Origin of the sequence: Suttonella sp. R2A3, assembly GCF_021513215.1 — a bacterium.
Taxonomy (GTDB): Bacteria; Pseudomonadota; Gammaproteobacteria; order Cardiobacteriales; family Cardiobacteriaceae; genus JAHUUI01.
This window is the reverse complement of sequence record NZ_CP090975.1, coordinates 806297-1036982: the sequence shown is the minus strand read 5'-3', so window position 1 is coordinate 1036982 and position 230686 is coordinate 806297. Positions and strand designations below refer to the sequence as shown.

The 230686-nt window shown below is 46.8% G+C and carries 186 protein-coding genes, 3 tRNA genes and 8 pseudogenes (2 of these 197 cut by a window edge); 115 read left to right on the top strand and 82 right to left on the bottom strand.

Going from position 1 to position 230686, the window contains the following annotated elements; translation table 11 throughout:
• The 5 genes from lnt to L0B52_RS04790 all read right to left on the bottom strand — a co-directional run.
• A protein-coding gene (lnt, locus tag L0B52_RS04810; protein ID WP_235063616.1) for an apolipoprotein N-acyltransferase crosses the window boundary here: on the bottom strand, positions 1-990 show its 5' portion. The gene continues 540 nt to the left of window position 1, outside the view; 990 of the gene's 1530 nt are visible here — the first part of the coding sequence; it begins with the start codon at positions 988-990; its stop codon lies beyond the left edge, outside the window.
• Between the two features lie 131 nt (positions 991-1121).
• Positions 1122-1571 carry a 50S ribosomal protein L9 gene (gene rplI / locus L0B52_RS04805; RefSeq protein WP_235063615.1) on the bottom strand — a complete coding sequence of 150 codons (450 nt, stop codon included), beginning with the start codon at positions 1569-1571 and terminating at the stop codon, positions 1122-1124.
• Between the two features lie 11 nt (positions 1572-1582).
• Positions 1583-1795, bottom strand: a complete 213-nt coding sequence (rpsR, locus tag L0B52_RS04800) for a 30S ribosomal protein S18 (protein ID WP_235063614.1) — start codon at positions 1793-1795, stop codon at positions 1583-1585.
• Positions 1796-1805: 10 nt separating this feature from the next.
• Positions 1806-2135, bottom strand: coding sequence for a 30S ribosomal protein S6 (rpsF, locus tag L0B52_RS04795; RefSeq protein ID WP_235063613.1), 330 nt, complete (start codon positions 2133-2135; stop codon positions 1806-1808).
• Between the two features lie 135 nt (positions 2136-2270).
• Entirely contained in the window at positions 2271-2693 is a 423-nt protein-coding gene (locus L0B52_RS04790) for an excinuclease ABC subunit A (RefSeq protein WP_235063612.1), read from the bottom strand.
• A 166-nt stretch (positions 2694-2859) separates the two neighbouring features.
• On the opposite strand from L0B52_RS04790, the gene L0B52_RS04785 reads away from it, so the two are divergent.
• Positions 2860-3336, top strand: a complete 477-nt coding sequence (locus tag L0B52_RS04785) for a 4'-phosphopantetheinyl transferase superfamily protein (protein ID WP_235063611.1) — start codon at positions 2860-2862, stop codon at positions 3334-3336.
• Here L0B52_RS04785 and L0B52_RS04780 read toward each other — a convergent pair.
• From L0B52_RS04780 to L0B52_RS04670, 22 genes and pseudogenes are all read right to left on the bottom strand, one after another.
• Positions 3323-4546 carry a beta-ketoacyl-ACP synthase gene (locus L0B52_RS04780; RefSeq protein WP_409202318.1) on the bottom strand — a complete coding sequence of 408 codons (1224 nt, stop codon included), beginning with the start codon at positions 4544-4546 and terminating at the stop codon, positions 3323-3325. The genes L0B52_RS04785 and L0B52_RS04780 overlap by 14 nt on opposite strands.
• Positions 4543-5271, bottom strand: coding sequence for a 3-oxoacyl-ACP reductase FabG (gene fabG / locus L0B52_RS04775; RefSeq protein WP_235063609.1), 729 nt, complete (start codon positions 5269-5271; stop codon positions 4543-4545). Before fabG ends, L0B52_RS04780 begins: the two co-directional genes overlap by 4 nt.
• Positions 5264-5716: a thioester dehydrase gene (locus L0B52_RS04770; protein WP_235063608.1), complete on the bottom strand. Its 453-nt coding sequence runs from the start codon at positions 5714-5716 to the stop codon at positions 5264-5266. Before L0B52_RS04770 ends, fabG begins: the two co-directional genes overlap by 8 nt.
• Entirely contained in the window at positions 5710-6903 is a 1194-nt protein-coding gene (locus L0B52_RS04765) for a beta-ketoacyl-ACP synthase (protein WP_235065441.1), read from the bottom strand. The genes L0B52_RS04770 and L0B52_RS04765 overlap by 7 nt, the downstream gene beginning before the upstream one ends.
• Complete coding sequence (locus L0B52_RS04760) at positions 6904-7086, bottom strand: hypothetical protein (protein WP_235063607.1); 183 nt, start codon at positions 7084-7086, stop codon at positions 6904-6906. It lies immediately after the preceding gene.
• A complete protein-coding gene (locus tag L0B52_RS04755; RefSeq protein ID WP_235063606.1) occupies positions 7086-7406 on the bottom strand; it encodes a hypothetical protein in 321 nt (106 codons plus the stop codon). The genes L0B52_RS04760 and L0B52_RS04755 overlap by 1 nt, the downstream gene beginning before the upstream one ends.
• A pseudogene (locus tag L0B52_RS04750) lies at positions 7388-8616 on the bottom strand (NAD(P)/FAD-dependent oxidoreductase). The gene L0B52_RS04755 and the pseudogene L0B52_RS04750 overlap by 19 nt, the downstream one beginning before the upstream one ends.
• On the bottom strand, positions 8606-10939 hold the full coding sequence (locus L0B52_RS04740; protein WP_235063603.1) for an MMPL family transporter: 2334 nt from the start codon (positions 10937-10939) through the stop codon (positions 8606-8608). The pseudogene L0B52_RS04750 and the gene L0B52_RS04740 overlap by 11 nt, the downstream one beginning before the upstream one ends.
• Positions 10926-11516, bottom strand: coding sequence for an outer membrane lipoprotein carrier protein LolA (locus L0B52_RS04735; protein ID WP_235063602.1), 591 nt, complete (start codon positions 11514-11516; stop codon positions 10926-10928). Before L0B52_RS04735 ends, L0B52_RS04740 begins: the two co-directional genes overlap by 14 nt.
• Complete coding sequence (locus L0B52_RS04730) at positions 11513-11947, bottom strand: thioesterase family protein (protein WP_235063601.1); 435 nt, start codon at positions 11945-11947, stop codon at positions 11513-11515. The genes L0B52_RS04735 and L0B52_RS04730 overlap by 4 nt, the downstream gene beginning before the upstream one ends.
• Positions 11940-12869 carry a glycosyl transferase family 2 gene (locus L0B52_RS04725; RefSeq protein ID WP_235063600.1) on the bottom strand — a complete coding sequence of 310 codons (930 nt, stop codon included), beginning with the start codon at positions 12867-12869 and terminating at the stop codon, positions 11940-11942. The genes L0B52_RS04730 and L0B52_RS04725 overlap by 8 nt, the downstream gene beginning before the upstream one ends.
• Positions 12860-13579 carry a glycosyltransferase family 2 protein gene (locus tag L0B52_RS04720; protein WP_235063599.1) on the bottom strand — a complete coding sequence of 240 codons (720 nt, stop codon included), beginning with the start codon at positions 13577-13579 and terminating at the stop codon, positions 12860-12862. Before L0B52_RS04720 ends, L0B52_RS04725 begins: the two co-directional genes overlap by 10 nt.
• Entirely contained in the window at positions 13576-15270 is a 1695-nt protein-coding gene (locus L0B52_RS04715) for an AMP-binding protein (protein WP_235063598.1), read from the bottom strand. The genes L0B52_RS04720 and L0B52_RS04715 overlap by 4 nt, the downstream gene beginning before the upstream one ends.
• Positions 15267-15851: a hypothetical protein gene (locus L0B52_RS04710; protein WP_235063597.1), complete on the bottom strand. Its 585-nt coding sequence runs from the start codon at positions 15849-15851 to the stop codon at positions 15267-15269. Before L0B52_RS04710 ends, L0B52_RS04715 begins: the two co-directional genes overlap by 4 nt.
• Positions 15844-16104: an acyl carrier protein gene (locus tag L0B52_RS04705; RefSeq protein WP_409202317.1), complete on the bottom strand. Its 261-nt coding sequence runs from the start codon at positions 16102-16104 to the stop codon at positions 15844-15846. Before L0B52_RS04705 ends, L0B52_RS04710 begins: the two co-directional genes overlap by 8 nt.
• Before the next feature lie 17 nt (positions 16105-16121).
• Positions 16122-16388, bottom strand: a complete 267-nt coding sequence (locus L0B52_RS04700) for a phosphopantetheine-binding protein (RefSeq protein ID WP_235063595.1) — start codon at positions 16386-16388, stop codon at positions 16122-16124.
• A complete protein-coding gene (locus L0B52_RS04695; protein WP_235063594.1) occupies positions 16382-17077 on the bottom strand; it encodes a lysophospholipid acyltransferase family protein in 696 nt (231 codons plus the stop codon). The genes L0B52_RS04700 and L0B52_RS04695 overlap by 7 nt, the downstream gene beginning before the upstream one ends.
• An 80-nt stretch (positions 17078-17157) precedes the next feature.
• The gene (locus L0B52_RS04690; RefSeq protein ID WP_235063593.1) at positions 17158-17883 is read right to left on the bottom strand and encodes a beta-ketoacyl synthase chain length factor; all 726 of its coding nucleotides are present in this window, start codon (positions 17881-17883) and stop codon (positions 17158-17160) included.
• A gap of 80 nt (positions 17884-17963) precedes the next feature.
• Positions 17964-19382: a threonine synthase gene (gene thrC, locus L0B52_RS04685; protein ID WP_235063592.1), complete on the bottom strand. Its 1419-nt coding sequence runs from the start codon at positions 19380-19382 to the stop codon at positions 17964-17966.
• Positions 19383-19444: 62 nt separating this feature from the next.
• Positions 19445-21370 (bottom strand): ATP-binding cassette domain-containing protein, encoded by a 1926-nt coding sequence (locus tag L0B52_RS04680; RefSeq protein ID WP_235063591.1) that lies wholly within the window; start codon positions 21368-21370, stop codon positions 19445-19447.
• The gene (locus tag L0B52_RS04675; protein WP_235063590.1) at positions 21367-22221 is read right to left on the bottom strand and encodes a methyltransferase regulatory domain-containing protein; all 855 of its coding nucleotides are present in this window, start codon (positions 22219-22221) and stop codon (positions 21367-21369) included. The genes L0B52_RS04680 and L0B52_RS04675 overlap by 4 nt, the downstream gene beginning before the upstream one ends.
• Positions 22194-22913 carry a class I SAM-dependent methyltransferase gene (locus L0B52_RS04670; RefSeq protein ID WP_235063589.1) on the bottom strand — a complete coding sequence of 240 codons (720 nt, stop codon included), beginning with the start codon at positions 22911-22913 and terminating at the stop codon, positions 22194-22196. Before L0B52_RS04670 ends, L0B52_RS04675 begins: the two co-directional genes overlap by 28 nt.
• 231 nt (positions 22914-23144) lie before the next feature.
• Here L0B52_RS04670 and L0B52_RS04665 point away from each other — a divergent pair, with 231 nt between their 5' ends.
• Positions 23145-23597 carry a bacteriohemerythrin gene (locus tag L0B52_RS04665; RefSeq protein ID WP_235063588.1) on the top strand — a complete coding sequence of 151 codons (453 nt, stop codon included), beginning with the start codon at positions 23145-23147 and terminating at the stop codon, positions 23595-23597.
• Between the two features lie 56 nt (positions 23598-23653).
• On the opposite strand, the gene L0B52_RS04660 is transcribed toward L0B52_RS04665, so the two are convergent.
• The 4 genes from L0B52_RS04660 to argS are packed head-to-tail and all read right to left on the bottom strand — an operon-like array spanning position 23654 to position 27550.
• The gene (locus L0B52_RS04660; protein ID WP_235063587.1) at positions 23654-24430 is read right to left on the bottom strand and encodes an L-threonylcarbamoyladenylate synthase; all 777 of its coding nucleotides are present in this window, start codon (positions 24428-24430) and stop codon (positions 23654-23656) included.
• A 23-nt stretch (positions 24431-24453) separates the two neighbouring features.
• Positions 24454-25209 carry a sulfite exporter TauE/SafE family protein gene (locus L0B52_RS04655; RefSeq protein WP_235063586.1) on the bottom strand — a complete coding sequence of 252 codons (756 nt, stop codon included), beginning with the start codon at positions 25207-25209 and terminating at the stop codon, positions 24454-24456.
• Positions 25210-25218: 9 nt separating this feature from the next.
• On the bottom strand, positions 25219-25815 hold the full coding sequence (locus L0B52_RS04650; protein WP_235063585.1) for an SPOR domain-containing protein: 597 nt from the start codon (positions 25813-25815) through the stop codon (positions 25219-25221).
• Complete coding sequence (gene argS / locus L0B52_RS04645) at positions 25772-27550, bottom strand: arginine--tRNA ligase (RefSeq protein WP_235063584.1); 1779 nt, start codon at positions 27548-27550, stop codon at positions 25772-25774. The genes L0B52_RS04650 and argS overlap by 44 nt, the downstream gene beginning before the upstream one ends.
• 311 nt (positions 27551-27861) lie before the next feature.
• On the opposite strand from argS, the gene L0B52_RS04640 reads away from it, so the two are divergent.
• A complete protein-coding gene (locus L0B52_RS04640) occupies positions 27862-28419 on the top strand; it encodes a cytochrome b (protein ID WP_235063583.1) in 558 nt (185 codons plus the stop codon).
• A gap of 3 nt (positions 28420-28422) precedes the next feature.
• Here the strand turns inward: L0B52_RS04640 and recJ are convergent, their stop codons facing one another.
• A complete protein-coding gene (gene recJ / locus L0B52_RS04635; RefSeq protein WP_235063582.1) occupies positions 28423-30096 on the bottom strand; it encodes a single-stranded-DNA-specific exonuclease RecJ in 1674 nt (557 codons plus the stop codon).
• Positions 30097-30105: 9 nt separating this feature from the next.
• Positions 30106-31417: pseudogene (locus L0B52_RS04630) on the bottom strand (homoserine dehydrogenase).
• 159 nt (positions 31418-31576) lie between these two features.
• On the opposite strand from L0B52_RS04630, the gene L0B52_RS04620 reads away from it, so the two are divergent.
• Positions 31577-32803, top strand: a complete 1227-nt coding sequence (locus L0B52_RS04620) for a uracil-xanthine permease family protein (RefSeq protein WP_235063580.1) — start codon at positions 31577-31579, stop codon at positions 32801-32803.
• Between the two features lie 61 nt (positions 32804-32864).
• Positions 32865-34505, top strand: coding sequence for a phospho-sugar mutase (locus L0B52_RS04615; RefSeq protein WP_235063579.1), 1641 nt, complete (start codon positions 32865-32867; stop codon positions 34503-34505).
• Between the two features lie 21 nt (positions 34506-34526).
• On the opposite strand, the gene L0B52_RS04610 is transcribed toward L0B52_RS04615, so the two are convergent.
• A complete protein-coding gene (locus tag L0B52_RS04610) occupies positions 34527-35123 on the bottom strand; it encodes a YhgN family NAAT transporter (protein ID WP_235063578.1) in 597 nt (198 codons plus the stop codon).
• Between the two features lie 104 nt (positions 35124-35227).
• Here L0B52_RS04610 and L0B52_RS04605 point away from each other — a divergent pair, with 104 nt between their 5' ends.
• On the top strand, positions 35228-36397 hold the full coding sequence (locus tag L0B52_RS04605) for an MFS transporter (protein WP_235063577.1): 1170 nt from the start codon (positions 35228-35230) through the stop codon (positions 36395-36397).
• 173 nt (positions 36398-36570) lie between these two features.
• On the opposite strand, the gene L0B52_RS04600 is transcribed toward L0B52_RS04605, so the two are convergent.
• Positions 36571-39318 (bottom strand): TonB-dependent receptor domain-containing protein, encoded by a 2748-nt coding sequence (locus tag L0B52_RS04600; protein ID WP_235063576.1) that lies wholly within the window; start codon positions 39316-39318, stop codon positions 36571-36573.
• 446 nt (positions 39319-39764) lie between these two features.
• Between L0B52_RS04600 and L0B52_RS04595 the strand changes: the two genes are divergently transcribed.
• Both L0B52_RS04595 and L0B52_RS04590 read left to right on the top strand, forming a co-directional pair.
• Positions 39765-39838, top strand: a tRNA-Gly gene (locus tag L0B52_RS04595).
• 254 nt (positions 39839-40092) lie between these two features.
• Positions 40093-40380 carry an RNA-binding protein gene (locus tag L0B52_RS04590; RefSeq protein ID WP_235063575.1) on the top strand — a complete coding sequence of 96 codons (288 nt, stop codon included), beginning with the start codon at positions 40093-40095 and terminating at the stop codon, positions 40378-40380.
• A gap of 51 nt (positions 40381-40431) precedes the next feature.
• On the opposite strand, the gene mvaD is transcribed toward L0B52_RS04590, so the two are convergent.
• The 11 genes from mvaD to L0B52_RS04535 all read right to left on the bottom strand — a co-directional run bounded on the left by mvaD (position 40432) and on the right by L0B52_RS04535 (position 50949).
• Positions 40432-41421, bottom strand: coding sequence for a diphosphomevalonate decarboxylase (gene mvaD / locus L0B52_RS04585; RefSeq protein ID WP_235063574.1), 990 nt, complete (start codon positions 41419-41421; stop codon positions 40432-40434).
• Complete coding sequence (locus L0B52_RS04580) at positions 41408-42319, bottom strand: mevalonate kinase (RefSeq protein ID WP_235063573.1); 912 nt, start codon at positions 42317-42319, stop codon at positions 41408-41410. The genes mvaD and L0B52_RS04580 overlap by 14 nt, the downstream gene beginning before the upstream one ends.
• The gene (locus L0B52_RS04575) at positions 42316-43149 is read right to left on the bottom strand and encodes a hypothetical protein (RefSeq protein WP_235065410.1); all 834 of its coding nucleotides are present in this window, start codon (positions 43147-43149) and stop codon (positions 42316-42318) included. The genes L0B52_RS04580 and L0B52_RS04575 overlap by 4 nt, the downstream gene beginning before the upstream one ends.
• The gene (locus L0B52_RS04570) at positions 43146-43955 is read right to left on the bottom strand and encodes a hypothetical protein (RefSeq protein WP_235065409.1); all 810 of its coding nucleotides are present in this window, start codon (positions 43953-43955) and stop codon (positions 43146-43148) included. Before L0B52_RS04570 ends, L0B52_RS04575 begins: the two co-directional genes overlap by 4 nt.
• Positions 43956-43982: 27 nt before the next feature.
• Positions 43983-44858, bottom strand: a complete 876-nt coding sequence (locus L0B52_RS04565) for a hypothetical protein (RefSeq protein WP_235065407.1) — start codon at positions 44856-44858, stop codon at positions 43983-43985.
• A gap of 27 nt (positions 44859-44885) precedes the next feature.
• Positions 44886-45707 carry a hypothetical protein gene (locus tag L0B52_RS04560; RefSeq protein WP_235065406.1) on the bottom strand — a complete coding sequence of 274 codons (822 nt, stop codon included), beginning with the start codon at positions 45705-45707 and terminating at the stop codon, positions 44886-44888.
• A gap of 67 nt (positions 45708-45774) precedes the next feature.
• Entirely contained in the window at positions 45775-46662 is an 888-nt protein-coding gene (locus L0B52_RS04555) for a hypothetical protein (RefSeq protein ID WP_235065404.1), read from the bottom strand.
• A 2-nt stretch (positions 46663-46664) separates the two neighbouring features.
• On the bottom strand, positions 46665-47723 hold the full coding sequence (locus tag L0B52_RS04550) for a mevalonate kinase (RefSeq protein ID WP_235065403.1): 1059 nt from the start codon (positions 47721-47723) through the stop codon (positions 46665-46667).
• 3 nt (positions 47724-47726) lie between these two features.
• A complete protein-coding gene (locus L0B52_RS04545) occupies positions 47727-48884 on the bottom strand; it encodes a hydroxymethylglutaryl-CoA synthase (RefSeq protein ID WP_235065402.1) in 1158 nt (385 codons plus the stop codon).
• Positions 48881-49912 (bottom strand): type 2 isopentenyl-diphosphate Delta-isomerase, encoded by a 1032-nt coding sequence (fni, locus tag L0B52_RS04540; RefSeq protein ID WP_235065401.1) that lies wholly within the window; start codon positions 49910-49912, stop codon positions 48881-48883. The genes L0B52_RS04545 and fni overlap by 4 nt, the downstream gene beginning before the upstream one ends.
• The gene (locus tag L0B52_RS04535; RefSeq protein ID WP_235065400.1) at positions 49909-50949 is read right to left on the bottom strand and encodes a hydroxymethylglutaryl-CoA reductase; all 1041 of its coding nucleotides are present in this window, start codon (positions 50947-50949) and stop codon (positions 49909-49911) included. The genes fni and L0B52_RS04535 overlap by 4 nt, the downstream gene beginning before the upstream one ends.
• A gap of 241 nt (positions 50950-51190) precedes the next feature.
• On the opposite strand from L0B52_RS04535, the gene recA reads away from it, so the two are divergent.
• The 6 genes from recA (at position 51191) to L0B52_RS04505 (ending at position 56982) form a co-directional block, all read left to right on the top strand.
• Positions 51191-52228, top strand: coding sequence for a recombinase RecA (gene recA / locus L0B52_RS04530; RefSeq protein ID WP_235065438.1), 1038 nt, complete (start codon positions 51191-51193; stop codon positions 52226-52228).
• Entirely contained in the window at positions 52221-52661 is a 441-nt protein-coding gene (locus L0B52_RS04525; RefSeq protein WP_235065399.1) for a regulatory protein RecX, read from the top strand. The genes recA and L0B52_RS04525 overlap by 8 nt, the downstream gene beginning before the upstream one ends.
• Positions 52651-55281 (top strand): alanine--tRNA ligase, encoded by a 2631-nt coding sequence (gene alaS / locus L0B52_RS04520; RefSeq protein WP_235065394.1) that lies wholly within the window; start codon positions 52651-52653, stop codon positions 55279-55281. Before L0B52_RS04525 ends, alaS begins: the two co-directional genes overlap by 11 nt.
• Positions 55282-55284: 3 nt before the next feature.
• Positions 55285-56526 carry an aspartate kinase gene (locus L0B52_RS04515; RefSeq protein WP_235065393.1) on the top strand — a complete coding sequence of 414 codons (1242 nt, stop codon included), beginning with the start codon at positions 55285-55287 and terminating at the stop codon, positions 56524-56526.
• 99 nt (positions 56527-56625) lie between these two features.
• Positions 56626-56802, top strand: a complete 177-nt coding sequence (csrA, locus tag L0B52_RS04510; protein ID WP_235065391.1) for a carbon storage regulator CsrA — start codon at positions 56626-56628, stop codon at positions 56800-56802.
• A gap of 87 nt (positions 56803-56889) precedes the next feature.
• A tRNA-Ser gene (locus L0B52_RS04505) sits at positions 56890-56982 on the top strand.
• A gap of 127 nt (positions 56983-57109) precedes the next feature.
• Here L0B52_RS04505 and L0B52_RS04500 read toward each other — a convergent pair.
• The gene (locus L0B52_RS04500; protein WP_235065390.1) at positions 57110-59077 is read right to left on the bottom strand and encodes a BCCT family transporter; all 1968 of its coding nucleotides are present in this window, start codon (positions 59075-59077) and stop codon (positions 57110-57112) included.
• Between the two features lie 175 nt (positions 59078-59252).
• A complete protein-coding gene (locus tag L0B52_RS04495) occupies positions 59253-59468 on the bottom strand; it encodes a bacterioferritin-associated ferredoxin (protein ID WP_235065389.1) in 216 nt (71 codons plus the stop codon).
• A gap of 185 nt (positions 59469-59653) precedes the next feature.
• Between L0B52_RS04495 and L0B52_RS04490 the strand changes: the two genes are divergently transcribed.
• Together L0B52_RS04490 and L0B52_RS04485 are read left to right on the top strand one after the other, a co-directional pair.
• The gene (locus L0B52_RS04490) at positions 59654-60226 is read left to right on the top strand and encodes an RNA pyrophosphohydrolase (protein ID WP_235065436.1); all 573 of its coding nucleotides are present in this window, start codon (positions 59654-59656) and stop codon (positions 60224-60226) included.
• Between the two features lie 217 nt (positions 60227-60443).
• Positions 60444-61370, top strand: a complete 927-nt coding sequence (locus tag L0B52_RS04485) for a TQO small subunit DoxD (RefSeq protein ID WP_235065388.1) — start codon at positions 60444-60446, stop codon at positions 61368-61370.
• A 107-nt stretch (positions 61371-61477) separates the two neighbouring features.
• Here L0B52_RS04485 and ppc read toward each other — a convergent pair whose 3' ends face one another.
• Positions 61478-64258, bottom strand: coding sequence for a phosphoenolpyruvate carboxylase (gene ppc / locus L0B52_RS04480; RefSeq protein WP_235065387.1), 2781 nt, complete (start codon positions 64256-64258; stop codon positions 61478-61480).
• Between the two features lie 138 nt (positions 64259-64396).
• Between ppc and L0B52_RS04475 the strand changes: the two genes are divergently transcribed.
• From L0B52_RS04475 to L0B52_RS04465, 3 genes are read left to right on the top strand one after another with little or no spacing between them, the layout of a single operon-like run.
• A complete protein-coding gene (locus L0B52_RS04475; protein WP_235065386.1) occupies positions 64397-66706 on the top strand; it encodes an NADP-dependent malic enzyme in 2310 nt (769 codons plus the stop codon).
• Positions 66706-69315: an aminopeptidase N gene (pepN, locus tag L0B52_RS04470; protein ID WP_235065385.1), complete on the top strand. Its 2610-nt coding sequence runs from the start codon at positions 66706-66708 to the stop codon at positions 69313-69315. Before L0B52_RS04475 ends, pepN begins: the two co-directional genes overlap by 1 nt.
• Positions 69316-71472, top strand: a complete 2157-nt coding sequence (locus L0B52_RS04465; RefSeq protein WP_235065384.1) for a bifunctional (p)ppGpp synthetase/guanosine-3',5'-bis(diphosphate) 3'-pyrophosphohydrolase — start codon at positions 69316-69318, stop codon at positions 71470-71472.
• Between the two features lie 9 nt (positions 71473-71481).
• Here the strand turns inward: L0B52_RS04465 and L0B52_RS04460 are convergent, their stop codons facing one another.
• From L0B52_RS04460 to L0B52_RS04445, 4 genes are all read right to left on the bottom strand, one after another.
• On the bottom strand, positions 71482-72159 hold the full coding sequence (locus L0B52_RS04460) for a DUF1294 domain-containing protein (RefSeq protein ID WP_235065383.1): 678 nt from the start codon (positions 72157-72159) through the stop codon (positions 71482-71484).
• Positions 72160-72330: 171 nt separating this feature from the next.
• Positions 72331-73227 (bottom strand): DNA polymerase III subunit delta, encoded by an 897-nt coding sequence (holA, locus tag L0B52_RS04455; protein WP_235065381.1) that lies wholly within the window; start codon positions 73225-73227, stop codon positions 72331-72333.
• Positions 73224-73718 carry an LPS assembly lipoprotein LptE gene (gene lptE / locus L0B52_RS04450; RefSeq protein WP_235065379.1) on the bottom strand — a complete coding sequence of 165 codons (495 nt, stop codon included), beginning with the start codon at positions 73716-73718 and terminating at the stop codon, positions 73224-73226. Before lptE ends, holA begins: the two co-directional genes overlap by 4 nt.
• A 106-nt stretch (positions 73719-73824) precedes the next feature.
• The gene (locus L0B52_RS04445) at positions 73825-75519 is read right to left on the bottom strand and encodes a chloride channel protein (protein ID WP_235065376.1); all 1695 of its coding nucleotides are present in this window, start codon (positions 75517-75519) and stop codon (positions 73825-73827) included.
• Between the two features lie 147 nt (positions 75520-75666).
• Between L0B52_RS04445 and L0B52_RS04440 the strand changes: the two genes are divergently transcribed.
• The 4 genes from L0B52_RS04440 (at position 75667) to L0B52_RS04425 (ending at position 79381) form a co-directional block, all read left to right on the top strand.
• The gene (locus tag L0B52_RS04440; protein ID WP_235065375.1) at positions 75667-76227 is read left to right on the top strand and encodes a copper chaperone PCu(A)C; all 561 of its coding nucleotides are present in this window, start codon (positions 75667-75669) and stop codon (positions 76225-76227) included.
• A 13-nt stretch (positions 76228-76240) separates the two neighbouring features.
• Positions 76241-77407: a YncE family protein gene (locus tag L0B52_RS04435; RefSeq protein ID WP_235065374.1), complete on the top strand. Its 1167-nt coding sequence runs from the start codon at positions 76241-76243 to the stop codon at positions 77405-77407.
• A 169-nt stretch (positions 77408-77576) separates the two neighbouring features.
• A complete protein-coding gene (locus L0B52_RS04430) occupies positions 77577-78380 on the top strand; it encodes a ferritin-like domain-containing protein (protein ID WP_235065373.1) in 804 nt (267 codons plus the stop codon).
• Positions 78381-78532: 152 nt separating this feature from the next.
• Positions 78533-79381, top strand: a complete 849-nt coding sequence (locus tag L0B52_RS04425; RefSeq protein ID WP_235065372.1) for a neutral zinc metallopeptidase — start codon at positions 78533-78535, stop codon at positions 79379-79381.
• Between the two features lie 79 nt (positions 79382-79460).
• On the opposite strand, the pseudogene ilvE reads toward L0B52_RS04425, so the two are convergent.
• From ilvE to orn, 3 genes and pseudogenes are all read right to left on the bottom strand, one after another.
• Positions 79461-80457: pseudogene (gene ilvE, locus L0B52_RS04420) on the bottom strand (branched-chain-amino-acid transaminase).
• 149 nt (positions 80458-80606) lie between these two features.
• On the bottom strand, positions 80607-81299 hold the full coding sequence (locus tag L0B52_RS04410) for a response regulator (RefSeq protein WP_235065368.1): 693 nt from the start codon (positions 81297-81299) through the stop codon (positions 80607-80609).
• The gene (gene orn, locus L0B52_RS04405; protein WP_235065366.1) at positions 81286-81840 is read right to left on the bottom strand and encodes an oligoribonuclease; all 555 of its coding nucleotides are present in this window, start codon (positions 81838-81840) and stop codon (positions 81286-81288) included. The genes L0B52_RS04410 and orn overlap by 14 nt, the downstream gene beginning before the upstream one ends.
• A gap of 271 nt (positions 81841-82111) precedes the next feature.
• Between orn and L0B52_RS04400 the strand changes: the two genes are divergently transcribed.
• The gene (locus tag L0B52_RS04400; RefSeq protein ID WP_235065365.1) at positions 82112-83437 is read left to right on the top strand and encodes an anaerobic C4-dicarboxylate transporter; all 1326 of its coding nucleotides are present in this window, start codon (positions 82112-82114) and stop codon (positions 83435-83437) included.
• A gap of 36 nt (positions 83438-83473) precedes the next feature.
• Positions 83474-84931: a DASS family sodium-coupled anion symporter gene (locus L0B52_RS04395; protein WP_235065364.1), complete on the top strand. Its 1458-nt coding sequence runs from the start codon at positions 83474-83476 to the stop codon at positions 84929-84931.
• Positions 84932-84988: 57 nt separating this feature from the next.
• Here the strand turns inward: L0B52_RS04395 and purH are convergent, their stop codons facing one another.
• The gene (gene purH / locus L0B52_RS04390; protein ID WP_260088713.1) at positions 84989-86563 is read right to left on the bottom strand and encodes a bifunctional phosphoribosylaminoimidazolecarboxamide formyltransferase/IMP cyclohydrolase; all 1575 of its coding nucleotides are present in this window, start codon (positions 86561-86563) and stop codon (positions 84989-84991) included.
• Between the two features lie 154 nt (positions 86564-86717).
• Here purH and L0B52_RS04385 point away from each other — a divergent pair, with 154 nt between their 5' ends.
• The 8 genes from L0B52_RS04385 (at position 86718) to L0B52_RS04350 (ending at position 95131) form a co-directional block, all read left to right on the top strand.
• Positions 86718-88913, top strand: a complete 2196-nt coding sequence (locus L0B52_RS04385; protein ID WP_235065362.1) for an LPS-assembly protein LptD — start codon at positions 86718-86720, stop codon at positions 88911-88913.
• Positions 88913-90199 carry a peptidylprolyl isomerase gene (locus tag L0B52_RS04380; protein ID WP_235065359.1) on the top strand — a complete coding sequence of 429 codons (1287 nt, stop codon included), beginning with the start codon at positions 88913-88915 and terminating at the stop codon, positions 90197-90199. Before L0B52_RS04385 ends, L0B52_RS04380 begins: the two co-directional genes overlap by 1 nt.
• A complete protein-coding gene (pdxA, locus tag L0B52_RS04375; RefSeq protein ID WP_235065357.1) occupies positions 90183-91166 on the top strand; it encodes a 4-hydroxythreonine-4-phosphate dehydrogenase PdxA in 984 nt (327 codons plus the stop codon). The genes L0B52_RS04380 and pdxA overlap by 17 nt, the downstream gene beginning before the upstream one ends.
• Positions 91150-91941 carry a 16S rRNA (adenine(1518)-N(6)/adenine(1519)-N(6))-dimethyltransferase RsmA gene (rsmA, locus tag L0B52_RS04370; RefSeq protein WP_409202316.1) on the top strand — a complete coding sequence of 264 codons (792 nt, stop codon included), beginning with the start codon at positions 91150-91152 and terminating at the stop codon, positions 91939-91941. The genes pdxA and rsmA overlap by 17 nt, the downstream gene beginning before the upstream one ends.
• Positions 91938-92669 (top strand): SDR family NAD(P)-dependent oxidoreductase, encoded by a 732-nt coding sequence (locus L0B52_RS04365; RefSeq protein WP_235065355.1) that lies wholly within the window; start codon positions 91938-91940, stop codon positions 92667-92669. Before rsmA ends, L0B52_RS04365 begins: the two co-directional genes overlap by 4 nt.
• Before the next feature lie 99 nt (positions 92670-92768).
• Positions 92769-93935, top strand: coding sequence for a DUF294 nucleotidyltransferase-like domain-containing protein (locus L0B52_RS04360; protein WP_235065353.1), 1167 nt, complete (start codon positions 92769-92771; stop codon positions 93933-93935).
• A gap of 66 nt (positions 93936-94001) precedes the next feature.
• Positions 94002-94544, top strand: a complete 543-nt coding sequence (locus L0B52_RS04355) for a putative nucleotidyltransferase substrate binding domain-containing protein (protein ID WP_235065352.1) — start codon at positions 94002-94004, stop codon at positions 94542-94544.
• Entirely contained in the window at positions 94544-95131 is a 588-nt protein-coding gene (locus L0B52_RS04350) for a 3'-5' exonuclease (RefSeq protein WP_235065350.1), read from the top strand. The genes L0B52_RS04355 and L0B52_RS04350 overlap by 1 nt, the downstream gene beginning before the upstream one ends.
• A gap of 4 nt (positions 95132-95135) precedes the next feature.
• On the opposite strand, the gene L0B52_RS04345 is transcribed toward L0B52_RS04350, so the two are convergent.
• The 11 genes from L0B52_RS04345 to L0B52_RS04295 all read right to left on the bottom strand — a co-directional run bounded on the left by L0B52_RS04345 (position 95136) and on the right by L0B52_RS04295 (position 106302).
• On the bottom strand, positions 95136-95375 hold the full coding sequence (locus L0B52_RS04345) for a helix-hairpin-helix domain-containing protein (RefSeq protein WP_235065349.1): 240 nt from the start codon (positions 95373-95375) through the stop codon (positions 95136-95138).
• A complete protein-coding gene (gene nusB / locus L0B52_RS04340; protein WP_235065348.1) occupies positions 95376-95810 on the bottom strand; it encodes a transcription antitermination factor NusB in 435 nt (144 codons plus the stop codon).
• Positions 95811-95817: 7 nt separating this feature from the next.
• Positions 95818-96294, bottom strand: a complete 477-nt coding sequence (ribE, locus tag L0B52_RS04335) for a 6,7-dimethyl-8-ribityllumazine synthase (RefSeq protein WP_235065346.1) — start codon at positions 96292-96294, stop codon at positions 95818-95820.
• Between the two features lie 15 nt (positions 96295-96309).
• Entirely contained in the window at positions 96310-97413 is a 1104-nt protein-coding gene (gene ribBA, locus L0B52_RS04330) for a bifunctional 3,4-dihydroxy-2-butanone-4-phosphate synthase/GTP cyclohydrolase II (RefSeq protein WP_235065345.1), read from the bottom strand.
• Positions 97414-97422: 9 nt separating this feature from the next.
• Positions 97423-98064, bottom strand: a complete 642-nt coding sequence (locus L0B52_RS04325; RefSeq protein ID WP_235065344.1) for a riboflavin synthase — start codon at positions 98062-98064, stop codon at positions 97423-97425.
• A gap of 11 nt (positions 98065-98075) precedes the next feature.
• Positions 98076-99161, bottom strand: coding sequence for a bifunctional diaminohydroxyphosphoribosylaminopyrimidine deaminase/5-amino-6-(5-phosphoribosylamino)uracil reductase RibD (ribD, locus tag L0B52_RS04320; RefSeq protein ID WP_235065342.1), 1086 nt, complete (start codon positions 99159-99161; stop codon positions 98076-98078).
• Complete coding sequence (gene nrdR / locus L0B52_RS04315) at positions 99161-99619, bottom strand: transcriptional regulator NrdR (protein ID WP_235065341.1); 459 nt, start codon at positions 99617-99619, stop codon at positions 99161-99163. Before nrdR ends, ribD begins: the two co-directional genes overlap by 1 nt.
• A 9-nt stretch (positions 99620-99628) precedes the next feature.
• A complete protein-coding gene (gene glyA, locus L0B52_RS04310; RefSeq protein WP_235065340.1) occupies positions 99629-100888 on the bottom strand; it encodes a serine hydroxymethyltransferase in 1260 nt (419 codons plus the stop codon).
• Positions 100889-101150: 262 nt separating this feature from the next.
• Positions 101151-102587, bottom strand: coding sequence for a porin family protein (locus L0B52_RS04305; RefSeq protein WP_235065338.1), 1437 nt, complete (start codon positions 102585-102587; stop codon positions 101151-101153).
• Between the two features lie 85 nt (positions 102588-102672).
• Positions 102673-103449: a Slam-dependent surface lipoprotein gene (locus tag L0B52_RS04300; RefSeq protein WP_235065337.1), complete on the bottom strand. Its 777-nt coding sequence runs from the start codon at positions 103447-103449 to the stop codon at positions 102673-102675.
• 87 nt (positions 103450-103536) lie between these two features.
• A complete protein-coding gene (locus tag L0B52_RS04295) occupies positions 103537-106302 on the bottom strand; it encodes a TonB-dependent receptor domain-containing protein (protein WP_235065336.1) in 2766 nt (921 codons plus the stop codon).
• A 236-nt stretch (positions 106303-106538) separates the two neighbouring features.
• Between L0B52_RS04295 and L0B52_RS04290 the strand changes: the two genes are divergently transcribed.
• Positions 106539-107258, top strand: coding sequence for an IS30 family transposase (locus tag L0B52_RS04290; protein WP_235065335.1), 720 nt, complete (start codon positions 106539-106541; stop codon positions 107256-107258).
• 17 nt (positions 107259-107275) lie between these two features.
• Here the strand turns inward: L0B52_RS04290 and L0B52_RS04285 are convergent, their stop codons facing one another.
• Positions 107276-107890 carry a DNA-3-methyladenine glycosylase gene (locus L0B52_RS04285; RefSeq protein ID WP_235065334.1) on the bottom strand — a complete coding sequence of 205 codons (615 nt, stop codon included), beginning with the start codon at positions 107888-107890 and terminating at the stop codon, positions 107276-107278.
• Positions 107891-108012: 122 nt separating this feature from the next.
• Here L0B52_RS04285 and glnE point away from each other — a divergent pair, with 122 nt between their 5' ends.
• The 8 genes from glnE (at position 108013) to L0B52_RS04245 (ending at position 121035) form a co-directional block, all read left to right on the top strand.
• Positions 108013-110814: a bifunctional [glutamate--ammonia ligase]-adenylyl-L-tyrosine phosphorylase/[glutamate--ammonia-ligase] adenylyltransferase gene (glnE, locus tag L0B52_RS04280; RefSeq protein ID WP_235065332.1), complete on the top strand. Its 2802-nt coding sequence runs from the start codon at positions 108013-108015 to the stop codon at positions 110812-110814.
• A gap of 63 nt (positions 110815-110877) precedes the next feature.
• Positions 110878-111396: an adenine phosphoribosyltransferase gene (locus L0B52_RS04275; RefSeq protein ID WP_235065331.1), complete on the top strand. Its 519-nt coding sequence runs from the start codon at positions 110878-110880 to the stop codon at positions 111394-111396.
• Between the two features lie 90 nt (positions 111397-111486).
• A complete protein-coding gene (locus L0B52_RS04270) occupies positions 111487-112158 on the top strand; it encodes a Bax inhibitor-1/YccA family protein (RefSeq protein WP_235065329.1) in 672 nt (223 codons plus the stop codon).
• Between the two features lie 51 nt (positions 112159-112209).
• Positions 112210-112821 carry a paraquat-inducible protein A gene (locus tag L0B52_RS04265; RefSeq protein WP_235065327.1) on the top strand — a complete coding sequence of 204 codons (612 nt, stop codon included), beginning with the start codon at positions 112210-112212 and terminating at the stop codon, positions 112819-112821.
• Positions 112805-113449 (top strand): paraquat-inducible protein A, encoded by a 645-nt coding sequence (locus L0B52_RS04260; RefSeq protein ID WP_235065326.1) that lies wholly within the window; start codon positions 112805-112807, stop codon positions 113447-113449. The genes L0B52_RS04265 and L0B52_RS04260 overlap by 17 nt, the downstream gene beginning before the upstream one ends.
• Positions 113431-115062 carry an intermembrane transport protein PqiB gene (locus L0B52_RS04255; protein ID WP_235065324.1) on the top strand — a complete coding sequence of 544 codons (1632 nt, stop codon included), beginning with the start codon at positions 113431-113433 and terminating at the stop codon, positions 115060-115062. The genes L0B52_RS04260 and L0B52_RS04255 overlap by 19 nt, the downstream gene beginning before the upstream one ends.
• Position 115063: 1 nt before the next feature.
• Positions 115064-115630, top strand: a complete 567-nt coding sequence (locus tag L0B52_RS04250) for a membrane integrity-associated transporter subunit PqiC (protein ID WP_235065319.1) — start codon at positions 115064-115066, stop codon at positions 115628-115630.
• A gap of 389 nt (positions 115631-116019) precedes the next feature.
• Complete coding sequence (locus L0B52_RS04245) at positions 116020-121035, top strand: Ig-like domain-containing protein (protein ID WP_235065318.1); 5016 nt, start codon at positions 116020-116022, stop codon at positions 121033-121035.
• Positions 121036-121096: 61 nt separating this feature from the next.
• On the opposite strand, the gene L0B52_RS04240 is transcribed toward L0B52_RS04245, so the two are convergent.
• Positions 121097-122380 (bottom strand): tetratricopeptide repeat protein, encoded by a 1284-nt coding sequence (locus tag L0B52_RS04240; RefSeq protein WP_235065315.1) that lies wholly within the window; start codon positions 122378-122380, stop codon positions 121097-121099.
• A gap of 332 nt (positions 122381-122712) precedes the next feature.
• Between L0B52_RS04240 and L0B52_RS04235 the strand changes: the two genes are divergently transcribed.
• Positions 122713-123789 carry a PTS transporter subunit IIC gene (locus L0B52_RS04235; protein WP_235065314.1) on the top strand — a complete coding sequence of 359 codons (1077 nt, stop codon included), beginning with the start codon at positions 122713-122715 and terminating at the stop codon, positions 123787-123789.
• 198 nt (positions 123790-123987) lie between these two features.
• On the top strand, positions 123988-129261 hold the full coding sequence (locus L0B52_RS04230; protein WP_235065317.1) for an Ig-like domain-containing protein: 5274 nt from the start codon (positions 123988-123990) through the stop codon (positions 129259-129261).
• 61 nt (positions 129262-129322) lie between these two features.
• Here L0B52_RS04230 and L0B52_RS04225 read toward each other — a convergent pair whose 3' ends face one another.
• Positions 129323-130606, bottom strand: coding sequence for a tetratricopeptide repeat protein (locus tag L0B52_RS04225; RefSeq protein WP_235065315.1), 1284 nt, complete (start codon positions 130604-130606; stop codon positions 129323-129325).
• 332 nt (positions 130607-130938) lie between these two features.
• On the opposite strand from L0B52_RS04225, the gene L0B52_RS04220 reads away from it, so the two are divergent.
• A complete protein-coding gene (locus tag L0B52_RS04220; protein ID WP_235065314.1) occupies positions 130939-132015 on the top strand; it encodes a PTS transporter subunit IIC in 1077 nt (358 codons plus the stop codon).
• Positions 132016-132213: 198 nt separating this feature from the next.
• Positions 132214-137487: an Ig-like domain-containing protein gene (locus tag L0B52_RS04215; protein WP_235065317.1), complete on the top strand. Its 5274-nt coding sequence runs from the start codon at positions 132214-132216 to the stop codon at positions 137485-137487.
• A gap of 61 nt (positions 137488-137548) precedes the next feature.
• On the opposite strand, the gene L0B52_RS04210 is transcribed toward L0B52_RS04215, so the two are convergent.
• Positions 137549-138832 (bottom strand): tetratricopeptide repeat protein, encoded by a 1284-nt coding sequence (locus L0B52_RS04210; RefSeq protein WP_235065315.1) that lies wholly within the window; start codon positions 138830-138832, stop codon positions 137549-137551.
• A gap of 332 nt (positions 138833-139164) precedes the next feature.
• Here L0B52_RS04210 and L0B52_RS04205 point away from each other — a divergent pair, with 332 nt between their 5' ends.
• The 8 genes from L0B52_RS04205 (at position 139165) to L0B52_RS04175 (ending at position 153306) form a co-directional block, all read left to right on the top strand.
• Entirely contained in the window at positions 139165-140241 is a 1077-nt protein-coding gene (locus tag L0B52_RS04205) for a PTS transporter subunit IIC (protein WP_235065314.1), read from the top strand.
• Positions 140242-140439: 198 nt separating this feature from the next.
• A complete protein-coding gene (locus tag L0B52_RS04200) occupies positions 140440-141204 on the top strand; it encodes a hypothetical protein (RefSeq protein ID WP_235065313.1) in 765 nt (254 codons plus the stop codon).
• 176 nt (positions 141205-141380) lie between these two features.
• On the top strand, positions 141381-141512 hold the full coding sequence (locus L0B52_RS09610; RefSeq protein ID WP_260088711.1) for a hypothetical protein: 132 nt from the start codon (positions 141381-141383) through the stop codon (positions 141510-141512).
• 532 nt (positions 141513-142044) lie between these two features.
• On the top strand, positions 142045-142947 hold the full coding sequence (locus tag L0B52_RS04195; protein ID WP_235065312.1) for an OmpA family protein: 903 nt from the start codon (positions 142045-142047) through the stop codon (positions 142945-142947).
• A 53-nt stretch (positions 142948-143000) separates the two neighbouring features.
• Positions 143001-144845, top strand: a complete 1845-nt coding sequence (locus L0B52_RS04190; RefSeq protein WP_235065311.1) for a hypothetical protein — start codon at positions 143001-143003, stop codon at positions 144843-144845.
• Positions 144846-144910: 65 nt separating this feature from the next.
• Positions 144911-150322: an Ig-like domain-containing protein gene (locus L0B52_RS04185; RefSeq protein ID WP_235065309.1), complete on the top strand. Its 5412-nt coding sequence runs from the start codon at positions 144911-144913 to the stop codon at positions 150320-150322.
• Between the two features lie 114 nt (positions 150323-150436).
• The gene (locus L0B52_RS04180) at positions 150437-152725 is read left to right on the top strand and encodes a Tex family protein (protein ID WP_235065308.1); all 2289 of its coding nucleotides are present in this window, start codon (positions 150437-150439) and stop codon (positions 152723-152725) included.
• Positions 152722-153306: a uracil-DNA glycosylase family protein gene (locus L0B52_RS04175; protein WP_235065307.1), complete on the top strand. Its 585-nt coding sequence runs from the start codon at positions 152722-152724 to the stop codon at positions 153304-153306. Before L0B52_RS04180 ends, L0B52_RS04175 begins: the two co-directional genes overlap by 4 nt.
• Positions 153307-153357: 51 nt before the next feature.
• Here the strand turns inward: L0B52_RS04175 and L0B52_RS04170 are convergent.
• Positions 153358-153434: transfer RNA gene (locus tag L0B52_RS04170), tRNA-Val, on the bottom strand.
• A 125-nt stretch (positions 153435-153559) separates the two neighbouring features.
• Here L0B52_RS04170 and L0B52_RS04165 point away from each other — a divergent pair.
• The 6 genes from L0B52_RS04165 to L0B52_RS04140 all read left to right on the top strand — a co-directional run bounded on the left by L0B52_RS04165 (position 153560) and on the right by L0B52_RS04140 (position 162399).
• Complete coding sequence (locus L0B52_RS04165) at positions 153560-154849, top strand: sodium:proton antiporter (protein ID WP_235065306.1); 1290 nt, start codon at positions 153560-153562, stop codon at positions 154847-154849.
• Complete coding sequence (locus L0B52_RS04160; protein ID WP_235065305.1) at positions 154846-156180, top strand: aminopeptidase P N-terminal domain-containing protein; 1335 nt, start codon at positions 154846-154848, stop codon at positions 156178-156180. Before L0B52_RS04165 ends, L0B52_RS04160 begins: the two co-directional genes overlap by 4 nt.
• Positions 156181-156205: 25 nt before the next feature.
• Positions 156206-156511, top strand: a complete 306-nt coding sequence (locus L0B52_RS04155; RefSeq protein WP_235065304.1) for a hypothetical protein — start codon at positions 156206-156208, stop codon at positions 156509-156511.
• 88 nt (positions 156512-156599) lie between these two features.
• Complete coding sequence (locus tag L0B52_RS04150) at positions 156600-158945, top strand: TolC family protein (protein ID WP_235065303.1); 2346 nt, start codon at positions 156600-156602, stop codon at positions 158943-158945.
• A 20-nt stretch (positions 158946-158965) separates the two neighbouring features.
• Positions 158966-161176: a type I secretion system permease/ATPase gene (locus L0B52_RS04145; protein ID WP_235065302.1), complete on the top strand. Its 2211-nt coding sequence runs from the start codon at positions 158966-158968 to the stop codon at positions 161174-161176.
• Positions 161176-162399 carry an HlyD family type I secretion periplasmic adaptor subunit gene (locus tag L0B52_RS04140; protein WP_235065301.1) on the top strand — a complete coding sequence of 408 codons (1224 nt, stop codon included), beginning with the start codon at positions 161176-161178 and terminating at the stop codon, positions 162397-162399. Before L0B52_RS04145 ends, L0B52_RS04140 begins: the two co-directional genes overlap by 1 nt.
• A gap of 70 nt (positions 162400-162469) precedes the next feature.
• Here L0B52_RS04140 and rdgB read toward each other — a convergent pair whose 3' ends face one another.
• Together rdgB and rph are read right to left on the bottom strand one after the other, a co-directional pair.
• Positions 162470-163063, bottom strand: a complete 594-nt coding sequence (rdgB, locus tag L0B52_RS04135) for an RdgB/HAM1 family non-canonical purine NTP pyrophosphatase (protein WP_235065299.1) — start codon at positions 163061-163063, stop codon at positions 162470-162472.
• Entirely contained in the window at positions 163063-163785 is a 723-nt protein-coding gene (gene rph / locus L0B52_RS04130) for a ribonuclease PH (RefSeq protein ID WP_235065296.1), read from the bottom strand. The genes rdgB and rph overlap by 1 nt, the downstream gene beginning before the upstream one ends.
• A 112-nt stretch (positions 163786-163897) precedes the next feature.
• On the opposite strand from rph, the gene L0B52_RS04125 reads away from it, so the two are divergent.
• A complete protein-coding gene (locus L0B52_RS04125; RefSeq protein WP_235065295.1) occupies positions 163898-164743 on the top strand; it encodes a YicC/YloC family endoribonuclease in 846 nt (281 codons plus the stop codon).
• A gap of 4 nt (positions 164744-164747) precedes the next feature.
• On the opposite strand, the gene hemW is transcribed toward L0B52_RS04125, so the two are convergent.
• Together hemW and yjgA are read right to left on the bottom strand one after the other, a co-directional pair.
• Complete coding sequence (gene hemW, locus L0B52_RS04120) at positions 164748-165884, bottom strand: radical SAM family heme chaperone HemW (protein ID WP_235065294.1); 1137 nt, start codon at positions 165882-165884, stop codon at positions 164748-164750.
• Positions 165881-166441, bottom strand: a complete 561-nt coding sequence (gene yjgA / locus L0B52_RS04115) for a ribosome biogenesis factor YjgA (protein ID WP_235065289.1) — start codon at positions 166439-166441, stop codon at positions 165881-165883. Before yjgA ends, hemW begins: the two co-directional genes overlap by 4 nt.
• Positions 166442-166517: 76 nt before the next feature.
• On the opposite strand from yjgA, the gene dacB reads away from it, so the two are divergent.
• From dacB to galE, 38 genes and pseudogenes are all read left to right on the top strand, one after another.
• Entirely contained in the window at positions 166518-167924 is a 1407-nt protein-coding gene (gene dacB, locus L0B52_RS04110) for a D-alanyl-D-alanine carboxypeptidase/D-alanyl-D-alanine-endopeptidase (protein WP_235065288.1), read from the top strand.
• Entirely contained in the window at positions 167921-168625 is a 705-nt protein-coding gene (locus tag L0B52_RS04105) for a murein L,D-transpeptidase family protein (protein WP_235065283.1), read from the top strand. Before dacB ends, L0B52_RS04105 begins: the two co-directional genes overlap by 4 nt.
• A 329-nt stretch (positions 168626-168954) precedes the next feature.
• Entirely contained in the window at positions 168955-170259 is a 1305-nt protein-coding gene (locus L0B52_RS04100; protein WP_235065282.1) for a nucleotide sugar dehydrogenase, read from the top strand.
• Positions 170260-170286: 27 nt separating this feature from the next.
• Positions 170287-171234 carry a Gfo/Idh/MocA family protein gene (locus L0B52_RS04095; RefSeq protein ID WP_235065281.1) on the top strand — a complete coding sequence of 316 codons (948 nt, stop codon included), beginning with the start codon at positions 170287-170289 and terminating at the stop codon, positions 171232-171234.
• On the top strand, positions 171231-171815 hold the full coding sequence (locus tag L0B52_RS04090) for an acyltransferase (protein WP_235065279.1): 585 nt from the start codon (positions 171231-171233) through the stop codon (positions 171813-171815). The genes L0B52_RS04095 and L0B52_RS04090 overlap by 4 nt, the downstream gene beginning before the upstream one ends.
• Before the next feature lie 2 nt (positions 171816-171817).
• Positions 171818-172924 carry a DegT/DnrJ/EryC1/StrS aminotransferase family protein gene (locus tag L0B52_RS04085; protein ID WP_235065277.1) on the top strand — a complete coding sequence of 369 codons (1107 nt, stop codon included), beginning with the start codon at positions 171818-171820 and terminating at the stop codon, positions 172922-172924.
• Complete coding sequence (locus tag L0B52_RS04080) at positions 172924-174201, top strand: lipopolysaccharide biosynthesis protein (protein WP_235065276.1); 1278 nt, start codon at positions 172924-172926, stop codon at positions 174199-174201. Before L0B52_RS04085 ends, L0B52_RS04080 begins: the two co-directional genes overlap by 1 nt.
• Positions 174194-175375 (top strand): UDP-N-acetylglucosamine 4,6-dehydratase, encoded by a 1182-nt coding sequence (locus tag L0B52_RS04075; protein WP_235065275.1) that lies wholly within the window; start codon positions 174194-174196, stop codon positions 175373-175375. Before L0B52_RS04080 ends, L0B52_RS04075 begins: the two co-directional genes overlap by 8 nt.
• Before the next feature lie 2 nt (positions 175376-175377).
• Positions 175378-176515, top strand: a pseudogene (locus tag L0B52_RS04070) (LegC family aminotransferase).
• Between the two features lie 18 nt (positions 176516-176533).
• Complete coding sequence (locus tag L0B52_RS04065) at positions 176534-176947, top strand: bifunctional 2-polyprenyl-6-hydroxyphenol methylase/3-demethylubiquinol 3-O-methyltransferase UbiG (protein WP_235065273.1); 414 nt, start codon at positions 176534-176536, stop codon at positions 176945-176947.
• 248 nt (positions 176948-177195) lie between these two features.
• Positions 177196-178188, top strand: coding sequence for a peptidoglycan bridge formation glycyltransferase FemA/FemB family protein (locus L0B52_RS04060; protein ID WP_235065272.1), 993 nt, complete (start codon positions 177196-177198; stop codon positions 178186-178188).
• Between the two features lie 9 nt (positions 178189-178197).
• Positions 178198-179199: an N-acetylneuraminate synthase gene (neuB, locus tag L0B52_RS04055; protein WP_235065270.1), complete on the top strand. Its 1002-nt coding sequence runs from the start codon at positions 178198-178200 to the stop codon at positions 179197-179199.
• Positions 179196-180353 carry a UDP-N-acetylglucosamine 2-epimerase gene (neuC, locus tag L0B52_RS04050; protein WP_235065269.1) on the top strand — a complete coding sequence of 386 codons (1158 nt, stop codon included), beginning with the start codon at positions 179196-179198 and terminating at the stop codon, positions 180351-180353. Before neuB ends, neuC begins: the two co-directional genes overlap by 4 nt.
• A gap of 1 nt (position 180354) precedes the next feature.
• Entirely contained in the window at positions 180355-181233 is an 879-nt protein-coding gene (locus tag L0B52_RS04045; RefSeq protein ID WP_235065268.1) for a formyltransferase family protein, read from the top strand.
• Positions 181230-181892: a PIG-L deacetylase family protein gene (locus L0B52_RS04040; RefSeq protein WP_235065267.1), complete on the top strand. Its 663-nt coding sequence runs from the start codon at positions 181230-181232 to the stop codon at positions 181890-181892. Before L0B52_RS04045 ends, L0B52_RS04040 begins: the two co-directional genes overlap by 4 nt.
• A complete protein-coding gene (locus L0B52_RS09685; RefSeq protein WP_409202299.1) occupies positions 181889-182047 on the top strand; it encodes a CBS domain-containing protein in 159 nt (52 codons plus the stop codon). Before L0B52_RS04040 ends, L0B52_RS09685 begins: the two co-directional genes overlap by 4 nt.
• Before the next feature lie 151 nt (positions 182048-182198).
• Positions 182199-182429: pseudogene (locus L0B52_RS04035) on the top strand (transposase); the annotation flags it as partial.
• 512 nt (positions 182430-182941) lie between these two features.
• Positions 182942-183292 carry a hypothetical protein gene (locus L0B52_RS04030; protein ID WP_235065266.1) on the top strand — a complete coding sequence of 117 codons (351 nt, stop codon included), beginning with the start codon at positions 182942-182944 and terminating at the stop codon, positions 183290-183292.
• A gap of 500 nt (positions 183293-183792) precedes the next feature.
• Entirely contained in the window at positions 183793-184809 is a 1017-nt protein-coding gene (locus tag L0B52_RS04025; RefSeq protein WP_235065262.1) for a Gfo/Idh/MocA family protein, read from the top strand.
• 11 nt (positions 184810-184820) lie between these two features.
• Entirely contained in the window at positions 184821-185807 is a 987-nt protein-coding gene (locus L0B52_RS04020; protein ID WP_235065261.1) for a Gfo/Idh/MocA family protein, read from the top strand.
• A gap of 366 nt (positions 185808-186173) precedes the next feature.
• Entirely contained in the window at positions 186174-187226 is a 1053-nt protein-coding gene (locus L0B52_RS04015; RefSeq protein WP_235065260.1) for a nucleotidyltransferase family protein, read from the top strand.
• Positions 187227-187286: 60 nt separating this feature from the next.
• A complete protein-coding gene (locus tag L0B52_RS04010; RefSeq protein ID WP_235065259.1) occupies positions 187287-187922 on the top strand; it encodes an acylneuraminate cytidylyltransferase family protein in 636 nt (211 codons plus the stop codon).
• A 549-nt stretch (positions 187923-188471) separates the two neighbouring features.
• The gene (locus L0B52_RS04005) at positions 188472-189626 is read left to right on the top strand and encodes a hypothetical protein (RefSeq protein ID WP_235065258.1); all 1155 of its coding nucleotides are present in this window, start codon (positions 188472-188474) and stop codon (positions 189624-189626) included.
• 165 nt (positions 189627-189791) lie between these two features.
• A pseudogene (locus tag L0B52_RS04000) lies at positions 189792-190071 on the top strand (IS3 family transposase); the annotation flags it as partial.
• A gap of 78 nt (positions 190072-190149) precedes the next feature.
• Positions 190150-191214 (top strand): annotated as a pseudogene (locus L0B52_RS03995) (IS3 family transposase).
• A 198-nt stretch (positions 191215-191412) separates the two neighbouring features.
• The gene (locus L0B52_RS03990) at positions 191413-192150 is read left to right on the top strand and encodes a class I SAM-dependent methyltransferase (RefSeq protein ID WP_235065257.1); all 738 of its coding nucleotides are present in this window, start codon (positions 191413-191415) and stop codon (positions 192148-192150) included.
• A gap of 12 nt (positions 192151-192162) precedes the next feature.
• Entirely contained in the window at positions 192163-193116 is a 954-nt protein-coding gene (locus L0B52_RS03985) for a GNAT family N-acetyltransferase (protein WP_235065433.1), read from the top strand.
• 134 nt (positions 193117-193250) lie between these two features.
• Positions 193251-194603, top strand: coding sequence for a polysaccharide deacetylase family protein (locus L0B52_RS03980; protein ID WP_235065256.1), 1353 nt, complete (start codon positions 193251-193253; stop codon positions 194601-194603).
• Position 194604: 1 nt separating this feature from the next.
• A pseudogene (locus tag L0B52_RS03975) lies at positions 194605-194730 on the top strand (UDP-N-acetylglucosamine 2-epimerase (non-hydrolyzing)); the annotation flags it as partial.
• A gap of 267 nt (positions 194731-194997) precedes the next feature.
• Complete coding sequence (locus tag L0B52_RS03970) at positions 194998-195375, top strand: hypothetical protein (protein ID WP_235065254.1); 378 nt, start codon at positions 194998-195000, stop codon at positions 195373-195375.
• A 121-nt stretch (positions 195376-195496) separates the two neighbouring features.
• Entirely contained in the window at positions 195497-196498 is a 1002-nt protein-coding gene (locus L0B52_RS03965) for a glycosyltransferase (RefSeq protein WP_235065253.1), read from the top strand.
• Between the two features lie 4 nt (positions 196499-196502).
• On the top strand, positions 196503-197018 hold the full coding sequence (locus L0B52_RS03960; protein WP_235065251.1) for a hypothetical protein: 516 nt from the start codon (positions 196503-196505) through the stop codon (positions 197016-197018).
• A 107-nt stretch (positions 197019-197125) separates the two neighbouring features.
• Positions 197126-197485, top strand: coding sequence for a hypothetical protein (locus L0B52_RS03955; RefSeq protein WP_235065250.1), 360 nt, complete (start codon positions 197126-197128; stop codon positions 197483-197485).
• 44 nt (positions 197486-197529) lie between these two features.
• Entirely contained in the window at positions 197530-198630 is a 1101-nt protein-coding gene (wecB, locus tag L0B52_RS03950) for a non-hydrolyzing UDP-N-acetylglucosamine 2-epimerase (RefSeq protein WP_409202315.1), read from the top strand.
• A gap of 82 nt (positions 198631-198712) precedes the next feature.
• A complete protein-coding gene (gene wecB / locus L0B52_RS03945) occupies positions 198713-199786 on the top strand; it encodes a non-hydrolyzing UDP-N-acetylglucosamine 2-epimerase (protein WP_235065248.1) in 1074 nt (357 codons plus the stop codon).
• Positions 199787-199794: 8 nt separating this feature from the next.
• Positions 199795-201033, top strand: a complete 1239-nt coding sequence (locus tag L0B52_RS03940; RefSeq protein WP_235065246.1) for a glycosyltransferase family 4 protein — start codon at positions 199795-199797, stop codon at positions 201031-201033.
• A gap of 559 nt (positions 201034-201592) precedes the next feature.
• Positions 201593-202807 carry a sugar transferase gene (locus tag L0B52_RS03935; protein ID WP_235065245.1) on the top strand — a complete coding sequence of 405 codons (1215 nt, stop codon included), beginning with the start codon at positions 201593-201595 and terminating at the stop codon, positions 202805-202807.
• A 14-nt stretch (positions 202808-202821) separates the two neighbouring features.
• Positions 202822-203838 (top strand): UDP-glucose 4-epimerase GalE, encoded by a 1017-nt coding sequence (gene galE, locus L0B52_RS03930; protein WP_235065243.1) that lies wholly within the window; start codon positions 202822-202824, stop codon positions 203836-203838.
• A gap of 35 nt (positions 203839-203873) precedes the next feature.
• Here galE and rapZ read toward each other — a convergent pair whose 3' ends face one another.
• Both rapZ and ettA read right to left on the bottom strand, forming a co-directional pair.
• Complete coding sequence (rapZ, locus tag L0B52_RS03925) at positions 203874-204725, bottom strand: RNase adapter RapZ (protein WP_235065242.1); 852 nt, start codon at positions 204723-204725, stop codon at positions 203874-203876.
• Positions 204726-204805: 80 nt separating this feature from the next.
• Entirely contained in the window at positions 204806-206470 is a 1665-nt protein-coding gene (gene ettA, locus L0B52_RS03920) for an energy-dependent translational throttle protein EttA (protein WP_235065241.1), read from the bottom strand.
• 71 nt (positions 206471-206541) lie between these two features.
• Between ettA and ubiA the strand changes: the two genes are divergently transcribed.
• Positions 206542-207408, top strand: a complete 867-nt coding sequence (gene ubiA, locus L0B52_RS03915) for a 4-hydroxybenzoate octaprenyltransferase (protein ID WP_235065240.1) — start codon at positions 206542-206544, stop codon at positions 207406-207408.
• A gap of 70 nt (positions 207409-207478) precedes the next feature.
• Positions 207479-208087: a hypothetical protein gene (locus L0B52_RS03910; protein ID WP_235065239.1), complete on the top strand. Its 609-nt coding sequence runs from the start codon at positions 207479-207481 to the stop codon at positions 208085-208087.
• A 97-nt stretch (positions 208088-208184) separates the two neighbouring features.
• Here L0B52_RS03910 and lpdA read toward each other — a convergent pair whose 3' ends face one another.
• Both lpdA and trxB read right to left on the bottom strand, forming a co-directional pair.
• Complete coding sequence (gene lpdA, locus L0B52_RS03905; RefSeq protein ID WP_235065238.1) at positions 208185-209942, bottom strand: dihydrolipoyl dehydrogenase; 1758 nt, start codon at positions 209940-209942, stop codon at positions 208185-208187.
• 61 nt (positions 209943-210003) lie between these two features.
• Positions 210004-210951: a thioredoxin-disulfide reductase gene (gene trxB, locus L0B52_RS03900; protein WP_235065237.1), complete on the bottom strand. Its 948-nt coding sequence runs from the start codon at positions 210949-210951 to the stop codon at positions 210004-210006.
• Positions 210952-211090: 139 nt separating this feature from the next.
• Here trxB and ruvX point away from each other — a divergent pair, with 139 nt between their 5' ends.
• The 9 genes from ruvX to L0B52_RS03855 all read left to right on the top strand — a co-directional run bounded on the left by ruvX (position 211091) and on the right by L0B52_RS03855 (position 223809).
• On the top strand, positions 211091-211489 hold the full coding sequence (ruvX, locus tag L0B52_RS03895; RefSeq protein ID WP_235065236.1) for a Holliday junction resolvase RuvX: 399 nt from the start codon (positions 211091-211093) through the stop codon (positions 211487-211489).
• Between the two features lie 79 nt (positions 211490-211568).
• On the top strand, positions 211569-211949 hold the full coding sequence (locus L0B52_RS03890) for a PleD family two-component system response regulator (RefSeq protein ID WP_235065235.1): 381 nt from the start codon (positions 211569-211571) through the stop codon (positions 211947-211949).
• Between the two features lie 15 nt (positions 211950-211964).
• A complete protein-coding gene (locus L0B52_RS03885; protein WP_235065234.1) occupies positions 211965-212330 on the top strand; it encodes a PleD family two-component system response regulator in 366 nt (121 codons plus the stop codon).
• On the top strand, positions 212327-212848 hold the full coding sequence (locus L0B52_RS03880) for a chemotaxis protein CheW (protein WP_235065232.1): 522 nt from the start codon (positions 212327-212329) through the stop codon (positions 212846-212848). The genes L0B52_RS03885 and L0B52_RS03880 overlap by 4 nt, the downstream gene beginning before the upstream one ends.
• Before the next feature lie 11 nt (positions 212849-212859).
• Positions 212860-214188 carry a methyl-accepting chemotaxis protein gene (locus tag L0B52_RS03875; RefSeq protein WP_235065229.1) on the top strand — a complete coding sequence of 443 codons (1329 nt, stop codon included), beginning with the start codon at positions 212860-212862 and terminating at the stop codon, positions 214186-214188.
• A gap of 39 nt (positions 214189-214227) precedes the next feature.
• Positions 214228-216126, top strand: coding sequence for an Hpt domain-containing protein (locus tag L0B52_RS03870; RefSeq protein WP_235065228.1), 1899 nt, complete (start codon positions 214228-214230; stop codon positions 216124-216126).
• On the top strand, positions 216051-222377 hold the full coding sequence (locus L0B52_RS03865; RefSeq protein ID WP_235065227.1) for a response regulator: 6327 nt from the start codon (positions 216051-216053) through the stop codon (positions 222375-222377). Before L0B52_RS03870 ends, L0B52_RS03865 begins: the two co-directional genes overlap by 76 nt.
• A 2-nt stretch (positions 222378-222379) precedes the next feature.
• Positions 222380-222853, top strand: a complete 474-nt coding sequence (locus tag L0B52_RS03860) for a hypothetical protein (RefSeq protein WP_235065226.1) — start codon at positions 222380-222382, stop codon at positions 222851-222853.
• A 2-nt stretch (positions 222854-222855) separates the two neighbouring features.
• On the top strand, positions 222856-223809 hold the full coding sequence (locus L0B52_RS03855; protein ID WP_235065225.1) for an acetyl-CoA carboxylase carboxyltransferase subunit alpha: 954 nt from the start codon (positions 222856-222858) through the stop codon (positions 223807-223809).
• Between the two features lie 16 nt (positions 223810-223825).
• On the opposite strand, the gene L0B52_RS09635 is transcribed toward L0B52_RS03855, so the two are convergent.
• Positions 223826-224476, bottom strand: coding sequence for a CatB-related O-acetyltransferase (locus L0B52_RS09635; RefSeq protein ID WP_409202314.1), 651 nt, complete (start codon positions 224474-224476; stop codon positions 223826-223828).
• A gap of 134 nt (positions 224477-224610) precedes the next feature.
• Here L0B52_RS09635 and tilS point away from each other — a divergent pair, with 134 nt between their 5' ends.
• The 5 genes in view from tilS to L0B52_RS03825 are tightly spaced (at most 40 nt apart) and all read left to right on the top strand, a layout consistent with a single transcriptional unit that may run on beyond the window.
• Positions 224611-225894 carry a tRNA lysidine(34) synthetase TilS gene (gene tilS / locus L0B52_RS03845; RefSeq protein ID WP_235065432.1) on the top strand — a complete coding sequence of 428 codons (1284 nt, stop codon included), beginning with the start codon at positions 224611-224613 and terminating at the stop codon, positions 225892-225894.
• Positions 225895-225912: 18 nt separating this feature from the next.
• The gene (locus L0B52_RS03840; protein ID WP_235065224.1) at positions 225913-227550 is read left to right on the top strand and encodes a CTP synthase; all 1638 of its coding nucleotides are present in this window, start codon (positions 225913-225915) and stop codon (positions 227548-227550) included.
• A 40-nt stretch (positions 227551-227590) separates the two neighbouring features.
• Complete coding sequence (gene eno / locus L0B52_RS03835; RefSeq protein WP_235065222.1) at positions 227591-228877, top strand: phosphopyruvate hydratase; 1287 nt, start codon at positions 227591-227593, stop codon at positions 228875-228877.
• The gene (locus L0B52_RS03830; RefSeq protein WP_235065221.1) at positions 228877-229347 is read left to right on the top strand and encodes a septum formation initiator family protein; all 471 of its coding nucleotides are present in this window, start codon (positions 228877-228879) and stop codon (positions 229345-229347) included. The genes eno and L0B52_RS03830 overlap by 1 nt, the downstream gene beginning before the upstream one ends.
• A 3-nt stretch (positions 229348-229350) precedes the next feature.
• On the top strand, positions 229351-230686 hold the 5' portion of the coding sequence (locus L0B52_RS03825; RefSeq protein ID WP_235065220.1) for an ABC transporter ATP-binding protein. The gene runs 521 nt beyond the window's last position; only the first 1336 of its 1857 coding nucleotides appear in the window; its start codon is at positions 229351-229353; its stop codon lies beyond the right edge, outside the window.

The following is a 230686-nucleotide window of genomic DNA, read 5'->3' as shown; positions in this document are numbered from 1 at the left end:
TAAGTATTCACCAAAAGGCAACAAGTGATGTTTGTAAAAGCGGCCTTCGCCACTGCCGAGGGTGATCACCGCATTATAATAGATGCGTTCGGCAAGGTCCCCAGAAGGGATGCCTGTGACTAAGGTTTGCCCTGTACGCATAAACTGCTCATCGAGTTGCGCGAGTGTGGTGTCTTGTAAATCACTTTCCATAAAAGCGATCGCGGTTTCTGGCCAGACGATCACTGCTTCATCGCGGGGTGCGCTCAGCTCGATATACTGTTCTAGGTTAGCCCATTGATGTTCAGGATCGAATTTCTGGCTTTGTGCCACATTGCCTTGCACTAGCGCTACTGACAATGGTGTACCTGTTGGGGTGGTAAACTCGAGTAGCCGGGTGGCCAGTGCAATCCCAATCAGTGCAAGCGCAAAAATAGCTGGGGCTAAACGGTGTTTAAACCAGGCATAGGCGATCAAACTCACGATCAAAACCAGTACAAAACCGATACTAAATACACCACCGAGCGGTGCCAGGCCGTTGAAGATTCCTTGTGTTTGCGTGTAGCCAATACTCAACCAGGGAAAACCGCTTAAAAAATATGCGCGTCCCAATTCACTTATGCTCCACAAAAGCGGTATTAATAGGGCGCGAAATGCGCTGGTTCGCGCGCTCAGCTTACCAAGCAGCCAACCGCAAAGCATCGGAAAACACGCCATGACGGTAACTAACAGGATATTAGCAGCGATCGCAAAATATAGCGGTGCATCGCCAAACGCATAGAGGCTGATATACACCCAATGTAGGCCAAAGCCAAAATAGCCCAGGCCAAAGACAAAACCAAGCCGCCCTGGATGATGGGTGTAAGGGCTTAACCAAAGCCAAGACAGGCCAAGCATAAGTGGTATCGCTAACCAACCGTAGGTAAAAGGTGCAAACGCCAATGGCAGTAGACTGCCTAAGATAACGGCGATCAAATAGAATAAAAAAGGTGTGCGGTTAGAACGGATCACAGCATTTATCAATACAAAGGGGTAAGCACATAATGTACCACAGTGCAACTTCCAGGGTATGATGAGAAAGGGATGTTTTAGGCATAAAAAAACCCGCCAAATGGCGGGTTTTGTGTTGGTTTAGCGACAGATTAGGCGCTTAATACCACACGTACGAGGACTTGCGCAGCAATATCACCATAAAGCTGTAAGTCGATTTCGTATTCGCCCAGCTCACGGATGGTGCCATTAGGCATCAAGATTTCTTGACGCTCAAGCTCTAGGCCTTGCTGTTCAGCAGCGTCAGCAATTTGCTGGGTGCCAACTGAACCAAACAATTTACCCTCATCACCAGCTTTTGAGAAGATGGTGAGGACTTTACCGTTTAACGATTCAGCACGGGTTTGTGAGGCAGCTAAACGCTCAGCTTGCTGGCGCTCAAGTTCCGCACGACGTGCTTCAAATTGTTCGATATTACTTTTGGTTGCTTCAGTAGCTTTCCCTTGAGGGATCAGGTAGTTACGCGCGTAGCCGGATTTAACCGACACTTTATCGCCCAACTCACCCAAGCCAACCACGCGATCGAGTAAGATAATATTCATGGTTTGCCTCCTTAATGTTGGTCAGAGTATGGCAGCAAAGCGAGGAAACGTGCGCGTTTAACCGCTGTTGCTAACTGACGCTGATAATAGGCGTTTGTGCCGGTGATGCGTGCAGGGACGATCTTGCCGACTTCAGTGGTGTATGATTTTAATGTATCGAGATCTTTGTAATCGATTTCTTTCACGCCTTCGGCTGTGAAACGACAGGTTCTACGACGGGCCATGATGAACTCCTTATTTCTTGTTGCTTTCTTGCATCATCGCAGAAGCATCAGTGATAGCTTCTTCACGACGGATGGTGAGGTGACGCAATACCGCGTCGTTGAAACGGAAGTTGCTTTCCAATTCAGCTAAGGTGTCGCCGTTACATTCGATGTTCATCAAAATGTAGTGTGCTTTAACCAGTTTTTGGATTGGGTAAGCCAACACACGGCGGCCCCAATCTTCAAAACGGTGGATTTGGCCATCATTGCCTTCGATCAGACTACGATAGCGCTCAACCATCGCATTGACCTGCTCGCTTTGGTCCGGATGAACCAAAAATACAATTTCATAATGTCGCATAATGTGCTCCTTATGGATGAAAAACAGCCATTACGCATTTTGGTAATGGCAAGGAGTTGCCGATATTCGGCAAGGCGGCGCATTCTAGCAATTTATTCCCATTGATTCAAGAGGGATATTTGCCGCTGACCACGTTTAACGAGCAATGTCACCTTTTAGCGCTACACCAGTAATAACTGTGCCTGCATGGCATTCAAAGTTTTCTTGGCTGCTATAAGGCTGCTTTTTATAGAAGCTAATCAGATTGGTTACTTTTGTACCACCCATATCATATGCGCGTTCTTGGAATTGTTTGACCGCAGAGAGGAACGCCCAAATACAGGCTTCACGGTCGGTTTTGTTAGCACTGTTGGTTTTTTTATTACTCACTAAGCCCGATTTAATGGCATTTCCAGCCCCGCGAGCGAAATATAGCTTAATATTTGGATCGAGGACTTCTTTGGCTTGTGGTGAATTGAGTGCTTCATCGATTGAGATATAATGCGTGGTGTTACGCGCGCAACCCGCACTCAACAACAATACCGCCAAAATGGCGACGATTTTACGGCTCTTATTCATGAAATGGCTCCTGATTAAACGATAAAACTAAATGAATTTTAATACGCCTGTGTTGACATCTCAAGCTTTATCCTCACTCACATTACATTTTGCAGGAAGTGGTTTACAACATGCTCCTCTGCTTGACCGGGGAAATAGGCGCTGCATTGAGCATGAGAGCAGTCTGTTGCTTAAACAGCGTTATCAGAATATGCCTTTTTCTTTGAGCCATAAACATGGTCTGTGTGTGTTGGCGAGTGCGACACCACACAAGCCCGGCGTGGACCTTGAATGGATTAAGGCGCGCGATGTTCGTGATCTTAGTGCTGTATTTGCAAGTGATGTGGAGCAACAATGGTTGGCGCAACAACAAGACGACTTACTGGCCTTTTATCGTCTGTGGACACTCAAAGAGGCGCTGATTAAGGCATTTGATTTGGATTTTCCCGGGGGATTAACACAGGTCGGTTTTGCAGATATTCAAGGACAGAGATTGTTGTCGCCAGTGTCTTGTGCTTATTTTAGCGCACAAATAAGCACGCATTTTATGGTGAGTATCGTACAGCCGCACGCCAGTGCTTTGTCCATTCGTGTGATCGGTACCACGCATCGCGATTGGCGGCATATGCTGAGTAATTGTCCTTATAATTTTATACACGCTTAAAAATCAATGAGGTGTTGATCCCACCAAAAGCAAAGTTATTATTCATCACGTATGTGGTGTCTAATGAACGTGCTTCGCCGATGATGTAATCAAGCGCACCGCAGCGTGGATCCACCTGGTTAAGGTTGAGGGTTGGCATAAAGGACTGATCGTGCATCATCGCAATCGCAAACCATGATTCCAAGGCTCCACAGGCACCTAAGGTGTGTCCTAAATAGCTTTTTTGTGAGCTGAATGTGACACGATCGCCAAATACCGCGTGAGTGGCTTGTGTTTCGGCAATATCGCCTTGTTCGGTGGCGGTACCATGACCATCAACATACCCAATTTCCTGTGGTGATAGGGCGGCGTCGTTTATGGCTATTTCCATACAGCGCTGCATAGTATCGCGCTCCGGGCGTGTTACATGTGTGCCATCGCCATTGGTAGCAAAGCCAACGATTTCAGCATAAATCCGTGCGCCACGTGCCAACGCATGATCGTAATTCTCCAGCACCATCATGCCCGCGCCTTCGCCGATCACCAGACCATCGCGCGCAGCGTCGTAAGGAGCTGGTGTGGTTTTTGGGGCGTCATTTTTAATGCTCGTGGCATAAAGAGAATCAAAAACATAGGCTTCAGAAGGGCATAGCTCTTCACCACCACCAGCAAGCATCATATCAATGGAGCCATGGCGGATTGCCTCGTAAGAGTAGCCAATCGCCTGAGAGCCGCTCGCACAAGCGCAGGAGGTGGGGATGACACGTCCTTTGAGGCCGAAAAAAATCGCTACATTGGCCGCGATGGTATGAGGCATCATCCGGATGTAGGTATTGGCATTAACACCTTCGGATTGCCCTTCCATAAGTAGTTTTGCCATTTGACAAATATCGTGTGTTGATCCGGTTGATGAACCGGCGGCAACCCCCATTTGACCCGTTGTAATACAGGGGTCATTAAGCAGTCCGGCATCTGCCAATGCGCGCTCTGCCGCATCAACGGAGAATTGCGAGACGCGCCCTAGGCTGCGTAATTGCTTGCGTTGCCAATGAGAAGGGACTTGGTAGTCGGTAATGGGCGCCGCTAAGCGTGTATTGAGCGCCTGGTATTGCGCCCAGCTATCCATATGTTGCACGGCATTTTCATAAGTCAGCATGCGTTGGCGAATGCTTGCCCAATCATGTCCAAAGGCGGTGACGCCACCGATACCGGTAATAACTACTCTGTTCAACATAATCCTCCATTGACTGCTAAGACTTGGCGCGTGATATATTGTGCCTGCTCGTCCATGAGAAAACGGACTGCATGGGCGACTTCTTCTGGGGTGCCCATTCGCTGCATAGGGATCATTGCCAGCATCTGCTCGAGCGGCAAATCTTCATGAGCCATATCTGTATCGATTAATCCCGGGGCCACACAATTTACGGTAATACGGCGTTTGGCTAATTCAATTGCCAAGGCCTTTGCCGCACCAATCAAACCGGCTTTAGAGGCGCTGTAATTGACTTGTCCACGGTTGCCGACCAACCCTGATACTGAGGCCATACACACAATACGCCCAGGCTGACGACGGCGAATCATCGGCATGATGATCGGATGTAACACATTGTAAAAGCCATCTAAGTTGGTATGGATAACTTCATCCCAGTCGTTATCGCTTAATGCGGGGAAGGCGTTGTCGTGTGTCACGCCTGCATTAAGTACCACGCCATAATAAGCCTCATGTGTGTCAATATCTGCCAATAAGACAGCTTTGCTCGTCTCTCGATCTGCCACATCAAACTGCAGTATTCGTGCTTGCACACCACAGGTTTTAATTTGTGAGAGCGTTTCTTCTGCGGCAGATATATTGTTACGACAGTGTAGGACAATGTCATAACCAGCTTGGGCAAGGTTGAGGGCAATGGCTCGACCAATACCGCGACTGGACCCTGTCACTAAGACTGTTTTATCCATGGTTGATTCCTTGCGGCGGACTAAATACATTCAATGCAGCTTCGGCCAATAACGCATTATCTGTGGTGTTAAGCAATCGACAATCATAGACACCAAAGCCGCGTTCGTCTTTAAGCGATTCTTGCACACTTACACGTAAGCAAGCTGGTGCAAATATTGCATCCACTGCCAATAACAGGCGTCGAGAACCCAACAAAAATCCCAGGCGAATGTCTTCTCCAGCCGCTTTGGCGTGACAGCCTGCTAACGCGGCGATTCCTTGTGCCATAATCTCAACAAATGCCCAGTTAGGCAGCATTCCATCGTGGACAAAAACATGTTCCGGGGTGATATGGGCAATGGCGTGTAAAGAGGTTTCATCAAATGTTTCAACATGGTCGATAAGTGCCATTTTTCCGCTATGCGGTAATAATTCATGTGCGGATTGAATGGGTCTGTTTAGCATACTTCCCCCAAAATTAACGCGGTATTATTGCCGCCAAAAGCAAATGAGGTGCTCATGCCTACACGTCTTCCCGATGGCCAATGGCTTTGTTCATCACTAAGGCGGATGGGTAAGTCAGATGGGGCATCTGCCGTAGTCATTCTTTGGCTGGGTAGGCGCCCTTGCGGATTAAGCTGTCGGTCAATCACCATCCATAAAATCGCCGCCTCAAGCGCACCTGCGGCACCTAATGTGTGTCCGGTAAGTGGTTTGGTCGAGGTCACCGGAATATCTTGGCCTAAGCAACGTTCAATGGCGGCGGCTTCCATGTCATCGTTCAGTCGCGTACCGGTGCCATGCGCGTTGAGCCAACCCACGGTGGATACGTCAATTTGTGCTTTTTCAAGCGCTTGGCGCATCGCCAGCTCGGCACCTTTTCCCTCAGGGTGTGGTGAAGACATATGCCATGCGTCACTACTGGCGCCGTAGCCACATAATGCCACTGCTGAGGGTTCACGACTCATCACAAAAACAGCCGCCGCTTCACCGATATTGATGCCGTCACGTGTTGACGCAAACGGGCGCGCGATTCCTTGAGAAAGGACTTCCAACGAAGCAAAGCCGTTAATGGTGAGCATGGATAGTGTATCTACGCCACCGCAGATAACCGCATCACACATATTGGCACGCAGCAATCGTGCGGCGCTTATCAGTGCTCTTGCACCAGAGGTACATGCGGTAGAAATACCGTAGCAGGCATTATTGTGTAAGCCATAGTGTTGCGCGATAAGATCTGCTGGTGCGCACAGCATTTGATGTGCTTGCGAAAATTGCACCTCAGACCAAGGTTCTCCTGCGAGATAGCGCCGATAAGCGGGAATGTTTTCATCGCTACCCGTGGTTGATGTGCCCATCACTACGGCAATACGATCAGCACCATAACGCGCTATAGCGTGCTGAATGTGTGAATCAATCTGCCATAGAGCTTGGCACAGTAATGCGTTGTTACGACTACGTAACTGCTCTGGTATGGTTTCCGGCCAAGGATGATATGATTCTTGATATTGTCCTACCCATAATGTGCGATCAGCCAGCCATTGATTGCTTTCGCACAAGGTATCGCTTGCTTGCGCGTTCATCAGTGCGTGAAGATGCGCGGCTAAGCCGTGACCTAATGCACTCGCAACCCCGGGGGGTGTAAGAAACAGTTATTCATCCGAGAGGCCTTTCAATACAAATGAACGCCCATCTGCCAATAATAGATATTGTGTGCCTGTTTCAGGATGGCGACGCACGCTAAACCAGCGTTTATTATCGAAATAATAGATACGTTCATGGCCTTGCTGTTCTTCACGCAAAGTGGAAAAAACCGTCTGTTTATTCAATGCCATCAATACACTAAACAGCTCTCTTGTCGCTCGATCAGGGGTAAAAAACCATCATTTTGCCAACGTCCGTTAAGATAAATTTGCCGTGTGCGTGGTGCGCCCAGTGCGTCTAATAATAACCAGCGCCATTGATTTTGCACGCCTCGTTCAGAAACCACAATAAATTGTGTAGGATTACTCGTCTCATCTAGTGCACGCAAATGATACTGGCGAACCTCACCAGGTGGCGGCAGTATCTCAGGCTGTGGCATTGATTGGCAGGCATAAAGTCCTCCTAATACCAGCCAATACCACCAACGCACGGTTATTCGATGTTGTTGCATAATTCTGCCAAAGCGTGCAAACGCCGTTCTGCTTTATCCACATAGGGATTGTTCTTATCCCAGGCATAACCGGCCAGGATAGAACAAATCATGGACCGTACTGTGGGATTGTCCGGATTGCTATAGATAACATCTTGAAAAGAACCATCGTACCAACCCATCACGTAAGTTTTAAACGTATCTATGCCAATCATTAATGGCTCGGCGAAATCGCGCTGCCAATCAACAGATTGTCCTTGTTGTTGGCGTAAAAACGTTTGTGCGGCTAATTGTGCGCCGACCATGGCAACCGTTAATCCAGAAGAAAAAACCGGATCAAGAAACGCCGAAGCATTGCCTAGCAGGGCGAAATGTTTGCCGTACATGGTGTTAACGTCTGCAGAATATTGACTCAAACGCTGTGTCTTCATGCCAATATCCCATTCGGCATCGGGTAATAATTGTGCCAAACGCGGCACTTCCAAGCAGCTTTCTCTCAGCCATGCGTGATCGTCTTTCGCGTGATAATCATCCAGTGGCGCGACCATGCCAATGGAGGACGTTCCATCGGCAAACGGAATGAGCCATGACCATCTATCGCGATGTTCGGGGTGTGTTGAGATGAGGATTTTTTCGCGGTCATAATCTGTGGCGTTGATGTGGTCGCGAATATGGGTGAAAATCGCAATGCGTGGACGCAGGGTCGAGGGTTTCTCCAAATCGAGTAATCGTGCTAAAACGCGGCCATAGCCGCTGGCATCAAACACAAAGCGTGCACGCACATGATAAGACGCACCATCAGGGTCATCAACGTGTAACCTCGCCATATCATCCTCTTCATGATAGGCGGTGACGCTATGACCAAAGCGTGCGGTAACCCCTTGTTTTATTGCCTCTTCAAGCAACGCCTGATCGAATATGGCGCGTTTGACTTGGAAGGTTTCGGCTGGACCTTCGCTGAATTTATCATGGAAATCAAACTCAGTATTATGCTCACGCCAAGTAAATGCCGCGCCAATTTTTTTTGAAATGGAGGGACATGATTAAATGCTGCTGAAAGTCCAGCGGACTCAATGATCGGCATACATGCAGGTAAAAGGCTCTCCCCAATCACAAAGCGAGGAAAATGCGTTTTTTCCAACAACAAAACCTTTTGCCCTGAACGCTGTAATAGTGCACTACATACTGCGCCAGAAGGACCACCGCCAATCACAATTGCATCATAATCCATGAGTATTCCTTTTATCGATAAGTATGGGGAGCCAACTGCTCAATAACACACTAAAGCCCACGCCGAGTGCCACAGTCAAACCAAATGTGGCTACTGCTGGCGTGGTGCTCAGTGACAATAGCCCGAATGTAAGTACGGTTGTTGCTGCCGCTATCAATACACCAGCTATTTTACCTAAAGTCCAAGTCTGTGCACATAATATAAATACGGCATAGTCTCCGCCTAGTGCTGCGACAATAAGCAAAGCGCACACGGCAAATACGCTCACCGGCAATCCAAGCCAGCCAAGGCTGGCTACTGTGCATAAGCTGGCTAATACTGGGATGGCAATAACCCATAACGCGCGGCGCCAATCCAACATCGCCATCAACATCAACCAGGCAGCCAGATAAGATGCCACTTTGAGCCATAGCGCACGATCACGCACCAAAGCAAATCCTTGGGATAATTCATGACGTGGATAAATCAGCGCTACGCCTTCTGGTAATGACTGATTCATTAATACGTTGATATCTGTCCCATCAAGTAAGCGGATAATCGCATAAACACCAGCTTCATTTTGTCCGTATAAATCGCGCCATGGATTGAGCAGCGGCGAAGCCAGATAGTCCTGGAGCGACCAAATCGGTTGCGTTGATAATTGTTGGGTATATTGTTGCAATGTTTCTGCTGCTACACCGATATTCAATAGTGGTTGCCAAAGTGGCTGTTCGTCTGCGAAACGCCGTAGTGTTGCTTTACGTTGGGCTTGAGCTGAGGTATTGAGTACGATATCGCCGAGCGCCCAATAGCGGGTTGGTACGCCAAGAGCTTGCTGCGCGTCAAGCCATTGGCGTGCTTGTTTCTCACGTATGAGTAACTGTTCGTCAGTGGCGGCTTGTACTAATAAAAAAGCGCCGGAATCCTGCCCACTGATTTGCTGCAAACGCTGCGCATCCGCGAGTGTTTCGGCACGAGGGCTAATCCAGTTACGAATATCTTCATGCCAGTTACCACGCATTAATCCGCTGATGATGAATGCTGTTAATACAATCATGATCAAAGGCTTAGGTAGAGCTAACGGCATGCGCAGTAGGTGTAAAGTCCGTTGAATTACGCGTTGTAATAATGGCGATGGCTGTAGCGATAGATTGTGCAATGCATTAGGGAGTATATGGCGGCTGATGACCCAGGCACATAGTAGTGCTGCCATCGAAAATACAGCCAGTTGACGCAATAAAGGCAGGCCACTGAATAACAAGGCAATATAACCCAATAACGTGACCGCTAAACTCAGCAAAAACGGCTGTTGCAGTATTTTGAGGGATCGATGGGGTGACCAGTCGGCGTCGCAACGTCCGGCAATCAACCAATGCAAAGGCAAATCAAGTACCAGGCCAATCAAACTCGTTCCTAACACCAGGGTGAGGACATGAATTTGCGAAAACACCAATAATACTGCTGCCACGCCGGATAGCAGCGACACAAACACCAATATGGTTAGCGATAGTACAGTGCGGCCACCGAGTAGTCCACCCAGCAAGACAATAATCAAACTGATGCTGGTCAGCGACATCCACATACTCTCAAATTGTGCGCTACGTTGTCCCTCAGCATTAAAAATAGCACGACCAACAAAAGCAACTGCCCCATCATTTTTGTTAGCATTCGCGCGAGTATCCGCCAGCAAGGTTAATAACCGTTGTGAGGTGTGTGAAAGCGATGCTGGATCAGCCAGGGTGGCGCGTACTAAAACCCCTGACGCACCGTCTGCGTCAAACCAGAGCATTTGATCATCGCTATGCCAGCTTAAGGCATCAGGCAAAGGGGGTTGTGGTGTATAGCGAGAGAAGCCCAGCCAATCTTGTTCCAGCGGGAGTAGTCCGGTGGGTGCGCTTGGGGTCAATAACTCACCCACGCGCTGTTCAATATATTGCCTTGGATGGGAGGTTAACATCTGCCATTGTTTCTGAGAAGGTAAGCGCCATTGCCATTTGAGCATTTCATCGCGCACCTGATCAAGGCGAATGTCTTGTTTTAGCAAGACATCACTAAACAGACCGCTATCGCGCCATTGTTGTGCTAAGGAAATGCTCATTTGGCGAGTGAATGCCTCCTCTGGTGAGGTGATGAACATGATGATTTGCTGGTCTTGGCGACGTTGTGTGGCATCAATGGCCTCGCTTTGTCCAGCAACGTGTGGACGCACTTTGGGCAGTAAAGTATCCATTTCCGTGGACAGTATGGCTTGTGGGCTGTGAGAAGTTCGCCAGATGACGCACAACAAGATGAAAACAGCGGCAATAACCCACCAATAAATGGTGTGCTTTTTACTCCAAGGCATCACTAATAAAACGTGCTTGTTCTGGTGGGAGAGGCTGTAGAGAGAATCGTATGGTATTCACATCGCCTTGTGTTTCTCTAAGGGTCACACTTGTCAGTATTTGCCCACCTTGTAGAACGATATCGGTAAAAATATTGCGCATTATCGCGCTGTTTGGCGTGAGCGTTAGTGTCCATGCTTGTTGATTTCCTGTGGCTTCAAGGTCAAACCATTGCGTTAATGCCGACCACTCTCCGCGCAATAAATGCATCATCAAGGCCGTTTGTTCTCGCCCCAATGCCTGTTGTGGTTGGATTAACCAGGATTGTGTATCGTTTTGCCATTGCCCCCATTGCTCATTATAAATACGTGTGCGCACATCAAAAGGTTTCTGTAACCACCACAGCAGCCCGTTTTTGTTAAGGGAAAATATCCCCTCGCTTTCAATGCTCAAGCCGCTCAAGTGTAACTGTCGGGTTTGCGTAAAATGACCGCTGATAGATGGCTGATGCAATTGCTGGGCGATATCTTCCGCGGTGATTGCTTGTGCAATAAGGCAGAAAAACCACAGTACAAACACACTCAAGCGTCTTTTCATGATTCTCTACCCATGCGTGCTCTGATTTTCTGTTGCCATGATGGCGGGGTTTGAAATTGCGTTTCTTGATCGGCAATACGTACCGCTATTTGCATGGTCATGCCTTTGGTTAACACCTCACCGCTGTCGCGATCGGTGATGCGATAATCCAATTTAAGGCAGCTTTCATATTCTCGTAGAGAGACCCAAACCCGTAAATGCTGTCCGAATGTGGCTGGTCGGATATATTTAATGTGTAATTGAGCAACCGGCCAAGCAAAGCCATCTGTGTGCATTTGCACATAATCGTAGTCAATCCATTCCAGCCACGCACACCGTGCTTGCTCGAAATACTTAACATAATGACCATGCCAAGCAATATTCATGCTGTCGACATCATAGAACGGTACGCGACAGTCGTAGGCAAATTCAATCAGCGATGGCTCAGACATTATCCCCCCAAAAGTCATAAAAATTAAACCATTGCAACGGCGTACGCGCACACGCTTGTGCCAACCGTTCACTGTAGCGCGCCACCCATGTTTTGATGACCTGCTCGCGTGTGCTGCGCGACCAGTGGATGCGTTCGGCAAATGCCTCTAATTGTAAATGATAACGCCCATGTTGGCGTGTACAGAACAATACATTTACGCGCACATCCAGCAATCCGGCCAATAACCAAGGGCCTTGAGCAAATAGTGACTCGTCGCCTAGAAATGGTACTGAAACCGTTTTGTCTCCTTTGACCGGAACACGATCTGCAGCAATTGCCAACCATTCGCCACGCGCTAACCGCGCCTGCAAATCAAACATCGTTGCCGCGTCGAGCGTGCTGATTTCAAACAGGCGTATTTTATCGGCACCAACACGATTTAATGCTTGATTAAACAGTACAGCATGGCGGTGATAGACTAAGACATTGAGCTTAAAATGACGATGATGACTGGCTAAAGCGCGGCACACATCATTATTACCCAAATGTGCGCAAATAAGTAATTCTCCACGCTGATGCGGGTTATTCATTCGCGCATACAGGTTGTCAGGGTCTTCAACCGATAAATCGGCGTAGACAATGCGTTGTTGCCATACCGCAAACTGATCACTGATGGCTTGTGCAAACGCGGCGAATTGTCGCCAAACCGAGCGGGGTGGTAAGTGAAGGTCGGGGAAGTGGTGCGATAAACGCCGTTGATAGGCGGTAATATGTCGTCGGGCCGAGGGTGCGCTTAGGTAATAATAAAATGCGATGAGATGAATAAAAGGTTTGAGTAACCACAACGGCAATGTACGCGCCATCCAGGCGCTAATTAAGAGTACAAAGCGATTGCCGCGTTCTTTTTGTGTCGCCCAATGCTGTTGATGCTTTAGCGCCATATGCGCCGCCATAATCCGATGAAAAATAAACGGGTATGCATCCAGCTGATTAACGCATTATCTCGCCAGAGTCGGAAATGTGATACCCCTTCAGGTTGATAAGATACACGACTATCTATCCACACCATTTCCACGCCTTGCCAATGTAAACGCACAAGGATTTCTGTATCGAAGTCCATACGTTTGCCTATATATTTATTCTGAATCAGCGCTATGGCTGATGCCAGCGGATACACACGAAAACCACACATGCCATCATAAATATGACGTGAACCGGTGTTCACCCAAATCCAGAAATTAGTGATTTTTCGTCCATAAAGACGAGATTTCGGCGCGTCTTCGTTGTAGATAGGGCGTGCGCAAATTAGTGCCTGTGGTGCTGTTTCTGCGGCTTTGATTAACCGCGGAACATCATCCAAATGATGTTGACCATCTGCATCAACTTGTAGCGCATGACTATAGCCTTGAGCGTTTGCCCAGATCAGTCCATCGCAAACAGCTGCGCCTTTGCCACCGTTTATTTCACGCCACAATACCGAAACCCCTTTTTGTGTGGCTAGATTGGTTAGCGTTTCTTGCGACACTGCTCCCGAACCATCATCGACAATCAAACAATGCAGCCCATAGTCACGCAGCTTCGCCACGACATCACTAATCGTACTGTGATGACGATAGTGCGGAATTAGGGCAACGGTTCTTGGCGTGCTCATGTTCGTATCCCAAAAACCAAACGTCCCGAGGCGTATTTTTGTTGCGATGTTCTATCATGATAGACAAACGAGACTTTATCACGAGCATGATCATGTGCGATGCTTAGACATATCTCAGCAGCAGGGCGCAGCATTTCTTGATATTTAAGGTTTTCTACGCTCAATAGCGATGATGGTAGTGTGAAATAGTGTTGCGCATGTTCCAGTGCCCAATGTAATTGTACGACCCCAGGTACAATCGGAAAACGATCAAAATGGCCATTAAAATAGAATAAATCCAGTGGTATGGTGGCGTGTAATGTGATTTCGTACGGCTGTTGCTGTTGTTGATGTTGATGCTCATACCATTCGGGTGCACGGATGGGTTGATTAAATCGATGTTCAACGATTTTTTGGCTTAGCTTTCCCTGAGCGTCGCGCGGCAAAGTCAGATCGAAGCGCCAATATCTTGGTATGACCACGCGGTCATGGGTCTGACTCACTCGTTGACGTAACTTGGTGATTAATGCGTTACGTCCATGCTCGCAGAGTGCTTGAACCCCGTCAGTATTCAGTGCCACCCATGCTGCGATATGTTGGTGGCCTTGGGGGACAAAGCAATGGACATCATCAACGAAAGAATCGGCTGATATGTCGTTATTCAGTGCGACGAGTGAAACCCGTTTATCCGCTAATTTAATCACGGCGTCGGCGCGTCCGTGCAAGTGCCAGCCATGAGCTGTTTCGTACGCGAGGTCAGCGGTTGTAAATGTTTCTGCGCACCACGGTGAACGCACCACCAGTCGCTGTTGTGGATTAAGGTGTATCTCCACTTTGGGAAAAGCCCGCCAATCTGTGTGTCGTCGCCAGGCAATTACCCCGGTTTCCGTAGAACCATAAACGTCAAGAATTGGCGAAGACAGCCGTGCATTAATCTTTTCGCGGACAGCATCAGACAACAATCCACCTGCCGAAGTAATGGTTTCGATGCGCTCATCAAGTGTATCGAGTACCTGGCTGCGACTGAGCGCACTCAGCATGGTTGGGCTGCTGATGCATTGTACGCGCTCATAGCGTGCTAAAGCCCTGATAACATCTTCTGGAAAACGGCATAATTGTTGGTCAATCGTCATGCCATGACGTAGTGGGTAACAGACCCTAAACGTTAAACCATATAGATGCCGCACAGAGACACTGCCAATTTGCACGGCAGTGGTCGGCGTTAGTTCGGTGCTGATAGCATCCACTTCAGCAAATATGCTGCTTAATTGCCGGGTGATTGCTTTAGGATGACCGCTTGATCCGGAGGTGTGTAGCGTTAATGTGATATCGTGACAATGTGTTGGCAAATCAACGTGTTTGCTTGCTGACCAGTCGGGAGAGAGCGTTGGCAGTGTGGTTTGATTATTTAGGGTTAAATCTGCCAAACGAATATCTGCACCACGACTTGCGTGTTGTGCGGCGTTATCGCTACCATTAGCTGCCCACACCATATTGATGCCAGAAAATGTGCATGCCAGCACAGCCCAGGCGGTAATAAGCGCATCATCGCTATCAATAAAAGCTAATGTGTGGCCTTGTAGCTGTGATGCACTTAATTGCGCCGTTGCTATCAATTGTGCATAGGTGTACGGGGCACAAAATAAACGACCTTCTAAATCCGGTACTTGAGGTAAAAAAATCATCAATTGATGGTTTGTTGAAGCACTCATTGTTCTTGCTTATGTTCTGACGATGTTGCTGTGTGTTGGTTGCAGTGCTGCTGCCAAAATGGTCGAAATAACCATTCTCCAATAAATAATATTCCCATGAGTATATAAGCAATGACGCCGGTGTAAAGTGTCCACCATGAGGGGCGATTAAGCCACATTAACACAATAATCATTAGTCCATTGCATACAAAAAATGCACACCACATTTGTGTGATGCGACGTGTATAGCGCACAGCAGCTGCTGGTAAATCTGCTTCTTTAATTCGTGCCAAACGCTCAATGACACTCGGTGGGTGGCATAATGAAGCGGCAAAAATGACCAACATTGCTGTGTTGACCAATAAAGGATAAGCCATCATCAGCAAGGGTGTATCTAGCGCAGCAATCAAAGCAAAAAATAACGCACCGGTCCAGGCAACAAGACGCCAGAACATTATTTGTGCAAACCATCCACGTGCGGCACACACCAGCAGCATCAGTATGGACAATAAGCGCAAATAGCCATGCTGTTGGCCAAAATACCATAAAAAAGGGTAGCTGAGTGTGAGTGCGGCAATTAATGCGCCCAGCAGTTTACGCATCCGTTTGCGTTTGTGCCTGCTTATTCATCACTGCATTGATTACATCGTCAATTGTTCGTACGCTACGGAAGTCATCAGCCACCAATTTATGACCGGTTTGTCGTTTAATATAATCAATCAAATCAATCGCATCGATGCTGTCGATTTCTAAATCATTGTAGAGATGGGCATCGCCGACAATGTGTTCAGGTTCGATTTCAAACAATGATTGCATTGCTTCACGCATCAGCGCCAGAATCTGTGCTCGGTCCAATGGTTGCTGCTTATCCATCATGCTGTTCCTTCTTGATGAATCCACTGAGCTAACGCATTTATGCTGTAAAAATGTGCGCGTAATTCCGTAGATTCGTTATCCATTTTGATGCCATAACGTTTTTGCACCGCGAGACCCAACTCAAGCGCATCCACTGAATCCAAACCTAAGCCGCTATCATCAAATAAAGCCGCATCGTTTTCGATATCTTCTTGATTAACATCCTCTAAGCCGAGTTTGTCAATAATCATTTCTTTTAATTCGTTTTTTAGTGCGTCTAACATTGGCTTTCTCTCTGGAAGTAGTCTATTAATTCACGGTTTAACAGGCGCGCGGCAATTGGTAATGGAGAGTTTTGCAGGTAAGTTTGTGGATCAATGTCCTCACCGACAATAATCTCGTATTCGTAGCGCGTTGGTGGAATATAATACCACGGTTGGTGCTTCATTAAACCTCTAGGGCGCATACGAATCACCACTGGGGTGATGACTTTGGCACCATGTAGCCCGATCGATACCGCACCGCGATTAAAATCAATCACTCCATCGGCACCGGTACGCGATCCTTCAGGGAAAATCATTAATGATTGTCCTGTGCGCAATACCTCGGTTGCTTGTTCAAAGGTCTCCATGCTTTCATCGTTGGGAATGAATCCACACAGCTCAATGGCTTTGTGTAAAACAGGGTTAGTCATTAATTTATGTTTGACGATACAATTACTGCTTGGCGACAGTGATAGTAGGAAAACGACATCAAGCAGTGAAGGATGATTGGCAAGAATGAGTTGCCCTTCTTTGCCGAGTCGTTCACCACCATGCACACGATAGTTGAGTACACCACCGAAGCGCATGATGTGTAAAAAACGTTTCCATACCCAGGCAACAATCGCTCTGGCGCGCATCGTCCGTGCTAGTCCCGGCGACTCATGACGCAAAATCCACGGTAAAAGCACACGCAGTACTAAACCAGCCAAACCAAAAAAGCCGTAACCAAATGCGGTATAAAAACTGCGCCATAAAAAAGGCCAGTCGACTGCCTATTCGAGCGACTAATTTACTCATGATGTTGCCAATGCCAAGTGTTGTACTGATAGTCGTGCTGCCAAGCGCGATTTTGGCGCAGCACATGTTTTATCCAATTCAGGCTTTGCCAGTATCGTGGTGGTGCGCCTGGATCTGCTGAAGCTACCTGGTGAATTTGCCACTGATGCCCGAGGCGTAGATGCATCGCCAGGGCAAAGGGAAATGGTGCACGTCGTGCATTGACATCGTATTCGGGTTTAAGCGGGTCCTCGCTGATAAGCAACAATACATCCTTTGCACCGTCAAGAAGCATGCTCATTGCCTCAATAATTCCGGTTTCTAAGCATTGTTCTGAAGCGCATAATGCGCTAATTTCCTGGTGATTGTGCTGTAGTATCGACCATTGACCGGGTAATGCGTTATGAACTGATAAACCAAAAGCCATCGGCGATACAGAGCTTTCACCCAATAGTTCTAACCACATGGCAAAACTACGGTTTACTTCACCATCATGTGATACATACACCAGCGGATAAGCGGCATGTGCGGAGGTTAGCGGCCATAAGGCGGCCAACATCATCCGAGCCTGTGCAGACAAACGCCGGCGTTTGTTTGGCGGGATAAAGCTTAAATCGGGTTTGCTTATCGGTAAGTCGGTGTGGTTTAGTTTGCCTTCGGCCCATAACTGCCACTGCGATTGTGTGAGCAATCTATCGCTTACTGCGCACCAATTAACGATATCAAAGTGTAGGTTCAAACAAACGTTCCATATTAAATAAAATTAATTCTATCGATTGCGACCATGACTTGCAAAGAAAACATTTAATGATCGTATCATCACACGCGTTGTTTGATATACGCTTTTAGGGCGTCGAGATCATTATCGAGCACATCGACATGGCGCGGCGCGTCTTCTATATTGGCAAACCGTGCTGGGCGAGGCGGCGCTTCACCGACTGCTTCGATAACCGTATCGGTGAATTTGACCGGCAGCGCGGTTTCTAAACAGATCATTGGATGGGTTGTTATTATATTCGCGCGGTGTTGTTGTGCCACAAACACACCATCAGCGGTATGTGGGTCGATCAGTCGATCGTAACGCGCATAAGTTTCACGGATGGTGGTCAAACGCTGTGCATGTGTGGAGCGACCAGAGGCGAAATCAGAAGTTTGTACTGCTTGCCAAAAGGGCGTTCCGCGCAAATCGATCTCGCCTTGACGCTCGAGCGCTTGCCACCACTGCGCCACTTGTGCGCCATTGTTGCCGCTAATAAGATACAAATAGCGCTCAAAGTTCGACGCTTTGCCGATATCCATTGATGGACTGGAGGTTTTCGCCACATCAGCGGATGGGCGAATGCGGTACACACCGTGGGTGAAAAATTCATGTAACACGTCGTTTTCGTTAGTCGCAACCAGTAGTTTGCCGAGCGGCAGCCCCATTTGTTTGGCGAGATAACCGGCAAAGATATTGCCAAAATTACCCGATGGGACGCAGACATCAACCGGCTCACCAATAGCGATATCTAGCGCCAAATACGCTTTGAAATAATACACTGCTTGTGCCAACACGCGCGCCCAGTTAATCGAGTTAACCGCACCGATATGGTGTTCACGCTTAAACGCGGCATCGGCGTTAACCGCTTTGACTAAGTCCTGGCAGTCGTCAAACACACCGCGCAGGGCGATGTTGTGAATATTGGCTTCATCAATGCTAAACATTTGCGCCTGTTGAAACGCACTCATGCGTCCATGAGGGGAAAGCATGAAGACACGTACATTATCTTTGCCAATCATCGCATATTCTGCCGCCGAACCGGTATCACCAGAAGTGGCGCCGAGAATATTAATCGTCTGTTTGCGTTGCTCGAGCACATATTCAAAGGCGTGACCCAAAAACTGCATCGCCATGTCTTTAAAGGCCAGTGACGGACCATTGGAAAGCTCAAGTAAATACAGTTCGTCTTCACCTAAGCGGGTGAGCGGGGCGATATCTGCGCTGTGAAAGACGTCTTCACGATAGGTTTTATGCACGATGGCGCGTAAATCCTCAGCTGGGATGTCGCTGATATAGGGCCGCATGACTTCATAGGCTAAATCCGCATACGATAGTGTGCGCCAATGTGCTAAATCCTCGTGGGAAATTTGAACAATGCGCTCTGGCATCGCCAAACCGCCATCCGGCGCTAAGCCAGATAATAAAACATCGCAAAACTGTCCCAGTGACGCGCCGCCGCGAGTCGAAACGTAATTCATGGTGTCATCCTTAAGCGTCATTGGTTATAAGGTGTTGATAGTGAGGGTAGAAGCGCTCTTGATTATTCATCAGGCACATCGCCTTCTTCGAGGAAAATCCAGCGTTGCACCAGCTCATCAAGGTCGTTTTGCGCAAATTGTAGCGTTTCATAAGTGCGCGATTGCGTCTCGTGATCTTGTTGATGAAAAGCGGGGTCGGCTATTTTTGTGTTTAATCGCTCCACTTCAGCTTCAGCTGCGCTAATAAGCTCAGGCAGTTGCTCAAGTTCGCGCTGGTATTTATAGCTGAGTTTTGGCGTTTTTTTCTTCATGGTGTTGTTTGCTGGCGCTGAGGTTTTTGCCGCTGTTTTCTTAAGAGTATTGTCTGCTGCTTCATTGATTGGTGCAAGTTGTTCGACGCGCCCACCTTGGCGTAACCAATCGTCAAAACCACCCGGCACATGCTCTATTATTCCCTTGGCTTGGTTAAATACCCAAGAACGCGTCACTACTTCATCGAGAAAATGGCGGTCGTGGCTCACCAAAAGCACAGTGCCTGTGTAGGTATCAAGTACCTCTTCAAGCAGCTCTAAGGTTTCGATATCCAAATCGTTGGTTGGTTCGTCGAGCACCAAAACATTGACTGGTTGTGCGAATAATTTAGCCAGCAACAGGCGAGCGCGTTCCCCGCCTGAAAGCGCGGAAACCGGCGTTTGCCAGCGCTGTGGAGAAAAAAGAAAATCTTGTAAATAGCTAGCAATGTGTTTACGTTGGCCGTTGATCTCGACGTAATCTTTACCTTGACCAAGGTTCTCGCGTAGGGTTTGTGTTTCATCCAGTGCGTCGCGTAATTGATCAAAATAGGCGACGCTGAGTTTTGTGCCATGGGTGACCGTGCCTTGTTGCGGGGTGAGTTTACCGAGTAACACATTAAGTAGGGTGGTTTTGCCGACACCATTGGCACCAATTACGCCAATTTTTTCACCACGCTCGATGATGTCGTTAAAATCATGAATGATATCTACGCCTTGTTCGTGGGTGAAATGAACGTCTTCGGCAACGATCACTTGTTTGCCCGAGCGTTCACCGCTGTCTAAGCGCAGTTTAGCCTGACCTTGCTGTTTGATGCGTGTGGCACGCTCTGCGCGCATCGCTTTCAGCGCGCGGACACGTCCTTCGTTGCGTGTGCGGCGGGCTTTAATGCCTTGACGAATCCAAACTTCTTCCTCGGCAAGTTTCTTATCAAATTTGGCGTTCGCTTCAGCTTCGGCGTGCAAGAGTTCTTCACGGGTGCGTAAGAAACGTTCGTAAGTTCCGACCACATCGGTTAAACGGCCGCGATCCAGATGCCAAATGCGTGTTGCAGTCTGGTGCATGAATGCTCGGTCGTGGGTGACAAAAATGACGGCACCAGTAAATTGCTTAATCGTTTGCTCGAGCCACGCAATCGCGGCCAGGTCGAGGTGGTTGGTGGGTTCGTCGAGGAGTAGAACATCCGGACGCGCGACCAGTACGCGTGCCAGCCAGGCGCGACGTCGCCAGCCACCGGATAAATCAGCCATTGCCGTTGTGCCGTCTAGCTCAAATTGGGTTAGGATGGCATCGATTCGACTGTCGATTTGCCAGCCATCAGCAGCGTTTATTTGCGCTTCCAGCTGCTCCATCTCCGCAGCATGCGCGACAGAAAAATCGTCTAATAACGCCTGATAAGCCAATAATTGTTCGTTAATATCCGCTAAACCACCAGCAACGACTTCGCGCACGGTGCTGTCATCCGCGTTAGGCGGGTCTTGCGGTAAATAGGCAATCCGCACGCCATCGCGGATGGTTAGTTGACCATCGTCAGGCGTCTGTTCACCGCGCAACACATTCAGCAAGGTCGATTTTCCTTCACCGTTACGGCCTAACAGCGCAATGCGTTCACCGGCTTTAACGCTAAACGATACGTGATCTAACAGCGGTTGTAGGCCAAAAGCGAGGGTTAGCTCCTGTGCGATGAGTAAGCTCATGCTGCCTCTTCCTCTAATAACCCCTGCGCGCTTAATAAAGAAAGGGTTTGTTTGACCACGAGCTCTGCGTGCTCACCAATCGTGGTGGTATTTTGCGGGTCGACTTCTTGAGGCGGGGTGACGTGACCATTTTGCCAAGCATTACTGAGCGCTTCAATTAAAGCGTTGCGGTCGTGTGTGCCATCAAGAAGTTGCATGACCGCTTCATGCGACGGACTAACGACCAATTCTTGATGCCAGCGGTTACTTAAACCAAAGCAACCTGGGTGTGCGGCACGTGCGGCAACCATTTCTGCCAAAATAGGATGCAGCTTCGGTTTATCGGTGAGTCGAATATTTTCGATATGCAGCGCTGAAGCACGAACCATCACCGTTTGATTGGCGACCAGCAGCAGAATCATTCTCATCGTATCCTGGCGTTGCTCTGAGGGCGCGCTTTCAACGATATCACCAGCCAGCACATTGGATAATCCCGCTTGGTTCAATTGCCCGCAGACCAAGCGGCTGATCGCATTGTCTTTAACCTGGACAGCTGGATTTTGTAACGATTGCCACACTGGGGCTTCTTCAGTTGGTGGGCGAAAGCCGCCTTGAAGATACATGCTGAGCAAAGCATCATTTTTAAGCCCTGAATTCACATCATGGAAGGGCGTATTGCTCTGATGCGTGAGTAGCGTTTGCCGGGTGTTTTGATAATTGAGAAAATCCTGATATTGCTGCTTGGCGAGCACATCACCAGCGCACTCTTGCTCAAGCATGGCAGCAAGGTCATCATCGGTGGCTGGTGCTAAAATCGATTCGTATTGTGCTTCACCAATAAACGCTAAGTCGGCTTCTTGGGCCTGGGCCATAAATTCATGGAAATACACGGGATGATTTTTTTCGCGATGAAATCGAGATGCGCTTTTTGCGGCTCTAAACTCAATATTTCCTGATTATAGAGGGCAAGAACCGGCTTTAACGGGTGGTTTTCTTGAATGTGTTGTTGTAAAAGCGCTAGGAAGTTGTGCGCCCGCGCTAAGTCGTCCTGGGCGTTGCCCTCAGCGGGTTGCTCTAAACGATACTCAATCATATCGGCATAGCCTTCTAATAACTTCCAGCCAGGGTAGGTGCTATAGGTGATATAGGCCACGCCACGCTCGCTTAACGCCGATTTAGTGAGCTTAAACAATGCGTGACGCTCATCCTCATCAAGGTAGCTGAACACATCGTGACAGATTAAGTAGTCGACGCTGGCTTGTTTGGGTGCGAGTTTAGCGATGTCTTGGCAGATAAAACGCACATTTTTAAGCGCCAATTTCTCAGCGACTTCTTTAGCCAGCGCTATCGCTTCTTCGTCACGGTCAATCGCGATAATACGCATATTGGGGTTGAAGGCAGCGAGCATCAGCGCATGCGTGCCATAACCGCAGCCGATATCCAACACATGAGCGTGTTCTGCTGGCGCTGCGTCGAGACCAAACCAGCGCGCAAGCGCACGCAAATAGTCGGGATGCGCGCGTGATAACGGCTTTGAACGGGTTAATAATTTGGTATCAGACATGCAATCACTCCAGCAAACTTTACCCACACAGTGTAGCGGATTTTAACGTGGTTTGTCGGTTTCTCAGCTAGAGGATTATGGCAATTGTGGTCGTAAAGATGAACGCGTTGAACAGTTGATTGAAATGGAGAAAATTATTGGTTAAAGGCATGCTTTTACTTTAACGCTTTGTTAAAATGTCGAGCCAATCACGATAATAATTTTTTAAAATTAAACTCAGGGTAGATATAAATGGCATTGCCAAGAACATTTATTGAATGGGATGATCGCTTCTCGATTAAGGTTGAAGATATTGATTACCAGCATCAAGAGCTGGTTAATATTATGAACCGCCTCTATCAGGCGATTGTTGATCGTACGGCACAATCAGAAGGGCCAAAAATTCTTGATGATCTAAAAATCTATACCATTGCGCATTTTAGTGTGGAAGAAAGCTTAATGCGTATTTTTGGGTATGAAGATTATGAAGTGCATAAGGAACAGCACAGACAGCTCGTCGAAGAATTACAAGAAGTGATGCTGCGTGTGGAAGCGGGTGAACACCACATTAACAGCGATTTGTTGATTTATTTGCGTAAATGGTTGGTTAACCACATCATGCATACTGATGTTAAGTTGGGTCGGTTTCTTATCGAGCAAGGGATTGGTAAAAACAAACCTTGGTACAAACGGATATTTTCTTAAATCCTGACGGTAAAAAGGCAACGCGGTCGCGTTACCTTTTTTATTTCAGGTTTTGCTTAATAGTATTCGCCGTGACGGTAGTCCCAGCTTGGGAAAATGTCTGATAAATGCATCATGATTTTATCGACATCCAACCCTTTGCGAATTAGCACTGGCGCTGGTGAGATCGAGCGCTCACCATGTTGTTCGGGGATTAATTTGCCGTTTTTATCAACCATGGAAACCATCACCCCTTGCTCATAACGGGTATCAATCGTTTTATCGGGCTGAATCGAGGCGACATAATCATCGGCTTCGATGATTAAATCAACGTGTGAGGCGATGCGCTCACCAATCCCTTCAACTAAGCCACGATTTCCTTTACCTGATGGGTTGGCAGAGCTGGCAAACACGCATTGTTTTTCTTGTTCCCAGCGGTGGGCGGCGATTTGCTCACCCGGTGTACCGAAGCGGATAACAAAACAGCTGGTGCCGCGTTTGTCCATCATCAACTCTTCACGGCCATCTTGAACCAGATTGGCTTTGGCATTTTCGCGCCACGGTAGGATACAGCCGAGTAAGATGTCCTCATCCCAATGACGTTGGTACAGCTCATCGATTTCCGGGGTCATTTGCGCGAGTTCACGCAGTTGTTCCATGCTGCCGCAAAGAACCACCCCTGGCTTGTTACGGTTACGCTCTTTAGCGTCGAATTTACGTTCTAGGCCTTTGCGGTCGGTGGTGATGATGATGTAACCAACTTTGGTTGGACAAACCAATAACCCACCTTCTTGTGAGAATACGTCAATCGCCTCTTGAGGAAGTTGTTTTTGCCAATGAATTTGTGGGGGCATAGGATCTCCTTGTAGTAAAACCGTTAATCAGAAAATAATGCAGCCACGACTGCCGCAAGCGTCATGGTAAATAATAGCCATTTTAGGGTGCGCGTGCTCACACTAATCGCGATTTTAACGCCAATGACCGCACCAAGCATATTACCTGCAGCAAGGATCAGTCCGGCTATCCACCAAACTTGACCTTGCCAAATAAAGATAATCAGCGCGACAAAGGTAAAAAATAGTGTGCACACCACTTTCAGTGCATTGGCGCTAACCAGATTGTAGCGTAGAGAGCCGGCAAGTGCAGTAATCAATACAAAACCAACGCCCGCTTGAACAAACCCACCATAAACGCCGGCTAAAAACAGCCAATACCAAGCACTTGGTGTGTCACGCATCGCGTTTGGTGGAGTGTCGGGGGAAGGCATGACAATGCTGGGTCTAAAGAGCATTAAAGCGGCCATCGCGAGCATAGTTAGCAGTAAGGTGGGTTTTAGAATGCTATTTGGTGCGAAGGCTGCAAGTAGTGCGCCGACTAACGATCCGATCAAAGTAGGTAGTAAAATCAGCGGTAAATCACCTAAGGGCATGCGTCCTGCGCGATGGAATTGACGAATGCCAACTACCGATTGCAAAAATACCCCTACGCGGTTTGTGCCATTAGCGACATCGGGTGGGACACCCATGATCATCAGCGCGGGTAAAATCAGATTCGACCCGCCACCGGCCATCATATTGATGATGCCTGCAGCAACCCCGAGGGTGGCCAGTAAGCTGTAGTCAAACCAATCCAATTTTCAACCTCACTGGCTTTTGACGTAGGCTTTTAGTAGTGTGTCGACGCCTTGACGCTGTAGGCGCTTTTGAATCGTTTGTGCGTAGGCTTTTTCCTGGTAAGGCCCAACCTGGACTAAATAGAATTGCCCACTTTGTACGATGGTTACCGGATAATCGCGCAAAATCATCCGCGCGCGCATGCGATCAGCCTGTTCTTTTTCACGAAAAGCACCAACCTGAACGCGAAAATAATTCCCTTCCATGTCGGTGATGACATTCGTTTCTTCGGTTTTGCGCTCAATTTCTGCATCGACTTCAGCGCGGCGGTGGGCGAGCTCCTGATAAAAATCATAACGGGCGTCGTTGTTTTGATCTGTGTTCTTAGGTTGTTCTGGTGGGGGTTGCTGCCGCGTGGTCGGTGGGGTGGCTGGTCTGTTCGGTTTGGGCTCACCATCCATCGCCTGTATAAAGCGATACACAATCAGCACTAAAACCACCACAATAAAGGCCATCAAGATCATACCAATGATGCGTGCGCCTAATTGGTTCATGCCACCGGTTTTTTTCTTTTTGCCCGACTCACATCCGCTCCAAGGCATCAACGCCAATAATTGCCAGACCATTACGTAACACCTGTTGTGTTGCCTGGGTGAGCAACAAACGAGCAGCACGTAATGCCTCATCATCGTGTAATACTTTATGACCAGCATCGTAAAACTGATGCCATGCGCTGGCAAGGTCTTTCAGATAATTCACCACACCGTGTGCGGTGTATTGAATACCAGCATGTGCAACCACCTCTGGAAAGCGCGCTAATTCACGGATGATTGCGCGTTCGGCTTCTGTGCTTAACAGTCGACGGTGGGGCAAAGCGGCTTCAGCTGAAAATTCGATGTGTTCTTCTTGAGCGCGAGCGAGCATACGACAAGTCCGCGCATGAGCGTATTGCACATAATAAAACGGGTTGTCTTTGCTATGTGACATCGCCAAATCTAAATCGAAATCCAGATGCTGTTCGGGTTTGCGCATCGCGTAGAAAAAGCGCGCAGCATCGTTACCGACGGTGTCGCGGAGCTCGCGCAGGGTGACAAATTGCCCTGAGCGTGTCGACATCTGCATTTTTTCGCCACCACGATAGAGCACAGCAAATTGCACCAAAGCAATCGTTAATTTACTGGGCTCAAGGCCAAGCGCAGCAAGAGAAGCTCGCACGCGCGCCATATACCCATGGTGGTCGGCGCCAAAGATATCGATCATCTGATCGTAGCCACGCTCATATTTATCAAGATGGTAGGCAATATCAGAGGCAAAATAGGTAGGTGCGCCATTATCGCGCTGTACCACGCGGTCTTTTTCATCGCCAAATTCGGTAGCGCAGAACCATGTGGCACCTTCATCTTCGTATAAAAAGCCTTCTTTATCTAAATACGTGAGCGTTTTTTTAACCAAATCGTGCTCAAACAGCGAACGCTCGCTATACCAGCGGTCAAAATGGACGCCAAACTCTGCCAGATCGTCGCGGATATCATCGAGTACGAGGTTGAGTGCAATATCAAACACTGCGCGGTATTGATCGGCGCCCAAAAGCGCTTTCATATCAGCAATCGCTTGGTCAATCCATTGATCACGCGTACCGTTATCGGCTTCTTCTTGGCTCCAGGCGCGTGGCGCTTCGCTGAGCCACTGATCAGTCGTGTGCACTAAAGATGTATTGAAGCGTTGCTGTACAGAAGCAGCTAAATCGCGCACATATTCACCTTGATAAAGCCCTGACGGCAGGGCTTCTGCCGCATCGTTGGCCTCAAGATAACGCCAATAGACGCTCAGTGCCAAAATATCCATTTGCCGGCCGGCGTCGTTCACATAGTATTCGCAGTCAACCTCATGGCCGTTAGCGCGCAACACATTAGCAAGCGTTGCCCCATAGGCTGCTCCTCGACCGTGCCCGACGTGTAGCGGCCCGGTTGGGTTGGCGGAAACAAACTCGATAAGCACCTTTTGCGGACTATCAGGCTGATGGTGTCCAAAGAGATCACCTTTATGGACAATCTCGCTCAAAACGGCTGTTTCGCTGTCGCGTGACAGGCGGATGTTGATGAATCCCGGTCCGGCCACTTCCATGCCGGCAACGCATTCCATCAGTGGCACCGTTACCACGATTAAGTCCGCTAATTCACGTGGTTTCATCGAAAAAGCTTTGGCGGATTTTAAAGCGATATTACTTTGGAAATCACCATGTTCGGGATTGTTTGTGCGGCTAACCTCTATCTCTTTGGGTAGCGCGGATTCATTGATTTCATGTAAGCCTGCGAGGCTTAATAGCGCCAATGACAAGCCTTGTTCAATCTCTTGTTTCAAAATACTGCTCTTAAGTTATTCGTGCAAAACGTATTATTTTATCGTGTTTTGCCTGATAAAACTATATATCAGTAGGCGATGCGTAGAAAAGATTTCCCTAAATTTATTCAGGTTTTGCTCTGTTGTTAGGATTTAACTAGAGACGGTGATCGATCGTGAGATCGATGAACAAAATGCGGCTGACTTTTTACGAATTAAGGGTGTTCTTCTACCGTTTCTGTGTATAATCAGATAACATTTTTATTATATGAAAATGTAGCAATTGCCCGTAAGTGGTGATGAGTCAATAAAAAATCAATCATGAGGTTGTTATGTCTGTAGATACGAGAGAAAAGCTGTCGCTGACGACGGTTGTCTTGCACTGGATTGTTGGGGTAGGCGTGATAGTGGCGATGATCGTAGGTTTTGTTATGGCTAAAAACGAGCTGTATGCGATTTATCCCATTCATAAATCGGTGGGCGCTTTATTGTTTATCTTCATTTTATGGCGCGTGGTTTGGCGGATTAAGCAAGGCCCGCTCACTCATGTTGGCCAATACAGCCAAATAGAGAACATCTTAGCGAAAATTGTCGTGCTCGTGATGTTGCTCGGCACCGTATTATTCCCCTTATCTGGGATGATCATGTCTTATTTTGGCGGTAGCGGGTTGAGCTTCTTTGGCTTAGAACTCGTCGCGGCTAATATCGGTGCCGATGGTAAACGTGAGGCGCTCAATGGTGGTATTGCGAGTTTCGCGCGCAGTGTGCACGGTTGGTTGCTACCAATTATGGCGATCGCAATCATCTTGCATATTATTGGTGCGTATAAACACCACTTTGTCGATAAAGACGGTACGATGAAGCGTATCCTGGGTAAACGCGTTGCCTAATAATTAGAGCGCTTGAATATGCTCAATGAGTAAATTCAGGCGCTCATCTCCGTAAAACCGGCTGACTTGTAGCGCGTAAATGACGCGCACCCGTGTGCCGTAAGCATAATCGGCTTGATTAAAAAACCAGACCGCTGTGAGGGTGCGTCCGCTTTGCGGCTCGCGCAAACTCAGACGTGAGTGGTTGCTGCCTAAAATGCGGCATTCCAGCACATCAAAAGTGTTACAAAAGGTCGGTTGTGGCAGCTCTGCCCCCCACGGTTCGAGCTGGTTGAGGTAATTTGCCCAATCTACCTGCATCAAAGACGGATCCAGCGCCCCGTCAATATAACAATAAGGCTGAGGGTGTTCGCCGATCGTTGATGCAAAAGCTTGATTGAGTGCGGTAGTCAACGCGCTGAATTGGCTGCGTTTTACTGAAAGTCCGGCAGCCATTGCGTGTCCGCCGTATTGCAACGCTTCTGCTGGGAGCTGTGCTGCCGCGATATCGAGGAGTGCCTTAATATCAACCCCTTCGACCGAACGCAAGGAAGCTTTCAGCCACTCAGGATCTTGTGCGTCGGTGGCAATGAGCGCGGGTTTGTTGAGGCGCGATTTAAGGCGTCCGGCAACAATACCGATTACGCCTTCATGCCAGTCTTGGTGATGAACGCACACCACCGCTTGCTGACGGTCGGCTAAATAAAGCGCTTGCTGGAGCATTTCGCTTTCAACCGCCTTGCGCTGACGGTTTGCTATGTCAAAGGCATTAGCGAATTCGTGTGCGGTCTGCCAGTCATCGCTAAGCAATAAGGCGACGCCATCACGCATATCCCCCATGCGTCCAGCAGCGTTTAGCCGTGGTGCGATGGCGAAGGCGATATCTTGTGCGCTGATGTGCGTGGTATCGATATTACCAATCGCGCATAGCGCTAAAATGCCGGCGTTACCTTGGCGGCTGCGGATGCGTTGTAAGCCAGCATGGACGAGAATACGGTTGGTCTGGGTCAGAGGAACGACATCGGCAATCGTGCCGAGCGCTACCAGATCAAGGTAATCGGTTAATACCACGCGTTTATCCCAGTCGCCACGGGTTAATAAAGCGCGACGCAATGCTAATAAAAGATAAAACGCCACGCCAACGCCGCACAGGTTGGGTGCGTTGAAGGTATTGTCAGTACGTTGTGGGTTAATTACCGCACACGCATTGGGCAGGGTCTCGCTCGGCAAATGATGGTCAGTAATTAACACATCAATATCTTTTTCGCGTGCGTAATCAACGGCTGCGTGACTTTGGATGCCATTATCCACGGTAATGATTAAATCAGGGCGTTTATTGAGTGCGTCGATGCCTGCAATGCTTAACCCATAGCCGTGGATGCGTCGATCGGGTAAAAACCAATCCACTTTAGCGTGTAAGCGACGTAATACGCGCACCATTAATGCAGTGGCTGTTGTGCCATCGACATCATAATCACCGTAGATCAGGATATTTTCTCGGTAGTCGAGCGCTTCGATGATGCGCGTCACACCCGCATCGATATCGCACAAGCCTTGAGGCGGGGCTAGGGCGGCCAGCGATTTATCGTAAGCCTCTGCATCATCTAGGCGGCTGGCATAAATTTGGCGCACCAACGGATGCCACGCCTGTGGCAACGCGTTGGGGTCAATGCGCTGAGGACGGTCTTTAAGCAGCATGCCTATCGCTTATTCAATATCTTCGACACGAATGCGCTTAATCGCGTGGCGTAAGCAATCGAGCTGGGCAATCGCTGCGATCGCGTGATCCATTTGCGCTTCCTCAACCGCTTCAGTTAAGAAAATCAGCGGTACAGTATCATCGTGCTTTAAGGCATTTTTTTGAATCATTGAGCGGATGGAAATATCGTGTTCGGCTAAAATGCGCGTCACATCCGCAAGTACACCGCTGCGGTCTTCGACATCAAGGTGTAAGTAATACGCGCTGAAAAATTGCGCCGGTGGGAGCACGGGCAGTTCTTCATCGCTGTAGAGCTGATGAAAGCCAAATTCTGCTAAGCGGTCTTCTTGAGCGAGGTTGAGCTCTCGAACCACGTCGATTAAATCGGCAATAACGGCAGAAGCGGTAGGGTGCTTACCCGCGCCTGGGCCATAATGCAGGCTGTTGCCGATCGCATTACCTTTAACCTGCACCGCGTTCATCACGCCATTAACGCTCGAGAGCAGGGCGTGTTTAGGAATGAGCGTTGGGTGCACGCGAATCTCCACCCCATCTTTGCGTCGTACAGCGAGGCCTAAATGCTTGATTGCATAGCCCAGCTCATCAGCAATTTCGATATCGAGCGGTGTGATATGTGAAATACCTTCGATATAGGTTTTATCAAATTGCAAGGGGATGCCAAACGCAATCGAGGCAAGAATAGTGATTTTGTGCGCCGCATCAATCCCTTCAACATCATAGGTTGGGTCGGCTTCAGCGTAACCTAGCGCTTGTGCTTCGGTAAGCACATCATAAAATTCACGGCCTTTTTCAGACATTTCGCTGAGAATGAAATTGCCGGTGCCGTTGATGATACCCGCGACTTCGCTGATCGCGTTGCCACTCATCCCTTCGCGGAGCACTTTGATAATCGGGATACCACCAGCAACAGCCGCTTCGTAGGCGAGCTCCAAGCCTTTTTTCGCGTGAACGGGCGAACAGCGCTTGGCCGTGTTTGGCAATCAACGCTTTATTTGCGGTGATCACGTGTTTACCATGATCAAGCGCGGCCTCGATGAATTCTTTGGCTGGATGTTCGCCACCAGCAAGTTCGATGAGTATGTCGATTTTCGGGTCGGTAGCGACAGCCATGCCGTCGGTGAGACAGGTGAATGGTAAATGTTCGGTATCGGTGCCTTGCCATGAGCGCTTGGCAACAGCTACAACGCTGAGGCGGTAACCACAGCGACGCTCAATTTCTGCCGCATTTTCTTCTAAGACCTCGACCACGCCTTGCCCGACGGTGCCATAACCAATCAACCCGATGGCAATATCCTTCACTGCCCAACCCCTTTTAAACTTAATTTCAATACAATAAACCAGTATATAGCGCTTATCGTGTGCACAGCAAATCCGCTGTCTGTCTCGTCTAAGGATAAACACATTCACAGTTCATTAACAATCGTTTATAATTTAGAAGATTTTATTTAGGAACCTGCCATGACCCGCGTATCTTTTAAAGAAATTCTCGTTGGCATACAAATGCTCTTTGTCGCTTTTGGTGCTTTGGTGCTTGTACCGCTGTTAACCGGTATCAGCCCATCAGTGGCGTTGCTTTCTGCCGGTATTGGCACGCTATTTTTTCAATGGTTTACCGGTTTTAGCGTGCCAATTTTTCTTGGCTCATCGTTTGCTTTTATCGCGCCATTAACCATTGCGATTGACCAATGGGGGCTCGCAGCGACTCAAGGCGGGATTCTAGCGGTCGCTGCCGTTTATTTGGTGCTCGCGCTGTTGATTCGGGTACTGGGTGTTGGCTTTATTCAGCGTGTATTCCCGCCGATTGTGGTCGCGCCAGTAATTATGGTGATTGGTTTGTCGTTGGCGCCGGTGGCGGCGAATATGGCGATGGGCTTGACTGGCGATGGCAGCGTTGAGCTGGTGAGTAAAGCGCCGGCGATGATTACCGCGTTTATCGCGTTGCTGGCGACGATTATTGTCGCACTTTATACCAAAGGCCTGACGCGTATGTTGGCCGTTTTTGCCGGGATTGTTGCTGGGTATGTTGCTGCTTTTGCCCTTGGAATTACCGATTTTAGCGCCGTGCAACAGGCGAAATGGTTTGCCGCACCGCCAGTGACGCTGCCAAGCTTTCACTTTGAGGCGATGCTATTTCTGATCCCGATTGCGATTGCGCCAGCGATTGAGCACATTGGTGATGTGGCGGTGATTAGTGAAGTTTGTGAGAAAGACTTTTTCAAAAAACCTGGCTTGCACCGCACGATGGCCGGTGATGGGGTGGCTATTGCGATTGCCAGTATGCTCGGTGGGCCGCCGGTCACTACCTATTCAGAAGTCACAGGTGCGGTGTCGATAACTGGTGCGAAACAGGCGCGGATTATGATTTATGCCGCATTTACCGCGATTATTCTTGCCTTCTCCGGTAAATTAGCCGCTTTTTTAAGCAATATGCCAACCCCAATCATGGGTGGGATTATGATGCTGTTATTCGGCACAATCGCCGCGATGGGCGCGCGTTCTTTGCTTGATTCGCGCACAGATTTGAGCAGCGAGCGCAGCGTCATCATTATTGCGGTAACTTTGGTTATCGGCCTTGGCAATGTTGTCATCCAGCTTGGTCCAATTAATTTACAAGGTATTGGTTTATCGGCGATTTGTGCGATCGTGCTTAATCTGATTTTACCGCATCGCCAAAAAAGCGCTTAAGCCTTCTCTAAGGGGTTTATGATAGAGTAGCGGTTTTATCATAAGCATCCTTGGAGCACGCATGAGCGTCGATATGTACACCCAAGCCGAAGCATGGCTTGCACAAGATCCTGATCCCGAAACACGCGCTGAACTTTCTGCGCTACTTGAAGCAGCGCGCTCTGGGGAGGTTAGCGCGCAGCGCGATCTTAAAGCACATTTTACAGGGCGTTTGGCGTTTGGTACTGCGGGTTTGCGTGGGCCAGTGCAAGCTGGTCCGCAAGGGATGAATCGGGTATTGGTTGCGCAAACCGCACGTGGTTTGGCTGATTATTTATTGGCCAATATGAGCCAGCCGAGTGTGGTGATTGGTTATGACGCACGCCATAAATCCGATGTATTCGCGCGTGATACCGCTGAAATCATGCAAGCTGCTGGGGTTAAAGCGATGCTCTTACCTGAACAAGGGCCAACACCGGTATTGGCATTTGCCGTTCGTCATCTTGATGCCAGTGCGGGTGTGATGGTGACCGCGAGTCACAACCCACCACAAGATAACGGCTATAAAGTCTATTTGGGTGGTGACGATGGTGGCGCGCAAATCGTGCCACCAGCTGATCAAGCGATTGCTGAGGCGATTGATGCGGTGGCGGCGTCGCAGTGCGTCAATACCCTACCGCGCAGTGACGATTATCAAAAACTCGATGATCAAGTCATCGAGGCCTATATTGCGCAAACCGCCGCACTACGCAGCGCACCGCTTGCCCCGATTAATTATGTCTACACTGCGATGCATGGCGTGGGTTGCGACACATTTTTACGAACCTTAGAGACAGCTGGCCTGGCGAAACCAACCTTGGTCAGCGAGCAGTGTCGCCCTGATGGTCGTTTTCCTACGGTAGAATTTCCTAATCCGGAAGAGCCGGGTGCGCTCGATTTGGCGATTGCGCAGGCGAAACAAGAGGGCGCTGAGTGCATCATTGCCCACGATCCTGATGCCGATCGTTTAGCAGTAGCTGTGGCTGATGAACACGGCGTGTGGGCAAGTTTGCACGGCAATGAAATCGGTCGATTGCTCGGGCTTGCGATTGCTCAACGCGCCCAGAAAACAGGGCAACACGGCGCATTGGCGTGTTCGCTGGTATCAAGCCCCGCGTTGGGCAAGATTGCCGCACACTATGGCCTGGATTTTCATGAAACACTGACCGGGTTTAAATGGATTGGGCGTATTACGCACTTGTTATTCGGCTACGAAGAAGCGCTCGGTTATCTGGTGGATCCGAAGAAAGTGCATGATAAAGACGGGATTTCTGCGGCGATCGTCTTTTTGGATCTGCTGCTGGAATTGAAAGCGCAAGGTAGAAGGCTTGCTGATTTTCGCCACGAATGTGACCAGCTTATTGGTGCGTACGCCAGCGGGCAAGTCTCTATTCGGGTTGATCAACTGACCAAGATTGGCGAACTGATGCGTGGTTTTCGCAGCGCTCCACCACAAAAAATTGCTGATTATGCGGTAGAAGAATTTATCGATCACCAGCAAACCGATCGTCGCAGTAATATTCTGGTTTTTCATTTGGATAACGGTGCACGCGTGATCATTCGCCCATCAGGTACAGAGCCGAAGGTCAAAATCTATTCAGATGCCAAAGGGGAGACACAGGCCGAGGCGAGAGCAGTTATTGAGCAGCTCAGCAAAGCGATGCAGTCTTTACTTGCCAATTAAAGCCGTTGAAACTACCTAGGCCTAGATTATTTGCTGCACATAGGTGCTGATTGCATTGAGCAGCAGTTGTACAGAAATACTGAGCAAAATCATCCCCATCAGGCGTTCGATTGCTTTTAAGCCGCGGTTGCCCAGAAAGCGATAAAAATACGAACCGCTGATGAGGATGACGCTCGCTGCTGCCCAGGCAGCTAACACAGCAATCAGCCAGCGCTGCATGTGTTGTGGGTCGCCTTCGACCAATAAAATCAGCATTGCGAGTAACGATGGGCCGGCAAAGAGCGGCATCGCAAGCGGCACGATGAGTGGTTCGCTATCATCGTCATCATCGCCCATAACCCCGCCACGCGAGGGGAAAATCATCCGCATCGCGATAATAAACAGTACCAGGCCACCAGCAATCGCCAGCGCTTCACGCGATAAATTGAGCACGCGTAAAATGCTCGGGCCGCTGTAGAGGAAAAAGAGCATGATGATGAGTGCAATCAGCGACTCGCGGGCAACAATGCGCTGGCGACGTTCACGCGGTACATGGCTGAGCACACTCATCCAAATTGGCAGGTTGCCAAAAGGGTCCATAATCAAAAATAGCGTGACTGCTGTCGCCCAAACTTCCATAGGTTTCCTTATGCTCTATCAATTCCCCAAAGGGGTGCGTATGATGGTCGGTTATCGTCGCGAATATATTCTCGCACAACCTTAACCTTGCGCAAGTTTTGTTTATGAACCACAAACCGGCATTATTTATTATCGGCATTATATTACTCGCGGCCAACCTGCGTGCGCCTATTGTTGCTTTTGGTCCATTGGTCGAAGAAATTATTCAAGCAACCGGCAGTAGCGCGACTGTTATGGGCGTGATTGGTACGCTGCCTGTACTGACGTTTGCGGCGTGTTCGTCTTTTGCTGCTAAACTGGCGCGCCGTTTTGGCTTAGAAAATGTCCTGCTTTTTGGACTGGTGTTGATTGGTGTGGGTGGTTTTGTGCGCTCGATGCGCGCCGATAGCCTGATGATTATGGTCGGCACAGTGATTCTGTGTGCAGGGATTGCAATGGGCAATGTGTTACTCGCTGCAGTGATTAAACGTGATCAGCCCAACCATATCGAGCGAATGACCGCGCTGCAAATGTTTTCCTTTAGTATTCTTTCAGCGATTGCTTCGGCGTTCGCGGTTCCATTGGCTAAAACGCTTGGCTGGCAGTTTGCTTTGGGTATTTGGAGTGTGTGTAGTATTCCAGCTTTTGTTGTTTGGTGGCGTATGCGGCGCAGACGTGGGCCACATACGGCGGCAGTGGTTAATCCAAGCGAGGCGACATTTAATATCTGGCGCAGTGTGCTTGCGTGGAAAATCAGTGCGTATACTGGGCTGCAGTCGATGCTGTTTTACTCGATGGTGACCTGGCTTGCGACGATCGTTGCAGCGCGTGGGTTTAGCGAAACCGAAGCCGGGTTGTATAACACCTTATTTCAGTTAATCGCGCTGCCGACGGTGGTATTTATTACCCCGCTTGCTGAGCGTTATCCGCATATGCACCATTTGCTGATTGCTGCCGGTAGCATGATGTTTATAGGGCTACTAGGCGTGTGGTATATGCCAGTTGAGTGGTTATGGCTGTGCGTGATCGTTTTAGGGATTGGCGCTTGTGCGAGCTTTACCTTTTGTTTGATGCTTTTTGCCCTGCGTGGGCAAAACGCCGTTCAATCAGCGGCACTTTCCGGGATGGGGCAAACCGTTGGTTATATGATCGCTGCATTTGGTCCATTTACCGTCGGTTGGCTGCTGGAAAGTAGCGGTGGCTGGACATTGCCTATTTACGGATTGTTGGCGGTGACGATCATTCTAATGAGTACCGGGTGGTTTGCTGGACAGAGGGGCAGGCTTAATCCTTAGTTTGCAAAAAATACGTAACGATTCGAGACGTATCGATAATCAGTATGCAGGTGGGTGGTGGTTTTGGGGTAAATATCTTGAGATTATCTGATTATCTAACAAGATAGCTATGAATGGCTATCGTGAAATAACTATTCATAGCTAAATATTAACCCCAGAAAAGGAAGTAATAATTAAAAAGTTTTATTAAAATTCAATTTAATCGTTCTTCCAGGCGCTGGCACCATGGTGCGGTTATATTGGTCGAGATAATATTCATCGGTCAGGTTGGTGGCGGTTAATTCCGTGCTCCAGTCCTTGCCTTTATATTGGATATAAGCATCGGTAATGGTGGCAGAGCTCCAGAATAGTGGACTGTTAAAGTTTGAGCGGAACTCGGTGTTATGACGAGGTTTGGAGTGATGATTGATACGTGCGCCAATGGTGAGTTTTTCATCAAATAACCGTGTACCCAGTCCTAATCCCCATGTGTATTTAGGTGGAACAGTATTTTGTAAATAACCATTAGGGAAGCCGCCATCAGCACAGTCACCATGTAAATCGGTTATCGCCCAATCGATACCGCGGTTCAATGCTGCAGATTTCGCATCACATACTTGGTTTTTAAGCGCATAAGAACCAGACAAATCAGCGAAAAACTTACCGCTATCGTAGCGAGCCTGTAGTTCGATGCCGCTGTTGATTTGTTTGTCCATATTGGTGAAATTAAAGCTTTCATCACGCTCAAATACATTTTTGATGGTGTTGTGGTACCAACTCAGTTTGACATCGGCGTAGCGTGCGTTAGGTAAGAAAGGGGTGATTTCTTGCACAATACCAATTTCGTAGTTGGTGCTGCGTTCGGATTTCAGCTGCTGGATATCATATTTGGTACTAGTGGTAAAACCACTAAACCCCCACGTGCTCTCGAATAAGCTTGGATGGCGTACAGCTTGAGCCATGCGTGCATAAACACGGGTGCTGTCGCTGAGCCATACGGCGCCGGATAACATAGGTGCCCAGCCGCTATTGTGCCATTTTTTAGGATCGTTGAACGAAGCAAACGTATCCACACCCTCTTTTTTCATTCTTGCTATATGATCATCGAAAGCGTTGTAATAATTAAAGCGTAAACCGGCGCTGAGTTCTGCCCAATTGGTCGGTCGCCAGTCAAATTTGGCGTTAGCTTCAACATAATGGCGTGTCCCTTCACGTGGGTGCGTGCGAACATAAGCATTCGTTATTCTGATATTCTGTCCGGAACCAGCCCCACCACCCATGGCTTTAGCGAATTCTTCAGCCGCTGTGTTATAACCATTGAGTCGCCCTCCGCTCCACCAGTTATCATCAGAACGTAAGCGTTCGTATTGGTAGCTGGCGCCAACGGTTAAATCGAGACGTTTATTTAACTGGAATTTATTACTCAGATTTAGCCCAAGGCGGGTTTCTTTTGAATTTGTGATGGAGGTTCCTGTTTGAGTTGTATTGATCAGTTTGATTTGGTCCTCGTAACTGAGGTATTTATCCAATGCGGCTTTTTGTTCCGCGGAAAGCATCCCAGCGCCATTTTTTTGTAGCCACTTAAAATATGCCCATTGCCCTTTACATCCTGCTATTAACTGCGGATTATTTTCTATCGTTGCAGGTGGGAAATTCTCACAAAAAGGATTGAGATATTTGCGTCGTGGCTCGTAAATGCCTGCGGGAATGGTATAAGCTGTGCGTGGTTCTGAACCCGATGTATTGGTATTTAGGTCGTTATAGGTTCCCCATAACTTAGCGTTGAGGTCGATGAGCGGGTTTTCTGGCTTCCAACGCCATTCCAATGTGCTGGCAGATGTTTTAGCATCACCTAAGGTCCATTGGGGTAGTTTTCCTTCATGGCGAAGATTGCTGCCTATATAATAATCTAAACGAGTAGGTAAAATATCGCCAAATTTAGAAGTGCTATGCCGTAGGCCTAATTGAAAAACATGATCATTATTAGGTCGCCATGTTGCTTTGCCTAAGTAGGAAGTAGTATCACTTGATGTGTTAAATATTTCAGCTTCAGGGCCGAATATATTGGCTAACTTAGAGGTTGTGTTATAAGCGCTAACATCTATAGCGTTAGGCTTATCAGAATAGTATGCTTGCCAACCATTTTTGCCAGCGAAATAGTTTCCTCGCTGGCGTTTGACAACAGCACCCATAAGATCAAAATTTTCCCAGCGTTTGGCTGCCGCAATACGGAAAGCATAATCGTCACCAAATTTATTTTTACCATTCGCATTAGGATACTTTAGTACTTCCGGGTCAATGTGGCCAAAAAATAAGCCATAGTTTACGGGTTTGTGGTTGGTTCCATTTGCTGCGTTATATTTACTCAGTTCCTCTTGGGTCATTTTAAATAGGTCATTACCCGGGATGTCATAAATATTTTGTCCGGCGACTAAATTGGGTAGGCGGGGCTTGACTGAATTATTGCTGCCTTCAACCATCACATTGACTGCAAAATCCTTCCCCTCGGGGATGATGTCGTCGGCATCAATCGTGTTAATGACCACAGCGCCGCCCACAGAACTATTAACGCCACGGGTAAGCGAAGGGCCTTTTTCAACTTGCAAACCGCCGATGAGCATGGGGTCAATGTAGTTACGGTTGTTGGCGCCGTTATAGCCGCGCCAAACAGTGACAGCCTGTTCCCCGCCATCGATAATAACAGGTACACGTCCCTCGCCTTGAACGCCACGAACATTAGGATCAATCGCACCACCATTACGTGCATCACCACTAGAAACGCCGACCATACCATTAAAGATATCTGCCGGGGTGGTGCCTTTAAAGCGCTGCACTTCTTCAAACCCGGCGTAGGTGGTGGAGATGTCCAAGGCATAGACATCGTTATAGCCTTTCGCATCCCTCACTGCGCCGCGGTTGTTGTCGCCAGCGCCTAAAACCATAATGTCATCTAAGTTAGATACTTTACGTGAAGGTTGATCCTGATCAGATGCGGTGATTTTTTTGGCGTATCATTGGTCTGTGCGAGAGCAGGTATAGACGACAGGGCGAGAGAAATGGCAAGAACAAGCATGGTCGGCTTATTCTTGCAGCAATCACAAGAAGACATAGCTATACTCCAAAGATAAACAAAAATTAAAGTTGGGCATCCTAACCTAATTTATTTTTAATAGGAATCATTATTATTATAGTTTATTGTTTTATAAATATTTCTTAGGTGTTTTCTGTAATGACAAAAATATATTGGGTTGTTCAATATTGATAATTCGTTAATTGTATCGGTTTGTTATCGGTGTCATTTGCACTAAGCATGAGTTAGTTATGCCATGAAAGATAATTTTAATAGGATAGGTTTTTAATGCAGATAACGGTATAATGCGCGGCACTAGCGGGCGTAGCTCAATGGTAGAGCAGAAGCTTCCCAAGCTTACGACGAGGGTTCGATTCCCTTCGCCCGCTCCAGTTTGCTTATTTCAATAGCCTGAATCAGCTAAAATACTGTGCTTTGTTTTTTTTGATAAAAAAGCACAAGAATTGCTGACAAAATTCAAATTTAGGCTATAATTATCCTAATGCGGTTTGGTGTTGTGAACGTTTAGCGTGTCTCGGCCTGTTTCCGCTAGACGTATTTGCCTACCAGCAAATCGCTGTCGTAATTCATTGCGTTGAGTTCCGAGAGTTGTAGTTTTTTCAACGCAAGAACCATAGGTATCGTTATGACCAATATTTATGTAGGGAACCTTTCCTACCAAACAGATGAAAATGAATTGCGCAATATCTTTTCCGCTCATGGTGAAGTAAGCAGTGCCAATATCATCACTGACCGCGATAGCGGGCGTTCTAAAGGCTTCGGCTTTGTTGAAATGCCTGATGCTGAAGCCGCTAAAAAAGCGATTGAAGCGGTTAATGGTGCAGAGCTTGGTGGACGCAATTTGCGCGTTAATGAAGCACGTCCTAAAGAAGACCGTCCACGTCGTAGCTTCAACCGCGATAAGCGCTGGTAAGCACTTTATCTGGATTCAAGCGGTAAATGGCCTCGGCTGTTTACCGCTTTTTTATTGGAATGGGTTAACGCACGCCACTCCAGCAAATGTGTGGCGGATGTCGGCTTCGTCCTTAGCAAGGTAAAGTAGCTTAACGTTTGGCCCAGCGTCGATGGTTAAATAAACCGGTAAACCATCTGCGCGCGCTTTTTGTACTGCGGCGATCGTTGCCAGCGTTTCAGGCAGGAAATAGGTCAGGCTCGGACGTGCCGCAAGCATCGTGGCGTGCATCGCTAATGCATTGGCTTCAGCCGTTGCACCTAGCTCATGAAAATCCTGATTAACAATCGCTTGATGGATTTGCGCCTTATCGCGTTCAGCTTGGGCTGGCCAGACGCTAAATAATGGACTGGTTTCGGCGGTATGGGTCATGCCATCACGTGAAGTGGTGTGTTTTTCTGCGTGGCTTAAGGCTAATAAGCCGACACGTAAATCACGCCAATTACTGGCAATCGGTTGCGCGATAGAATCGCTGCCGTCAGTTTGTTCGCCTTTATCCCACTGAACAAATCCATGCCAAAGCGAACGACTCGCGCTGCCACTACCAATTCGTGCCATCGCGGAGAGGGTGGTTTGTGCTAAATCAAGGTTAAATAGATCATTGATCGCTAAGGTGAGCGCGGCAAACCCGGAAGCGGAAGAGGCCAGGCCAGCAGCGGTTGGAATGGTGTTGTGGGTCTCGATGGTCAGCGGCAGCGGTTGGCTGCGGCGAAATAAATCGATAAAAGCAATGACTTTTTGCGCAAATGGTGTGTCTAGTGAGAGCGACTTGCCGTTAAGCGATACGCTGTCTTTATCAGCAGGTTTGAGGGTGGTGCGTGTGCCCAAGGTGCCTAAAGAAATCGACAAGCTACCGTTAGTCGGTAAATTCAGCTCATAATCGCGTTTACCCCAATATTTCGCCAATGCAATATTGCTCGGTGCAAAGGCTTCGCCGCATGAATTTGGCTGTAAGGTGTTAGGCAGGTGGGCATTAAAAAATTGCGCTTTACGCTCGTTCATTAATCATCAATCCTTGGTTAGCAATCGGTGTAGCAGTGAAGTGTGCTGGGGCGGTCTCGCTGAGAGCAACCACGCAGTCGCCGAGCCCACTACCGCTGATTTTAGCGACGTGGCAGTCGGGGTGCTGTCGTGCTTTATCAATGATGGTGCCTAGGGTCGAGTCGCTAACCCCTAGCTCGACCATCAAGCTTTGGTAGTGATTAAGCGCGGCGTAGTAGGCCGGCCAGTCTGCATCGTTTGCTGCTTTAATCGCTGTGTCGGTGCACTCACCCATCTGTTCGTATAGACTCTCGTATTTATCAGGATCGTCTGCCATACACGCAGCGATATGCGCAAGCACTTCGGCGGTGGGCGTTTTATAGCCTGCGTAGCGTAAAAATACGTCACACGGTGGTGTGGGTAAGGCGGTGATTTCGGTTTGGGGTAAATACCGATAGCTGATTAGGCCACCATACAAGCTGGCTGCACAATCAGCACCGCTACCGCGACCTTGCAAACTGCGAATGATGGTAAGGGCTTGTTCGTGTATTAGCAAGGGCGTTTCCGGGTTTGCGGTATGGCGTGCTAAGGCGCCGAGGGTGGCGATAGTCACCGCAGCCGAGCTACCCAAACCTAAGGTAGGGTCAATCTCGCTGTCAATCTGGATATTCACACCGCCGCTGTGTGGGTATCGCTCTATGCAGGCAAGCACAAAGCGTAGGCGCGGATCAGGTTTGAGGTGATCACAGGGCGCTTCGTATTGTCCTAATGCGCTGTCAATGCGCACGCAGTTATCTTCGTTGGCGCTAAGCGTTACATGAATGCGTTGCTCGATCGCGCAGACGATCGCTTGATGTCCATACACCACAGCGTGTTCGCCGCTGAGCATGATGGAGCCGGGAGCTGAGCTTTGAATCATAGAGGTTGTGCTAAATCTTTCTCGAGGAGGGCTTTGATTTCGCCAGATACTTTACCAGATTCAACAGCTTTAGCGAGGTTGTCGCGAAAGACTTGTTGGTAGCGATTGCTAGTGATAATCAACGAAAAAACCCACAACCGATCATCTTCAACCCAAGCCAAGTCGGTTGACGATGCTGGTAGCTCAGTGTAACCAATATCACCCATCTCTCGCAACATTAAGCCTTCTGGTAGTCGCGTCACTTCTCCGCCATAGCCGGTACCGAGTAAATAATTGGTCTGATTATGGCGGTAGATATCAAGCGATTTTGTGATTGATGCGTGTAAAAACGACCGATCTTGGAGGGCCATCACAACATCGTCATTATATTGTTGTTCAAATAAACGAAATTGATGGTCGCGCGTGGCGTGCTTGCGTAGATAACGACTGACAAGCATGAATAGATAATTGCTTCGATAAGCAGTTTCTTTGTCAGAGTAAAAAGCCTGAATTCTTTGAATGATGTCTTGTTCATCTATGGTGATATAAATTGAAAATTCATTCCAAAATGCGTTAGTTGTTGGTTTATCGGTGACGAGTTCAATCATTCGCCATCCAGGCATATCAAGGGCAATGCCGCGATATAATTGTCGCGCAGGATCTTCAAGGATGTGAATTTCTTCATCACTAAACTGCTGCTCAAGTTGCGCCAGGTTTGATTGCCCCACTTGCAAACCAAAGGGTTGTGTGAAGCTTGAGCCCAATGGGCTATTAGCCAACAAAACCAGTGGAAATAGCCAACCTAAAAGTATGGCTATGGCTTTATATATTATGCGGCTTTTCATGATCATCTTTGTAATGCCTCGTCTAACATAGCTTTTTCTGCATCAGTTAAATCACCCGAGGCGGCATATTTGGCAAGCAGGTCATCGAATAATTGTTGGTACGTGTCGCTGGAAATAACCAACATGACATACCGCGAAGGTTGATCATTTAACCAAGCAAGCTTCGGTCGTGTGGCGACCTCAGCGTAGTGTATATCACCATAATCTTTTAAGGTGATTTGCTGAGGGATCTCTGATAGTTCGCCCCCATAACCCTGATAAAGCAAGAAGTTTATGTGTTCATGGCGATAAACTGCAACTGATTGCGGGATTTCTGCGGACAGACTGCCGTAGTTTTTATTGTGAACGATAATATTATTATGATAGCTCTCTTCAGCTAGGCGGTATTGCTTGTCTGGTGTTCCCTTTTCTTGTAGCGCTTGATCTATTTTCTCATATAGCACTTTGGCTTCTTGGTTTGTTTCCAATCTAAAGCTGAGAGCAAGGCTTTGGATAATGCCTTGTTCATCCACCGACAGGTTAAGAAATACGTTGTCTGCGTTGATTTCGTTAGCGGTAAACTGACTAAGAAATTTCTGGTGTTGTTGCCAACCTGGGACATCTAAAGTGATTGCGCGATAATATATCTTCGCCGGATCCTTGACGAAATCAAAGCTACCGTGAGTGTCTTCAATGGTCTTTTTAGCTTCCTGTAGCGTGCTAAAACCAACCTCCAAGCCAAAAGGGTTCGTGATGGACCAATCGTTGTCGTGTTCGGCAAGTAGTGTGGCTGGCATCAATCCAAAGCATAATGCAACGATGAACTTGTGCATGTGGGCTCCTTTTCACTATGGGTGGTATTAATCATTAAGGTTTTGCAGTAATTTGTTGAATGTCACTTGTGCTATTTCGTTAAGTTTACCGGATGCGGCAACCCGCTGAACGTTATCGGCAAAGGGTTGTTGGAAAGCATCGCTGCTGATGACGAGTCCAATCATATACGCTGGGTCATCTTTGAAAGGTAAGGGCGCTGGTGCTGCAAATTCTGCGTAGTACAGCTCACCATAATCTTGTAAAGCAATGTGCTCTGGGAGCGCTTTTTCACTGTCTAAATAACCGTAATATTTTTTAACCAGCAATAAGCTCAAGTGATTCTGGTGATAAGCAGCGAGAGATTCTGTGATATAGGCTTCAGCCAGTGGCGGTGCTTCATCATAAGCAGTTGGGCTACGCACACCGTCCGGACTCGAATAATCGATCCTTGGCCATGGGTCATAGATAATATAATTGGTTAAATAGTATGCTTCATACAAGCTTTTTGGCTGGTCTAAGGTGGCTTGTTGCTTGAGTCGCTGATTGAGTTGTTGATAGAGTTCATTGGCTTGGCTGCTTGTTTCGCTATGAAAGGCCAAAGCTATCTGCCCGATGGCACCTTGATCATCGATCCAGAAGCTAATAGAGCCAGCTTTATTAAGTAAACTGTCTTCTGAGGGCGGGATCAAGTTACTATAGATATTCCACCCCGGCATAGCCACATAAACACCATGGAAAAAAGGTTGCGCCGGTTCTTCAGAGAACCAGATTTTCTGATAGTTAAAACGTTGTTGTACATCTTGGAGTGTACTGCTACCGATGCTGATACCAAAAGGCTCTGTTATCGACCATGACCCTTCATTCTCGGCAAGTAGCGCACTCGGTATTAACCAGCAAAAAAATAACGCAATCGTTCTCATCATAGTACTTTAAGGGTTTGTGTTCTAAGTTTATTTACCTAACGCCTCATCTAACATGACTTTTTCTGCATCGATTAAATCACCCGAGGTGGCATATTTGGCAAGCAGGTCATCGAATAATTGTTGGTACGTGTCGCTGGAAATGATCAACATGACATACCACGAAGGCTGATCACTTACCCAGGCAAGCTTTGGTCTTGTAGCGAACTCAGCGTAGCGTTGCATATCACCATAATCTTTTAAGGTGATTTGCTGAGGTATCTCGGATAAATCGTCTCCATAACCCTGATAAAGCAAGAAATTTGTGTGCTCATGGCGATAAACCACTACTGCTTGAGTGATTTCTGCGTATGACGGGTATAAAAAGTCGTCGCTTTGGTCGTCAATGATAAAATTATGTTGGTAATTCTCCTCAGCTAGGCGGAATTGCTTGTCTGGTGTTGCCTTTTGTTGTAGTGCTTGATCTATTTTCTCGTATAGCGCTCTGGCTTCTTGGTTTGTTTCCAATGTAAAGCTGATATTAAGGCTTTGGATAATGCCCTGTTCATCCACCAACAGATCAAGAAATACGGTATCTGAGTAGATTCCGTCATCGGCAAACCGACCAAGAGATCTTTGATGTTTTTGCCAACCTGGGATGTCTAAAGTGATTGCGCGATAGTATAGCTGCGCCGGATCCTCGATAACATCAAAGGTATCATGTCCGTCTTCAACGGTTTGTTCGGCCTGTTGTAGCGTGCTGTGGCCGACTTCCAGGCCATAAGGTCGTGTGATATCTCCGCTTGGTTTTTCTTGGGCCAATAATAGCCCTGAGACCAAAGCCGATAATGCGAGTGTGATAAACTTAGTCATTAGAGCTCCTGTGTCATTGCGCCTGTTAAATCGATCAACCCTCAATATCTTGCGGACTACAGACTAACTAAGGCTTACTGGTTGCGGCTCTTTGCAAATCCTCATCGAGCATGGCTTTAGCCTTTGGGGTTAGCGTATCTAATGTGCGCGCGCGCACGAGGTTGCCATAGAAATACTGTTGATACGCGTCGCTGGTTATGTCTAGCGAGACAGACCAAGATGGGTTGAAATCATCAATCCAAGTGAGCTCGGGAAGGGTGGTAAGTTCTGTATAAGGCAATTGATCATCGCCATATTCTTGAAGCGTTATGCCTTCTGGTAACGTTTCTATATCACCACCATAGCCTTTATAGAGCAAAAAGTTCGTGTGTTGATTGCTGCGATAAGTATCGATAGCTTGGGTGATCTCTGCATAATACGACTCGGTTGCCTGATCATAGATGATAAAGCTCGTGCCATATTCTGTGGCAAATAAGCTACCTTGAGAATCAAGCTCCGCCTGCTGTTTAATGGTGTGGCTCAATAACACATACATTCGGTTGGCCTGATGATCATCTATAGGATCAAAATAAAGCGCCATTCTTTGAATAATGCCCTGTTCGTCAACCCAGAGGCGGAGGGTTGAAGCCATGCTCAATAGGGCTTTTTTTCCTGATTGATCAAAGTCTATAGCATATCCAGCTTGAGCTAAGTTGATGCCATAACCTGATTGGTCAAGGCTAATATCATAGGTTGTCCATCCTGGCATTTCTATGCTGATGGCACGATAGAATTGCACAGAAGGGTCTTCGCCCAGCCAATATTCAAACTGACTAAATGCTTTTTCGGCTTCTTGCCAGGTCGTTTGCCCAACGGTTAAGCCAAAAGGTGCGCTGAGATCATCATTCGCTGGTTCAGCGGCAAAGAGTGACAATGCGTAGAGTCCGCATAGTAGACACAACATCCGTTTGATCATATTCATTCCTTGATCGAGCATAACGCAGCGCCTTGTGTGCTAACGTGTAGAGGTCCCCATTGATAAGGCAGGCCATTCAATAGCTTAGGGATGGCCTCGCTATCGTGGTGGTGTATCAAGATAATACCACCACTTTCGCCACGATGCGCGCCGGCGCCACTGATTTTTGCGCTGCCACCGTTTGCTTCAACCTGGGCGATCAATTGCTGAGCACGTTCAGGAACCACACCAATATGCGCCAGTAGCCGGGCATTTTCTTTTAATGCCTCATCAGGGTTTTTGTGGGTAAGCAGGGCCTCCCGTAGCGCTTCGCTACAGGTCGTAAAGGCCTGCCATAGCGCACTATCTTGCCCATGTTGCGCTCGCACATGCACTACACATTCACCAGTGCTGACTTCAGGGTAGCCCTGTAATAACCAATACCAATAGCCATTATCCTCAAGTGAGGTATCAAGTGGTTGCGCCTCACCTTCATTGAGTATTTGCACGCCGCCATAAGTCACTGCCGCTGCATCAATAGCGCTGCCTTTGCCATGTTGCAAGCGTTCGCAAAACCGCACGCGCTCGAAGCGCTCGTGCGCGCTCATTGGTCGCTCGAGTAAGTGTTCATAAAGCACTAACGTCGCGGCAATCGCTGCTGCAGAAGATCCCATACCAGCACCGAGTGGCAAATCGGATTCGCTGGAAAGTCGTCCAGGCATGGGTAAGTGATGAGTGCTGGTGCGTCCTGGGAGGGGAAGATGTTGAAACAGTGAGGCGAGCGTGTACATCACTAAATCATCAGGGCGATTGAGGATGTGTTGTACCGGACGCTCACCACGACTGAATTGCTCAAAGCGTTCATCAAGCTTGTTTTTAAAATGATGAAGCGCGTGTAGTGGATAGATTGGCCCACGTGGCAGCCCTTTAAACAGGGTACGAATGCCTTTTGTGCGATGAAGCGGGGTAAAGCGAACTGTGGTATAGCAGCTGAGCGCTGCGACTATTGCTGGCGCGCCGTACACCACACTATGCTCACCGCTGAGAATGATTTTTCCAGGTGCGCGGGCGCAGTAGTTCATCACTTAGCAGCGTGTGTAGCGGCGCTGATGCTGATCAATACCGCTCAGCCGGAATGTGCCGCGATTGTGCTCTGGCATGGCCACGCTGCTGCCATCGATCGGGTCAGGTTGGTGCCAATATTCACGATAGGTATCGTAATCCAGCGCGTCACGTTCACTGATTAAGCATTGGTGGCGCTCTTTAAAGCGTGTGGATTGATACTCAGGCGCCACCACACCACTAAAAAACTCAGCAACACAGCCAGAACCGTAGCTAAATAACGCAATGGCTTTGCCGGCGAGATCATCACGATTATCAAGCAACGAGATGAGGCTTAAATAGAGTGAGGCAGTGTAACTGTTGCCAATCACACGGTTATAGATCATCCCGCTATCGGTATCTTCGGCTTGCGCTTGATGATCGTTAAACTTCGCGAGGTGTTGGTGGGCCTTAATACCCATTTTCGAAAAGGGCAGGTGATAGCAGTAATGGACAAAATCGCTATATTCACGTCCACCGTGGCTTTGGTAATCGGTCCAAGCGTGTTCCAGTGCGCGTAAGTACATTTGCGTGGAAAACTTACCGTCCACCAGCGCGGTTTTGCGGTAATTGGGTCGCCAAAAATCCATCACATCTTCGCAATAGGTACCGCTGGCGGTATCTAAAATGAGCGTGCGCGGGTTCGCGCTGACCAACATCGCCACTGCACCGCTGCCTTGGGTAGCTTCGGCGGGTGAGTCGAGGTCGTAGCGCGAAATATCGCTGGCAATCACCAACACTTTACGGTCTGGGTGACGTGCAACATGCCCGCAGGCCATTTGTAAGGCGGCCGTGGCGCTGTAGCAGGCCTGTTTGAGTTCGACCGCACGGCAGTTTGCAGGCAGTCCTAACAACTGATGGACATACACCGCGGCGGCCTTAGACTGGTCGATACCGGTTTCTGTGGCGAGCATTACAGTGTCAATTTTGCTGGTATCGGTGTGCTCAAGCAAAGGCAGTGCCGCGTTTGCTGCCAAAGTCACAATATCCTCGTCGTGTGGTGGGATCGCCATCTGCTCTTGACCAATTCCACGATGAAACTTATTGACATCAATACCTTGTCGCTCAGCCAATGTGGCCAGGTCGAGATAATATTGGGGAATGTAAAAACTGAGTTGGTCAATGCCGATGGCTAAGGTCATGATGCGTCTCGTGAATGTAATAAATGGGTTTGATGGCGTAAGGCATCTGTGTGCGTACAGCCGAGTAAAAATAATGCGGTGCGGTATTCGCGTGCCAAGCGTTCGATGGCTTCAATCACCGCAGCGGTAGAATGAAGCGCTGGTTTGAGCAGTGGCGCGGCAATGCCGCAGACGTGTGCACCGAGCGCTACCGCTTTGGCGATGTCGATGCCGTTGCGGATGCCGCCGCTGGCAATCAAGGTAACATCAGGGTGTGCAGCGTGTGCTAAATTGAGCGCTTCAACGGTGGTGAGTCCCCAATCTTGGAAGACTAAACCGATATCATCGTGTGGGTCACTGCGACGGTGATGTTCAATGCGGCTCCATGAGGTGCCGCCACGACCTGCAACGTCAAAATAGCGCACACCGGCTTGCTTGCCTAGCGCAATATCGTCCGGTGAGAGGCCGCAACCGACTTCTTTCAGCAGTACCGGCACATCTAAAGCACCAGTGAGCGCGGCAATCTTGCGGTCTAAAGCGCGAAAATTGGTATCACCTTCTGGCTGTACCGCTTCTTGTAACGGGTTCAGGTGTAAATACAGGCCATCGGCTTTAAGGGCATCAACTGCTTGTTGGGCTTCATCAATACCAAAACCAGTGTTGAGTTGAACAGCGCCTAAATTGGCGAGCAACACGGTGTTGGGCGCGTAACGGCGTACATCAAAGCTTGTGGAGGTTTCAGGGTGGCTTAACATGATGCGTTGTGAGCCGACTGCCATCGCCACACCACACGCCTCTGCCGCTTCAGCAAGATGCTGATTGACCTTGCGAATGGTTTCCCCGTCGCCACCGGTCATCGAAGAAATCAGTAGTGGGAAGTGTAAAGTTTTGCCTAAAAAATCGACGCGCGTATCAACGTCATCGAGTGCACATTGTGGCAGCGCACGATGGGTGAATTGCAGACGATCAAAGCCGCTGGCGTGGCGTTCTATCTCTGCATCGCGAGCAAGCGCGGCGATGTGTTCACGTTTGCGCGCCGCAATACTCATCCGTGGCGCTCCATAGCGATGTGTGAACGCATCAGCTCCCCGGGATTAGTTTGTGCAGCGAGTAAAGATAATTCACCACAAAGGACAGTGGCGGCGCAAATGGCGGCTAAACGACGGGCATTCGCGCCGGGTTCGCGTGCTTCACGACAGCCAAGCTCAGTTAAGTGATCTTCAACGATTTCTAACCCCTGTCCTTTGCCATTACCGACTGTGCCAACAATCAGGTTGGGTAGGGTGCAGGAAAAATAGAGCGCGTCGTCGCGAATCTCAGTGTGCACAATTCCTTGTGAGCCTTCAATGATATTGGCGGCATCTTGTCCAGTGGCAAGATAAAACGCGAGCAACATATTGGCAAAATGGGCGTTCGCGCTGCGTAAACTGCCGGCGATATTGCTACCAATATGATTTTTGCGCGTGTTGAGTGTCAGCATCTTTTCAGGCGTGGTGCGTAAGCGTTTTTCGCATATCTCACGGGGAATCGTGATTTCAGCAACCACATTTTTACCACGACCCAAAATACCATTGACCGCACTGGCTTTTTTATCAATGCAGTAATTACCGGAAATCGAGCCGTAGCCTAGCTCAGGGTGGCGCTCAAGAATCAGCGCAATTAAGGCATCGGCAGCCTTGGTGACCATATTGTGTCCTGAGGCATCGCCGGTGGCGCACTCAAAGCGCAGGAATAATAGGTTGCCAACGATCTGGCTGTGCATATCGAGTAGACGCGCAAAACGGCTGGTTTCTGCAACCGCCTCAGTATATAAAGCCTGATTGCCTTGGATCGCTTGTAAAGCGTCGTAGGCTTCTTGTGCGTTAGCCGCTTCAAGGACAATCGAACGGGTCATACGTTCATCAACCACTGTGGCGCGAATGCCGCCACAAAGACGTGATATTTTTGCGCCACGACCAGTGGATGGCCAGAGTGGGGTTTCGTAAGTCGCAAGCGGTACGCGTACTTCGTCGTTAATCGCGTTACCAATTATATGAATAGGACCGACCCATTGAGTGGGAATAGGCGTTTGATGCGGTGTGGGCATGGGCGTGCGTGTTTACATTTAAAGGGTTAATTATAACATTGTTGACCATGGCGAGTAAGGGTGAGCTAAGTGGATCTTTATAGTGTTTTATGTCGTTTAAAAATGGGTTATTTTTTCGATTAAACAAACGATTGTTAAGTTTTTTTTGAATTAATATAGCTCAGCTTATTGTCTCGATTGAGAGTGTGTTATGATTATGAATTTGGCGTGTATGACGCCTGCAACCATCAGGATTGAAGCAATGAACGACGACCAGAAAAAAGCGCTTGATGCGGTGCTTAAGCAGCTTGATAAGCAATATGGCAAAGGCACGGTGATGCGTTTGGGTGACCAGCCGGCGCAAACCAATATTCCAGCAGTTTCGACTGGCTCGCTGGGTTTGGATATTGCTTTGGGGATTGGTGGGTTGCCGTTAGGGCGCATTGTCGAGATCTACGGCCCAGAATCTTCGGGTAAAACTACGCTTACCCTACAAGTGATCGCTGAAGCGCAAAAACAAGGCGGAACCGCAGCGTTTATTGACGCCGAGCACGCGCTTGATCCGATTTATGCGAAAAAGCTTGGCGTGGATACTGAAAACCTCTATATCACTCAGCCCGATACTGGTGAGCAAGCGTTGGAGATTACCGATGCTTTGGTGCGCTCTGGCGCGTTTTCTGTGATTGTCGTTGACTCGGTTGCCGCGCTGACCCCGAAAGCGGAAATTGAAGGGGAAATGGGTGATTCGCACATGGGCCTGCAAGCGCGCTTGATGAGCCAGGCGTTGCGTAAGTTGACCGCTAATATTAAACGCGCCAATACTTTGGTGATTTTCATTAACCAAATCCGGATGAAAATTGGCGTGATGTTTGGTTCACCTGAAACGACTACCGGTGGTAATGCCTTAAAATTCTATTCTTCAGTGCGTATGGATATTCGTCGCATTGGTGCGGTTAAAGATGGCGATGAGATATTAGGTAACCAGACGCGAGTTAAAGTGGTGAAAAATAAAGTGTCACCACCATTTAAACAGGCAGAATTTGAGATCCTCTATGGCGAAGGCATTTCGCGCAGTGGCGAGATTATTCAGCTTGGCGTCGATCATGGCTTGATTGATAAATCAGGCGCTTGGTATAGCTACCAAGGTGATAAAATTGGTCAAGGTAAAGAAAAGGTTCGCGCGTTTTTAAACGAACATCCTGATGTCGCCAATAATATCGAGGCGCAATTGCGCGAAAAACTGATTGGCTCAGATCAGGTGAGCGACCTACCGGAAACCACGCCACTTAGCGATGACTGACGATTCTCAGCAAGCGATTGAGCGAAAAATGCTCACCGCCCTCGCACGACGTGAGTATGGCTATCAAGAACTGCTCGATAAATTCAGCAGTCAATTTGAGCCGGATGAGGTGCGTGAGGTGCTCGATCGCCTAACCGAGGATAACTGGCAAAGCGATGAACGCTACGCTCAAAGCTATACCCGCAGTGCGGTAGCACGAGGCAAAGGGGCGCTGTTTATTCGCCAAAGTTTGCGCCAAAACGGGGTTGACGAGCAATGGATCAATGCCGCTTTAGATGAATACGATTTCTATGATTTAGCGCGACAGGCGTTCGCGAAAAAATACGCCAAACCGCCGCAGGAGGCAAAAGCGCTGGCAAAATGTCAGCGTTTTTTGGCCGGGCGCGGCTTTTCTTTCGACCAGATTAACCATGCCATTCACCATGACGACTAAACCGATAACCACCACAGCCGACATCCGTCGTACATTTATTGAATTTTTTGCTGACCGTGGCCATAAAGCGGTGCACTCTGCTTCGCTAGTGCCAGGCAATGATCCAACCTTGCTCTTTACCAACGCCGGGATGGTGCCCTTTAAAGATGTCTTTACTGGACTCGAGGTGCGAGATTACCAACGTGCGGTTTCTGCGCAGCGTTGCGTGCGTGCAGGCGGCAAACACAATGATTTAGAAAATGTTGGTTATACCGCGCGCCACCATACTTTTTTCGAGATGATGGGTAATTTCAGCTTTGGGGATTACTTCAAAGCTGAGGCAATTCGCTACGCTTGGGACTTGATTACTAAGGTCTATGGCCTGCCCGAGGAGAAACTTTGGGTGACGGTTTATGCTGATGACGATGAGGCATTTAACATTTGGCGTGACGATATTGGCGTGCCGGTCGAACGGATTGTGCGTATTGGCGATAAGTCAGGCAAGGCGCGCTATGAGTCGGATAATTTCTGGGCAATGGGTGATACTGGACCTTGCGGGCCGTGCTCGGAAATTTTCTACGATCATGGGCCGGACGTCTGGGGCGGGCCACCGGGCTCACCAGATGAAGACGGTGATCGCTATATTGAGATTTGGAATCTGGTCTTCATGCAATTTGAGCGCGACATTAGCGGGACAATGAAGCCGCTGCCTAAGCCTTCGATTGATACCGGCATGGGCTTAGAACGCATGGCAGCGGTGATGCAACACGTGCATTCGAACTATGAGATTGATATCTTTCAAGCGCTGATCTCAGCGGCAGCACAAGCCACTGGCTACGATGATAAAACGCATAACTCGCTGAAAGTGATCGCCGATCATATTCGCTCGACGGTATTTTTGATGGTTGATGGGGTTTTGCCAGGCAAAGAAGGGCGCGATTATGTGCTGCGCCGGATCATGCGCCGCGCAATTCGCCACGGACATAAACTCGGACAAAAGCAGCCATTTTTCCATCAGCTGGTGCGCACGGTTGTCTCAGAAATGGGCGAAGCGTATCCAGAAATCATCAAGGCAGAACAACGGATTACCCAGGCGGTGTTGCGCGAAGAAGAACGCTTTGCACGCACGCTTGATGATGGCATGGGTGTGTTGGAAAAAGCGCTTGAAGGGCTTTCTGGTGAAACGATTGATGGTGAGACCGTTTTTAAACTTTATGATACCTACGGTTTCCCGGTCGATCTAACCGCGGATATTGCGCGTGAACGTGGCCTGGCGCTCGATATGGCGGGTTATGAGCAGGCGATGCAAGTCCAACGAGAAACCGCGAAAGCGGCTGGTAAATTTAAAGCCGGCAAAGCACTTGCGACACACGGTAAAACCGCGTTTGCCGGTTATGATGAAACACATCTTGACGCACAGGTACAGCAAATTTTTGTTGATGACGAAGAGGCGCCAGCGCTTAATGAAGGCCAGCAAGGGGTTGTGGTACTTAATAGCACCCCATTTTATGGTGAGTCTGGTGGTCAGGTGGGCGATATCGGCGTATTACGCTGCGCCGAAGGTGATTTTTGTGTTGAAGATACACAAAAACAAGGCGATACCTATCTCCATTATGGCTATATGCAACAAGGCAGCTTGAGTTGTGGTGCGCAGGTGGGCGCTGAAATTGATGCCACGCGCCGCACAGCGATTAAACGCCACCATTCAGCCACCCACTTATTACACAAAGCACTGCGTGAGGTGCTGGGTGATCATGTGCAGCAAAAAGGGTCGTTGGTTAATGAGCGTGTGACGCGTTTTGATTTTGCCCACGATGGTATCGTTAGCGCGGAACAGTTACACGAGATTGAACAGCGGATCAATACGCAAGTTCTTTATGATGTGCCGGTGACGATCGAGGAACTCTCGATCGATGAGGCGAAAGCTAAAGGCGCGATGGCGCTGTTTGGTGAAAAATACGGCGATGTGGTGCGTGTGATCAGTATGGGCGAGGATAATTATTCGATCGAGCTGTGCGGTGGGACGCATGTCGCGCGCACCGGTGAAATCGGGATGGTTAAAATTATCAGTCAAAGTTCGGTGTCAGCGGGTGTGCGGCGTATTGAGGCGACTGCCGGCTTAGTGACACTCAAGCAAATGCAAGACGATGAAGCGTTGACGATGCAAGCATCAGCGGCGTTAAAAACCGATCCAGCACATTTACCGGAACGCATCGAACAACTTCAGCAACAGCTGAAAGTGCTAGAAAAAGAAACCCAGCAGCTCAAACGTCAACTGGCCTCAGGCGGCAGTAGCGCGGAAATTGACGTGCAAGAAGCCGCAGGTTGGCGCTATATTGCGCTACAGCGTGACGGGTTGGATAATGCAACGTTGCGTGATAGCGCAGATCAGCTGCGTGACAAGCATCAAGTAGATTTGGTGGTGCTTGGTAGCGCAGAAGAGGAAACCGCGCGTCTGGTGGCGAGTGTGGCAAAGAATGCTCAAGGCTTACACGCAGGGCAATTGATTAAAACACTGGCGACCTATATTGATGGCAAGGGCGGTGGACGTCCTGATTTTGCGCAGGCCGGTGGTAAAAATCCCGCAGCATTATCGGATGCCTTAGCAGCAGTTGCTGATGTGCTTAAGCAAGAAGGATAGACAATGGCGTTAATCGTACATAAATATGGCGGTACTTCGATGGGCTCGGTTGAGCGTATTGAAAACGTTGCTGAGCGTTTGGTGAAAGCACGCAAAGCAGGTAATGATATTGTGGTGGTGGTTTCAGCGATGAGTGGCGAAACCAACCGCTTACTGGGTCTCGCTAAAGATATTAGCGAACGCCCAACCCCGCGTGAACTTGATGTGTTGCTCTCCAGTGGGGAGCAAGCCTCCATGTCATTGCTGGCGATGGCGCTTAATAAACGTGGCTATCCGGCGGTGTCTTATACCGGGACGCAGGTGGCGATTCATACTGATCGTGCTTATACCAAAGCACGCATTACCCACATTGACCATGAAAAGATTCGTAATGATTTATCTTTAGGGCGTGTGGTGGTGGTTGCGGGCTTCCAAGGTGTTGATCCTGATGGTAATATTACTACCCTTGGTCGGGGTGGCTCGGATACCACAGCAGTCGCTTTAGCGGCAGCATTAAAAGCCGATGAATGTCAGATTTACACCGATGTGGATGGGGTGTATACCACCGATCCACGCGTCGAGCGTCGAGCACGCAAGCTGGATCGGATTACCTTTGAAGAAATGCTGGAAATGGCGAGTTTAGGCTCTAAAGTTTTGCAAATTCGTGCGGTAGAATTTGCCGGTAAATATCAAGTCCCCCTGAGGGTACTGTCTTCTTTTGAAGAAGGCGAGGGAACACTAATTAGTTTAGAAGAGGAGAATGCAGTGGAATCAGCGATTGTGCGTGGTATTGCTTTTAGCCGCGACGAGGCACAAATCAATGTGGTTGATGTGCCAGATGAGCCGGGCATTGCGTATAAAATTTTAGGGCCAGTTGGTGATGCAAATATTAACGTCGATATGATCATTCAAAATATCGGCGAGCGTGGTAAGACCGACTTTACCTTCACCGTCCCGCGTGCGGATTATGACGCCACGGTAGAGGTGCTCCAAGAACATCTTTCTGATGTCGAAGGGGTAAAGATCGAAGGATCGAATATTGCGAAAGTATCGGTGGTTGGCGTGGGTATGCGCTCACATACTGCTGTCGCGAGCACAATGTTCGCAGCGCTTGCTAAGGAAGGAGTCAATATTCGCATGATCAGTACCTCGGAGATTAAAATCTCTGTGGGGATTGATGGAAAATATTTAGAGCTTGCAGTTCGCGCGCTGCACAGCGCATTTAAACTGGATGAACCACCGGTTGAAGAAAGCAGTTTTGCATAACAAAGGATCGAATAATAAATTGAGTTTTATAACGCAAGGCGTATAATCGCACGCCTTTTCGAAAAATAATATTGCCAGAAGGTAGGAGAAATAGGGAACATGTTAATACTCACTCGACGTATTGGCGAATCAATCATCATCGAAGATGATATTAAGGTGACTGTTATAGCCGTTAAAGGGAATCAGATTCGCTTAGGCATTACAGCACCAGAAGAAGTTAGCGTTCACCGGGAAGAAGTATATAAACGCTTACAGGAAGAAGAGAAAAACAAATAATTGTCGTAAAGTAAGGGACTTATTTGTTTTTTTTATCCTGCTACTTTACCTTGAGCATTATCTTGCGTAATATACGCCCCTTCATACGGAGAGGTGGCCGAGTGGCTGAAGGCGCTCCCCTGCTAAGGGAGTATAGGGTTTATAGCCCTATCGAGGGTTCGAATCCCTCTCTCTCCGCCAGATTTAAAAACCACCGCAAGGTGGTTTTTTTTGGTTTATCACCTAAAAAGCCCATTTCTTAAGCTAAGTCTTTTTAACCCAATAATAAAAAAACCCGCCGAAGCGGGTTTTTTTAGGCTGCGTGGTTTTATACCAAACGATGCAGGAAGTACATATGTTTGTGGTATTGGTTCAAGACGTCGTTAATTATGCCGTCTTCGCTCCAACCCATAATGTCATAGTCTTGCCCACCTTCGTTGAGGTGTATCTCTGCCCGCGCGTAGTTATGACCAACAAGTTCGTCGTCTAAGCCAGGCGCGGTCAGCTCAGCAAGTTTAACCTCATAAACGAAGTCATGTGCTTCGCCATGAACGACATGCAGGCGAATATTATCGTTACTGAGCTCTTCGACATTGGCTTCAAGCTGTGTACTCTCGCGAATCTCATCACGTACAGAATGCAGTGCAGACAGGGCAGTGTCACCAATAAATTGAGCGACTTTTTCCTTACTTGGAAAGTCCATAATATTGTGTAAGCGATTTTGCCAACCTTTAGCCGAGCTCCCTTGCGGCATATGGTTATCAAAGCGCAGGGCGTCTTGCTTGTGTAAGTCCACTCTCAGAACCTTGATCAACCCATACATCGATAATAGTAAGATGATGGTGAACGGCAGGGCGCTGGCAATAGCCATCGTTTGTAAAGCACTAAGGCCTCCGGCAGTCTGTAGTAAGACAATCGCGACAACCCCTTCACTAAATGCCCAGAATATACGCATCCAGACCGGATTGTTGTCTGAGCCGTTACACGCCAGGATATCGATCACTAATGAACCAGAGTCTGATGAGGTGACAAAGAATACGACCACCATAATCATCGCTAGAATGGTTGTGACGCTGGATAATGGGAAAGACTCTAAGAACGAAAACAGCGCGATAGAAACATCGTTTGACACCATATCAGCAAGTGCCTGGTTGCCTTGTTCGGTGATCATTTCAATCGCAGAGTTGCCAAATACGGTCATCCAGACTAAGGTAAAGCCGGTTGGGATTAACAGGACACCAGTGATGAATTCACGAATGGTGCGTCCGCGCGATACGCGGGCGATAAACATCCCGACAAATGGTGACCACGCAATCCACCAACCCCAATAGAACAATGTCCAACCACCAATGCTCCAATCGGTTTTGTTATAGGCATAGAGGTTGAACGTTTTTTGCACAATACCCGACATATAATCACCAAGGTTCTGGGTCAGCGCTTGGAATAAATAAACCGTAGGGCCAGCAATCAAGACAAAGATCATCAAGAGTCCAGCCATACCCAGGTTAATTTCAGAAAGGATTTTGATCCCTTTATCCAAACCGCTTACTACTGAGATCGTGGCGAACAAGGTGATGGCAATAATTAAGATCGCCTGAGTATTTTCGTTAATCGGAATCGCCGGGAAAATGTGGTGTAGACCGGCATTCACCTGTGAAACGCCAAGACCTAGAGAAGTGGCTACCCCAAAAAGCGTACCGATAATCGCGAAGATATCAACGAAATCCCCAATACGGCCATAGATACGGTCGCCAATTAGTGGATAAAGCGCAGAACGCAAACTTAGCGGTAGCCCGTGACGATAAGAAAATACGGCTAAGATTAGAGCGACAATCGCATAAATAGACCATGCATGTAAGCCCCAGTGGAAAAAGGTGATGTTCATCGCTTCACGAGCAGCCGCTAGAGTACCTGGTTCGGCGGTTGGTGGGGTCAGCATGTGCATCACAGGCTCGGCAACACCATAAAACATCAGGCCAATCCCCATACCGGCTGAAAACAGCATCGCAAACCAGGTCATGCGGCTGTAATCCGGGGTGGCATGGTCCGGACCGAGTTTGATATCCCCAAAACGCGAAAAGCCTAAATAAACAATGGTGATCAGGATAATCGCGACGGATAAGATGTAAAACCACCCACCAAAATCAATAATATGGCTTTGAATGTTACCAAAAAGGGTGCCAGCAGCTTCAGGCTGGAAAAAGGCGTATAGGGTGATCCCAAGGATGATAAATGCAGAGCCAATAAATACAACCGGATTGAACCCCGGCTTATATTGGGCTTTAAGTTGATTCATAAATGAAGATTCCTATTTTTTAATAAATGGCGGGCAACCTTAACAAATATTCAATAATAGGTGCAAGCGATAGTCTCAAAAGAGACAGCCATTTTTTTACAAAAAATGCTTTATTATGAAAATACTATACATTCAAGTGCTGTTGCAGCACTGGTTGATAAGTGCGAATAAGCGGTTAAATAGAGCTGGGAATAAAAAGAATCGGCATATCTTCGCTGGTTATTGACGCGATAGTATGCGCATCAATCATCTCATCAAGTATGCTGACGCATTTGCCACAGGCGGTACCAGCGCCTAATTGATTCATTAATGCCACACGGTTATTCGCCCCATCAGCAATACTTTTGGTGATGGTTTTATCGTTGATTTTGTGGCAGATACAAATATACATGATGCCAAATAATAAGGATTTACATTTACGGTTTAATGTAGCGTAAATGTCTGCCGTTAGCAAGTCAGTTTGCAGGTGGTTGATAAGAAACTTAGTAAGGCGTGAATTAATTACGGTTGCGGATTGTGCTGGGTGGGTGCATGTGAAACAATACCGCTATGGATAATAATCAAGTAGAAGAAAATATTTTTGACGCTTTTGGCTACCGTTTTAACGTCGGTATTATCATTGTCAATGAGCACGGGCAAGCGCTTTGGGGCAAACGTCGTGGGCAAAATGCCTGGCAGTTCCCTCAAGGTGGGGTAAATGCTGGTGAGTCAAGTGAACAGGCAATGTTGCGTGAATTGTTTGAAGAAACCGGCTTGTCTGCCGAGCAAGTGACTCTGCTCGCGAGCACCAAAACTTGGTTGAAATACCGTTTGCCGTCGCGTTTTCGCCGCCGTCGTCGTCAGGGGATGGTGCAATGCATTGGGCAAAAACAAAAATGGTATTTGTTGCAGTTGGTCTGCGGTGAACACGACATCAATTTAAGCGCTTGTACGACCCCGGAGTTTGATGATTGGTGTTGGATTGATTACTGGAGCTCAGCCAGGCAAGTGGTGAACTTTAAACGTAAAGTTTATCAACAAGCCTTAGACGAGCTCGCTGAACATGTACCCAATCTCGCGCCACGACCCGCAGCAGAAAAATCGACGCATAAACGCCGTAAGAGCCATTACCTTCGTAAGGCATCGCACCGCAATAAGCACGACAACTAAGCCGATTTAGGCCATCAATCTGCGACACGCTTAAAGAAAAGAATAATAAATCAAACACAAGTCGTTTTTGTGTTAAAACGCACCCTCTGACACCTTGCAATCCTGCTATTAATAAAAGACAATATAAAAATTACATCTAAAAAGATATAGCTCTAAAGATGTAATATTTGGTTGCTTGGTGCAACAAAACTCAATGAATAATGAAATGGAGGGTCTGGTGTACAGAGATTCTATTAATTTTGCTAAGCGGGAGCTGGCGGTTAGGGCAATTTCCATCACCATGGGTTTTGTCTTTTTTATTGCGGGTTGGCGTCGTTTTTATAATATGCCGGCCAAACATGATATCGAGAGTGCCGCGCACTTAGCGAACAAATTGGTTGCAGCTGCACCAGGTTCACCCATTGAGGGGATTATCCACTGGATTATGTACCAACCCTCGCTACTGTCTTTATCAACTTATCTCTTTTCAACGGCTGAGCTTGTGGTGGGTTTATGCTTAATGATTGGTTTGTTTACTCGTTTAGCAGCAATCGGCTCGATGGGCTTACAAATCGTGCTGATGGTCATCTTTGGCTGGATGGGTTATGAGTGTTTGGATGAATGGACGATGGCAGCAACCGGTTTTGCCATTTCCGTAGCCATTTTCTTAATCGGCAGCGGCAGCTATTCACTCGATTCATTGATGGATAAAGACATCCTCGCACGTTGGGCAACGCCTAAAGTAAGCGGTGTTCTGGTTGTGTTAGCAACGGTGATTACGATTGGTTTTTACAGCTTCTATTTCGGGATTTTCCATTTCGAGAAAAGAACCAGTACCCACAACTACAGTATCGTTGCTGAGGTTGTCGAAGGGCAAAGCGATGTGCGCACGCTTTATGTCAAAGCTGGTGGTTCTTCTACCGCAAGCTACGTTAAAGGTATTACCTTTACGTTGCCTGATGGCAGCATTGTTGAGCAGTCACCAGAAGAGATTGAAGTGGTGAGACAGCATTTCCTGCCTTGGTCAAAATCTGGCAAAGTGGTTGATGGGGTGTTGAAGCTTCGTTTGGGTTCGAAAACCGATATTCGAATCCCAGCTGGGGCAACTTCTGCAGTGATTGATCTTATCGATAACAAAGACCAGGAATTAACGTTCACTGAATAAGCTGAGCATTATTAGCAAGCATAGATAAAGCGACGCTAAATAGACCGCCTCTTGTGAACTCAAGCAACAAGAGGCGTTTTTTTTGTGGCGATGTAATAGATGAGGGATTAGCCGGTGTTGCGCAGACCAGCAGCAAGTGCATTAATCGAGCGGATCAGCGGATCATTAATCGCGGCTTCTTCATCAGCTTGATTGTGCGCTTGCGCGTCGCGAGAGCGCCCGAGTAATTCAATTTGAATCAGGTTAATTGGATCAAGGTAGGCGTCTCGCCAATGTAGTGATTGGGCGAGTGCAGGCTGGTGCGAGAGCAGGCTGTCTTGCTCGAGCAAGGTGTTGAGTCCTAGCAGGGTACGCGCGTGTTCGGTTTCAATAGCCCCCATCACTTTTCCCCGCAGGTTCTCATCCTTACACAATTCGCTGTAATCACGCGCGGTGGCGAGCTGGGTTTTGGTAAACGCCATTTCGATATTGCTGATAAAAGCGGCAAAAAATGGCCATTGCTCGCGCATTTCAAACAGTAGCGCCTGATCTTCTTCTTTAACACTGGTCAGCGCGCTACCTACGCCATACCAAGCGGTCATCATAAAGCGCGCCAGCGACCAACCAAAGACCCAGGGAATCGCACGAATGGTTTGTTTGGTGGGGTTGCCTTTTTTACGGTGCGCTGGGCGTGAACCAATATTGAGCAAACTGATTTCTTTAACCGGCGTGGCTTGGGCAAAAAAGTCATAAAACCCTTCGCAGTGATCGGTGAGCTCGCGATAGCGTTGCTCCCCAGTCTCAGCAAGCTGGGCCATCATCGTTTCATAGGCGGCTAAATTTGGTGGGTTTTGCGTAAATTGGGTGGCGCTGGCCTTCAGGGCGCCAGTAATACCCATGGTTAGTTCAAATACAGCCGTATCTGAGTTGGCGTATTTAGCATAAAGCACCTCACCCTGCTCGGTAAATTTGATTTCGCCTTGCAGGGTGCCCGGAGGTTGTGCCGCGATTGCTTGGTGGGTTGAACCACCACCTCGGCTGACTGAGCCGCCACGACCGTGGAATAAGCGGGTGTGTAAGCCAAACTGCTTAGCAATCTGGGTGATGTTCTGTTGTGCACGGTAGAGCTGCCAGGTTGAGGTGAGGATGCCGCCATCTTTCGATGAATCTGAATAGCCGAGCATGATTTCTTGAATATTGGCGGCATTTTCTAGTAATGAACGATAATAGCTATGCTCAAATAAGCGAGGCAAAATATGGTCAATATTTTTTAAATCTTCAATGGTTTCAAATAATGGTGCGATCGGCAGTGCGGCAAAAGGGTTACCTTCAGCGTCGTTACCGGATAGTCCGGCAAAACGCATCAGAAAGAGCACTTCCAGAATATGGCTCGCGCGGTTGGTCATCGAAATGATGTAGCTGCCAAAGGTATCTTTACCCACCAATTGGCGTAAGTCGGCAATCGTACGCATAAGTTGCAACTGTTCTTGGGTGCTTTCAGAAAGTTCATTGCTGTAGATCAGCGGTGCACCCGATTGTTCGATCAGTTTACTAAGCTCGCGCATGCGCCCTTGTTCATCGAGTGCATCATAGTCCGGTAAATTTGGGCAATGGGCAAAGATATCGGCAATAACTGCGCTGTGGTGTGCGGATTCCTGGCGGATGTCTAACGCCGCGAGATGGAAACCACAGGTTTTAGCGAGTCGCAACAGGTCGAGGATATCGCCATCGGCTTGAGTGCTGTCGTGCTTGGCTAGGGCCTGACGGATGAGGCGTAGATCATTGAGAAAATGCTCAGGGTCGCGGTAAGCAAAACGCTCGGACTGACGGTTTGTACCGCCACTGAGAATAAAATGCAGGGTGTGATCGATTTTGCTGCGCATTAATTCGAGTAGACGTCGATACGGTTCGTTTTGATAATCATCCGGGTTATAGGTAAAAACCTCTGCATCTAGCTCGCGTTCTTGTTTAATGCGGGCGGTAATTGCTGGGTCTATGCAGACAATGGTGTCGCTATAGACTAGGCTCTGGCGTAATTTCTTCAGGCGTTTTTTATAATGAGTGAGAATCGTGCGTGCATGCATGTGCACGGCTTGTATGGTCGTTTCGTGGGTGACAAACGGATTGCCGTCACGGTCACCACCAATCCATGAACCAAAGCGTAAAAAAGCCGGAACGCCTTCACCGCTTAGCTCAGGGTAGGCCATGTCGCGAGCCCGTTGGAAATTGCGATAAATTTGCGGAATTGCGCGAAATAAACTCGATTTAAAATAATGCAGTCCGTTATTAATTTCATCGTAGACCAATGGTTTGCGCGTACGCACTTCATCCGATGACCACAGCATGTCGATAGCTGTGCTGATGTCTTCAAGGATCGCTTGGCGTGTCGGGCTGTCATTGGGATGACGATCGAGGCGCTCAAGCTGGCGATACACTTTTTGCAACAGGTTCATGGTGGTGCGTCGTCGCGCCTCAGTTGGGTGAGCGGTAAATACAGGGATAAAGCGTAATTGCTCAATCAAACTGCGTACTTGCTTGGCGCTGATATTGCTTTCTTTACATTGCAAAAAGGTTTTGCGGAACGACCCTTCCCAATAGGTGTCTTGTTGCTCGCGGTGTACCTCGCGCTCTTGACGTTGTCGGTCTTCATCAGCGAGGTTGGCGAGCGAAAAATACAGACTAAATCCGCGAATAATATCGCGTAGCATGCGGTTATCTAAACTGGCGATCAGCTCGATTAACTCTCGACGCTGGCTCTCATCAGGGTTGGTGCGCTCGACAATGAATCCTTTGCGTAAGGTTTCAATCGTCTCTAAGGTATGTTCTCCTTCCTGGCGACTGATGGCGTGGCCTAACATTGCGCCTAATAAGCGAATACGTTCGCGCAGGTCGTCATAGCTGGTGGTCATCGCGGCTCCCTATAGCAAAGTTTGCTAAATCATAGCACGTGTATGATTTTTGCTGCGCAAAATTGCCCGCTGCTAATGAGGGTAGGCGGTAATTCTGTTAAAATGACGCGGTTCTTAACCACCGTATTGGAAATTATAATGAGTAAATCATTCAAGGAAGAAGCGCTACGCTTTCACCGCTATCCCACCGCAGGTAAGATTTCAGTCGTACCTACTAAAACACTTGATAACCAACGGGATTTGTCGTTGGCCTACTCGCCTGGTGTGGCGTATGCCTGCGAGGCGATTGTTGATGACCCTCTGCAAGCGGATTATCTAACCTCTCGTGGTAACTTGGTCGCGGTGATCTCGAATGGTACTGCAGTGCTCGGTTTGGGTAATATCGGTGCCTTAGCCGGCAAACCGGTTATGGAAGGCAAGGGCGTGTTGTTCAAAAAATTTGCCGGGATTGATGTATTTGATATCGAGATTAACGAAACCGATGCGGATAAATTTATTGAAACCGTTGCCTCACTAGAGCCTACTTTTGGTGGGATTAACCTTGAGGATATTAAAGCACCAGAATGTTTTGAGATTGAACGCCGACTGCGCGAACGGATGAACATTCCGGTGTTTCATGATGACCAACACGGCACAGCGATTATTGCGGCCGCTGCGTTGATCAATGCCTTGCGTATCCAGAAGAAAAATATAGAGGAAGTGCGCGTGGTGGCTTCAGGTGCTGGTGCTGCCGGGATGGCCTGCTTGGATATGTTTATCGAGATGGGTGTTGCCCGTGAGCATATTATCGTTTGTGATTCAAAAGGCCCAATTTATGAAGGGCGCGAAGGTCGCTTGGATGGACGTAAAGCCGAGTTTGTTGCGCAAACCGATGCACGTTCGTTGGCTGATGCCATGGTGGGCGCGGATGTCTTTTTAGGGGTGTCACAAGCCGGCGTACTCAGTGGCGATATGGTGCGCTCAATGGCTGAGAAACCTTTGATTTTGGCGCTGGCTAACCCAAACCCGGAAATTATGCCGGATGAAGTGCATGCGGTGCGTGACGATGCGATTGTGGCAACCGGGCGTTCGGATTTTCCGAACCAGGTCAATAACGTGTTGTGTTTCCCATATCTATTCCGTGGTGCGCTGGATGTTGGAGCGAGTGAAATTAATGAAGCGATGAAAATCGCTGCGGTTTATGCCTTGGCGGACCTTGCGAAATCGCCGGCCGGTGAAGAAGTTATTGCTGCTTATGGTGGCCAGCGTTTGGTTTATGGCAAGGAATATGTCATTCCTAAACCATTTGATCCGCGTTTGATTGCGACCTTACCCGTTGCCGTTGCTAAAGCGGCGATGGAAAGCGGTGTGGCGAAGCGCCCAATCGAGGATTTATCGGCGTATGCTGATCGCTTGGCGGTATTGTTTAACCGTAGCGGGTTTGTCATGAAGCCGATCATCGATCAGGCGAAAGCCAATCCACTGAAAGTGGTATTTGCTGAAGGTGAGGAATTACGCGTGTTGCGCGCGGTCTTCGCCTGTGTGCAAGAAGGGATTTGTAAACCGATTGTGATTGGCCGCCGTGAGACGATCAAAAAGCGTTTGACAGAAAACAATATGATGCTTGATTTTGATAACGATATTGAGCTGATTGAGCCGATGAATAACCCGTATTACGAGGCGTGCTGGAAAGGCTATCACAAGCTGCGTGGTCGTGATGGGGTGAGCTCTTATGCCGCGCGGATTCATTTAAATACGCGCCCAACCGTGCTCGCCGCGATGCTGGTTAAGCTCGGTTATGCGGATACGATGATTTGTGGTTCAACTGGACGTTTTGATCGTCATTTGCGCCGCGTTAACGGCATTTTTGGTACCATTGAAGGTATGAACGAACCAGCAGCGATGGAGATGATGGTGACCAGTAAGGGAACGATCTTTATCACTGATACCCACGTACATAAGCAACCTAACGCCCAAGACATTAAAGAAATCACCTTGCAGGCCTCAGAAACCGTTGAACGCTTAGGGATTACCCCGCGTGTGGCGCTGGTTTCGCATTCTAATTTTGGTTCGAGTAACGATCCGAGCGCGCGTGTGATGCGTGATGCATTGCCACTCATTCGTGAAGCAGCGCCAGATTTAGAGGTGGAAGGCGAAATGCACGCCGATACCGCACTCGCTGAAGAAGTGCGTAATGTGTTGTTGCCACCAGATGGGGTGAAAGGAACAGCGAATGTATTGGTGATGCCAACCATCGAAGCAGCTAATATCAGTTACAACCTGATGAAAGTGGTTTCTGATGGGAGTGTGATTGGGCCGATTATGATGGGGCTACGTCGTCCGGTGGAAATTCTCACGATCAGTGCGACCACCCGACGCATCATCAACATGGCTGCGATCGCGGTGGTGGAAACCCAGCATTATTACGCGCGTGTCAAAGAACACATTCAAGAAGGTGACCTTGATTAATGAGTGAACTCGCATTAACCCGATTAGCGGACTACCAACCACCAGACTTTACCACTCTATCGCATGTCTTGCGGGTGGTACTTGATGATGGTGAAGCGGAAATCCATCACCAACAGCGCTTTGTCCGTCAAGGCGCTAGCAATGCTGCATTGGTACTCGATGGTGAAGCGCTCACGGTGCAATCTTTAGCGATCGATGGCGTGGCGCTGGAAAGTACTGCTTGGCAGTATGATGGTAAGCAACTCATCATTACCGATGTACCGGATGCATTTGCGCTCAAGAGCGTGGTGCACGTTGACGCCGATGGTAATAAAGAGCTCTCGGGTTTGTACCGTTCGAACGGGATTTATTGTACACAGTGCGAGGCACAAGGCTTTCGTCGTATTTCCTTCGCGCTTGATCGCCCGGATGTATTGGCAACCTATGACGTGCGCATTGAGGCTGATCAAGCACGTTGTCCGGTGCTGTTGTCAAATGGCGATCTCATTGACCAAGGGATGCTGGATAACGGCCGCCATTATGCGCACTGGCATGATCCACACCCAAAGCCGAGTTATTTATTCGCTGTGGTGGCTGGTGATTTGGCCGAAGCGCAGCGTAGTGTGACGACCCCTCACGGTAATGAATTGGATTTGTGCATCTATACCGAAGCGGCGTTTATTGAGCAAACCGACTTTGCGATGGATTCGCTGGTTCATGCGATTGAGTGGGATGAAACGCGCTTTGATCTTGATTATGATTTAACGCGCTTTAATATCGTCGCGATCAGCGATTTCAATATGGGGGCGATGGAAAACAAAAGCCTCAATGTGTTTAATACCCGTTTTGTACTTGGCGATACCGCAACGGCAACCGACCAGGATTTTCAGGGTATTGAATCGGTAATTGGCCATGAATATTTCCATAATTGGACGGGTAATCGTATTACCTGTCGTGATTGGTTTCAGTTAAGCCTGAAAGAAGGGTTAACGGTATTTCGTGATCAAGAATTCTCAGCCGATCGTGGTGAGGCTGCGTTAGAGCGTATTGCCAATGTTAATATGCTGCGTCGCGTGCAATTTGCTGAAGATGCTGGCCCGTTAGCGCATCCTGTTCAGCCGCAAGCCTACGCGGCGATCGATAATTTCTACACCGCAACCGTCTATGAAAAAGGTGCGGAAATTATTCGCATGTATCATACGATTATTGGTGAAGAGGCTTTCCAGGCCGGTATGCGCCTGTATGTGCAGCGTCATGATGGACAGGCTGTACGCATTGAAGACTTTGCGGCGTGTATGAGCGAGGCGTCAGGTTTTCCGTTTGATGGGGATTTTTTCCGTTGGTACACCCATCAAGGCACCCCGCGTGTTGTGTTTTCTAGCCATTATGATGAAGCCTCGCGGTGCCTAACTTTACGCGCTGAGCAGCAGACTGAGAAGGTTAAACCGCAGGCGGCATTGGTAATCCCTGTCGTGTTCTCCTTGCTTAATAAAGCCGGTGAGGTGTATCGGTTTAGTGATGAGGCGGCCAGTGATTTATGGGTTTTAGAAGAGGCCGTAGAAGAGCGGGTGATTCATGATATCGATGGTGAGTGGTTGCCGGTTTGGTTGCATGGCTTTAGTGCGCCTATCTATTACGACTATGGTTATCAGCACGCTGATCTAGCGCATATTGTTGCCCATGCGGACGATGGGTTTGCGCGAGTTGAAGCGATGCAGACACTCTATCGTCGCTTATTTAATGCCGCTTATCAGCAAGATGAGGCGACCTATCAAACCCTCATTAGCGCAACCAGCGCTGTAATGGGTAATGCGCTTGCAAGCGATGCGCGTAGCGCGGGTGAAAAAGCGCTGTTACTCAGCATTCCAGCGACTGCATCGCTCATCAATGCGTTAGCCACCCCATGGGATATGGATGCGGTGCTTGGTGCGGAAATACGCCTGCGTCACGATTTAAGCTCAATGCTAGCTGAACAAGCCGACGCATACTTACAACAAGACGATACATCGACTGATAGCGCCTATAGTGCGGCCGATGCGCAGATTCGTCAGTTGCGTGCGGTGTTATTGGCGCATTTGGCTGAAGCTGATAGCGGGCAGTGGCGCGCACGCTTTACTGGCGCTTATGAACAGGCGCGTAATATGAGTGAACGCATGGCCGCTTTGCATGCGCTTAATGTTCGTCATGATGCGGCACGCGAGGCGGCTTTAGCAGATTTTGCTGAGCGCTTTGCCGATTATCCGTTAGTGCTGGATAAATACTACGCGTTACAGGCATCCGCTAAAGATGAAGGCGCTTTAGCGAGAATTAATGCACTGAGTGAGCGTGAAGGTTTTGTTATCAGCAACCCGAATCGGTTCCGCGCGCTAGTTGGCGCATTTGCGCAGAATTTAACCTTGTTCCACGCGCCAGACGGCAGTGGTTATCGCTTTGTGATCGGGCAAATTCGTCGCATTGTCACCCTGAACCCACAGCTTGCCGCGCGTATGCTCAATACTTTTGCGGTGGCGGCGCAGCTTGACAGTTCACGACAAGGTTTAATGACGGGTGAGCTTAACAGCTTGCTTGAGGTTGACGGGATTAGCACCGATGTGCGAGAAGTGATTGAGCGGATTTTGGGTGGATTGTAGATGAGTACATTGCGGCCACATTGGTTGCCTGGGCAGGCGGAATATCCCGACAGTGCAGCACGCGAGCTTATTGAGCGCGCGTATGATGTGGCGGCAACGCTTAATGGCGCGCTTGATGAGCATACACAATGGCTCATTGGTTCGCTCTATGATTTACGCAGTGATGCGACGTTGATTGCCGCTGGGTTGCTGGTCAGGCCATGGCGGGGGAAATTAATCGATGGGCAGCGTATTGACGACGAAGTTGATCCCAATGTCACTGGCCTGTTACGCGCCCTTGATGATTTGGCGCTCATTGACGCCTTACATGAGCAGGAAAATAACGATTTAGAACAACTGCGTAAAATGCTGTTGGCGATGGCCAGCGATATGCGTGCTGTGGTGTTAAAACTTGCCTTGCAGACTGTGGCGATGCGCCGCGCGAATGAATATTTGCCACTAGAACAACAACGACTGGCGCTACAAACCCGCGACTTATTCGCCCCACTTGCCAACCGACTTGGTATCGCACAGCTCAAATGGGAATTAGAAGACCGCGCGCTGCGTATTCTAGAGCCTGATATTTATCAAGAATTGGCGCGCTCATTAGAAGAGCGGCGTGTGGATCGCGAACGCTATATTACCCGCATTATTGCCGTGCTTGAGCAAAACATGCAGGAAGCTGGCGTGACGGTCAATAAGATCTATGGCCGAGTGAAGCATATCAATAGTATTTATCTGAAAATGAAGCGCAAAAATTTGCGCTTTGAGCAGGTCAATGATGTGCGTGCGGTGCGTGTGGAAGTGGAAAGCGAAGAAGATTGTTATCAAGTATTGAGTATCGTCAACGACTTATGGCAACCGATTCCTGAAGAATTTGATGATTATATCGCCCATCCTAAAGCCAACGGTTATCAATCGTTACACTGCTCATTAGTCGGCCCAGAAGGTCGGGTACTTGAGGTGCAAATCCGTACCACCAAAATGCACGATCATGCCGAGCTTGGTGTGGCTGCGCACTGGATTTATAAGGAAAAAGGAGCGCGCCATTCGCGCCAGTTTGAACAACAGATTGAATGGCTGCGCCGTATGCTCGATGGTAGTGGCGACCGTGCGCGTGGTGATGTGGTCTTCGATCAGTTCAAAAATGAAGCTTTTCGCGATCGTGTGTATGCGCTATCGCCACAAGGCAAAGTGATTGATTTGCCCGAAGGGGCAACCCCGCTGGATTTTGCCTACCATATCCATACCAATCTCGGCCATCGTTGCCGAGGAGCAAAACTCAACGGACAGATTGTTCCGCTGACAACCGCGATTAAAAACGGTGATACAGTAGAAATTCTTACCCAAAAAGCGCTAAACCCGAGCCGTGATTGGCTTAATGATCATCTGGGTTATTTACAAAGTGGGCGCGCTAAGGCCAAAGTACGCAGCTATTTCAAAAAGTTGGAAAAAGAAAGCAGTGTGCTCGCTGGTCAAGAGATGTTTGATCGTGAATGTCGGCGTTTGAGCTTGACCGCGATGCCTGAGGATATACAGCAATTGGCGCGGCATTTTAATGTGCATAGCGTCCAAGATTTATTTGCGCGGATTGGTTTTGGCGAGGTGGGGGTGCTCACGGTCGTTCACGAGCTTGCTGAACGTTTAGCACTTAAACAGCAACCGGAAAAACCAAGTTTAGGAGAGCGTTTAGCGCGTATTCCGCTCAAGGCCTCACGCAAACAAAAAAGCAGCAGTATTGAAGTGAGTGGGGTTGACGATTTAATGGTCAACTTTGCCAGTTGCTGCCAGCCGTTACCTCCGGTTGAGATTACCGGGTTCATTACCCAAGGGCGCGGGATTAATATCCATCGTAGCAGCTGTCAGAACTTACAGCATCTGACCAATGCGCATCCTGAGCGGATTATTGATGTGCATTGGCAAGAAGATGCCGGTGGGGTGTATTCGCTCGATTTGGCGGTTGAGGCATTCGACCGGCCGCATTTGTTGCGTGATATCAGCCAGATTCTAGCTAATGAGAAAGTGACGATTATTGACGTAGAGATGGAAGAAGATGGTCGTCAGCGCTTGAAAGGCACATTTACCCTGGAAATTGCCGATATGCGACAGCTATCACGGGTGATTGACCGCATTGCGCAAGTCAAAAATGTGAATAGTGTTCACCGAGTGAAGCGATAACGAGGGTTATTAGCTGAAGAACTTAATCAATGGGTTATCAGGATTTAGCGCAATCGGTAAATAGACAATCAGTAGATAAAGGGCGAAAAAATTCACCACCACGCTCAGCCAAAAAAAGATGATGAAGCGTTTTTTCTTGGTTTTATGGTAAAGGAGTTGCCGGGCAATAAGTGCACCAGGCCAACCGCCCAATAATGCTGCTACGTGTAAGCTGGCCTCAGGAATACGTTGTGTTTGGGTAATCGCTGCTTTTTTGTCCAGTGCGTAAAGCATAAAAGTCAGCACACTGATTACCGCGGAAGTGAGCGCGAGTGTGGTTGATAACACAGCCAATACGCCGAGGAAGAATAAGGCGATGAACCCAAAAACCAGCAATTCGCCACAGCGTAAATGCGGACTGCGGTGGTGGTCGATAATGTAATGCGCATCCCAATCGAGTTTGTCCGCATCTTTAGCAAAGACCACACGTTTGGCACTGTAACGGCCATCGTTTTGTTGTGCGATAAAACACACCTGATCGCCTTTTTTGGGACGATGATGGTGGTATGGAAGATTAGAAATATGAAAAAAAATCCCTTTTTTGACGCCATCCTGGTGAATAAAACCATAGCCTTTAGCGTCATTCCAATGCTGGATATAGCCAGATAACGGGGTGTCGAGAGGGAGTTTTTGATTCGAGTTATGCATCGTTGTATTTATTGATCTTGGCATAAAACTATCATGGTGTTAACGCCTTGTGATGTCACGATTGCTGCTGCGCACGCAGCAGGAGATATTGGCGTAACGTCAGCCAAAAAGAGCCTGCCTCGGCGCCTTTATTGATTCGGTCAAGTTTGGCGCTTAAATGCAGCATATTCACTAAAAGCCCGCGGGAAAAATGCCTTGCGGCTTCGCGGTAATGCCCTTTTTTTGATAAAAAATGCGGTATTGTTTAAATATCGACTCATGGTCTTTGGGGATGGCGTTCTTGAGCTGCAGCATTACCGTACAGTCCCTGTGCAGGCTCCAGGTAATGAGTACCGCTTCGTTATTGCGCTCAGCTTCGAGTCGACAGGCGATATGATACGCTTCCAGCCAGTTCTGCATGATCAAAGCATCGCTGAGTGCAAACGCGCCAAATTGAGACATATCCGCGAGTAAGTCTACAAGCAGCTCTGCGCTGATGATGTCTTTGTGTTGCGGGTGGATGGCTAGACGATCGATGGCTTGCTGTCCGGCAAGCAGGTTGCCTTGGCTATAGTCCATTAAGCGGACATAGGCAGATTCTGTTAAGTGTAGCTTGGCATGATGTAGGCGTTGTTCGATTTGTTTGGCAAACGCTTTAGGGAAAAGGGTTTGTGATTGAATAACCAAGTTGTCTTTGGTAAATAGGTTTTTCACCCATGCCTTGCTTTCAGGTTTTTCAAGATCCGGTGCGTAAATGATTAGCCGGGTGTGCTTAAATTGATGTCCACTAAGCGCACTGAGGGCGTCGGCGGCTTTTTTATTCAGATTTTTGTCTTCAATAACTAATTCGATCAGCCGCTTCGGTGAAAACAATGAGGGCGTATCGATTTCATTGCCGAGTTGTTGCCAGTTAAAGCCGCTACCGCTATCAAGACGTTGGCGTTCGCTAAAACCATCATCCTTTGCGCGCTGTTTGGCTGCATGTAGGGCTTCTAAATTAAGCAGCGGTTCAGCGCCATAAATTAAGGTGATCGGCGGGCACTCGACGTTTTGAAAATACGCGGGCGCCTGCTCTGCTTTGATGTTCACGGTTTACCTACAGCGCTGATAAAGCGCAGTAATTTATCGGCGTTTTCGCGCATCAGGCGAATATGTGCCTCGCGCTCTTCTTCGCTGTTTCCTAAATAGGTGTTACTCGCGTACTCGATAGAAGTTTGTGAGCTGATACGACGGGTGCCAAGTACAACGCCATCGCGGCTGATCGTGGCAACAAAACCATCATTAAGCTCAATTTCTCGGGTGCGGTCGGTATTATTACCCATAGCCTTTTCAATGCGCCGGTTATCGATGTCGCTGATCACCACAGTAAGCGCATCGTTGCCTTGCTTAAGTAGCGTGATTTTCTGGGCATCAATATAATCGCGTAACACCAGCGCTAAATCGCCACGGTTATCAGGGGTTACCAGATAGAGTGTATCCGGGGTATAACTTAAGGCGCCTTGTGTCCCTTTGAGGTGGAAACCACAGGCAGACAGTAGCACAACAGCGCTCAACAAAAAGGCGGTACGTAATGAGGGCATGGTCCATCCGTTTGCGGGTTCAAGGATGCTCTATTGTAACGCAAAGCACTAATTTAATGCCACCAAAGGCATGGTGTAACCGACACCGTTCACTCATTTAAACGCGTTAACCGCGGCGCACATTTTGGTGTTCACGGCTCCGCAATTGCTGCATGTCGTTGAGATAAGTTTGAATCAGTTTCGATTCGTAGAGTGTACCAAGATAGATCGGGCGCTCAGGGCTTTCTAAGATCGGGATATGTGTGCCGTCAAACTGTCCCATAAGCTCCACAGCTTCCCATAATGAGCTGTGACGATATAGGTGTTGCCCATTGTCTTCAACAAATTCACGAATCGGCTGATCGCTATTATCGCTTTCGCGTAAGGCTGCGCGGATATTGAGCAAGGTGATGCGCCCTAGATAGATGCCCTCATCATCAATAACATAGGTGCTCACCAAGCGTTTTTCTAATACTAAAGTTTCAGCGTCTTTTAAGGACGTGTCGGCAGAGATGGTGATTTTACTTTGATCGACCAAGCCCATGATCTGCTGGCGTTTGAGGTAAATCATGTCGCGGCCGACTTCCATATTAATCCCACGTGCGCGCAACTGTGCGTCAAAGAATGAACTCACACCAAGCAAACGATAACCGATGATATTAGCAATCACTACTCCAAGCATGACGGCAGAGGTGACACTAAAATCACCAGTAAACTCTAAACAAATCAAAATCATTGAAATCGGTGCGCCAACAATCGCACTGGCCATCGTCGCCATGGTAGCAATCACAAGCATGCCGTTGTCTTGAAAAGCCACTGGGAAATAGAGCACGCTGATTTTTGAGATGATCGCGCCAAGGACAGCGCCAAAAAATAGTGCTGGACTGAATATCCCACCCGGTACGCCAAGGCCAAGCGTACAGGTCGTAATGAGTAATTTAACCACCAATACGGTGACTAAGAGCGACAGGGCAATATCGTGATAATTGGTGACGCTGTGGAGAAAATAGCTACTGATCCCCATCACTTCAGGGACAAAATACCCAGTGATCGCCATGAGGACGGCCGCGAGCATGATCCGTTTTCCGATACCAATTTTCCGGCGATTGATATAAAGCTGCATGCTGATCACGGCTTTAATAAACAGCGTGCCAATCAAACCGGCGATGATCGCGCTGAGAATGACGGACAAATGCACCAATGGATTCTCAATTGTAAAATCAGAGGTGCTTAAAAACGTGGGAATGTTAAACACTTCGGTGGCAAAAATATGGCTGATCACCGCGCTGATTGTCACAGGGGCGACCGCACGTACCGAGAAAAAACGAAATATCACTTCATGGGCAAAGACTACCGCTGCGATTGGCGTATGAAAAATAGCAGCAATCGCTGCAGCCACCCCGGCACCAATGCATACATGCATATAGTGGCGTTTGAAGAGTTTAAATGTATAAGAGAAATAGCCTAAGGCTGCGCCAAGCTGCACAATCGGTCCGTGTTGCCCCACGGAATAGCCGCTACCAAGCGCGAGCATTGACGCGCAAACTGAATAGAGCGATGCCGGTAAATTAAAATTGGTTTGGTCGATATGAATGCTTTCAATCACATCAGCCTGGCTGTGTTGACGGCGCTCAGGAATACGATAGAGCAAAAAAATCAGTATGGGCGCGCACAATAGTGGTGCTGCTGCGCGAATCCAGGCAACATTGATATCCAAGGCACTGGCCAGTAAATTGCTTTGCCAGCCTGAGCTCAGCAGATGGATAATCTTGTAAAAAATGCTGGTCAGCATGGCCACTAAGATGCCCACGACGATCGGCATAAAATAACTAAAAAAAATGCGTATCAAGCGATTCATATAGACTAATGATAGAATAAAAATGCTAGAATGTCGTTATCAATATGTTCAATGAACACAGGTGTCAGTGATGACATATTGGTTTTTTTATCTCTTAACTTCAAGGAGTTTATGATGCGTAAGTTAGCAGTAGCGATTTTATTGGCCAGTGGTTTAGCACAAGCGGCTGATGTGAGTGTGAGTGATTGTGTGATTCAAGAAGTATTGCCGACCAAAATGATGACCGGTGCGTTCGTCACATTTAATAACGAATCAGATAAAGATATCGCGCTGGTTAGCGCAGAAATTCCTTCTATCAGCGATAAAATTGAGCTCCATGAAATGGCCGTAGTAGACGGTGTGATGAAGATGCAAGAAATCAAACAATATGATCTGACTCCGGGTGAGCACCAATTTAAAAAGGGTGGTTATCATGTGATGATCATGGGCATTAAAGAAGCGCCAGAAGTGGGTAGCGAACATGAAATGACCTTCAATTTTGCTGATGGTGAGAGCGTCAGCTGCCAGGCACCGGTTTATAGCATCGATCAAGTGATGGAACATTTCGGTATGGACGGAAAAGAAGGCGGCATGAGCCATGATATGAAAGGCATGGACATGAAAGAAGGCGAGATGAGCCATGACATGAAGGATATGGAAAAAGCTGCTGAAAGCACTGAACATGCTCACTAATGCTTAACCTTGCATGAAGCATAAACAGAAAAAAACAACGCTGCTTATCGCAGCGTTGTTTGGTTTTATCGCGCTAGCCGCTGCGTGGTTTTTTTTGCGGGATGTCACTCCAGATCAAGTGATGAGCGAGTTATTTGATCTTAACGCCCCGACGCGGTTTGCTTTTGTGAGTGAAGCAGAGGAAAAAACGGTTACCGTGGTCGATGTGATTCAAGGCCAGAGTATCGGTCAGTTAGCGCTCGATGCGACGCCAGATTTTTGGGCGTTAAGTGCAGCTAGTGGACAATTAATCTATGCGCCTCAGGGGAGTAAGCAAGTCTATTTTTATGACACCACGACCCACGAATCGCAACAGCAAACGCTCGATATGGCCGTTGAACATTGGCAGTATCATGACGGTGACAGACGGCTTTTTTATGCCGATCAACAATCGGTTGCGGTGCTCGATATGGTCGATAAGCGCATAGAGCGCATCCCAGAGCCGCTAAATGATATTAAGACGATTTTTTATGACGGGTTTGCGCAGGTCTTATGGGTGCTGGATAAAGGTTCGCCATCGCTGGTTGCCTGGTCGATGGATGACAATCTACAAACAGCGTACCCACTGCCTGAAGATTGGCAGGATTTTTCGCCGTTAGCCATAACCCCGGATGGGCGTTATTTGATTTTCGCCGCAGCCAATCAACAGGGTATTTATCAAGCTGTGTTTTGGTCATTATCTGAGCGACAAGTAGCAGCGACTGTAGGTCAATGGACTTCGCCAATTCTGCAACCCTATGTTGATAGTAATGGGCGTTATGCCTGGCTATTTTCTGAAGAAGGCAAAGGGCTGCGTGTCGCTGTGGATGATTTGAGCGATGTGGTGGATGTGCCACAAACTGGGCAATCGTTATCGGTTGTGGCGAGCGGTTGGCTTGATCAACGGCTATTACTTGCCGGTAAAAGCTTAGATTTACAAAGCAGCAAAGATTTTCAGACCATCGATCAGCAAACATTACCTGGTACCGTACAAACGGTGTTTATTACTGCTGATAGCAAAACGGCGCTATTAACCGTACATGGTGAGGCGGCGTTATACGCCTATGGGTTGCGTGATGGGACGCTCAAGCGCTTGGAGCTGCCGTATATTGACGCTGCAGATAAGGTGATCATGGGGGCGAGTAATACCTTATGCCATTAGCGTCATGTTTTTCTGGTGAGTGAGGCACTGATAGCTGCTGGTAGAGCGCTTGATCTAACATCATACACATAAGCCATCGAAGTGCTCGATGGTTTTTTGATAGCTTAATGGCACGCGAAAATGGTTAAAATAGAGCGGTTTTACTAAGTTGGTTTGATTAGGTGGATTGATGCAAACATCTCTTTACGAGGCTATTTGGCGCACGCTGACCGATAATGAGGTTAATCGGAAGCTAAAAGATGCCTATAAATTACACTATGCGTATCGCGATGGTTTGTTGCACCGTGAGGCAACGGAAGTCCGATCTTTACCTGATGCAGGACGACCAGCGAAACCAGCGTTGGTGTTGCCAAGAGACGTTCCACGCCGGCGCTTAGATACCAATGAAGGGGTATGCGCGATGTTGCACGCGATTGCGCATATTGAGTTTAATGCGATTAACCTAGCGCTCGATGCCGCATATCGTTTTCAGAATATGCCGGATGCGTATTATCACGACTGGCTGTTGGTCGCCAAAGAAGAGGCGTATCATTTTAGTTTGATTGTGGAGCGATTAGAAGCGCTTGGTAGTTACTACGGGGCTTTTCCTGCCCATGATGGCTTGTGGCAGGCGTGTGTGGATACGGAATATGATGTGATGGTGCGCATGGCGCTGGTGCCACGGGTGATGGAAGCGCGCGGTTTGGATGTCACCCCGGGGATTCAACGCAAATTGCGCCAGCATGGTGAGACACGGAGCGCAGATTTACTGGATGTGATCTATCGTGATGAGCACGGACATGTTGCGATTGGCTCGAAATGGTTTAAATATTGTTGTGCCGAACGCGGTTTAGATTATCGCGAAACTTTTGCTGATTTATTAAGCAATTACCTTAAAACACGGATTCGAGGGCCGTTTAACCTCGAAGCACGCTTGCAGGCAGGGTTTGATGATTTAGAGATGGCGATGCTTGAGGAAATCAGCCAATCCTGACAGCGGGTTTAATCTACAGTATTATACATTGAGACAGAGGCTTGTGATGCGACTGTTGGGTTCTGTGGTTTTGAGCCAGGGCTGAAACAGAGGCAGGTTGTTACATTGAGCGAACGGATTTAGATAGTAAAGGATTGTTGGAGGAAGCGTTCATGCGTTGGAAACAGGGGAGAAGAAGCGGTCGGGTGAGTGATCGACGCGGCAAAGGTGCTGCGGTGGGCGGCATCGGGTTAACCGGGATTATTATTGTACTGGTTGGCTGGTTTATGGGCGTTGATCCGCGCATGATGCTTGGTCTGGTCGATGCAGGAAGTTCCATGCTCGGCGGCTCATCAAGCACAACCGACAAACCGCCGGCTGAAGACGATGAAATTGCGCAATTTATTTCGGTGGTCTTTGCGTCGAATCAAGATGTCTGGGATAAGCAATTGGCCCGCTATGGTGAGCGTTATCAGCAAGCATCAGCAGTGATTTTTGATGGGAATGTGCAAACAGCCTGTGGCATTAACAGTCAAGCGGTTGGGCCTTTTTATTGTCCTGGCGATAAAACCGTCTATTTGCCGCCAAGCTTTATTAACGATTTGCGACGCTTAGGTGGCGCAGGCGATTTCGCCTTTGCCTATGTGATCGCGCACGAAGTGGGGCATCATGTGCAGAATTTACTGCAAACCTTGCCACAAGCGCATCAAGCGATGCGTGGGCGGAGTAAAAGTGAGGCAAACGCCATTTCGGTTGCGCTCGAATTACAGGCCGATTGCTATGCCGGTATTTGGGCGAATCATGTTGAGCGTACCAGCGATATTCAGCTTGAAGCGGGCGATTTACAAGAAGGGTTGCGCGCCGCTGCTGCGGTTGGTGATGACAGCATCATGCAGGATGCCGGACGATCGGTTCATCCGGAATCATTCACCCACGGTAGTGCTGAACAGCGCCAATATTGGTTGAATCAAGGGATTCGTTATGGTTCGATTGAGCGCTGCGATACCTTTAGTCAGCTTTAATCGATCTCACTAAGTTTGATTGATGACAAGAAGGCACCATTGATGGTGCCTTTTTTATACGTATCTCAATAAGACCGAATTAATCGACGAAGGTTAGCCAGCCGTGTGGATCAGGCCGGAGGCCATACTGCACATCCATAATCGCGCGACGGAGCTTGAGTGCGTGTTCCTGGCTTTGAACCTCGATCGTTTCATCGCCGATGAGGAACGCAGTCACTGGGGCAATCACCGCTGCTGTCCCGGTGAGCGCAGCTTCAGCCCCGTTGTTAATCGCTTCGCGTAAATCATCGACGCTGAGTGAGGTTTCGTGCGCTTGATAACCCAAATCCTGGGCGATTTGCAAGGTAGTGCGGCGGGTAACCCCATGAAGGAATTCATCGCTGAGTGATTTCGTAATTAAGGTATTGTCTTGGATTAGGATAAAGTTTGACGCGCCGGTTTCTTGCACATCACCATTCGGGCAGAACAACACCTGTTGTACGTCTTTTTCTTTTTTAGCGATCATTTGCCAATAAAGGGCGGAGGCGTAGTTGCCACCGCTCTTCACACTACCCATATGTGGTGCGCAGCGCTGGTGTTCGGTTTCAACCAACAGTTTTAGTGGTGTGCCTGGAGTGAAATAATCACCAACCGGAGAAGCAAGTACGTAGAGCATTGCGGTGTCTGAAGCAACCGCGGCTTTACCGATGTTTGGATCAATCCCGATTAAGGTTGGGCGTAAATAGAGTGACCCTGGCGCGTCAGGAATCATATCCCTACAACGACGCACCAGATCAATAATCATCTCGCGCAGCAATGACGCATCAGGAGCGGGTAGATAGAGGCGTTCCGCACTTTTCTGTATGCGCTCAATGTGTGCATCGAGGCGAAAAAATCGCCATCCGTCCATCACCATGACGAAACGCTTTTAGCCCTTCAAAGCACGTGCTGCCGTAATGTAAAACGTGCGCTGCTGGATGTAAGTTTAATGAATCACTGCCTTGCCATGAGACCGCCTGCCAGCCTGATTGATACACAGAAACCGGCATCTGTTCATAAAAAACGCTGCCAAACACGGCGGGAATCGGACGTGGCATAATGAATTCCTTACATAAAGCTAAAGCGGAGATTATAGCGCGCAGGTTTTACCTTGCCTAGGCGTGTTTTTTGCGAATTAATCAGCTATTTCTGGTCTGATGCTCACATATTAGGCTGTAGTTAACTCATATTAAAGATAGAGAGCCATTTAGCTCTTATCCAAACGGTAGCCGATGCCGCGGATGGTGCTAATTGGCAGTTCGTAATCAATGCCCTCAAAGGCTTTACGTAAACGCCGGACCGCGACATCCACCACGCGATCACCAACTTCCGCAAAATCGCCCCAGACTTTGTGAATAAGCTGTTCACGTTCGTGTACTTTGCCCGGTTGACTGATAAACACTTTCAATAGCTGAAACTCGCGACGATGCAAGGTAACCGTTTGTCCTTGGCAAGTGACTTCGTGGGTTTCGCTATTAACCACAATCCCTTTCCATTCGATGACATCGCTGCTTTCGTCGCTGTTCGCACGACGCAGCAGAGCGTTAATTCGTGCGGTTAATTCAGCAATCGAAAACGGTTTGGTTAGATAATCATCAGCGCCGCTGTCGAGGCCTTTAATCACATCTTGTTCAGAGGAGCGTGCGGTGAGCATGATGATTGGGATATTCGCAGTTTCGCTACGCTTGCGGAGTTGCTGCAGCAAGCTGACGCCGTTGCCGTCAGGGAGCATCCAATCAAGAATAATTAAATCTGGAGTGTGTTCGGAGAGTTGGTGTTGTGCGGTTTGTAAGCTTTTGGCTTCACTGAAGCTAAAACCTTCGTGCTGCAGGGCAAAGGTGATCAATTGGCGAATGCCACTTTCGTCTTCGACGATCAAAATCTCTTTAGTCTGGCTCATGTTTTTTGATGAATAGCTGTTGGCGATAATGACGCAGCTCATCGATAGAATCTTTGATATCGGCGAGCGCTGTATGGGTACTTTGTTTTTGGTACATCGCATCCGGATACCAACGCTTGGCAAGCTCTTTAAGCGTGGATACATCAAGGTTGCGATAGTGGAAAAAAGCTTCTAAATCCGGCATGAGTCGCGCCATAAAACGGCGATCCTGGCAGATACTGTTGCCACACATCGGCGACTGTCGTTTGGGCACATATTGCCGGACAAACTCAAGCGTAGCCTGTTCGGCCTCAGCGTATGAAATAGCGCTGGCTTTTACCCGATCCACTAACCCCGATTTGCCATGATAATGGGTGTTCCATTCATCCAGGTTGTCGATAATCTGATCCGGTTGATGAATGGCGAGCACCGGGCCTTCAGCAAGTATATTGAGTTCCGCATCGGTGATGATGGTCGCGATTTCAATAATTTCGTGGGTTTGGCTATCCAAACCGGTCATTTCAAGATCAATCCAAATCAGGTTATTTTTATGAGCAAGCATGGGTACATTTTATTCAACATTGCCGCAATTCTAACAGAAACTTAGCCAAAAGCCCGATTTTTGCTAACAACAATACTTCACCACGTGGTAGTCCTTTAAAAGGAATGTTATTCAAATAAATCTGGCTAGATAGCAGCTTTATGAATTAGACCAAAAAAGCATGTAGCAAATTTCATCCCTAGAAAAATTGGTTTTTTCGAGAGTAGAAGCGTAAAATATCCATAAACTTTATATAGTAAAGTTGTTAATTTAACAAAGACAAGGTTGCACTATGTTATATCTGGAATTTTTGCTCTTACTGGTATTTTTATATATTGGTAGTCGTTATGGTGGTATCGGTTTAGGGGTTGTATCGGGAATTGGCTTACTGGTAGAAGTGCTAGTTTTACGGATGCCGCCAACCAGTCCTCCTGTTAACGTTATGTTGATTATCTTGGCAGTGGTAACTTGTGCGTCAATTCTAGAAGCAGCAGGTGGTTTAAAGTATATGTTACAAGTGGCGGAACGTATTCTAAGGCGTAGCCCAAAACGTGTGACATTATTAGGCCCTACTGTGACCTATATTATGACATTAATGCTTGGTACAGGTCATGCAGTATACTCAGTAATGCCAATTATTGGCGATGTGGCTTTAAAAAACGGTATCCGTCCAGAACGGCCAATGGCTGCTGCATCTGTTGCTTCACAATTGGCAATTACAGGCAGCCCTATTTCAGCGGCAGTAGTTTATTATCTGAGTCAGATTGTCCAACTTCCAGGACATGAGAATATTACATTACTTGGAATTATTTCTGTAACCATTCCAGCTACTTTTATCGGAACAATGGTGCTGTCGTTTTATAGTATGCGCCGTGGTAAGGAGCTGCAAGATGATCCTGAGTATCAACGTCGTATGAGTGATCCGGTGTGGCGTGAGCGCATCGAAAATACGACAAATACATCTTTAGATGAAACGTTACCATCCTCAGCACGTAATTCAGTGTTGTTATTCTTACTGGCATTAATTTGTATTGTGATTGTAGCGATGGTGCCTAGTATTCGCACTATCGGAGGAGAGAAGATATCTATGACGCCAATTATTCAAATGATGATGTTGGCGTTTGGTGGTATTATCCTGCTCGCTACGAAAACCGAAGTGCAAAAAGTTCCAACTGGTGTGGTTTTTAAATCAGGGATGGTTGCTGCTATTGCCATTTTTGGGATTGCATGGATGAGTGATACCTATTTTAAATATGCGTTGCCATCGTTTGAGCAAGGTATTACACAAATGGTGCAAAGCTATCCATGGACGTTTGCTTTGGCATTGTTCATAGTTTCTGTGGTGGTTAACTCACAGGCCGCAACCGCTCGAATGATGTTGCCGGTCGGGTTAGCGATGGGTTTACCAGTACCATTATTGATAGGGTTGATGCCTGCTACTTATGGCTATTTCTTTATTCCTAATTATCCTTCGGATATTGCGACAGTTAATTTTGATGTGACTGGAACAACAAAAATCGGCAAATATTATTTCAACCATAGTTTCATGGTTCCAGGGCTAATAGGTGTAGTTGTTGCATGTGTTGTTGGTGTGTTGCTGGCTACTTTTTTTATTTGATATACAAGATGTGGAGCATCTTATAAGGGGTTAAATATGGCGATTAAGCCACTTCCTTCGTTGATTGCGATAGGCATTGCCTTAGCGATCTGGTTTGTGATTCCTGTGCCCAATGGGGTTGATCCGAATGCCTGGCATTTGTTGGCGATTTTTATTGCCACGATCGCGGCGATTATTGGTAAAGCCTTACCGATCGGCGCACTGGCTATTTTGGCTATGGCTGTGGTGGCGATTACAGGGGTGACCAACGATAGCCCAAGTGGCGCAATTAAAGACGCACTGTCGAGTTTTTCCAGTCCGTTGATTTGGTTGATTGGCCTTTCGATCATGATTTCACGTGGCTTGATTAAAACAGGTCTAGGTGCACGGATTGCGTATTACTTTATTTCCTTATTTGGTAGGAAAACGTTAGGAATTGGTTATTCACTCGCCTTTTCTGAGCTGGTCATAGCGCCGATTACCCCCTCGAATACTGCGCGTGGTGGTGGGATTATTCATCCGATCATGCGCTCGATTGCGAGCAGTTTTCATTCAACGCCTGAAGAGGGAACGAGCGGCAAAATTGGTCGTTATCTAGCGCTGGTGAATTACAACACCAACCCGATTACCTCAGGGATGTTTATCACCGCCACTGCGCCGAATCCGTTGGTGGTGAAATTTGTTGCTGAGGCGACAGGTTCACAAATCGAGCTAACCTGGACCACTTGGGCATTGGCTATGTTGCTACCGGGTTTGGCGTGTTTGCTGGTCATGCCGTTAGTGATTTATTGGTTAAGTCCACCTGAGGTTAAATCCACCCCGGATGCGACCAAGTTTGCCCGTGAGCGCTTAAAAGAGCTTGGTGCGATTAAGCGTGATGAATGGATTATGCTCGGTGTGTTTGCCTTATTATTATTGTTTTGGGCAGATATTCCGGCGTTAGTGTTCGGTGAAGGGGCTAAGTTGCATTCAGCGACCACGGCGTTACTTGGTTTGTCATTGTTACTGATCACCGGTGTGCTGAGTTGGGATGATGTACTAAAAGAGCGCTCTGCCTGGGATACGATTGTCTGGTTTAGCGCATTGATTATGATGGCGAGCTTTCTCAATAAACTGGGCTTGATTGGCTGGTTTGCCGATAGTATTCAATCCGGGATTGCCACAATGGGCGTTAATTGGATCGTGGCAGCGGCTATTCTCACGTTAGTGTTTCTGTATTCGCATTACTTTTTTGCCAGTACTACCGCGCATATTACCGCGATGTTTGCGGCATTTTATGCGGCGGGGTTGAGTCTTGGTGCGCCGCCGATGCTGTTTGCGTTGATTATGGCCGCAGCGGGTAACTTGATGATGAGCTTGACCCACTACGCAACAGGTACTGCACCGGTTATTTTTAACTCTGGTTATGTGTCGCTTGGACGTTGGTGGAGCATTGGTTTTGTCATGAGTGTGATCAACCTGGCGTTGTGGATCGGGGTTGGTCTCTTATGGTGGAAATTATTAGGCTATTATTGATAGGTGATCAGATTAAAAAAAGCGCGGAATACCGCGCTTTTTTTAATCACCGAATGCTTAGTGTCGGAAATGCCTCATGCCGGTAAAGATCATCGCGATGCCGTGTTCGTTAGCCGCAGCAATCACTTCTTCATCACGCATTGAGCCACCAGGCTGGATGATCGCTTTTACGCCAGCCTCAGCAGCAGCATCAATCCCATCTCTGAACGGGAAAAAGGCGTCGCTTGCCAGTACGCTATCATGAGCATCTAACCCTTCATCGCGAGCCTTGCGTGCAGCAATGAGTGAAGAATAGACGCGGCTGGTTTGTCCGGCGCCAATGCCAATCGTTGCTCCGTCTTTAGCAAGCACAATAGCGTTTGATTTAACCGATTTAACAATCCGCCAGGCAAAGAGTAGATCGTTGAGTTCTTGATGACTGGGTTCGCGTTTACTGACAACTTTCAGGTCTTCCCGACACACATTACCGTTATCCCAGTCTTGCACTAAGATCCCACCGTGTACGCTGGTAATCTGCCATTCATCTTCTTCGTGACCACTACTGGAAATTTCTAAAACCCGGATGTTGGCTTTTTGTTCGAAGACTTCCAGCGCGTCTTTGCTGTAAGCTGGTGCCAAGATCACTTCCACAAACTGGCGGCTAAGAATTTCTTGTGCAGTCCGTTCATCGACCCCGCGGTTAAACGCGATGATGCCACCAAAGGCTGAGGTGGGATCGCAGCGGTGTGCCAGATCATAAGCTTCCATCACATTTTCACCCGTAGCTGCCCCACACGGATTAGCGTGCTTAACAATCACACAAGCGGCTTCTTCATCAAAGCGCAAAACGGCAGAAAGGGCTGCGTCTGCATCAGCAATATTATTGTAAGACAACGCCTTACCTTGATGCTGGACGGCGGTGGCAAGGCTGCTGCCGATTGGCGATAGTGATTTATAAAAGGCTGCATTTTGGTGCGGGTTTTCACCATAACGCAGCGTTTCAACCAGGGCATAGTTGCGTTGTAATTGCTTTGGAAAAGCTTGCTCTGTGGTTTGAATGCCAAAGGCTTGGTTAAGGTATTGTGCAATCGCCTGATCGTATCCGGCGGTATGCGCGAAGGCTTTGGCAGCGAGCTCTCGACGTAATTTGAGATTTAAGTGTCCATTTTCTACTGCGCTAATCACATTAGGATAATCGGTTGGGTCCACCACAATACCAACGTGTGCGTGATTTTTCGCTGCAGCGCGTACCATCGTTGGGCCACCGATATCAATTTGTTCAATCGCCTCTTCAAGGGTTACATCGGGTTTGGCAATCGTTTCTCGGAAGGGGTATAGGTTAACCACCACCAAATCAATCGCGCTGATGTCATGTTCTGCCATCACACTGTCATCCTCACCGCGTCGTGCGAGGATGCCGCCATGAATATTCGGATGTAGCGTTTTTACCCGTCCCCCCATAATTTCTGGAAAGCCGGTATGATCGCTGACGTCAGTGACAGCGATACCGGCGTCGCGTAACGCTTTTGCTGTGCCGCCGGTGGATAATAAGGTTACACCCGCTGCGCTTAAGCGTTTTGCGAAATCGATTAAGCCACTTTTATCAGCAACGCTGAGTAAGGCTGTTTTTGGGGTGATAGCGTGCGTATTCATTGAAACTCCAAGCAGTGCTTCTCATTTTTTAACGTAAACTGCGCATTATACGTAACTTACCCTCATTATTATATAATCGCGTGAAAAACGGCGACAGGGTGGAGTCGCTTTGTTAAAATAATCGATTATCTTGAGTGAGAGTTAGGACACCGGTATGCGCTGGATTGTAGCAGGAATATTGAGTTTGCCCACAGCGGCGCTGGCGTTGCAATGTGCGGTTGATCCTTTAGCGCAATATACCGAACTCGGTGGTGATCCAACCCAGCGAAAAGTCAATATAGAAGCTGATACTTCAAGTGGTAACTACGATCAGGTGCAATTTGCTGGTGATGTGGCATTAAGGCAGGGCGATAAGCATTTATTTGCACCAAAACTTGATTATGATGGTGCCACGTCAATGGTTTTTACCGAAGATAAAACGACTTTCGGTTCACCAGAAGCAGCGATGATTGGCACAAGCGCGCAGTATGATCTGACCAATGAAGTGATTACGGTGGACCAGGCGCAATATTATTTACGTGGCTCGGCGATAAACTCTTTGGGCGAGGCTAAAGAGGTGCGAATTAATCGTGCTACCAATATCAACGAATTTGACGAAGTGAGTTGGACGACTTGTGAACGCACTGATCCGATGTGGTCGCTTAAAGCCAATAGTTTGACCATCGATAAAAATATTAACCGCGCAACCGCTTGGCACTCAACGCTACAAATTAAAGGCACCCCTATTTTTTATTTGCCGTATTTCTCTTTTCCAACCGATGATCAGCGAGCTACGGGTTTGTTGGCACCATCGCTGAATACGTCTGAAGACCGTGGTATCGAATTACAAATTCCTTTTTATTGGAATATCGCTCCGAACCAAGATGCGACGTTTACTTTGCGTCCGATGACTAAACGTGGCGTGATGCTCGATGCCGAGTACCGTTTTTTAACTGAACGTCAGCAAGGTAAGCTTTATGGTAGCTATTTACCGAACGATCGGGATGCGGATGGAGAAAACCGCTGGGCAATAAAAGGCAATTATCAGTATCGGTTTAACCCAGATTGGGTATTAAACGCGCAATATCAAGACGTATCAGACTTGGAATATATCCATCATTTTGATAATGATTTATCGATCTATGATGATTGGTATCTTGAACGTTATGCACGGGTTGACGGTCGTACTGACTGGGGGCGCTGGATGTGGCGTTCACAGGATTATGAACGAGTCAGTAACCGCGTATCAGCAAGTAGTATACCCTATTCACGCCTACCACAAATAACCTATACCAACAGTTGGCGCGATGACAATTGGCGCTATACGCTGGATGCAGAATTGGTCCGGTTTTATAAGGATAAGCTTGGCGGTGCGTGGCGTGGGACGATCGATGGATCGGTGGCTTATCGTTGGGACGCGATCTATGGTTATTTAGAACCAAAGCTGAGCCTTAATGCACGGCACTATAATTTTAGTGGCCGCCACGACAGTTTGCACGATGAGAAAGCTACCTCGTTTGTTTTGCCGACGTTTAGTTTAGATGGCAAACTGATTTTTGAGCGTAATCTATCGCTTTTTGGTGAGGGCTGGGTACAAACCTTAGAGCCACGATTGTTCTATCTCTACACGCCGTATCAAGATCAATCTGAAGTCCCTAATTTTGACAGTGCTAACCGTTCGTTGAGCTGGGGATGGCTTTTTGCGCGTAATCGCTTTACCGGCGGGGATCGTATCGGCGATAACCACCAGCTCACTACCGCACTGACCACGCGCTTTTTAAGCGATGAAGACGGACAGGAAAAATTGCGGCTTTCGGTAGGGCAAGTGCAGTATTTTCGTGACCGCCGCGTGCCACTGACGGGCAATAATCTTGACGATCGAGGGCGTTCTGATTTGGTCAGTGAAGGGGTGTATCAAATAGACCGACATTGGCGCCTGCGTGGGCAATCGTTTTGGAATATCGATAAGCATAGCAATCAGCGTAGTGTTTTAGATTTAAGCTATAATCTCGATGCTGATCGCTTTTTCGGCTTAAGTCATCGCTACAAGCGTGATGATTATGATCAAATTTCGCTCTATGGTGTCTGGCGGTTTGATCCACAGTGGCGCGCATTTTTGCGTCAGGATTATTCATTGCGCCACGACCAATCGTTTAATACCTTATTGGGGATTGAATACAACGACTGCTGTTGGGCATGGCGTTTGCTTGGCCAACGTTATCGCGATGAACCAGATTCGAAAGAAGCGCGGAATGCGTTATACTTGGAATTTGTTTTGAAAGGGTTGGGTAATATGGGTAACCGTTCAGGAGCCCTATTGCGTGACGAAATCAATGGCTTCAGGCCATTAGCTGAGGAGAGATCATTCTAATGCGACATTTGCTTATTTCGCTGGTATGTGTGTTATCGGCAGCGACCGGTTGGGCGCTGGATTTTGGTCCGGCAGGTGAGACAAATCTCAAAGGATTAGATGAGATTGCTGTGGTCATCAACGAAGAAACCATAACCCGCCGCCAACTTGCAAAAGAACTCGCGGTTGAGCGCCGCATGCTGCCCAAAGGGATTAATTTACCGGAAGGTGAGATTAATGAACAACTCACCGAACGGGTGATTATGAATCATTTGCTCAAACAAATGGAGCAGCGTGGCGATTTTTCTGCGAGCACTGAAGAAATTGATCGAGCGGTCGCGATGGTTGCGCAACAAAATGGGCTTGATAAAGCGCAGCTATTACGGCGAGTACGACGCGATACTGGATTGGATGAAGCCGCTTTTCGCGCACAAATGGCTTCAAATATTGTGCAAGACAAACTCAAACAGGCGTTGATTGGCCGCAATATCAATATCTCTCCTGCAACCATTGAGACACAAATCGCCCAAATTACCCGTTTAAATGAAACCACTTTGTATTTACAAGATTTATTATTGCCGATTCCCGAAGGCAGTGCGGATGAACGCGGGCCGGCGGTTAAAGAAACCATACGTCAGGTCTCTGAAGCTTTGAATGAACACAATGATGATTTGGCGCAGGTGGCTCAGGTTGTTCCTAAAGCAAAGTTTGTTGATTTGGGTGCGGTCAATATAGCGCAAGTGCCACCACGCTTTGCTGAGGCGGTCAGTAGGTTATCGAGTGGTGAGGTACTCTCTACTCCGGTGGTTGACCAAGATGGCATGCACTTTTTGAAAGTGCGCGCTAAACAAAGTCAATCAGGTCAGGCGGTTGTAGATCAAGCTAATGTGGCGCATATTTTATTGCGTGCTCAGGGTAAAGAAGATTTTATCGCCCAACAGCGGATTGCTGAGCAATTGGTTAGCCAATTGCAGCAAGGTGCGGATTTTGCCGAAGTGGCGCGTCGCTATTCGCAAGATCCTACCTCAGCCGTACGTGGTGGTGAGTTAGGTTGGGTTGGTGCTGATGAGATGGTGCCGGAGTTTGCCCAGGCGATGCTTCAAGTACCATTAGGTGAGATCACGGCCCCTGTACAAACGCCTTATGGCTGGCATATTTTAAAAGTGAACGATCGCCGACAGGTCGATCGCAGCGATGATGTGTTGCGCGCGCGCATTCGCGAAAGTCTCTACAATAAATATTTAGAAGACGCTTGGCAGCAGCGCTTAATTCAGCTGCGTCAGCAAGCGTATGTCGAGATCCGTTAACAAGCAGATTTTAATTACCAGCGGTGAGCCGGCAGGTATTGGACCGGATTTGTGCCTGCTTGCCGCCGCGCAAAATGCGTTACAAGATGCGGTGGTGATTGGTTGCCCAATATTATTTGCTGAGCGCGCAGCCCAGTTGGGTATTGATGTGGCTCAAGCCATATACCCACAGCGCGCAGCCCTCACAATTCTACCGCTACCCACGCGAGCGTCTGTTACTGCTGGCGAGCTTAATCCTGCTAATGCGGCATACGTTCTTAATATGTTGCGTTCGGCAGCAACACGCGTCAGCGAAGGTGAGTTTGCGGCGTTAATGACCGCGCCAATCCATAAAGGGGTGATTAACGACAGCGGGGTAACCTTTAGCGGACATACCGAATTCTTTCAAGCACTCGCTGAGGTTGATAAAGTGGTGATGATGCTTGCCTGCGCGGATTTACGTGTAGCACTGGTGACCACCCATTTACCGCTTCGCGATGTCGTGGATGCGATTACTGCAGAAGCTATTCGTGACACAGTGCGAATTACTGAGCAGGCATTGCGCGATCACTTCGCGTTGCCTAAGCCGCGCATCGCGGTATGTGGGCTTAACCCTCATGCCGGAGAACAAGGTCATTTGGGCGACGAAGAACTGCGTGTGATTACGCCAACCCTTAATGCACTGCGCAAACAAGGCTTAGACATCACAGGTCCGCTACCGGCGGATACGCTCTTTGTCCCACGCTATAGCGACCAATACGATGCGATCATCGCGATGTATCATGATCAAGGATTGCCGGTGCTTAAAGCCCGTGGTTTTGGCCAGGCGGTGAATATCACGCTCGGCCTGCCTTATATCCGTACCTCGGTCGATCATGGTACTGCTTTGGATTTAGCTGGAAGTGGTCAGATTGATACTGGTAGCTTTCTTGCCGCCCTCGAATTAGCACAAACCCTAAACACAGATAAGGATAAATGTCATGGCTGAAGTGCGTGCCGCAAAACATCTGGGTCAGCATTTCTTAGTAGATGAGCGAGTGATCGATCAATTAGTTAGCGCGATTGATCCACGTGCCGGTGAATCACTCGTTGAAATTGGCCCAGGATTAGGCGCGCTGACGTTACCTTTGCTGCGCGAAAGTGGCGCAATGAGTGCGATTGAATTTGATCGAAGGGTACTTGAACCCTTACAAATTAAAGCAGATCGTATCGGTCAGCTGAACCTGATCAATGCAGATATTTTACAGGTAGATTTTACCTCTCTTGGTTTGGCTTCACCCCTAAAAGTGGTTGGTAATTTACCGTATAACTTATCTTCACCGATCATTTTTCACTGCCTTGCACAACGCAACTTGATTAGCGATATGGTCTTTATGTTGCAAAAAGAAGTGGTCGAGCGCGTGTGTGCCGAACCGGGTAGTAAAGCCTATGGGCGTTTGAGTATTATGGTGCAGCTGTATTGCGCGTGTGAGGCGCTGTTTGATATTGCCCCAGATGCGTTTGATCCGCCACCAAAAGTCGATTCTGCGGTTGTACGGCTAACCCCACTGGCCGAGCCAGCTTGGCATGTTGAGGATTTTGCACGATTTGACGAGCTGGTGCGTGCGGCGTTCACCCAGCGGCGTAAAATGGTACGTAAATCGTTGCAGCAATACTTTAGTGCAGAGGATTTCGCCGTGCTCGGTATTGATCCGACGGCGCGTCCGGAAACGTTATCCGGTGAGGCATTTGCGCGGTTGGCGGACTATCGGAGGACATCATGAAAGATACCTTGGTTATCATTACCGGTCACAGTCGAGGCTTAGGCGCGGCGTTAGCTCACACCTGGCTTGAACGTGGTGCTGCTGTGTGTGGGATTGCTCGTCATGGTAACCCTGAATTGCATGGAAAATATGGCGAAAAGTTACGCGAGGTCACCCTGAATCTGGCCGATGAACAAGCGCTGATTGCCTGGTTAGCGAGCGCCGAATGGGAAGAATTATGCGCCAGCTATCGCACGATTTGGTTGTTTAATAACGCAGGCACCGTGCAGCCTTCATGCATTCTTGGTGAGCAAGACACGCAGCAGATTGCTTTAGCGGTCGCGCTTAATGTCACAGCGCCTTTATTGCTCGCCAACGCAGTAGCCGCACGACAAGCTAAGGGCAATAGCACCCGCATCGTGCATATTTCCAGTGGTGCAGCCAATAAAGCCTATCCTGGCTGGTCGGTTTATGGCGCGAGTAAAGCAGCGCTCGATCAGCACGCACGTAACGCCTCGATAGAACGCAGTGGTGCTAAGGTCGTAAGTATTGCGCCAGGTGTTGTCGATACCGCGATGCAGGCAGAGCTGCGCGAAAGTGAGGATTTTCCGATACGTCACCGTTTTGTTGATCTCTATACTGATAAAGAATTGCAATCGGCTGATGAAACGGCACAACAAATCGTTGATTATGCGCTGAGTCATGCGTTTGCCAAACAAGCGGTGATTGATATTCGCGCGCTTAGTTAATCGTGATAATGCCCTTGGTTTGTGAAGGTCGATTAGAACAATAACAAACGATAATTTATGCTATGCTGGTCGGTGAACCCCTTCGTTGAGGATCGCTGAATGCACGCTCTATCGCTAACCCAGCCACCGTTTGATTTATTGAGCGCCTCACAACGTGAGCGATTGCAGCGCAGCGCAGAAGTGGTTTATCTCACTAAAGACGAAACGCTTGATGAAAGCTTGCGTGGCGATGTTTTTGTGGTGATCAAAGGCAGTATCGAGCAACGTCGTGGAGATGACTTTCATGCTCAAGCCTACCCAGATGACTGGTTTACCACCAGCAACGCGGATTTACGCATTCTAGCGAGCGAAAACAGCTTGCTTTATCGACTGGCACAAACGGCTATTCTTGACGTTTGTGCAGAGAATGATGGCTTTGCTGCGTTGTTTTCTGATCGCTTACAAGAGCGTCGGCTTGCCAGTCAGAAATCGCGCCAAGAAACGCAAACGCTGATGTTTAAAAAAGTGCGCGATTGCTATTTACGCGAACCACAGTTTATTCATGCTTCAGCAAGTATTTTAGAAGCCACACGTGCATTACGCGCGAACAGTAGTGGGCATATTTTGGTGCATCAGCACAAACGGGTGGGTATGTTTTCCAGTACGAATCTATGCGATGCAGTGATCGCTGGCGTGGATGTGCGGCAAACTGAAGTGGAACAATTCACCCACTTTAAGCTGGTAACGATTCATCAGGATAAAGAGCTTAGCGAAGCACTGCAGATGATGGTGTCAAACCGTATTCGTCGCCTGCCCGTGCTCGATGATGAGGGAAAGATTATTGGTGTGTTGGGGCAAATCGATCTATTGAGCTTCTTTACCAACCACTCGCATTTAATCGCGCTCGATATTGAGCAGGCCAAAGACCTTGACGCGCTCGATAAGGCCGCAGATAAAATTGGTGAATACATCCGCTCGCAATACGAGAATGGGGTGAAAACGAGCGTGATCAGCTCGATGGTGCAAACGCTTAACCTGCAAGTCTTTACCCGCCTGTGGCACTTGCTTGCGCCTAAAGAAATTATTGAAAATACCTGCCTGTTTGTGATGGGCTCAGAAGGGCGAGGCGAACAAATTTTACGCACCGACCAAGATAATGGATTGATTCTCGCTGACGGGTTTAGCGATCCACGTCTTGATGAGGTGGCAGAACAATTCAACGCAGCGTTAGCGAAGATGGGGTATCCGCTGTGTGATGGCCATATTATGCTCAATAACCCACTGTAGCGTCAGTCGCTGAGCGATTTTAAACGCACCGCCTCGCGCTGGTTGGATTTAGAGAATATGGAAGCGATGATGCATCTATCTACCTTTTTAGATGCGCGTGCGGTGTGTGGTAAAACCGAACTGTTAGATGAACTCAATGCACATGTGCACGCTGAGCGACAACATGCGCCAACCGGACTGATCAACCATTTCGCTAAAGCGGCGTTGCAATTTGGCGATAGCCAATCGTGGTGGCAAAAGTTTTTACCTGGTGGTGAAAGTAATACGCTCAATATGAAAAAAGCCGGTATTTTCCCGATCGTGCATGGGGTGCGTGCAATGGCGTTTGAATTAGGAGTGAGCGCCACGAGTACCAGAGAGCGCTTACACGCGTTAGTCCAAGCGAACGTGATGGACGCCTCACGCGCGCAAAATCTCACCGAAGCGTTAGATTTCTTTATGGCACAACGCTTAAAAACGGCGCTGGAAGCGAGCAGCAAAGGCGAGCGAAAGAGCGTCAATCCGATGACGATGAGTGCGCTCGAGCGAGATGTACTCAAAGAATGTTTAAATATCGTCAAAGAATTTAAAGCCTCGCTGAGTAATCGCTATCATCTGGGGATGTTTTGATGTTCGCTGCATGGGGGCGTCGCAAAAAGATCGAGCAAGCGGGTTTTCATCAATTACTTGGCAAGGCGAAAGATGATGAATTTGTCTGTATCGATTGCGAGATGACTGGCTTAGATAAACGACAAGACGCGCTGTTAAGCATTGCCGCGATTCATATCAACGGTAAGCGGATATTGAGTGGTAGCGCGCGACAGTGGGTCTGTAAACCACCAGCGATGCCGACGGCAGAAACTATCCGAATCCATGGTCTGCGCCCCGAAGATGTGGCTAACGGGATTAGCTACGCTGAGCTATTCGCTGAATTCTTGCCGTTTATTGGCGCGCGTACGATCGTTGGCTATCATATTGGCCTAGATAAAGGGTTTCTCGATCAGCAATGCCAGAAAACCTTAGGTTTTAGCTTGCCGAATCGCACCCTTGATATCGGCCATTTATTCGTCAAACGCCAGCAACGGCGCAGCGGCAATGAACACGTTGATAAACGCTTTGCCACCATCATGCACGAACTCGCCATTCCCACACTCAGCGCCCACGATGCCTATCACGATGCGCTAATGACCGCGATGGCATTTATGGTGTTGCGTTAGGTGTTTAGGTGTGCTGCTTAGCGTAAGCGAGTGCCGCATTGATGGCGGCTCGAGCTTGTGGACTGTTTTGCCAACATGAGCTTTGGGTGATGACGCTTCCTTGGTATAGGATGCTATCAACATCTGCCTGCGCTAATGACTCAAGGCTATCGAAGCCCATCATCTCCAGGCGTTTAACCACCGTTTCACCAATGCCTTTAATCCCAAGCAACTGTTTACGTTCTTGGGGATTAAATCGAGTCATTTATGCGAGTGATTTGCTGAGTTTATCGAGTGTGGCGTTGATAAACTTGTAGCTGTCTTCAGCGCCAAATTGCTTGGCAAGTTCGATCGCCTCATTAATACTCACACTCGAGTGAATATCCGGGCAGTGTTGTAGCTCATAGCCACCAATCCATAAAATGGCGCGCTCAGTCGGGTCAAGCATCTTGGGTTGACGACTCATAAAAGCTGCGTAGCTTTCTTCTAAGACTTCATATTGTGTGCTGATGTATTCGTAAGCGGCGTCAAAATAGAGTGCGTCAATATCGCCGTTTCGTGGGTCGATCAGACGGTTGTGGTAGGTTTCTTTCGCATCACCACCGCTGATCTGCCATTGATACAGGGTTTGTACCAATAGGCGGCGGGCGCGTGAGCGTTGTTCAATGGCTTGGCGTTTTAAATTTGGCGGATTACTCATGCTCTTCTCAATCAATTTGACGTAATAAACTGACCATCTCAATCGCAGCGAGTGCGGCGTCAGCGCCTTTATTACCGGCTTTTGTGCCAGCGCGCTCCAGCGCTTGTTCAATACTGTTGGTGGTTAGTACGCCGTTAATCACAGGGATGTCGTGCTTGAGCGCCACTTGGCTTAAGCCTTTAGACGACTCGTTAACCACGACCTCAAAATGCGCGGTTGCCCCACGGATCACTGCGCCTAGGGCAATGATCGCGTCATAACGCTTACTCGCAGCAAGGCGTTGCGCGGCAATCGGCAGTTCGTGCGCGCCTGGTACATAAATGATATCAATCTGTTCAGCGCTCACGCCATGACGAATAAGCGCATCAATCGCGCCGCCTTCGAGTTTGCTGACGATCAGCTCGTTAAAACGGGCACAGATAATGGCGTAGCGCGCATTAGCATCGCTAAATTGGCCTTCGATACGTTTGGGTTGTTGGCTCATGAATCGTTCCTAAAATCAGTGTGGGGTCAGGTATTCGCTAACTTCTAAATGATAGCCGGAAATACCGGTGAATTTATATGGTGTCGACAGCAGGCGCATTTTACCGACGCCTTGATCGGCCAGAATTTGTGCGCCGATCCCATAGGTTCGTAAATCTTGTTCGGCGGCGCGTTTGGGCGGTGCCTCATGGTGGGCAAAAGCATGCATTCTTTTTAAAATATCGTGTTTGCTTTGCCCCTCGTCAAGCACGACAATAATCCCGCTGTCTTCTTTGGCGAGATATTGTAGCGCATCATCGATCGAAAAGGTGCGTTCGCTGAGTTCCGCTTGGAATAAATCGCTAAACATATTTTGCACATGCACGCGCACAAACGTCGGAACTTCCGGGTTAATCGATCCTTTGATCAGAGCATAATGCAGGCTTTGATCAATTGTGCTTTGATAAGTTACCAGCGTAAATATGCCGTGCGCGGTGGGTAGCTCACATTGTCCAATCGCCGCGACTGTTTGCTCGCGCGCTAGTCGGTACTCGATTAAATCGGCAATCGTGCCGATTTTTAAGCCGTGTTCATTGGCAAACAGCTCTAAATCGCCACGTCGTGCCATCGTGCCATCGTCTTTTAAGATTTCGACAATGACTGCCGCGGGTTCACATTCGGCTAAACGCGCAAAGTCGCAACCGGCTTCGGTGTGTCCGGCGCGGGTGAGTACGCCGCCTTCGCGGGCCACGATGGGAAAGATATGTCCAGGTTGGACTAAATCATTGGGATGGGCGGTTGGGCTGACCGCTGCTTGGATGGTACGCGCGCGATCGTGTGCGGAAATGCCGGTAGTCACACCCTCAGCGGCTTCAATTGATACGGTAAAATTGGTCGTAAACGCTGAGGCGTTGTTGGTTGCCTGTGGCCAAAGCTTTAGTTGGTCGTTGCGCGCTTGGGTGATCGTTAAACACACCAAGCCACGGCCGTAACGCGCCATAAAGTTAATCGCCTCAGGCGTGATGTGTTCAGCAAGCATCATCAAATCGCCTTCGTTCTCGCGATCCTCATCGTCCATGATAATCACCATTTTGCCGGCTTTAAGGTCGGCGATGATCGCTTCTGTGGGATGAATTGCCATAGTGGTTCCTTAATAGCCTAAGGCGCGCAGGCGCTCAAGGCTTAATGTTGGTGTGGATTCTTTATCTTGTAATAACCGCTCAATATAGCGTGCGAGCAGATCAACTTCGAGATTAACCGCAGTGTTGATCTGGTAATCATCAATAATCGTGCGCGCCAAAGTGTGTGGGACAATATTGACGCTAAATGTATGTTCTGTGACATTGTTCACCGTCAGGCTGACCCCGTCGATAGTTATGGAGCCTTTAGCGGCGATGTAGCGACTGAGTGCGTCAGGCGCGCGGAAGGTTAAGCGTTCGCTGCGCGCATCTTGCTTGCGACTGAGTAGTTCGCCAACACCATCGACATGCCCGCTCACTAAATGTCCACCTAAGGGAGTGGACAGGGTGAGCGCGCTTTCGAGGTTCACACGATCGCCTAGAGCTAAAGCGCCGAGGGTGGTGTGGGTTAAGGTTTCCACCGAAACATCGGCACTAAATGTATGGGTATCTAACGCAACAGCAGTTAAACACACGCCGTTGACTGCGATGCTATCGCCTAAGTTGCAAGCGCTAAAATCAAAGTCAGGGGCGGTGATGGTCAGGGTTTGATCTTCGCCGTGTGGTTGGCGGTCGCTAAGCTGGCCGGTGCAAGCAATAATCCCGGTAAACATGGCTTAAAATCCTATGGTTTTGCGGTGAGGGTGAAACGCCAGTCCTCGCCAATGCGCACCCCTTCGCTGATTTGCAGCGCCATTTTAGCAGATAGCGATGTGGGTGGGGTAATCGGCATCATGCCACGAGAACCCTCACCAAGAAACGTTGGTGCGAAATACAGCACGATTTCTTGAAATAACCGCTGTTCGGTAAACGCTGCCGCCAGTCCCGCGCCTGCTTCCACCCAAACGCTATTGATCTGTCGCCTGCCGAGCTCATCAAGCAGCGCAGATAAATCAACTTTCCCTTGTGCGTTTGCTGGCAGGCGCAAGATTTCAGCATGTTCTGGATAAGATTTATGCGCAGCCTTGTCGGTGGTCGCCAAAATAACTGGCGTACCATCATCGAAAATCGCGGCATCAATCGGGGTGCGTAATTGGCTATCGATGACGATTTTTAACGGTTGATTACTGGCTAGTTCGGTCGGGTAGCGCGCGTTTAGGCGTGCGTTATCGTCGATCACACTGCCGCAACCGGCAATAATCGCATCGCTTCGTAAGCGCCAGTAATGCGAATCCAAAAGTGATTCAGCGCTGCTGATCCATTGACTTTCGCCTGAAGGAAGTGCTGTTTTGCCATCAAGAGAGGCGGCGATTTTTACGCGTACATAGGGGCGTTTTTCTTTGTAGCGATGAAAAAAACCTCGGTTGATGGCGAGTGCTTCATCAGCAAGTACACCCACTGTGACGGTAATCCCAGCATCTTCGAGTAGTGAGATGCCCTTGCCGTGCACTTGAGGGTTCGGATCGATACAGGCGATCACGACGCGCTTAACGCCTGAAGCAATCAGGGCGTCGGTACACGGTGGGGTGCGGCCATGATGCGCGCAAGGCTCTAGCGTGACGTATGCTGTTGCGTCTTTGGCGGCAACGCCCGCTTGTTTGAGCGCGTGGACTTCAGCGTGTGCCTCACCAGTGCGTTCATGAAAACCTTCACCGATGATTCGGTTATTTTTGACCAGCACACAGCCAACTGCCGGATTGGGTGCGGCAGAAAAAATGCCCCGTTTCGCCAGCGCAATGGCGCGGCGCATATAATCGACGTCGTTGTCCATTAGTCGTTGCTGAGTTCGTCGATGGTTTTTTGAAAGGCGGCGACATCAGCAAAGCTGAGATACACCGAGGCAAAACGAATGTAGGCAACATGGTCGATGGCTTTCAAACCATCCATCACCCATTGCCCGATGCGTTTGGACGGGATCTCACGCTCGCTATAGTGACGCATACGTTGCTCGATGGTATCAATGAGGTTATTGACCGTATCAATACTCACCGAGCGCTTTTCGACCGCACGTAACAAACCGCGCCGCAATTTTTCTGAATCGTATTGTTCGCGTGTACCGTCTTGTTTAACCACTAAAGGCAGGGAAACTTCGGCTTCTTCGTAGGTGGTAAAGCGTTCGCCACAATCAGGATTCAAACATTCACGACGGCGGCGCACACGTGCACCATCATGCACTAAACGGCTATCAATGACTTTGGTTTCGCTATAACCACAAACCGGACAATACACCGATCTACCTTAAGACTGTTGATAGACCGGGAACTTCGCGCACAATTTACTAACTTTCTCGCGCACGTTAAGGATCACTTCCTCGTTGTCAATGTCATCGAGAATATCGCACATCCAGGTGGCAACTTGTTTGGCTTCGCTTTGTTTGAAGCCACGCGTGGTGATCGCCGGGGTACCGATACGAATGCCGCTGGTGACAAATGGTGATTGCGGATCGTTAGGTACACTGTTTTTATTCACCGTAATGTGTGCGCGACCTAAAGCGGCATCAGCAGCTTTGCCGGTGAGTTCCTTTTTGATCAAGCTAATCAGTAACAGGTGGTTCTTTGTGCCGCCCGAAACGACATCATACCCACGGGCCATAAACACTTTAGCCATCGCTTTAGCGTTATCCAGCACTTGTTCTTGATATTGCTGGAAGCTAGGATCAAGCGCTTCTTGGAAGGCAACCGCTTTAGCTGCGATCACATGCATCAAAGGACCGCCTTGGATGCCAGGGAAGATCGCTGAATTGAGTTTTTTCTCAATATCCGGGTTGGCTTTAGCCAAAATAATCCCACCACGAGGGCCACGAAGGGTTTTGTGCGTGGTTGAGGTTACGACATCAGCGTGAGGAATAGGGTTAGGATAAACGCCTGCGGCTACGAGTCCGGCAAAATGCGCCATATCAACGAGTAAATACGCACCAACGCTGTCGGCGATCTCACGGAAACGCTCAAAATCGAGTAATTGTGAGTAGGCAGAATAGCCAGCGATAATCATTTTTGGCTGGTGTTTTTCAGCCATTTGCTGCACATGATCGTAATCAATCAAGCCTGTTTTGCCGTCGATGCCGTAGTGGACGGCGTTATACGTGCGGCCTGAAAAGTTTACCGGCGAGCCGTGGGTAAGGTGACCACCGTGCGCTAAATCCATACCCAGTACGGTATCACCCGCTTCGAGCAGCGCAAGGAATACCGCTGCATTGGCTTGTGAACCGGAGTGCGGCTGAACGTTGGCGTAATCGGCGCCAAATAAGGTTTTGACGCGTTCAATGGCGAGTTTCTCTACTTTATCGACGTGCTCACAGCCACCGTAATAACGTTTTTCTGGGTAGCCTTCAGCGTATTTATTGGTTAAATAGCTGCCTTGGGCTTGCATCACCCGAGGGCTTGTGTAGTTTTCAGAGGCAATCAGTTCAATATGGTTTTCTTGGCGCTTTTCTTCAGCAGCAATCGCCGCTGCTAATTCGTCATCAAAGCCAGCGATGGTCATATCAGTGGAAAACATAAAAAATCCGTGGACAGTTATAAAGTTAGGCGGCATATCTTACTGCGTTCCGCTGGGCAGAGCAATTGGATTGTAAGAAATTATTGATACGAGGTTCTGAATGGAACTATGGGTTATTCATTAAAGAATTGTTTTCACCCGTCCCTTAAACCTACAAACTATTTTTCAACCTACGCCCTAAAATAAGCATGGTGTTTCTTTAGAAATAATTTGTGCATTCATATAACTACGTGATAGTTCGATTGCTAATACATAATCTGGGTTAAAACAAACGCTGGAAAGTGAGCATAAACTGATCTTGATCATAGCTATATAACCAATCAACATTGCTGTTTAAGCGCGTACGTTGCCAAGATAGTTTAGGTGAGAAACCACCTATTTGCCATTGTGGCGCGCTAATGGCGGCGTTAAACGTCCATTTTCGCTCATGCCGAGTTTGTTCAAGAAGGGCGTTGTAGGCATTGTAATCAATCTCGTAGAATGCACCACCTAAACTGGCCATAAAGCCTTGTGCAAAAAGCTTGTCAACGCTAAGGCGGATGCCTTTTTGTTGATAGCTGTTAACCGCTTGATCTGTGTCACGACGCAGATAATCGAAACCAATATGACTACGCCAACCCTCAGGCCAAGCTGTGCTAAACGTGACATGGATATTGTTATCAGTGCTGTTGTTTTGTTGATAATCAGCATGTGTGTAACGAATAGTTTTGTGCTCGGCATACATATCCCATGCCATTGTATTGTTGGGTTGAATTCGCCATTGTGCGGCGACCCCCACACCATTGAACTGTTGATGATTGGCTTCTCTATGCCCTATCCATATTGGACCAAATGAGAAATGTTGTGTTGCATTGGCAAATTGATAGCCGGCACCTAATTGAATGGTGGTTTTGTTATAGGTAAGATAATTAGGGATTTGTTGACCATAAATCAAACCGCGACCGTAGAGGCCGTGATGTCCTCTTAAAGGCCAGTATTTGCTCAGGGTGCCTTCATAGCCTAGTCCACTGGTAGCAATGGCAGCCGGTGTGGATCGTTCAACAAGGCATACTTTCTGATAGGAAAATAAGCATTGGTTTGTTTCACTGCTTTGGTTAATATTATTATCTGTGATCAGACCTAAAGAAACGCTTCCCTGCCAACGCTCACGCATACCTAATGCTTGCTGGTAAAGATTGATGTTGTTGCGTACCGTGGGTGGTAATAGCTGGGCATTCAATACACCAAATGCTTGCTGCGCCTCACGATTTTGTTGATCATTAAATAATAATTTAGCTAAATCTAGGCGTGCACGGATAAAGTCTGGTGCTTGATCTAAGGTTTGACGATATCCTTGCTCGGCAGCACGGGTTCGACCTTCTAAGCGAGCAAGACTGGCTTGTGCGTAAAGCCAAAGAGGATCATTGTGGTAGAAACGGTTCGAGTGTTCATTGAGGAATTGGCGTAAAGGTACGGACTGACCTTGGTTAATGGTATCAAACAGAGTAACAATTAACGGATCAACGCCGCTAGGGTTTTGTACTGTACTCTGTGTATTATTGGCGGCAATAGTTGCCAGCAAAGTGGTTTGTTCTTGATTGCGCAGTTGTATGCTTTCTTGCCATAGACGTTGTGCGATCACAGATTCTTCGCCATAGCTGATACCAGTATTCAACACGGTTGTGAGCAACAGCAGTATGCGTGTGATGGTGGCGGTCATAATGAGTATAGGTTATGTTTGATACAATCAAGACGGCTGATATCCATAGAGATACCAGCCATCTATTGCTTACAGTGCAATTAGTTTATTGTTTCTTACCACCAAAAGCAGTATCTAAATTTTTGTTGCTGGCAAAGGTGGCAATGCCAGCTAATTGTGCCGCATTATTACCAAAGAAATGGCCTTCTGTCCCCCCTGGTGTGCTACCAACACTAACCCCACCAGCAAATGAGGCATTATTGCTGTCGATATTTACGTTGTTGCCAAAGTTAATGTCACCAACATTGCCGCTGAGTTTATTGGTGGCAAAGTTAGCGGTTAATGTGCCCGTCATCATGCCATTGTGCTGGTACTGACGAATGCCTTTGACATTGTAAGTAGCACTACCACTGGTAGGCATATTGCTGGTTTTGTCTTTACCCACATACCATACCTGACGATCTGGGGCGTTTAATTCGCCGTTTTGGCTCCATTCTCCAAAATACACTTCGGCTCCAGAAATACTCACGCGTGAGTAATCGTGGGTGCCAATATTTTGAGCATGACTGGCAGGTAAAAAAGGTGTGTTATCATCAAGATGAGTAACGCCGTTCCAATCTGGCCAAGCAATAAATTGCATGCCTAAAAGACTAACATATTTACGATCATTGGGATTGGGAGACATCTTATTGACCATGATCCCTGGGCTGCCTTCAGGGCCAATATGGCCATTAGGATCATCATTGCTATAGTTCGTGCCACCAACTTGAATATAGTTTACGTTGTTGCTTGGCGTACTCTGAGCACCAGCTAATTCCGCCTGAGCACTGTAACTCACACTCAAAGCAAGCACAGATAAAGTCAGTTTAGTTAATTTCTGCATAATATAAACCCCTAAAAACAAATGACAATGATTATTATTAACAATAATCATTGTCATTTTATTTGTCGATGGTTTAAAAATCAATAGTTAGAACGTTTTGCTGAATGTCAACTTAATCGTTCTACCTGGTGCGGGGTTACGGGTACGACTCTGTGGATCGAGAAAGTAGCGATCAGTCAGGTTTGTGCCCGTTAGTTCAACGCTGGTTGTGTCATCAAACTGATAATTGAGGTACGCATCAACCGTTGTCACTTTGTCCCAATATAATGGATTGTTGTAATTTGCTAAAAATTCACGATTCTTATTAGGTTTGCTGTGATGCAAAATGCGTGTACCGATGGTTAAATCGTTATCCACAAAACGTCCACCCAAGCCTAATGAAATGGTGTATTTAGGGGGGACGGTATTTTGCAAATAACCATAAGGATAACCGCCATGGACGCATCCTCCACTGAATTCTTGATAACTAGCAAGAATGGCAGCTGTTTTTTGGTCACACACTTCATTTTTAATTGAGCGTGAGATGCCTAAATCGCCGAAAAAGTGCCCACTATCATAACGTGCCTGCAATTCTGCGCCACTAAGGGTCTGTTTTTCCATGTTACGGAAGCGGAAACGAGTATCCCGATCAATTATATTCTTGGTGATGTTATGGTAATACGCTATTTTGATATCAGCATATTGCGCACTAGGGAAGAACTGCCGTAAATCATGTACATAGCCTAATTCAAAACTGGTGGTGCGTTCTGGTTTAAGCGGCGTGGTATTCATCACTGCATCTCCCCAACCGCCTTCTTTTTGACTACTTGAAGTAAGTGTCGGAATAGCAGAAAAACCAATAGTACTTTCAAACATGCTTGGAAAACGTGCTTTTTGTGCAATCCGTCCGTAAAGACGCGAGTAATCGCTAAAAAATAACGTACCAGAAAGCATTGGCGACCATGCTGATCCTGACCACGTTTCCGGCCAAGGATAATTACGGTAGCCTTTATTATCTTCGCTTTTCATGCGCTGCAGGTGATCGTCGAACGCGCGATAATAACCAAAATTTACTCCAGCGCTGAGTTCCGCCCAATCATTAGGTCGGTAGTCTAGTTTGGCGTTAACGTTTAACTCCTGACGATGCCCCTCACGCGGGTGAGCGCGGAAATTCCACATGCTACTAACAAGTGGTGCTGGTGAAGATCCAATAGCATTTGCGTCCATAAATTCTTGTGTTCTGCCGTACCACCAATTATCTGAAGAGCGCAGCTTTTCATACTGGTAATTCGTCCCTAAAGTTAAATCAACTTTAGGATTTAAATTCATTTTATTGCTGATTGACAGACCAAGGCGGGTATTAGTGGCATTAGTTTGCGAAGAGCGATAGGTTTTATTGATTTTGGGGATCATATCAGGAAAATCACGAAATGCAGCGCAATAAGGTGATGGATAGTAAGGATGACCTGGAACACAAATTTGTTTTAATTGAGCAAAAAAGAAAGTCTCAGCCATGGTTTCCCGAGGCCAACCACCAGAAGTATGGGTGTCGGTGACGGTTCTGGTCAACCATAGATTGGAATTTAAATCAATATATGGGTTAGCTGGTCGCCAACGCCACTCTACATTAGCTGCCATACTATGTAATTTCGACTGCGGCCATTGCGGTAGTTTATGTGCTCCCACACCATAAAGTTTTGCATTAACCACTGAATTTAGGAATGCATCTAAACGCGAAGGTAGAATTTCACCATAGCGGCTGACCGTGTTGCGTAAGCCTAATTGCAACGCGTGCTCATCATTGGGGTGCCAGTTAACTTTGGCCAGCGCAGATGTAGTGGTGGCAGAGGTGTTGAACACTTCATCACCGGGGTGATAAATCCTTGCCATTTTTGCCGTGTTATCCTCTTTTACACTGAAACGAGATTCGTTACTTGAATATAATTCGCTGCCTTTGCTGCCCGCAAAATAATTGCCACGATTCCGATGGACTAGCGCGGCCATTACATCGACGCTTTCCCAACGTTTGCCGATAGCAATACGATACGCCATATCTTGACCAAATTTGTTGCGCCCACCATTATGCGGCGTTTTAATAACATCAGGGTCAATTAGAGGGAAAAAGAGTGGATTTGGTCGAGCAGAATTTGGGTACAAAGGTTTAAATTCATCGCTCAACACATCAACACCTTCGGCGAGTGCTGGAAGGCGTGGCTTCACCGTATTATTACTGCCCTCAAAACGAAAATTAAGGGCAAAATTTTCACCTTCGGGCACAATATCATCAATATCGATGGTATTAATCACCACTGCACCACCCACTGAGCCGTTAACCCCACGCGTCATAGAAGGGCCTTTCTCAACTTGCAAACCGCCGATCAGCATGGGATCAAGGTAATTGCGGTTATTGGCACCGTTGTAACCGCGCCAGACAGTAAGCGCTTGCTCGGTGCCATCGATAATTACTGGCACACGACCTTGTCCCTGAACGCCACGCACATTTGGGTCAATCGCGCCACTATTACGCATATCCCCACTTTGCACACCAATCATGCCGCGAAATATTTCTGCTGGTGCTGAACCTTTGAAGCGTTGTACCTCTTCGAATCCTGCGTAAGTGGTGGAAATATCAAGTGCATAAACGTCTTCATAGCCTTTGGAATCGCGCGCGGCGCCTCCTCTGGTATCGTTAGCACCCAATACAACAATATCATCTAAACTTAATATCTTGCGTGTGGTTTGTTCATCATTAACATCCCGTACACCTGCTTGTTTATCAACGTCTTGTGCCAGAGCGGGTAGCACAGATAACGCCATTGAGGTGGCGAGTACAAGCGCTGTTAGTTTGTTGGTGAAGTGATGCAGGAAATACATATAGCTCTCCAAAAATAGACAAAATGTAATGTTGCGAATATTAATGCATATTTTTGGTAATGGGAAGCGTTATCATTATGATTGGAGGGTTCAACCCTGAAGTGCAACGATTCATATTAACGAGTTGAGAAGTAAGATGTGCTGTGTTGCACTTCGCCTTCAATTCCTACATATCGGAACGTCATTAAACACTACACGCATCTTACTCAGAAAAAAAGATACAAATACCAGCCTTATTGCAAGCCAATATCTCTTTAAGTGATATCGCCAAAATCCTTGGCTGTCATAAATCTACTGTGAGTAGAGAGATTAAGCGTAACCGAGGCCAACGTGGTTATCGCCCAAAACAGGCACATAGATTAGCGACTGAGTGTAAAGCCATAAATAGCCCTGCAATAAATGACTTTGGCTGGCACTATGTTGACTATTTACTGCATCGTCAATATTCGCCTGAACAAATCACAGGTAGGCTTAAGCTTTTAGGCTGGGATGATGTGCCAAGCCATGAAACTATCTACCAATATATCTACGCTGATAAACAATCAGGTGGTGAGCTATACAAGCACCTGCGCTGTCAAAAGACCTACCGAAAACGCGCTTTACAAGGTCAAGATAGGCGGGGGCAAATAGTAAATCGTCGAGATATTACTGAACGTCCTGATATCATAGAAGAGTGTACACGCATCGGAGACTATGAAGGTGGCACAGTGGTTGGTAAAGGGCATCAAGGCGTTTTACTTACCTTAGTGGATAGAACCACCAGAGAAACCAAAATCAAAGCCCTGTCTAACCGTAAAGCACAGTTAGTGGCTGATACCTGTATTGATATGCTCAAAGGTGAACAAACACTCAGTACCACATTCGATAACAGTAAAGAATTTGCAAAGCATGACATCATTGCAGATACCCTAGACACAGATATCTACTTCTTTGGTTGCGTTGTACTTCGATGTTGAATCTACCTCTTTGCATATTAATACTGAATTTCTACCGGATCCAAACTGCGCCACAGATACCATGTCGCTACGCTGCACCATGGATCAAAGCGTTTTTGATAGAGATCGCGCGCTTGTGCAGGGGTTAGACGTGCGCCATGATAATGTTTTTCCAGGGCACGAAGCAGACCTAAATCAGCGACTGGAAACACATTGGGGCGTAATAACGTGAACATTAAAAACATCTCAGCACTCCAGCGCCCAATACCGTGAATAGCAGAAAGTTCGCTGATGATCTCACTATCGCTAAGCGCGCTGAAATAATCATCATGGATGTCATTGTCTAAAAAATACGTACACACCGCATGCATATAATCAGCTTTCTGGCGCGAAAGCCCTAAGCTGCGCAAGGTGTCACGATCAATTTGCGCTACGTGTTGTGGATTGAGCGCAGTTGTATCGTTTAATCGCGCCCAAATCGCATCAGCGGCTTTGACCGAAATTTGCTGACCAACAATCGCGCGCAATAAGGTGACAAACGGTCGCCCACGGCTTTGCATGCAGCTATCAGGGTAGCGCGATATTAATTCAGCCATTGTGGCGTCGCGTTTGCTGAGTGCGTCGGTGGCTTGTTGCCAGTAACTTGGTGTCATAAGCGCTCCAAATTCAACTGGCATTCATCATGAAGCGCCTGCTCGCTGATGACAAGTGAAATCTCTAAAACCACACGTCAAACGTTCCTCTATAATGGGTCATTCGCGAGTGAGGGGATTGTATGACACAGTTTGATGACAGATTGGCGATCTGGCAGGCGGCGTTTGTCGATGAGCAACCCGTTTGGGCGCAAGATGAAGCGATTAAGCGTACGGTACGCGCCAGTGATTATGTGGCGCGTCAGCTGCAGCGTTATCCGGCAGTCTACGAACTCATCGCAGGCGCCCACCATTGGGCGGATTATGATTTTAGCGCGGCTTGGCAAAGCTGGTGGGCTGACTATGATGACGATGAAGCGGCATTGATGCGCGCGCTGCGTCAATTCAAACACGCGCACCAGAGCGCACTAGTGCATGCTGTGGTCAACCAGCAATTGCCACAAAGTGATTTTTTAAACGCCATTTCTGCGCTTGCGGCAACCCTCACCGAAGCAGCGCTTGATTTTCAACACCAATGCTTGGTCGCGCGCTATGGTGAGCCGCGTGATAGTGAAGGCGACCCGTTTACCCTCAGCGTGTTGGCGATGGGTAAGTTTGGCGGTGGTGAACTCAATTTTTCCTCAGACATTGATTTAATATTTGCTTTTCGCACTGCCGGGGAAACCGATGGTGGTGAGCGGGGGAAACCGATTGAGCACGAGCAATTTTTCCGCAAACTCGCGCAAAAAACGATCTATCTGTTAGACAGCGTCACTGAAGACGGCATGGTCTATCGCGTGGATATGCGTTTGCGTCCGTTCGGGCAAAGTGGGCCGTTGGCGTTGTCTTATGACGCGATAGAGCAATATTATTTATTGCATGGTCGTGATTGGGAGCGTTACGCGATGATGAAGGCACGACCGGTGGCTGGTGATATCGCCGGTGGGGCGCAGCTTTTGAATAATTTGCGTCCGTTTATGTATCGTCGCTATTTAGACTACGCCGCGTTACGCGCGATTAGCGATATGAAAGCCGAGATTAACCGCCACATTCGCGATGAAGGCCTTGAGCGGCATATCAAATTGGGCAAAGGGGGAATTCGTGAAGCGGAATTTAGCGTGCAAGCCATGCAACTCGTTTATGGCGGCCAATACCCACGTCTGCAACAGACCCATTTTTTAGCCGTCCTAGAGGATTTAGTCAGCTTGGATCTTTGGGGCAGTGAGGAAGCATCAGCGCTACGCAAAGCCTATCTGTTCCTGCGTGAAGTAGAAAATGCCCTGCAGTTTGATCACGAGCAGCAAACCCATCAATTGCCGGATAATGAAAGCGCATGGCGACGCTTGGTGCTGGCGGTAGGTGCTGAAGATGTGGCACATTTGCAAGTGAGGCTTGAAGAAGCGCGTATGGTGGTTCATCAGCAGTTCAAAGGGATTTTTGCTGAAGATGAGCACGAGGCGAACGTTGATGATGTGCTGCAAGGGATTGATTGGCGAGAACCCGATGAAGAACGTGTGCGCACGTGGTTAGCTGATCATGGTGTGCGGGCTGAACAATCGGTAAAAATGTTTGTCGCACTCGAAGATCTCGGTGAGCGCCTACCTTGGCAGCGCCTGCCGAAAAGAACGCTTAGCGATTTAGACAGGCTATTACCGCAAATTGTGGCGCTCGCCAGTGCGCCATCACGGCAAAAAGGCTTAAGTGGGGTGCTTGATTTGGTGCTCGCGGTGAGTGGTCGTGGGGTGTATATCGACCTGCTTAGCGACCAATCACGCTTGATCGAGCATTTATTGGATATTGCGGCGAATTCGGCGTGGTTGATGCGCTTTATTTGTGAGCATCCGTTGGTGCTCGATGATGTGCTCAGTGAGCGTCCGGCGGTTTCTGATCCTAAGCAGCTGGCCGATGATCTCGCAGCGCGTTTGGAAAACAGCGACGATGATGAGCAGTGGCTGCATGCGTTGCGTGATTTCAAGCATGCGCAATTATTTAAGGTTGCGTGGGCTGACGTTCATGGTCGCCTGTCGCTGATGGAAGTGAGCGATTATTTGAGTTTGATTGCCACGCTGGTGTTAGAGAGCGCCTACCAGCGGGCACATCAAACGATGGTTGCGCGCTATGGCGAACCACGCGGGCTAAACGGTGAACAAGCGGCTTTCGCGATTATCGGTTATGGGAAACTCGGCGGTTTGGAATTGGGCTATGGCTCGGATTTGGATTTGTTGTTTCTCTATGATCAACACGGTAGTGGCGGGGTGAGTGATGGTGAGAAAAGCATCAGCAATGAGCAGTTTTTTAGCCGGCTAGTACAGCGCTTAAATAATTATCTGTCTGCACCATCAGCAAGTGGGGTGCTTTATGAAGTCGATACACGGCTGCGCCCAGGCGGTAAATCGGGTTTACTGGTTTCAAGTATCCAGGCGTTTGCGCAGTATCAAAACGAGCAAGCCTGGACGTGGGAGCATCAGGCGCTCACCAGAACCCGCTTTATTTGTGGGGATCAAGTGCTAAATGAAGCCTTTGCCAAGGTACGTCATGACACGCTGACGCGTCAGCGTGATGAAGGTTTGCGTGAAGAAGTGGTCAAAATGCGTCAGAAAATGCGTGACAATCACAGTCAGGAAGCCGGTATTTTTCATCTTAAACAATCACCGGGTGGTTTGATTGATATTGAATTTATTGTGCAATATCTGTTACTTAAACACGCCCATCAAGAACCGGTCATTGCGCGGATGAGTGACAATATTCGTCAGCTAGCCGCGCTTGAAGCGACTGGAATTATTCCGTCAACCACCGCGATGACCCTGCGCGATGCTTACCGTACGCTGCGCGGCGAAGCGCACCGTCAGTATTTAAACGACAGCAACAGCGCGGTTGATGAGAATGACTGGGTGGCGATCCGTCAGCGTGTCAGCGATGTGTGGCAGGCGGTGATGTGCGATTAAAGCACAAATCCGCAAAATTACGTTAAAATAAGCCATTTTTTGAACAGTGAAAGGAACAGGTTTATGCAATGGCAATCGTTGGTTATTGATATTCCCAATTACCCTAAACCAGGGGTGACATTTAAAGATATTACGCCGTTGCTGGCCGATGGAGCAGGCTTCCAATCGGCTATTGAAGAATTGGCGGTTTTTTGTGAGCGCGATGATTTGCGCCCCAATGCTTTGGCGTGTCCTGAAGCGCGTGGCTTTATTTTTGCTTCTGCCTTAGCGCAGCGTTTAGGGATTGGCTTTATTCCGCTACGTAAACCTGGCAAGCTACCGCGTAAAACGGCTAAGCTGACCTACGATCTCGAATACGGCAGCGATACGCTAGAAGTTCACGCCGAAGACATCAAACCCGATATGCGGATTATGATGGTCGATGATGTGTTGGCCACAGGCGGCACAATGGCGGCGTGTATTGCGCTGTTGCGTGAATTAGGCGCTGAGGTGATCGGAGCCGCATTTTTGTTGGAAATTCCAGAATTAAACGGGCGGGAAAAATTAGGCGAACTACCGACCTTAAGTTTAATTAACGAGTAAATGGGATTTTAGTAAGGTTTGTGGATTTTGCTTTACTTGCCTTAAGATTGTCCCTAGAATCAATCACAACAGTTATGACATTGGGAGATTATGATGAATACGATGAATAACCAAACGGTTCAGACCGCTTCTGGTGATAGTATCATTGCGCGTAATAAGGTATTGCGTCAGACTTATATCTTGCTCGGTGCGAATGTGCTCTTTAGCGCTGTATGTGCTTTTGTGGGTATGCAAATGGGTATCGGGCAAATTCCTTGGTTTGTTGCGATGATCGCTTTAATTGGCCTGTCCATGGGGATTAGTGCTAACCGTAACAGCGGCTTGGGCATTGTTCTGCTCTTCGCGTTAACTGGTTTCTTAGGGGTTTATACCTCGAACATCCTTAGCATGTTCTTTTCAATGGGCGCAGGTAGCGTCGTTGTGAAGGCTTTAGTCGGCACTGGCATTATTTTCTTTGGCCTATCGGCTTATGTGTTAACCACAGGTAAGAACTTTACCTTCCTAGGTGGCTTCTTATTTGTTGGCGTGATGGTGGCGTTACTGGCTGGTATCGGCGCGATGGTGTTTGGTATGACCGCATTAAGTCTGGTTGTTTCAGGCGCATTCCTGCTGATTTTCTCAGGCTATGTGCTCTATGACACCAGCAATATCGTCCACGGCCATGAAACGAACTATATCGTGGCTACGCTGAATTTGTTTATGAATATCTTCAACATTTTCTTAAGCTTGTTGAATTTAATCGGTGCATTCAGCGGCGACTAACACAACAGCGTTTTACCGACCGGGCGGTTTGATGCCGTCCGGTTTTTAATTATGACTGAGCATGATGAATTAATTGCCTGCCCATACTGTGACAGCTTATACCAACGGACGCCGCTTGCCAGCGGGCAGAAACTCACATGCACCACTTGCCATAGTACGATTGATCGCGGCTTAGCCGACTTTCGTAAAGCGTTTATTTTTGCGCTTAGCGCGATCTTATTATTCATTCTTGCCCACAGTTCTCCGTTTATCACCATCACCCTCGGTGGCGATAGCAACACTATCTCGATTCTTTCAGCGATCGGTACACTATTTGAAAACCGCTTGCCCATCCTTGCGGTGATTGTCTTTTTCCTGATTATCGTCACACCACTTTGGTATTTACTCGGTGTGCTTTGGGTGGTGATTAGTTTTCGCTATCGATTGTTCCCTCGTCTCTCACGGCATTTCTTGCATTGGATGGTCAATTTATCGCCTTGGAATATGCTAGAAGTGTATTTGGTCGCTGTGGTGGTGACGCTGGTCAAAATCATGCAGATTGCCGAGGTTGAATTTAATGCTGGGTTTTGGGCATTTTGTGGCTTGATGATCGCCTCGATTATGACCACTGCGTATTTTCATTTAAGCGATGAGGTATTTAAAGCGTATGACCCATCGCCATAATCTGACGCTTGAAACCGCACGCAATCAAGGTTTGTGTCACTGCCTGAAGTGTGGGGTAGTGCTAGAGGATGTGTTGGAGGCTGATAATTGCTCACGTTGCCGCGCAGCGCTCTATAGTCGCAAACCGCGTTCACTACAGAAAACATGGGTGTATTTGATCACCGCTATTTTGTTGTTTTTCCCGGCAAACTTATTGCCGATCACCTACACAAACAGCTTGGGTCAGCCGACACAAGTCGATACTATTTTAAGCAGTATCTTGTTTTTATGGCATCATGGGTCGTATGTAGTGGCGGCGATTATTTTCTTAGCCAGTATTGTCACGCCTTTTTTCAAAATCGCCGTATTGTTATACTTACTCACCCACCAGTCGCCGCGAAAAGCGCCTGTTCTACAAACCAAGCTGTATAAATTTATTCATTTTGTGGGCAGATGGTCGATGATTGATGTGTTTGTGGTGGCGCTGTTAGGCGCTTTGGTGCAAGGCAATTTTGCAACCATTACCCCTGGGACAGGGATTTTTGCCTTCGCTGCGGTAGTGATGTTAACCATGTTTGCCACCGAGCATTTTGATACCCGCCTACTTTGGGATAATTATCGAGAACATTTATGCAAGAAGCAGAAGTAAAATACAGTAACATTTCCTTTTTGTGGCTGATTCCACTAGCCGCTTTGGCGCTCGTGTTATGGATGGCGTATCAGCATATTGTCTCTACAGGGCCAACAATCACCATCACCTTTGAAACAGGCGAGGGGATCATCGAGGGCAAAACAAAAATTCTCTATAAAGATCTTGATGTTGGCACAGTCACGAGTGTGGCGTTTTCAGAGGATTTAAGTGAAGTCATTGTCGAGGCGCAAATGATCGCCAATGCCTCACCGCTACTCACTACCAACAGTCAGTTCTGGGTGGTTCGTCCGAAAATTTCTGCGGCAGGGGTGAGTGGACTGTCCACGCTGATCTCTGGTAGCTATATCGCGGTTGATCCGGGCAATGGTGAGCAGCGCGAATACGCTTTTACTGGTCCAGAAGAGCCGCCGATGGTGCAGTCTTTTGAGCAGGGCTTGCGCCTGAAGCTTGAAGCAAATAACGCCAGTGGAATCAATATCGGGAGCCCGATTTATTATCGCGGGATTAAAGTTGGCCAGGTCGGGCGAATTAAATATCAAGAAGATACCGATCGGGTGTCGATTGATGTATTTATTCGTGAGCCTTATGACGAGCTGATCAGTATCAATACTAAATTCTGGAATATCAGCGGGGTTAGCTTCGATGTAGGGCTCAATGGTGCGATGGTTGAGATGGATTCGATCGAGACGCTGCTGCTTGGTGGAATCACCTTTAGTACCCCTACCGGATTTAATACCAAGCTGGGGCAGGTCAGTGATAATACGGTTTTTACCCTATATAAATCTGAAAGCCAAACCATTCAGTCGCCATCGTATGATAAATATTATTATGTCTTGTATTTTGAAGACAGCATCCGTGGCTTAGAGACAGGTGCACCGGTTGCCTTTAACGGGATTAATGTCGGGCAAGTAATTGATATTCGTTTGATTTACGACGATAAGATCAAAAAAGCGGCGATTCCTGTGTTGATTGAGTTAGAACCGCAGCGTATTGATGTGGTCAACCGTGGTGATGATACGCCGGAGAATATTATCGCCTCATTGGTGGCGCAAGGGCTGCAAGCCTCGATGGAAACCGATAGTCTGCTTACGGGCGCAAAATTTATCAAACTCGCCATTTATCCTAACGATATTCGTGACTTTGCTAAAGATGACTACAGTGCGTATGAGGTAATGCCATCGCGAAGCACCGGTTTTGCGCGGATAACCGATGGGGTTAATGAAATCATCGACAAAGTGAAAAATTTGCCGTTTGACGAATTGCTTAGTGACGCTAAAGAAACCGTTAATGGGGTGAATAACATCGTCAGTTCGGTAGAGATGGCCAATTTAGGCCGCACTATTACAGACACCCTTAGCGGGTTTAACCAAACCATGCGCAGTATACGTACGGTTGGCGATAATGCAGCGGTGACTTTGGACGGACTCAATCAGCAGCTCAATCAAGTGATCGGTCAATTTGAGGATACCCTGTACGGTATCAGCCCAGAATCGTCGTTATACTATACGCTGCAAGAAACCCTCGATGCGTTGCAAAAAACCGCACGTTCTGTTGATCGAATTGCCAACAAGCTTAATGATAAACCCAACGCGCTACTTTTTGGGGATTAATATGACACGTTTAGCCGGAATATTTTTTAGTGTGGTGCTGCTTGGTGGTTGTGCGTCTGTACCTACGCAATATCATTTACTGCGTGCGCAAAGCGAGCCTGCTGCGCAGGTGATGGCCAATGAGCAATCGATTTATGCCTTACGTCATCTTGATCTGCCAAACTATTTGAGCGATACAATCATCGCCTATTGGCAAGCCGATCACCAACTTACGCTTGAAAAAGATCACCGTTGGGCAGAACCATTAAGCGATAATGTGCGAGATGTCTTGTCGCAGCAAATTCAAGATATCAGTGGAAAAGCTGCTTTTTATCAATATCCTCTAGCCTATAATATTCGCCCGGATGTGATTATTGATGTGCAGATCAAAGAACTGATTGCTGATACTGCCGAGCGTGATCTCAAAATACGCGCGGACTGGCAGATATCAAATGCTGGCGAGCGTAACCCGATGAGTTACCGCTTTAATCAGCGTTATCCGCTCGAGAGTGGTGACATCAACGCCATTGTTGCGGCACATCAAAAGGCGCTGCTTGCGCTCAGTCAAGCGATTGCGGAAGCCCTCTAACCCATAAAGTTCAGTTAATTCTTAAAGGCTGCTGGCGGCTGCCTTTCATAGGTGTAACATTCAATAAGAATAATTACTGTTACAGTATGTTACTGGTTTTGGTAATAAAGACGATAACAACCTATACCAAACGCCTACCCAAGATACTCTCATCAAAATCAGCCAAGTAGGCTATGAGTTTTGTAATGAAACAAACGGTCATAATAAATAGTAGTGTCTTGGCATGGTTAATGCTTTATATCAAAAAGTAAATATTGATGAGAGTAACTTATCGTTCATGTCTGTTTTGCTAAGGGAATTGCGAAGCATGAAAATCATAAGGTGAAGCGTGAAAACGCCAACTCAAAGCAAAAAAGATTTAAAGTAATATTTATAACAGATTGAATGGTATGAATAAAATAATCACATTAAACATTAATAGGGGTAAGAATACTCTAGAAACCTTGCAAATCAACACTGCAGGCAGCGAAGCCGTACGCATTGCTGCACAAAACGGCGTCAACTACGAACTCATCGACGCCGCCACCCAATTTGCTCCGGAAAACCTTACCGTACTCCGTCAAGGTGATGACCTGCTGATTGCCTTTGAGGGCTCACTCATTAATGAGCCAGATCTGATCATTGAAGACTATTACCAGCAATCCAAAGACAACCCACTGATTGGTCTCAACGAAGACGGCCAATACTACGCCTATGTTCCAGAAGCTGGTGCAGACGTTAACGCGCTCACCATGCTCGCAGAACAAATACCCTCAGGCCAGGCCTTGGGTGGTGACGCCTTATTCCAAGGCACCCCATTATGGCCACTGGTGCTAGTGCCATTAGCCTTCTTTCTTTATTTTGACGATGATCGCGATACAGACGTAAACACCACTAACACAGATACGACCTCTGATACCATTGCGCCTGATAAGCCAACCATTCACGTTGCTGATGATGGCAAGTCTATTTCAGGTACCGCAGAGCCAGGCTCAACGGTTAAGATTGATACCAATGGTGATGGTGTTCCTGACTACAGCACTACTGCAGATAGCGAGGGTAACTACACCGTTGCTATCTCAGGTGATCGCTTAATCAATGGTGAAACAGCCACAGCAACCGCCACCGATGCAGCAGGTAATAAATCAGACCCGGCATCAGACACTGCGCCTGATATCACGGCTCCTGATGCACCGACCATCAACATTGCTGATAACGGTAAATCTATCTCAGGTAAAGCAGAACCTGGCTCAACCGTGACCATTGATGTGGATAACGACGGCACACCTGAATACACCACTACCGCAGATAGCAAGGGTAACTACACCGTAAATACCTCAAATCACCCCTTAACCAATGGTGAAACAGTCAGTGCAACGGCAACTGATGCAGCAGGTAACAAATCAGGCCCAGCAACGGATGTGGCTAATGACACCACAGCACCGGATAAGCCAACCATTCACATTGCTGATGATGGTAAGCTTATCTTAGGTACCGCAGAGCCAGGCTCAACGGTTAAGATTGATACCGATGGTGATGGTGTTCCTGACTACAGCACTACCGCAGATAGCGAGGGTAACTACACCGTCAATACCTCGGGTCATCCCTTAATCAATGGTGAGACAGCCACAGCAACCGCCACCGATGCGGCAGGTAACAAATCAGACCCGGCATCAGACACTGCACCTGATACCACGGCTCCTGATACACCGACCATCAACATTGCTGATAACGGTAAATCTATCTCAGGTAAAGCAGAACCTGGCTCGACGGTTAAGATTGATACCGATGGTGATGGTGTTCCTGACTACAGCACTACCGCAGATAGTGAGGGTGAATACACCATCGCTATCTTAGGTGATCCCTTAACTAATGGCGAAACAGCCACAGCAACCGCCACCGATGCAGCAGGTAACAAATCAGGCCCAGCAACGGATGTCGCTAATGACACCACAGCACCGGATAAGCCAACCATTCACGTTACTGATAACGGTAAATCTATCTCAGGTACCGCAGAGCCAGGCTCGACGGTTAAGATTGATACCGATGGTGATGGTGTTCCTGACTACAGCACTACCGCAGATAGCGAGGGTAACTACACCGTAGACACCTCAGGTCATCCCTTAATCAATGGTGAAACAGCTACAGCAACCGCCACCGATGCGGCAGGTAACAAATCAGACCCGGCATCAGACACTGCACCTGATACCACGGCTCCTGATACACCGACCATCAACATTGCTGATAACGGTAAATCTATCTCAGGTAAAGCAGAACCTGGCTCGACGGTTAAGATTGATACCGATGGTGATGGTGTTCCTGACTACAGCACTACCGCAGATAGTGAGGGTGAATACACCATCGCTATCTTAGGTGATCCCTTAATCAATGGTGAAACAGCCACAGCAACCGCCACCGATGCAGCAGGTAACAAATCAGGCCCAGCAACGGATGTGGCTAATGACACTACGCCACCTAATGCACCTAAGGTAACACCAAATAGTGAGAATGGATCCGTTGCTGTTGCGCCACCAGCAGATCCTGACTTGGCGTCATATACAGTGACTTATGTGGATGAATCGGATAGTGAACAAAATATCACCGTAATCAAGCAACCTGATGGTTCTTGGTTATCGGATGACCCAAGTATTACGCCAAAAGCAGATGGTAGCATCACCATCCCGCAAGCCTCTGTAAAGGATGGTTCGACGGTAAAAGCTGTTGCTATTGATAAATCGGGTAATGATAGTGAGGAAGCTACGGGGGTTGCTGGCGCAAATACACACTTAGAAGAAATCACTATTAATATGGACATTAATGATGATGGCTATATTAGTAAGAGTGAGTATATTTCTAATGAAACTTCAGTCACCATAGATTTGGGTACAGAGCTGGCGGGAGAAACAATTTCACTCAGTGTTAACGGTAGTGTGGTTCGGGAGTATAAGATTACAGAGGCTGACTATGCCAAGGGGTATGTCACCTTGACTGGTGTGTCTGTACTAACTGATGTTAAAACGCTGAATGTTTCTGCGAGTATTACTAAGGATGCTTCTGGCAACCCAATCACAGATCCTGACCAAGTCACAGATTCGGCAATAGTTGATTTAACGCCACCAGCTGTGCCAACCATGAAACTGCCTGAAGATGCCACCAACGACACGGGGTCAGATGTTACAGATAATATAACCAACAATACAGCCCCTAAGCTTATGGGTACAGGGGATGCTGGTGATAGTATCAGGGTTGAAATTAGTGGTGAAACGTTAACGACTACGGTAGCTGGTGATGGCACATGGTCGGTAGCGCCAACCATGCTTGCTGATGGTGACTATAGTATCGACGGTGCAACGATAAAAGTCACTGCGACCGATGCCGCTGGTAATAAAACATTAGGGTCAAACACCTCTATTGAAAGCTTTACTGTAGATAGCGCAGCACCTGTGTTTACTAGCAGTCAAACGGGCGCTGATGTAAAAGAGAGTACGACAGGTGATGTGGTTTATACCGCGGCAGTTACTGATAAGCATACTTATACCTATAGTTTAACCGGTGCGGACGCGGCTAATTTCAGCATTGACTCTGCCACAGGTGAGGTGACGCAAACGGTCGCATTTGATTATGAGGCGCCAAAAAACCGTTATGAGTTTGAGGTAGTGGCAACCGATGTAGCTGGTAATCGTTCAAGTCAAACCGTTTCAGGCGCTGTAACAAACGTGGATCTTGGTGAATTTAGTATTACTGATGCCAGCGCAACAGAAGGGGAGAGTTTAACCTTCACAGTCACACGAAATGGCGATACGTCACAGGCTGCCAGTGTTAATTATACGACTGGTTTTGCAAGTGATGATACTGCTGATGCAAGTGATATTGTTGCAGCATCAGGTACACTCAATTTTGCTGCAGATGAAACCAGTAAAACCATCACCATTGCCACAAATCAAGAGTCAAAGATTGAGCTCAGCGAGACCTTTACAGTGACATTGAGTGATCCTAGTGGTGATATGACAATCGGCACATCGACGGCAAAAGGGACCATTATTAACGACGACGCATTGGTTCTTAATATTTTGGATGCTGATGACACATTTGGTAGTCAAGTATCGCCAAATATTGGTAGCAATACCGATAACTACACCAGGAAGCCCACTGTGCATGTAGAGGGGATACCACGGGGTGCTTCATGGGAGTATAACTTAAATGATGGTTCGGGCTGGAAAACTGGCTCTGGGAGATCATTTAAGCTGCCAGGTTACGATGGCTGGGAGGGTAAGGCGTACCACTTAGAAGCGCGATTAACCTCTCCTGATTATGATCCTGCGGTTACTACGGGCACGCTAGACATGACGTTGGATCAGAAAATACGTGATGTAGTCGTTAATGGGTATGATAGTGATACAAATACACTTTTAGGTATCGCCGAAGCAGATGCCTTTGTTTATGATGATGAAAATAACAATGGTAAGTTTGATGTCGGTGAAGCTAATACGACTGCCTCTAGTGATGGAACTTTCTCACTCGCTTTAAAAAAACCTCTGACAGATCCCATTTACAACGCATTAGCATCCGAACCTTATGACAAGATTCAGGCACGGCTTGGGATTATTGATAAGGCGGGCAATGAGACAGATGTGGGTGAATTTGGCAATTTGTATTACTTTACTTGGCTGCTAAATGGCTTTGACTGGCTTGAAGGTAGTACTCAAACTGGTTCTGCAGCGGTTCGAGTTCATAACTTGAGTGACTTTAGCGAAGTTGTCTTAGTAAAAGGCAATGTAAGTGCTGGAACATACAACTTCAATGGTGGCGATGACTCGATGTATGTGTCCAATACATTGGATGGTGATTCGAGAATATTCATGGGCGATGGCGATGACTATTTCCAGGCAAATATTGCTACCACGGGTGGAACCATTATTGATATGGGTGCTGGTGATGATACGGCAAGGTTTACACGTGAATCATTAGACTATTTAGAGGCAGGTGCCGACCTATATATGGGGACGGGTAATGATACGTTGATCATCAATACCAAACGCTATGCTGAAGGTAGTGTTGCTGATGGTGGTGAGGGTATTGACACCTATAAATTTGATGATGGCGTCTCAGGACTTTTTGAATACCTTCAAGACAACAATGATCTGACCGGGTTTGAGATATTTGATATCACAGGCGGTGGTGATAATCGTTTGATTATTGAGGATGCTGGGGCATTTACCCGTAACTCAGGAACGTTTACCGACGATAATGGTAATACCTATAACTCGGCAATGATGGTGAAAGGCAATGCGGGAGATAGCGTGGATTTCTATGGTAGTACAACCGCTACAGGAACAACGACTTTTGGCGGTGTTTCTTATGATATTTATAGCGATGGGACGAATGATCTCTTGGTGCTAAGTCATTCAGGTATTCAGATCATTTAACCTGAGAGCACGGATGTTCCTTGCAAAAAAGCCTCCATCTGGAGGCTTTTTTATCGATTATCTAACGATCATTCGGCGTAAAAAATTGTGTTTTAATGCCAAATATTTTCTGCTGCAGCTTTTTTATATGCTCATCGGGTAAGTGAATGGCCACCTGTTCTTGTCCGTTGATAGGCTGGGTATATCCATAAATGACATCAGGGGATTTTGTATTAACCAGCTGCCAGCTTACGTGGGTATGTTCGGTATTTGCAGTATTGATCAGAACCCGACCTGTTGCCATGTTACGTCCTATATGAAAGTTTTCATGGCGTTCGTGGTCTGTTTTTGCTTTGGTTTCAGGAAAGGGCAGCGCACCCGCTTGTATGTCTTGGCTGTCGTGAGCAAGCAGGCTTTGTGAGAGGATTGGGTAGATCTGGTAACGCAGGAAATGTTGATCCCAAAACCGCTGTGTCCCTTTTGCTTGCAGGTTATGAAAAGTATTTATTTTCTCTTGGATGTTGTCAATGGCACCATGGCAACCGCCCCACATGCCCGCCAAAATCAGCTCGGTGTGTGAGCAAAAATCGCGCATCGTATGAAACCATTTATCGCTTCTTAGCCATGCATTGATGGCAACACGTTCTTTAAAAGAAACCAGCGAATCTGCATCACGAATTAAAAAGCGTTTTGCGCTGGGGTCGTCTATCACTAAAAAGCGCCAGAACAGCCCCGACATCCGTTGTTTTATTTCCGTAGATACTTCAACAATCTGCCCACCATGTTTTTGAAGTCGGTTTTTGACATGGGTTGGCACACTGTCATCAAGGTAAAAGCGGCAAGTCCAGTTTGGCAACACTTTTTTTGCCCAGTAAATGTTGAGTAGGGCAGTTTCACAATACCTTGGGTTATCGCCAAAGAGTGAAAATGAAATGATATTTTCGCTAGGGTTTTTGTCGTTAAAAGCGGGTGGGTGTTTGCTGGCAAATGGCAAAGGCTCAATTTTTTTGATTTGTGACAGTTTGGTTTCTAGCGCTAATCTGCCATATTTTTTTGTCTCTTCAGGTTTATCAAGAAAAAAGCAGGCCTCTGCTAGACCGTCATAGAGGTTGGTGTTTGGTGTTTCGTCACGGAATAGCGCCAGTGTTTTTTGATAAGCATCGTAAGCCGCTTGTAGCTCTTTTAGTCTTAAGTGGCACAGTCCAAGATTCATAAAAACCAATGGTTCATTAGGGTAGTGTTTAGCGGCTTGTAACAGTAAGGCTTTACCAGCTGTGAAATCAGCGTTATTGGCTAGTACCATAAACTCGTCTATGATTTGCTTCAGTGTTTTACTATCTATTGAGTTGATTGCCGTTTTTTGCATAAAAAGGTTTAAGAGTCAGGGGTTATAAAAGGTTGAGGCTGTCGTGGTAATGGGTTAGCGTACGCATCCAAACGATTTTCATCAATGATAAAAGGTTTTATGTGACATTTCGACAGATGGCCATGTTTTGCATGCTATTAAATGGTAAATACAGTTGAATGTGACTATAAGCTATGCGTGAAGCAGTAGGTATTAATTGTTACTCGATGAACTATCGTTTTAACCGCGTTGTCCTCTTAAGGCTAACTGTTTTGTAGCAGTGGTGGTGGGTGCAATAGTGAATATGAATAATTGTTCATGTGTTATAGTGCTCATTTTGCATGGTAAAGACGATGGCGATTCAAACTAAGGCATTTCTCCATAAATACTTTATCACCGCGCTTAGCGGTATGGCGGCAGGGTTGTTTGTTACCTTGATTGCCGGCTTAATCATGAGCCAAATTGGCGCTTGGTTTGGCTGGGAGCTATTTGTATTAATTGGCAAATGGGCCGGTGTGATGATGGGGGCGGGGATTGGCGTCGGCATCGCTGTCTATTTAGGCGCGCCACCGCTGGTTGCTTTGTGTTGTTTAGTTACCGGCATGATGGGCGCACACAGCGAATTACTGGTCGGTGGTACGCTTTTTGTGCGTGATTTGGAAAACCTGCCCCCGATGCTAAGGGCGCTGCCGGGCAATCCGATTGGCGCCTACCTCACTGCCGTATTTTCTTACCGTTTAGGCGCTTGGCTGCATGGCAAAACACGGCTTGATATCTTATTACTTCCGCTCGCGATGTTTAGCATGGCGCTGTTGATTTGCTGGACGTTGTGCCCGCCGGTAGTCGCGGCGATTAACGCGCTTGGCCAGGCGATTCATTATGCCACCTCACTACAACCCTTTTTGATGGGGGTTGTGATTAGCGTGGTGGTGGGTATATTACTCACGCTACCAACCAGTAGTGCGGCGATGTGTATTGCTATTGGTTTGGACGGTTTGGCCGGTGGGGCGGCGGTGGTGGGTTGTGCAGCGCATATGGTGGGCTTTGCTGTTGCGAGCTTTCGTGAAAATGGGATCAGCGGTCTGATTTCCCAAGGGCTAGGCACCAGTATGCTGCAAATTCCTAATGTGATGCGCAAACCGATCATCATGTTGCCAGCGATTGTGGCAAGCGCCATCGTTGGCCCATTAGCAACAGTTGTCTTTGCGCTGCAATGCAGTGCGCTTGGTAGCGGCATGGGAACAGCTGGTCTGGTGGGCGTGTTCGCGGTTATTGATGCCAACGCAGGTGTTTTATCCGTCATGACGATCTGGATGGCTATTGTGTTATTGATGTTTATCTTACCCGCACTGATTGCTGGATTAATGCGTGCGTGGATGAGTCGTCGCGGTTGGATTGTTCAAGGTGATATGGCGCTTGATGGCGTTTAAAAGTCGCGGCCACGCATTTCCCCAAATAGATGGTTTGTATTTGGTTAAACAAGCATTGATGAGTATTTTTTAGTGCAAGGATAATTACAAAAAAGTATGAATGTGATAGATTAAGTATTGGTTTCTGTGTCGTTGGCGCACGCTAAATTAAAGCCTCTATATGGGCTTAAATAATTGCTATAAAAGGATTAGACGGTAATGAGTAAAGTGATCACATTAAACATTAATAGCGGTGAGAATACCGTTGAAACCCTGCAAATTAACACTGCAGGCAGCGAAGCCGTACGCATTGCTGCACAAAATGGCGTCAACTACGAACTCATCGACGCCGCCACCCAATTTGCTCCGGAAAACCTTACTGTACTCCGTCAAGGTGATGACCTGCTGATTGCCTTTGAAGGCTCACTCATTAATGAGCCAGACCTGATCATTGAAGACTATTACCAGCAATCCAAAGACAACCCACTGATTGGTCTCAACGAAGACGGCCAATACTACGCCTATGTTCCAGAAGCTGGTGCAGACGTTAACGCGCTCACCATGCTCGCAGAACAAATACCCTCAGGCCAGGCCTTGGGTGGTGACGCCTTATTCCAAGGCACCCCATTATGGCCACTGGTGCTAGTGCCATTAGCCTTCTTTCTTTATTTTGACGATGATCGCGATACAGACGTAAACACCACTAACACAGATACGACCTCTGATACCATTGCGCCTGATAAGCCAACCATTCACGTTGCTGATGATGGCAAGTCTATTTCAGGTACCGCAGAGCCAGGCTCAACGGTTAAGATTGATACCAATGGTGATGGTGTTCCTGACTACAGCACTACCGCAGATAGCGAGGGTAACTACACCGTCAATACCTCGGGTCATCCCTTAATCAATGGTGAGACAGCCACAGCAACCGCCACCGATGCAGCAGGTAACAAATCAGACCCGGCATCAGACACTGCACCTGATACCACGGCTCCTGATACACCGACCATCAACATTGCTGATAACGGTAAATCTATCTCAGGTAAAGCAGAACCTGGCTCGACGGTTAAGATTGATACCGATGGTGATGGTGTTCCTGACTACAGCACTACCGCAGATAGTGAGGGTGAATACACCATCGCTATCTTAGGTGATCCCTTAACTAATGGCGAAACAGCCACAGCAACCGCCACCGATGCAGCAGGTAACAAATCAGGCCCAGCAACGGATGTCGCTAATGACACCACAGCACCGGATAAGCCAACCATTCACGTTACTGATAACGGTAAATCTATCTCAGGTACCGCAGAGCCAGGCTCGACGGTTAAGATTGATACCGATGGTGATGGTGTTCCTGACTACAGCACTACCGCAGATAGCGAGGGTAACTACACCGTAGACACCTCAGGTCATCCCTTAATCAATGGTGAAACAGCTACAGCAACCGCCACCGATGCGGCAGGTAACAAATCAGACCCGGCATCAGACACTGCACCTGATACCACGGCTCCTGATACACCGACCATCAACATTGCTGATAACGGTAAATCTATCTCAGGTAAAGCAGAACCTGGCTCGACGGTTAAGATTGATACCGATGGTGATGGTGTTCCTGACTACAGCACTACTGCAGATAGCGAGGGTAACTACACCGTTGCTATCTCAGGTGATCCCTTAATCAATGGTGAAACAGCCACAGCAACCGCCACCGATGCGGCAGGTAACAAATCAGACCCGGCATCAGACACTGCACCTGATACCACGGCTCCTGATACACCGACCATCAACATTGCTGATAACGGTAAATCTATCTCAGGTAAAGCAGAACCTGGCTCGACGGTTAAGATTGATACCGATGGTGATGGTGTTCCTGACTACAGCACTACCGCAGATAGTGAGGGTGAATACACCATCGCTATCTTAGGTGATCCCTTAACTAATGGCGAAACAGCCACAGCAACCGCCACCGATGCAGCAGGTAACAAATCAGGCCCAGCAACGGATGTCGCTAATGACACCACAGCACCGGATAAGCCAACCATTCACGTTACTGATAACGGTAAATCTATCTCAGGTACCGCAGAGCCAGGCTCGACGGTTAAGATTGATACCGATGGTGATGGTGTTCCTGACTACAGCACTACCGCAGATAGCGAGGGTAACTACACCGTAGACACCTCAGGTCATCCCTTAATCAATGGTGAAACAGCTACAGCAACCGCCACCGATGCGGCAGGTAACAAATCAGACCCGGCATCAGACACTGCACCTGATACCACGGCTCCTGATACACCGACCATCAACATTGCTGATAACGGTAAATCTATCTCAGGTAAAGCAGAACCTGGCTCGACGGTTAAGATTGATACCGATGGTGATGGTGTTCCTGACTACAGCACTACCGCAGATAGTGAGGGTGAATACACCATCGCTATCTTAGGTGATCCCTTAATCAATGGTGAAACAGCCACAGCAACCGCCACCGATGCAGCAGGTAACAAATCAGGCCCAGCAACGGATGTGGCTAATGACACTACGCCACCTAATGCACCTAAGGTAACACCAAATAGTGAGAATGGATCCGTTGCTGTTGCGCCACCAGCAGATCCTGACTTGGCGTCATATACAGTGACTTATGTGGATGAATCGGATAGTGAACAAAATATCACCGTAATCAAGCAACCTGATGGTTCTTGGTTATCGGATGACCCAAGTATTACGCCAAAAGCAGATGGTAGCATCACCATCCCGCAAGCCTCTGTAAAGGATGGTTCGACGGTAAAAGCTGTTGCTATTGATAAATCGGGTAATGATAGTGAGGAAGCTACGGGGGTTGCTGGCGCAAATACACACTTAGAAGAAATCACTATTAATATGGACATTAATGATGATGGCTATATTAGTAAGAGTGAGTATATTTCTAATGAAACTTCAGTCACCATAGATTTGGGTACAGAGCTGGCGGGAGAAACAATTTCACTCAGTGTTAACGGTAGTGTGGTTCGGGAGTATAAGATTACAGAGGCTGACTATGCCAAGGGGTATGTCACCTTGACTGGTGTGTCTGTACTAACTGATGTTAAAACGCTGAATGTTTCTGCGAGTATTACTAAGGATGCTTCTGGCAACCCAATCACAGATCCTGACCAAGTCACAGATTCGGCAATAGTTGATTTAACGCCACCAGCTGTGCCAACCATGAAACTGCCTGAAGATGCCACCAACGACACGGGGTCAGATGTTACAGATAATATAACCAACAATACAGCCCCTAAGCTTATGGGTACAGGGGATGCTGGTGATAGTATCAGGGTTGAAATTAGTGGTGAAACGTTAACGACTACGGTAGCTGGTGATGGCACATGGTCGGTAGCGCCAACCATGCTTGCTGATGGTGACTATAGTATCGACGGTGCAACGATAAAAGTCACTGCGACCGATGCCGCTGGTAATAAAACATTAGGGTCAAACACCTCTATTGAAAGCTTTACTGTAGATAGCGCAGCACCTGTGTTTACTAGCAGTCAAACGGGCGCTGATGTAAAAGAGAGTACGACAGGTGATGTGGTTTATACCGCGGCAGTTACTGATAAGCATACTTATACCTATAGTTTAACCGGTGCGGACGCGGCTAATTTCAGCATTGACTCTGCCACAGGTGAGGTGACGCAAACGGTCGCATTTGATTATGAGGCGCCAAAAAACCGTTATGAGTTTGAGGTAGTGGCAACCGATGTAGCTGGTAATCGTTCAAGTCAAACCGTTTCAGGCGCTGTAACAAACGTGGATCTTGGTGAATTTAGTATTACTGATGCCAGCGCAACAGAAGGGGAGAGTTTAACCTTCACAGTCACACGAAATGGCGATACGTCACAGGCTGCCAGTGTTAATTATACGACTGGTTTTGCAAGTGATGATACTGCTGATGCAAGTGATATTGTTGCAGCATCAGGTACACTCAATTTTGCTGCAGATGAAACCAGTAAAACCATCACCATTGCCACAAATCAAGAGTCAAAGATTGAGCTCAGCGAGACCTTTACAGTGACATTGAGTGATCCTAGTGGTGATATGACAATCGGCACATCGACGGCAAAAGGGACCATTATTAACGACGACGCATTGGTTCTTAATATTTTGGATGCTGATGACACATTTGGTAGTCAAGTATCGCCAAATATTGGTAGCAATACCGATAACTACACCAGGAAGCCCACTGTGCATGTAGAGGGGATACCACGGGGTGCTTCATGGGAGTATAACTTAAATGATGGTTCGGGCTGGAAAACTGGCTCTGGGAGATCATTTAAGCTGCCAGGTTACGATGGCTGGGAGGGTAAGGCGTACCACTTAGAAGCGCGATTAACCTCTCCTGATTATGATCCTGCGGTTACTACGGGCACGCTAGACATGACGTTGGATCAGAAAATACGTGATGTAGTCGTTAATGGGTATGATAGTGATACAAATACACTTTTAGGTATCGCCGAAGCAGATGCCTTTGTTTATGATGATGAAAATAACAATGGTAAGTTTGATGTCGGTGAAGCTAATACGACTGCCTCTAGTGATGGAACTTTCTCACTCGCTTTAAAAAAACCTCTGACAGATCCCATTTACAACGCATTAGCATCCGAACCTTATGACAAGATTCAGGCACGGCTTGGGATTATTGATAAGGCGGGCAATGAGACAGATGTGGGTGAATTTGGCAATTTGTATTACTTTACTTGGCTGCTAAATGGCTTTGACTGGCTTGAAGGTAGTACTCAAACTGGTTCTGCAGCGGTTCGAGTTCATAACTTGAGTGACTTTAGCGAAGTTGTCTTAGTAAAAGGCAATGTAAGTGCTGGAACATACAACTTCAATGGTGGCGATGACTCGATGTATGTGTCCAATACATTGGATGGTGATTCGAGAATATTCATGGGCGATGGCGATGACTATTTCCAGGCAAATATTGCTACCACGGGTGGAACCATTATTGATATGGGTGCTGGTGATGATACGGCAAGGTTTACACGTGAATCATTAGACTATTTAGAGGCAGGTGCCGACCTATATATGGGGACGGGTAATGATACGTTGATCATCAATACCAAACGCTATGCTGAAGGTAGTGTTGCTGATGGTGGTGAGGGTATTGACACCTATAAATTTGATGATGGCGTCTCAGGACTTTTTGAATACCTTCAAGACAACAATGATCTGACCGGGTTTGAGATATTTGATATCACAGGCGGTGGTGATAATCGTTTGATTATTGAGGATGCTGGGGCATTTACCCGTAACTCAGGAACGTTTACCGACGATAATGGTAATACCTATAACTCGGCAATGATGGTGAAAGGCAATGCGGGAGATAGCGTGGATTTCTATGGTAGTACAACCGCTACAGGAACAACGACTTTTGGCGGTGTTTCTTATGATATTTATAGCGATGGGACGAATGATCTCTTGGTGCTAAGTCATTCAGGTATTCAGATCATTTAACCTGAGAGCACGGATGTTCCTTGCAAAAAAGCCTCCATCTGGAGGCTTTTTTATCGATTATCTAACGATCATTCGGCGTAAAAAATTGTGTTTTAATGCCAAATATTTTCTGCTGCAGCTTTTTTATATGCTCATCGGGTAAGTGAATGGCCACCTGTTCTTGTCCGTTGATAGGCTGGGTATATCCATAAATGACATCAGGGGATTTTGTATTAACCAGCTGCCAGCTTACGTGGGTATGTTCGGTATTTGCAGTATTGATCAGAACCCGACCTGTTGCCATGTTACGTCCTATATGAAAGTTTTCATGGCGTTCGTGGTCTGTTTTTGCTTTGGTTTCAGGAAAGGGCAGCGCACCCGCTTGTATGTCTTGGCTGTCGTGAGCAAGCAGGCTTTGTGAGAGGATTGGGTAGATCTGGTAACGCAGGAAATGTTGATCCCAAAACCGCTGTGTCCCTTTTGCTTGCAGGTTATGAAAAGTATTTATTTTCTCTTGGATGTTGTCAATGGCACCATGGCAACCGCCCCACATGCCCGCCAAAATCAGCTCGGTGTGTGAGCAAAAATCGCGCATCGTATGAAACCATTTATCGCTTCTTAGCCATGCATTGATGGCAACACGTTCTTTAAAAGAAACCAGCGAATCTGCATCACGAATTAAAAAGCGTTTTGCGCTGGGGTCGTCTATCACTAAAAAGCGCCAGAACAGCCCCGACATCCGTTGTTTTATTTCCGTAGATACTTCAACAATCTGCCCACCATGTTTTTGAAGTCGGTTTTTGACATGGGTTGGCACACTGTCATCAAGGTAAAAGCGGCAAGTCCAGTTTGGCAACACTTTTTTTGCCCAGTAAATGTTGAGTAGGGCAGTTTCACAATACCTTGGGTTATCGCCAAAGAGTGAAAATGAAATGATATTTTCGCTAGGGTTTTTGTCGTTAAAAGCGGGTGGGTGTTTGCTGGCAAATGGCAAAGGCTCAATTTTTTTGATTTGTGACAGTTTGGTTTCTAGCGCTAATCTGCCATATTTTTTTGTCTCTTCAGGTTTATCAAGAAAAAAGCAGGCCTCTGCTAGACCGTCATAGAGGTTGGTGTTTGGTGTTTCGTCACGGAATAGCGCCAGTGTTTTTTGATAAGCATCGTAAGCCGCTTGTAGCTCTTTTAGTCTTAAGTGGCACAGTCCAAGATTCATAAAAACCAATGGTTCATTAGGGTAGTGTTTAGCGGCTTGTAACAGTAAGGCTTTACCAGCTGTGAAATCAGCGTTATTGGCTAGTACCATAAACTCGTCTATGATTTGCTTCAGTGTTTTACTATCTATTGAGTTGATTGCCGTTTTTTGCATAAAAAGGTTTAAGAGTCAGGGGTTATAAAAGGTTGAGGCTGTCGTGGTAATGGGTTAGCGTACGCATCCAAACGATTTTCATCAATGATAAAAGGTTTTATGTGACATTTCGACAGATGGCCATGTTTTGCATGCTATTAAATGGTAAATACAGTTGAATGTGACTATAAGCTATGCGTGAAGCAGTAGGTATTAATTGTTACTCGATGAACTATCGTTTTAACCGCGTTGTCCTCTTAAGGCTAACTGTTTTGTAGCAGTGGTGGTGGGTGCAATAGTGAATATGAATAATTGTTCATGTGTTATAGTGCTCATTTTGCATGGTAAAGACGATGGCGATTCAAACTAAGGCATTTCTCCATAAATACTTTATCACCGCGCTTAGCGGTATGGCGGCAGGGTTGTTTGTTACCTTGATTGCCGGCTTAATCATGAGCCAAATTGGCGCTTGGTTTGGCTGGGAGCTATTTGTATTAATTGGCAAATGGGCCGGTGTGATGATGGGGGCGGGGATTGGCGTCGGCATCGCTGTCTATTTAGGCGCGCCACCGCTGGTTGCTTTGTGTTGTTTAGTTACCGGCATGATGGGCGCACACAGCGAATTACTGGTCGGTGGTACGCTTTTTGTGCGTGATTTGGAAAACCTGCCCCCGATGCTAAGGGCGCTGCCGGGCAATCCGATTGGCGCCTACCTCACTGCCGTATTTTCTTACCGTTTAGGCGCTTGGCTGCATGGCAAAACACGGCTTGATATCTTATTACTTCCGCTCGCGATGTTTAGCATGGCGCTGTTGATTTGCTGGACGTTGTGCCCGCCGGTAGTCGCGGCGATTAACGCGCTTGGCCAGGCGATTCATTATGCCACCTCACTACAACCCTTTTTGATGGGGGTTGTGATTAGCGTGGTGGTGGGTATATTACTCACGCTACCAACCAGTAGTGCGGCGATGTGTATTGCTATTGGTTTGGACGGTTTGGCCGGTGGGGCGGCGGTGGTGGGTTGTGCAGCGCATATGGTGGGCTTTGCTGTTGCGAGCTTTCGTGAAAATGGGATCAGCGGTCTGATTTCCCAAGGGCTAGGCACCAGTATGCTGCAAATTCCTAATGTGATGCGCAAACCGATCATCATGTTGCCAGCGATTGTGGCAAGCGCCATCGTTGGCCCATTAGCAACAGTTGTCTTTGCGCTGCAATGCAGTGCGCTTGGTAGCGGCATGGGAACAGCTGGTCTGGTGGGCGTGTTCGCGGTTATTGATGCCAACGCAGGTGTTTTATCCGTCATGACGATCTGGATGGCTATTGTGTTATTGATGTTTATCTTACCCGCACTGATTGCTGGATTAATGCGTGCGTGGATGAGTCGTCGCGGTTGGATTGTTCAAGGTGATATGGCGCTTGATGGCGTTTAAAAGTCGCGGCCACGCATTTCCCCAAATAGATGGTTTGTATTTGGTTAAACAAGCATTGATGAGTATTTTTTAGTGCAAGGATAATTACAAAAAAGTATGAATGTGATAGATTAAGTATTGGTTTCTGTGTCGTTGGCGCACGCTAAATTAAAGCCTCTATATGGGCTTAAATAATTGCTATAAAAGGATTAGACGGTAATGAGTAAAGTGATCACATTAAACATTAATAGCGGTGAGAATACCGTTGAAACCCTGCAAATTAACACTGCAGGCAGCGAAGCCGTACGCATTGCTGCACAAAATGGCGTCAACTACGAACTCATCGACGCCGCCACCCAATTTGCTCCGGAAAACCTTACTGTACTCCGTCAAGGTGATGACCTGCTGATTGCCTTTGAAGGCTCACTCATTAATGAGCCAGACCTGATCATTGAAGACTATTACCAGCAATCCAAAGACAACCCACTGATTGGTCTCAACGAAGACGGCCAATACTACGCCTATGTTCCAGAAGCTGGTGCAGACGTTAACGCGCTCACCATGCTCGCAGAACAAATACCCTCAGGCCAGGCCTTGGGTGGTGACGCCTTATTCCAAGGCACCCCATTATGGCCACTGGTGCTAGTGCCATTAGCCTTCTTTCTTTATTTTGACGATGATCGCGATACAGACGTAAACACCACTAACACAGATACGACCTCTGATACCATTGCGCCTGATAAGCCAACCATTCACGTTGCTGATGATGGCAAGTCTATTTCAGGTACCGCAGAGCCAGGCTCAACGGTTAAGATTGATACCAATGGTGATGGTGTTCCTGACTACAGCACTACCGCAGATAGCGAGGGTAACTACACCGTCAATACCTCGGGTCATCCCTTAATCAATGGTGAGACAGCCACAGCAACCGCCACCGATGCAGCAGGTAACAAATCAGACCCGGCATCAGACACTGCACCTGATACCACGGCTCCTGATACACCGACCATCAACATTGCTGATAACGGTAAATCTATCTCAGGTAAAGCAGAACCTGGCTCGACGGTTAAGATTGATACCGATGGTGATGGTGTTCCTGACTACAGCACTACCGCAGATAGTGAGGGTGAATACACCATCGCTATCTTAGGTGATCCCTTAACTAATGGCGAAACAGCCACAGCAACCGCCACCGATGCAGCAGGTAACAAATCAGGCCCAGCAACGGATGTCGCTAATGACACCACAGCACCGGATAAGCCAACCATTCACGTTACTGATAACGGTAAATCTATCTCAGGTACCGCAGAGCCAGGCTCGACGGTTAAGATTGATACCGATGGTGATGGTGTTCCTGACTACAGCACTACCGCAGATAGCGAGGGTAACTACACCGTAGACACCTCAGGTCATCCCTTAATCAATGGTGAAACAGCTACAGCAACCGCCACCGATGCGGCAGGTAACAAATCAGACCCGGCATCAGACACTGCACCTGATACCACGGCTCCTGATACACCGACCATCAACATTGCTGATAACGGTAAATCTATCTCAGGTAAAGCAGAACCTGGCTCGACGGTTAAGATTGATACCGATGGTGATGGTGTTCCTGACTACAGCACTACTGCAGATAGCGAGGGTAACTACACCGTTGCTATCTCAGGTGATCCCTTAATCAATGGTGAAACAGCCACAGCAACCGCCACCGATGCGGCAGGTAACAAATCAGACCCGGCATCAGACACTGCACCTGATACCACGGCTCCTGATACACCGACCATCAACATTGCTGATAACGGTAAATCTATCTCAGGTAAAGCAGAACCTGGCTCGACGGTTAAGATTGATACCGATGGTGATGGTGTTCCTGACTACAGCACTACCGCAGATAGTGAGGGTGAATACACCATCGCTATCTTAGGTGATCCCTTAACTAATGGCGAAACAGCCACAGCAACCGCCACCGATGCAGCAGGTAACAAATCAGGCCCAGCAACGGATGTCGCTAATGACACCACAGCACCGGATAAGCCAACCATTCACGTTACTGATAACGGTAAATCTATCTCAGGTACCGCAGAGCCAGGCTCGACGGTTAAGATTGATACCGATGGTGATGGTGTTCCTGACTACAGCACTACCGCAGATAGCGAGGGTAACTACACCGTAGACACCTCAGGTCATCCCTTAATCAATGGTGAAACAGCTACAGCAACCGCCACCGATGCGGCAGGTAACAAATCAGACCCGGCATCAGACACTGCACCTGATACCACGGCTCCTGATACACCGACCATCAACATTGCTGATAACGGTAAATCTATCTCAGGTAAAGCAGAACCTGGCTCGACGGTTAAGATTGATACCGATGGTGATGGTGTTCCTGACTACAGCACTACCGCAGATAGTGAGGGTGAATACACCATCGCTATCTTAGGTGATCCCTTAATCAATGGTGAAACAGCCACAGCAACCGCCACCGATGCAGCAGGTAACAAATCAGGCCCAGCAACGGATGTGGCTAATGACACTACGCCACCTAATGCACCTAAGGTAACACCAAATAGTGAGAATGGATCCGTTGCTGTTGCGCCACCAGCAGATCCTGACTTGGCGTCATATACAGTGACTTATGTGGATGAATCGGATAGTGAACAAAATATCACCGTAATCAAGCAACCTGATGGTTCTTGGTTATCGGATGACCCAAGTATTACGCCAAAAGCAGATGGTAGCATCACCATCCCGCAAGCCTCTGTAAAGGATGGTTCGACGGTAAAAGCTGTTGCTATTGATAAATCGGGTAATGATAGTGAGGAAGCTACGGGGGTTGCTGGCGCAAATACACACTTAGAAGAAATCACTATTAATATGGACATTAATGATGATGGCTATATTAGTAAGAGTGAGTATATTTCTAATGAAACTTCAGTCACCATAGATTTGGGTACAGAGCTGGCGGGAGAAACAATTTCACTCAGTGTTAACGGTAGTGTGGTTCGGGAGTATAAGATTACAGAGGCTGACTATGCCAAGGGGTATGTCACCTTGACTGGTGTGTCTGTACTAACTGATGTTAAAACGCTGAATGTTTCTGCGAGTATTACTAAGGATGCTTCTGGCAACCCAATCACAGATCCTGACCAAGTCACAGATTCGGCAATAGTTGATTTAACGCCACCAGCTGTGCCAACCATGAAACTGCCTGAAGATGCCACCAACGACACGGGGTCAGATGTTACAGATAATATAACCAACAATACAGCCCCTAAGCTTATGGGTACAGGGGATGCTGGTGATAGTATCAGGGTTGAAATTAGTGGTGAAACGTTAACGACTACGGTAGCTGGTGATGGCACATGGTCGGTAGCGCCAACCATGCTTGCTGATGGTGACTATAGTATCGACGGTGCAACGATAAAAGTCACTGCGACCGATGCCGCTGGTAATAAAACATTAGGGTCAAACACCTCTATTGAAAGCTTTACTGTAGATAGCGCAGCACCTGTGTTTACTAGCAGTCAAACGGGCGCTGATGTAAAAGAGAGTACGACAGGTGATGTGGTTTATACCGCGGCAGTTACTGATAAGCATACTTATACCTATAGTTTAACCGGTGCGGACGCGGCTAATTTCAGCATTGACTCTGCCACAGGTGAGGTGACGCAAACGGTCGCATTTGATTATGAGGCGCCAAAAAACCGTTATGAGTTTGAGGTAGTGGCAACCGATGTAGCTGGTAATCGTTCAAGTCAAACCGTTTCAGGCGCTGTAACAAACGTGGATCTTGGTGAATTTAGTATTACTGATGCCAGCGCAACAGAAGGGGAGAGTTTAACCTTCACAGTCACACGAAATGGCGATACGTCACAGGCTGCCAGTGTTAATTATACGACTGGTTTTGCAAGTGATGATACTGCTGATGCAAGTGATATTGTTGCAGCATCAGGTACACTCAATTTTGCTGCAGATGAAACCAGTAAAACCATCACCATTGCCACAAATCAAGAGTCAAAGATTGAGCTCAGCGAGACCTTTACAGTGACATTGAGTGATCCTAGTGGTGATATGACAATCGGCACATCGACGGCAAAAGGGACCATTATTAACGACGACGCATTGGTTCTTAATATTTTGGATGCTGATGACACATTTGGTAGTCAAGTATCGCCAAATATTGGTAGCAATACCGATAACTACACCAGGAAGCCCACTGTGCATGTAGAGGGGATACCACGGGGTGCTTCATGGGAGTATAACTTAAATGATGGTTCGGGCTGGAAAACTGGCTCTGGGAGATCATTTAAGCTGCCAGGTTACGATGGCTGGGAGGGTAAGGCGTACCACTTAGAAGCGCGATTAACCTCTCCTGATTATGATCCTGCGGTTACTACGGGCACGCTGGACATGACGTTGGATCAGAAAATACGTGATGTAGTCGTTAATGGGTATGATAGTGATACAAATACACTTTTAGGTATCGCCGAAGCAGATGCCTTTGTTTATGATGATGAAAATAACAATGGTAAGTTTGATGTCGGTGAAGCTAATACGACTGCCTCTAGTGATGGAACTTTCTCACTCGCTTTAAAAAAACCTCTGACAGATCCCATTTACAACGCATTAGCATCCGAACCTTATGACAAGATTCAGGCACGGCTTGGGATTATTGATAAGGCGGGCAATGAGACAGATGTGGGTGAATTTGGCAATTTGTATTACTTTACTTGGCTGCTAAATGGCTTTGACTGGCTTGAAGGTAGTACTCAAACTGGTTCTGCAGCGGTTCGAGTTCATAACTTGAGTGACTTTAGCGAAGTTGTCTTAGTAAAAGGCAATGTAAGTGCTGGAACATACAACTTCAATGGTGGCGATGACTCGATGTATGTGTCCAATACATTGGATGGTGATTCGAGAATATTCATGGGCGATGGCGATGACTATTTCCAGGCAAATATTGCTACCACGGGTGGAACCATTATTGATATGGGTGCTGGTGATGATACGGCAAGGTTTACACGTGAATCATTAGACTATTTAGAGGCAGGTGCCGACCTATATATGGGGACGGGTAATGATACGTTGATCATCAATACCAAACGCTATGCTGAAGGTAGTGTTGCTGATGGTGGTGAGGGTATTGACACCTATAAATTTGATGATGGCGTCTCAGGACTTTTTGAATACCTTCAAGACAACAATGATCTGACCGGGTTTGAGATATTTGATATCACAGGCGGTGGTGATAATCGTTTGATTATTGAGGATGCTGGGGCATTTACCCGTAACTCAGGAACGTTTACCGACGATAATGGTAATACCTATAACTCGGCAATGATGGTGAAAGGCAATGCGGGAGATAGCGTGGATTTCTATGGTAGTACAACCGCTACAGGAACAACGACTTTTGGCGGTGTTTCTTATGATATTTATAGCGATGGGACGAATGATCTCTTGGTGCTAAGTCATTCAGGTATTCAGATCATTTAACCTGAGAGCACGGATGTTCCTTGCAAAAAAGCCTCCATCTGGAGGCTTTTTTATCGATTATCTAACGATCATTCGGCGTAAAAAATTGTGTTTTAATGCCAAATATTTTCTGCTGCAGCTTTTTTATATGCTCATCGGGTAAGTGAATGGCCACCTGTTCTTGTCCGTTGATAGGCTGGGTATATCCATAAATGACATCAGGGGATTTTGTATTAACCAGCTGCCAGCTTACGTGGGTATGTTCGGTATTTGCAGTATTGATCAGAACCCGACCTGTTGCCATGTTACGTCCTATATGAAAGTTTTCATGGCGTTCGTGGTCTGTTTTTGCTTTGGTTTCAGGAAAGGGCAGCGCACCCGCTTGTATGTCTTGGCTGTCGTGAGCAAGCAGGCTTTGTGAGAGGATTGGGTAGATCTGGTAACGCAGGAAATGTTGATCCCAAAACCGCTGTGTCCCTTTTGCTTGCAGGTTATGAAAAGTATTTATTTTCTCTTGGATGTTGTCAATGGCACCATGGCAACCGCCCCACATGCCCGCCAAAATCAGCTCGGTGTGTGAGCAAAAATCGCGCATCGTATGAAACCATTTATCGCTTCTTAGCCATGCATTGATGGCAACACGTTCTTTAAAAGAAACCAGCGAATCTGCATCACGAATTAAAAAGCGTTTTGCGCTGGGGTCGTCTATCACTAAAAAGCGCCAGAACAGCCCCGACATCCGTTGTTTTATTTCCGTAGATACTTCAACAATCTGCCCACCATGTTTTTGAAGTCGGTTTTTGACATGGGTTGGCACACTGTCATCAAGGTAAAAGCGGCAAGTCCAGTTTGGCAACACTTTTTTTGCCCAGTAAATGTTGAGTAGGGCAGTTTCACAATACCTTGGGTTATCGCCAAAGAGTGAAAATGAAATGATATTTTCGCTAGGGTTTTTGTCGTTAAAAGCGGGTGGGTGTTTGCTGGCAAATGGCAAAGGCTCAATTTTTTTGATTTGTGACAGTTTGGTTTCTAGCGCTAATCTGCCATATTTTTTTGTCTCTTCAGGTTTATCAAGAAAAAAGCAGGCCTCTGCTAGACCGTCATAGAGGTTGGTGTTTGGTGTTTCGTCACGGAATAGCGCCAGTGTTTTTTGATAAGCATCGTAAGCCGCTTGTAGCTCTTTTAGTCTTAAGTGGCACAGTCCAAGATTCATAAAAACCAATGGTTCATTAGGGTAGTGTTTAGCGGCTTGTAACAGTAAGGCTTTACCAGCTGTGAAATCAGCGTTATTGGCTAGTACCATAAACTCGTCTATGATTTGCTTCAGTGTTTTACTATCTATTGAGTTGATTGCCGTTTTTTGCATAAAAAGGTTTAAGAGTCAGGGGTTATAAAAGGTTGAGGCTGTCGTGGTAATGGGTTAGCGTACGCATCCAAACGATTTTCATCAATGATAAAAGGTTTTATGTGACATTTCGACAGATGGCCATGTTTTGCATGCTATTAAATGGTAAATACAGTTGAATGTGACTATAAGCTATGCGTGAAGCAGTAGGTATTAATTGTTACTCGATGAACTATCGTTTTAACCGCGTTGTCCTCTTAAGGCTAACTGTTTTGTAGCAGTGGTGGTGGGTGCAATAGTGAATATGAATAATTGTTCATGTGTTATAGTGCTCATTTTGCATGGTAAAGACGATGGCGATTCAAACTAAGGCATTTCTCCATAAATACTTTATCACCGCGCTTAGCGGTATGGCGGCAGGGTTGTTTGTTACCTTGATTGCCGGCTTAATCATGAGCCAAATTGGCGCTTGGTTTGGCTGGGAGCTATTTGTATTAATTGGCAAATGGGCCGGTGTGATGATGGGGGCGGGGATTGGCGTCGGCATCGCTGTCTATTTAGGCGCGCCACCGCTGGTTGCTTTGTGTTGTTTAGTTACCGGCATGATGGGCGCACACAGCGAATTACTGGTCGGTGGTACGCTTTTTGTGCGTGATTTGGAAAACCTGCCCCCGATGCTAAGGGCGCTGCCGGGCAATCCGATTGGCGCCTACCTCACTGCCGTATTTTCTTACCGTTTAGGCGCTTGGCTGCATGGCAAAACACGGCTTGATATCTTATTACTTCCGCTCGCGATGTTTAGCATGGCGCTGTTGATTTGCTGGACGTTGTGCCCGCCGGTAGTCGCGGCGATTAACGCGCTTGGCCAGGCGATTCATTATGCCACCTCACTACAACCCTTTTTGATGGGGGTTGTGATTAGCGTGGTGGTGGGTATATTACTCACGCTACCAACCAGTAGTGCGGCGATGTGTATTGCTATTGGTTTGGACGGTTTGGCCGGTGGGGCGGCGGTGGTGGGTTGTGCAGCGCATATGGTGGGCTTTGCTGTTGCGAGCTTTCGTGAAAATGGGATCAGCGGTCTGATTTCCCAAGGGCTAGGCACCAGTATGCTGCAAATTCCTAATGTGATGCGCAAACCGATCATCATGTTGCCAGCGATTGTGGCAAGCGCCATCGTTGGCCCATTAGCAACAGTTGTCTTTGCGCTGCAATGCAGTGCGCTTGGTAGCGGCATGGGAACAGCTGGTCTGGTGGGCGTGTTCGCGGTTATTGATGCCAACGCAGGTGTTTTATCCGTCATGACGATCTGGATGGCTATTGTGTTATTGATGTTTATCTTACCCGCACTGATTGCTGGATTAATGCGTGCGTGGATGAGTCGTCGCGGTTGGATTGTTCAAGGTGATATGGCGCTTGATGGCGTTTAAAAGTCGCGGCCACGCATTTCCCCAAATAGATGGTTTGTATTTGGTTAAACAAGCATTGATGAGTATTTTTTAGTGCAAGGATAATTACAAAAAAGTATGAATGTGATAGATTAAGTATTGGTTTCTGTGTCGTTGGCGCACGCTAAATTAAAGCCTCTATATGGGCTTAAATAATTGCTATAAAAGGATTAGACGGTAATGAGTAAAGTGATCACATTAAACATTAATAGCGGTGAGAATACCGTTGAAACCCTGCAAATTAACACTGCAGGCAGCGAAGCCGTACGCATTGCTGCACAAAATGGCGTCAACTACGAACTCATCGACGCCGCCACCCAATTTGCTCCGGAAAACCTTACTGTACTCCGTCAAGGTGATGACCTGCTGATTGCCTTTGAAGGCTCACTCATTAATGAGCCAGACCTGATCATTGAAGACTATTACCAGCAATCCAAAGACAACCCACTGATTGGTCTCAACGAAGACGGCCAATACTACGCCTATGTTCCAGAAGCTGGTGCAGACGTTAACGCGCTCACCATGCTCGCAGAACAAATGCCCTCAGGCCAAGCTCTGAGTGGTGATGCTGTAGCCCAGGGGATCCAGGGGATTCCGTTATGGCCAATAGCGCTGGTGCCATTAGCCTTCCTTGTTGTTGATGATTCCTCTGGAAGCACAGAAAAAACGAATTTTATAGATCCAGAGGCTATAGTTCAAAATACGGAATTGGTTGGTGATCAAACCCAATTAAAGCTGGATGTGTCGAAGATTACTGCTGGTGATGTATTGCAGTTTGATGGAGATTTAGGTGATCGGCTTGAAATTAATTTAACTGCTGGTGATTGGGCTAAAGCTGGTACCACTACGGTGGGTGATAATAATTACTCCATTTGGGAACATTACAACAGTGTTGATGGCGCTTATACACAAATCTTGGTGCAGGATGGTATTGTCGTTATCTAGAAGGGTGTTAAGAAAGTGCCTTTCTATGATAAATTTCATGAGGTTATTGCTACTGCTGTACACAACATATTAAGTAATACACCGGCTATGATTGAAGCTCATGCGAAGTAAATGTAAGTGTATTTCTTGCTTGGTATAAATCTTGCTGCACAAACTATAGAATTAATGAGGACGATGTGCTCGATATCGGCTTAGGCGCTAATGGCTGGATCGAAACGGGCACAGCCTCAGGTTTTGCTGTTGATAGCAGCACCTACCATGTCTTGCAGCACTACACTGGTAGCCCGGATAGTGATCCTTATGTGTAAATCATGGTACAAGGTGGCATGGTTATTATCTAACGTAATTAGGTAGTCAAGGTGGCATTATTGGTCAGCTAAAATGATTTTGATAGGAGCTTGGCGGTAATGGGTAGCGAGCTCCTGGCGGGATAGCTGCCTGAGGCGCTATTCTTCTTCATCAATATCTTGGTGTAAAAAAACGTCATTTTGTTGCAAATGAAACAAAGCAAGCCGCGCAGCAAAGCCTTGCGCGGGTATAAAAAAATTTGCAAAGAATGCTTTTCTAGGGTAAATTGGGAAATAATTTATTTTAGATTTTGGGTGTTGTTAAGTATAGGATTTACTTATATTATTTTTTGTCAGGGTAATGTTTAGGAAGCATATCATCACAGCATATACAATATTTAAGTAATATTCACTTATCTGACTAAGACTCAAGTATTTAAGAAAGCATGGGCACGATCGGCTAGTAAATCTTGAGAATGTTACTAAAACACAGTTTTAGACATTAATGAGTAAGCGGATGTGCTAAATCAATTTTTAACATAAGGCTTTAAGGATGAAAAAGAACGCACTGAGTATTGGTTTATCGGCATTGGCCCTGTTTTTGGCAGGCTGTGGTACTTTACAAGGACAAGATCAAGCACTCGATACTGGCGATACAACAGACGGCATCGTGCAAATGAATGCTGAACAAGGTGGCTTTGTCTTTTTCCGCGACGCCGATGATGCCTTCCCTAAGGCTGTGGTGATCTCCATTGATGGTGAATACCTGACCTCACTACTGCCTGGTGAATACTCACCAGTAGCCGTATGCGCTAACCGCGTACAACCAATCACTGTCGCTTACACAGGTCAAGACGCCGGTTATCTGATGAAAGCTGAGCGCCAAGGCCCACAAGCGCAACCCAAACAAGGCGAAATCTTCTATATCCAAATCGTCCATCAACCAGAAGGATTACCGCTGTTGATGGAAGTGCCGGCAGATGTTGCTAAAGAAGAGCTTGCACAAACCACCTTACACACCTACACCCGCCCACGCGTGAACAACCAAAACAACTGTGGTCCGGTCAAAGAAGAAGTACACGTACTCAACAGCGATGTGCTGTTCCCATTCGATCAAAGCAGCGTTGATTCTATCTTACCGCCAGGGCGTGAAGACACCATCGCGCTCGCACAAAGCATCGATAATCAGCGTTTAGACTCTGTCGCTGTTCATGGTCACACCGACCCAACCGGCACAGACGCTTACAACCAAACCCTCTCAGAAAAACGCGCCGCATCGATCCGTGAACTGATGATCGCCGGTGGCGTTAATGCCTCAATCATCGAAGTCCAAGGCTTTGGTGAAAGCAAACTCATCGTTGATGACTGCTTTGCCCAGTTCCCAGGAGATCGCGAAGCACAACGAGCATGTAATGAAGTAAACCGTCGTGTTGAAGTTATCGTGAGGACACGCTAACGCAAAAAAACACACAAGGACGTAAAGTAACAGCTGAACAAGGATAGGACGGTATGAGTAAAGTAATCATATTAAACATTAATAGCGGTAAGAATACCGTTGAAACCCTGCAAATTAACACTGCAGGCAGCGAAGCCGTACGCATTGCTGCACAAAATGGCGTCAACTACGAACTCATCGACGCCGCCACCCAATTTGCTCCGGAAAACCTTACTGTACTCCGTCAAGGTGATGACCTGCTGATTGCCTTTGAAGGCTCACTCATTAATGAGCCAGACCTGATCATTGAAGACTATTACCAACAATCCAAAGACAACCCACTGATTGGTCTCAACGAAGACGGGCAATACTACGCCTATGTCCCGGAAGCTGGTGCAGACGTTAACGTCGTGACCCAGCTCGCAGAACAAATGCCTTCAGGCCAGGCCTTGGGTGGTGACGCCTTATTCCAAGGTATTCCATTATGGCCACTACTGCTACTACCCTTGGCGTTCTTGTTTGTCGATGATGACGATACCAGTCCTGTTGTAGAATCAGGAGATACATCAGCGCCAACCCAAAAAGCAACGATTACCACGGTTGTTGATGATCAGATGCCACAGCCTGGTGGTTCGACTGGTGAAGTGGACGTAGCTGATGGTGGTGTTACCAACGACAAGACGCCACTGCTTAAAGGAACACTTGATGCAGCGCTGGCAGATGGTAGCCAATCGGGTGTAACGGCTGAAAACTTGGTCATTTATGCTTCAGTTAATGGTGCAGCGCCTGTTGAGTTAGGAAATGCAACGGTTAACGGCACAGACTGGAGTTATCAGGATGAAACCGGCTACGCTGATACAGATAAAGTCGTTTACACTGCGAAAGTTGTTGACGCAGCAGGTAACGAAGGTCGAGAATCTGGTTCATACACCATAACCATAGACTTAAGCAATGTAGGTGTAACCAACGCTGGTGCATTCAATGATACTGATAGTGATGGGAAAGGAGACTCTTTTTACGTTGAGGTGCCAGAAGATACAGAAGGATTCTATGTTTATAGTAGCAAAGGTGAGGAATTGGCTTTTGTTCCTGCGCAGGATTCTCCTTCTACCACTGGCTGGTATTTAGATAATATAGACCCGCAAGTTGAAGTTGGTCATACGTTTGTTATTCGTACCATCGATACTGCAGGAAATGTTTCCAGTCAACACCTTAATATTAATACGGGTGTGGTGCTTTCAGGTGGGGCTATACTGCCCGACTATACACTTAAGATTACTGCAGTAGAAGATGATTCTTCGGGGAGTGCTGTTTCATTGACTTCTGGAGGTCCATCGACAAGTGATTTGGCATTATCACTTTCTGGAACTATAGATATCAATAACCTGACAGTGGCAACCGATGGGATGGATCCAGATAAAGTGCACATTCTGGTTTATGATAACGGTAACTATATTGGGAATGCTGCTGTGATAGTCACTAGTGGGGATCCTAATGGTACATGGACGTTTGACTATGATGGCGTTGATGCACCTGATAAGTATGTACCAGGCAGTAAACATAATTTTCAGGTTAAGGCTGTTTATGGTGATGCAACTAGCTCACTAGCGGTTATTCCGGGTTCAGAGAGTAATGGATTTTCAGTCACGGTTGCTGAGAATGCTACAGGTCGTACAGTGGAGGTTAATACTAGCTTAGTTGGTGCTGAAGAGTATCTGGATTTGGCAAGTGTAACGCCAGCGGATGTGCTGCAATTTCAAGGTGACTTTGGTGATGTGCTCGATATCGGTTTAGACGAGAAGGGTTGGATTGAAACCGGTATGGCGTCTTTAGGTGGTGACAGCTATCATGTATTACAAAACTATGACGGTAGTAACTACATCCAAATTCTAGTTCAAGACGGCATAACGATTATTTAGTATTCGGCATGCTTTTTGCTTTACACTACTAAGTATGATTTTAAGATTAATCAGGAGGATTAATTATGACTTTAACAACCAATGCAACAATTCACGCCTTTAGTGACGTTACACGACCACCAGCGATAAATGAGAGTGTTTGGGTTTATATTTATGAATCTGGTGATACGGTTAATCCAATTAAGAAAGTAGAACTTGTACCACTAGGTACGAATACCAATCAAACCCTATTTGAATACAATATTCTAATAAATGGTGCCGATGCCGAGGCTTATGGCACAGAGTATGTGTATCAATTCATGTACATTAATTCACGTGGTAATATTTCAGCTAGAGGTATCCAGAAGGCGGAGAGTGTGGCTGCTCCTGAAGTAACTATTGTTGCTGATGCAGATAATGACGGGATGATTACCGCTGCTGAATTGTCTGGTTCAGCGAATCAAACTAACACAGGTTCAGTACATTATGGACCAGGTGTGGATGCGAGTACATCGCTAGATAAAACCGTTGCTGTTTCGGTTAAGATTCCAAGCTACGCCCAAGCAGGCGATACGATTCAGCTCGATAATGGTACGAGCGAAGTTGTGACGGTCACCTTAGAAGCTGCAGATATTTCAGCAGGCGCATTTACCGTCCGTTTGTCAGGAGAGTCTGGCAGTGTTGCTGATTTAACCGCTAAATGGTTTGGTCAAAACGGTAGCACTTCACTTAATGGCAGCGATCAATCGTTCGTTAATAGTGATAGCGAGATTGTTATTGACCCGATCACCGAAGATAACGTGATTAATGCCGTTGAATCAGAAGGCACAGTGACGATCACTGGTAAGGCGCAAGGCGCATGGATGAAGCCTGGCGATGAAATTAAGCTAACCATTAACGGCACAACCTACGCTGGTGAATTGGACGCAAATAATCAATTTTCAATTAATGTCCCAGGTAGCGAATTATTCGCTAACACCCAGGATAGCGATGGTAACGGTCAACCGGAAGTGTACGCTTCGGTCGTCTCAAAAGATCCATTTGGTAACGAGTTCACTACTGAGGGCTCAAAAGAATACAGTACAGACACCACAGCCCCTAGCGCACCGACGGTAACCATTACCGAAGACGTCAATGACGACGGCTTTGTTAATGCAGAAGAGCTTGAAGGTGAGGTTGATGTGACCATCGGCTTACCAGCAGGCGCTAAAGATGGCGACACTGTGACTGTGACTGACAGCAACGGCAACACTAAAGACATCGTCTTAACTGCTACAGACATCACTAACGGTTCGATTAACACCACTGTCCCTGCACCGGCAGCCGATGGTCCATTGACCGTGACGGCAACCGTCACTGACAAAGCGGGCAACACCAGCCCAGAAGGCAGCGACAGTGTGACAGTTGACACCGGTGTACCTGGCGATCAAGATGACGACGGTACTTCAGACAAAGCACCAGAAGTTACTATTACCACAGACGGTGATAACAGCGGCAGCATCAACAAAACAGAGCTTGACGCAGATGGTGGCAAGATCAAGGTCAAAGTCGACATCAGCGGCTTAGCGCACGTCGAAGTTGACGACACGGTTGTATTAACTGACCAAAGTGGCGCACAACAAACCTTTGTTCTGACAGCTAGCGACAAAGCTAACGGCTACATTGAAGCAGAGATTACGTCTCCAGCTGAAGGTTCTGACGCAGTAGCTAGTGCGTATGTAATTGACCCGGCGGGCAATAAATCTAAGACTGGCACAGACAGTGCGACCTTAGACACCAATGCCACAGAAGCGCCGACAGTTAAGATTACCGAAGACGTCAATGACGACGGCTTTGTTAATGCAGAAGAGCTTGAAGGTGAGGTTGATGTGACCATCGGCTTACCAGCAGGCGCTAAAGATGGCGACACTGTGACTGTGACTGACAGCAACGGCAACACTAAAGACATCGTCTTAACTGCTACAGACATCACTAACGGTTCGATTAACACCACTGTCCCTGCACCGGCAGCCGATGGTCCATTGACCGTGACGGCAACCGTCACTGACAAAGCGGGCAACACCAGCCCAGAAGGCAGCGACAGTGTGACAGTTGACACCGGTGTACCTGGCGATCAAGATGACGACGGTACTTCAGACAAAGCACCAGAAGTTACTATTACCACAGACGGTGATAACAGCGGCAGCATCAACAAAACAGAGCTTGACGCAGATGGTGGCAAGATCAAGGTCAAAGTCGACATCAGCGGCTTAGCGCACGTCGAAGTTGACGACACGGTTGTATTAACTGACCAAAGTGGCGCACAACAAACCTTTGTTCTGACAGCTAGCGACAAAGCTAACGGCTACATTGAAGCAGAGATTACGTCTCCAGCTGAAGGTTCTGACGCAGTAGCTAGTGCGTATGTAATTGACCCGGCGGGCAATAAATCTAAGACTGGCACAGACAGTGCGACCTTAGACACCAATGCCACAGAAGCGCCGACAGTTAAGATTACCGAAGACGTCAATGACGACGGCTTTGTTAATGCAGAAGAGCTTGAAGGTGAGGTTGATGTGACCATCGGCTTACCAGCAGGCGCTAAAGATGGCGACACTGTGACTGTGACTGACAGCAACGGCAACACTAAAGACATCGTCTTAACTGCTACAGACATCACTAACGGTTCGATTAACACCACTGTCCCTGCACCGGCAGCCGATGGTCCATTGACCGTGACGGCAACCGTCACTGACAAAGCGGGCAACACCAGCCCAGAAGGCAGCGACAGTGTGACAGTTGACACCGGTGTACCTGGCGATCAAGATGACGACGGTACTTCAGACAAAGCACCAGAAGTTACTATTACCACAGACGGTGATAACAGCGGCAGCATCAACAAAACAGAGCTTGACGCAGATGGTGGCAAGATCAAGGTCAAAGTCGACATCAGCGGCTTAGCGCACGTCGAAGTTGACGACACGGTTGTATTAACTGACCAAAGTGGCGCACAACAAACCTTTGTTCTGACAGCTAGCGACAAAGCTAACGGCTACATTGAAGCAGAGATTACGTCTCCAGCTGAAGGTTCTGACGCAGTAGCTAGTGCGTATGTAATTGACCCGGCGGGCAATAAATCTAAGACTGGCACAGACAGTGCGACCTTAGACACCAATGCCACAGAAGCGCCGACAGTTAAGATTACCGAAGACACGAATGGCGACGGTATTATTAATCAAAGTGAGCTTCAGGGTGACGTGGATGCGATCGTTAATCTGCCAAGTGATGCGGTTGCTGGTGATACCTTGGTAGTCACCGACCAAGATGGTGTAAGCCAAGAAATCACCTTGACTGTTAATCACATTCAAAACGGTAGTGTTGCTGTAGCAGTTACTGCACCAAATGATGGTGAGACTGTTAAAGTGACTGCGGTTGTTGTTGACCCAGCAGGTAACGTGTCGGATAAAGGCTATGCTGAGGCATTGATTGATATCAGTGCGCCAGATTCTAGCACAACACAAATCGCAGTTGATGATGTCACTGCTGATAACGTGATTAATGCGGCAGAAAGTGCTGCTGATGTTGCGATTACTGGTGTTGCGACTGGTGAATTCCAGGATGGCGATAAGGTCGTTCTAACCATCGATAGCGTTGACTATGAAGGTACAGTGGATAGCAACGGTCGATTCAGTATCGATGTTGCTGGCGCAGGCTTAGTCAATGATGCTGATCAGGTTATTGATGTGACTTTCTTCCCAACAGATGTTGCGGGTAACACAGGTACAGTGGTTGCTGATAAGGCCTATGGCGTTGATGTAACCATTGATGTGGGCACTATTGATGCACCAGATCAAACCACGGATACAACCCCGACCATCACAGGTCAGGGCGCAGAAGCTGGAGCAACGGTGAGTGTTGCTGTGACTGATCCTAATGGTAACCTGTTAGAAACTTTAGTAACAACCGTTGCTGCGGATGGAACGTATGAAGTCACACCAACTCAGCCAATTCCAGTTGGTGGCTACACCGCGACTGCAACCGTTACAGACGTAGCTGGTAACAGCGGCAATACCAATGATGATGGCAGCATCAAGGAAATTGGTAAGCACTATAAAGTGTTCACTGTAGCGTCAAGCTGGAACAGCGATCATGGCCCTGTTGATTATGGCTCATACAAGCTAACCGAAGGCGATGATTGGATCGAAATTGGCAATGGATCTAAGAACTGCTGGACTTGGGGTACACAGGGTAATATCTGGAACAAAGCCCCATGGCATGGTTGGGCTGTTATTTCCACCGGTGGTGGTGATGACCGGATTGATACTGGCGTTCCGGGTCACCAGGCATGGTGGGGCTTAGCACCTGATAAAGGTGGCTGTGGCAGCATGTTTGCTTATACCAAGGTTGATATGGGCACAGGTAATGACACCTTTAACCTCAAGGGTAGCATGGTCAACGATGCGATCGTTGATATGGGCTCAGGTGATGATGTCATGCGCGCTGGTGGATTCCTCGGAACCAACACCAAAGTCGATATGGGTTCTGGCAACGACACACTGGAAGTTAACGGCAGTATGTTGGGTTGGTCAAAAGTCCTCTTAGGCGATGGCGATAATAGTTTCAAATTACATAAGAATATGGTGAATAACGGGGTTATTAAAGCCGGTTCAGGTAATGATGAAATTTATATCGATGGCTTTGTCGGCACAAACAACCTGATCAACTCTGGTGAAGGTAATGACAAGGTGATCATCGGTTCAGATGTGTTATCTGGCACGGTCATTTCTACTGAAGGTGGTAATGACACCATCTCTATTGGCCGTAACATCTTGGCTGGCGCTAAGGTCTTTGCTGGCGACGGAGACGACAGCTTACATATCGGCGGTAATATGCTCGCAGGTAGCATGATTGACATGGGTTCAGGTGATGATTCTATGACTATCGATGGCTACGTTGGCATTAATACCCGAATCGAGATGGGCGATGGTAACGACACCTTGTCCTTCGGTAAAGCGATGCTTGCTGGATCGCACATTGACATGGGCTTCGGTGATGACACATTGATATTTACTGGTAAGACGGTTGATGGCAAGCTGCATGGTGGTGAAGGCCAAGATACCTTGGTGTTGGATTACAATGGTGGTACTAACATGGTTACTGGCATTAGTGCTTGGAAGCATGTGACAAACATCTCAACTTCCGACATTGATGGCTTCGAAATTATCAAGCTCAATGGCCCTAATGCGTTGGATATCCGTTATAAGGATCTCCTGCAAGACACCACACGCGACGGTGCTTTGTTTGTCCAAAGCGACGATATTCGCAGTAAAGTGGATCTTGGTAGCACGGACTGGAACTCGGATCGCGATATGAACTTACGCGATGCAGGTGGTGGTTCTTGGGCTAAAGTTGGTAGCGAAAATGTCGGTGGCATAACCTACGACGTTTACCATCACAGCAGTGCTGGCACAAACACTAATGATGATGTGTATATCCAGCAGGGTATTACTGTGATCTAATCGTTCACTACACTTAAGCAAAAAAACCCAAACTCGGTTCGCCGGGTTTGGGTTTTTTATGGCCTGTTAAAAGCGCATTACGGTACACTAGAGCGTTTTACGAGCAGGATATCTATGGATATTGCCCAACATATTGCTGAAAAACTCAGTACGCCAGTCCATAAGGTGAAGGCTGCGATAGCGCTACTCGATGATGGTGCGACCGTGCCGTTTATCGCACGCTATCGCAAAGAGGCAACCGGTGGACTAGACGATACGCAGCTACGATTGTTACACGACCAGCTTGGCTATTGCCGCGCACTCGATGCACGTCGTGAAACGATTTTGTCTTCGATTGCTGAGCAAGGAAAGCTGACCGATGTCCTGCGACAAAACATAGAAGCCGCACGCGATAAAACAACGCTGGAAGATTTGTATTTGCCGTATAAACCCAAACGGCGTACAAAAGCACAGATCGCTCGTGAAGCAGGGCTAGCACCACTCGCCAAACAAATACTCGACGAGCAATCAAGCGATCCATCAGCGTTCGCTCAAGGCTATATTAGCGTCGATGATGGGATAACAGATGCCCAAGCGGCGCTAGATGGTGCACGTGCGATTATTATTGAAGAGCTCGGTGAGGATGCCGCGCTGCTGGCTGTATTGCGCGATAAATTATGGCGTGAGGCAGTAGTCGTTGCCGAAGTTGTTGCCGGACAAGAAGAGATCGGTAGTAAATTTAACGATTATTTTGCTTATGAAGAGGCCATTCATAAAATCCCCGCGCATCGTGCGCTAGCGCTGCTGCGTGGACGTAACGAAGGCGTATTGCAGGTTCAGCTGCGCGCGCAAGCAGCACAATTGTCAAGCCGTGCGGTTAGCGACTACGAAGTGTTAATGGCACAGCATTTAGCGCTAGGCGCTGATTGTCAGTGGCTACACGATACGGTGCGTCTTGCTTGGCGCGGTAAGCTCTTGGTGTCGCTCACCACACAAGCGTTTGCACGCTTAAAACAACAAGCTGATCAAGATGCGATTGCAGTGTTTGCGAGCAACGTTAAAGATGTTTTGCTTGCATCTCCGGCTGGTCGGCTGCCAACCATGGGTTTGGATCCTGGTTTGCGCACCGGAGTTAAGGTCGCGGTGGTTGATGATACCGGTAAAGTGGTCACCACTGATACGATTTACCCACACCCGCCGCGCAAAGATTGGCAGGGCAGCTTAACGACGTTGCTCGCGTTGATTGAACGTTATGATGTGCGTTTGATTGCCATAGGTAATGGCACAGCGAGTCGTGAGACCGATCAGCTGGTTAGCGAGCTATTACAAGCGTGTCGCAGCCGCGAACTGGCTCGTGTGGATAAGTTGATGGTCAGTGAGGCCGGTGCGTCGGTGTATTCTGCTTCAGCATTGGCGGCCAATGAGCTGCCGAATATGGATGTGTCATTACGTGGTGCGGTGTCGATTGCGCGGCGCTTGCAAGATCCGTTAGCGGAATTGGTCAAAATTGACCCTAAATCGATTGGCGTTGGGCAATATCAGCATGATGTTGATCAAGTGGCTTTAGCTCATAGTCTTGATGGGGTGGTGGAAGATTGCGTGAACGCGGTGGGCGTGGATGTGAATATTGCTTCGCCGGCATTGCTTGCGCGTATCGCCGGGTTGCACAGCACATTGGCGGATAATATTGTTGCTTACCGCGATGAACATGGCGCATTTGCTAGCCGGAAAGCGTTGCTTGATGTACCGCGTTTGGGTGCGAAAACGTATGAACAAGCCGCTGGTTTTTTGCGCATTCATGATGGTGATGAGCCGCTTGATGGATCGGCGGTACATCCAGAGGCGTATGGGGTGGTGCGCGCGATGTGTGACAAACTCAGGCTCGATGCGCGTGCGTTGATTGGCAATCGAGAGGCGCTCTCGCGCCTAGACGCGCAGACGTTTACCAATGAGCAGTTTGGCCTGCCGACTATTAATGACATCCTTGCTGAATTAGATAAGCCCGGGCGTGATCCGCGTGGCGAATTTCAAACCGCCAATTTTGCCGAAGGTGTACAGCAAATCACCGATTTGTACGAAGGTATGCTACTTGAGGGTGTAGTCAGTAATGTCGCGAACTTTGGCGCGTTTGTCGATGTTGGTGTTCACCAAGATGGTTTGGTGCATATCTCGCAGCTTGCTGATCGTTATGTTGCTGATCCGCGTGACATCGTAAAAGCTGGTGATGTGGTGAAAGTGCGCGTGCTAGAAGTGGACGTTAAACGCAAACGTATTAGTTTATCGATGCGAGAAGAGGCCACAAAAACCAAGCATACTGCACAAAAACCTGCTAAAAATTCTGCGGAGCAACGAAAAAGCGTACCAGACTGCCAAAAGCCACAAACTGCGATGGCAGAAGCGTTTGCTGGGCTGAAAAAATCATGATGGAAACCCACCCATTTGCGCCATTTATCCCTGAAAAAGCGAAGCTACTCATGGTCGGCAGCTTCCCGCCACCTAAAGCGCGCTGGGGTATGGACTTTTTTTACCCTAACCCACAAAACGATATGTGGCGGATTTATGGCTTGGCGTTTTTTGACGATAAAAACCATTTTCTGAATGCCGATAGCAGTGGTGGGGATGCGGCAAAAATCCGTGCATTTTTAAGCGAAAAGGGTATCGCGATTGCCGGTGTGGCGTATAAGGTCGAGCGCTTAAAAGGTAATGCTTCCGATCAGTTTTTACGCATCGTTGAAACGGTAGATCTTTCGGCGCTGCTGGCTAAAGTGCCGCATTGCCACAGCATCATGACCACAGGCGGCAAAGCCACGGATACGCTATGCGAGCTATTGCCAGAAAATACCCGCAAGCCGACCTTGCAAAAACCGGGACAAACGCAAGTTAATAACCGCAAGCTCAACCTATACCGACTACCATCAACTTCACGCGCCTACCCCAAACCACTCGCTGAAAAAGCGGCTATTTATGCCAAGTTCTTTCGAGAAGTCGGTGTGTTATCGGGTTAAGACAGATGAAAAAAAACCGCTAAATCCCGAGGACTAGCGGTTTTTAAAAACTGGTAGACGCGATTGGATTCGAACCAACGACCCCCACCATGTCAAGGTGGTGCTCTAACCAACTGAGCTACGCGTCTATTACACTCTAAGGCGCGCGATTATAGGTTGGATTGCCAGGTGATGCAAGTTTAATTTGCTTGAGCCCTGTGTTTACGCTGTGATTACTCTATAATGACGCCTTTTGTGTTGGCTTTAAACGATTATGTCTGCATTTAATATTATCGCCTTGGTGTTGGTGGTTACGGCGGTGTTCGCGGTGATCAATGACCGCTTCATTAAGCTGCATCGCACGATTGGTGTGATGTTGATTGCGCTGGTGATGTCGTTGATGATTTTGGCCGCAAAATGGCTCGGCCTGATTCATGATGATCTGATGACGAAGATGATTGAGCAGGCGCGTTTTGGTGAAACGTTGATTCAAGGGATGCTCGGTGCTTTGCTCTTTGCCGGGGCGATCCATATCCGCGCTGAAGATTTAAAACCGCGCTTGATTCCGATTACTGTGTTAGCGATTGTCGGTGTACTGACCTCCACAGTGATCGTCGGCTATTTGATGTATTACGCCATCCACCTGCTGAGCAGCATCGAACTGCCGCTGCTGTATTGCTTTACCTTTGCTGCGTTGATTTCACCAACCGATCCGATCGCTGTACTCGCCATTTTGCGCTCGATTGGTGTCTCAAAAGGCTTGGATATGGACGTGTGCGGCGAGTCGCTGTTTAACGATGGTATCGGTTTGGTAGTCTTTACCTTTTTTGTTGCTTTGACGGTGAACGCGGAAACGATGAGTGCTGCCGAGGTGTCGATCTTTTTTGCGCAAAATGTGGGTGGGGCGATTATTCTGGGTGTGGTGTCGAGTTACATCGTCTATCTGTTGATGCGCACCACCACCGATTATCATATCGAGATATTGCTCAGCTTGGCGCTGGTGTTTGGCAGTTTCCAGTTTGCAGAACTCATTGGTGTATCGGCCGCGATTACGGTGGTGATTGTGGGTTTGGTGTTTGGTCATTTATTCCACAAAAATATGGGTGAGAAAAGTCGCGCCTCGCTCTATACCTTTTGGGAAGTGATCGATGAAATTTTGAACACCGTGCTATTTGTGATGTTGGGTGTGGTGCTGCTCTTGGTGCCATTTGATACCCACCGCTTGTTCCTAGGCGTTTTTGCGATTCTGATTGTTTTATTCGGTCGCTGGGTGAGCGTGGTGATTCCGGTGAGTGTGATGCGGCGCTGGTTTTATTTCTCGCCACGCTCGGTGCGCATCCTCACATGGGGTGGATTGCGCGGTGGGCTGTCGATTGCTATGGCGCTGACTTTGCCTGATAGCACATATAAAGAATATATATTATTAATGACTTATGCGGTGGTTGTATTCTCCATCCTGATTCAAGGTACCACGGTTGGTAAACTCGCCGGCAAGCGCCAAACGCTTGGTAACGAATACCGTGACCCACGCTTATATGAAGTTACTGCTGAGAAGGAAGAATGATGCACGAAGTTTTAGCTCAATCTGTTTTCGCTGCCCGACGCACCCAATTATTTGAACAATTACCGGAAGGGGCTGCGGTGGCACTTTATGCGGCCGAGCCAGCGCTGCGCAATAATGATGTGTACTACCCGTACCGCCAGGACAGCTATTTCTGGTATCTCACTGGATTTCCTGAAGGCTCAGCGATCGCGGTGTTAACACGCAAAAACAGCAAGGTGCACTACACCTTATTCAGCGCCCCACGTAACCCAGATAAAGAAATCTGGGAAGGGAAAATCATCGGTCAACAAGGGGCAATCGATCGCTATGGCGCTGATGAAGCGTATTCGATCGACGAGGCAGACAAGATTAGCGACATGCTCGCTGACTGTAGTCGGATTTATACCGTTTTAGGCGTGCACGAGAAGCATGATCAGCGCATTACCGCGCTGTTGCGCGATATTCACCAGAAAACCGGGCGTGGTGGGGCGCCGATTGACGCGGTTGCCGATCTGCGGCGTATTGTTGATGAACAGCGGATGATTAAAAGCGCTGAAGAACAAAAACTTTTGCATCGCGCGGGGCAGATTAGCGCTGCTGGTCACCGCGCGGCGATGCTCGCTTCTCGCCCTGGAGCGTATGAATACGAAGTGCAAGCCGCATTAGAAGGCGAGTTTCGTCGTCAGGCGTGTCACTGGTCGTTTAACACGATTGTCGCCGGCGGGGCGAATGCCTGCTGTTTGCATTACACCACCAATCAAGCGCCACTCAATGATGGCGAGTTGCTGATGGTAGATGCTGGGGCAGAATACGCCGGTTATGCGGGCGATATCAGCCGTACCCATCCGATTAATGGCCGCTTTACTCGCGATCAGCAAGCGCTGTATGAGATTGTGCTTGCCGCGCAAACCGCGGCAATTGACGCCGCACGTCCCGGGATTCGTCACCTTGAGCTCCACACGCAAACCCGGCGCTATCTGATGCAAGGAATGATCGATGAAGGGATTATCAGCGGCAGCTTGGATTATTGGCTCGAAGAGAACCGCTTCATGCAATTTTTCATGCACGGCACCGGGCATTGGCTGGGGCTTGATGTGCATGATGTTGGGGTGTATAAACCTGAAGGGCAGTCGCGTGAATATCGTCCGGGGATGGTGGTGACTATTGAGCCGGGGTTGTATATTCAACCCGATGATACCAGCGTTGATGTGCGTTGGCGCGGTATAGGGATTCGTATTGAAGATGATGTAATCATCACTAATAGTGCGCCAGATGTCACCACAGCGGATGTGCCAAAAACGGTTGCCGAGATCGAAGCATTATTAAAAACGTGCGACAAGCGTTGTTCATAGAGAAGAGTTCTTACGGGAGGCTTGGATGAAAAAACTACTATTGCTAGGGCTTATAAGCTGGATGTTTGCGCCTGTGGCGTTGGCGGATGATTTTGCGCCTGAATGTGAGGCTTTGGTCAAGAAAATTCGTGAAGTTGGGGAAGAAACCCCGGCGTTGGCTGATGAATTGGCGAAGTTTGATCGCGAAGTGACGAAAGCGCGAGATCAGTGGGATGATTTGAGCGCTCAAGAAAAAGCACTTGCCGCGAAGCAATGCGCCAAACTGAGCGAACAACTTGAGGAAGCAGTTAATGTATTAAAGGCGCTGCAAGTACTTAATAAAGTGAAATAATCACGTAATTATTGTTTTCAAAAAGTTAATAATAACGTATCATTTACGTATATTTTGCGGCAAAAATGCGATTAATAACGCAGTTAGGATGGGTAATGCAAAACAACATGGATTTGGTGTGACATTATTTAACGGACAATCATGGAAAATCGCCTGCCTCGGGGTGGGATTAATCGTTGCCTCATGGGCGCAAGGCCGCACACTCCCGGAAATCTTACAAGACGGGCTGGCGAATGACCCAGGGCTTGCAGAAGCGCGGGCTAATGAGCGTATCGCCGATAGTCGGCTTGCACAAAGTGAGGCGCAATGGTGGCCAACGTTAGGCGCAAAAGCAAGGCAGCCGATTGCAAATAGCCGAGATTCATCAAATAGCTTCAAACCAGTGCTTGAAGCAAAATGGACGGTTTATGATTTTGGTCGCCGTGCCGCGCAAATCGAGCGCGACACGCTTAAAACCGACTATTACGCGTACAAAACCGAAGAAGCCGCTGAAGAGCTGATTTACGAATTATCCGGATTTTATCTCGAAGCATTGCGTGCCAAACTCTCGCTGGATGTTGCACAAGGTAACTTACAGCGCCACCGCGATATCGTTAACAAGCTTAAAGTGATTGTTTCGTATGATCCGGGGCGCCGTTCAGAGTTGACCCAGGCAGAAGGGCGTTTGCTGCAAGTTGAAGACAGCATTATGAATTATAACCGCACGCTAGGGCTCGTTTTGCTGCGTCTGTCGCGCTATGTTCAGCCTGCGGTAAGCGAAAACGAATTGAATGATCCGTTCACCAAAAATAGCGTCGAGGCGTTGATCTCTCAGTACAATACCAGCGAAGAAGACCTCGCTACACATCCGAGCTTTATTGCGCAGAAAAAAGAGCTTGATAGTATTGAAGCAGAGCTACGCGTTGCTGAACGCGATCGTTGGCCAAAACTTAATTTGGTCGGACAAGCTTCAGACGATGATTCGTCGATCTATTTAAATATGGATGTTGACGTGTTTAACCGTGCAACCGCACCAGGTATCGAAGAAAAAGAAGGCCAGATTATCGCGGCTCGAGCGCGTTTAGACGATATTTTGCGCAATTTAAGCGAGCGTGGACAATTGGCTGAGCTGAAAATGCGTGAGGATCAATCGCGGATTGATATTGCCGATAGCCAAATTAGAGCGCTGAAACAAGTCACTCGAGATTACGAAGACCAATTTTCGATTGCGCAGCGCAGCCTGCTCGATGTGGTGAACGCGTATAGCGAACTGGCCGGCATTGAGCAACTGAAAGTGCAAGCGACCTATGATTTGATGCTCGCTAAGCTCGATTACCTGTCATCGGTCGGTGCGCTGCGTATTTGGGCGGGGATTGACGAAAACGCTGTCTCTCGTAGCGGTGGACAAGTCGTCTCATTAGCGGGCCAAGCAGAAGGTGCGTCAGTCGATAAGCGTGCTGATGATATTGAGATGGTTGAGGTGAAACGCTCAATGATGGCTCTATCAGAAGCGAAAAGTAACCGTAGTGACGATGCGCAATTTGTTGAGGCTACGCTACCTGTTGAGCCAGAATTTAGCGCAGATTATGCCGTCTCTGTACCGGAATTGGTGATTATCCCGGTTGAGAAGCAGCAGGATGAGCTTGCCGCACAAACAGCGCTTGCCGCGCAACCAGAGCCGACGTTTGTTGATGGCTTCCAATGGGCTGAGGCAACGATGACACCTATTGCTTGGAACAGCGCTGCAACAGAAAAAGCGCGTGATGTGGTTGAAGCAGAGCCAGAGCTAATCCCTGAGCCTATAGTTGAAGCAACGCGCGAAGAAGCGCCAATTATGGCTAAGACTGAAACAATCAAGCTGGAAAGCCATGCTGCAGAAGTGGCGTTGGTGAAACCAGAATCACAGGCAACATCTGGTGATGCTGATGACAATAATTCGCGTACAGAGCCGTCTACTGGTAAGGTAGAGAGCAAAGCAAGCGCGGATGTCGAGTTAGTCGCAGCGAAACCAGCAACGTCAGCAGTGACAAGCGATTCTGGTAAATCAGTACAACGTCCACAAGTGAAGCCAGAGCCAGTTACTGTAGCGTCTGCACCAGCACCAAGCACAGCATCGGTAGCGGCCAAGACACCGACAGAATCGGTCACAACGACTTCAGCAGTAAGAACACAACGCACCTTGCCTAAGCCATCGAACAATGCGATCGGTAGCATTTTCTTAAAAGGTGATGATCGTATCCCGACGGGTCCGAAACCCAGCGCGCCAAAGCCTGCGCAGCAAGTTAAGACACAGGCGAGTCAGCTGCCGACTCAACCAGTGCGTGCAAACGCTGCCGCAGTGGTAAATTCACCGGATGTGCGTGAGGCTACGATTAGTGCTGACGCCTCACAATCGTATGTGCAAACCAATGAGCAGGGTGAATTGATATTGGTTGCGCAGCCTGCCGCACTGTAATGACTATGGATTAAGACATTATGCAATTTTTACTCGAAAACATCAGCTTACTCACTCGCCTGCTGCAGCATCCGGTCTCTTATGCGACGCTTGCGACGCTCACACCGCGCGATCAGGTTGGTGATGTTGATTACCGTGCGCTCGGCGATGTGCTCACGCATCAAGGCTTTGAGAATCATCTGCAGCAGCGCGATCTAAACAGCATTCCGCCGTTAGCCTTGCCAGCGGTGCTGCTGTTTCATGATGGCCAGTCAGCTGTGCTCAAAAAGATCGAGCAGGGTAAGGCGCAGATTGAGATCTCAGGTGTTGGTGAGCAGGAAGTCACCCTAGAAGATTTAAACAAACAATACCTTGGCTATGTTTGGTTTGTGAAGCCGAAGGTGGCTGCCGATATTCGCTCGGAACTCCCAGAATATCGCCTGTCGAAAGGGTGGTTCTGGCGGGTGATTTGGCGCTTCCGTCGCTATTATTACCAAGTGATCGTCGCCACGTTTATGATCAACACCCTTGCCTTGGTCAGCTCGTTGTATGTGATGAACGTGTATGATCGCGTCATCCCAAATAAATCGTATGACACCCTCTGGGTGCTGAGTATTGGCGTATTTATCGCGATCTCATTTGAGTTTATTGCTAAGATGATCCGTGGTCACTTAACCGATATTGCGGGTAAGAAAGCCGATTTGATTATCTCTTCCGCGCTATTTCGCCGCGTAATGCAGATTAAGATGGAAAATAAACCGGTTTCGGCGGGCTCTTATGCTAATAACCTGCGCGATTTTGAATCGGTGCGTGAGTTTATGACCTCAGCAAGCTTATTGGCGCTGGTCGATATGCCGTTTTTTCTGCTCTTTATTGGCGTGATGTATCTGGTGGCTGGCAAACTGGCGCTGGTGCCGCTGATGATTATCCCAATCGTCTTACTGGTTGGTTTGCTGGCGCAGGTACCATTAGCGCGCTCGATTAACGAATCGATGCGTGAATCATCGCAGCGTCAAGGTTTGGCGGTAGAAGCGGTCGATGGGATCGAAACGCTGAAAGCGAATAATGCGTATAACTGGGTGCAAAAGCGCTGGGATCACTACACCGCTAAAGCTGCTGCATCGAGTATTAAAACCAAAGACATCAGCAATATGGTGATGAATTTCTCCACAATGATGCAACAACTCAATACCGTTGTTTTGGTACTCTTTGGCACGTATCTCATCCATGCTGAAGATGCACCGACGCGCATTACCATGGGTGCGTTGATTGCGTGTGTGATTCTATCGGGCCGAGCGCTCGCCCCCGTTGGGCAAATCGCTGGGCTGGCGGTGCGTTATCAGCAGGCGAAAGTCGCGCTCACCGGGGTTAACGAAGTAGCCGAACGTCCGATTGAATACAATATCGATCGTAAATATATCGCTTTGGACAAGCCCAAAGGCGCGGTGGTTTTTGATGATTGTACCTTTGCCTATGACGACAGCGGACAAATGGCGATTAATAAAGTCTCGCTGACGATTAATGCCGGTGAAAAGGTCGCGATTATCGGGCGGATTGGTAGCGGTAAATCTACGCTGCTTAAAATGATTGCCGCGCTTTATGAACAGCAAAAAGGCTTGATTAGTTTCGATGGCGTCGATATCCGACAAATTGATCCGTATTATTTACGCAAACAAGTCGCTTTGCTTGGGCAAAATCCGCGTCTGTTTTTAGGTACGTTACGTGACAACCTTGATATGGCGCGCAGCGATGGCTTTTTCCGCGATGATGTGTTGCTTGAGGCGCTTAATCGCTTTGGGGTGGCGCAAATTATCCAGCAGCATCCAAAAGGCTTGGATATGCCGATTGGCGAGGGTGGTACTGGCCTATCTGGTGGGCAGCAGCAGATTGTTTCCTTAGCGCGCCTCACCTTGAAAGATCCTTCAGTAGTGCTCCTTGATGAACCAACCAGCGGTTTAGATCAGAATACCGAACAGATGGTGCTGAGTGCGCTACGTTCATGGCTGCGTCACCGCACATTGGTGGTCGTCACCCACCGTCCGCAACTGCTTAGCTTGGTTGACCGGATTATTGTGATGGAGCAAGGTCGTGTGGTGATGGATGGGCCGAAGAAACAAGTGCTCGATCGTTTGGCCGGCAATGAAAATGCGCCACAGGGCAGCAGCGGTGCGCAGGCTAAAAAAACGGCATCTAGCGCGCCAACGAGTGTGGCGCCACAAGTCAAACAAAATCAAAATACAGGGAAGCCTTGATGGCAAAGAACCGTTCGATGTCGAAAAAAGACCTTAAATTGGTGAGCGACCTTAATGCCGCGATGCAACAAGAAAAACATCGTGGATTATGGTGGAGTGTGTTGCTGCTGGCCGCCTTTTTGGTGGTATTTGTCGTTTGGTCATATTTCAGTGTGCTAGAAGAAGTGACCCGTGGGCAAGGCTCCATTATCCCGAGCTCGCGCCAGCAGATGATTCAAAGCCTGGACCCTGGGATTATCGAAACCTTACACGTTGAAGAAGGGCAGCTGGTTGAAAAAGGCGATTTATTGGTGACCTTGGATGATACGCGTAGCTCAGCCGTATTGCGCGAAACCAAAGCCAAAGTGATCAACCTTGAAGCGATGTTGGCGCGCTATCGTGCCGAAGCGCATGGTGGGCCAATCGATTTCCCTGAAGATGTGCCGCTTGAGCTGCGCAATCGTGAACGCAGCGCTTACAGCGCGCGTAAGAAATCGCTTGATGAGTCGGTTTCTGGTTTGCAGGCGTCTAAGCGCATTTTGGACGAGCAAATTTCGCGCACCCGCGAAATGGTGCAGCGTGGCGTGTCTTCAGAGATTGAATTACTACGCATGCAGCGTGAATCCGCGGATTTGGCGCTGAAAATTAACGACCGTCAGAATCAGTATCTCACCGATGCGAACAATGAACTGGTGCGTACCGAAGCCGAATTAGCGCAGGCTAGAGAAAACCTCGCGATGCGCGCTGATCCGGTTGCGCGCGCTGAGATTCGTTCTCCAGTACGTGGGATTGTCAATAACATCAAAATCAATACCGTTGGTGGGGTGGTTAACGCCGGGCAAGATATTATGGAAATTACCCCGGTAGGTGGTAAATTGCTCGTGCAAGCCTATATCCGCCCGCAGGATGTGGCCTTTATTCACCCAGAGCAAGAAGCGGTGGTGAAGCTCACCGCCTATGATTTTGCGATCTATGGTGGCCTTGATGGCGAGGTAATTTTAATCAGTCCGGATACGCTTAGTGATGAACGCCGTCCTAGCGAGCTTAATTTGGATGCTGGTGAATCGTATTATCGCGTGTTGATTGAGACTAAAGACAGCGTGCTCACCGATAAAAATGGTGAAGAATTGCCGATTATCCCGGGTATGGTGGCTTCTGTGGATATTAAAACCGGTGAGAAAACCGTGTTTCAATATCTCACCAAGCCACTCACGCGGATGAAACAAGCACTGCGTGAGCGGTAAGACTTATCACGACTGCTTAACATCCAAGCGCTGCCATCTCGCAGCGCTTTTTTATTGATTAGATGATTGTTTATGAGTGCTCGTTAGCGAGTAGTGTGGCGAGTTGCTCTAAGGCTTGTGCGCGGTGACTGATGCGGTTTTTGTCGTCACTGGCTAGCTCGGCAGCGCTACAGCCAAGATCAGGTAAATAAAACAGTGGATCATAGCCAAAGCCACCTTCGCCACACGCTTTTTTTAGTACCTCACCATGCCACAGCCCTTGCGCAATCAAAGGCAGCGGATCATCGGCGTGGCGTAGATAGACAATCGCGCACACATAATAGGCCGAGCGGTCAGACTGATTGCTCAATTCGCGTAACAGCTTGGCGTTATTCGCGCCATCATCGCTGGGTTCACCCGCGTAGCGCGCTGAATAAACGCCCGGTGCGCCAGCCAGCGCGGGCACACAAATCCCTGAATCATCGGCAATCGCCGCGAGCCCACTGATACGTGCGGCATGGCGTGCCTTAATGATCGCGTTTTCGATAAACGTTGTGCCGGTTTCCTCAGCGTCTGTGATGTCCCACTCGCTTTGTGGGTGTACGCGGATGTTAAGCGATTCAAGGATCGCGCGCAATTCAGCAATTTTCTTGCGATTATTGCTCGCTAGTACACAGTTTTTCATTAGGGGTTTAACCCCAGCACGCGGCGCTGCTCGGCCATAATATCCTGCACGCCTTTGGCCGCTAAATCGAGCATCGCGTCCATCTCTTCACGCCGGAAAGCATGACCTTCAGCAGTGCCTTGGATTTCGATAAACGCACCAGCGTCGTTCATCACCACGTTCATATCGGTTTCGGCTTCGCTGTCTTCGGCGTATTCCAGATCAAGCACCGCCTCACCGCGATAAATCCCCACAGAAATCGCTGCGAGCTGACCGTGCAGAGGGTTCTGCTTGATTTTGCCTTGCTTCATCAGCGTGCGCACTGCGATCGCGAGCGCGACAAAAGAGCCAGAAATGGCTGCAGTACGCGTGCCACCATCGGCTTGTAGCACATCGCAATCGATGGTGATTGCGCGCTCACCTAAGGCGCGTAAATCGACCACTGCACGCAGTGATCGACCGATCAAGCGTTGGATTTCGATCGTGCGGCCTTGTTGCTTGCCGCGTGCTGATTCGCGAACTGTACGATCGTGGGTGGCGCGAGGCAGCATACTGTATTCAGCGGTCACCCAGCCTTGCTGTTTGCCGCGCAGAAAGGGCGGTACCCGCTCTTCGACGCTCGCGGTGCACAAAACTTTTGTATCCCCACAGGTAATCAGCGCCGAACCTTCGGCATATTTATTAACATTGCATTCGATGGTTAACGGGCGAAGCGCATCATGGGCGCGTTGAGAAGGTCGCATGAAATTTTCCTCAGCCAAAAACGTGTGTATTATAACAAACCATCGGCCTAGGCTCGGCGAAAATGCTAAGATAATGCGCTTTATCAACAAAAGGATGCTTATGCGCCACGGTATGACAGCATTTGCGCGCGTGATTCGCGAGATTGGGGACTATCGCGTGCAAATTGAGATGCGCTCGGTGAATCACCGCTACTTAGAATTCTCACCGCGTTTGGGGGAGGCTTGGCGAGGACTGGAGCCGAAGTTGCGTGAGCGATTGGGTAAACAGCTCAAGCGCGGCAAGGTGGATTGCTGGATCTACGTTGAGCCGATCGAAGGTCAGCGCATCCCTGAGCTCAATACGCAAGCGTTGCACACCTGGCTTGAACGCTTAAATTCTGAGCACTACACAAGCCTGGGACAACCCGATTGGGCGGTGCTGCTCAGATTGCCAGGCGTGTTAGATAGCGCAAGCGATGATGATCTGCCTTCAGAGCAAGCCGTTCTGGCGGTGTTTGACGAAGTGCTTGGCCAATTACGCGAGCAACGCGCTGCGGAAGGTGAGGCGATGGCTGCGGTGATCAACGCGCGTTTGCAAGCGGTTGGCGAAGAGGTTGCTGCGCTGCGCGCGCATTATCCGAGCGTTAAAGCCGGTATTGAAGCGGATATGCGGACAAAGTTCGATGCGCTCACTGTGGAGGTGGATAGTCAGCGCTTTGAGCAAGAGTTGGTCTTTTTATTGGCTAAAGCGGATGTCGATGAAGAGCTCGATCGCTTGGATTTTCATATCCAACAAACGAGAGAGGCGCTTGCACAATCGGGTGCAGTCGGCCGACGCCTGGATTTTCTCATGCAGGAGTTTAACCGCGAGGCGAATACGCTCGGATCAAAATCGGCAGATGCGGTGTTTAGTCGTGCTGCGGTGAATCTCAAAGTCTTGATTGAGCAAATGCGCGAGCAAGTACAAAATATCGAGTAATACCTTAGGGTAAAAACGCTTCGAGCACATTATTGAGCAGTGCAAAGCCACGTGGTGTGGTGCACAGGCGGTGCTCAATATCGGCTTCAATTAAGCCTTGGGTAATGAGTGGTTTGAGTGTTGGGCGTAAATCATCAAGTGTGAGCTGGCTGCGCTCGGCGACATATTCTGACGGGATGCCGTCGCGTAAACGCAGCGCATTCATCATCAACTCAAACGGCTGCTCGGCCGGTTCGATAATGTGTTGTTGATCCTGGTAGGGGTTGCTGCTCGTGCCTCTTGCTGTCTGGTAGATCGTCGGTGCGCGGTATTTGCTGTTGCGCAGGATGCGTCGGTCAGCGAGGGTGCGTTTGCCGTGTGCGCCAGCACCAATGCCGAGATAATCCCCAAACTGCCAGTAGTTGAGGTTGTGTCGGCTGGGCGCGCCGCGTGTCCAGGCGCTGGTTTCGTATTGCTCAAAGCCGTGTTCGCGCAATAATTCACCGCCGCGTTCGTAAATCTCAATTTGCCGGTCTTCGCTGGGTAAGGTCGGTGGGTTGGCGTAAAACGCGGTGTTCGGCTCAATGGTCAGCTGATACCAGCTTAGGTGCTCGGCGTTTAGTGCAATCGCTTGGCGTAAATCAGCTAGCGCCTGATCAATGCTTTGCTGCGGCAGGGCAAACATAATATCGGTATTAATGCGCGTAAATCCCGCTTGTTGGGCGATACGCACCGCGCGTTCAGCCTCGTCGCCGCTGTGAATACGCCCTAGGCGCTGTAGATGTTCAGGGTTAAAGCTTTGTACGCCAATCGATAGGCGGTTAATGCCCGCTGCGCGGTAGTCGCGGAATTTCGCTTGTTCGAACGTACCCGGGTTGGCTTCGAGGGTAATTTCGCAATCCTCAGCTAAATTCATACGCGCGACAATTCCATCTAGCAGTGCGCCAATCGCCTGTGCTGAAAATACGCTCGGCGTACCACCGCCGATAAAGATACTTTCCAGCGGTCGTGGGTCAGCATCATGGTCTAAATCGCGCAATAGGTGCGTCACATACGCGTGTTCGTTGGGGTCTTCTTTGATCGCGTGCGAATTGAAATCACAATATGGACATTTCTGTACACACCACGGGATGTGCACATACAGACTAAGCGGGATCGTCATTCGTCCTCAGGGTTAATCAAGGCGAGGTTCTGGAAGTATTTTTGCAGTTGACGGTAGTGTTTCCCCGGGCTTCTGTCGCGCGCCTCTTCGGCAAGGGCTGCTTGTTCAGCGCGGTATTTTTGCACCCCACGAGTTAATTGGCGAATGTGTTGGATGTCTAGGTCAGCGTAGCGCGCAAACAGTTCACCGATAATCTCATCGTCTTCGGCCACTAAACGCTCGATTTCGTTTTGAATGCGTTGAATTTTCGCCCCCGTATTCAAAAAGGGATGGTTCACATGCTGATGCGCCTGTTGCACGGCCTCGAAATCATGCTCATCGAGTAATCTGGTGAGGTAATTTAAGTGCCGCTTCAGTGCGTTACCAGTTAAGCGTTTACCTTCAGCGAGCGCTGCCTGTAAGGTGTGCGAAATTGGCAGCAGGGCGTATTGCGCGCTTGGTAGGGTGAGTAGCTCCTGGGCGAAGGTTTTGATCGCGTCACGGCGGCGTTTTTCTTCACTGCGGTTAACACGGATTACCCGGCCAAATTCGTCGTATTCTTTTTCTGCGTCATTCATTGATGATGTTCATGTTTGTTACAAATTCACGCGTTATAATAACAGCCTTTTTGTGCGTGGGAGAGGCCAAGTCGGTATGCGTTGGTTTTTTGCAATAATGCTGTGGTTTGTGATGCTGGTCGGGCGCGCGGAAACGCTGCCGGCCGCGGTCAATAATCTGCTTAACGAATATAATGTGCCGCGCGATGAGGTGAGCGTGTGGGTACAGGCCGTTGATGGCAGTGATCCATTGGTTGAGCTCAATGGCTACGCACAGCGCAATCCCGCTTCTGTGGCTAAGCTGCTCACTACTTCCGCTGGGTTAATCCGTTTGGGCGAGGATTATCGTTGGCAAACGCGTTTTTATGTCGATCAGATGCCCGATGCGCAAGGTGTGCTGCACGGGAATTTATACGTTGTGGGCGGTGGTGATCCGTTTTTGGTCGAGGAACGTTTAGAGCAAATAATCCGTGATTTGCAGGCGAAGGGCATTAAACGCATTACCGGCAATATTGTCCTTGATGAATCGCTGTATGTTTTAGATGCGCAGGCTCGCGACCGTGAGTCGTTTGATGGCAATCCATGGGCGGCGTATAACGCTGTGCCGAGTCCGTTAATGGTGAATTTCCGCACGGTTAAAATCACCATGCGCCCACAAGGCAATAATGTGGTGTTCGATGTTTGGCCAACGATGGCCAATTGGCAAGTTGAGAACCAGATGAGCGTGAACAGCGGTGCGTGTAGTAAAAATTACGCACCATCGGTGGCGATTGAGCGCGAAGGCGGCTATGCGACTGTGGTGCTTAAAGGGCGCTATAGCGTGGCGTGTGGTGAGCGCGAGTTGACTGTGGTGATGGGTGAGGCGAGCGAGCAGTTTTATTATCTCTTCCGCGAATTATGGTATCAAAACGGTGGGCAGCTCGATGGCACGGGCGCGATTGCTCAGCGACCAGCGTCTGCCAAGCTGTTTTATAGCGGCGAGTCGCTGCCGCTTAGTGAGCAAATCACCAAAATGAATCAGCTGAGTAATAATGTGATGACGCGGCAATTGATGCTGACCTTAGGCGCTGAAGTGTATGGCGCGCCGGGTTCGTTACAAAAAGGACGCGACGCCGTGGTTGATACGCTGAGTGTGTTTGGTGTGCCGACTGAAGGGATGATTATCGATAATGGCGCGGGGCTATCACGCGTCACGCGCACCACAGCGGCGCAGTTGGTGATGTTGCTGCGTAGCTTATATTATTCCGGCAAAGGTGAGGTGTTTATGGATTCGCTGTCGGTGGCTGGCGAGAATGGTACCCTCAAACGCCGTTTCCGTGGTGAGTCTTTGCAAGGGCGGGTGATCGGCAAAACGGGAACGCTCGATAGGGTGCGCGCGTTTGCTGGCTATGTGCGGGCGCGTAGTGGGCGCGATTATGTGGTGGTGATTATTGGTAATGGCCGTGCGGCGCTACCGAGTCGCTATATGCAGGATGATTTGATTCGTTGGGTGGATGAGCAGTGAAGCGATTTGGGTTGATGTTACTGGCGTTGTTGCTGGTGGCTTGTGGCGACAGTTTGCGTGATGAAGGTGCTTTGCCCGCAGGGAACTATGTGTTTGATTACAACACCAAGCAAAAAATGGAAGCACGCGGATTTCGCTGGGGCTCGCCTGTGTTTGTACGCATTTTTAAAGAAGAAGCGCTGCTTGAGGTGTGGATCAAAGGTGAAGGGGAGCGATTTGAACTGTTTCAGCAATATCCAATCTGTACGTTTTCTGGTGATTTAGGGCCCAAAAAGCGCCAAGGCGATAAGCAATCCCCAGAAGGATTTTACGCCTTTAGCTCGCGACACTTAAACCCGAATAGCCAGTATCACCTTTCTTTTAATTTGAACTATCCAAACGCCTATGACCGCGCGCATGGCTATACCGGTGATTATTTGATGGTACATGGTGAATGCGTTTCTGTAGGGTGTTATGCGATGGGAAACCGACAAATCGAAGAGATCTATACCTTGGTGAGCTCAGCGCTGCAGCATGGGCAGCCTTTTGTACGCGTGCATGCGTTTCCTTTTCGCCTGACCCAGGAAAACTTAGAGAAACATCGCCGACATCCAGCGAGTTCGTTTTGGCAAATGCTCCGCCCAGGCTATGACATTTTTGAGCGTACGCACATTCCGCCAGAAGTCGATGTGGTCGGTAAACGGTATGTGGTTCGGCCTTGAAGGATGCAGTTCAGACATTGAGATGTTGATGCCACCCCTAGTATCAATCCGTTAAACGTATTGCAGCCGTTTTGTCGCATTAGTCGCCGAAAAAACGTACAATAATGATGAACAAGTTACTCAAAAAAGTAGAGTAAATGGATGCTATCCAAGCCTATCAGTATCTTTCATCACCTAGTTATCCCCCCTTTAACACAGCTGCACCTAATCGTAAGTTGATAGCGATTATCGCGGTTTTGTTGGGTGGGATTCTGAGTACGGTGATTGTATAGCTTATAATGGCTTTCAATAATTATGAAAAAATAGTGACTAATTGATCGAGATGCTTTATGAATAAAAACCTTATCCAAAGATTTTCTGATAAATCTGCAGTTATTGCGATCGTCGGCCTAGGCTATGTTGGGCTTCCTTTGATGCTGCGCTATAACGGCATGGGCTTTAAAGTGATTGGTTTTGACATTGATGATTTTAAAGTGAATAAGCTCAATCAAGGCGAAAGCTATATCGAGCACATTCCTGCGGATAAGGTTAAAGCGGCATCTTCTAGTGGCTTTGAAGCGACTACAGACTTTTCGCGCATTGAAGAATGTGATGCGATTATTCTATGCGTGCCGACGCCACTGAATAAATATCGCGAACCTGATATGAGCTTTGTGATTAACACCACAGATATGGTTAAACCCTATCTACGAAAAGGGCAGGTGTTATCTTTAGAAAGTACCACCTATCCGGGCACTACAGAAGAAGAACTGTTGCCACGCATGCAGGAAAGTGGTTTCAAAGTCGGTGAAGACGTGTTCTTGGTGTATTCGCCCGAGCGCGAAGATCCGGGCAACCCAAATTTTGAAACGCGCACGATCCCTAAAGTGGTTGGTGGGTATGCGCCAGCATGTCTAGAGGTTGGCGTTGCTTTATATGAAGGAGTAATTGATAAAGTTGTGCCGGTGAGCTCAACGAAAGTAGCCGAAATGACTAAGCTGCTTGAAAATATCCACCGAGCAGTGAATATCGGCCTCGTTAATGAGATGAAAATTGTTGCCGATAAAATGGGTATTGATATCTTTGAAGTGATTGATGCGGCAGCGACCAAGCCATTTGGTTTTACGCCATACTATCCCGGCCCAGGACTCGGAGGACACTGCATACCCATCGATCCTTTCTACCTCACATGGAAGGCCAGAGAGTATGGCCTGCATACACGCTTTATTGAGCTTTCTGGTGAAGTGAATCGAGGAATGCCAGAATATGTGGTCTCTAAGTTAATCGAGGGGCTCAATGCGGCTGGTAAATCGGTAAAAGGCTCTAATATACTGGTGTTAGGCATAGCGTATAAGAAAAACGTTGACGACATGCGTGAGTCACCCTCGGTTGAAATCATGGAGCTTATAGAAGCAAGGGGCGGGATCGTCGCCTACAGCGATCCGCATGTGCCAGTGTTCCCTAAAATGCGAGAGCACAGCTTTGAACTATCTAGCGTTGCGCTAGATGCTACAACGATTGAGCGCTATGACGCAGTGGTGCTTGCGACCGATCATAATAAATTCGACTATGAACTCATCCTAAAACATGCGCCGTTGATCATAGACTCGCGTGGTATATACCGTGGTTCATATGACAATGTTGTCCCGGCATAATCAAAACCCATTCATGAAAGGCATCATATGAAGAATTTTGCACTGATTGGTGCGGCTGGCTATATCGCACCTCGCCATTTAAAAGCGATTAAAGACACTGGGAATAACTTAGTTGTAGCGATGGATGTTAATGACTCTGTGGGTATCATGGACAGTCATTTTCCTGAAGCTGAATTTTTTACCGAGTTTGAATCATTCGCCGCCTACGTTGACGATCAGAAATTCCAAGGTAATAAATTAGATTACGTCTCTATCTGTTCACCAAATTACCTACATGCCCCACACATGAAATATGCCTTGATGAATGGCATAGATGTGATCTGTGAAAAGCCTTTGGTGCTGCATTCACAAGATATAGACATGCTCGCTGAATATGAAAAAAAATACGGTGCTAAAGTCTATTCCATCTTACAGCTGCGCCTGCATCATGCGATTGTCGCATTGCGTGAGAAAGTCGCTGCTGCGCCAAAAGATAAAATCTTTGATGTAGACCTCACCTACTTAACCTCACGCGGTAAATGGTACATGAAGTCGTGGAAGGGCCTTGATGAAAAATCTGGTGGCGTTGCGACCAATATTGGTGTGCATTTTTACGACATGCTGCATTTTATCTTTGGCAAGATCGTTAAAGCAGAAGTACATTATCGTGACGAACAAACTAGCGCTGGCTACTTAGAATATGAGCGTGCACGTGTGCGCTGGTTCTTATCGATCGATGCTAACAACTTACCTAGCAACGCGGTCAAAGGCGAAAAGCTCACCTACCGCAGCATTACCATCGAAGGTGAAGAATTAGAGTTTTCCGGTGGTTTTACCGAGCTGCACACCGAAAGCTATAAAAACATATTAGCGGGTAAAGGCTATGGTTTGGAAGAAAACCGCACCGCTATAGAGACTGTAGAAAAACTACGCCTGCAGCCCATCACTGAAAACCCAGAACATGCCCACCCTTTATTGGCCAAGGTAAAGCCATGAGCTTTTATCAGCACGAAAGTGCCATTGTTGATGAAGGTGCACAAATAGGCGAAGGCTCACGTGTGTGGCACTTTGTGCATGTGTGTGGTGGTGCACGCATCGGTAAGGGTGTATCTTTGGGGCAAAATGTCTTTGTTGGCAACAAAGTGACCATTGGTGACTACTGTAAAGTGCAGAACAACGTGTCTGTATACGACAATGTTCACCTAGAAGAGGGCGTATTTTGTGGTCCTAGCATGGTATTCACCAATGTTTATAACCCACGCTCACTCATTGAGCGCAAAAATGAGTATCTTGATACGCTGGTTAAAAAAGGCGCTACCTTAGGCGCTAACTGTACCATCGTCTGTGGCATAACCATCGGTGAATACGCCTTTGTAGGCGCAGGCGCAGTAGTTAATAAAAATGTCCCTGCTTACGCACTTATGGTCGGTGTACCTGCTAAGCAAATTGGCTGGATGAGCGAGTTTGGTGAGCAGCTAGACTTACCGTTAACAGGCAATAGCCAAATAACCTGCACCCACACGGGCGATATCTATAAATTAATTGATGGCACATTAAGTAAAATTTCTGCGGAGTAACCATGCAATTTATCGACCTAGCTGCTCAGTACCAGCACCTTAAATCAAAAATAGACCAACGCATCCAGGCTGTACTGAACCATGGTCAATACATCATGGGCCCTGAAGTAACCGAGTTAGAGGCGCAGCTTGCCGACTACGTAGGCGTTAAGCACGCCATCACATGCGCTAACGGAACCGATGCACTTACGCTCGCCCTAATGGCACTAAATATAGGGAAAGGCGATGCAGTATTAGTACCTACCTTTACCTTCTTCGCTTCTGCAGAAACTGTGGCTTTTGCCAATGCTACCCCAGTGTTTGTAGATTCAGACCCTAATACTTTTAACATCTGCCCAGTCGATTTAGAAAAGCGCATTCAAGCAGTACAGGCAAAAGGCAGACTAACGCTTAAAGCTATTATGGCGGTTGATCTATTTGGGTTACCCGCTAACTACCCAGCCATTCAAGAAATTGCCGATAAATACGACCTAAAAATTATTGCCGATTCTGCACAAGGCTTTGGCGGCGAGATTAACGGCCAGCGTGCCGGCAGCTTTGGTGATATTGCTAGTACGAGCTTCTTTCCAGCCAAAACCCTAGGCTGCTATGGCGACGGCGGCGCGGTATTTACCAATAACGACCACTACGCCGAACTAATCAAGTCTTACCGTGTACATGGCAAAGGCCAAGATAAATACGACAATGTACGCATTGGTGTAAACAGCCGTTTAGATACCATTCAAGCTGCCATCCTGTTAGAAAAACTAGCCGCCTTCCCGCAAGAGCTAAAAAATCGCAATGCCCTAGCTGATTTTTATCAAAAATACCTAAGTGAAAGATTTAACACGCCCCTAGTGCCAACAGGCTATGTAAGCTCTTGGGCACAATATACCCTAGTGGCAGAAAATCGTGACCACCACATGGCCAAACTAAAAGAAAAAGGTGTGCCCAGTATGGTGTACTACGGCACCTGCATGCACCAACAAACCGCTTTTAAAGACTTGGGTTATAAGCAAGGTGATTTCCCAGTAGCAGAACAACTCGCCAAAACGGTATTCAGCTTGCCAATGCATCCGTATATGGATGAAGAACAGCGTATGAAAGTCACCAAGGCTGCTAACAGCTAATGCTTGCTATTAACAAAAAATTATTAGGAAAAGGAGGCATATTCCTTTTTGCCAACATTTTAAATGCAGCAATCCCTTTTTTTATGCTGCCCATTCTGACCCGTGTCCTAACACCCGAAGATTATGGAATAGTGGCTATGTTCGCCATTTTTCTATCTTTTGCTAATACTTTTGTCGGTCTGAGTGTACATGGTGCTATCAACGTTCAATACTTCAAGTTAGAACAAAAGCGATTTTCAGAATACGTTACTAACTGCTTAATACTCTTATTAATTAGCGCTAGCTTAGTTTTTTTAACAGTTTTATTGCTGGGCTCGTATTTTGAAAGCGTTGTGGGCATACCTTACAAGTGGATGCTAATCGGTGTTACAGTCTCATTTTTTCAGTTTTTAATCACAATACGTCTTTCAATCTGGGTTGTAACCGGAGCCGCAAAAGAGTACGGCTCCCTACAAGTCTCGAGGACTTTTGTTAACGCAGGACTTTCTTTATTCTTTATTTTTAGCATAGGCCTGCTCTGGGAGGGGCGTTTACTAGGGCAAGTGGTTGCTGCAGTGGCTTTTGGGATTCTCGCATTTATATTGGTAACCCGATCAGGTTACTTGGTGAAGCCTCAAAATACCAAGTCTGATATTAAAAATGCTTTGTTATTTGGTCTGCCTTTGATCCCACATGCTATAGGTGGTTTTTTAATGGTCAGCACTGACCGAGTTATGCTGGCTAATATGCTAGATATTACTGTAGTAGGAATATACATGGTTGGTTTACAACTTGGCCAAGCTATGAGTCTCTTAGCTGATTCATTCAACAAAGTTTATGCACCCTGGATAATGAAAAACTTATCAAACCCTGAAATTAACAAGGAAAAACTGGTTAAAAACTCTTATATCATGATGATAGCTTTCCTCGTTGTGGGTTTACTTTGGGGATTGGTAGCCATGATCGGATTGCCCTACATAGTTGGGGAAAGGTTTATGGCTGCAAAGTCAGTAATTATTTATATGTGTTTGGCTCATGCATTTACAGCACTATATAATATAGTGGGTAATTATATTTTTTATGCTGAGAAAACGAAAGTGCTAGCTATCATCACTTTTTCTGTAGCTATTATAAATATTCCTCTTACCTATTTTTTGGTTAGGATATATGGAATTGAAGGTGCTGCGTTAGCATTTTTAATTGCGCAAATTTTATTTTTTTTAGCAACTTGGTTTCTTTCTAACAAGGTACTTCCCATGCCTTGGTTGACATTCTTAAAGGTAAAACAGAATGCTTAATTTGATCGGTCGTAGTCAGGCTTTATTTAATGATGATCTTTTCGTCCACCATGGTGACCTAGACCAAGTAGTGCACCAATCTCGCTTTCTCGTGCTAGGCGGTGCAGGCTCTATCGGTCAGGCAGTTACCAAAGAGATTTTTAAACGCAACCCTAAAACCCTCCACGTTGTTGATCTTAGTGAAAATAATATGGTTGAGTTGGTTCGTGATATCAGAAGTTCATTTGGCTATATTGATGGCGATTTTCAGACCTTTGCGCTTGATATTAGTAGCCGTGAGTACGATGCCTTTATCGCACAAGATGGTGAGTACGACTATGTGCTTAATCTTTCAGCGCTTAAGCATGTACGCAGTGAGAAAGACCCGTTTACCTTGATGCGCATGATCGAAACCAATATTTTAAATACCGATAAAACCCTACAACAGTCCATCGATAAAGGCGTTAAAAAATATTTTTGTGTGAGTACAGACAAAGCGGCTAACCCAGTTAACATGATGGGGGCTAGCAAGCGCATTATGGAAATGTTTGTCATGCGTAAGTCTGAACAAATAAAGGTCTCTATGGCTCGCTTTGCTAATGTGGCTTTTAGTGACGGTTCTCTATTACACGGTTTTGACCAGCGCATAAAAAAGCAGCAACCTATCGTCGCTCCAAATGATATAAAGCGTTATTTCGTTACACCACAAGAGTCTGGCGAGCTCTGCTTAATGAGCTGTATATTCGGTGAAAACAGAGATATTTTCTTCCCCAAACTGAGTGAAAACCTACACTTAATCACTTTTGCTGATATAGCCAAAAAATACTTAGAAAGATTAGGTTATGAGCCGCATTTGTGTGCATCGGAAGACGAAGCACGAGAGCTTGCAAAAAGCTTGCCTGCAGAAAAGAAATGGCCTTGTCTGTTTACTAGTAGTGACACTACTGGCGAAAAAGATTTCGAAGAATTTTTCACTGACCAAGAAACGCTTGATATGGAACGATTTGTTAACCTTGGTGTCATCAAAAATGAGGTAAATTACAACACAGAGCTACTTAAATATTTTGAAAGTAGCATCGAGAATATGCTGCAGCAAAAAAAATGGAGCAAAGAAGAAATAGTACAATTGTTCTTCGAGATGATTCCTGATTTTGGCCATAAAGAAACCGGAAAATATCTCGACGGGAAGATGTAACGATGCAGCCTCTTATTGATTTTATCCGTGAAGCATTTGCGCAACAAGACTTTATTCCGCTGCATGAGCCACGCTTCATGGGCAATGAAAAAAAATACTTAAATGAATGTATTGATTCTACCTTTGTATCGAGTGTAGGAAAATTCGTTGATGAATTTGAGCGTAAATTTGCTGAGTATGTTGGTGCAAAATATGCAGTAGCTACCATGAATGGCACAGCAGCGCTCCATCTTTCATTGGTGCTTGCAGGTGCGGACAAAAATACTGAAGTAATTACTCAACCGCTAACCTTTATTGCAACCACAAATGCAATTAGCTACTGCGGTGCACAGCCTATTTTTATTGATGTTGATAAAGACACCCTAGGTATGAGCCCCACAGCGCTACGTCATTTTCTGACTGAAAATGCAAAAGTTGAAAACGGCAAATGCATCAATATAAGTTCTGGCAAAGTCATTCAAGCTTGCCTTCCAATGCACACCTTTGGACACCCTTGCCGTATAAATGAAATAGCAGAGATTTGCCAACAGTGGCATCTTGTTTTGGTGGAAGACGCTGCAGAAAGTTTAGGCAGTTATTACAAGAATAAGCACACGGGTACTTTTGGCCAACTAGGCACATTCAGCTTTAACGGCAATAAAGTCATCACTAGCGGTGGAGGCGGTGTCATTGTCACCGATGATGACGTACTGGCAAAAAAAGCAAAGCACTTAAGTACCACAGCAAAAATGCCGCATTTGTTTGAATATGTGCATGATTATATTGGCTACAATTATCGACTGCCAAATTTAAATGCTGCGCTACTGGTTGCGCAAATGGAACAGCTTGATAGCTTTTTAGTGGCGAAGAGAAAATTAGCACAAGAGTACAAAGCCTTTTGCGCAGAAAATGATATTTATTGGGTGCAAGAGCCGGCAGACAGTCAATCAAATTACTGGTTACAGGCAGTTATTCTAGAACAGTGTTGATGAGCGCAATGCTTTTCTTGCCTCCAGCAACGAACAAGGCGTAATGACACGGCCAATATGGCGCCTTATGAACGAACTCCCTATGTTTGAGCACTGCCAGCATGGAGAGCTAACTAACGCAAAATGGCTAGAGCAACATGTTGTTAATATACCCAGTTCGGTGCCGATATAGATTAATTAAGAAGCGAAGATGAAAAATCAAAATTTAATATTGTGGGAAGAGATCTTTGCAAACAATGAATGGGGTAAATATCCAGCTTTATCAGTTATAAAGTTTATTGCAAGAAGCTTTTATAAAGTACCAAATAGAAAAGAGATAAAAATTTTAGAAATTGGTTCAGGAACAGGAGCGAATCTTTGGTTTTGCGCAAGAGAAGGATTCAGTGTTATAGCTCTTGAAGGAAGTCAAAGTGCTATTAATACGATGAAAAAAAGATTTGAAGAAGAGAGAATAGATTCAAATGTCTTAAAGTATAGTTGTGGTGATTATTATAAGACTTTAGATGAGATTGAAAATAATTCTCTTAATGCCATTATTGATATGGAAAGTCTATATTGTAATTCATTTTATTATTCTAGAAAAAATCATAGAAAAGTGTTTTGAGAAGTTAAAAACAAAGGGTAAATTTTTATCGCAAACTTTTGCTGATGGCACATGGGGGCTTAGTGGTAAAGAATGTGATTATCATGCAGTTATTCCAGATAGTGGTCCAATTGCAGGAAAAGGATTCGCTCGTTATACAACGTATAATGATATTAAAAAACTTTATAAACTCGATAATAATATTATACTAGATATTAGAAGTATAGAAGAAAATTTTATGAATGGTAATGTAATAAAGGAATGGATCATTGAACTGCAAAAAGTTTAATCTGCTTAATGATATTTATTACCAGGATAGTTATTCGAAGCTTTATTTGGCAGGCGATGGAGAGCTATTTGACTATGTTTTTAAAGATGGTGAGAAGTATATTTCCTTCTATTCAATTAAGCGAAAGATTGAAAATGTTTATGGAGTTCCTGTTGAAGAAGAGCTTTATGATCTGGAAACGCCATATGGCTATGGTGGTCCACTAACGAATAGTAATGATACTGCTTTTTTAAATTCAGCTTTTGAAGCCTACCGCCAACATTGTATTAAAGAAAAGATTGTTTGCGAGTTCATTAGGTTTCATCCTTTTAATACATTGTCGCGGCATAGCTCACTGTTTGATTTTATCTTGAAAGAAAGAACTGTGGTGATGGTTGATTTATCTTTGAGTACAGAGGCACGCTGGGCTCAGTATTCGAAGACAACTCGAAATGTGTTACGTAAAGCTTATAAGAAGCTCAGTTATGAATATGGCAGTAAGAGTTTTGATGATTTCAAACAACTGTATGACTTAACAATGAATAAAAACTCTGCAGAAGAATTTTATTATTTCAAGCCTGAGTACTTTGAAGGTCTGTCTTCAATCAGTGGGATTGAGTTGATTGAAGTGAAACTAGATAACGATATAGTTTCCTCAGGTTTTTTTATGTACGGTAGCGATATTTCTCATTATCACCTTTCTGCAAATAACCAAAGCTTCATGCGAGAAAACGGTAATTATCTCTTGCTGGACTGCGCATTTGAGCGTGCTAAAGAAAAAGGCTGCAGGTGGATGATGCTTGGCGGTGGAAGAACTGCGGATGAAAATGATAATTTATTTAAGTTCAAGTCTAAATTTTCGGATGTAAAGCTTCCTTTTTATATTGCGGGGGTCGATTTTATGCCGGAGGTCAGAGCCCGACTTAATAAAATGTGGCAGAATGAACATAATGATAAAATAACGCCTAAACTATTTCAGCTATATAGGAAGTGAGTGGATATCATGGAAAAGAAAACTTTTATTATTGCCGAGGCTGGTGTTAATCATAATGGAAATTTAGAGTTGGCGAAAAAGCTGATTGACGCTGCAGCTGGATCTGGAGCTGACGCAGTAAAATTCCAAACATTTAAAACGGAGCTATGTATATCTAAAAATACTGAAAAAGCCGACTACCAAAAACAAACCACAGGTTCAGAAGAATCTCAGTTTGATATGATCAAAAAGTTAGAGCTAAGCGAAGCTATGCATCATGAGCTTATCGCCTACTGCCAAGAAAAAAATATAGAGTTTTTATCTACCCCTTTTGATCACGATAGCATTAACTTCTTAAACACCTTGGGCCTTCAAACATTTAAAATCCCCAGTGGTGAGATAACAAACCTTCCTTATTTGCGGCATATCGGCAGGTTGAAAAAGCAGGTAATTCTATCTACGGGTATGGCAAACCTCGGTGAAATTGAGACAGCGCTTGATGTATTAATTGAATCAGGTACTAGCAAAAATAATATCACCATACTGCATGCAAATACTGAATACCCTACCCCAATGCAAGATGTTAACTTAAAAGCCATGGTAACCATTGGGAAGGCTTTTGATGTTGCTTACGGTTACAGCGACCACACGCGAGGCATCGAAGTGCCTATCGCTGCAGTTGCTTTGGGCGCTAAAGTTATCGAAAAACATTTCACTCTAGATAAAACAATGGAAGGCCCAGACCATAAAGCAAGCCTAGAGCCTGATGAGCTCAAAGCGATGGTTACAGCCATTCGTAATATCGAAATAGCACTAGGTAGTAGTATGAAAAAGCCTAGTCCGAGTGAATCAAAGAATAAGCCTATCGTACGCAAGTCATTAGTGGCTAAAACAGCAATAAATAAAGGCGATACATTTACCGAAGAGAACCTTTGTATTAAACGCCCTGGAACAGGCATTAATCCAATGTGCTGGGATGAAATATTAGGCACCGCAGCCCTACGAGATTATCAAGAGGATGACTTGATATGAGAAAAATCTGCGTAGTAACCGGCACACGAGCAGAATATGGGCTGCTATATTGGCTTATGAAAGAACTTCAGGCTGAGCCAACGTTTGAGTTGCAATTGATTGTGACTGGCATGCACCTTAGCCCAGAATTTGGGCTCACTTATCAAGAAATAGAAAAAGAATTTACGATCAACAAGAAGATTGAAATGCTATTGTCTTCTGATACTGCGGTTGGTATTTCAAAATCAATTGGTCTTGCGCAAATCAGTTTTGCTGAAGCTTATGATGAACTAAACCCCGACATTGTCGTTCTGTTAGGTGATCGCTATGAGATTTTTGCAGCAGCTAGTGCTGCGATGGTAGCAAAAATTCCTATAGCGCATTTACATGGTGGTGAAACGACTGAAGGCCTTATTGATGAATCTATTAGGCACAGTATTACAAAAATGAGCCACCTACACTTCACAGCAACCGAAGAATATTGCAATCGAGTTATCCAACTTGGAGAAGATCCTACGCGAGTCTTTAATGTAGGTGGAATGGGGATAGAGAATATCCATCGTTTGCAACTTTTGAGTAAAGAAGCATTTGAAGATTCGATTGATTTTAAGCTGGCAGAGAAAAATTTATTAATAACGTTTCACCCTGTTACGTTGGAAAGTGCGACTTCTGAGAATCAGTTTTCCGAGCTTTTAAAGGCGCTCGATGAATTAGAAGGTACACATTTAATTTTCACCAAAGCTAACTCAGACACTGATGGCCGTATTATCAACCAGATGATTGATGGATATGTTGCTAATAATAAGCACAAAGCGGTAGGTTTTACTTCACTGGGGCAGTTGAGGTATTTAAGCGCTTTGCAATATGTCGATGCCATGGTGGGTAATAGTTCTAGCGGGCTCGCTGAAGCACCAAGCTTTCATATCGGTACAATTAATATTGGTGACCGACAAGCAGGGCGTATTAAGGCAGATAGCGTGATTGACTGTGATCCTACCAAAGAGTCAATACAAAAAGCATTTGATAAACTTTATTCCTCACAGCTTCAACAGAGGCTTAAGAGTTCGATAAATCCTTATGGTGAAGGAAAAGCAGGCATCAAAATTGTTAAGGTTCTAAAGGATGCTAAACTAAAAAATATCCTTAAAAAGAAATTTTATAATTTAAAGGTTTAATATGCGTATCTTGTTAATTGGTACAGTAAAATTTTCCTATATGGCATTGGAACTTCTAATTAGGAAGAATGAGCAAGTGGTTGGTGTATGTACACAGCAGCGCTCAGACTTTAACAGTGATTTTGTGGATTTGTCGCCATTATGTAAAAAAAACAATATTCCTTTTATTTATACTTCTAATATAAATTCACCAGAAAGTATAGGCTGGATTAGAGCATTAGAGCCAGATATTATTTTTTGTTTTGGCTGGTCAAAATTGATCAAATCAGAACTATTAAACCTCACAAGCATAGGAGTTGTTGGATTTCACCCAACAGCATTACCTGAAAATAGAGGAAGGCACCCTATTATTTGGTCGCTTATTTTGGGCTTAGACCAAACGGCTTCTACATTTTTCTTTATGGAAGAAGGGGCTGATGATGGGGATTTATTATCCCAAGAGCGAGTATGTATTGGTTATGAAGATAATGCTCTCTCTTTATATAACAGGATAACAAATATTGCTTTGAAGCAAATAGAAGATTTTTTGCCGGATTTAAAAAAAGGTAATTATTTAAGAACTCCTCAACGTCATGAGCTTTCAAATCTTTGGAGAAAGCGTACCCCTCAAGATGGCTTGATAGATTTTAGAATGTCTAGTCGTGCAATATATAATTTAGTGCGAGGCTTATCAGAACCATATATTGGAGCGCATCTTCTACATAATGGAGTAGAAGTTAAGATATGGGAGATTGAAGAAGTTAAGTATGATAAAAATAACCTTGAGCCAGGCTTGGTTTTAGATTGCGAACGGAGCTTGTTAATTAAATGTTATGACGGCGCAGTGAAGATTATTAGACATGAATTTAGTAAATTGCCAGAAAAAGGTGAGTATTTATGAATAACAAGGTTTTGGTTATCGCTGTCCATCCAGATGATGAAACTCTTGGTTGCGGTGGTACGTTGCTCAAACATAAGGCGCAAGGGGATGCTATTCATTGGTTAATTGGTACAACAATTCCAGACAACCATCACTACTTTGATAAACGTGAGCAGGAGATTGATAAGGTTACGCAGCTTTATGTCTTTGATAGCGTACACAACCTACGTTTAAAAACGATGCAAGTGGATGAATACAGCATGAGCGAACTAATTAGCAAAATTTCAGCAGTAATTAAAGAAATCCAACCAAATATTATTTACTTACCGTTTAAGGCGGATGTTCATAGTGACCACCGTAAAATTTTTGATGCGGCATATAGCTGTACCAAATCGTTTCGTTATCCGTTTATTAGAAAAATTTATATGATGGAGACACTAAGTGAAACGGAGTTTGCGCCAAGCACTAAAGAAGATAGTTTTGTACCAAATGTATATAACGATATAAGTGAGTATCTTGAAAAGAAGTTAGATATTATGCAGGTGTTTGCAAGTGAAATAGGAGAACACCCTTTTCCAAGAAGCCATAAAAACATGAAGGCATTAGCAATTCTTCGTGGAGCTTCCGCAGGCTGTGAATACGCTGAAAGTTTCATGCTCCTTAAAGAGATTATCCAATGAAAAACTGGCAATCTATCCTTCTTTCACCTAAAACTAGCATCCGTGATGCGATGCGGTGCCTTGATCAAGGCTCGTTGCGTATTTGCATGGTTGTTAATGACAGGCAGCAGTTGTTAGGAACTGTGACAGATGGCGAAGTAATCCCTCCTCCATAAGATAAAAGGAGTTTTCAGTGGAATTTTCTCATAGAATGGTGGGGTAATGTAACCATCCCCTAAAATAGATAATACCCATTTAGAGTTCTCTGACGTAAACTGCGCAACAGGATAACGACAAATAAAGAAATCACGCTATAGCTAAACACAGATAGTCAAGATCCTCAAAGAAGTTGAAGGAGGACGACTCGTCAAGAAAGTTTGCCGGGAATACGGCATTGCTGATGCGGCCTACTACAACTGGAAGGGTAAGTATGGCGGCATGAGCGTCCCAGACATCAGGCGCCTAAAAGAGCTAGAACAGGAAAACCGCCGCCTTAAGCAGATGTATGCCGACCTCAGCCTAGAACACCACGTGTTGAAGGGTATCATCGAAAAAAAGCTTTAAAGCCAGCTGTCCTGTAAACCTCAGGCAATTCGTTGTGATAATGGCCCAGGCTACATTAGTCATCTGTTAGAAAATTGGGTGGCTAAAATATGATAGAGCTAAAGTTTATTCGGCCTAGAAACCCACAACAAAATGATTATATCTAGTGATTTAATCGCACCGTGCCATATAATGCGCTATCTTTCAGTTGAGAACTTTTATCAAATAAATGAAGAGAGAAATAAAATGGCAATACGTGTACTTGTTTTATCTGATTCTTTGGCGCTACCAAGAGATGCTCCAGAATATTGCAGTTATGAAGCCACATGGCCAGTATTGTTAAAAACTTATGGCTATGAAGTTCAACAGTTATCTTTAGGGGGGGGACCTCTGGTGAGTTGCTTCGTCAAGCTAATTATTACATAAATTTTTGCCCAGATATTGTTATCGTCCAGTCTGGAATTGTCGACTGCACGCCACGATTTGTATCTAAATTAGAGCTGACGTTTATAAGGATGCTGCCACTATTGGGGAAAATATTATTAAGGGCGATTAATAGGCCAGTTTTTCGGCGTATTCGAAATATTAGATATACCAAAGAGAAACAATATGCTAAGAATATGTCTACGATAGTTAGTTTGTTTGATGGCAGTAGTGTATTTTTTATAGAGACGATTTTTGGTGATGACCTAATTAAAGCTGTTCCAAATATTGAAAAATATGTAGGCAGGTATAATACGATATTAAAACAACTTAAAAATGCAAGATATATAGCTCTTCCTGATGAGGGGATTACCATGAGTGATGGTCATCATCTAAACGAAAAAGGACATAGTGCACTATGTGAGCGTATTATTGTGGCGATTGGTGCTAATTAAAATTGGGCACTATATAGGGGCAGAACGCGCTTAATTTTAAGATAATGGAATAAAGTCAACTAGGGTATTAACAGCTGGTACAGATTGCCCAATGTGCTTTCACCTGATAGAAAAATTAGTTGTAACTGTAATAGAATCGTTTTATATGAAAACTGTGACGGTTTGTAGTCCTTTCAATTCGTAGCTTTAAAAATGAATAGTAAAGGAGCTTATACGCTAAATATAACTGGCCGTAGCAACGAATTGTTTAATGCAGGCGTAAAAATAGAGCAAGAGGCTTGTCTTGTTGGCAAGTTATATAACGAATTGCTATAGTTTCTTATATCTGCATATTGGGTCGATGCTGATTATATAGAGGATTTTAATTTGTAGTTGTTTTTGTGTGAGAATTGGCGACTAAATAGGTTGTGTGATGTCTATAAAATAATCTATTGACTTCGACAACCCAATAGATTTTGAAATTATAAGGTTTGTTTAAATAGCAACATAAGGGGTCATTAATGAGAGTGGCGGTTATTGGTGTGGGTTCCATGGGGCGGCGTCACATTCAAGTTATTGAAAATTTAGGTATGACATTGGTTGGTATTTTTGATCCACAACCAGCATCCATTAGTACGGCAGTTGATGAGTTTGGCCTATCTGATAAGCAGGTTTTTGATTCTGCTGAAGCGTTGTTGACGGATACTAATTTGGATGGATTGGTCGTCGCCTCTACGGCGCCTAGTCATTGCGAGTATGTTATTCAAGCAGCGCAAGCAGGTTTGAAGTATGTGCTCTGCGAGAAGCCAATGGCTGTCTCAGTAGATGAGTGTGACCAAATGATTGCGGCCTGTCGTCAATCTGGTACCCAGCTGGCGGTTAATCACCCACAGCGTTTTCTAGAGGAATATGTATCAGTCAAAAAGCTTGTAGAGTCCCCTGCATTGGGTGGATTACGCGGTATTATTATATCTGGTGCAAACTTTGGTTTGGCGATGAATGCTTCGCACTATTTTGAAATGCTGCGTTATATGAGTAATGGAAGCTTAACGAAAGCTGTGCAGTTTTGGGCGGACACTGTAACCGTGCCAAACCCTCGGGGTGATCAGTATAAAGATCGGTCTGGCCAATTACGTGCTGTATTGGAAAACGGTATGCGTGCTTATATCGAATTGGGTGGCGATCTAGGGCATGGCATTTCTGCTATCTATAATTGCAAGTACGGCCAAGTGTATGTGGATGAATTAGCGGGAAAGTTGCGTTGCGTACACAGAAAAGAAGAGAGCCGAACAATGCCAACAACTCGATACGGTTTGCCTTTTGATGAATATTTGGAGGAGATTAAGCCAATAGATGTGCTTGCTGCCACACAAGCAATATGGCAGTGCATGTTTGAGGAAGGCTCATTTCCAGATGGTGATTGTGGGCGTAATGTGGTTTGTGCATTAGTTGCGGCGCAATTATCAGCTGAACAAGACTCTGTGCTTGTTGAAGTTTCTCAAGTGAAGGGTAATACTAGAAAATTTCCTTGGGCATAAGGAGTTAAAATATGTCTCAAAAGAAAAAAGTTAAAGTGGCGCTAATTGGTGCTGGAAGTATGGCAACACAACATGCTAAAGCCTTTGCAGCGTTGCCAGATGTTGAGCTGTGTGGTATTCACAGTCGAACAAAAGAGCGTGCGAATAAATTGTGTCAGCAACATCCATCCATGTGTTATTACGCTTCCGTTGCAGAGTTATTTATGCAGACACAAGCAGATATAGTCGTTGTTGCAGTTAGTATATCAGCTATGCGCGATGTGGCATTCGAGTGTTTTCGTCAACCGTGGTTAGTTTTGTTGGAAAAGCCAGCTGGGATAAATTATAAAGAGGCAGGTGATATCTACAAAGCTGCTGCAGAGGCTGATTGTAATGTCTATGTGGGGCTCAATCGCCGTGCATTATCAAGTACGCGGCAGGTGCTGGATCGTCTGGAGCAAAATTCCTCAGAGAAGCGATTCGTTACTGTGCTTGATCAACAAGATCAAGAAGCGGCACGTAACGTTCATGGACACCCTTTAGAGGTCGCTAATAATTTGATGTATGGCAACTCCATACACTTGATTGATTACTTCAATACTTTGTGTAGAGGTAGTGTCACCCAAGTGGAGTCTATCATTCCATGGGACCCAGATAGTCCAGGATACGTGGTTGCTAAGATTAATTATTCCAGTGGTGACGTAGGGCTGTATGAAGCTAACTGGCAAGGTCCAGGCCCTTGGGCAGTGTCAGTGTCGACTGGGCAACGGCGATTGGAAATGCGACCACTTGAACAAGCAACAGAACAATTGAGAGGCCAAAGGGGGGTGACTGCATTTCCAATTGATTCTGCGGATTCGAATTATAAGCCTGGATTTTTGTATCAGGCCAGTCAAGCTGTTGCCGCAGCGAAAGGGAAAGTGGCTAAGTTGCCTACACTTGCAGATTCATTTAAAACGATGCAGCTGATTGCGGCAATTTATGGTCATGACAATAACCTATTGGACAACAATGATTGAAAAATAAAATGTATTCAGTTCGTTATTTGTTATGTAACTGTATTTGAATTGTACACCTTTCCGTTTTAGGAAAGGTGTGTTGGTTGGCATTAGTTGTATGGAAAATACTAGCTGGTATAATCGGAAGTGGGGAAATATCTAGTGATTATAGTAAAAAGCTGGTTTTCCTGCGCTCGGATATAATTAGAGAACGAGAGTTATACCAGTTATGAGTGAAGTATTAGAGTAAAAAAGCAAATTAGGGTAATGACAAATGAGGTTATTTGAACCTGCCATTGACAAATTTTTGGTAAAGGCAATAATTAAGAAGCTGTTCTAAAATAATCCTATGATATTTAGTATTCATGGTTACTAATAGATTAAAAAATGAGAAATTGGAAGAGTACATTAATTCCTCTTAATGCCACTATTCGAGAAGCTATGCGTAGCCTTGATAAAGAGTCATTGCGTATTTGCATGTTGGTTGATAATGAAAACAAACTTTTAGGTACGATTACCGATGGCGATATCCGTCGTGCTTTATTAGCTGACAGTAATATGGAAGATGCCGCAAACCTTGTAATGAACGTTCAGCCAATAACAGCTGATATAAATTCATCAAGAGAACAACGGCTGCAGTTGATGTCTGAATATGATTTAAATGCAATTCCTATTGTTGACACTAACAAAAAAGTGTATGGTTTAGAGACACTGCACCAGGCGATAGTTGTAGAAAAACGGGAAAATCCCGTTTTTATTATGGCTGGTGGTTTTGGTACTCGATTAAAACCTTTTACCGACCACTGCCCAAAACCTATGCTTAGGGTTGGTGACAAGCCGATGCTGGAGCGCTTAATAAATCAGTTTAAAATGCATGGCTTTAAAAACTTTTATATCTCTACACACTATTTACCAGAAGTGATTAGAGATTATTTTAAGGATGGCAAAGCTTGGGGTGTTAATATTCAATATATTCATGAAGAAAAGCCACTAGGAACAGGTGGGGCACTGGGGTTATTACCAAATGATTTAATTGATTTACCCATTATTATGGTGAATGGTGATGTGCTGACAAAGCTTAATTATGCACAGATTTTGCAACACCATATCGATAACAACTTTGATGCCACAGTGTGTGTGCGCGAAGATGAGCACCGTGTCCCTTTTGGCGTTATAGAAACAGAAAATCAGCTGATTATCAATATGGTTGAAAAGCCAACATACCACTATAAAATCAACACGGGTATTTATGTAATTAGCTCTGAAATTGTTAAATCTGTTGAAGTTGATCAACGAATAGATTTACCCACTTTGCTAGAGCAACATCGTGAAAACAATAAGCGTATCGGTACATTCACCAGCTATGATTATTGGTTGGATATAGGGCAAATGAAAGATTATCAAAAAGCGCAAAAAGATATAGAGATTTATTTTAAATAATTATATGAATAGAGAAAAAAATATCTTGCAATCATTCCAGCCAGAGGTGGGAGCAAACGCTTGCTAAGGAAAAACATCTTACCTTTAGCAGGAAAACCTTTGGTTGCATGGACTATTGAGGCTGCGTTAGAAAGTAAACATATATCTAAAGTTGTGGTAACAAGTGACAACGCTGAAGTGTTAGATATTGCAAAAACCTATTTAGTAACAGCGCTACAAAGACCAGACCATTTAGCAACAGATACAGCAACCAGCTTTGATGCTGTGAAGCATGCCATAGACAACAATCAAGGCTATGAATATGTGGTGATGTTACAACCGACAAGTCCATTACGTAACGCAAAGCATATTGATGAAGCTATTGAATTATTGGAATCGAAAAATTCTGATGCTGTTATATCGGTATGTGAAACAGAGCACAGCCCCTTATGGACCAATACGCTTCCAGCTAGTTTCAGTATGGATAATTTTTTGCGTGATGAAGTTTATAGTCAACGCAGTCAAGATCTACCCGTGTACTATAGGCTTAATGGCGCTCTTTATATTTGTAGGATATCTAGTCTTTTAAAACAAAAATCATTCTTTATTAAAAATAATATTTTTGCCTATAAAATGGATATGCATAGCTCGGTTGACATAGATACGGAGATGGATTTTAAGTGGGTGGAGTTTTTATTTAATGATATACGAGGTTAAACAATAGCGGGTATTGAGCTCTGGTGGCAATGGAAAATCGAGCACAAACTCGTGGATATTCTTTTTTCAGTTGTCACGGCGGTTATCGGCAGCATAGAAAGTCGTGAGGAGATTAGATCCAGTAGTAAGACGCTAGCGGTTATAGTATTCTGGAAGTCGGCTATGCTCAAAGGGAACTCAACTTGGCTTGGCAGAGAAAGATCTGTTTACGAGTTCGCATTGGTCAATCGAGTAACAATTATATTGCTAACTGTATATGGGCATGTGGTACATTCACTGTCTTTTTAAGAGTGGGTGTTGAGATCAAATTGGCGGAAGCATGGTGGCCATTTGCCACTTAGCGCTCAATACCGATATCAAACGTAAACAGAAGAGGATGAGTCTTAATAGCAATTATCTGTCGTTAAGCCCTATGATAGAATTGAGGCTCCCGTAGTCTTGCTCCGGGTCTCTAATCTATACTACTAAAATATTACATTATCGTGTTTATTATGATGTTTTTATATGTATAACAGAGCATAGTTTGATAGTTTACTATGAGATTTCTTTATGATGAGAAATAATTTATTTTTTTACATTTTATTCGTTTCTTTTAGTCGAGTTTTTATTATCCTAACAAAGCCTTTCATAAGAAAGAAAGATATCCTATTAATTTCGCAGTGCTTAGATAGCAGTATATTATTTAATATGAACCTGGCTAAAGAGTTAAATGGGGTCTCTAAAATCATAATTAAAAACAGATTAAATTTGTTGGCTTATACACTATTAGGTAAACCAGAGTTTATATTTCAGAAATCTAAAATTAAACCCATGCTAAGATCGGCTTATGGACGAGGGCTTGGGATGCATAAATCAAAACTAATTATTCATATGGAAAATGCTTGGGGGCTATCAGCTGCAATAAAAAAATACTCTGGCGCTAAGTTAATAAATATACCACATTGCGTTATTGGCACTGGATCGAACTATAGTATTATAGATTTCGATTATTATTTTATTTATGGCGATTCTTCTATAGATAACTTAAATAGAGGTGTAGGTATTCACATTCACTCTGGTAGTACTAAGCTTGTTAAAATAGGGCCATTAATGTGTGAAATTGATGATGGCTTAAAGTTGAGTAGTGAGCATGTTGCTAAAATTTCTAATTCTAATTTTGAACGGGTGGTTATTTATTCCTCGGCATTTACAAAAAATACAGCCGTTCAAAAGTTATTAGAGTTAACACATGAGATGGTAGTTGATTTTGCAAAGAAAGATCCTAATACATTAATTATTGTTACCCTACATCCTTGCGAAACTGTTAATGTCTTTTGGCACAAATATAAAAAATTGATAAATCTTATTGTACTTCCTTCTGGACACAACAAGGATGAGTTGGCATCTTATGCTTCAGTTCATTTAACTATGCTATCAAACTCAGTTATTGACTATGGATTAAGGGGGTTAGACTCTATTATTATTAGGTATAGTGACTACGGGGAAGATTTTTTGCAGTTTTCAAAATTTTTTAAGGTGTGTTCTAGTGCAGAAGAATTGATGCTAGCAGTCAAAAGCCACGCACCAGAGCAGTCTAGATTAAATGATTTCTTACCATATCATTGTGAATATACAGATATGGATACTTTTAGCAGGATGGTCGATTATCTTAATAGAATTCTCGCGGGAGAGGAATTAAAAGGTATTCCTTTTCATGTTTCATAATAACTGACTATCAAGTCAATATGCCTGAATTTAGATAATAACCACAACACTCAAATAATGGGATGGAAGTTGCCGGAAAAGGCGGTTAATTATTAAAGAGTTGATTGCTTAAACACGACGACTATGTTGACAGTTACCGTAGTTATGGACTTGTGCTCGTGATGTATTGTCGGGTGGCATATTGACAAACGCATGACCACGGACATTGTACGCAAAGCGCTGACTAGGTGTTACAACCTTAGGCAACCGCCTATTGGACTGATTTTCCACAGTACACTAGTCAGTGCTTTCGCAAATTACTTCGCAACTACAAGGTGCGGGCGAGTATGGGGTCGAGGGAGCTTACTGGGATAATGCTATAGTCGAGCGTTTCTTCGGTAGTTTAAACCACGATTGGCTTTATAAAGTGCCTCAGCCAACCCACGAGAATGTAAAGACAGATGTGGTTGTAATTTCCCCTCCCCAAAAGAACCGAAGCAGTTTTAAGTAGAAAATTCTATCATAGAGCAATGAGGAGTTTTCGATGAGAAAATCAAGATATTCAGACAGCCAGATACTGGCAATATTAAAACAAAATGAAAACGGTGTAGCTGTTGCAGATTTATGCCGAGAGCATGGCATGAGTTCAGCCCAGTTTTATAAATGGCGTTCTAAGTTTGGTGGTATGGATGCCTCGATGATGAAGTGGTTGAAAGCGCTTGAAGAAGAAAAACAGGTGTCTGAAAAAAATGTATGTGGAAGAACGTTTTAAGGCCGAGATTCGACAGGAAACCTTTGAGGGAAAGTTATAAAGCCATCTCATCGCAAGGAGATGGCGATGCATGCAATAGAGAAGTATAACATCAGTATTCGCTTTGCCTGTGACTGTCTGGGTATCAATGAAAGCTGTTATCACTACAAAGCAAAACTGTCAGGTGAAAATGGCTTGATTGCAGACTGACTTCTGCGTCTGACCACAACCAATAAGCGCTAGGGTTTTGGCCTGTGTTATTTGTATTTGCGCAATGTAAAAGGCTACGGCTGGAATCATAAACGCGTGTATCGCATCTACAGAGAGCTTGAGCTGAATCTACGCATTAAACCCAGACGTCGAATCAAGCGTGATAAACCTGATGCGTTGAGCGAACCTGTAGCCATAAATGAGGTCTGGTCGATGGACTTTATGAGTGACAGCCTTGAGGATGGACGAACACTGAGAACATTCAACGTGATTGACGATTTTAATCGTGAAGGCTTGTGTATTGATGTTGATCTATCTTTGCCTGCAGCAAGGGTAATCAGGGCTTCAGGTCGCGTGATTGAAGAACGAGGCAAACCTGCAGCGATTCGTTGTGACAACAGGCCTGAATGCATTGTGCAGGCGTTGATTGACTGGGCCAATAAAAACCGGATAAGCGTGATTTATATTCAACCTGGAAATCCAACGCAGAACGCTTATATCGAAAGATTTAATCGCACGGTACGCCATGAATGGCTGGATCTAAATATCTTCGAGACAGTTGAGCAAGCACAATGCTTAGCCACAAAGTGGTTATGGCAGTACAATAATGAACGTCCTAACATGGCTATTGGCGGTGTGCCACCGTGAATGCTATTGAAGACAGCATAACTTTCTACTAATAGCTGCTGCTTAAAATGGGGGGATTACAATATATTTATAAAGGAATTAGATAATAGTTTTGATGCTGAAGCTGGTATTAAGAGTAAGATTCCAATAAATAAGCTGATTCCTTATTTAAATGTTAATATATATGAAAGTTTGTTTAATAAATGATTAGTGTGTCAAATGGGAAGTAAAGAGTTTTTAGGATATTGGAAGCAAAAAGAAAGTAGTGGTCAGCGCTATAATGATCTAGAGTTCTATTCTAGAAAAGCTAGGGAGCATATTAATTATATTAAGGATTTAAATTGTGAGCCAGTTGCAGATTTGGGTTGCGGAGCAGGAGAATTACTTTCTTCTTATTTAAATCAAGATTTAAAGATTGATATTGGATTAGATTTTTCACAGTCAATGCTTAGCCAAGCTAAAAAACGAATTGGTAATCAATGTAATTTAAAAGTAGGGAATGTTTTAGATTTTTTACCTGAATTAAACTCTAAAGGTTGGATTTCTACTCAGTCATTAAGTCAATACCTAGACCCCAGTGAACTAAATATACTTGTCACTAGGTTTAAAGAGAATAGGCATGTGGAGAGTTTGCTATTGTTTGATACTATTAATTATCTTAACTACTATAATTTAAGTATAAGTGGTTCTAGGTATGATTCAAAAATTAAGCAACAAAATGTTAAGCAGGTTATTCGAGAGTTAAAAACAATATTAGGGGTGATGTTGTCTTTATTTAAACATATTTTTGAAAGCGGTAAGTCCCATAGAAAAATTTCAACAAGTATGGGGTATGGTTATTTGCCTGTTTTTTTTAAAAAATTAGCTGATGAGAATGATTTGGATTGTAAAATGTTTAGTTCTAAATATTACGAATACAGATACCATGTTATTTTATCCAAAAAAAGAAATGATTAATTTGTGAAATTGATGCCCAATAAAGAAAAATACCGTTTATTTTGCAAGCATGAGAAAAGCATTCCTATTTTTAGCCAGGCCTGGTGGCTAGACTCTGTGGTGGGGGATAACTGGAATGTGGCGTTGGTTGAGAAAAATGGTATGATTCAAGCAACTTTACCTTTTACTACTCGTCAGTATTTTGGTTTAACGTCTATAAGTCAGCCGACTTTAACCCAAACCCTTGGCCCATGGTTGCGCCCAAGTATGGCAAAATACGCAAAGCAGCTTTCACAAGAAAAAGAGTTATTACAAAAGCTTTTTCAACAATTACCTAAAGTAGCCTACTATAGCCAAAATTGGCATCACACCCGAACCAACTGGCTACCTTTATATTGGTTAGGTTACGAACAAACCACACGTTATACTTACCGCATAGAGGTTTTAACTAACGTAGAAAAAGTATGGGATGGATTTGAAGCAAAAATTCGTACTGATATAAGAAAAGCACAAAATAAAGAAGGGGTTAAAGTTCGCACTGATTTAACTGTTGATGAATTTTTAAACCTAAATGAAAAAGTATTTCAGCGCCAAGGAATGGCTCTACCTTACACACGAGAATATGTTAATAAATTAGATGCAGCATTAGAAAAGAACAACTCCAGACGTATTTTTATTGCTGTTGATGAAGAAGGAAGACACCACGCGGCAGTGTATTTGGTTTGGGACGATAATTCGGCTTACTACCTAATGGGTGGTGGTGACCCAGACCTACGCAATAGTGGTGCAACAAGTCTTTGCATGTGGGAAGCTATACAGTTTGCAGCAACAGTCACTAAAAGCTTCGATTTTGAAGGCTCTATGATTGAACCTGTTGAACGTTTTTTCCGTGGTTTTGGCGCAAAACAAATACCTTATTTTACTGTAAGCAAAACCAACTCCAAGCTGCTAAAAGCATACAAATTCCTACAAGGAATACGCAAATAAGTAACACTATATTTTTGCATGTATTTTCAATTTAATAATTTTCGTGTTTTTAGTAGGTTTCTTGGCCCCCCAACCTTAACAATGAAAATTCTGTGTTTTTCCGCGTCATTCTGTGGCCCACAAAGGTTTTAACTATGCCCTACTTCTCAGCCCAAGTCCTTAACTGGCTTTCTTTAATTTTAAAAGAACGTTTTGGTCAGTCTTTTACCCTTACCCAACCTCAAAACAGCCTTAAGCTAACCTTAGTCAACAGCGAACAAGGTCATATCCTGTTTCCCAAGTTAGAAGATGCTTTCCACCAATCCAGCTCAGACTTCCCTTGTGCCTACTGGGAAGCAACTAAAGAAGGCTGGGTTAGCGTATTAGGTCAGCCGTTAGTTGCACCTTGCGTCCATGAGTTGCCTGTGCAGCTTATTGAGTACCAAGCAGACCACGCAGTTATTCACTACGACATCCTTGGCCTAACCTACTGGATGCTTAACCGAATTGAAGAAATTGGACGTAAAGATTTAGATAACCATGAGCGCTTTCCAGCAATACACTCCCATGCTTATAAATACGATTACTTAGAACGCCCAATTGTCGATGAATGGCTGTACGTGCTGGGACAAGTCATAGAAAAAGTATGGCCTAACATAAAGCTAAAACAACACCAATTTAGTATGAAGGTGAGTCACGACGTTGACTCACCGAGCTTATATCAATTCAAATCTTGGAAAACTATTATTCGTATGATGGGTGGTCATTTACTAAAGCGCCATGACCTTAAATCCTTCTTTCAATCGCCTTATATAAAGGTTACTGCTGGTAGTCGTTTACATAATCAAGATCCACACAATACTTTTGATTGGTTGATGGATGTTTCCGAGGTGAATAATCTTACCAGTGCGTTTTATTTTATCTGTGGACGTACTAGTGAGCTAGATGCGGATTATGAGCCAGAAAACCAGGCTATCAAAAACTTAATAAAAAAAATGCATGAACGTGGTCATGAGATTGGATTGCATCCAAGTTATAACACCTATCAAACTCCTGAATTGATCAAACAAGAAGCTGACCAGTTGCGTCAAGTGTTACAAGAAGAGGGGATTGAGCAACCCATGTTAGGGGGTAGAATGCACTATTTACGTTGGCAGCACCCAACAACGTTACAGGCCTGGAATGATGCCGGCATGACTTACGATACCACCCTGAGCTATGCTGATCGTCCAGGCTTTAGATGTGGCACCTGTTTTGAATACCCAGCTTTTAACCCAACAACACAACAACAATTAGATATACGCGTGAGACCATTGATCGCAATGGAATGTACGGTGATAGCTGAGCGCTATATGAACTTGGGTTGTACACAAGAAGCTATTGCTAAATTCTTAGAATTAAAAAATAAATGCCAAAAGGTATCGGGCTGTTTTACATTGCTATGGCACAATAGCCACTTTAACTCTAATGAAGACAAACAAATCTACCAGAAAATAATAGAAAGCTGATATGAAAAAGATCCTAACCATCATTGGCGCTGGGCTGCAATTTATAAAAGCCAGTGTGGTGTCTAAAGTCATTCAAGAAAAGGATGAGCTAACAGAAGTACTGGTGCATACCGCCCAGAACTTTGATACCTACACAGATGGTGATTTTTAACTAAGTAATTTTTAAGAAATATGCTTTTTGTTGTCATATCATTTGTAGTATTAGTACTCGAAATTTATCTTTTCGGGGAGGTGGCTGAGTGTTTAAACCTGTTTAATCCCAATATAATTAGTTATATGTACTAGTATCGAGTTATAGCAACTTTTTATAATTCAGTTCTGGTTGTATTAAGATAAGAGGATTGCACTGCTGTTGCATAATTCTTATTTCATCTGATCAAAGGCACATAAATAGATGTATGAAAATATAATTACTAAAAGCTTAGGGGGATTTTGCGTTAGATATTATTTTTTGGATGCTTTTTCTGCTTACACCTTTGAGTATGTTTTTTTGCTAAAGGTAGCTGGTGAGAAGCTAAACCAAGTTGGTATTGTCAACCTGGTGACCGTAGCTTTATTTGTTTGTCTCTCCAAGTTAGAGCTAAATCCTTTAACTATTGCCTTTACTGTATGGGTTGCCTTCCACCTAAAAAATCTATCGCTTATAGGCTTTGGTGGGTATTTAATTGACTTTTATCTGATATTTGTTTCTGTGATTGTTTTTACGATGTTGTCTGTAACGGGTAAAATTAGAATAAGAAATAATAAGCTTCATAAATTTTGCAAGCAATAATGGTAAAGTCAAATTGGTATAGGGTGGAGCAGAGGTAAATATAATGAATATTTGTTCAGTTGGTCATGCATATTTTCCTCATAAGTTAAATTATCAGTCTGAGTCATGTAGGAAGTATGATATGAACTATTCGTACTTGGTGTTGAATGATAAGTTTGATTTTGAGAGTAGTGCAAGAGTAATTGAGGTCCCCACAAGCCCGATTAAAAGATTGTTCCATTACTTTATTTATATATGGAAAAATAAAATCGACTGCGTCGAGGTTTATGATACAGGTCTCCTCACATTTTTTTATTCTTTGTTTGCATTCTTAATACGTAAAAAAGTCATTATTTTTATTATTGGCATGGAGCTTTTACCTGTTGAGCGTGGTGAAAGTAAGATAAGTATAAAAAGGCGATTTAAAAGGTTAGGGTTTTTTCTATCTTTAAAGCTGGCTGATAAAATAATATTTAAAGAACTGCATATGCTCGAATATTTAGATAAATGGAATTTGTCTCATAAGGTACACCATCTGCATAATGCAGTACCAATCCTTGCTTTACCTAAATTGGAATTGAAAAATATTGATGTCATCTATGTTAATACAGTTAGGAAGATGAGGTACCCATTACTTTTTTTAGGTGCGTTGAGTATTTTGAAGGATAAAGGCATTTTTCTAAACTGTAAAATGATGGGCTTTCATAGCTTGCAGTCTAATGCTCAAGTTCCAGATAGGACCGCTGAAGAAGATGCGCTAAAATATATAGAGAAATACGACCTATCAGATTGTGTTGAAGTAATGCCTTTTAGAACCGATGCTCTTGAGTATATTAAGAGGTCGAAAATATTCGTTCTACCCTCTGATGTTATTTATGCAAATTATTCACTTCTAGAGTCAATGGCATCCTCATGTGTCCCTATAGTAACTGAAGGTGATGGTGCTGCTAAAGTTGTTGACAATGGAGTAAGTGGGTTTGTGTGTGCTTTTGATAGTCAAGATATAGCTAATCGTATATCTACCCTTTTACAAGATAAAAAAACTCTGTTGAGGCTATCAGAAGGTGCCAGAAATAAAATTATAAAAGAATTTAGTATAGAAGTCTGGGCTAAAACATTATTCAATATATATAATCAGGAGTAGCACGTTGCAGAAAATCCTATTTTATACCAGAAACAATGCTGAGAAGCACGTAATAGTAAAAAATATTTTGTATTTTCTAAGCTCTATTGCAGATGTAAGCGTAATACCTTTTGCTTCTGTTTTTAAGATGCGGAAGACATTTGCTAAGCAAAAGTTTGATTATGTGTATCATGATGACCCAATAGCCTACATTCTTTTTTCATTCTTTGGAGTGAAGGCAAAAAAAATATTTCACTCACTAGAAATGTACGAATACCAGATTGATATAAATAATCCCAAAAGAATAGCTAGGTTTTTAGTTTTTTTGATTTGTCATCGTTTAGCACTCAAGGGATCAGAGTTGGTTATTTTCCCCAATTTGTTACGTAGGAATTTTTATCTTGACAAATATAAATGGCTCGATGTTGACAAAACAGCTATTTTAAAGAATATTCCCCGAACTTTAGAAGGGGGGGGGCTAAAAATAACCCTGAAAATAAAGCTGTTGAATTATTCACCAAAAAGTTTAAAGCAACTTTAGTAATTGCGGGGGCAATAGGTGAAGGAAGAGAGATTAGCGGTGTTATTGAGAAGTTTGCTAATCAGAATGAATATGGTTTGTGTGTTATTACTCAAAGTCAAGTGTTAATGCCCGAAAGTGAATCAATTTTAGTTTTGCGGAATTTGCCACATAGCACAGTTCTTGGGCTGTATGATTTTTTTGACGCTGGTTTGTTATCATACGAAAATCACCCTCTAAACGTTAAGTTTTGTGCACCAACAAAAGTATATGAATACTTGGCTGCTGGCTTGTATATTATCGGAAATTCAAATTATTCATTAAAAGATAGTGGCTATTGTGACTACATATTTTTTCAAACCGGCGAAGTCCTAGGGTTTATGCAAGAGATTTCTACTTTAAAATGTAAAGAAAAAATTTCTTTTGATTTTGATGAGGATTTTCAGGAGATTATACATAAAATTGGTATTTCGGGGGCAGGGTGGTGAAAAAAATAATATGTGTTTTCGGTACACGACCTGAAGCCATTAAAATGGCGCCTTTGGTTAGACTGTTAAGCGTTGACAATCGCTTTGATGCTAAGGTGTGTGTAACTGCTCAGCATCGTGAGATGCTTGATCAGGTATTAGAATTATTTGAAATCACCCCTGATTATGACTTAAATCTAATGAAAACAGACCAAGATTTGTATGATATTACATCAGGTGTGTTGTTGGGTTTGCGTGATGTATTAAAAGATTTCCAGCCTGATATGGTGCTAGTGCATGGTGACACTGCCACTACCTTTGCAGCATCGCTAGCAGCCTTTTACCAGCAAATTCCTGTAGGTCATGTGGAAGCTGGCTTGCGTACTGGTAACTTGTATTCCCCTTGGCCTGAAGAGGCTAACCGTGTATTAACGGGTTGCTTGGCAGCTTTGCATTTCGCACCTACGGAACGCAACCGTAAAGCGCTACTGCATAATCAAGTGAGTGACAACGCTATTATAGTTACCGGCAATACTGTAATTGATGCTTTGCAGTGGGTGGTGAAAAAAATTGAAAGTTCCACCGATTTAAAACATCGCATTGCCCTCGCTTTACAAGATGCAGGTTTGGATACGCAGGTTCTTAATAATCGTTATGTGCTGATTACTGGTCACCGTCGTGAAAATTTTGGCTTGGGTTTTGAAAGTATTTGTGCAGCTTTATGTGATTTGGCCACCGTCAATCCAGAGACCCATTTTATTTATCCTGTACATTTAAACCCTAACGTGCAAGAGCCTGTTAAACGCTTGCTAGGTGGGTTTGCCAATGTGCATCTTATTAAACCTTTAGGTTATGGACCATTTGTGCAGCTTATGCAAGGTTCATACTTAGTACTTACCGATAGTGGTGGTGTACAAGAAGAGGCACCTGGATTAGGTAAGCCTGTGTTAGTGATGCGTGATACTACAGAAAGACCAGAAGCAGTAGAAGCGGGTACCGTAAAACTGGTGGGCACTAAAGTTAAAACCATTAAAGAAGAAGTACAGATGCTGCTGAGTGACAATGTTTTATATGAAGCTATGTCGCGTGCACATAACCCATACGGTGATGGGAGAGCAAGCCAAAGAATTATTGAGTTTAGTGCTGAGCACTTAATGAAATCATGAGTTTTAGTAACCCGCTATATAGCACAGATGCTAAAATTACTTCGGTTTTCCGTGTAATTTCGGAGCTGAAAAAGAATTTCAAATGAAAAAAATCCTAACCATCATCGGCGCACGTCCACAGTTTATAAAAGCCAGTGTGGTGTCCAGAGCTATTCAAGAAACTGACGAGCTAACAGAGGTATTGGTGCATACTGGCCAGCATTTTGATGCCAATATGTCGGATGTGTTTTTTAACCAGCTTGGTATCCCTCGTCCTCATTATCAGCTAGATATTCATGGTGGTAGTCATGGTGATATGACAGGCCGCATGTTGATTGAGATAGAAAAGGTGTTACTAAAAGAAAAAGCTGATTGGGTGTTGGTATACGGCGATACTAACTCAACCCTTGCAGGGGCTTTGGCAGCAGCTAAGCTGCATATACCGGTAGCCCATGTGGAAGCAGGCTTGCGTAGCTTTAATATACGTATGCCAGAAGAAATAAATCGCATACTTACCGACCAAATTAGTCGCATACTGTTTTGTCCAACAGACTCTGCTGTGACTAATTTATACAACGAAGGGTTTGCTAGTAAATTGGCCGAAATACAGCAAGTCGGGGATGTAATGCAAGATAGTGCCATGTTTTTTGCTAAACAAGCTGCGCAGCCTAAAGATTTTAATGTAGCTGATGGGTTTATTTTAACGACCCTTCACCGTGCAGAAAACACAGACAACCCAGAACGTTTAGCGGCCATTATCGAAGCGCTTAACCATTTGCACAAAAATACTGCGCCTGTCGTTTTACCACTACACCCACGCACGCGAAACGTTATTGCTAAACAAGGGTTATCATTAGATGTACAGGTGATAGACCCAGTTGGCTACCTAGAAATGATATGGCTACTACAACATGCAGGCCTCGTACTTACCGACAGTGGCGGCGTACAAAAAGAAGCATTTTTCTTTAATAAAGCCTGCGTTACCATGCGTGATCAAACCGAGTGGGTTGAACTTATCGAAGCAGGTGCAAACGAACTGGTAGGCGCAGACACTCAAGCCATTATCAATGCAGCAGGCAAAAAACTTGGCCGTGTGGTTGAAGATGAAAACAGCTTGTATGGCGGTGGCGTGGCGGCTAAGCGGATAGTAGAACAATTAAAATTAATCGAGATTTAATATTAACTATGCAAAGCAATAATGGCAAAACCGTATGGATTATCAACCAATACGCTTCTACACCTGAAACAGGCTATGCTGGGCGACACTACTATTTTGGTGAAGAGTTAGCCAAACAAGGTTATAAAGTGTATGTGATTGCGGCTGCTGCAACGCATTTGTTGCGTAAACAGCCTGAGTTTGATGGAGATTTTAGCTTTGAAAATCATAAAGGTTTTACCTTTGTTTGGGTAAAAGTACCACCTTTTTCTGAAGCACACAGTAAACAACGGGCGATTAATTGGTTTTTGTTCCCTTGGCGTATACAAAAGCTAGCTCAGCTGATACCAGATAAACCCGATGCTGTTTTGTGCTCTTCACTATCACTTATTTCCTTTTTGGGTGCACAGCGATTGGCAAGAAAATTCTTAGCCAAGCTGGTATTTGAGGTGCGTGATATTTGGCCTCTATCTTTGATAGAGATAGGCGGCTACTCACGAAATCACCCTTTTGTCCGTTTTATGCAGTGGGTGGAAAACAAAGCTTATAAAGACTCTGATAGAGTCGTTTCAAACCTTAAAAACTCCGTGGAACATATGGTTGAGCATGGGCTAGACAGAAAAAAATTTACATGGGTACCAAATGGCTTTTCTTTGGATGAAGTGAACCAAAACACTCCGCTTGATGCAGAAGTGGAAGTATTGCTTCCTAAAAATAAGTTTCTTATCGGCTACACAGGTACACTGGGTGTAGCTAATGCGATGGATACGCTAATAGAAGCTGCAGAGCTGCTTAAAGATAACTCAAGTATTGCCTTTGTGCTAGTGGGCGGTGGTAAAGAAAAAGAAGCATTACAAAAGTTGGTTCGAGATAAGGATTTAGTTAATGTGGTTTTTATAGATCCAATTTCTAAAGTGCAAATACAGGCTATGTTAGCTTGTTTTGATGCTTGCTTTATCGGGTTGACAAAAGACCCTTTATTTAGATTTGGGGTGTCACCAAACAAGCTATTCGACTATCTCTACTCAGGTAAGCCAGTTTTATATGCAATAGAGTCGGGTGCATATACACCAGTGAGTGACGCACAGGCTGGATTACAAATAGAACCCGAAAACCCTCAAGCTATAGCTGATGCTATTTTGCAGCTTTATCAAATGCCTGGAGAAGATCTTAAGCAAATGGGGCAAAATGGCCACAAAGCAGCATTAGAACAATACGAATACGGTATGTTGGCGCAAAAGCTAGAAAAGGTTTTGTTTGATGATTGAACGCTCTTTCGATATTGTCGTATCAGTGAGTGTTTTATTGCTGTTATCGCCTGTGTTGCTAATTATTATATTTTTGCTGCATGTCTAACTAGGAAAGTTTGCGTGTAAGAATATTATGGAGCGTTTGATACAGGTTTTTTTTATTTTTACAGTTGAAGACTAGGTGAGCAACTGCCTGGTTTTGTTTGTTAAACCGCTCTAATCATCATCACACTTTTTGAACGGTATTTTGCTGTGGGTAGAGTTCGTTAGTCCATTAGTAATAAAGCCTTATGTTAAAACAATTCAGTTAAAAATCAGAAGCTATACAGCTCGATTTGAGAAGTATGGCTTTTTAAACCCGTTGAGTGAGTTTGCGCTTATATGTACATCTTTTGCTAGAAAGTTACGGTGCGCGATAATGAGTCATTAATTGCTATATACTAGATTGAAACAAAACTATAATAGACTTTTTATTGGTGGGTTGTTGAACGGCTGACCACTTTTGAACGATGTTTTTAGGCAATTTCAATTCATGATAAGAAACAAAATCAATTTTAATTTTCTTCGTTTTCTTCCTATGCAGCTTTTGCTGGGGCTTGTGTTGTGTGTGTGGTTGCCATCGTTATTCTTTTGGTGGGAGTATTTTCCACGCTATTTCACAATGGGTCTGATTGTTAGTCTTGCAGCATCAGCTTGGTTGCTATTGGCCACGCTGATTTCTCGGTATTATTTTAACCGCTTTCCAGGCATTAGCGCGGCGACGTATATTCTGCCGCTTGCTGTTTTTTGGCTGATTGTTACGTTGCTGATTATCAAACTGATTGGTTTGCCGTTCTCGCTTAAATATATTGTATTGTCGACCACGCTGATTGTTATCTTCTTATTTCTCACTGAGATGGTGATACAGAGAAACAAAGTGCATACGTTGGCCTACATTCCTCTAGGGCACGCAGAAGATTTGCCGCCACAAATTCCTTTTGTGCAATGGTTACAGCTGGAATCACCAGAGCTGGCGCAACCAGTCACCGGGATCGTTGCGGATTTGCATAGTGGTGTGTTAGATGGCGATTGGGAGCGATTTATCGCAGAGCAGACGCTGCAGGGCGTACCAGTGTATCATCATCGCCATATTCGCGAATCGCTAACCGGACGCGTGCGCATCAAGCATCTTTATGAAAATGAATTAGGCTCATTGTTGCCGTCTAAAGATTATATGGTGATTAAATATCTGATTGATGTACTTTTGGTGCTGATAAGCCTACCGCTGACGGGCTCTATTATGACGATTACGGCGCTATTAATCCGTTTGGAAAGCCCGGGCCGTGTTCTATTTAGGCAAAAGCGCGTTGGGCAGGGCGGTCAAGAGTTTATAATGTATAAATTCCGCAGTATGTGTCATGATTCTGAGGCACAAGGTGCTAAAATGGCCAGCGAAAATGATATGCGTGTCACGAGAGTGGGCAAGTTTATTCGTAAATCGCGTATCGATGAACTGCCGCAAATATTTAATGTATTAGAAGGCAATATGAGCCTGATTGGCCCGCGTCCTGAGCAAAAAGTATTTGTTGATCAGTTCGAACAAACGATTCCGTTTTATAATTATCGTCATATTGTGAAGCCTGGCATCTCGGGTTGGGCGCAAGTCGTTCATGGTTATGCGGATAATGAAGACGAAACGAAAATAAAAGTCGAGCATGATTTTTTCTATATCAAGCATTTTTCGTTTACGCTCGACCTGCTCATTTTTTTCAAAACGATTCATACGATGGTCACGGGCTTTGGTGCGCGCTAGATAGATAGGATGAAATGATGATTTTAGTCACAGGTGGCGCAGGGTATATCGGTTCGCATACTGTATTGGCCTTATTAGATGCGGGTTATCAGGTGTTGGTGCTCGATAATTTGGCTAACAGCTCTCGTGAGGCGATTCACCGGGTCGAGCAGATTAGCGGTGCGGAAGTTGCGTTTGTGGAAGGCGATGTACGAGATCGTGCGTTGCTTGGTCAGCTGTTTGCTGATTATGATTTTAGCGCGGTGATGCATTTTGCCGGGTTAAAAGCTGTTGGCGAAAGCGTGGAAAAACCGCTGATGTATTTTGATAATAATGTCGGCGGCAGCATCCATTTGCTTGAAGCGATGAAGGTCGCTGGGGTGAAGCGGTTTGTGTTTAGCTCGTCGGCGACTGTGTATGGTGAGCCTGCGGAGATGCCGATTAGTGAACGTTGCCCAACCGCGCGCCCAACCAACCCTTATGGTTTATCGAAGCTGATGGTTGAGCAGGTGATGCAAGAGCTTAGTGTCGCAGAACCCGATTGGCAGATGGCGGCTTTGCGCTATTTCAACCCGGTTGGCGCGCATGAAAGCGGCCTTATTGGCGAAGATCCGTCTGACATCCCGAATAACCTGGTGCCGTATATCAGTAAAGTAGCGATTGGTGAACTGGTGCAGCTTTCTGTGTTTGGCGATGATTACAACACACCCGATGGTACAGGCGTGCGCGATTATATTCATGTGTTGGACTTGGCGCAGGGACATGTGGATGCGCTGCGTTATCTGGAAAAAGAAGCTGGGCTGCACGTTTGGAATTTAGGCACAGGCAACGGCTATTCTGTGCTCGAGATGGTCGCGGCGTTTGAAGTAGCTAGTGGGCAAGCAGTGCCTTATCAAATCGTGCCACGCCGCGCAGGCGATATTGCGACATGCTATGCAGACAGTCATAAAGCCGCAACAGAGCTCGGTTGGCGTGCCGAGCGCGATCTAAACGCGATGATGACCGACACTTGGCGCTGGCAATCAAACAACCCTAAAGGCTACCGCGGTTAGCATCTTTCTGTTTTTGATACTTCAGAACAGCATGTCTAAGCCAGTTTCTTATCGCGATGCTCTACTATGATGTTCGGGAAGTCTTGGCCGAGGATTTTTGCTAACGTTTCCACGATATACACGCTGCGGTGTTGTCCGCCTGTGCATCCGATGCTGATGGTTAAATATGCGCGGTGGCCGCTTTTGATGAATTGCGGCAGGCAGTAGCTTAAAAAAGCGCTGCTGTGTTCGATAAAGCCTTGGGTTTCTGAGTATTGCGCTAAAAACTCAGCCACTGGTTTATCTTGACCGCTGAACGGGCGTAGGCTTTCATCCCAGTGTGGGTTGGGCAAAAAGCGCACGTCAAATAAATAATCAGCGTTCACTGGCGTGCCGTGTTTAAAGCCAAACGACTGTAAGGTGATTTTTAACGCGTTATCGCTGCTGCTGAGTAGTTGACGGATGCGGTCTTTTAGACGATAGAGGTTATAACGACTGGTATCGATGGTGATTTCCGCGAGATCAAAGAGGTTACCGAGCAGTTGTCGCTCATTAGCAATCGCTTGCGGTAGGGATTCTTCTTGGTGCGCCATAGTGTGCGCTGGGTGTGGTCGTCGGGTTTCGCTAAAGCGCCGGACGAGTGTTTCGTCATCAGCGGTGAGAAACAAGATTTGAATATTCACACGATCGCGCAAGTCTTTTATGATCGAGGGGAGGTGGCTGATGCCGGAGAGATCACGCGAATCGATGGCTACCGCAACCGGCTGCGGATGCGCAGCCGCAAAACGATCGACGAGTGGCGCGAGCATATTGCTCGGCAAATTATCGATACAATAATAGCCCATGTCTTCAAGGGTGTGCATCGCGGTGGTTTTACCTGCGCCGGCAAGACCTGTGACGATAAGCATACAATCCTCCTTTAACGTGACTTAATGCTTAGTTTCTCGATCGCTACGCCACACCGATTGCTCGATGTGGCCTATCTTACTTACTGAATCCGCTTATATTTAATTCGCGTGGGTTGATCGGCCACCTCGCCTAGGCGTTTGCGACGATCGGCTTCGTATTCGCTGTATGTACCTGGGAAGAACGACACACTCGAATCGCCTTCAAAGGCGAGGATATGCGTGGCAACCCGGTCTAAGAACCAGCGATCGTGCGAGATAACCAACGCGCTGCCTGGGAAGGCGAGAATCGCTTCTTCAAGCGCGCGCAAGGTTTCCACGTCGAGATCGTTGGTCGGCTCATCAAGCAGCAACACGTTTCCGCCGCTTTTTAGAAGCTTGGCTAAATGCAGGCGGTTACGCTCACCACCAGACAAATCACCGACGCGTTTTTGCTGGTCAGCGCCTTTGAAATTAAAGCGGCCTAAATACGCGCGCGATGGGATGGTGTAGTTACCCACGGTAATATTATCCAAACCATCAGACACTTCTTCCCACACCGTTTTGCTGCCGTCTAGTCCTTCACGAGATTGATCAACAAAGGCGAGATCAACTGTTTCGCCCAAGGTGATGTTGCCGCTATCCGGGGTATCTTTGCCGGCGATTAAGTTAAACAGCGTGGATTTACCCGCGCCGTTTGGCCCGATAATCCCGACAATAGAGCCTGGTGGCAAGTTGAAGCTTAGGTCTTCATAGAGCATTTTGTGTGCGTAGCCTTTGCTCAGGTCTTCCGCGATAATCACTTTATCGCCTAAACGGTTGCCTGGTGGAATATAGATTTCCTGGGTTTCGCTGCGTTTTTGGAATTCGCGGCTCGACAACTCATCAAAACGCGCCAAACGCGCTTTGCTCTTGCTCTGACGGCCTTTGGCGTTGCTGCGCACCCATTCGAGCTCTTGTTTGAGCGCGCGACGGTGCGCTGATTCTTGTTTCTCTTCGGTGGCCAAGCGTTTTTCTTTCTGATCCAGCCATGAAGAGTAGTTGCCTTGCCAGGGAATCCCTTCGCCGCGGTCAAGCTCGAGAATCCAGCCAGCGACGTTGTCTAAGAAATAGCGATCGTGTGTTACCGCAACGACTGTACCCGGGAATTCTGCTAAAAAGCGCTCAAGCCACGCCACCGACTCGGCGTCGAGGTGGTTGGTTGGCTCATCAAGTAGCAGCATGTCTGGGTTTGAGAGCAATAAGCGGCACAGCGCCACGCGACGTTTCTCACCACCAGATAGGGTAGCGGTTTTTTGATCCCATGGTGGCAGGCGCAGGGCGTCTGCTGCGATATCCATACGGCGTTGCATATCATGTCCGTCACCAGCGGAGAGTTTGTTTTCAAGCTCAGCTTGTTTGGCCGCAAGCGCGTCAAAATCGGCTTCAGGATCGGCGTATGCGGCGTACACTTCATCGAGCTCTGCTTGCACGCTCTTCAGATCGCTTAATGCTTCTTCAACCACTTCTCGCACTGTTTTCTCAGGATCAAGCTGCGGCTCTTGCGGCAGATAGCCGATGTCGAGGTTCGGCTGCGGTCGCGCCTCACCTTGGATATCGGTGTCGATGCCTGCCATAATGCGAAGCAGGGTGGATTTACCCGCGCCGTTTAAGCCAAGGATGCCGATCTTCGCGCCAGGGAAAAACGACAGCGAGATATTTTTTAGGATATGTTTGCCGGGTGGGACAATTTTGCTCACCCGATTCATGGTGAATACGTATTGACTCATTTCAGACTTTCATTAGTGAATGGAAGCGGTTATTCTATTCAATCGTTACCAGAAAAGCCACCTACTATACTATGTCACAACGTTTGCTTAACAAACTTTCCGTTTATGCTCGTTTAATGCGCCTTGAACGACCGGTCGGCACATTATTGCTGGCCTGGAGTAGTTTGTGGGGTTTGTGGCTGGCTGGTGCAGGTGAGCCGCCAGCGCGGATTGTGCTGATTATCCTGTTAGGTACCTGGACGATGCGCTCAGCTGGCTGTGTGTTTAATGATCTCGCAGACCGTAATTTTGATGGCAAGGTTCAGCGCACCACGCATCGACCGCTAGCTACTGGCGAGGCAACAGTGAATGAGGCGCTCGCGCTCGGCGTGGGCTTGCTTGCTGTCAGCTTTATGTTGGTGCTACTGCTGAATTGGCAGAGTGTGGTGTTATCGGTATTTTGCGCTGCAGTGGCGATTATTTATCCATTTTGTAAACGCTTTTTGCCTACGCCACAGGCGATGCTTGGTGTGGCGTTTGCTAGCGCAATCTTGATTGCCCATACCGCGATTTTAGGCAAAATCACTTGGGCTGGACTGTTTCTTTTTCTCGCTAGCGTCTTTTGGGCGCTGGTTTACGATACGTATTATGGACTGGTTGACCGCGACGACGATATTCCACTGGGGCTGAAATCAGCCGCTATTTTTGCTAGCGGTCGTGAGCACCTTTTTATTGGCTCAATGGCGGCGCTGATGGTGCTCTGCTTACTGATTAGCGGGGCACTGGCTGGACTCAATGGTTGGTATTATTTCGGTGTGCTAGCGGCTGCGCTATTGATGGTCTATCAGTTGCACCATACGCGTTCGCTTGAGCGTGAGCGCTGTTTTCAAGCGTTTTCGCATAATAACTGGGTTGGCGCTGCGGTGCTTTTGGGCTTGGTGCTCGCGTATTTACCGTAACCACCCCGGCTTATTTAACCGATAACACCAATCCTTACAACAAACTGAACCACAAACAATCGAGGATGACATGTTCCATAAACTATTGATTGCGCTAATCAGCGCGGGAATGACGCTTTCAGCGGCTGCGTATTGGCGCTCTGATGATATTCAAGTGAGCTTTTTGACCACTAAATTGGCGCCACAATCGAGCACGGCCACAGAGCTGAATACGTTTTCACCAAGCAGCGCGGTGATCGATTTTGAAGGCAAAATGCGCGCAGAGATTGAGTTATCTTCGCTAGATACCGGGATTACGGTGCGTAATCAACGTATCCAAGAGATGCTCTTTTCAGCGGTGAAAAGTGGTCAGCTGTTGGTTAAAGCGAGCGTGGCGATGGACAAGATTGAAAGGTTGAAGGCAGGTCAGCAGTTACGCCTCTCGCAGTCGCTTCACCTAACCTTTGGTGCTGCGGAAACGGATGTGACCGCGAACCTTTTAGTGACCAAACTCAGCGAGAAGCGTTTTAGTGTGCTCACGCTGAAGCCGATCGTGGTTGAGTTGCGTTTGCTTGATGTGGATAAAGGCGTGAATGATTTGCGTGAGATTGCTGGTCTTGAAGCGATCGGCATGCAAACGCCAGTGAGTTTTAATGGAACCTTTACGTTGGTCAGCGGTGCTAATGACGGCTTAGAGTAACGCTTAATCAATCCACAATAATTAACCCACACAACCCATCATAAAAAAAGCGCCGCGAATGATCTCCAGCGGCGCTTTTTTTGTGCGATGAGTTGGATTATTTTTTGCGTTGTGGTGGAAGGTCCGTACAGCTGCCTTCTGCAACTTCTGCGGCCAAGCCAATGCTCTCACCAAGGGTAGGGTGTGGGTGGATGGTTAACCCGATATCGGCTACATCCGCGTCCATTTCAATGGCCAGCGCTATCTCGCCAATCATATCGCCAGCGTTGGGTCCGACAATCGCGCCACCGATTATCCGTCCACTCTCAGGATTATAAATCAGCTTGGTAAAGCCATCTTCACAGCCGTTAGCAATCGCACGCCCTGAAGCCGCCCACGGGAAGACCGCTTTTTTAAATGCGGTGCCGTCTTTTTTGGCTTGCGCTTCGGTCAGCCCTACCCAGGCAACTTCTGGTGAGGTATAGGCAACGCTTGGAATCACCCGCGCGTCAAAATACGCTTTTTCGCCGGCTGCGACTTCAGCGGCAACGTGTCCTTCGTGCACGCCTTTATGCGCGAGCATCGGCTGGCCAACGATATCGCCAATCGCAAAGATGTGGTCTTGGTTGCTGCGCATTTGTTTATCCACTGCGATAAACCCGCGTTCGTCAACGTTTACCCCGCAAGCGTCAAGGCCGAGCTTTTTGCCATTCGGTGAGCGACCGACCGCGACTAACACACGGTCATAACGCTGTGCTTCATCTGGGGCATTTTTGCCTTCGAAGGTTACGTAAATGCCGTCGTCTTTTGCCTGCGCATCGACCGTTTTGGTGCTGAGCATGACGTTGGCAAAGCGATCTTTGTTGCGTTTTTCCCAGACTTTGACCAAATCAGCATCGGCACCGGCCATCAAGCCATCAGCCATTTCCACGACATCAATCTGGCTGCCAAGGGTGGCGTAAACAGTAGCCATTTCTAAGCCGATAATCCCGCCACCGACGACCAATAGCCGCTCCGGAACATCTGCAAGCGCGAGTGCACCAGTAGAATCCATCACCCGCTCATCTTCGGGCATGAATGGCAACTTCACGCTTTGTGAACCGGCAGCGATAATCGCTTGTTTAAACGCAATGCTTTGCTCGCCATCAGCGGCTTTTACGCTAAGACTGTGACTGTCGGTAAACGTCGCGCTGCCTTGGATGACCGTCACTTTACGCGCTTTTGCCATGCCAGAGAGGCCGGTGGTGAGTTTTTTGATCACCCCATTTTTATGATCACGTAATTGATCAAGGTCGATTTTAGGTTCGCTAAAGGTCACCCCAGCGTGTGCCACAGAGCCAGATTCTTCGATCACTTCGCACACGTGCAGCAGCGCTTTTGAAGGAATACAACCAACGTTCAAGCACACACCGCCTAAGGTGGCGTAGCGCTCGATCAAGGTCACTGACAGGCCTAAATCAGCTGCGCGGAATGCGGCAGAATAGCCGGCAGGTCCTGCGCCAATCACCACCAGATCAACTGCATCACTCGGTGCGTTATTTTGCGCTTTGCTCGGTTTGCTGGCTGGTGTGCCTTTTGATGCTTTGCTTTCAGCAGGTTGTGCGCTTGTAGATGTGCCGCTGTTATCGCTGGCCGTTTCTTGCGTTTCAATTTGACCAATTGTGTCACCTTGGTTCAAGGTATCGCCGACTTTGACGGTTAATTCTGTAATCCGTCCTGAATGCGCAGCAGGGATGTCCATGCTCGCTTTGTCGGTTTCCAGCACAATCAACGAATCATCTTTGTTCACGCTATCGCCGGCGCTGACCAATACTTCAATCACTTCCACCGCGTCAAAATCGCCAAGATCCGGAATGGTGATGGGTTGTGTTGCCATGTTGTCCTCGTTATCCACTTTTTAGTGGCGTTATTTTACCTGAATCGTTGCCAGGCTGTTGTTAATCGTCTTTAAGTTCTTCTAAGTAGCGGTCGGCATCAAGGGCCGCCATACATCCGGATCCTGCAGAGGTGATCGCTTGACGATAGACATGATCCATGACATCACCTGCGGCAAACACACCGGGCACCGAGGTTTGCGTGGCGTTGCCGTTTAAACCGCTGTTGACCATGATATAGCCGTTTTCCATCTCGAGCTGATCGGTGAACAGGTCGGTGTTCGGGCTGTGGCCGATGGCGATAAAGACGCCATCGACTTTGAGTTCTTCAGTTTGATCGTCATTAAAGCGAATACGCGCGCCGGTCACCCCGGTTTGATCGCCGAGCACTTCATCGAGTTGGGCGTCGAGTTTTAAGGTGATGTTGCCTTGCTCGACTTTTTTCATCAGGCGATCGACGAGGATTTGTTCGGCGCGGAACTCGTCACGACGGTGAATGAGGGTCACTTCGCTGGCGAGATTGGCAAGGTAGAGCGCTTCTTCGACTGCTGTGTTGCCACCACCGACCACAGCCACCGGTTTGTTGCGGTAGAAAAAGCCATCGCAGGTGGCACACGCTGATACACCGCGACCTTTGAATTTGGTTTCAGATGGCAGGCCTAAATATTTAGCGCTGGCGCCGGTGGCGATAATCACCGCATCGGTGTAATAGGTGTTTTTTTCGGTTTTGAGTTCAAGCGGACGCTGGCTGAAATCAACCGAAGTAACATAATCGTTGATGATTTTGGTGTTAAAACGTTCTGCGTGAGCGCGCATATTTTGCATCAGCACTGGGCCATCAATGCCTTCAGCTTCGCCTGGCCAGTTATCCACTTCGGTAGTGGTCATCAGTTGCCCGCCTTGCTCAAGGCCGGTGATCATCACAGGATCTAAGCCAGCACGCGCGGCATACACGGCTGCTGTGTAGCCAGCGGGGCCGGATCCGATAATAATTAATGGGGTTTTATCCATGGTTCGTCTCCGTCAATTTTAATCTATCCTATTTAAGGGGTGCAGTATTCAAGAAAACACGGAAACTTGCAAATGAGTCGCAGCCATAGTGATATAATTACGAAACTTTTATAATTATGATGAATGAGGTCTAATCTTTATGGCAGGCGTTGCTTGGGTATTAGGTATTGATTGTGGGCGACATAAAACCGGGGTCGCCGTGGGGCAAACGTTAACTAAAACCGCGCAGCCAATTGAGATTATAAAAAAACCACTTTCGTCATTAACTGCGCAGGATTTCTTGCATATTCTCCAAGAATGGCGGGTGAAAGCGGTGGTGATGGGGGTGCCGCAACAAGCCGATGGTTTGGCACATCCCTTGCATGACAATATTAACCGCTTAGCGGGAGAATTTACGACGGACTTTCAGTTGCCTGTTTATTTTATGGATGAGTATTTATCCTCGCATGAAGCAAGACAACGCGGTGGCGATAAAAAAACGATCGATGATATTGCTGCAGCGGTTATTTTGGAAACGTGGCTAGTGGAACAAGGGTAATGATTAAGGCGACACAATGGGTCGCGTTTTTATCATTATTCGGCTATTCTAGCGATAGTTATTCAACAAGGAGTTTTTTGTGTCTACGGAGAACGGGAGCGTGAAGGTCTTGGTGGTTGATGATTCAACTACGATTCGTAAAACGGCAGAAACCATCTTAAAGAAAGAAGGCTATAGCGTTGAAACGGCTGAGGATGGCTTTAAAGCACTGTCAAAAGTGGTGGCATTTAAGCCCGATATCATTTTTCTCGATATCATGATGCCACGCTTAGATGGTTACCAGGTATGTTCGGTGGTTAAGAGTAATGAGCACTTTAAACAAACACCGATTTTAATGCTATCAAGCAAAGATAGCATTTTTGACAAAGCACGAGGTCGGATTGCAGGCTCTGAATTTTTTATTACCAAACCTTTTTCGCGAGATCAATTGCTGCAAGCGATTGATCAGCATGTCCGTTAGCCTTGGGGGGGTTCAGTGGCCAGTATTTTGATTATTGACGATTCACCAACAGAAGTGAATTATGTGAGAGCGATTCTTGAGGGCAGTGGCTATGAGGTTGCTTGGGAAAATAATGCAAGATCTGGTATTGAACACGCCGTTAAAGACCTGCCGGATTTGATTTTGATGGATGTGGTGATGCCGGGGATGAACGGCTTTCAAGCGACCCGTCAATTGCGCCGTCTGGTAGAAACTAAAAATATTCCGATTATGATGCTGACCACCAAAGATCAGCAAACCGATAAGATTTGGGGGCTGCGTAATGGCGCAAATGCTTATATGACTAAGCCACCAGAGCAGCATGCGCTCATTGCAGAGATTCAAGGACTGCTGTCCGTATGACTGTACTCAATAAATACCAAACGGCTTATGATTGTTTGCGTGTTTATGTCAGACAATCTAAAAAAGTACGGCAAACGCCAGAAACTGTTGCGACCAAAGAAGGGCTGTATCTGGCTTTTTATGCGGGTGATAAAGGTTTTTTAGTACGCTCTGATCAAGTTTTAGAGATTACCCGTAAAGCGCAAATCATTACGCCTTTGCCGTTTACCGCACCATGGATGGAAGGGTTGGTTAATGTGCGCGGTGATATTCTCTTTGTGCTCAATTTTTCCTTGTTGGTGGCGCCTGAATCTTCACGAAAAGTTCGTGATCCGGTGTATGTGGTCCTTGGTAGCGAGGCTGAGAGCTTTATGATTAAGGTTGATGACATTCAAGGGATGCGCCATTTTCCGGAAATGATCGCGGTGAATGATGGTTTTTATGATGGGGTTAGGGTGACGCCGTTAGAGCAATGGTTGAGAATTAACATCGATAGGTTATTGAATAATAGTTTGCTGGCTCAAACAGCAGAACATTGATTGAGGTTGTTATGATGAAAGATAGATCACTAATGAATATAAGCAAGGTCAAAGAGCATAGCAACGCCAAAATGGTGCCGTATTTACCGAGCGTGCTGTGTTATTGGGCGGCTGTCCTCTTAATATTTGCAGTCATTATGGTGGTGATTTTAGTAAGACCAGACACGACAACGACTATTTTTGGTCATAATCTTTATTACGCCAGTATTTATGTCGGCTTGCCGGCGAGTTTGTTTCTCATGCTGCTGTGTATCGCTTTATGGGCGTTCTTTGTGCGCGGTAATTACCGTTCCTGGGAAGAAATCGAAAAAGATATCGAGACGCTTGAGCTGCGTGAGCAGCGTGATCAGGATACGATTTTGCGTTTGATGGATGAATTGGCCGAATTATCGAATGGTGATTTAACCGTTGAAGCACAGGTCACCGAAGATTTTACCGGCGCGATTGCCGACTCGGTTAACTTTGCGATTGAATCGATGCGTGATTTGGTGGGCTCGATTAACCTGACGGCGAATGAAGTCTCAGGTGCTTCTGAAAGAACGAAAATTCTCTCCAAAGAAATGACCGGTTCGGCTTTAGCACAAATGGAGGAACTGAAGGAACTCTCGGAGATTTTGCGTGAGATGGTGCAATCGCTTGACCGCACGGCTCTGAGTACCACGGATTCTGCAGTGATTGCTCGAGAGTCCGTAACCATCGCGCGTAATGGCTCAGCGAAAGTACAGGATACGATCGATGGCATGAATAAGATTCGTGAGCATATCCAGGATACCTCAAAACGCATCAAGCGCTTGGGTGAAAGTTCACAGGAAATCGGCAATATCGTTGAAATCATCAAAGGAATTTCTGATCAAACCAGTATTTTGGCGCTTAACGCGGCCATCCAGGCCTCTTCTGCCGGGGCAACGGGTAAAGGGTTTGCAGTGGTTGCTGATGAAGTGCAAAAGCTGGCAGAACGATCGGCTGGGGCGACTCGACGGATTGAATCATTGGTGAAAACGATCCAGGGTGATACCAACGAAGCGATCTTTTCGATGGAAAAATCAACCAAAGAAGTGGTTAATGGGGCCGGGATCGCTGAAGAGGCCGGTGCTGCCTTGAGTCAGATTGAGGAAGTTTCAACGTCGCTCGCGTCATTGATTGATCGGGTGTCGCTGTCAACGCGACGCGTCTCAACACGAGCAAAAGATCTTGAGCGCGGTATGCAAGGCATCAATGATATTGTTAAAGCGACCACAGAAAACGTACATAAGACAACCGGTGCTATCGATCACTTAGATCGCCTGTCGCAAGAATTACAAGGTTCTGTTTCTCACTTCACATTGCCAAAAAATAGTTAAGGTGTGCTGTGAAGTGGAGGCAACACAACAGAGGGTTTCATGGCAAATAGCATGGATGGGAAGCTGCTAAGCTCGGTTAAAAATGAGATTATCACGAATATTGCCGATGTGCGCGAGCGCGTCGACCAATGGCTGCTGCGTCCGGAGTCTATTGCTGTTGAGCCTATCACCGCACGATTAAATGAAGTGGCGGGCAGTTTAATGCTGCTGCAACGCCACCACTCTGCGCAACTCGCTCAAAAGTTAAGCGCTTTAATGAGTCATTTCTCGGCGCTTTCAAGAGACGATCTACAGCAACAATTGGCTGAATCCTCGCAAGATATCGCTATCTCAATATTGGTTCTTTCTGATGTGATTGATGAGATAGATCATCCTGAGGATGCAGTTAAAAAACACATAGAGGATGCGCTTCTTCAGGTGGGTCAGCTTTTGCGCGGTGAAGATCAAAAAGCCGGTGAGGAATTGTTTGCTGATGTGTCGGCGTCTCATCAAACTTTGGCGGTATTAGCGCAAGAATATCGCAAAATCATTGATCAACATTGTGTACTCATTGAACGCCATTTGGATGATCAACAAGTTGATTTAAATATTGCGAAAATTATTGAAGATAATAATGAATTATCCAAGGTTTTTGCCCTATTAGAATACGAAGCGCCGCAGTTATTGTTGGCGAAAATCAACGAACGCTTAGCTCAGGAATCGCTGGATGAAGCGCAGTGGGTCGATGTGGCTGAATCGATGCTGCTGGTGCGAGATGCTTTGGGCGCCACCCTGGCAAAGCTTTCTGCTGATAGTGAGAAAGTGGGGAGTTATGTTGACGCCTTACAAGCAAGCACAACGGGCTCTCGAGGCTTAGAGGTTGGGCAAGCGCTATTATCACTAGGGCGTGAAGGTGAGCATATTTTTGCCAGCTTACGCAAAGCTTATTTGGCCGATGATGGCGATGTGAGCGAGCGGCAGTGGCGTGATGCTGCTGGCTTTTGTTTGGAAGCGGAAGCGTTTACCTATCTACTGAACTTACCTAAAATCAGCCAGCATCTTCGTCATTCGGGTTTGTTGTTTACCTACCTTACCCGACACAAAGATGCTGAAATCCCTGATGAGGATTTAATCGATTTGTTGGTGGGTTTGGAATATTTGTGTCATAGCTTAGATGGTGGCAAAACCGATACCCAAGAGCGTTTTTTGCACGACACCCTTGAAGCGTTGAATGTGAGTGCATGGATAGATGAAGATGTGCTGAGTGATTATCAGCAATTAAATTCGCGCACGGCCGAACAGCTCCAAGATGAGCGCCATCAAGATGAACCTACTTTAGCAGACCTTGATTCAGCACTCGACGCGCAAGATGCGCAAAGCCAACTAATCACGGATGAAGGCGGATTTACGATCGCAACGGATTCACCAATCAGTGCGTTGATTCAATCAGGTGATGTCGCAAAATTGCGTGAAACGGTGATGCCAGAACGCTACGATGACCTACTGAAAGAACAAAGAGATAATGAGCTTGATGAGGAACTCTCGGAGATTTTTAGCGAAGAATTGAGCGAGATTATTGATGAGGTTCAGCCGCTTATTCGCCGGTGGATAACGGGAGAAGAGTCAGCGATAAAAGAGATTCGTCGAGCCTTACATACCCTTAAAGGTTCGGGTCGGATGGCCGGTTATCTTGCCTTAGGAGAATGTGCTTGGCAGCACGAGCATTTATTGAACCAGTGTATTGATGATTCCCTGACAATCGATCATGAAATCAAAGCGATTGGTGTAGAAGCGATACAGTTATTGACCTTGGCCGCGCTTGAAAAAATCTCTTTAACTTTGATGCAGCATTACTTACTCAAGCGAAGTTTACCGAACAACGTTTGGCAGAATTGCTCTCATCAGAGACAGAAACCCTGTATGAACTTGATGCTGATCAAACGCCTACGGGCGAATTAAGCAAAGCAGAGCATAAGAAAGATGGCCGTTCTTTCGCGGCAAGGCCGACTGTCGCGCCAACAGCGGCCAGCACAGAAAGGCAAGAAGATAGCGCGCAGCCTAAAGCTGAGCCACGCGCCGCTGAGCTATCACAACCTGAAGCTGCTGGTAGGGGGCGTAGTGAGAGTGCGCATGTTGGCATGCCTGAAGGTAACGTAGCTGATGAAATTGGGGTTGGTTTTATTGATGCAGAAGAGGCAGATGAAAGCGATGAGTATAAATCGCAAACAGCGACCCATAGCGTACAGACTTCGCACGATAGCGAGGTGGAAAAGCACGAATCATTCGATTTCGATTTTGACTTTGATTTTGATTTTGTTGATGTTGAGGCTTTAGCTGAAGACGGCGAAAAGAATCAGGCACACCGCGCTAAGGCCGCGTTTCAGCAAAAATTGACCACCGACTCTGAAGAAGATGCTGAGCCAGTGTCTGATGATCAAGCTGCAATATCGCTTAAAACTCAAGTGTCTCATGACGAGCATTCATCTGAGGCAGGTGAACAAAAAGAATCTAATACGCAGCTAGATGTTGAAGCATCTAGCGCTGATGGTGAGCATCGTGTTGATGCTGAAGATCTACTCTCTGCAGAGGCGATATTTGAAGATGAGGCTTTGTTTGCGCTTGAAGGGGACGAGCGCGACCGACAGCATCCTGATAATCTGCGTGGCCTCAGCGGTCAAGTAACACCGGATTCTCCGGAGAGTGATAAACAACAGCATATTGCGGCCGCTTATCAAGCAGGCGTCGAAAAATTGATTGCTGAAGGGCTAGGTGAAGCCGAGGCGACTAAAGTCGCACAGGCGATGATTGAGCACCAAAGTGCACGTTTAGGCCTTGATCCAGCAGATATTGATGCCCAGGCGATGCTTGAGTCACTACAAGCAAAAATTAGCCGTGGCAAAGCCGAAAACCAAGTGAATCATTCAGACGATACAGCGGAGCATGAGCTAGCACACGCCCAAGCGATGACTGATGATCAAGAGAATACTCAACCGACTGAACCATCTGAACAACCGTCTGTTGGTGCTTCAATAGACCCTGATACCACAGTAACGACAGAGCCAGTATCCTCAGAAAGTGATAAGCAACAAGGTGTGTCTGCGGCTTATCATGCGGGTGTTGAAAAATTGATCGCTGAAGGGTTAGGTGAAGCCGAGGCGACTAAAGTCGCCCAGGCGATGATTGAACGCCAAAGTGCACGTTTAGGCCTTGATCCAGCAGATATTGATGCCCAATCGATGCTCGACACATTGCATGCGAAATTCAGTCAGGAAGAAAGAGAGGGTCAGGCGGATTCATCAGAAGATGCACCAGATGTTGGGGTGACGCACACACAAGCGGTAATCGATGGTGAAGGCGAATCGTCTGATTCTCAGGAATCCATAGTGCATTCAGCTGCGCTAACTGAATCTGCTACTGAAGAAGGCGCTAAAGAATCTGTACAAGCTTCGCTTAATGCTGTGCACAGCGAAGAAACGGATGAAAGCGCTTCACAAACCAGCGATGTTGAGCGTCAAGTTGATGTATTAAAGCGCTCTGCCAGGATGGTTGAAGGCTCAGAAACAGAAGATTTTGATCAGTTAATCGGTCAGGTTGCGCAGGCATTAAATCAAGGTGATGCACTGGCAGAATCAGCGCAAGCCGCATTACATACGGCGCTTGATAAACAGCTTCCTGATGGTCTTGCAAACCAAGCAGATATTGCAGCAGGTAAAGGATTGGTCAAAGAAGCGCTGTCGCGTGAAATGACAGACCTTGATGACGACCATATTGATCAGCTAAGCGATGCGGTATTGTCTTCGCTGCACGTATCGCATGAGTCATCGCTTGATGAAGATGCTGATAGTGCACAACAATCAGAAGAAGCATTCACCTTAAACGATGATGACGTGGCATTGTCAACAACAGTACTTGAAGAGTTAACCTCTGACGATACATCACATCATGCTACTGATTTAGAGCGTGATCTCGATGTAGAGTGGGAGGAGAATAGTCCAAGTGATGCGGACGATTTTATTGATGTTGATGACATAGGGGATTTATCGGTCTCATCGATTGAGGATACGGCGCAGCATGCTGATGAAATACCAGAGCCTGCGGACGTTGAGGCTGAAGAACGTTCAACCGAAGCCAAAAACTACGGTAATGATGAAGCTTCTTATCAAGGACGGCCCAAAGAGGGTGCTATAGATTCGTCAAGTTTGCCGAATTTGCCTCAAAATATTGATGATAGCGTGGTCGAAAAAATTGCCGCTGGACAATTTAATGTGATGGGTTATTGGCTGACTACAGAAGAAGGAAAATATTCTGCAGCGGCGGTGGACCACATTGAAGGAGTTGATCAAGAAGCCATTGACTTTTTTATGTATGAATTTTCTCAATCTGTGGGGCTGGTAGGGCATTCAGTAGAGGCATTTTTAAATGGTCATTTAGATGCTGTTGATGAAATTGCTGCCAGTTTTGAAACGATGTCGCACTCGGCGCGTTTGGTTGGTTATAACGCATTAGGCGCTTGTGCTGAGCAGTATGATGAAGTACTGGAGACGATGTCTCGTGACGGCGTTGATAGTCAAGTGGTTATCAAAATTTCGAAGGCCTTACACGCTTTTTTACATGTGTTAAAAATGGCGAGTAAAGATAATAATCTTAACCAATACCAAGGGGTGTTGCTCGGTCTGGCGAACTTCATAGATGGTTACCGTAAATCATTGGCTGCGCTTCCTCCGCAAGCAGAAGCACGTGAAAGCGGCGATGAGACGCATAAGCAAGATCAATCAATGCTACCTCCAGCAGCTGAGACGCCTGGGCTAGAACCCCAAACCAGTAAGCTCGGAAATGATACGAGTTTGAGCGGCAGTCAGGGCGCACCCTCTGTCGATGATCAGGCAAAACAACCCATTAAACAAAGCGTGGCAAGCGCCCCAAGCGATGTATTAGAGATCTTTGTGAACGAGATCGAGCATTATGCAAATCATCCTTGTGCGCAAACGCTTGATCGATTGATTGAGGCAAGCTATGGGCTGGAAGAAACTGTACCGCAAGAAGCATCTGCTGAATGGATGTGGTCGCTGCTTGATGCCATAGAACAACTCTTGCTCGCACAAAAAACCTACCCTGATAGTATTGATGCAAGCTATGCACCGCTTTTGCGTCAAGCATCTGACTTAATAGACGATCATCATCAAGCCAGTGAGGTCTCTCAAAGTGACATTGATCAGCTGATTGGGCAGATTTTGAATGCACGACATAAGATTGATCAGCACCTGCCTAAGAGTACACTGGAAGACGAAAATGTACCAACTAAAGACTACGATGATCATCAAGAACAACAAACGCTCACAGCAGACGAAGAAGAGAATGCGGATCTTGAAAGAAATCTGACAGAAATCTTTATCGATGAAGCCGATGACATTCTCCGCACCGTGGCTGAAGATTTTGCGCAATGGCGTGAGAATATGATTTTAATCCATTTGCTGGGTAATATCTCACGCAAAATGCACACCTTAAAAGGCAGTTCGCGAACGTTGAACTATTCGGCGATGTCGGATTTGGCGCATGCGGTCGAACAGCTTAGTGAGGCGATACGGTATGTGAATGCAGAACCGGAAGAAACGCTGTTTGAGCGGGCATTTGTCTCGCTACAAACGATGCTCGATCAAGTGCGTAGTGGCTATTTTCCAGAAACAGACCAAGAAACCATCGATGATATTTTTACCTACCTTGGCGAAGAGCCACCGGTTGAGGTTGCGCTCGATGAGGCAAAAATCGTTCGCTCGCTGGAATCAGAGCCCAAACATACATCCACCACTACACCAGCTGTGCCGATGGATGACCGCTGGGACACCGATTTATTAGAAACGTTCGCTGATGAGGCGCAAGATTTATTAACACATGCCAAATCTCATCTCTCGGCCGGTTTGGATCAGCTCGATACCCGTTCAGCATTGCAAAGGATTACCCATACGCTTAAAGGCAGTGCACGGATGGTTGGTCTGGATGTGATCGGCACAACCGCACATTTAATGGAATCCGTGGTTGATAAGGTGGCTGAGCATCCGAACGAACCGACCGATATTGCTGAACAGTTAATTGCTGACGCTATAGAATCCCAGTTTTCAATGCTCGATTCGGTGTTGCGTTTTGAGGTACCACAGAAACCAGAAGCCTTAGATGCGCGTCTACAAAGCTTTATTGATGGTGATATGCCCACCACTCATGTTGCATCAGATAATGCGTTTACCCAACAATCCACAGAACAGGCTTCTGCACTGGCCTCTCAGGTAACGCCTGCAACATTTGAGGACGATACGTTAGCAAAACAAAGCAGCAAGCCTGGCGAAGAAAATGTGGTTATAGAACACAAACCGACACCGCCTAAAGCTGAGGTGATGCCTAAATATAGCAGCGGTCGTTCGCTGCGTGTTGAAGAATCTTTGCTGGAGAAACTCACCACCATGGTGGGTGAGGCGAATGTGTTACGCTCGGTGATAGAAAATACCACCCATGACGGGGAGGTTACCTTCGGTGAGTTGCAGCGTATTGTCACACGTATTGATGCGCAGATGCGCCGTTTAGAAAGTGAGTCAGAAGCACAGATGCAATATCGCCGCGATCAAACTGGCGCGGATAAAGAGTTTGATCCGCTAGAGATGGACCGCTTTACAGAGATGCAGCAACTGTCTCGTCAGCTTTCTGAAACGGTTGATGATCTGAAAAATGTTCAAGATCTTTTACTTGAAGGTCTGTCGCGCGTGCGCATCATGGCGGTGCAACAAGGCGTGTTGCATCGTGGTGTACAGGATCACTTGATGGAAGTGCAATTGGTGCGTTTTGATGCCTACGAAGGACGCTTACGGCGATTGGTTGCTCAAGCGGCAAAATCTGTTGGTAAAGAAGTGCGCTTAAAAATTAGCGGTGGACATCATGAGATTGAGCATAAATTGCTTGATGATCTTCTAGGGCCGCTCGAGCATATTATCCGTAATTCGATAGCTCATGGTATTGAAGCGCCTGATCAGCGACTTGCCGCTAAGAAGCGGCCTTACGGAACGATCACTATTGAAGTGGATATGTTGCTTAATGAGTTGGCGCTTCGTATTGTCGATGATGGGCGTGGTTTTGACTACGATAAGATTCGCCAAAAAGCGCGTAATAAGGGCTGGCTCGATGAGTCACGCGCTGATAATGAGCAATACCTCAATACTTTGTTACTACGCTCAGGAATGAGTACGGCAACGAATCTGACCCAGCTTTCAGGACGCGGTATCGGGCTTGATGTGGTGAGTGATATTGTTCATAAACACCGTGGGCAGATCAGCTTGCGTTCATTCAAAAATAAAGGCGCAGAATTTAATTTAACCCTGTCCTCATCGATGAGCGTCATTGAAGTGCTACAGGTGAGTATTGCCGGACAACCATATGTTATCCCGATGACGTCTTTGGTGGCGGTGGCACAAATTCCGGTTGAAGATCTGCGTCAAGCAATCAGTCAAGAGGAACAATATTTCCATTATCGTGATGACACTTATCGTGTCCGTATGCTTGGTCAATATTTCGGCCATAACTATGAGTTGCAAGCCGATAAGAGCGCGTTGCCTGTATTGCTGGTGCAAAGTAGTGGCGCGCATGAATCTTGCGCGTTTCATATTGACCATGTGATCAGTCGCTTAGAGATTGTCATTAAAAGCGTCCACCCATTGGTCCAGCAAGTTCCAGGGGTTATGGGGGCTACGGTACTGGCTGATGGTGGTGTGGTGCCGGTGCTCGATTTGCAGGATTTGGCGCGACAAATTGATCATTTTAATCGTTTAACCGTTGGTCAGGATAAAGAAGAAGAAACGAAAGTTCTGATTGTCGATGACTCGATTACGATGCGCAAAGTCGGCACACGCTTACTTGAGCGTAACGGGTTTAAAGTAGCGACCGCTAAAGATGGTTTAGATGCGCTCGATGTATTGTTTGCGTTTGAGCCGGATATTGTGTTGCTCGATATTGAAATGCCGCGTATGGATGGTCTGGAATTTGCCAGCCGGATGCGTGATATGGGTGAATTTGATGATGTGCCGATTATTATGATTACCTCGCGTACGGGCCATAAACACCGCGAACGGGCGGCAAAAATCGGTGTACAGGGCTATTTAGGTAAGCCATACAATGAAGACCGACTGCTCGAGAGGATCTATACCTTACTTAGTGTTGGAGTTGGGGTGTAATCATGGCTGGAATTGAAATTATTGTCATACCTAGCCGTAAGGGGCTCACTATACTGCCGACTGCTTTGGTGCGTCAGGTTTTGCCTTATGCGCCGGTGATTACTGAAGGGGACGGGCACTACGTGCGTGGCAGTTTGATTGTTCAGTATGATAAGCTGCCGGTCATTGATTTGGATTATATCTATGATGCGCATCATCAAGCCGATGAGGCTCAACAGAGTCATGATGAAGAGGGATCGAAGCTGATCTGGGTGAAATCCCTCGGCGCTGATGATCATGCGCTCGATTATGTGCTGATTGCGCGTGGTGCGCCACAGATACTCACGTGCACGGCCGATGAATTAGAAACGGTAACACTGTGTGACAAGAGTGTCATTAACCGGCGTGTTCAACTCGATAATATAGACAACCCAAACGATTTACCGATTTTTTTACTAGATTTATTTATTTTGGAAGCCGAACTGGCCAGTGTGTAACGATGCAGTATTTAGATTTTGAGAAACCGATTGCCGATTTGGAATATAAACTGAGCGAATTGCGCCAGTTTAGCGGGCAGTCTAATGTGGATATCGGCGATGAGATTAAACGCTTGGAAGAAAAAGCTAAAAATCTCACCGAATCGATTTTCTCTGATCTTGAGGATTGGCAAGTCGCCCAATTATCACGCCATCCTGAGCGCCCTTATACCCTCGATTATCTGGGTGAGGTTTTTAGCGATTTTCATGAATTGCATGGTGATCGTGCTTACGCTGATGATAAAGCGATTGTTGGTGGGTTAGCGCGCTTAGATGGCCGAGCAGTGATGGTTATTGGTCATGAGAAAGGTCGTGACACCAAAGCAAAAGTGAAGCGTAATTTTGGCATGCCGCGTCCGGAAGGGTATCGCAAAGCACTACGCCTGATGAAACTCGCCGAACGATTCAAGCTGCCGTTAATTACGTTTATTGACACACCTGGCGCTTATCCTGGTGTTGGTGCTGAAGAGCGCGGGCAAAGTGAGGCAATTGCGCATAACCTGTTTGAGATGGCGACGCTCGATATTCCGGTGATTGCTTGTGTGATTGGTGAAGGTGGCTCTGGGGGCGCACTGGCGATTGGGGTTGCTGACCGTGTGTTGATGCTGCAAAACAGTATGTATTCGGTGATCTCACCTGAAGGGTGTGCCTCGATTTTATGGCGCAGCGCTGATAAGGCTTCAGAAGCTGCTGAAGCGATGAATGTGACCTCTGATAAGCTGATTAAACTTGGTTTAGTCGATCGCATTATTGATGAACCGCTCGGTGGCGCGCACCGTCATAAAGCGGAAATGGCGCAGCGCTTGAAAACTACACTGATTGAAGAGCTCGATGCGCTCGCTGATGTTGATCATGAGACCCGACAAAGTCAGCGTATGGCAAAAATCCGCGCCTATGGAAACTTTAGCGAAGAATAAGCGTCGCTTTGAGGCGCTACTGCCTTCGCACGTCGTATTGCTTTAAGGCAGCCACTAAGGCATCGATATCATTTTGACCTAGCCAGGGTTTGAGTACATTGAACTTTTTTTCGTCCCACTGATAAATTTTGAGCGACAGCAGGGTATCGATAACCGCCTGCGGGAAGCGGGTGCGCTTGACCACGGCAGGATTACCAGCGACCACCGTGTAAGGCGCAACGTCTTTAGTTACGATGGCGCCTGAGGCAATAATTGCGCCTTCGCCAATCGTTACCCCAGGCATGATCATCGCACGCATGCCTATCCAGGCGCCATCACCAATCACCGTATCGCCTTTACCAACATACGATTCCGGCAGCCATTCTGGAAAGGGGTAGAGGCTAAACCAATCCATGCGATGGGTATGGTTGCCGCCCATTAAAATGATCGCCTCAGCAGCAATGCACACATAATCGCCGATATAAAGCTGGTCGTTTTCCCATTGCGGCTCCCAACTCGCGAGGCTAATTTCATCGCCGTACAAATAGCGCACCACGCTTTCTTCAAATGAACCAGTCCAAGTATCGCTGTAATAGCTGTGGGTGCCGCGAATATGGATGTTGGGGTTTTTCACCGTCTCCGAGAGATATTCAACACGAGACCAATGTTTTACAGGTTGTTCTGCCATCATTTGTCCTAAAATTCTGTGGTTATGCTTTAAGAATACTAGCGCCTGTGAGGCAAGCTGACAATCTTATTACTGCATGATAACGGCAATGGTAGACTGTGTGGCTATGTGAAGGGACCTAACGTGACGGTGTGATGCAGTTAGATGAAGATTTTTGGCGCTGGCAGGTGGACTATCAACCATCGCAATACCTGCTGGGATTAAGCGGTGGGGTGGATTCGGTTGTCCTGTTGCATCTGTTGGTAGCGCAGCGTGCGCGCTTAGGCGCGCCGCTGGTGGCGTGCTTTCTTGACCATGGTTGGCATGAAGACGCACCAAAATGGGCGGCACTCTGCGAACGGTTTTGTGCGGCATTGAACGTCCCCTTTTTTTGTGAGCGTTTAGCCTATCACGCTAATGATGGTCGCGGGCCGGAGGCGCAGGCACGCGCAGCGCGTTACCGTACGTTTGCTGCACATTTACCAGCAAAAGGGGCATTGCTCACCGCGCACCATCAAGACGATCAAGCCGAAACCTTACTGTTGCAGCTTCTGCGTGGTGCCGGTTTGGCAGGACTTTCTGCGATGCCGGTGCGTAAAACCTTTGCCGATGGTGAACATTGGCGACCACTACTTCATGTACGACGCGAAGAGATTATGGTCTATGCTAAAGAGCATGCGCTCGATTATGTGGATGATCCAAGCAATACAGATACACGTTATGCACGTAACCGCTTACGTCATGATTGTTTGCCAGCGTTAGAGGCGTCTTTTCCGGGAGCCACGCAACAGATTGCGCGCAGTGCGCAGTGGCTTGGTGAAAGCCAAATGGTTCTTGATGAGGCGCTGGACGCTTATCTACCGACGGATCTTAATGCGCCACTGCCTTGGTGTTTGCTTAGGGAGCGGGATGAAGCATGGCAAAAAGCGTTACTGCGTCGCTGGCTCGCGCGCGTTGAGGATGGGCCACCGCCGAGTCAACGCTTACAGGAGTTTTTGCGCCAACTACGCAGTGGCGCCGAGCAGGCTGAGCTGCGCTATGGTAAGCGGTTACTGCTCGCCTATCGTGGCGAGATTTATCGCTACCACATTAGCGAACCTGCACCCCCACCGGCTTTTGCGCCGCATACGCAATGGCCAGGTGTCGGGGATATTGACCTAAATGAAGGCCATGCGCTTCTTGCCGGGCGGCACTGTCGCTGGACGCTTTGCCCGCCGGGGGCACGTTTTCAAGCGGCAAGTATGACGCATGCTAAATCGTTAAAAGAAGCGTTTCAGCAAGCGGGTGTGCCACCTTATATTCGTCGGCGAACGCCGCTGCTTTGGGCAGATGATCGCTTGGTTTGGGTCGGTGGGTTAGGCGCTGCGAAAGACTGGTCAGCGCTGTTGTTTTGCTGGCAAAATCGGGCATATTCTGCTAACATCTCAAGCGATTTATAGCCAGTTTTCGGACGCTCCATGACCAAATTTGTATTTGTTACCGGCGGTGTGGTTTCCTCATTAGGGAAAGGCATCGCCGCTGCTTCTTTAGGCTCAATTTTAGAATCACGCGGTTTGCGTGTGACGATGATTAAGCTCGATCCGTATATTAACGTTGACCCCGGCACGATGAGTCCGTTTCAGCATGGTGAGGTTTTTGTGACTCACGATGGTGCGGAAACTGACCTCGATTTGGGTCATTATGAGCGCTTTGTGCGCATGCGCGCCACGCAGTTTAATAACTGTACCACCGGACGGATTTATTCGGAAGTGATCCGTAAAGAACGCCGTGGCGATTATTTAGGTGCCACTGTGCAAGTTATCCCGCATATCACCGATGCGATTAAATCCTATGTGTTACGCGCTGCTGAAGGGTTTGATATTGCAATGGTGGAGATTGGCGGGACGGTGGGTGATATTGAATCGCTGCCGTTTATGGAAGCGATCCGTCAGTTAGGCACGCAATTAGGGCGTAAACGCTGTATGTATATTCACCTCACCTTATTGCCTTATATTCCGGCGGCTGGTGAGCTGAAAACCAAGCCTACCCAGCATTCGGTTAAAGAATTGCGCTCGATTGGTATCCAGCCGGATATGCTGATTTGTCGCGCTGATCGTGATATTCCTGAAGATGAGCGCCGCAAGATTGCTTTATTTACCAACGTTCCAGCCGAAGCAGTGGTTGCCGGGCTTGATGTGAATAATATTTACGAAATCCCCTTGCTTTATCACCAACAGGGCGTTGATCAGTTAGTGATTGATCACTTTGATATTGACGCAGAAGAGGCAGATTTGTCGCAATGGGAGCGTGTGGTCCAGTCGATTGAGCAGTTCGATGGTGAAGTCACCATTGCGATGGTCGGTAAATACGTGGATCTCACCGATGCGTATAAGTCGCTCAATGAAGCGCTGTATCATGCGGCGATTCACACTGGTAAAAAAGTGAATATTCGCTTTGTGGATTCTGAGGATATCTTACAACAAGGTGCGGCGAGCTTGCTCGACGGCGTTGATGGGATTGTTGTGCCGGGTGGTTTTGGTAACCGCGGAATTGAAGGGAAAATCCTCGCCGTTAAACACGCACGCGAACAGCGTATTCCTTATTTGGGTATTTGCTTAGGCATGCAGGTTGCGGTGGTTGAATTTGCCCGTCATGTTGCCGGTATTGACGGCGCTGGCAGCACAGAATGGGATGATGATGTAAACGCACCGGTGATTGCGCTGGTCAATGAATGGGTTAACGAGCGCGGCGAAACCGAAGCACGTGATAAAGACAGCGACCTTGGCGGCACCATGCGTTTGGGCGCGTTGCCGGCACGCTTGAAATCCGGTAGTAAAGTGGCAGAAATTTATGGTGCACAAATCATTAATGAGCGCCATCGTCACCGTTATGAAGTCAACAGCAATTATGAAAAATGTCCAGAGTCAGCGGGCTTGCGTATTTCTGGGCGCTCGGAAGACAATGGCCTGGTTGAGATTGTCGAATTGCCGGATCATCCGTGGTTTATCGCCTGCCAGTCGCACCCAGAGTTTACCTCGACCCCGCGCAAAGGGCATCCGCTATTCACCTCGTTTATCCTTGCCGCACTGGATTATCAAAAACAACACACCGCTTAAAACGTCATTGGTTTGATGTTTAACACTTTAGGAGTATTTTATGAGCACCACGATTGAGCGTATTCACGCGTTGGAGATTCTAGATTCGCGCGGCAACCCGACGCTGCAAGTTAGCGTCACGCTTGCTGATGGCAGCAAGGGTGTGGCAGGTGTGCCGTCTGGTGCATCAACCGGTTCACGCGAAGCGTTAGAGCTGCGTGACGGCGATAAAAGCCGCTATGGCGGTAAAGGCGTGCAAAAAGCGGTGGCACACGTCAATACGCAAATCGCTGATCAGCTGGTCGGACAAAGTATAGATAACCTCAAAGCGCTTGATGAGATGATGATTGAGCTCGATGGCAGCGATAATAAAGATGTGCTCGGGGCGAATGCGATTCTTGGCGTATCGTTAGCGCTGGCACACGCTAAAGCAAACTATCAAGGCAAAGGTTTGTATACGTTGCTCGGCTCAACCTATCAACTGCCGGTACCGATGATGAACATTATCAACGGCGGTGAGCACGCGGATAATTCAGTCGATATTCAAGAATTTATGATCATGCCGGCCGGTTTTGATTCTTTTAAAGAAGCGTTGCGTGCTGGCGCTGAAATTTTCCATGCGCTCAAAGGTGTGCTCAATGCACGAGGTCTTGCGACTGCAGTTGGTGATGAAGGCGGTTTTGCACCAGATTTGCCGTCTAATGAAGCGGCGCTGGAAGTGATTATGGAAGCGATCAGCAAAGCGGGTTATACCGCAGGCGAACAAATTTACCTCGCTTTGGATGCCGCAGCGTCTGAATTCTATCAAGATGGGCAATACGTGCTCGCTTCAGAAGGTAAATCGTACTCCAGTGCAGAATTTGTTGATTATTTGGCCGATTTGGTCGCGCGTTATCCGATTGTTTCGATCGAAGATGGCTTGGATGAAAGTGATTGGGCTGGCTGGAAGATCATGACCGATAAACTCGGCGATAAAGTGCAACTGGTCGGCGATGATTTGTATGTGACCAACACCAAAATCTTCAAAGAAGGGATTGATAAAGGTATTGCTAACGCGATTTTAATCAAGCCTAACCAGATTGGCTCTTTGAGCGAGACGCTGGATGCGATCAATATGGCCGCTGATGCCGGTTACGCCGCGGTGGTTTCTCACCGTTCTGGGGAAACCGAAGACACCACGATTGCCGATATCGCAGTCGCTACCAGTGCCACACAAATTAAAACCGGTTCGCTGTGTCGTTCGGATCGTGTCGCGAAATACAATCGCCTGCTCACTATTGAAGCTGAGCTGGGTGAGCAAGCGGTTTATGGTGGCAAAGCAGCGTTGCTCGGTAAAATTAAACACTAATGAAACGCACGCTGTTCTATTCAATTTTACTGGTGTTGATTGCCCTATTGGTGGGCGTCAATATGTATTTGATGCGTCAACAAGACACCCAAGAACAGCGTATTGAAGGGTTAAAAACGCAAATTGGTTACCATAGCGAAGAAAACCAGGCGCTGAGTGACCGTAATGAAGCGTTATTAGTCGATATTGAAAGCCTGCGTTCGCCCGATGCCTACCACGCTTACGAAGAAAAAGCGCGCGAAGACTATGGCATGATTGGTCAAAACGAAACCTATTTTGTGTTACCTGATAGCGAGTTAGCCTCGCTGCCTGATGTGCCAGGTCTAGCGCCCGATCCGGTTGTAGTGGTTAATCCCGATGAAAGCAGCCTGCGTTTAGAATCGATCGAAGAGCCGACAGGGGCAGCGGTACAAGCTGAAACCATTCCGGTCACACCACTGCCGCTACAGCTCGAATCGTTACAGGAATAGGCTATGTTGCGATTGGTTGAACGCTTAACCCAGCCGTTTCCGCATGCCGATGCTGAGCAGCCCCCACAAGGGCTGCTTCGTTTTTGTTGGTACTATGTGCGCGGTTTTCGCTTGCCGGTGGTGTTTTTAACCTTCACCAGCGCAATCCAGGCGATCTTAGAAGTGATGCTGTTTGCCTTCCTTGGTAAAATAGTTGATTGGCTCTCCGGCCATGATCGCGCCACGTTTTTACACGATGAAGCCAGCACCTTATGGATGATGGGCGCGGTGGTATTGGTGGCGCTGCCTTTGATGACTTTATCAAATGCTTTGATGCGCCATCAGGCGCTAATGGGTAATTTCCCCATGGCTGTTCGCTGGCGCATGCACCGTCATTTACTCGATCAAAGCCTTGGGTTTTATCAGGACGAATTTGCTGGACGTGTGGCAACAAAAGTGATGCAAACGGCGCTAGCGACCCGTGAATTGGTGCTAAAAACCACCAATTTATTCGTCTATATGAGCGTGTATTTTGTTTCGATGGTGGTGTTGCTCGGACAAATTAACCTGTGGTTGATGCTGCCCATTGTGGTGTGGTTTGTGCTTTATGTGGCGATGCAGATGTATTTTGTACCGCGTTTGAAAGCGGTCTCACAGCGCCAGGCCGATGCGCGCTCAACGATGACCGGGCGGATTGTTGATGCCTATACCAATATTGCCACGGTAAAACTCTTTGCCCACACCAACCGCGAAGCAGGCTATGCACGCGATTCGATGCAAGGCTTTTTGCACACCGTTTATAAGCAATTTCGCTTGGTCACCGGGTTGGATTTTTGTATCAATACGCTCAATTATGTGTTGATCTTTGCCGTCTCCGCACTGGGGATCATTTTATGGTTGAATGAAATCATGAGCGCCGGTGCTTTAGCAGTGGCGGTGGCGATGGCGCTGCGGGTGAATAGTATGTCGCATTGGGTGCTGTGGGAAATCAGCGGTCTATTTGAGAATCTCGGCACAGTCACTGACGGCATGAGTATGCTTGCTTTACCCAAGTATGTGCAGGATGCGCCTGATGCCAGGCCGCTAGAAGTGTCTGCCGGTGCGGTAGCGTTTGATGATGTGCGTTTTCATTACCATAATCATCGCGGTGATGATGAACGTGCCCCGATTGTCTTTGACGGGTTGAATTTATCGATTGCAGCGGGTGAGAAAATCGGTTTAGTCGGGCGCAGCGGCGCTGGCAAATCCACACTGGTGAATTTATTGCTGCGCTTTTATGATCTCCAGGGTGGAAGAATTACGATTGATGGGCAAGACATCGCCAAAGTGCGTCAGGATAGCTTGCGCCACCATATTGCGA

Bases quoted from the DNA above. Each gene is read 5' to 3' on its own strand.
- L0B52_RS04080 (WP_235065276.1), top strand. From the start codon at position 172,924: ATGCTTGCTATTAACAAAAAATTATTAGGAAAAGGAGGCATATTCCTT.
- L0B52_RS03955 (WP_235065250.1), top strand. From the start codon at position 197,126: ATGCCCGAAAGTGAATCAATTTTAGTTTTGCGGAATTTGCCACATAGC.
- L0B52_RS04465 (WP_235065384.1), top strand. From the start codon at position 69,316: ATGAGTACATTGCGGCCACATTGGTTGCCTGGGCAGGCGGAATATCCC.
- L0B52_RS04350 (WP_235065350.1), top strand. From the start codon at position 94,544: ATGTTCGCTGCATGGGGGCGTCGCAAAAAGATCGAGCAAGCGGGTTTT.
- pdxA (WP_235065357.1), top strand. From the start codon at position 90,183: ATGTCGAGATCCGTTAACAAGCAGATTTTAATTACCAGCGGTGAGCCG.
- L0B52_RS04195 (WP_235065312.1), top strand. From the start codon at position 142,045: ATGAAAAAGAACGCACTGAGTATTGGTTTATCGGCATTGGCCCTGTTT.
- neuB (WP_235065270.1), top strand. From the start codon at position 178,198: ATGGAAAAGAAAACTTTTATTATTGCCGAGGCTGGTGTTAATCATAAT.
- wecB (WP_235065248.1), top strand. From the start codon at position 198,713: ATGAAAAAAATCCTAACCATCATCGGCGCACGTCCACAGTTTATAAAA.
- L0B52_RS04225 (WP_235065315.1), bottom strand. From the start codon at position 130,606: ATGCAAAAAACGGCAATCAACTCAATAGATAGTAAAACACTGAAGCAA.
- L0B52_RS04570 (WP_235065409.1), bottom strand. From the start codon at position 43,955: ATGCACAAGTTCATCGTTGCATTATGCTTTGGATTGATGCCAGCCACA.
- ribD (WP_235065342.1), bottom strand. From the start codon at position 99,161: ATGGACAACGACGTCGATTATATGCGCCGCGCCATTGCGCTGGCGAAA.
- L0B52_RS04395 (WP_235065364.1), top strand. From the start codon at position 83,474: ATGGCGATTAAGCCACTTCCTTCGTTGATTGCGATAGGCATTGCCTTA.
- L0B52_RS04275 (WP_235065331.1), top strand. From the start codon at position 110,878: ATGCAATGGCAATCGTTGGTTATTGATATTCCCAATTACCCTAAACCA.
- csrA (WP_235065391.1), top strand. From the start codon at position 56,626: ATGTTAATACTCACTCGACGTATTGGCGAATCAATCATCATCGAAGAT.
- L0B52_RS04160 (WP_235065305.1), top strand. From the start codon at position 154,846: ATGATGCACGAAGTTTTAGCTCAATCTGTTTTCGCTGCCCGACGCACC.
- lptE (WP_235065379.1), bottom strand. From the start codon at position 73,718: ATGCCCTCATTACGTACCGCCTTTTTGTTGAGCGCTGTTGTGCTACTG.
- galE (WP_235065243.1), top strand. From the start codon at position 202,822: ATGATGATTTTAGTCACAGGTGGCGCAGGGTATATCGGTTCGCATACT.
- nusB (WP_235065348.1), bottom strand. From the start codon at position 95,810: ATGAGTAATCCGCCAAATTTAAAACGCCAAGCCATTGAACAACGCTCA.
- eno (WP_235065222.1), top strand. From the start codon at position 227,591: ATGAGCACCACGATTGAGCGTATTCACGCGTTGGAGATTCTAGATTCG.
- ribE (WP_235065346.1), bottom strand. From the start codon at position 96,294: ATGAGCCAACAACCCAAACGTATCGAAGGCCAATTTAGCGATGCTAAT.
- L0B52_RS03870 (WP_235065228.1), top strand. From the start codon at position 214,228: ATGGCAAATAGCATGGATGGGAAGCTGCTAAGCTCGGTTAAAAATGAG.
- L0B52_RS04045 (WP_235065268.1), top strand. From the start codon at position 180,355: ATGCGTATCTTGTTAATTGGTACAGTAAAATTTTCCTATATGGCATTG.
- L0B52_RS04670 (WP_235063589.1), bottom strand. From the start codon at position 22,913: ATGTCTGATACCAAATTATTAACCCGTTCAAAGCCGTTATCACGCGCG.
- recA (WP_235065438.1), top strand. From the start codon at position 51,191: ATGAACGACGACCAGAAAAAAGCGCTTGATGCGGTGCTTAAGCAGCTT.
- hemW (WP_235065294.1), bottom strand. From the start codon at position 165,884: ATGACGATCCCGCTTAGTCTGTATGTGCACATCCCGTGGTGTGTACAG.
- rapZ (WP_235065242.1), bottom strand. From the start codon at position 204,725: ATGCTTATCGTCACAGGTCTTGCCGGCGCAGGTAAAACCACCGCGATG.
- L0B52_RS04305 (WP_235065338.1), bottom strand. From the start codon at position 102,587: ATGACCGCCACCATCACACGCATACTGCTGTTGCTCACAACCGTGTTG.
- L0B52_RS04240 (WP_235065315.1), bottom strand. From the start codon at position 122,380: ATGCAAAAAACGGCAATCAACTCAATAGATAGTAAAACACTGAAGCAA.
- L0B52_RS04185 (WP_235065309.1), top strand. From the start codon at position 144,911: ATGACTTTAACAACCAATGCAACAATTCACGCCTTTAGTGACGTTACA.
- L0B52_RS04430 (WP_235065373.1), top strand. From the start codon at position 77,577: ATGCAAACATCTCTTTACGAGGCTATTTGGCGCACGCTGACCGATAAT.
- L0B52_RS04675 (WP_235063590.1), bottom strand. From the start codon at position 22,221: ATGGCCCAGGCCCAAGAAGCCGACTTAGCGTTTATTGGTGAAGCACAA.
- L0B52_RS04265 (WP_235065327.1), top strand. From the start codon at position 112,210: ATGACTGAGCATGATGAATTAATTGCCTGCCCATACTGTGACAGCTTA.
- L0B52_RS04255 (WP_235065324.1), top strand. From the start codon at position 113,431: ATGCAAGAAGCAGAAGTAAAATACAGTAACATTTCCTTTTTGTGGCTG.
- L0B52_RS04440 (WP_235065375.1), top strand. From the start codon at position 75,667: ATGATGCGTAAGTTAGCAGTAGCGATTTTATTGGCCAGTGGTTTAGCA.
- L0B52_RS04610 (WP_235063578.1), bottom strand. From the start codon at position 35,123: ATGGAAGTTTGGGCGACAGCAGTCACGCTATTTTTGATTATGGACCCT.
- recJ (WP_235063582.1), bottom strand. From the start codon at position 30,096: ATGCTGCTTAAAGACCGTCCTCAGCGCATTGACCCCAACGCGTTGCCA.
- L0B52_RS04015 (WP_235065260.1), top strand. From the start codon at position 186,174: ATGAGAAATTGGAAGAGTACATTAATTCCTCTTAATGCCACTATTCGA.
- L0B52_RS03985 (WP_235065433.1), top strand. From the start codon at position 192,163: ATGCCCAATAAAGAAAAATACCGTTTATTTTGCAAGCATGAGAAAAGC.
- L0B52_RS04260 (WP_235065326.1), top strand. From the start codon at position 112,805: ATGACCCATCGCCATAATCTGACGCTTGAAACCGCACGCAATCAAGGT.
- L0B52_RS03970 (WP_235065254.1), top strand. From the start codon at position 194,998: ATGTATGAAAATATAATTACTAAAAGCTTAGGGGGATTTTGCGTTAGA.
- fabG (WP_235063609.1), bottom strand. From the start codon at position 5,271: ATGGATAAAACAGTCTTAGTGACAGGGTCCAGTCGCGGTATTGGTCGA.
- L0B52_RS04295 (WP_235065336.1), bottom strand. From the start codon at position 106,302: ATGTATTTCCTGCATCACTTCACCAACAAACTAACAGCGCTTGTACTC.
- dacB (WP_235065288.1), top strand. From the start codon at position 166,518: ATGCGTTGGTTTTTTGCAATAATGCTGTGGTTTGTGATGCTGGTCGGG.
- trxB (WP_235065237.1), bottom strand. From the start codon at position 210,951: ATGGATAAAACCCCATTAATTATTATCGGATCCGGCCCCGCTGGCTAC.
- L0B52_RS03860 (WP_235065226.1), top strand. From the start codon at position 222,380: ATGGCTGGAATTGAAATTATTGTCATACCTAGCCGTAAGGGGCTCACT.
- L0B52_RS04205 (WP_235065314.1), top strand. From the start codon at position 139,165: ATGGCGATTCAAACTAAGGCATTTCTCCATAAATACTTTATCACCGCG.
- L0B52_RS04285 (WP_235065334.1), bottom strand. From the start codon at position 107,890: ATGACACCAAGTTACTGGCAACAAGCCACCGACGCACTCAGCAAACGC.
- purH (WP_260088713.1), bottom strand. From the start codon at position 86,563: ATGAATACGCACGCTATCACCCCAAAAACAGCCTTACTCAGCGTTGCT.
- L0B52_RS04355 (WP_235065352.1), top strand. From the start codon at position 94,002: ATGATGCATCTATCTACCTTTTTAGATGCGCGTGCGGTGTGTGGTAAA.
- rph (WP_235065296.1), bottom strand. From the start codon at position 163,785: ATGCGACCTTCTCAACGCGCCCATGATGCGCTTCGCCCGTTAACCATC.
- L0B52_RS04665 (WP_235063588.1), top strand. From the start codon at position 23,145: ATGGCATTGCCAAGAACATTTATTGAATGGGATGATCGCTTCTCGATT.
- L0B52_RS04755 (WP_235063606.1), bottom strand. From the start codon at position 7,406: ATGCAACAACATCGAATAACCGTGCGTTGGTGGTATTGGCTGGTATTA.
- L0B52_RS04445 (WP_235065376.1), bottom strand. From the start codon at position 75,519: ATGCCGATCGTCGTGGGCATCTTAGTGGCCATGCTGACCAGCATTTTT.
- L0B52_RS04640 (WP_235063583.1), top strand. From the start codon at position 27,862: ATGTCTGTAGATACGAGAGAAAAGCTGTCGCTGACGACGGTTGTCTTG.
- L0B52_RS04410 (WP_235065368.1), bottom strand. From the start codon at position 81,299: ATGAGCCAGACTAAAGAGATTTTGATCGTCGAAGACGAAAGTGGCATT.
- L0B52_RS04085 (WP_235065277.1), top strand. From the start codon at position 171,818: ATGCAATTTATCGACCTAGCTGCTCAGTACCAGCACCTTAAATCAAAA.
- L0B52_RS04385 (WP_235065362.1), top strand. From the start codon at position 86,718: ATGCGCTGGATTGTAGCAGGAATATTGAGTTTGCCCACAGCGGCGCTG.
- L0B52_RS04005 (WP_235065258.1), top strand. From the start codon at position 188,472: ATGATGAGAAATAATTTATTTTTTTACATTTTATTCGTTTCTTTTAGT.
- L0B52_RS04125 (WP_235065295.1), top strand. From the start codon at position 163,898: ATGACAGCATTTGCGCGCGTGATTCGCGAGATTGGGGACTATCGCGTG.
- L0B52_RS04155 (WP_235065304.1), top strand. From the start codon at position 156,206: ATGAAAAAACTACTATTGCTAGGGCTTATAAGCTGGATGTTTGCGCCT.
- L0B52_RS03830 (WP_235065221.1), top strand. From the start codon at position 228,877: ATGAAACGCACGCTGTTCTATTCAATTTTACTGGTGTTGATTGCCCTA.
- rpsR (WP_235063614.1), bottom strand. From the start codon at position 1,795: ATGGCCCGTCGTAGAACCTGTCGTTTCACAGCCGAAGGCGTGAAAGAA.
- L0B52_RS03880 (WP_235065232.1), top strand. From the start codon at position 212,327: ATGACTGTACTCAATAAATACCAAACGGCTTATGATTGTTTGCGTGTT.
- L0B52_RS04095 (WP_235065281.1), top strand. From the start codon at position 170,287: ATGAAGAATTTTGCACTGATTGGTGCGGCTGGCTATATCGCACCTCGC.
- L0B52_RS04725 (WP_235063600.1), bottom strand. From the start codon at position 12,869: ATGGCGCTAAAGCATCAACAGCATTGGGCGACACAAAAAGAACGCGGC.
- L0B52_RS04175 (WP_235065307.1), top strand. From the start codon at position 152,722: ATGATGGAAACCCACCCATTTGCGCCATTTATCCCTGAAAAAGCGAAG.
- L0B52_RS04325 (WP_235065344.1), bottom strand. From the start codon at position 98,064: ATGTTTACCGGGATTATTGCTTGCACCGGCCAGCTTAGCGACCGCCAA.
- ribBA (WP_235065345.1), bottom strand. From the start codon at position 97,413: ATGGCAATTCATCCCACAGAAGCGATCATCGCCGACCTTAAAGCCGGC.
- L0B52_RS04300 (WP_235065337.1), bottom strand. From the start codon at position 103,449: ATGCAGAAATTAACTAAACTGACTTTATCTGTGCTTGCTTTGAGTGTG.
- L0B52_RS03910 (WP_235065239.1), top strand. From the start codon at position 207,479: ATGTTCCATAAACTATTGATTGCGCTAATCAGCGCGGGAATGACGCTT.
- tilS (WP_235065432.1), top strand. From the start codon at position 224,611: ATGCAGTTAGATGAAGATTTTTGGCGCTGGCAGGTGGACTATCAACCA.
- L0B52_RS04075 (WP_235065275.1), top strand. From the start codon at position 174,194: ATGCTTAATTTGATCGGTCGTAGTCAGGCTTTATTTAATGATGATCTT.
- L0B52_RS03965 (WP_235065253.1), top strand. From the start codon at position 195,497: ATGAACTATTCGTACTTGGTGTTGAATGATAAGTTTGATTTTGAGAGT.
- rpsF (WP_235063613.1), bottom strand. From the start codon at position 2,135: ATGCGACATTATGAAATTGTATTTTTGGTTCATCCGGACCAAAGCGAG.
- ruvX (WP_235065236.1), top strand. From the start codon at position 211,091: ATGGCAGGCGTTGCTTGGGTATTAGGTATTGATTGTGGGCGACATAAA.
- L0B52_RS04250 (WP_235065319.1), top strand. From the start codon at position 115,064: ATGACACGTTTAGCCGGAATATTTTTTAGTGTGGTGCTGCTTGGTGGT.
- L0B52_RS04150 (WP_235065303.1), top strand. From the start codon at position 156,600: ATGGGTAATGCAAAACAACATGGATTTGGTGTGACATTATTTAACGGA.
- L0B52_RS04145 (WP_235065302.1), top strand. From the start codon at position 158,966: ATGCAATTTTTACTCGAAAACATCAGCTTACTCACTCGCCTGCTGCAG.
- L0B52_RS04500 (WP_235065390.1), bottom strand. From the start codon at position 59,077: ATGAATCAACTTAAAGCCCAATATAAGCCGGGGTTCAATCCGGTTGTA.
- L0B52_RS04180 (WP_235065308.1), top strand. From the start codon at position 150,437: ATGGATATTGCCCAACATATTGCTGAAAAACTCAGTACGCCAGTCCAT.
- L0B52_RS04620 (WP_235063580.1), top strand. From the start codon at position 31,577: ATGACCCGCGTATCTTTTAAAGAAATTCTCGTTGGCATACAAATGCTC.
- neuC (WP_235065269.1), top strand. From the start codon at position 179,196: ATGAGAAAAATCTGCGTAGTAACCGGCACACGAGCAGAATATGGGCTG.
- ppc (WP_235065387.1), bottom strand. From the start codon at position 64,258: ATGACCACCAGCTATGACGACCTGCGCGAACGTATTCGCTTATTAGGC.
- L0B52_RS04700 (WP_235063595.1), bottom strand. From the start codon at position 16,388: ATGTTAGACGCACTAAAAAACGAATTAAAAGAAATGATTATTGACAAA.
- L0B52_RS04435 (WP_235065374.1), top strand. From the start codon at position 76,241: ATGAAGCATAAACAGAAAAAAACAACGCTGCTTATCGCAGCGTTGTTT.
- lpdA (WP_235065238.1), bottom strand. From the start codon at position 209,942: ATGGCAACACAACCCATCACCATTCCGGATCTTGGCGATTTTGACGCG.
- L0B52_RS03840 (WP_235065224.1), top strand. From the start codon at position 225,913: ATGACCAAATTTGTATTTGTTACCGGCGGTGTGGTTTCCTCATTAGGG.
- L0B52_RS04580 (WP_235063573.1), bottom strand. From the start codon at position 42,319: ATGATTCAAAGCTCAGCTCCCGGCTCCATCATGCTCAGCGGCGAACAC.
- L0B52_RS09635 (WP_409202314.1), bottom strand. From the start codon at position 224,476: ATGGCAGAACAACCTGTAAAACATTGGTCTCGTGTTGAATATCTCTCG.
- L0B52_RS04365 (WP_235065355.1), top strand. From the start codon at position 91,938: ATGAAAGATACCTTGGTTATCATTACCGGTCACAGTCGAGGCTTAGGC.
- L0B52_RS04200 (WP_235065313.1), top strand. From the start codon at position 140,440: ATGAGTAAAGTGATCACATTAAACATTAATAGCGGTGAGAATACCGTT.
- L0B52_RS04475 (WP_235065386.1), top strand. From the start codon at position 64,397: ATGAGTAAATCATTCAAGGAAGAAGCGCTACGCTTTCACCGCTATCCC.
- L0B52_RS04025 (WP_235065262.1), top strand. From the start codon at position 183,793: ATGAGAGTGGCGGTTATTGGTGTGGGTTCCATGGGGCGGCGTCACATT.
- L0B52_RS03935 (WP_235065245.1), top strand. From the start codon at position 201,593: ATGCAGCTTTTGCTGGGGCTTGTGTTGTGTGTGTGGTTGCCATCGTTA.
- L0B52_RS04560 (WP_235065406.1), bottom strand. From the start codon at position 45,707: ATGACTAAGTTTATCACACTCGCATTATCGGCTTTGGTCTCAGGGCTA.
- L0B52_RS04495 (WP_235065389.1), bottom strand. From the start codon at position 59,468: ATGTATATTTGTATCTGCCACAAAATCAACGATAAAACCATCACCAAA.
- orn (WP_235065366.1), bottom strand. From the start codon at position 81,840: ATGCTTGCTCATAAAAATAACCTGATTTGGATTGATCTTGAAATGACC.
- L0B52_RS04565 (WP_235065407.1), bottom strand. From the start codon at position 44,858: ATGATGAGAACGATTGCGTTATTTTTTTGCTGGTTAATACCGAGTGCG.
- L0B52_RS03875 (WP_235065229.1), top strand. From the start codon at position 212,860: ATGATGAAAGATAGATCACTAATGAATATAAGCAAGGTCAAAGAGCAT.
- L0B52_RS04190 (WP_235065311.1), top strand. From the start codon at position 143,001: ATGAGTAAAGTAATCATATTAAACATTAATAGCGGTAAGAATACCGTT.
- L0B52_RS04020 (WP_235065261.1), top strand. From the start codon at position 184,821: ATGTCTCAAAAGAAAAAAGTTAAAGTGGCGCTAATTGGTGCTGGAAGT.
- L0B52_RS04720 (WP_235063599.1), bottom strand. From the start codon at position 13,579: ATGAGCACGCCAAGAACCGTTGCCCTAATTCCGCACTATCGTCATCAC.
- L0B52_RS04535 (WP_235065400.1), bottom strand. From the start codon at position 50,949: ATGCCCACACCGCATCAAACGCCTATTCCCACTCAATGGGTCGGTCCT.
- L0B52_RS04345 (WP_235065349.1), bottom strand. From the start codon at position 95,375: ATGACTCGATTTAATCCCCAAGAACGTAAACAGTTGCTTGGGATTAAA.
- ubiA (WP_235065240.1), top strand. From the start codon at position 206,542: ATGTCACAACGTTTGCTTAACAAACTTTCCGTTTATGCTCGTTTAATG.
- ettA (WP_235065241.1), bottom strand. From the start codon at position 206,470: ATGAGTCAATACGTATTCACCATGAATCGGGTGAGCAAAATTGTCCCA.
- L0B52_RS04230 (WP_235065317.1), top strand. From the start codon at position 123,988: ATGAGTAAAGTGATCACATTAAACATTAATAGCGGTGAGAATACCGTT.
- glnE (WP_235065332.1), top strand. From the start codon at position 108,013: ATGACACAGTTTGATGACAGATTGGCGATCTGGCAGGCGGCGTTTGTC.
- L0B52_RS04740 (WP_235063603.1), bottom strand. From the start codon at position 10,939: ATGCCTTGGAGTAAAAAGCACACCATTTATTGGTGGGTTATTGCCGCT.
- mvaD (WP_235063574.1), bottom strand. From the start codon at position 41,421: ATGAACGAGCGTAAAGCGCAATTTTTTAATGCCCACCTGCCTAACACC.
- L0B52_RS04165 (WP_235065306.1), top strand. From the start codon at position 153,560: ATGTCTGCATTTAATATTATCGCCTTGGTGTTGGTGGTTACGGCGGTG.
- L0B52_RS03990 (WP_235065257.1), top strand. From the start codon at position 191,413: ATGGGAAGTAAAGAGTTTTTAGGATATTGGAAGCAAAAAGAAAGTAGT.
- L0B52_RS04245 (WP_235065318.1), top strand. From the start codon at position 116,020: ATGAATAAAATAATCACATTAAACATTAATAGGGGTAAGAATACTCTA.
- L0B52_RS04215 (WP_235065317.1), top strand. From the start codon at position 132,214: ATGAGTAAAGTGATCACATTAAACATTAATAGCGGTGAGAATACCGTT.
- fni (WP_235065401.1), bottom strand. From the start codon at position 49,912: ATGAGTATTGCGGCGCGCAAACGTGAACACATCGCCGCGCTTGCTCGC.
- L0B52_RS04100 (WP_235065282.1), top strand. From the start codon at position 168,955: ATGAATAAAAACCTTATCCAAAGATTTTCTGATAAATCTGCAGTTATT.
- L0B52_RS04235 (WP_235065314.1), top strand. From the start codon at position 122,713: ATGGCGATTCAAACTAAGGCATTTCTCCATAAATACTTTATCACCGCG.
- L0B52_RS04650 (WP_235063585.1), bottom strand. From the start codon at position 25,815: ATGGTCTGGCAATTATTGGCGTTGATGCCTTGGAGCGGATGTGAGTCG.
- thrC (WP_235063592.1), bottom strand. From the start codon at position 19,382: ATGAATTACGTTTCGACTCGCGGCGGCGCGTCACTGGGACAGTTTTGC.
- rdgB (WP_235065299.1), bottom strand. From the start codon at position 163,063: ATGAAAAACTGTGTACTAGCGAGCAATAATCGCAAGAAAATTGCTGAA.
- L0B52_RS04600 (WP_235063576.1), bottom strand. From the start codon at position 39,318: ATGGTTTTAGGCGCTGGCGACAACAACCGCGGCGCAGTGAGGGATGCG.
- yjgA (WP_235065289.1), bottom strand. From the start codon at position 166,441: ATGAATGACGCAGAAAAAGAATACGACGAATTTGGCCGGGTAATCCGT.
- L0B52_RS03980 (WP_235065256.1), top strand. From the start codon at position 193,251: ATGCCCTACTTCTCAGCCCAAGTCCTTAACTGGCTTTCTTTAATTTTA.
- L0B52_RS03940 (WP_235065246.1), top strand. From the start codon at position 199,795: ATGCAAAGCAATAATGGCAAAACCGTATGGATTATCAACCAATACGCT.
- L0B52_RS04090 (WP_235065279.1), top strand. From the start codon at position 171,231: ATGAGCTTTTATCAGCACGAAAGTGCCATTGTTGATGAAGGTGCACAA.
- L0B52_RS04555 (WP_235065404.1), bottom strand. From the start codon at position 46,662: ATGATCAAACGGATGTTGTGTCTACTATGCGGACTCTACGCATTGTCA.
- L0B52_RS04760 (WP_235063607.1), bottom strand. From the start codon at position 7,086: ATGGCATTGAATAAACAGACGGTTTTTTCCACTTTGCGTGAAGAACAG.
- L0B52_RS04710 (WP_235063597.1), bottom strand. From the start codon at position 15,851: ATGCGTAAACTGCTGGGCGCATTAATTGCCGCACTCACACTCAGCTAC.
- pepN (WP_235065385.1), top strand. From the start codon at position 66,706: ATGAGTGAACTCGCATTAACCCGATTAGCGGACTACCAACCACCAGAC.
- L0B52_RS04425 (WP_235065372.1), top strand. From the start codon at position 78,533: ATGCGTTGGAAACAGGGGAGAAGAAGCGGTCGGGTGAGTGATCGACGC.
- L0B52_RS04790 (WP_235063612.1), bottom strand. From the start codon at position 2,693: ATGAATAAGAGCCGTAAAATCGTCGCCATTTTGGCGGTATTGTTGTTG.
- L0B52_RS04525 (WP_235065399.1), top strand. From the start codon at position 52,221: ATGACTGACGATTCTCAGCAAGCGATTGAGCGAAAAATGCTCACCGCC.
- L0B52_RS04360 (WP_235065353.1), top strand. From the start codon at position 92,769: ATGCACGCTCTATCGCTAACCCAGCCACCGTTTGATTTATTGAGCGCC.
- L0B52_RS04220 (WP_235065314.1), top strand. From the start codon at position 130,939: ATGGCGATTCAAACTAAGGCATTTCTCCATAAATACTTTATCACCGCG.
- L0B52_RS04460 (WP_235065383.1), bottom strand. From the start codon at position 72,159: ATGCATAACTCGAATCAAAAACTCCCTCTCGACACCCCGTTATCTGGC.
- rplI (WP_235063615.1), bottom strand. From the start codon at position 1,571: ATGAATATTATCTTACTCGATCGCGTGGTTGGCTTGGGTGAGTTGGGC.
- L0B52_RS04270 (WP_235065329.1), top strand. From the start codon at position 111,487: ATGATGAATACGATGAATAACCAAACGGTTCAGACCGCTTCTGGTGAT.
- wecB (WP_409202315.1), top strand. From the start codon at position 197,530: ATGGCGCCTTTGGTTAGACTGTTAAGCGTTGACAATCGCTTTGATGCT.
- glyA (WP_235065340.1), bottom strand. From the start codon at position 100,888: ATGTTTTCCACTGATATGACCATCGCTGGCTTTGATGACGAATTAGCA.
- L0B52_RS04210 (WP_235065315.1), bottom strand. From the start codon at position 138,832: ATGCAAAAAACGGCAATCAACTCAATAGATAGTAAAACACTGAAGCAA.
- L0B52_RS04660 (WP_235063587.1), bottom strand. From the start codon at position 24,430: ATGCCCCCACAAATTCATTGGCAAAAACAACTTCCTCAAGAGGCGATT.
- L0B52_RS04380 (WP_235065359.1), top strand. From the start codon at position 88,913: ATGCGACATTTGCTTATTTCGCTGGTATGTGTGTTATCGGCAGCGACC.
- alaS (WP_235065394.1), top strand. From the start codon at position 52,651: ATGACGACTAAACCGATAACCACCACAGCCGACATCCGTCGTACATTT.
- L0B52_RS04605 (WP_235063577.1), top strand. From the start codon at position 35,228: ATGAACCACAAACCGGCATTATTTATTATCGGCATTATATTACTCGCG.
- L0B52_RS04140 (WP_235065301.1), top strand. From the start codon at position 161,176: ATGGCAAAGAACCGTTCGATGTCGAAAAAAGACCTTAAATTGGTGAGC.
- L0B52_RS04770 (WP_235063608.1), bottom strand. From the start codon at position 5,716: ATGCTAAACAGACCCATTCAATCCGCACATGAATTATTACCGCATAGC.
- L0B52_RS04065 (WP_235065273.1), top strand. From the start codon at position 176,534: ATGAAAAATCAAAATTTAATATTGTGGGAAGAGATCTTTGCAAACAAT.
- L0B52_RS04615 (WP_235063579.1), top strand. From the start codon at position 32,865: ATGAGCGTCGATATGTACACCCAAGCCGAAGCATGGCTTGCACAAGAT.
- L0B52_RS04545 (WP_235065402.1), bottom strand. From the start codon at position 48,884: ATGACCTTAGCCATCGGCATTGACCAACTCAGTTTTTACATTCCCCAA.
- L0B52_RS04730 (WP_235063601.1), bottom strand. From the start codon at position 11,947: ATGTCTGAGCCATCGCTGATTGAATTTGCCTACGACTGTCGCGTACCG.
- L0B52_RS04590 (WP_235063575.1), top strand. From the start codon at position 40,093: ATGACCAATATTTATGTAGGGAACCTTTCCTACCAAACAGATGAAAAT.
- L0B52_RS04400 (WP_235065365.1), top strand. From the start codon at position 82,112: ATGTTATATCTGGAATTTTTGCTCTTACTGGTATTTTTATATATTGGT.
- L0B52_RS04515 (WP_235065393.1), top strand. From the start codon at position 55,285: ATGGCGTTAATCGTACATAAATATGGCGGTACTTCGATGGGCTCGGTT.
- L0B52_RS04680 (WP_235063591.1), bottom strand. From the start codon at position 21,370: ATGAGCTTACTCATCGCACAGGAGCTAACCCTCGCTTTTGGCCTACAA.
- L0B52_RS04040 (WP_235065267.1), top strand. From the start codon at position 181,230: ATGAATAACAAGGTTTTGGTTATCGCTGTCCATCCAGATGATGAAACT.
- L0B52_RS09685 (WP_409202299.1), top strand. From the start codon at position 181,889: ATGAAAAACTGGCAATCTATCCTTCTTTCACCTAAAACTAGCATCCGT.
- L0B52_RS04550 (WP_235065403.1), bottom strand. From the start codon at position 47,723: ATGAACTACTGCGCCCGCGCACCTGGAAAAATCATTCTCAGCGGTGAG.
- L0B52_RS03855 (WP_235065225.1), top strand. From the start codon at position 222,856: ATGCAGTATTTAGATTTTGAGAAACCGATTGCCGATTTGGAATATAAA.
- L0B52_RS04575 (WP_235065410.1), bottom strand. From the start codon at position 43,149: ATGATCATGAAAAGCCGCATAATATATAAAGCCATAGCCATACTTTTA.
- L0B52_RS04715 (WP_235063598.1), bottom strand. From the start codon at position 15,270: ATGAGTGCTTCAACAAACCATCAATTGATGATTTTTTTACCTCAAGTA.
- L0B52_RS04735 (WP_235063602.1), bottom strand. From the start codon at position 11,516: ATGAAAAGACGCTTGAGTGTGTTTGTACTGTGGTTTTTCTGCCTTATT.